Origin of the sequence: Pseudomonas sp. SWI7 (assembly GCF_006351945.1) — a bacterium.
GTDB lineage: Bacteria > Pseudomonadota > Gammaproteobacteria > Pseudomonadales > Pseudomonadaceae > Aquipseudomonas > Aquipseudomonas fulva.
This window is the reverse complement of the sequence record NZ_CP040930.1, coordinates 2,460,007-2,688,050: the sequence shown is the minus strand read 5'-3', so window position 1 is coordinate 2,688,050 and position 228,044 is coordinate 2,460,007. Positions and strand designations below refer to the sequence as shown.

Annotated in this window: 202 protein-coding genes, 7 tRNA genes, 3 rRNA genes and 1 pseudogene (2 of these 213 only partly in view); 111 read left to right on the top strand and 102 right to left on the bottom strand. The window is 59.7% G+C overall.

Annotated elements, in window-relative coordinates; all coding sequences use genetic code 11:
- On the top strand, positions 1-4,061 hold the 3' portion of the coding sequence (locus FH041_RS12355) for an NEL-type E3 ubiquitin ligase domain-containing protein (RefSeq protein ID WP_140174676.1). 52 nt of this gene lie to the left of the window's left edge; only the last 4,061 of its 4,113 coding nucleotides appear in the window; its start codon lies beyond the left edge, outside the window; it ends in the stop codon at positions 4,059-4,061.
- A gap of 28 nt (positions 4,062-4,089) precedes the next feature.
- Here the strand turns inward: FH041_RS12355 and glpD are convergent, their stop codons facing one another.
- The 4 genes from glpD to FH041_RS12335 all read right to left on the bottom strand — a co-directional run bounded on the left by glpD (position 4,090) and on the right by FH041_RS12335 (position 9,103).
- On the bottom strand, positions 4,090-5,619 hold the full coding sequence (glpD, locus tag FH041_RS12350; RefSeq protein WP_027915358.1) for a glycerol-3-phosphate dehydrogenase: 1,530 nt from the start codon (positions 5,617-5,619) through the stop codon (positions 4,090-4,092).
- Between the two features lie 203 nt (positions 5,620-5,822).
- Complete coding sequence (locus FH041_RS12345; protein ID WP_027915357.1) at positions 5,823-6,578, bottom strand: DeoR/GlpR family transcriptional regulator; 756 nt, start codon at positions 6,576-6,578, stop codon at positions 5,823-5,825.
- A 128-nt stretch (positions 6,579-6,706) separates the two neighbouring features.
- Entirely contained in the window at positions 6,707-8,206 is a 1,500-nt protein-coding gene (gene glpK, locus FH041_RS12340) for a glycerol kinase GlpK (RefSeq protein WP_027915356.1), read from the bottom strand.
- Positions 8,207-8,254: 48 nt separating this feature from the next.
- Complete coding sequence (locus FH041_RS12335) at positions 8,255-9,103, bottom strand: MIP/aquaporin family protein (protein ID WP_028687590.1); 849 nt, start codon at positions 9,101-9,103, stop codon at positions 8,255-8,257.
- Positions 9,104-9,401: 298 nt separating this feature from the next.
- Here FH041_RS12335 and ybaK point away from each other — a divergent pair, with 298 nt between their 5' ends.
- Positions 9,402-9,872, top strand: a complete 471-nt coding sequence (gene ybaK, locus FH041_RS12330; protein ID WP_049696464.1) for a Cys-tRNA(Pro) deacylase — start codon at positions 9,402-9,404, stop codon at positions 9,870-9,872.
- Positions 9,873-9,950: 78 nt separating this feature from the next.
- Here ybaK and FH041_RS12325 read toward each other — a convergent pair whose 3' ends face one another.
- Positions 9,951-11,060: an ABC transporter ATP-binding protein gene (locus FH041_RS12325; protein ID WP_027915353.1), complete on the bottom strand. Its 1,110-nt coding sequence runs from the start codon at positions 11,058-11,060 to the stop codon at positions 9,951-9,953.
- The gene (gene argF, locus FH041_RS12320) at positions 11,057-11,977 is read right to left on the bottom strand and encodes an ornithine carbamoyltransferase (RefSeq protein ID WP_023535282.1); all 921 of its coding nucleotides are present in this window, start codon (positions 11,975-11,977) and stop codon (positions 11,057-11,059) included. Before argF ends, FH041_RS12325 begins: the two co-directional genes overlap by 4 nt.
- 369 nt (positions 11,978-12,346) lie before the next feature.
- Between argF and FH041_RS12315 the strand changes: the two genes are divergently transcribed.
- Both FH041_RS12315 and grxD read left to right on the top strand, forming a co-directional pair.
- On the top strand, positions 12,347-14,455 hold the full coding sequence (locus tag FH041_RS12315) for a molybdopterin oxidoreductase family protein (RefSeq protein WP_140174674.1): 2,109 nt from the start codon (positions 12,347-12,349) through the stop codon (positions 14,453-14,455).
- Positions 14,456-14,546: 91 nt separating this feature from the next.
- Positions 14,547-14,882 carry a Grx4 family monothiol glutaredoxin gene (gene grxD, locus FH041_RS12310; RefSeq protein WP_023535214.1) on the top strand — a complete coding sequence of 112 codons (336 nt, stop codon included), beginning with the start codon at positions 14,547-14,549 and terminating at the stop codon, positions 14,880-14,882.
- Positions 14,883-14,935: 53 nt separating this feature from the next.
- Here the strand turns inward: grxD and bfr are convergent, their stop codons facing one another.
- Positions 14,936-15,409 carry a bacterioferritin gene (bfr, locus tag FH041_RS12305; RefSeq protein ID WP_027915350.1) on the bottom strand — a complete coding sequence of 158 codons (474 nt, stop codon included), beginning with the start codon at positions 15,407-15,409 and terminating at the stop codon, positions 14,936-14,938.
- Between the two features lie 198 nt (positions 15,410-15,607).
- Entirely contained in the window at positions 15,608-15,826 is a 219-nt protein-coding gene (locus tag FH041_RS12300; RefSeq protein WP_027915349.1) for a bacterioferritin-associated ferredoxin, read from the bottom strand.
- A 219-nt stretch (positions 15,827-16,045) separates the two neighbouring features.
- On the opposite strand from FH041_RS12300, the gene FH041_RS12295 reads away from it, so the two are divergent.
- Complete coding sequence (locus tag FH041_RS12295) at positions 16,046-16,648, top strand: peroxiredoxin (RefSeq protein WP_023535284.1); 603 nt, start codon at positions 16,046-16,048, stop codon at positions 16,646-16,648.
- Between the two features lie 88 nt (positions 16,649-16,736).
- On the opposite strand, the gene rnt is transcribed toward FH041_RS12295, so the two are convergent.
- Together rnt and pyrC are read right to left on the bottom strand one after the other, a co-directional pair.
- Positions 16,737-17,405: a ribonuclease T gene (rnt, locus tag FH041_RS12290; protein WP_027915348.1), complete on the bottom strand. Its 669-nt coding sequence runs from the start codon at positions 17,403-17,405 to the stop codon at positions 16,737-16,739.
- Entirely contained in the window at positions 17,402-18,448 is a 1,047-nt protein-coding gene (gene pyrC / locus FH041_RS12285; RefSeq protein WP_027915347.1) for a dihydroorotase, read from the bottom strand. Before pyrC ends, rnt begins: the two co-directional genes overlap by 4 nt.
- 129 nt (positions 18,449-18,577) lie before the next feature.
- Here pyrC and FH041_RS12280 point away from each other — a divergent pair, with 129 nt between their 5' ends.
- Both FH041_RS12280 and FH041_RS12275 read left to right on the top strand, forming a co-directional pair.
- The gene (locus tag FH041_RS12280; RefSeq protein WP_049696462.1) at positions 18,578-19,543 is read left to right on the top strand and encodes an OmpA family protein; all 966 of its coding nucleotides are present in this window, start codon (positions 18,578-18,580) and stop codon (positions 19,541-19,543) included.
- 121 nt (positions 19,544-19,664) lie between these two features.
- The gene (locus tag FH041_RS12275; RefSeq protein ID WP_023535267.1) at positions 19,665-20,882 is read left to right on the top strand and encodes an argininosuccinate synthase; all 1,218 of its coding nucleotides are present in this window, start codon (positions 19,665-19,667) and stop codon (positions 20,880-20,882) included.
- 50 nt (positions 20,883-20,932) lie between these two features.
- On the opposite strand, the gene FH041_RS12270 is transcribed toward FH041_RS12275, so the two are convergent.
- Positions 20,933-21,385 (bottom strand): hypothetical protein, encoded by a 453-nt coding sequence (locus FH041_RS12270; protein ID WP_140174672.1) that lies wholly within the window; start codon positions 21,383-21,385, stop codon positions 20,933-20,935.
- A gap of 338 nt (positions 21,386-21,723) precedes the next feature.
- Between FH041_RS12270 and FH041_RS12265 the strand changes: the two genes are divergently transcribed.
- The gene (locus tag FH041_RS12265; protein ID WP_023535252.1) at positions 21,724-22,347 is read left to right on the top strand and encodes a response regulator transcription factor; all 624 of its coding nucleotides are present in this window, start codon (positions 21,724-21,726) and stop codon (positions 22,345-22,347) included.
- Between the two features lie 108 nt (positions 22,348-22,455).
- On the opposite strand, the gene FH041_RS22805 is transcribed toward FH041_RS12265, so the two are convergent.
- The 3 genes from FH041_RS22805 to metG form a co-directional block, all read right to left on the bottom strand.
- The gene (locus FH041_RS22805) at positions 22,456-22,632 is read right to left on the bottom strand and encodes a PA3496 family putative envelope integrity protein (protein ID WP_027915344.1); all 177 of its coding nucleotides are present in this window, start codon (positions 22,630-22,632) and stop codon (positions 22,456-22,458) included.
- A 102-nt stretch (positions 22,633-22,734) separates the two neighbouring features.
- Complete coding sequence (gene nth, locus FH041_RS12260) at positions 22,735-23,373, bottom strand: endonuclease III (RefSeq protein WP_028687592.1); 639 nt, start codon at positions 23,371-23,373, stop codon at positions 22,735-22,737.
- Positions 23,374-23,499: 126 nt separating this feature from the next.
- Entirely contained in the window at positions 23,500-25,542 is a 2,043-nt protein-coding gene (metG, locus tag FH041_RS12255) for a methionine--tRNA ligase (protein WP_027915342.1), read from the bottom strand.
- A 157-nt stretch (positions 25,543-25,699) separates the two neighbouring features.
- Between metG and apbC the strand changes: the two genes are divergently transcribed.
- Positions 25,700-26,794 (top strand): iron-sulfur cluster carrier protein ApbC, encoded by a 1,095-nt coding sequence (apbC, locus tag FH041_RS12250; protein WP_027915341.1) that lies wholly within the window; start codon positions 25,700-25,702, stop codon positions 26,792-26,794.
- 183 nt (positions 26,795-26,977) lie between these two features.
- On the opposite strand, the gene FH041_RS12245 is transcribed toward apbC, so the two are convergent.
- Complete coding sequence (locus FH041_RS12245) at positions 26,978-27,187, bottom strand: cold-shock protein (RefSeq protein WP_016488765.1); 210 nt, start codon at positions 27,185-27,187, stop codon at positions 26,978-26,980.
- A 348-nt stretch (positions 27,188-27,535) separates the two neighbouring features.
- Between FH041_RS12245 and dcd the strand changes: the two genes are divergently transcribed.
- Positions 27,536-28,102, top strand: a complete 567-nt coding sequence (dcd, locus tag FH041_RS12240) for a dCTP deaminase (RefSeq protein WP_023535255.1) — start codon at positions 27,536-27,538, stop codon at positions 28,100-28,102.
- A 95-nt stretch (positions 28,103-28,197) separates the two neighbouring features.
- On the top strand, positions 28,198-28,422 hold the full coding sequence (locus FH041_RS12235; protein ID WP_027915340.1) for a hypothetical protein: 225 nt from the start codon (positions 28,198-28,200) through the stop codon (positions 28,420-28,422).
- A 6-nt stretch (positions 28,423-28,428) separates the two neighbouring features.
- On the opposite strand, the gene pdeM is transcribed toward FH041_RS12235, so the two are convergent.
- The 7 genes from pdeM to FH041_RS12200 all read right to left on the bottom strand — a co-directional run bounded on the left by pdeM (position 28,429) and on the right by FH041_RS12200 (position 39,655).
- Positions 28,429-29,082, bottom strand: a complete 654-nt coding sequence (gene pdeM, locus FH041_RS12230; protein WP_027915339.1) for a ligase-associated DNA damage response endonuclease PdeM — start codon at positions 29,080-29,082, stop codon at positions 28,429-28,431.
- Positions 29,083-29,155: 73 nt separating this feature from the next.
- Positions 29,156-31,600: a ligase-associated DNA damage response DEXH box helicase gene (locus tag FH041_RS12225; RefSeq protein ID WP_028687594.1), complete on the bottom strand. Its 2,445-nt coding sequence runs from the start codon at positions 31,598-31,600 to the stop codon at positions 29,156-29,158.
- A 65-nt stretch (positions 31,601-31,665) separates the two neighbouring features.
- Positions 31,666-32,781 (bottom strand): succinylglutamate desuccinylase/aspartoacylase family protein, encoded by a 1,116-nt coding sequence (locus FH041_RS12220; RefSeq protein WP_110607324.1) that lies wholly within the window; start codon positions 32,779-32,781, stop codon positions 31,666-31,668.
- A 115-nt stretch (positions 32,782-32,896) separates the two neighbouring features.
- Positions 32,897-34,555 carry an ATP-dependent DNA ligase gene (locus tag FH041_RS12215; protein WP_140174670.1) on the bottom strand — a complete coding sequence of 553 codons (1,659 nt, stop codon included), beginning with the start codon at positions 34,553-34,555 and terminating at the stop codon, positions 32,897-32,899.
- On the bottom strand, positions 34,552-35,568 hold the full coding sequence (locus FH041_RS12210) for a ligase-associated DNA damage response exonuclease (RefSeq protein WP_023535285.1): 1,017 nt from the start codon (positions 35,566-35,568) through the stop codon (positions 34,552-34,554). Before FH041_RS12210 ends, FH041_RS12215 begins: the two co-directional genes overlap by 4 nt.
- Positions 35,569-35,682: 114 nt before the next feature.
- The gene (locus FH041_RS12205) at positions 35,683-38,124 is read right to left on the bottom strand and encodes a penicillin acylase family protein (protein ID WP_132579007.1); all 2,442 of its coding nucleotides are present in this window, start codon (positions 38,122-38,124) and stop codon (positions 35,683-35,685) included.
- A gap of 190 nt (positions 38,125-38,314) precedes the next feature.
- Complete coding sequence (locus FH041_RS12200; protein WP_140174668.1) at positions 38,315-39,655, bottom strand: PLP-dependent aminotransferase family protein; 1,341 nt, start codon at positions 39,653-39,655, stop codon at positions 38,315-38,317.
- 131 nt (positions 39,656-39,786) lie between these two features.
- Here FH041_RS12200 and FH041_RS12195 point away from each other — a divergent pair, with 131 nt between their 5' ends.
- Positions 39,787-41,004 (top strand): MFS transporter, encoded by a 1,218-nt coding sequence (locus FH041_RS12195; protein ID WP_028687597.1) that lies wholly within the window; start codon positions 39,787-39,789, stop codon positions 41,002-41,004.
- A 37-nt stretch (positions 41,005-41,041) separates the two neighbouring features.
- Here the strand turns inward: FH041_RS12195 and FH041_RS12190 are convergent, their stop codons facing one another.
- From FH041_RS12190 to FH041_RS12175, 4 genes are read right to left on the bottom strand one after another with little or no spacing between them, the layout of a single operon-like run.
- Positions 41,042-41,245, bottom strand: coding sequence for an SEC-C metal-binding domain-containing protein (locus FH041_RS12190; protein ID WP_027915332.1), 204 nt, complete (start codon positions 41,243-41,245; stop codon positions 41,042-41,044).
- A gap of 7 nt (positions 41,246-41,252) precedes the next feature.
- Complete coding sequence (locus FH041_RS12185) at positions 41,253-41,729, bottom strand: LEA type 2 family protein (protein WP_027915331.1); 477 nt, start codon at positions 41,727-41,729, stop codon at positions 41,253-41,255.
- A gap of 2 nt (positions 41,730-41,731) precedes the next feature.
- Positions 41,732-42,208: a YchJ family protein gene (locus tag FH041_RS12180; RefSeq protein ID WP_140174666.1), complete on the bottom strand. Its 477-nt coding sequence runs from the start codon at positions 42,206-42,208 to the stop codon at positions 41,732-41,734.
- Between the two features lie 2 nt (positions 42,209-42,210).
- Entirely contained in the window at positions 42,211-42,705 is a 495-nt protein-coding gene (locus FH041_RS12175) for a DUF6231 family protein (protein WP_027915329.1), read from the bottom strand.
- 158 nt (positions 42,706-42,863) lie between these two features.
- On the opposite strand from FH041_RS12175, the gene FH041_RS12170 reads away from it, so the two are divergent.
- From FH041_RS12170 to FH041_RS12160, 3 genes are all read left to right on the top strand, one after another.
- The gene (locus tag FH041_RS12170; protein ID WP_027915328.1) at positions 42,864-43,568 is read left to right on the top strand and encodes an OmpA family protein; all 705 of its coding nucleotides are present in this window, start codon (positions 42,864-42,866) and stop codon (positions 43,566-43,568) included.
- 177 nt (positions 43,569-43,745) lie between these two features.
- Positions 43,746-44,021 carry a DUF1145 domain-containing protein gene (locus tag FH041_RS12165; RefSeq protein ID WP_027915327.1) on the top strand — a complete coding sequence of 92 codons (276 nt, stop codon included), beginning with the start codon at positions 43,746-43,748 and terminating at the stop codon, positions 44,019-44,021.
- Entirely contained in the window at positions 44,014-44,772 is a 759-nt protein-coding gene (locus FH041_RS12160; protein WP_027915326.1) for a hypothetical protein, read from the top strand. Before FH041_RS12165 ends, FH041_RS12160 begins: the two co-directional genes overlap by 8 nt.
- Before the next feature lie 15 nt (positions 44,773-44,787).
- Here the strand turns inward: FH041_RS12160 and FH041_RS12155 are convergent, their stop codons facing one another.
- Positions 44,788-45,252, bottom strand: a complete 465-nt coding sequence (locus tag FH041_RS12155; protein WP_059183274.1) for a CopD family protein — start codon at positions 45,250-45,252, stop codon at positions 44,788-44,790.
- Positions 45,253-45,350: 98 nt separating this feature from the next.
- Between FH041_RS12155 and dinG the strand changes: the two genes are divergently transcribed.
- The 5 genes from dinG to pdxH all read left to right on the top strand — a co-directional run bounded on the left by dinG (position 45,351) and on the right by pdxH (position 52,818).
- Positions 45,351-47,495, top strand: a complete 2,145-nt coding sequence (dinG, locus tag FH041_RS12150; RefSeq protein WP_027915324.1) for an ATP-dependent DNA helicase DinG — start codon at positions 45,351-45,353, stop codon at positions 47,493-47,495.
- Positions 47,496-47,573: 78 nt separating this feature from the next.
- Positions 47,574-49,820 (top strand): beta-galactosidase, encoded by a 2,247-nt coding sequence (locus FH041_RS12145; RefSeq protein ID WP_140174664.1) that lies wholly within the window; start codon positions 47,574-47,576, stop codon positions 49,818-49,820.
- Positions 49,821-49,905: 85 nt separating this feature from the next.
- On the top strand, positions 49,906-51,051 hold the full coding sequence (locus FH041_RS12140; RefSeq protein ID WP_023535275.1) for a serine hydrolase domain-containing protein: 1,146 nt from the start codon (positions 49,906-49,908) through the stop codon (positions 51,049-51,051).
- Between the two features lie 99 nt (positions 51,052-51,150).
- A complete protein-coding gene (locus FH041_RS12135; protein ID WP_027915321.1) occupies positions 51,151-52,152 on the top strand; it encodes an OmpA family protein in 1,002 nt (333 codons plus the stop codon).
- Between the two features lie 18 nt (positions 52,153-52,170).
- A complete protein-coding gene (gene pdxH, locus FH041_RS12130) occupies positions 52,171-52,818 on the top strand; it encodes a pyridoxamine 5'-phosphate oxidase (RefSeq protein WP_027915320.1) in 648 nt (215 codons plus the stop codon).
- A gap of 38 nt (positions 52,819-52,856) precedes the next feature.
- On the opposite strand, the gene FH041_RS12125 is transcribed toward pdxH, so the two are convergent.
- Positions 52,857-53,090 carry a hypothetical protein gene (locus FH041_RS12125; RefSeq protein ID WP_027915319.1) on the bottom strand — a complete coding sequence of 78 codons (234 nt, stop codon included), beginning with the start codon at positions 53,088-53,090 and terminating at the stop codon, positions 52,857-52,859.
- Positions 53,091-53,236: 146 nt separating this feature from the next.
- Here FH041_RS12125 and FH041_RS12120 point away from each other — a divergent pair, with 146 nt between their 5' ends.
- On the top strand, positions 53,237-53,701 hold the full coding sequence (locus FH041_RS12120) for a glycine zipper 2TM domain-containing protein (protein WP_027915318.1): 465 nt from the start codon (positions 53,237-53,239) through the stop codon (positions 53,699-53,701).
- Positions 53,702-53,772: 71 nt separating this feature from the next.
- On the opposite strand, the gene FH041_RS12115 is transcribed toward FH041_RS12120, so the two are convergent.
- The 7 genes from FH041_RS12115 to FH041_RS12085 all read right to left on the bottom strand — a co-directional run bounded on the left by FH041_RS12115 (position 53,773) and on the right by FH041_RS12085 (position 61,264).
- Positions 53,773-55,380, bottom strand: a complete 1,608-nt coding sequence (locus FH041_RS12115; protein WP_049696452.1) for an NAD(P)/FAD-dependent oxidoreductase — start codon at positions 55,378-55,380, stop codon at positions 53,773-53,775.
- Positions 55,381-55,483: 103 nt separating this feature from the next.
- A complete protein-coding gene (locus tag FH041_RS12110) occupies positions 55,484-56,158 on the bottom strand; it encodes a COG3650 family protein (protein WP_059183269.1) in 675 nt (224 codons plus the stop codon).
- A 162-nt stretch (positions 56,159-56,320) separates the two neighbouring features.
- The gene (locus tag FH041_RS12105; RefSeq protein ID WP_023535231.1) at positions 56,321-57,022 is read right to left on the bottom strand and encodes an ABC transporter ATP-binding protein; all 702 of its coding nucleotides are present in this window, start codon (positions 57,020-57,022) and stop codon (positions 56,321-56,323) included.
- Positions 57,023-57,790 carry a high-affinity branched-chain amino acid ABC transporter ATP-binding protein LivG gene (gene livG / locus FH041_RS12100; protein WP_059183268.1) on the bottom strand — a complete coding sequence of 256 codons (768 nt, stop codon included), beginning with the start codon at positions 57,788-57,790 and terminating at the stop codon, positions 57,023-57,025.
- Positions 57,787-59,043: a high-affinity branched-chain amino acid ABC transporter permease LivM gene (locus FH041_RS12095; protein WP_023535261.1), complete on the bottom strand. Its 1,257-nt coding sequence runs from the start codon at positions 59,041-59,043 to the stop codon at positions 57,787-57,789. The genes livG and FH041_RS12095 overlap by 4 nt, the downstream gene beginning before the upstream one ends.
- Positions 59,040-59,963 carry a high-affinity branched-chain amino acid ABC transporter permease LivH gene (gene livH, locus FH041_RS12090; protein ID WP_023535272.1) on the bottom strand — a complete coding sequence of 308 codons (924 nt, stop codon included), beginning with the start codon at positions 59,961-59,963 and terminating at the stop codon, positions 59,040-59,042. Before livH ends, FH041_RS12095 begins: the two co-directional genes overlap by 4 nt.
- Positions 59,964-60,148: 185 nt before the next feature.
- On the bottom strand, positions 60,149-61,264 hold the full coding sequence (locus FH041_RS12085; protein WP_027915315.1) for a branched-chain amino acid ABC transporter substrate-binding protein: 1,116 nt from the start codon (positions 61,262-61,264) through the stop codon (positions 60,149-60,151).
- A 355-nt stretch (positions 61,265-61,619) separates the two neighbouring features.
- Between FH041_RS12085 and FH041_RS12075 the strand changes: the two genes are divergently transcribed.
- On the top strand, positions 61,620-61,919 hold the full coding sequence (locus FH041_RS12075; RefSeq protein ID WP_027915314.1) for a DUF2288 domain-containing protein: 300 nt from the start codon (positions 61,620-61,622) through the stop codon (positions 61,917-61,919).
- Between the two features lie 197 nt (positions 61,920-62,116).
- Entirely contained in the window at positions 62,117-63,010 is an 894-nt protein-coding gene (locus FH041_RS12070) for an NAD(P)-dependent oxidoreductase (RefSeq protein ID WP_027915313.1), read from the top strand.
- 94 nt (positions 63,011-63,104) lie between these two features.
- Here FH041_RS12070 and rapA read toward each other — a convergent pair whose 3' ends face one another.
- Complete coding sequence (gene rapA, locus FH041_RS12065) at positions 63,105-65,951, bottom strand: RNA polymerase-associated protein RapA (RefSeq protein ID WP_027915312.1); 2,847 nt, start codon at positions 65,949-65,951, stop codon at positions 63,105-63,107.
- A 159-nt stretch (positions 65,952-66,110) separates the two neighbouring features.
- Here rapA and FH041_RS12060 point away from each other — a divergent pair, with 159 nt between their 5' ends.
- From FH041_RS12060 to FH041_RS12050, 5 genes are all read left to right on the top strand, one after another.
- Positions 66,111-66,803 (top strand): M949_RS01915 family surface polysaccharide biosynthesis protein, encoded by a 693-nt coding sequence (locus tag FH041_RS12060; protein ID WP_028687604.1) that lies wholly within the window; start codon positions 66,111-66,113, stop codon positions 66,801-66,803.
- 61 nt (positions 66,804-66,864) lie between these two features.
- Positions 66,865-67,200, top strand: a complete 336-nt coding sequence (locus FH041_RS12055) for a hypothetical protein (protein WP_027915311.1) — start codon at positions 66,865-66,867, stop codon at positions 67,198-67,200.
- A 65-nt stretch (positions 67,201-67,265) separates the two neighbouring features.
- On the top strand, positions 67,266-67,424 hold the full coding sequence (locus FH041_RS22800; protein ID WP_088523537.1) for a hypothetical protein: 159 nt from the start codon (positions 67,266-67,268) through the stop codon (positions 67,422-67,424).
- A 135-nt stretch (positions 67,425-67,559) separates the two neighbouring features.
- The gene (ccoM, locus tag FH041_RS23130; protein WP_023535213.1) at positions 67,560-67,676 is read left to right on the top strand and encodes a cytochrome c oxidase subunit CcoM; all 117 of its coding nucleotides are present in this window, start codon (positions 67,560-67,562) and stop codon (positions 67,674-67,676) included.
- A 169-nt stretch (positions 67,677-67,845) separates the two neighbouring features.
- The gene (locus FH041_RS12050) at positions 67,846-68,193 is read left to right on the top strand and encodes a DUF2025 family protein (RefSeq protein ID WP_088523536.1); all 348 of its coding nucleotides are present in this window, start codon (positions 67,846-67,848) and stop codon (positions 68,191-68,193) included.
- On the opposite strand, the gene FH041_RS12045 is transcribed toward FH041_RS12050, so the two are convergent.
- Both FH041_RS12045 and FH041_RS12040 read right to left on the bottom strand, forming a co-directional pair.
- Positions 68,174-69,271, bottom strand: a complete 1,098-nt coding sequence (locus FH041_RS12045) for a diguanylate cyclase (RefSeq protein ID WP_050587338.1) — start codon at positions 69,269-69,271, stop codon at positions 68,174-68,176. The genes FH041_RS12050 and FH041_RS12045 overlap by 20 nt on opposite strands.
- Positions 69,272-69,510: 239 nt before the next feature.
- Complete coding sequence (locus FH041_RS12040; RefSeq protein WP_027915309.1) at positions 69,511-70,407, bottom strand: formate/nitrite transporter family protein; 897 nt, start codon at positions 70,405-70,407, stop codon at positions 69,511-69,513.
- A 454-nt stretch (positions 70,408-70,861) separates the two neighbouring features.
- Here FH041_RS12040 and FH041_RS12030 point away from each other — a divergent pair.
- From FH041_RS12030 to FH041_RS11975, 12 genes are all read left to right on the top strand, one after another.
- Positions 70,862-72,398: ribosomal RNA gene (locus FH041_RS12030) — 16S ribosomal RNA — on the top strand.
- An 85-nt stretch (positions 72,399-72,483) separates the two neighbouring features.
- A tRNA-Ile gene (locus tag FH041_RS12025) sits at positions 72,484-72,560 on the top strand.
- Between the two features lie 24 nt (positions 72,561-72,584).
- Positions 72,585-72,660: transfer RNA gene (locus tag FH041_RS12020), tRNA-Ala, on the top strand.
- 243 nt (positions 72,661-72,903) lie between these two features.
- Positions 72,904-75,796 (top strand): 23S ribosomal RNA (locus FH041_RS12015).
- Between the two features lie 134 nt (positions 75,797-75,930).
- Positions 75,931-76,046, top strand: a 5S ribosomal RNA gene (gene rrf, locus FH041_RS12010).
- Together the 16S, 23S and 5S rRNA genes with 2 tRNA genes alongside form the textbook arrangement of a ribosomal RNA operon.
- A 218-nt stretch (positions 76,047-76,264) precedes the next feature.
- On the top strand, positions 76,265-77,146 hold the full coding sequence (locus FH041_RS12005; RefSeq protein ID WP_033694986.1) for a nitrilase family protein: 882 nt from the start codon (positions 76,265-76,267) through the stop codon (positions 77,144-77,146).
- 115 nt (positions 77,147-77,261) lie between these two features.
- Complete coding sequence (locus tag FH041_RS12000) at positions 77,262-77,813, top strand: UPF0149 family protein (protein WP_027914186.1); 552 nt, start codon at positions 77,262-77,264, stop codon at positions 77,811-77,813.
- 82 nt (positions 77,814-77,895) lie between these two features.
- On the top strand, positions 77,896-78,327 hold the full coding sequence (locus tag FH041_RS11995; RefSeq protein WP_304650366.1) for a UPF0149 family protein: 432 nt from the start codon (positions 77,896-77,898) through the stop codon (positions 78,325-78,327).
- 208 nt (positions 78,328-78,535) lie between these two features.
- The gene (locus tag FH041_RS11990; RefSeq protein ID WP_088523105.1) at positions 78,536-79,165 is read left to right on the top strand and encodes a glutathione S-transferase family protein; all 630 of its coding nucleotides are present in this window, start codon (positions 78,536-78,538) and stop codon (positions 79,163-79,165) included.
- 27 nt (positions 79,166-79,192) lie between these two features.
- Positions 79,193-81,217, top strand: coding sequence for a pyridoxamine 5'-phosphate oxidase family protein (locus FH041_RS11985; RefSeq protein ID WP_088523106.1), 2,025 nt, complete (start codon positions 79,193-79,195; stop codon positions 81,215-81,217).
- Positions 81,218-81,288: 71 nt separating this feature from the next.
- Positions 81,289-82,185 carry a LysR family transcriptional regulator gene (locus FH041_RS11980; protein WP_027914190.1) on the top strand — a complete coding sequence of 299 codons (897 nt, stop codon included), beginning with the start codon at positions 81,289-81,291 and terminating at the stop codon, positions 82,183-82,185.
- A 112-nt stretch (positions 82,186-82,297) separates the two neighbouring features.
- Entirely contained in the window at positions 82,298-82,756 is a 459-nt protein-coding gene (locus tag FH041_RS11975) for a hypothetical protein (RefSeq protein ID WP_088523107.1), read from the top strand.
- Positions 82,757-82,811: 55 nt separating this feature from the next.
- Here FH041_RS11975 and FH041_RS11970 read toward each other — a convergent pair whose 3' ends face one another.
- The 4 genes and pseudogenes from FH041_RS11970 to FH041_RS11955 all read right to left on the bottom strand — a co-directional run bounded on the left by FH041_RS11970 (position 82,812) and on the right by FH041_RS11955 (position 89,046).
- A complete protein-coding gene (locus FH041_RS11970) occupies positions 82,812-84,098 on the bottom strand; it encodes an MFS transporter (RefSeq protein WP_027914192.1) in 1,287 nt (428 codons plus the stop codon).
- 280 nt (positions 84,099-84,378) lie between these two features.
- Positions 84,379-84,543: pseudogene (locus FH041_RS11965) on the bottom strand (IS5/IS1182 family transposase); the annotation flags it as partial.
- A gap of 154 nt (positions 84,544-84,697) precedes the next feature.
- Positions 84,698-85,951 (bottom strand): ribonucleotide-diphosphate reductase subunit beta, encoded by a 1,254-nt coding sequence (locus FH041_RS11960; protein ID WP_023536270.1) that lies wholly within the window; start codon positions 85,949-85,951, stop codon positions 84,698-84,700.
- A gap of 215 nt (positions 85,952-86,166) precedes the next feature.
- Positions 86,167-89,046: a ribonucleoside-diphosphate reductase subunit alpha gene (locus FH041_RS11955; RefSeq protein WP_027914193.1), complete on the bottom strand. Its 2,880-nt coding sequence runs from the start codon at positions 89,044-89,046 to the stop codon at positions 86,167-86,169.
- A gap of 675 nt (positions 89,047-89,721) precedes the next feature.
- On the opposite strand from FH041_RS11955, the gene FH041_RS11950 reads away from it, so the two are divergent.
- Positions 89,722-90,420, top strand: coding sequence for a response regulator transcription factor (locus FH041_RS11950; RefSeq protein WP_088523109.1), 699 nt, complete (start codon positions 89,722-89,724; stop codon positions 90,418-90,420).
- The gene (locus FH041_RS11945) at positions 90,411-92,021 is read left to right on the top strand and encodes an ATP-binding protein (RefSeq protein ID WP_088523110.1); all 1,611 of its coding nucleotides are present in this window, start codon (positions 90,411-90,413) and stop codon (positions 92,019-92,021) included. Before FH041_RS11950 ends, FH041_RS11945 begins: the two co-directional genes overlap by 10 nt.
- 3 nt (positions 92,022-92,024) lie before the next feature.
- Here FH041_RS11945 and FH041_RS11940 read toward each other — a convergent pair whose 3' ends face one another.
- Positions 92,025-92,726 (bottom strand): 4'-phosphopantetheinyl transferase, encoded by a 702-nt coding sequence (locus FH041_RS11940; RefSeq protein ID WP_088523111.1) that lies wholly within the window; start codon positions 92,724-92,726, stop codon positions 92,025-92,027.
- 155 nt (positions 92,727-92,881) lie between these two features.
- On the bottom strand, positions 92,882-93,676 hold the full coding sequence (locus FH041_RS11935; RefSeq protein WP_027914197.1) for a dienelactone hydrolase family protein: 795 nt from the start codon (positions 93,674-93,676) through the stop codon (positions 92,882-92,884).
- Between the two features lie 129 nt (positions 93,677-93,805).
- Here FH041_RS11935 and FH041_RS11930 point away from each other — a divergent pair, with 129 nt between their 5' ends.
- The 4 genes from FH041_RS11930 to FH041_RS11915 all read left to right on the top strand — a co-directional run bounded on the left by FH041_RS11930 (position 93,806) and on the right by FH041_RS11915 (position 98,189).
- Entirely contained in the window at positions 93,806-94,411 is a 606-nt protein-coding gene (locus tag FH041_RS11930; RefSeq protein ID WP_023536250.1) for an outer membrane beta-barrel protein, read from the top strand.
- Positions 94,412-94,561: 150 nt separating this feature from the next.
- Positions 94,562-95,239 (top strand): response regulator, encoded by a 678-nt coding sequence (locus tag FH041_RS11925; protein ID WP_023536231.1) that lies wholly within the window; start codon positions 94,562-94,564, stop codon positions 95,237-95,239.
- A complete protein-coding gene (locus FH041_RS11920; RefSeq protein ID WP_028687377.1) occupies positions 95,236-96,582 on the top strand; it encodes an ATP-binding protein in 1,347 nt (448 codons plus the stop codon). Before FH041_RS11925 ends, FH041_RS11920 begins: the two co-directional genes overlap by 4 nt.
- 284 nt (positions 96,583-96,866) lie before the next feature.
- Positions 96,867-98,189, top strand: a complete 1,323-nt coding sequence (locus FH041_RS11915) for a dicarboxylate/amino acid:cation symporter (RefSeq protein WP_027914199.1) — start codon at positions 96,867-96,869, stop codon at positions 98,187-98,189.
- A 118-nt stretch (positions 98,190-98,307) separates the two neighbouring features.
- On the opposite strand, the gene tsaA is transcribed toward FH041_RS11915, so the two are convergent.
- The 5 genes from tsaA to rimO all read right to left on the bottom strand — a co-directional run bounded on the left by tsaA (position 98,308) and on the right by rimO (position 102,195).
- On the bottom strand, positions 98,308-99,000 hold the full coding sequence (gene tsaA / locus FH041_RS11910) for a tRNA (N6-threonylcarbamoyladenosine(37)-N6)-methyltransferase TrmO (RefSeq protein ID WP_027914200.1): 693 nt from the start codon (positions 98,998-99,000) through the stop codon (positions 98,308-98,310).
- A 6-nt stretch (positions 99,001-99,006) separates the two neighbouring features.
- Entirely contained in the window at positions 99,007-99,468 is a 462-nt protein-coding gene (locus FH041_RS11905; RefSeq protein WP_027914201.1) for a DUF1456 family protein, read from the bottom strand.
- Between the two features lie 49 nt (positions 99,469-99,517).
- Positions 99,518-100,228 carry an rRNA pseudouridine synthase gene (locus tag FH041_RS11900; RefSeq protein ID WP_023536258.1) on the bottom strand — a complete coding sequence of 237 codons (711 nt, stop codon included), beginning with the start codon at positions 100,226-100,228 and terminating at the stop codon, positions 99,518-99,520.
- Between the two features lie 75 nt (positions 100,229-100,303).
- Positions 100,304-100,759, bottom strand: a complete 456-nt coding sequence (locus tag FH041_RS11895; protein ID WP_027914202.1) for a GNAT family N-acetyltransferase — start codon at positions 100,757-100,759, stop codon at positions 100,304-100,306.
- A 104-nt stretch (positions 100,760-100,863) separates the two neighbouring features.
- A complete protein-coding gene (gene rimO / locus FH041_RS11890; RefSeq protein ID WP_023536322.1) occupies positions 100,864-102,195 on the bottom strand; it encodes a 30S ribosomal protein S12 methylthiotransferase RimO in 1,332 nt (443 codons plus the stop codon).
- A gap of 235 nt (positions 102,196-102,430) precedes the next feature.
- Here rimO and FH041_RS11885 point away from each other — a divergent pair, with 235 nt between their 5' ends.
- Positions 102,431-104,341, top strand: coding sequence for a potassium transporter Kup (locus FH041_RS11885; RefSeq protein ID WP_088523112.1), 1,911 nt, complete (start codon positions 102,431-102,433; stop codon positions 104,339-104,341).
- Positions 104,342-104,750: 409 nt separating this feature from the next.
- On the opposite strand, the gene FH041_RS11880 is transcribed toward FH041_RS11885, so the two are convergent.
- The 5 genes from FH041_RS11880 to FH041_RS11860 all read right to left on the bottom strand — a co-directional run bounded on the left by FH041_RS11880 (position 104,751) and on the right by FH041_RS11860 (position 109,469).
- A complete protein-coding gene (locus FH041_RS11880) occupies positions 104,751-106,043 on the bottom strand; it encodes a virulence factor family protein (protein WP_027914204.1) in 1,293 nt (430 codons plus the stop codon).
- Positions 106,043-108,685, bottom strand: a complete 2,643-nt coding sequence (mprF, locus tag FH041_RS11875; protein WP_027914205.1) for a bifunctional lysylphosphatidylglycerol flippase/synthetase MprF — start codon at positions 108,683-108,685, stop codon at positions 106,043-106,045. The genes FH041_RS11880 and mprF overlap by 1 nt, the downstream gene beginning before the upstream one ends.
- Positions 108,686-108,943: 258 nt before the next feature.
- Positions 108,944-109,020: transfer RNA gene (locus FH041_RS11870), tRNA-Met, on the bottom strand.
- A gap of 160 nt (positions 109,021-109,180) precedes the next feature.
- Positions 109,181-109,257: transfer RNA gene (locus tag FH041_RS11865), tRNA-Met, on the bottom strand.
- A 135-nt stretch (positions 109,258-109,392) separates the two neighbouring features.
- Positions 109,393-109,469: transfer RNA gene (locus FH041_RS11860), tRNA-Met, on the bottom strand.
- 208 nt (positions 109,470-109,677) lie between these two features.
- On the opposite strand from FH041_RS11860, the gene dinB reads away from it, so the two are divergent.
- Positions 109,678-110,742: a DNA polymerase IV gene (gene dinB / locus FH041_RS11855; RefSeq protein WP_027914206.1), complete on the top strand. Its 1,065-nt coding sequence runs from the start codon at positions 109,678-109,680 to the stop codon at positions 110,740-110,742.
- A 178-nt stretch (positions 110,743-110,920) separates the two neighbouring features.
- Here dinB and FH041_RS11850 read toward each other — a convergent pair whose 3' ends face one another.
- The 3 genes from FH041_RS11850 to FH041_RS11840 form a co-directional block, all read right to left on the bottom strand.
- Positions 110,921-111,871 carry a hypothetical protein gene (locus FH041_RS11850; protein ID WP_027914207.1) on the bottom strand — a complete coding sequence of 317 codons (951 nt, stop codon included), beginning with the start codon at positions 111,869-111,871 and terminating at the stop codon, positions 110,921-110,923.
- 20 nt (positions 111,872-111,891) lie between these two features.
- Positions 111,892-113,607, bottom strand: a complete 1,716-nt coding sequence (locus tag FH041_RS11845) for a proline--tRNA ligase (protein WP_027914208.1) — start codon at positions 113,605-113,607, stop codon at positions 111,892-111,894.
- 159 nt (positions 113,608-113,766) lie between these two features.
- Positions 113,767-115,038 carry an OprD family porin gene (locus FH041_RS11840; RefSeq protein ID WP_027914209.1) on the bottom strand — a complete coding sequence of 424 codons (1,272 nt, stop codon included), beginning with the start codon at positions 115,036-115,038 and terminating at the stop codon, positions 113,767-113,769.
- Positions 115,039-115,624: 586 nt separating this feature from the next.
- On the opposite strand from FH041_RS11840, the gene FH041_RS11835 reads away from it, so the two are divergent.
- Together FH041_RS11835 and FH041_RS11830 are read left to right on the top strand one after the other, a co-directional pair.
- On the top strand, positions 115,625-116,056 hold the full coding sequence (locus FH041_RS11835) for an HIT domain-containing protein (protein WP_140174662.1): 432 nt from the start codon (positions 115,625-115,627) through the stop codon (positions 116,054-116,056).
- On the top strand, positions 116,046-116,252 hold the full coding sequence (locus FH041_RS11830; RefSeq protein WP_027914211.1) for a SlyX family protein: 207 nt from the start codon (positions 116,046-116,048) through the stop codon (positions 116,250-116,252). The genes FH041_RS11835 and FH041_RS11830 overlap by 11 nt, the downstream gene beginning before the upstream one ends.
- A 78-nt stretch (positions 116,253-116,330) precedes the next feature.
- Here FH041_RS11830 and FH041_RS23125 read toward each other — a convergent pair whose 3' ends face one another.
- Positions 116,331-116,924 carry a cold-shock protein gene (locus FH041_RS23125; protein ID WP_027914212.1) on the bottom strand — a complete coding sequence of 198 codons (594 nt, stop codon included), beginning with the start codon at positions 116,922-116,924 and terminating at the stop codon, positions 116,331-116,333.
- Positions 116,925-117,197: 273 nt separating this feature from the next.
- Here FH041_RS23125 and FH041_RS11820 point away from each other — a divergent pair, with 273 nt between their 5' ends.
- The 20 genes from FH041_RS11820 to FH041_RS11725 all read left to right on the top strand — a co-directional run bounded on the left by FH041_RS11820 (position 117,198) and on the right by FH041_RS11725 (position 132,112).
- Entirely contained in the window at positions 117,198-117,671 is a 474-nt protein-coding gene (locus FH041_RS11820) for a Dps family protein (RefSeq protein ID WP_140174660.1), read from the top strand.
- A gap of 138 nt (positions 117,672-117,809) precedes the next feature.
- Positions 117,810-118,139: a ribbon-helix-helix domain-containing protein gene (locus FH041_RS11815; RefSeq protein ID WP_027914213.1), complete on the top strand. Its 330-nt coding sequence runs from the start codon at positions 117,810-117,812 to the stop codon at positions 118,137-118,139.
- 92 nt (positions 118,140-118,231) lie between these two features.
- Entirely contained in the window at positions 118,232-118,453 is a 222-nt protein-coding gene (locus FH041_RS11810; protein ID WP_023536249.1) for an FmdB family zinc ribbon protein, read from the top strand.
- Between the two features lie 93 nt (positions 118,454-118,546).
- Entirely contained in the window at positions 118,547-120,322 is a 1,776-nt protein-coding gene (gene aspS / locus FH041_RS11805; protein ID WP_027914214.1) for an aspartate--tRNA ligase, read from the top strand.
- A 107-nt stretch (positions 120,323-120,429) separates the two neighbouring features.
- Complete coding sequence (locus FH041_RS11800; protein ID WP_023536325.1) at positions 120,430-121,176, top strand: YebC/PmpR family DNA-binding transcriptional regulator; 747 nt, start codon at positions 120,430-120,432, stop codon at positions 121,174-121,176.
- A gap of 160 nt (positions 121,177-121,336) precedes the next feature.
- Positions 121,337-121,861 carry a crossover junction endodeoxyribonuclease RuvC gene (ruvC, locus tag FH041_RS11795; RefSeq protein WP_023536229.1) on the top strand — a complete coding sequence of 175 codons (525 nt, stop codon included), beginning with the start codon at positions 121,337-121,339 and terminating at the stop codon, positions 121,859-121,861.
- A 108-nt stretch (positions 121,862-121,969) separates the two neighbouring features.
- Positions 121,970-122,587, top strand: coding sequence for a Holliday junction branch migration protein RuvA (gene ruvA, locus FH041_RS11790; protein ID WP_027914215.1), 618 nt, complete (start codon positions 121,970-121,972; stop codon positions 122,585-122,587).
- A complete protein-coding gene (gene ruvB / locus FH041_RS11785) occupies positions 122,584-123,630 on the top strand; it encodes a Holliday junction branch migration DNA helicase RuvB (protein ID WP_023536242.1) in 1,047 nt (348 codons plus the stop codon). The genes ruvA and ruvB overlap by 4 nt, the downstream gene beginning before the upstream one ends.
- Before the next feature lie 125 nt (positions 123,631-123,755).
- On the top strand, positions 123,756-124,208 hold the full coding sequence (ybgC, locus tag FH041_RS11780; protein ID WP_027914216.1) for a tol-pal system-associated acyl-CoA thioesterase: 453 nt from the start codon (positions 123,756-123,758) through the stop codon (positions 124,206-124,208).
- Between the two features lie 2 nt (positions 124,209-124,210).
- On the top strand, positions 124,211-124,906 hold the full coding sequence (gene tolQ / locus FH041_RS11775) for a protein TolQ (RefSeq protein ID WP_140174658.1): 696 nt from the start codon (positions 124,211-124,213) through the stop codon (positions 124,904-124,906).
- A gap of 14 nt (positions 124,907-124,920) precedes the next feature.
- Positions 124,921-125,373, top strand: coding sequence for a protein TolR (gene tolR, locus FH041_RS11770; protein ID WP_003254760.1), 453 nt, complete (start codon positions 124,921-124,923; stop codon positions 125,371-125,373).
- Complete coding sequence (tolA, locus tag FH041_RS11765) at positions 125,373-126,494, top strand: cell envelope integrity protein TolA (RefSeq protein ID WP_140174656.1); 1,122 nt, start codon at positions 125,373-125,375, stop codon at positions 126,492-126,494. Before tolR ends, tolA begins: the two co-directional genes overlap by 1 nt.
- A 26-nt stretch (positions 126,495-126,520) precedes the next feature.
- The gene (gene tolB, locus FH041_RS11760) at positions 126,521-127,792 is read left to right on the top strand and encodes a Tol-Pal system beta propeller repeat protein TolB (RefSeq protein WP_023536327.1); all 1,272 of its coding nucleotides are present in this window, start codon (positions 126,521-126,523) and stop codon (positions 127,790-127,792) included.
- 54 nt (positions 127,793-127,846) lie between these two features.
- Positions 127,847-128,350 (top strand): peptidoglycan-associated lipoprotein Pal, encoded by a 504-nt coding sequence (pal, locus tag FH041_RS11755; RefSeq protein WP_023536326.1) that lies wholly within the window; start codon positions 127,847-127,849, stop codon positions 128,348-128,350.
- Positions 128,351-128,356: 6 nt separating this feature from the next.
- Positions 128,357-129,163, top strand: coding sequence for a tol-pal system protein YbgF (gene ybgF / locus FH041_RS11750; RefSeq protein ID WP_028687384.1), 807 nt, complete (start codon positions 128,357-128,359; stop codon positions 129,161-129,163).
- A gap of 174 nt (positions 129,164-129,337) precedes the next feature.
- On the top strand, positions 129,338-129,985 hold the full coding sequence (queE, locus tag FH041_RS11745; RefSeq protein ID WP_140174654.1) for a 7-carboxy-7-deazaguanine synthase QueE: 648 nt from the start codon (positions 129,338-129,340) through the stop codon (positions 129,983-129,985).
- Positions 129,986-130,000: 15 nt separating this feature from the next.
- Positions 130,001-130,675 carry a 7-cyano-7-deazaguanine synthase QueC gene (gene queC, locus FH041_RS11740; protein ID WP_023536291.1) on the top strand — a complete coding sequence of 225 codons (675 nt, stop codon included), beginning with the start codon at positions 130,001-130,003 and terminating at the stop codon, positions 130,673-130,675.
- 61 nt (positions 130,676-130,736) lie between these two features.
- A tRNA-Lys gene (locus tag FH041_RS11735) sits at positions 130,737-130,812 on the top strand.
- A gap of 333 nt (positions 130,813-131,145) precedes the next feature.
- On the top strand, positions 131,146-131,712 hold the full coding sequence (locus FH041_RS11730) for a hypothetical protein (protein WP_140174652.1): 567 nt from the start codon (positions 131,146-131,148) through the stop codon (positions 131,710-131,712).
- 22 nt (positions 131,713-131,734) lie between these two features.
- Entirely contained in the window at positions 131,735-132,112 is a 378-nt protein-coding gene (locus FH041_RS11725; RefSeq protein ID WP_140174650.1) for a hypothetical protein, read from the top strand.
- Positions 132,113-132,156: 44 nt separating this feature from the next.
- Here FH041_RS11725 and FH041_RS11720 read toward each other — a convergent pair whose 3' ends face one another.
- Complete coding sequence (locus tag FH041_RS11720; RefSeq protein ID WP_140174648.1) at positions 132,157-132,951, bottom strand: alpha/beta fold hydrolase; 795 nt, start codon at positions 132,949-132,951, stop codon at positions 132,157-132,159.
- Between the two features lie 226 nt (positions 132,952-133,177).
- On the opposite strand from FH041_RS11720, the gene FH041_RS11715 reads away from it, so the two are divergent.
- A complete protein-coding gene (locus FH041_RS11715) occupies positions 133,178-133,963 on the top strand; it encodes an EAL domain-containing protein (protein WP_027914225.1) in 786 nt (261 codons plus the stop codon).
- 10 nt (positions 133,964-133,973) lie between these two features.
- Here the strand turns inward: FH041_RS11715 and FH041_RS11710 are convergent, their stop codons facing one another.
- On the bottom strand, positions 133,974-134,933 hold the full coding sequence (locus FH041_RS11710) for a cation diffusion facilitator family transporter (protein ID WP_028687389.1): 960 nt from the start codon (positions 134,931-134,933) through the stop codon (positions 133,974-133,976).
- A 12-nt stretch (positions 134,934-134,945) separates the two neighbouring features.
- A complete protein-coding gene (locus FH041_RS11705) occupies positions 134,946-136,301 on the bottom strand; it encodes an APC family permease (protein WP_049696432.1) in 1,356 nt (451 codons plus the stop codon).
- A 431-nt stretch (positions 136,302-136,732) separates the two neighbouring features.
- Here FH041_RS11705 and FH041_RS11700 point away from each other — a divergent pair, with 431 nt between their 5' ends.
- Entirely contained in the window at positions 136,733-138,244 is a 1,512-nt protein-coding gene (locus tag FH041_RS11700) for a YdgA family protein (RefSeq protein ID WP_028687392.1), read from the top strand.
- Positions 138,245-138,469: 225 nt separating this feature from the next.
- Positions 138,470-139,528 carry a quinolinate synthase NadA gene (gene nadA / locus FH041_RS11695; protein ID WP_027914230.1) on the top strand — a complete coding sequence of 353 codons (1,059 nt, stop codon included), beginning with the start codon at positions 138,470-138,472 and terminating at the stop codon, positions 139,526-139,528.
- A gap of 146 nt (positions 139,529-139,674) precedes the next feature.
- Here the strand turns inward: nadA and FH041_RS11690 are convergent, their stop codons facing one another.
- Positions 139,675-141,111, bottom strand: a complete 1,437-nt coding sequence (locus tag FH041_RS11690) for a M48 family metalloprotease (protein ID WP_027914231.1) — start codon at positions 141,109-141,111, stop codon at positions 139,675-139,677.
- 121 nt (positions 141,112-141,232) lie between these two features.
- Here FH041_RS11690 and FH041_RS11685 point away from each other — a divergent pair, with 121 nt between their 5' ends.
- Entirely contained in the window at positions 141,233-141,472 is a 240-nt protein-coding gene (locus FH041_RS11685) for a sulfurtransferase TusA family protein (protein WP_023536286.1), read from the top strand.
- An 18-nt stretch (positions 141,473-141,490) separates the two neighbouring features.
- Positions 141,491-142,561, top strand: a complete 1,071-nt coding sequence (locus FH041_RS11680) for an AI-2E family transporter (protein ID WP_027914232.1) — start codon at positions 141,491-141,493, stop codon at positions 142,559-142,561.
- Between the two features lie 42 nt (positions 142,562-142,603).
- Here the strand turns inward: FH041_RS11680 and FH041_RS11675 are convergent, their stop codons facing one another.
- Together FH041_RS11675 and FH041_RS11670 are read right to left on the bottom strand one after the other, a co-directional pair.
- Positions 142,604-143,077 carry a peroxiredoxin gene (locus FH041_RS11675; RefSeq protein ID WP_023536252.1) on the bottom strand — a complete coding sequence of 158 codons (474 nt, stop codon included), beginning with the start codon at positions 143,075-143,077 and terminating at the stop codon, positions 142,604-142,606.
- A gap of 10 nt (positions 143,078-143,087) precedes the next feature.
- Positions 143,088-143,648, bottom strand: a complete 561-nt coding sequence (locus FH041_RS11670) for a glycine cleavage system protein R (protein WP_023536329.1) — start codon at positions 143,646-143,648, stop codon at positions 143,088-143,090.
- 258 nt (positions 143,649-143,906) lie between these two features.
- Here FH041_RS11670 and dapA point away from each other — a divergent pair, with 258 nt between their 5' ends.
- The 8 genes from dapA (at position 143,907) to FH041_RS11630 (ending at position 149,709) form a co-directional block, all read left to right on the top strand.
- On the top strand, positions 143,907-144,794 hold the full coding sequence (gene dapA, locus FH041_RS11665) for a 4-hydroxy-tetrahydrodipicolinate synthase (RefSeq protein ID WP_027914233.1): 888 nt from the start codon (positions 143,907-143,909) through the stop codon (positions 144,792-144,794).
- Between the two features lie 15 nt (positions 144,795-144,809).
- Entirely contained in the window at positions 144,810-145,931 is a 1,122-nt protein-coding gene (bamC, locus tag FH041_RS11660; protein WP_027914234.1) for an outer membrane protein assembly factor BamC, read from the top strand.
- Positions 145,932-146,690 (top strand): MBL fold metallo-hydrolase, encoded by a 759-nt coding sequence (locus tag FH041_RS11655; RefSeq protein WP_027914235.1) that lies wholly within the window; start codon positions 145,932-145,934, stop codon positions 146,688-146,690.
- Between the two features lie 30 nt (positions 146,691-146,720).
- Complete coding sequence (gene purC, locus FH041_RS11650) at positions 146,721-147,431, top strand: phosphoribosylaminoimidazolesuccinocarboxamide synthase (protein ID WP_023536328.1); 711 nt, start codon at positions 146,721-146,723, stop codon at positions 147,429-147,431.
- Between the two features lie 92 nt (positions 147,432-147,523).
- Positions 147,524-147,613, top strand: a tRNA-Ser gene (locus tag FH041_RS11645).
- 271 nt (positions 147,614-147,884) lie between these two features.
- Entirely contained in the window at positions 147,885-148,802 is a 918-nt protein-coding gene (locus tag FH041_RS11640) for a pentapeptide repeat-containing protein (RefSeq protein ID WP_140174646.1), read from the top strand.
- Positions 148,803-148,804: 2 nt separating this feature from the next.
- A complete protein-coding gene (locus tag FH041_RS11635) occupies positions 148,805-149,422 on the top strand; it encodes a nucleotidyltransferase domain-containing protein (protein ID WP_168199541.1) in 618 nt (205 codons plus the stop codon).
- Positions 149,419-149,709, top strand: coding sequence for a hypothetical protein (locus FH041_RS11630; protein ID WP_168199540.1), 291 nt, complete (start codon positions 149,419-149,421; stop codon positions 149,707-149,709). The genes FH041_RS11635 and FH041_RS11630 overlap by 4 nt, the downstream gene beginning before the upstream one ends.
- A gap of 55 nt (positions 149,710-149,764) precedes the next feature.
- Here FH041_RS11630 and FH041_RS11625 read toward each other — a convergent pair whose 3' ends face one another.
- On the bottom strand, positions 149,765-149,968 hold the full coding sequence (locus FH041_RS11625) for a hypothetical protein (protein WP_140174642.1): 204 nt from the start codon (positions 149,966-149,968) through the stop codon (positions 149,765-149,767).
- Positions 149,969-150,275: 307 nt separating this feature from the next.
- Positions 150,276-150,821: a recombinase family protein gene (locus FH041_RS11620; RefSeq protein ID WP_140174640.1), complete on the bottom strand. Its 546-nt coding sequence runs from the start codon at positions 150,819-150,821 to the stop codon at positions 150,276-150,278.
- 228 nt (positions 150,822-151,049) lie between these two features.
- On the opposite strand from FH041_RS11620, the gene FH041_RS11615 reads away from it, so the two are divergent.
- On the top strand, positions 151,050-151,472 hold the full coding sequence (locus FH041_RS11615) for a hypothetical protein (RefSeq protein WP_140174638.1): 423 nt from the start codon (positions 151,050-151,052) through the stop codon (positions 151,470-151,472).
- A gap of 1,270 nt (positions 151,473-152,742) precedes the next feature.
- On the opposite strand, the gene FH041_RS11610 is transcribed toward FH041_RS11615, so the two are convergent.
- The 6 genes from FH041_RS11610 to FH041_RS22790 form a co-directional block, all read right to left on the bottom strand.
- The gene (locus FH041_RS11610) at positions 152,743-153,270 is read right to left on the bottom strand and encodes a hypothetical protein (RefSeq protein ID WP_140174636.1); all 528 of its coding nucleotides are present in this window, start codon (positions 153,268-153,270) and stop codon (positions 152,743-152,745) included.
- The gene (locus FH041_RS11605; RefSeq protein WP_140174634.1) at positions 153,267-153,488 is read right to left on the bottom strand and encodes a hypothetical protein; all 222 of its coding nucleotides are present in this window, start codon (positions 153,486-153,488) and stop codon (positions 153,267-153,269) included. Before FH041_RS11605 ends, FH041_RS11610 begins: the two co-directional genes overlap by 4 nt.
- Positions 153,485-153,661 carry a hypothetical protein gene (locus FH041_RS22795; protein WP_168199539.1) on the bottom strand — a complete coding sequence of 59 codons (177 nt, stop codon included), beginning with the start codon at positions 153,659-153,661 and terminating at the stop codon, positions 153,485-153,487. The genes FH041_RS11605 and FH041_RS22795 overlap by 4 nt, the downstream gene beginning before the upstream one ends.
- 616 nt (positions 153,662-154,277) lie before the next feature.
- Positions 154,278-155,804 carry a DUF6538 domain-containing protein gene (locus FH041_RS11600; protein WP_168199538.1) on the bottom strand — a complete coding sequence of 509 codons (1,527 nt, stop codon included), beginning with the start codon at positions 155,802-155,804 and terminating at the stop codon, positions 154,278-154,280.
- A gap of 187 nt (positions 155,805-155,991) precedes the next feature.
- On the bottom strand, positions 155,992-156,777 hold the full coding sequence (locus tag FH041_RS11595) for an RHS repeat-associated core domain-containing protein (protein WP_088523122.1): 786 nt from the start codon (positions 156,775-156,777) through the stop codon (positions 155,992-155,994).
- 184 nt (positions 156,778-156,961) lie between these two features.
- On the bottom strand, positions 156,962-157,135 hold the full coding sequence (locus FH041_RS22790) for a hypothetical protein (RefSeq protein WP_166741481.1): 174 nt from the start codon (positions 157,133-157,135) through the stop codon (positions 156,962-156,964).
- A 278-nt stretch (positions 157,136-157,413) separates the two neighbouring features.
- Here FH041_RS22790 and FH041_RS11585 point away from each other — a divergent pair, with 278 nt between their 5' ends.
- Genes FH041_RS11585 through FH041_RS11575 form a run of 3 tightly spaced genes read left to right on the top strand, consistent with a single transcriptional unit; the run spans position 157,414 to position 161,364 of the window.
- The gene (locus FH041_RS11585) at positions 157,414-158,274 is read left to right on the top strand and encodes an SH3 domain-containing protein (RefSeq protein ID WP_111475408.1); all 861 of its coding nucleotides are present in this window, start codon (positions 157,414-157,416) and stop codon (positions 158,272-158,274) included.
- 8 nt (positions 158,275-158,282) lie between these two features.
- Positions 158,283-160,139 (top strand): hypothetical protein, encoded by a 1,857-nt coding sequence (locus FH041_RS11580; protein WP_140174630.1) that lies wholly within the window; start codon positions 158,283-158,285, stop codon positions 160,137-160,139.
- A gap of 10 nt (positions 160,140-160,149) precedes the next feature.
- A complete protein-coding gene (locus tag FH041_RS11575) occupies positions 160,150-161,364 on the top strand; it encodes a hypothetical protein (RefSeq protein WP_027914241.1) in 1,215 nt (404 codons plus the stop codon).
- Positions 161,365-161,526: 162 nt separating this feature from the next.
- Here FH041_RS11575 and FH041_RS11570 read toward each other — a convergent pair whose 3' ends face one another.
- The 5 genes from FH041_RS11570 to FH041_RS11550 are packed head-to-tail and all read right to left on the bottom strand — an operon-like array spanning position 161,527 to position 164,226.
- Entirely contained in the window at positions 161,527-161,961 is a 435-nt protein-coding gene (locus FH041_RS11570; protein WP_050587304.1) for a hypothetical protein, read from the bottom strand.
- Positions 161,962-162,016: 55 nt separating this feature from the next.
- Positions 162,017-162,337 (bottom strand): AzlD domain-containing protein, encoded by a 321-nt coding sequence (locus tag FH041_RS11565; protein WP_028687398.1) that lies wholly within the window; start codon positions 162,335-162,337, stop codon positions 162,017-162,019.
- Positions 162,316-163,017, bottom strand: coding sequence for an AzlC family ABC transporter permease (locus tag FH041_RS11560; protein WP_140174628.1), 702 nt, complete (start codon positions 163,015-163,017; stop codon positions 162,316-162,318). The genes FH041_RS11565 and FH041_RS11560 overlap by 22 nt, the downstream gene beginning before the upstream one ends.
- Positions 163,014-163,496, bottom strand: a complete 483-nt coding sequence (locus tag FH041_RS11555; protein WP_028687400.1) for an N-acetyltransferase — start codon at positions 163,494-163,496, stop codon at positions 163,014-163,016. The genes FH041_RS11560 and FH041_RS11555 overlap by 4 nt, the downstream gene beginning before the upstream one ends.
- Entirely contained in the window at positions 163,480-164,226 is a 747-nt protein-coding gene (locus FH041_RS11550) for a 2OG-Fe dioxygenase family protein (RefSeq protein WP_027914245.1), read from the bottom strand. The genes FH041_RS11555 and FH041_RS11550 overlap by 17 nt, the downstream gene beginning before the upstream one ends.
- Positions 164,227-164,421: 195 nt before the next feature.
- On the opposite strand from FH041_RS11550, the gene FH041_RS11545 reads away from it, so the two are divergent.
- Together FH041_RS11545 and mqo are read left to right on the top strand one after the other, a co-directional pair.
- Positions 164,422-165,282: a LysR family transcriptional regulator gene (locus FH041_RS11545; RefSeq protein ID WP_042139635.1), complete on the top strand. Its 861-nt coding sequence runs from the start codon at positions 164,422-164,424 to the stop codon at positions 165,280-165,282.
- Between the two features lie 239 nt (positions 165,283-165,521).
- Positions 165,522-167,162 carry a malate dehydrogenase (quinone) gene (mqo, locus tag FH041_RS11540; RefSeq protein ID WP_027914246.1) on the top strand — a complete coding sequence of 547 codons (1,641 nt, stop codon included), beginning with the start codon at positions 165,522-165,524 and terminating at the stop codon, positions 167,160-167,162.
- A 168-nt stretch (positions 167,163-167,330) separates the two neighbouring features.
- On the opposite strand, the gene FH041_RS11535 is transcribed toward mqo, so the two are convergent.
- A complete protein-coding gene (locus tag FH041_RS11535; protein ID WP_049696427.1) occupies positions 167,331-167,666 on the bottom strand; it encodes a helix-turn-helix transcriptional regulator in 336 nt (111 codons plus the stop codon).
- 48 nt (positions 167,667-167,714) lie between these two features.
- On the opposite strand from FH041_RS11535, the gene xenA reads away from it, so the two are divergent.
- Positions 167,715-168,806 carry a xenobiotic reductase XenA gene (xenA, locus tag FH041_RS11530; protein WP_140174626.1) on the top strand — a complete coding sequence of 364 codons (1,092 nt, stop codon included), beginning with the start codon at positions 167,715-167,717 and terminating at the stop codon, positions 168,804-168,806.
- Between the two features lie 9 nt (positions 168,807-168,815).
- On the opposite strand, the gene FH041_RS11525 is transcribed toward xenA, so the two are convergent.
- Positions 168,816-169,703, bottom strand: coding sequence for a LysR family transcriptional regulator (locus FH041_RS11525; protein WP_140174624.1), 888 nt, complete (start codon positions 169,701-169,703; stop codon positions 168,816-168,818).
- 141 nt (positions 169,704-169,844) lie between these two features.
- Here FH041_RS11525 and moaB point away from each other — a divergent pair, with 141 nt between their 5' ends.
- On the top strand, positions 169,845-170,360 hold the full coding sequence (moaB, locus tag FH041_RS11520) for a molybdenum cofactor biosynthesis protein B (protein WP_059183246.1): 516 nt from the start codon (positions 169,845-169,847) through the stop codon (positions 170,358-170,360).
- A gap of 132 nt (positions 170,361-170,492) precedes the next feature.
- Here the strand turns inward: moaB and FH041_RS11515 are convergent, their stop codons facing one another.
- Positions 170,493-175,178, bottom strand: a complete 4,686-nt coding sequence (locus FH041_RS11515; protein ID WP_140174622.1) for a dermonecrotic toxin domain-containing protein — start codon at positions 175,176-175,178, stop codon at positions 170,493-170,495.
- 249 nt (positions 175,179-175,427) lie between these two features.
- Between FH041_RS11515 and ihfB the strand changes: the two genes are divergently transcribed.
- The 15 genes from ihfB (at position 175,428) to FH041_RS11440 (ending at position 193,288) form a co-directional block, all read left to right on the top strand.
- Complete coding sequence (gene ihfB / locus FH041_RS11510; RefSeq protein WP_023536263.1) at positions 175,428-175,727, top strand: integration host factor subunit beta; 300 nt, start codon at positions 175,428-175,430, stop codon at positions 175,725-175,727.
- 18 nt (positions 175,728-175,745) lie between these two features.
- Entirely contained in the window at positions 175,746-176,009 is a 264-nt protein-coding gene (locus FH041_RS11505; RefSeq protein ID WP_023536255.1) for a lipopolysaccharide assembly protein LapA domain-containing protein, read from the top strand.
- A 102-nt stretch (positions 176,010-176,111) separates the two neighbouring features.
- Entirely contained in the window at positions 176,112-177,545 is a 1,434-nt protein-coding gene (locus FH041_RS11500; protein ID WP_033736970.1) for an MBL fold metallo-hydrolase RNA specificity domain-containing protein, read from the top strand.
- A gap of 314 nt (positions 177,546-177,859) precedes the next feature.
- Entirely contained in the window at positions 177,860-179,302 is a 1,443-nt protein-coding gene (locus tag FH041_RS11495; protein WP_027914253.1) for a mannose-1-phosphate guanylyltransferase/mannose-6-phosphate isomerase, read from the top strand.
- Positions 179,303-179,429: 127 nt separating this feature from the next.
- Positions 179,430-180,791, top strand: coding sequence for a phosphomannomutase/phosphoglucomutase (locus FH041_RS11490; protein WP_027914254.1), 1,362 nt, complete (start codon positions 179,430-179,432; stop codon positions 180,789-180,791).
- 2 nt (positions 180,792-180,793) lie between these two features.
- A complete protein-coding gene (locus FH041_RS11485) occupies positions 180,794-181,588 on the top strand; it encodes an ABC transporter permease (RefSeq protein ID WP_027914255.1) in 795 nt (264 codons plus the stop codon).
- Positions 181,585-182,805, top strand: coding sequence for an ABC transporter ATP-binding protein (locus FH041_RS11480; protein ID WP_140174620.1), 1,221 nt, complete (start codon positions 181,585-181,587; stop codon positions 182,803-182,805). Before FH041_RS11485 ends, FH041_RS11480 begins: the two co-directional genes overlap by 4 nt.
- Positions 182,798-184,186, top strand: a complete 1,389-nt coding sequence (locus tag FH041_RS11475) for a methyltransferase domain-containing protein (protein WP_140174618.1) — start codon at positions 182,798-182,800, stop codon at positions 184,184-184,186. Before FH041_RS11480 ends, FH041_RS11475 begins: the two co-directional genes overlap by 8 nt.
- Positions 184,186-186,711 carry a glycosyltransferase family 1 protein gene (locus tag FH041_RS11470; protein ID WP_104925911.1) on the top strand — a complete coding sequence of 842 codons (2,526 nt, stop codon included), beginning with the start codon at positions 184,186-184,188 and terminating at the stop codon, positions 186,709-186,711. Before FH041_RS11475 ends, FH041_RS11470 begins: the two co-directional genes overlap by 1 nt.
- An 81-nt stretch (positions 186,712-186,792) precedes the next feature.
- Entirely contained in the window at positions 186,793-188,382 is a 1,590-nt protein-coding gene (locus FH041_RS11465; RefSeq protein ID WP_225806675.1) for a DUF6311 domain-containing protein, read from the top strand.
- The gene (locus FH041_RS11460) at positions 188,382-189,332 is read left to right on the top strand and encodes a glycosyltransferase family 2 protein (RefSeq protein WP_033736971.1); all 951 of its coding nucleotides are present in this window, start codon (positions 188,382-188,384) and stop codon (positions 189,330-189,332) included. Before FH041_RS11465 ends, FH041_RS11460 begins: the two co-directional genes overlap by 1 nt.
- Positions 189,329-189,718 (top strand): GtrA family protein, encoded by a 390-nt coding sequence (locus tag FH041_RS11455; protein ID WP_023536239.1) that lies wholly within the window; start codon positions 189,329-189,331, stop codon positions 189,716-189,718. Before FH041_RS11460 ends, FH041_RS11455 begins: the two co-directional genes overlap by 4 nt.
- Before the next feature lie 67 nt (positions 189,719-189,785).
- Complete coding sequence (locus FH041_RS11450; RefSeq protein ID WP_080992900.1) at positions 189,786-190,829, top strand: glycosyltransferase family 2 protein; 1,044 nt, start codon at positions 189,786-189,788, stop codon at positions 190,827-190,829.
- Positions 190,826-191,164, top strand: coding sequence for an EamA family transporter (locus tag FH041_RS11445; protein ID WP_023536240.1), 339 nt, complete (start codon positions 190,826-190,828; stop codon positions 191,162-191,164). Before FH041_RS11450 ends, FH041_RS11445 begins: the two co-directional genes overlap by 4 nt.
- A gap of 57 nt (positions 191,165-191,221) precedes the next feature.
- Complete coding sequence (locus tag FH041_RS11440) at positions 191,222-193,288, top strand: glycosyltransferase family 39 protein (RefSeq protein WP_140174616.1); 2,067 nt, start codon at positions 191,222-191,224, stop codon at positions 193,286-193,288.
- Positions 193,289-193,376: 88 nt separating this feature from the next.
- Here the strand turns inward: FH041_RS11440 and FH041_RS11435 are convergent, their stop codons facing one another.
- The 22 genes from FH041_RS11435 to FH041_RS11330 form a co-directional block, all read right to left on the bottom strand.
- Positions 193,377-193,505 carry a hypothetical protein gene (locus FH041_RS11435; protein WP_306674843.1) on the bottom strand — a complete coding sequence of 43 codons (129 nt, stop codon included), beginning with the start codon at positions 193,503-193,505 and terminating at the stop codon, positions 193,377-193,379.
- A gap of 100 nt (positions 193,506-193,605) precedes the next feature.
- Complete coding sequence (locus FH041_RS11430) at positions 193,606-194,703, bottom strand: acyltransferase (protein WP_140174614.1); 1,098 nt, start codon at positions 194,701-194,703, stop codon at positions 193,606-193,608.
- A gap of 249 nt (positions 194,704-194,952) precedes the next feature.
- Positions 194,953-195,216, bottom strand: a complete 264-nt coding sequence (locus tag FH041_RS11425; protein ID WP_140174612.1) for a DUF3077 domain-containing protein — start codon at positions 195,214-195,216, stop codon at positions 194,953-194,955.
- An 88-nt stretch (positions 195,217-195,304) separates the two neighbouring features.
- Positions 195,305-195,547 carry a hypothetical protein gene (locus tag FH041_RS11420; RefSeq protein ID WP_110607172.1) on the bottom strand — a complete coding sequence of 81 codons (243 nt, stop codon included), beginning with the start codon at positions 195,545-195,547 and terminating at the stop codon, positions 195,305-195,307.
- A gap of 834 nt (positions 195,548-196,381) precedes the next feature.
- Positions 196,382-196,645 (bottom strand): DUF3077 domain-containing protein, encoded by a 264-nt coding sequence (locus tag FH041_RS11415; protein WP_028687411.1) that lies wholly within the window; start codon positions 196,643-196,645, stop codon positions 196,382-196,384.
- A gap of 89 nt (positions 196,646-196,734) precedes the next feature.
- Positions 196,735-196,977 carry a hypothetical protein gene (locus tag FH041_RS11410; protein WP_140174610.1) on the bottom strand — a complete coding sequence of 81 codons (243 nt, stop codon included), beginning with the start codon at positions 196,975-196,977 and terminating at the stop codon, positions 196,735-196,737.
- Between the two features lie 501 nt (positions 196,978-197,478).
- On the bottom strand, positions 197,479-198,027 hold the full coding sequence (rfbC, locus tag FH041_RS11405; protein WP_140174608.1) for a dTDP-4-dehydrorhamnose 3,5-epimerase: 549 nt from the start codon (positions 198,025-198,027) through the stop codon (positions 197,479-197,481).
- Positions 198,027-198,908 (bottom strand): glucose-1-phosphate thymidylyltransferase RfbA, encoded by an 882-nt coding sequence (gene rfbA / locus FH041_RS11400; RefSeq protein ID WP_027914271.1) that lies wholly within the window; start codon positions 198,906-198,908, stop codon positions 198,027-198,029. Before rfbA ends, rfbC begins: the two co-directional genes overlap by 1 nt.
- 8 nt (positions 198,909-198,916) lie before the next feature.
- Entirely contained in the window at positions 198,917-199,822 is a 906-nt protein-coding gene (gene rfbD, locus FH041_RS11395; RefSeq protein WP_140174606.1) for a dTDP-4-dehydrorhamnose reductase, read from the bottom strand.
- Positions 199,819-200,919 (bottom strand): dTDP-glucose 4,6-dehydratase, encoded by a 1,101-nt coding sequence (gene rfbB / locus FH041_RS11390; protein ID WP_140174604.1) that lies wholly within the window; start codon positions 200,917-200,919, stop codon positions 199,819-199,821. Before rfbB ends, rfbD begins: the two co-directional genes overlap by 4 nt.
- Before the next feature lie 312 nt (positions 200,920-201,231).
- Positions 201,232-202,203, bottom strand: coding sequence for a hypothetical protein (locus tag FH041_RS11385; RefSeq protein WP_140174602.1), 972 nt, complete (start codon positions 202,201-202,203; stop codon positions 201,232-201,234).
- Positions 202,204-202,502: 299 nt separating this feature from the next.
- Positions 202,503-203,231 (bottom strand): glycosyltransferase family 2 protein, encoded by a 729-nt coding sequence (locus FH041_RS11380; protein WP_140174600.1) that lies wholly within the window; start codon positions 203,229-203,231, stop codon positions 202,503-202,505.
- A gap of 2 nt (positions 203,232-203,233) precedes the next feature.
- A complete protein-coding gene (locus FH041_RS11375; RefSeq protein WP_140174598.1) occupies positions 203,234-204,793 on the bottom strand; it encodes a hypothetical protein in 1,560 nt (519 codons plus the stop codon).
- Positions 204,790-205,167: a capsular biosynthesis protein gene (locus tag FH041_RS11370; protein WP_140174596.1), complete on the bottom strand. Its 378-nt coding sequence runs from the start codon at positions 205,165-205,167 to the stop codon at positions 204,790-204,792. The genes FH041_RS11375 and FH041_RS11370 overlap by 4 nt, the downstream gene beginning before the upstream one ends.
- Positions 205,164-206,864 (bottom strand): hypothetical protein, encoded by a 1,701-nt coding sequence (locus FH041_RS11365; RefSeq protein ID WP_140174594.1) that lies wholly within the window; start codon positions 206,862-206,864, stop codon positions 205,164-205,166. Before FH041_RS11365 ends, FH041_RS11370 begins: the two co-directional genes overlap by 4 nt.
- A gap of 16 nt (positions 206,865-206,880) precedes the next feature.
- Positions 206,881-210,807 carry a CDP-glycerol glycerophosphotransferase family protein gene (locus FH041_RS11360; protein WP_140174592.1) on the bottom strand — a complete coding sequence of 1,309 codons (3,927 nt, stop codon included), beginning with the start codon at positions 210,805-210,807 and terminating at the stop codon, positions 206,881-206,883.
- 29 nt (positions 210,808-210,836) lie between these two features.
- A complete protein-coding gene (gene tagD / locus FH041_RS11355; RefSeq protein ID WP_367239256.1) occupies positions 210,837-211,253 on the bottom strand; it encodes a glycerol-3-phosphate cytidylyltransferase in 417 nt (138 codons plus the stop codon).
- Between the two features lie 2 nt (positions 211,254-211,255).
- Complete coding sequence (locus tag FH041_RS11350) at positions 211,256-213,814, bottom strand: CDP-glycerol glycerophosphotransferase family protein (protein ID WP_168199537.1); 2,559 nt, start codon at positions 213,812-213,814, stop codon at positions 211,256-211,258.
- The gene (locus tag FH041_RS11345; RefSeq protein ID WP_140174588.1) at positions 213,804-216,299 is read right to left on the bottom strand and encodes a glycosyltransferase; all 2,496 of its coding nucleotides are present in this window, start codon (positions 216,297-216,299) and stop codon (positions 213,804-213,806) included. Before FH041_RS11345 ends, FH041_RS11350 begins: the two co-directional genes overlap by 11 nt.
- Positions 216,299-218,752, bottom strand: coding sequence for a glycosyltransferase family 2 protein (locus FH041_RS11340; RefSeq protein WP_140174586.1), 2,454 nt, complete (start codon positions 218,750-218,752; stop codon positions 216,299-216,301). Before FH041_RS11340 ends, FH041_RS11345 begins: the two co-directional genes overlap by 1 nt.
- Positions 218,753-218,896: 144 nt before the next feature.
- Positions 218,897-220,336, bottom strand: a complete 1,440-nt coding sequence (locus FH041_RS11335; protein WP_140174584.1) for a DUF4214 domain-containing protein — start codon at positions 220,334-220,336, stop codon at positions 218,897-218,899.
- Between the two features lie 17 nt (positions 220,337-220,353).
- Positions 220,354-221,235: a hypothetical protein gene (locus tag FH041_RS11330; protein ID WP_033736972.1), complete on the bottom strand. Its 882-nt coding sequence runs from the start codon at positions 221,233-221,235 to the stop codon at positions 220,354-220,356.
- 522 nt (positions 221,236-221,757) lie between these two features.
- Between FH041_RS11330 and FH041_RS11325 the strand changes: the two genes are divergently transcribed.
- From FH041_RS11325 to FH041_RS11305, 5 genes are all read left to right on the top strand, one after another.
- A complete protein-coding gene (locus FH041_RS11325; RefSeq protein WP_028687423.1) occupies positions 221,758-223,605 on the top strand; it encodes a type I secretion system permease/ATPase in 1,848 nt (615 codons plus the stop codon).
- Positions 223,606-223,617: 12 nt separating this feature from the next.
- A complete protein-coding gene (locus tag FH041_RS11320) occupies positions 223,618-224,943 on the top strand; it encodes an HlyD family type I secretion periplasmic adaptor subunit (RefSeq protein WP_028687424.1) in 1,326 nt (441 codons plus the stop codon).
- Complete coding sequence (locus tag FH041_RS11315; RefSeq protein WP_027914282.1) at positions 224,940-226,355, top strand: TolC family outer membrane protein; 1,416 nt, start codon at positions 224,940-224,942, stop codon at positions 226,353-226,355. Before FH041_RS11320 ends, FH041_RS11315 begins: the two co-directional genes overlap by 4 nt.
- A 489-nt stretch (positions 226,356-226,844) precedes the next feature.
- On the top strand, positions 226,845-227,876 hold the full coding sequence (gene gmd, locus FH041_RS11310) for a GDP-mannose 4,6-dehydratase (RefSeq protein WP_027914283.1): 1,032 nt from the start codon (positions 226,845-226,847) through the stop codon (positions 227,874-227,876).
- A protein-coding gene (locus tag FH041_RS11305; RefSeq protein ID WP_132579060.1) for a GDP-mannose 4,6-dehydratase crosses the window boundary here: on the top strand, positions 227,876-228,044 show its beginning. Its footprint extends 728 nt past the window's final position; only the first 169 of its 897 coding nucleotides appear in the window; it begins with the start codon at positions 227,876-227,878; its stop codon lies beyond the right edge, outside the window. Before gmd ends, FH041_RS11305 begins: the two co-directional genes overlap by 1 nt.

Sequence of the window (228,044 nt, the reverse complement as noted above, 5' to 3'; positions counted from 1 at the left end):
TGTTGCCGGCTTGGCTGACCAGCGCCGATCCAGACCTGCTCAGCACGTTCCATCGTGCGCTCGAGCTTGAACAGTTGTCCTGCGAGGCGGTCAAGGTGCGTCTGAAAACGTTGCCTGGGCTGCAGACCTTTGCCCGCCCATTGCTTCAGGAGGCGCTGCGAGCCATGGGCTTGGGCGAGGTGAATGTGGATACCGCTCGGGTGGTGGTGCACGACAGGCTTGCGATGCCCAGTGCCGCCCCTCGGCTGCACACACCCATGAAGGTGATTTACAGCAATGAATCGCTGTTGATGGCCGCGTTACACAACTTTCATGAAAGCGAGACCCATCCCGGCCTGCACCGGCGCGCTCAATTGCAGAAGGCAGACGGCACTGTACTGCCGCTTTCCTTCGAAGCGTTTGCTCGCCTCTGCCGGCAGCTGGATCTGGGCGGGCGGTACCAGCAGCAGCTGCATACGTGCCTGTTCCCCAAGGCGCGTCCCCCGGCACCCGCCGATTTTGGGCAGCGTGCAGTGGAACAGATTTTCGAGGAGCGCCTACGCGCGGCGCTTGATGTTGCAGTCAGGATGGCCAGGCTCAAAGGGCAGCTGACCGATCAAGACTACCTCACACTTCTGCCGCTGATAGCCCGCAAGCCGACGGTACCGGCCGTGGCTCAAATGTTCCAGGCGTTCGAGCTATTCGTCTTGGGTAAGCGCGTTCAGCGTTGCCTGGTCATTGAGCTTCGCGCGGCGGCAAATGGGCCCGTGCACGGCCTGATAAGCTGGTTTTCCAATGACCCGGCCGAGCCCATCGGGCGGCATGCGAACTGGACTGGATTGTACGAACACCTCGGCATGCGGCTGCGTGAGCGTCGATATACACAGTACTTTGCCGGCTTGATTGCTCAGCGCGAGCGGCCTGCGTTTCTGGCCCAGCTGGCGCAGTTGAACAAATCCTCGACTGGTCCTACACCGCTCGCCCTCGATGGTCGGCATTTCGCAATAGAAGGCTCTGTCTTTGCCTGCCTGCGCAAGCGCTTGCTCGATGCAATGATCGATGATGCCCGGGTACTTGCCGTTCCCACAGGCGACCTGACTCAACTTGAGCGGCACGAGCGCATCGACGCCTTGAAAGGGGCAGGGCTGGATGCGCTTACCCTGGCCGCGCTGTTCGTCCCCGGCCTGGGCGAAGTTTTATTTGTTGCGGCTGCGGTGGACGTCGTGCGCGAAGTCTATGACGGTTACGAGACTTGGCAGATAGGCGACAGGCAGCAAGCGCTGGCGCATGTGTTCAATGTGGCCCAGGTCGTGGCCACGGGCGCGCTGCTGGGTGCTGCGCAGCCATTGTTCGGCGGCGCGCTCGAGCGCATCGGTTTGGTCGACGGCCTCACGCCGGTCATGGCCGGCAACAGGGGATTGCGGCTAAAAAAGATGCCGGCGTCGGCCCACTACCTGGAGCATCCGGGGGAATTGATACGCAGCTTTGGCGCCGATCTTGAGCAAGTGTCGGACGTGGACGCCGACGCGCTGGTGCATATCACCGGCCTGACGCCCGAACACTTGCGCAGCCTGCGGGTACACGAGGAACCGGCGCCAGCGCGGTTCAGAGAAGCGCAGGCACGGCACCTGCTGTATGGGCAGGGGCCGACATCAGAGCTGTTGGTCGAGCAAGCGCTGACGCATTCAGTGGGCGAGCCAGGCGTTGGCGTGGATACGCTCACTCGCGACTTCACCGGCCTGTCAGTGCCACTTGCGCAAGAAATCGTGGAATGCGCGACCACAGAACAACTTGAAACGCTGATGAGCGGCAAGGTCCCCCTGCCGCTTGCTGAGCGGGCGCGTTGGGCAGTGCGTGAAAGCCGCATCGATCGCGCGCTGTTGGGCTTCGAGCATGAGCAGGCCACCAACCTGGACACACTGCGCCTGGCGCTGGCGCTGATCGATGAAACATCGCCATGGCCTGTGTCGATGCGTATCGAGGTGCGCCTGGGTGAGGCCCAGGGCAAGCTCGTGGCCTCCCACGGCCCAGTTGACGCACAGCGCACCGAGGTGATCGTGCAGACCAGCGGAGGATATCAGTTGCAGGCACGTTCGATTCAGGCCGTGGATCAAGGACTGCTGGCGTGTTTGCTGCAGACCCTGGATGAAACCCAGAAAACCGCCTTCGGCGGTTCATCGGTTACGGCTGTCGAATTGGCGGAAAACCTGCTGCACAGGGCGGCTGTCGATCGGGGCAAAACGGCCCAGTCACTGGGCATGGTGGCTCTGGGTGGCCGATTCAACCCGCCTCGCCGACTCCAGGATGGTCGTATTGGTTACCCCCTCAGCGGGCGAGGGGAGAGCAGCCGGCAAGCACTACGCCGGGGCATACACCGCATCTACCCGACGCTGACCGAGAGCCAGATGGACGCCTACCTGGAGCAATTGACCGAGCGCGACGTGAATTTATGGGACCACTTGAGCGATCTCGAAGGGCGACTGGCACGTTTGCGTGAGTCCCTCGCCTCCTGGGAGAGCCAACGCAATGGTTTCATCGATGGGCGCCGCCGACGCAGGGTTGCCACCCAGATCCGCCGCGCTTGGCGACGCAAGACAGTTGGGTCCGGGAACGATGAGTATGTGCTGCGTATACAGGGCGAGCAGGTGGGCACGCTACCTGACCTGCCTGACGACATCGATTTCAATCACGTGCGGCAATTGAGCCTGCGCAACTTGGCGCTTATCAACGTCAGCGACAACTTTCTCAAGCGCTTCCCGCACCTGCAGGTGCTCGATCTGCGCGGCAACCAGTTGACGCAGCTGCCGACCGGCCTCAGTGACCTGGAGCAGTTGCGGGTATTGCGGTTCGATGACAATCGAATCGTACTTCGACCTGACAGTGACACGGCACTGACCAGACTGACCCACCTTGAGTACATTAGCTTGAGCGGTAATCCGATCGGCAGAATACCGAACCTGTCTCCCCTACGTCATCTGCGTACGATTTCACTGCGCAACACAGGCCTGTTGAACATCCCGCAGCGCCATCAATTACTGTGGCGCGGCCTGATGGACATCCGGGAAAACCAGATTCGTGAGGTCAACGAGCATCTGCAGATGCTCGGAGAACACATCCAGCAAATGTCCCTGCACGACAATCCGTTGGACGAAGCCAGTCAGCAAGCACTCGCCACTGCAAACGAGGGCTCGCTCGCGCCGCGCACCCATGCCCAGGTGTCCATTGACGACGAGCTGCGAGACAGCTGGATTGGACCGGCCAAGCCAGACATTCGCCATCGATATGAAGGCATCTGGAACGCCTTGCTTGACGATGAGGGCTCTGCCGATCTCTTCCGGTTCCTTGCCGACTTTGCCGAATCTGACGATTTCCATGAACGCCCGCCATACTACCGCGCACGCATATGGCGCATTCTCGAATTGTGTGCTGAAAGTACGGATGTCCGCGAATCGGTCTACCTGCAGACCCAAGGCCCGCAGACCTGCGAAGACCGTTTGTTGCTACTGCTCAGTCAACTTGAGGTGAGAACGCTTATTGCCGTTCATACGGCTGGGGCGAGTGCCGGGCAGACTGAGCGCGAACTCCTGCGCCTTGGGCGTTCGCTGTATCGTCTGGACCAGGTGGACAGTATCGCCGCTCGGCATATCGAGCGTATGCGGCGCGATCCCTATGCGAGGGTGGATGACATCGAGGTGTACCTGGCTTACCGGGTCAATCTGGCGAACCGCTTGGGGTTACCGGCTCAACCAAGTTACATGAATTACCCGGAATTCAGCGATGTCAGCAGTCGGCAGATCAGGCTGGCCGGAGAGCGGGTACTGGCGGGCGAGAGTTTGGATGTACTGGCCGCGGCACTGGCGCAACGCGAGTTCTGGCAGTCGTTTGTACGCAGTCATTACCGCGAACGTTTCGAGGCGCTGGCTGCACCGTTTCACCAACGGCTCGAAACCGCCGAGCGCACCGTCGGCGAACACGGGGAGCAGGTCTATCTTCAACAGGCTGCTGCCTTGAAGGCTGAGCTCGATGCGCACGAGCAGGCGCTTTACCACGAGCTGGCCGTCGAGGCCTACAGCCGCCTGTGAGCATGTGCTGACAGGCGGCACATCTGGGTCAGGCAGCGTGACTGCGCTGCGTTGCCTTTTCCAGGTACTGGCTAAGGGTGTTCTGTTCGGCTTCGGTGGTGAACAGCCCAAGCTTGGTACGACGCCACAGGATATCTTCAAGGCTGGTAGCCCACTCATGCTCGCGCAGGTAATCCACCTCGCGGGCAAACAGCCCTGCACCGATGGCCTGACCCAGGTCCTGCGGGCCTTCAACACCTGCCAGAAGCGTCCAGACGCGGCTGCCATAGGTGCGTGCCCAGCGCTGGGCAATGGCCGGGGCAAGCCAGGTATGCCGAGCAAGCAAGGCTTCTTCAAGTGCCTGCGGCGTGGTCATGTCCTCACCGCCCGGCAGGGTTGATTCGGCTGTCCAACTACCGCCCATCTGGCTGAAGAACGGCTTGAGTTCGGCCATGGCCGATTCGGCCAGCTTGCGGTAAGTGGTGAGCTTGCCACCGAAGACCGAGAGCAGGGGGGCTTCACCGTGGGCGGCCGACAGTGCCAAAGTGTAGTCGCGGGTAACGGCCGATGGGTTGTCCGATTCGTCATTGCACAGAGGGCGAACGCCTGCATAGGTGCTGAAAATGTCACTGCGCTGAAGCTGATGATTGAAGTGGGCGTTGACCACGTTGAGCAGGTAGTCGGTTTCCTGATCGGTGATCGCCACCTTGGCAGGATCGCCCGTGTATTCACGGTCGGTGGTGCCGATCAGTGTGAAACGATCAAGGTACGGAATGCAGAAAACGATGCGCTGGTCTTCGTTCTGCAGAATGTAGGCGTGCTCGCCTTCATACAGCCTAGGGACGATCAGATGACTCCCCTGGATCAGACGGATCCCATAAGGGGCGTCCAGTTTCAGGTCGTTCTTGATGAACTGCGCCACCCATGGGCCGGCGGCGTTCACCAGGCCCTTGGCACGCACCGTCCGGGTGCTGCCGTCGGCGTGTTGCACTTCCACTTCCCAGAGGGCGCCGACACGTTTGGCGCCCAGGCACAGCGTCTGGGTGTGAATGTGCGCGCCATGTTCACGGGCAGCCATGGCGTTGAGGACCACCAGGCGAGCATCATCGACCCAGCAGTCGGCATATTCGAAACCACGGGTGATGGCCGGCTTGAGCGCAGAGCCAGCGCCAAATCGCAGGCTGCGCGAGGCGCCCAGCCGCTTGCGCTTGCCCAGGTGGTCGTACAGGAACAGGCCAGCACGGATCATCCAGGCAGGGCGCAAATGGGGGCGATGGGGCAGCACGAAGCGCATGGGTTTGACGATGTGCGGTGCCTTGGCCAACAGGACTTCGCGTTCGGCCAGGGCCTCGCGTACCAGACGAAACTCGTAATGCTCGAGGTAGCGCAGACCTCCGTGAATCAGCTTGCTGCTGGCTGACGAGGTGTGCCTGGCCAGGTCGTCCTTTTCACACAGGAAGACTTTCAGGCCGCGGCCGGCTGCGTCGGCGGCGATGCCCACACCGTTGATGCCACCGCCTATCACCACCAGGTCATAGCAGTCGGCGACGGGAGCGCTGGTCGAATCGGGCTGGGACACAGGGAAGGCCTCCTGGAGCAGTTCGTATCGAAAGTGAACATTTATGTTCGTTTCCGAAAATACTAGCGCAAGCGCAGGCGACTCGCCAGTCCGTATTCATAGAAAATACTGATCAGGTGACAAGCAAATGAACATTAACGAAAAAGTCAGCGGGTGTCGGGCGCCTGTGCCACGCCCATGCTCACAGCGCCGGCGCCGACCTTCTAAACCACTTCGACACGTACCTTGTGGTCATTGAGCAGTTGGACCAGGGCAGGGGTCGGTGCCTGGTCAGTCACCAGGCAGTCGACCAGGCTGATGGCCCCCAGGCGCACCATGGCATTGCGCCCGAACTTGCTGGAGTCCGCAGCCAGAATCACCTGCCGAGCATTGGCGATGATCGCCTGGGACACGCGCACTTCCTGATAGTCGAAATCCAGCAGGCTCCCGTCTTCATCGATGCCGCTGATGCCGACCAGGGCGTAATCGACCTTGAACTGATTGATGAAGTCCACACTCGCCTGGCCTACGACACCGCCGTCACGGCGCACGGTGCCGCCCGCCACCAGCACCTCGAAGTCATCCTTGGCCGCCAGGATGGAGGCGACGTGCAGGTTGTTGGTGATGACCTTCAGTTGGCTGTGGTTGAGCAAAGCGCGGGCGATGGATTCGGTGGTGGTCCCGATATTGATGAACAGCGAGGCATGATCGGGCACCTGCCGCGCGACAGCCTCGGCGATGCGCTGCTTTTCATCACGCATCTGGTCGGCGCGCATGGCATAGGCGGTGTTTTCGACGCTTGAATCGTAGGCTGCGCCCCCGTGGTACCGGCGCAACAGGTCGAGCTCTGCCAGTTGGTTGATGTCGCGGCGGATCGTCTGCGGGGTAACGACGAACAGCTGCGCCATTTCCTCGATACTGACGTAGCCGCGGTCGCGGACCAGTTCGAGGATTTGTTGTTGGCGTGGAGGCAAATTCATGGACGTCCTTCGGAGCAGCCTGACAAATGCTGCAATGATGCCGTAGGACGGGGATGACGACCAGCGTGGCGTCCGAAGGGTGGATCCGGCGCAGACCTGGGAGCGGACTGCGCCGTTGCCTAAAGCGATCAGGCGTCGTGATCTTCCCAATCGCGGGTGCGATCGACGGCTTTTTTCCAGCCGCCGTACAATTTCTCTTTCTGCGTTTCATCCAGTTGCGGGCTGAACTCCCGCTCGATGATCGCCTTGTTGCGCAGCTCGTCCAGACTGCTCCAGAAACCGCAAGCCAGGCCCGCCAGGTAGGCTGCACCCAGCGCCGTGGTTTCACGCATCTTGGGGCGCTCGACACACGTGCCGAGGATATCGGCCTGGAACTGCATGAGGAAATTGTTGGCCACGGCGCCGCCGTCGACGCGCAGTTCGGACAGGCGCTGGCCGCAGTCCTGCTGCATGGCATCGAGCACGTCGCGGGTCTGGTAGGCGATGGACTCCAATGCTGCGCGGATGATGTGATCCACCTTGACGCCACGGGTCAGGCCAAATAGCGCACCGCGGGCATAAGGGTCCCAGTAGGGGGCGCCGAGGCCGGTGAAGGCAGGCACCAGGTAGACGCCATTGCTGTCCTTTACCTTGCTGGCGAAGTACTCGGTATCCAACGCGTCATTGACGATCTTCAGCTCATCACGCAGCCACTGGACCGTGGAGCCACCGTTGAACACGGCTCCTTCCAGGGCATAGGCCACTTCACCGCGCGGGCCACAGGCAATGGTGGTCAGCAGGCCATGGGATGACGTGACGGCCTTGTCGCCCGTGTTCATCAACAGGAAGCAACCGGTGCCGTAGGTGTTCTTCGCCTGCCCCGGTTCCACGCACATCTGCCCGAACAGCGCCGATTGCTGGTCCCCGGCAATGCCGGCGATGGCGATGCCACTTTTGGTGTGCCCATAGACCTCGGAGGAGGAGCGCACTTCTGGCAGCATTTGCGCAGGAATGCCCAGGATGTCGAGCAGTTTTTCATCCCACTGCAGCGTGTGGATGTTGAACATGAGGGTTCGCGAGGCATTGGTGTAGTCGGTGACATGCACCTTGCCGCCGGAAAACTTCCAGATCAGCCAGGTATCGACGGTGCCGAACAGCAGCTCGCCACGTTCGGCGCGTTCCCGGGCGCCGTCGACATTGTCCAGGATCCACTTGAGCTTGGTACCGGAAAAGTACGGGTCGGTGACCAGGCCCGTGGTTTCACGAATGTAGTCCTCAAAGCCGTCGCGCTTGAGCTGGGCGCAGATTTCGGTGCTGCGCCGGCATTGCCAGACGATGGCATTGTACACCGGGCGGCCTGTTTCCTTGTCCCAGACGACGGTCGTCTCGCGCTGGTTGGTGATACCCAGGGCCGCGACCTGGGCATGGCTGATGCCAGCCTGGGCCAGTGCCTCGACCATGGTCGCACTCTGGGTGGCAAAGATTTCCATGGGGTCGTGCTCGACCCAGCCTGCCTGCGGATAATGCTGCACGAACTCACGCTGTGAGGTGCCGACCACATTGGCGTCACGGTCGAAGATGATCGCACGCGAACTGGTGGTGCCCTGGTCCAGGGCGATGATGTATTGCTTGTCCTGAGTGTCTGTCATGGTGTTGGCCTTGCAAAATAGGGGTCGTGGCGGGTCTGGCTGCCGTGCTCAACTGATTTGCGTATCGCCTTGGCGACCGTCGCCTGTCGCGGGCGTGGGCGCTGATGCAGGCAGGTTGCGGGCAATCAAGCCACGATAAGTGGCAGCACCCAGGCAGGCGCCGATGATAGGGCCGAATATCGGCACCAGGAAGTAAGGCACATCCCGGCCGCCGGTAAAGGCGATTTCGCCCCAGCCTGCCAGGAACGTCATGATTTTCGGGCCCAGATCGCGTGCCGGGTTCATAGCAAAGCCGGTCAACGGCCCCATGGCACTGCCAATCACCGCGATCAGCAGGCCGATCAGCAGCGGCGCCATCGCGCCGCGTGGCAGGCCGTTGTTGTCGTCGGTCAGGGCCATGATGACGGCCATGAGGATCGCCGTGATGACCACCTCAACCAGCAGCGCTTGCGCCGTGGACAGGGAGGGGTGTGGGTAGGTCGAGAACACCGCCGCCAGTTCCAGGCTGGATTCACTACCGCGCAGCAGGGTGTGCGCTTGTTCGAAATCGAAGAACAGGCTGCTGTAGAGGGTGTAGACCAGTGCCGCGCCGCAGAAGGCACCGCACACTTGGGCTAGTATGTAGAAAGGCAGCTTGCGCCGCTCAAAGCCGGCGAACAGGGTCAGCGCGATGCTGACGGCAGGGTTCAGGTGGGCACCGGAGATCCCTGCAGTGAGGTAGATACTCATGCTGACCCCCACGCCCCAAATGATGCTGATTTCCCAGAGTCCGAAGCTTGCGCCTGCGACCTTGAGCGCGGCGACGCAGCCGGTACCGAAGAAGATCAGCAGCGCAGTACCGAGAAATTCGGCCAGGCACTGGCTGGACAGCGTGGGTTGGCCTTGGGCAATTGTCATGTATGACCTCGTTGTTTTTGTTGTGAGTCGCGCGGGGCTCGACAGCAAGGCCCGGACCTTCCGGATTGTCCTGGGCGGGTATGAGATGCACCGTGAAGGTGCACCCCCGGTATTCAGAAACGAAAAAATATAGACAAGAAACGCTGATGTCAAAGGTCGAAAGTGAACGGTCAGTCACGTTTTGGGCAACCGCCGCTAGCGTGACGCCCCTTTGTAGAGCGGGGCGCTTGGGCTTATTGGCTGGGATGTAGGAATTGACCTAAAGTAGCTGCCGATCTGTCTTACACCGGAACTTCGTATGACACCCGCTCTGGATCTGTTGAAAAAGCATCACGCGCACTATCACGTTCACAGCTACGAGCATGATCCCAAGACAGCGTCCTATGGGTTGGAAGCTGCAGATAAGCTCGGCCTGGACCCACAGCAGGTGTTCAAGACGCTGCTGGCCTGTAGCGAAAAAGGAGAGCTGCTGGTGGCGGTGGTGCCTGTGGTGGGTACGCTCGATCTCAAGGCCTTGGCGCATGCGGCGGGCGTCAAAAAGTGCGAGATGGCCGATCCGGTCAAGGCGCAGCGAGCAACGGGTTACCTGGTAGGTGGGATCAGCCCCTTAGGGCAGAAGAAGCGTCTGCGCACCTTCATCGACGAGGCGGCGCAGCGTTTTGCGACCATCCATGTGAGTGCTGGACGACGTGGGCTGGAGGTAGAACTGGCGGCAACGACTTTGGCCGAGCATACTCAGGGCACCTTTGCCAGTATCGGCAGAACGTGATGCCAGCGCCCATTCACCCTCGCTACCCGCTCGGATCGAGCCGGTAGCGCGTCCGCTCAAGACGGAGCCCGGGCCTGGTCAGTTTGGCCCGCTGTGGCGACGAACCCCTGTTGCCTGCTGCACCGTCTGGGTAGCGATGCTACCTGGCACCGGGAACACCACCAGGTGGTCGGCTTTTACCGCAATGCCCACCTCTTCGCCTGGCTGACGATCCACATGGCTGGTGAAGATCGCTTCGAGCTGGCTGCCGGTGGGGAGTTGCAGGCGATACAGCGTTGAGGCGCCTAGAAAGCTCTTGGCCACGATGACAGCGCGCAACGGGCTTTCGGGAGCGTGCACGATATCATCCGGGCGCAGCAACACATCCACCGAGCTGCCCTGCGCCATGCGATAGGCACGGTTGCCTCGCAGCTCGCCCAGTTCGGTGCTGACGGCTTCCACGCTGGTCATCTGGCCACGGATGAAATAGCCCTGGCCGATGAAACTGGCCACGAAAGGTGTCTGCGGCTCGTGGTACAGGTTGTAGGGCGTATCCCACTGCTCAAGCCGGCCCTCCTTGAACACCCCAACCTGGTCGCTGACAGCGAACGCTTCTTCCTGGTCATGGGTGACCAGAATGGCGCTGGTGCCGCGCTGCTTGAGGATGTCCCGCACCTCATGGCTGAGCCTGCGACGAAGCTCCACGTCAAGATTGGAAAACGGCTCGTCCAAAAGCAGCAATTGCGGCTCTGGGGCCAACGCCCGTGCCAGTGCGACCCGCTGCTGCTGGCCGCCGGACAACTCGTGGGGGTAACGGCCACCCAACCCACCCAACTTGACCAGGTCGAGCATCTCGTCGATGACCGCAGCTTGGCGTGGGTGCTTGGCGATACCGAAGGCGATGTTCTGCGCCACCGTCAGATGGGGGAACAGGGCGTAGTCCTGGAACACCATGCCGATGCGACGCTTCTCCGGCGCCAGGGTAAACCCCGCCTTGGAAATGACGTTGCCGGCCAGTTGGATTTCGCCTTCGTGCACCGACTCGAAACCCGCGATGGCGCGCAAGGTCGTGGTCTTGCCGCAGCCGGACGAGCCAAGCAGGCAGCCAATGTCGCCTGCATTCAGATGCAGATTCAGGTTCTGGACGATGCGCTGGTCGCCGTAGCCGCAGGCAAGGTTGCGCAGGTTGAGCAGTAGAGGTTGACTCATGCGTGGTGGTAAGCCGGTTCGACGAGAAATTCGAGAAGTGCCTTTTGTGCATGCAGACGGTTCTCAGCTTGATCCCAGGCGACCGAACGGGGGTCATCGAGCAGATCATGGCTGATTTCCTCGCCGCGGTGGGCGGGTAGGCAATGCATGAACAAGACGTCAGGTGCTGCCAGGTCGAGCATGTCGCGGGTGACCTGGTACGGCGCGAAATGCGCCAGGCGACGAGCAGTTTCCTCTTCCTGACCCATGGAAGTCCAGACATCGGTGGTCACCAGGTGGGCGCCTTTTACCGCTTCGCGGGGATCGCGCACGATCTGCACGTGCTCAGCGCCGATGGCCATGAACCGGGGATCGGGCTCATACCCCTCGGGGCAGGCGATGCGCAGCTGGAAACCGAACTGCCGGGCCGCTTCGATGTAGGAGTTGCACATGTTGAAGCCATCGCCAATCCAGGCGACGGTCTTGCCCTCGATCGCCCCCCGGTGCTCGAGAAACGTCTGCATGTCGGCCAGAAGCTGACACGGGTGCGACTCGTCCGACAGGGCATTGATCACCGGTACGCGGGACTTGGCGGCAAAGTCGGTCAGGGTGCTGTGGGCGTGGGTCCGTATCATCACCACGTCGAGCATGCTCGACAAGACGATGGCGCTGTCGCCGATTGGCTCGCCTCGCCCCAGCTGGGTGTCGCGTGGGGACAGGAAGATGGCCTGGCCGCCAAGCTGGATCATCCCGGCTTCGAAGGACACGCGGGTGCGGGTCGACGATTTTTCGAAGATCATGCCCAGCACACGGCTTTTGAGCGGCTCGAACAGCACGCCGCGCTTGCGCAGGTCCTTCAGCTCGATGCCGCGGCGGATCACCCCGAGCAATTCGTCGGTGGTGAAGTCCAGCAGGGAGAGAAAGTGCCTAGCGCTCATGATTGACTACCTTATCTGCAACAGTATGCAGGCCGACCGTGCGGTTTTTTTTGACAACGGCGGTGACCTGCGGCGTAAGCCGCACGGGGCGGACGAATAGGGAAAGGCGCAATACTATAATTAAATGTCGCCTGAAACCAAGGGGTGAAACCACTTGGCGCCCCCGGCGCTGTTGCAAGGGGTTTCGCAGGGCACTGTATTGCTGTGTTTTATTTGCTACGGCTGTTTGTACACGGCTTGAGGGTGCATTGGCAAACGGGCTGGGTCTGCCGTGTGGGTGATAAAGGCCAATTCATACCACGAAGCACGCTGGCCCCTGCGCAGGGCACAGTTCATAGTCGAGCCATCAAGACAACGAGGCATGCGGCCATGACCCGTACCCTGCACCACCGCGCCTGTCACCTGTGTGAAGCCATTTGTGGTTTGAACATCGTGGTGAGCCACGCGCCTGGCAAACCTGCCCGGATCGAGTCCATCAAGGGCGACCCTCAGGACCCTTTCAGCCGGGGGCATGTCTGCCCCAAGGCGGTGGCGCTGCAGGATATCCAGAATGATCCTGATCGGCTGCGCCAACCCCACCGGCGCGTGGGCGAGCAGTGGCAGGCGATTGGGTGGGAGGAGGCATTTGACCTCGCCGCCGAGCGCCTGTGGGACGTGCAGCAGGCCCACGGCAACAATGCGGTTGCCGTGTATCAAGGCAACCCGAGTGTGCACAACTATGGGTTGATGACCCATGGCAACTACTTTTTAGGGCTGTTGAAAACCCGCAATCGCTTTTCTGCCACGTCTGTGGACCAACTGCCTCAGCACCTGATCAGCCACCTGATGTATGGCCATGGGCTGCTCCTGCCGATTCCGGACATCGATCACACGGACTTCATGCTGGTGCTGGGCGGCAACCCGTTGGCCTCCAACGGCAGCATCATGACTGTCCCCGATGTGGAGAAACGCCTCAAGGCCTTGCAAGCCAGGGGTGGACGTCTGGTGGTGATCGACCCGCGGCGCAGTGAAACTGCGGCGATCGCAGACAGTCATCTATTCATTCGCCCCGGCGGCGACGCGGCCTTGTTGTGCGGGCTGCTCAACACGTTGTTCGAAGAAGGCCTGACGCGCGGCTCGCATCTGCCGATTACAGGGCTGACCGATGTCCGCGCCGCCCTGGCTCCCATGACAGCCGAGGCCATGAGCAGCCTGTGCGGCATCCCGGCGCAGGACATTCGTCAGTTGGCGCGTGATTTCGCCGCGGCGGACAAGGCGGTCTGTTACGGCCGCATGGGGGTATCGACCCAGGTGTTCGGCACCCTCTGTCACTGGCTGGTACAGATGATCAACTTGGTCACCGGTAACCTTGATCGCAAGGGCGGGGCACTGTGTACCGAACCTGCGGTGGACGTGGTGGCGAGCACGTCGGGTGGTCACTTCAACGTCTGGCAGAGTCGGGTGTCCGGCCTGCCCGAATATGCCGGGGAACTGCCGGTAGTGGCGCTTGCCGAGGAGATGCTGACCCCGGGTGAGGGGCAGGTCCGGGCTTTGGTCACGGTCGCGGGCAATCCCGTGCTGTCCACGCCCAACGGGCGGCAATTGGACAGCGCACTGTCGGGGCTCGATTTCATGCTCAGCATCGACCTGTACATCAACGAAACCACGCGCCATGCCGATCTGATCCTGCCATCGACTTCAGCCCTGGAAAACGATCACTACGACACCACCTTCAACTTGCTGGCAGTTCGCAATGTGAGCCGGTTCAACCGAGCGATTCTGCCCAGGCCCGATGGCGCCCTGCACGACTGGGAAATCTTCGTCGGCCTGGCCAAGGCGTATGCGCGACGCGCCGGGCGTGAACTGTCGCCGACCGTAGCGCCAGCGCAGATGATCGACAAAGCCTTGCGCAGCGGGCGTTATGGGCAGGCGACGCCCTGGCAGCTGTCACTCCAGACCCTCGATGCACACCCGCACGGGTTGGACCTGGGCCCCTTGCAGGCCAACCTTGCACATCGCCTGGGCACTGCGAGCAAAACCGTCGAGGCAGCGCCGCGCCTGCTGCTTGATGATCTACAGCGTCTGGCCCGGCAGGCGCCGCCAGAAACCGGGCAACTGCTGCTCATCGGGCGGCGGCACGTACGCAGCAACAATTCCTGGATGCACAATTATCACAGGCTGGTGAAAGGTAAACCGCGCCATCACTTGTTGATGCACCCTGATGACCTGCGTCAGCGCCAACTGCAGGATGGCCAGCAGGTCAGGGTGCGCTCGCGAGCAGGGGCGGTGCAGGTGCAGGTGCAGGCATGCGAAAGCATGATGCCCGGGGTGGTAAGCCTGCCCCATGGCTTCGGGCATGACCGTCAGGGTGTGCGCCTTCAGACTGCCCAGGCGCAGCCCGGCGTCAGCGCCAATGATCTTACTGACGAGCTGCTGCGTGACTCGGTCTGTGGCAATGCTGCGCTCAACGGCGTTCCGGTGCACGTCGAAGCCGCTTGAGCCTTGGCAAGGCCGAGCATGCTGCTCGGCTTTCCGTTACAATGCGTCACCGTGCCGACGCCCGTGTCGGAAAGTCAAGCCGAGGTGCTACATGGATATCATCGAAACGATCAAAGAGCAGATTGCCAACAACACCATTCTGCTTTACATGAAGGGCTCGCCGAATGCGCCGCAGTGCGGCTTTTCGGCCCGTGCCTCCCAGGCAGTGATGGGTTGCGGCGAGAAGTTCGCCTACGTCGACATCCTGCAGAACCCGGAAATCCGCGCCAACCTGCCCAAATATGCCAACTGGCCAACCTTCCCCCAGCTGTGGGTCGGTGGTGAGCTGGTCGGTGGCAGCGACATCGTGCTGGAAATGTTCGAAAAGGGTGAGCTGCAGACCCTGATCAAGGATGCCGCCGCCAAGGCGAAGGCTGCCGAAGCGTAAACACTGCGCTCATAAAAAAACCCGCCATTGGCGGGTTTTTTTGTAGGGGCGTCTTATTCTTCGCCCATCTGCGACTGCAGGTAATTTTCGATACCGATCTTGTCGATCAAGCCCAGCTGGGTTTCCAGCCAGTCGATATGCTCTTCTTCGGACTCCAGAATATCTTCGAGGACGTCACGCGAACCAAAGTCACCCACTGTTTCGCAGTGGGCAATGGCCGCCTTCAGGTCGATCAGGCCTTTCTGCTCGATTCGCAGGTCGCATTCGAGCATCTCCTTGGTGTGCTCGCCAATCAGCAGCTTGCCCAGGTCCTGAACGTTAGGGATACCTTCGAGAAACAGAATACGCTTGATCAATTTGTCAGCGTGCTTCATTTCGTCGATGGATTCTTTGTACTCGTGCTTGCCGAGCTTGTTCAGGCCCCAATCTTCGTACATGCGGGCATGCAGGAAGTACTGGTTGATTGCGACCAGCTCGTTTCCGAGGATCTTGTTGAGATGCTGGATGACGCTGATGTCGCCTTTCATTGGGGTTCCTGCCCTGTCGAAGTGTGCCAATGCAGGGAAGTTTGAGCCTGATGCTCAGGCCTGTCAAACCTAAGTAATTGAATAATAAATGAAAATTAATAGGAATAAGAATGTTTGTGAACCGCGTTGGCGCGCTAACTTGTTGAATTAAAGCGAAAAAAAACCGGACACAGGGTCCGGTTTTTGTCAATCTGGGTATCAGGCAGTGGTGAATTCTACCGGATAGGGCAGGGCGGCCTGGCTGACCTGAAGTTTGGTCAGTGTCTCGCGCACCACTTCCTTGGCCAGGCAAGCGCACTTGCCACACTGGCTGGCGACATTGGTGGCGGCTCGGACTTCCTTGTAGCTGCAGCATCCTTCATAGATCGCATCGCGGATCTGTCCGTCGGTGACGCCGACACAAAGACACACATACATAGGGCTGACCATCGCTGGCGGGTTCGATGGGTTGGAGCTTAATGTGAATGAGAATGCTTGTCAAAGTGGTTTCAGAAGGCATTCGGCCCGGCTGACCAGCGGTCGTGCGCTCAGCATTCGGCCTGCCATCGTAACCTGTGTATGATGGTCAACCTTTGCTGCATGTCGGGTCGGCGACTCGGCCTGGCAATGGTTCTTCACTCACATCAGGAGATAACAATGAGCGTACTCGTTGGCAAGAAAGCCCCCGATTTCACCGTACCTGCCGTACTGGGCAGCGGCGAGATCGTCGACAGCTTCAACCTGGCCTCGGCCATCAAGGGCAAGTACGGCCTGGTGTTCTTCTACCCGCTGGACTTCACCTTCGTTTGCCCGTCCGAGCTGATTGCCCTGGACAACCGCATTCCTGACTTCCAGGCGCGCAACGTAGAAGTGATCGGCGTATCGATCGACTCGCACTTCACCCACAACGCATGGCGCAACACCCCCGTCAACAATGGCGGCATCGGCCCGGTCAAGTACACCCTGGCTGCCGACATGACCCATGAAATCTGCAAGGCCTACGACGTGGAGTCCGAAGGCGGCGTGGCCTTCCGTGGCGCCTTCCTGATCGACACCAACGGTGTCGTGCGCTCGCAGATCATCAACGACCTGCCGCTGGGCCGTAACATGGACGAGCTGCTGCGCCTGGTCGACGCCCTGCAGTTCCACGAAGAGCACGGCGAAGTCTGCCCTGCCAACTGGAAAAAAGGCGACAAGGGCATGAACGCATCGCCAGAAGGCGTTGCTGCCTACCTGAGCGAGAACGCCGGCAAGCTGTAAGCCCGCGTCGCGCACAAAAAAACCGGCCCTCATGGCCGGTTTTTTTTGGCCAGCCGCATGGGGCTGACCTGAACCTGGAACGCGCGGATCAATCCTGGCGCCAGCCGCCCATGTCTTTCCAGCGATTGACGATACCGCAGAACAGCTCAGCCGTTTTTTCGGTGTCGTAGCGCGCCGAGTGGGCCTCGCGACCATCGAAATCGATGTCGGCGCTCTGGCAGGCGCGAGCCAGTACGGTTTGCCCATAAGCGAGCCCTGCCAGGGTGGCCGTGTCGAAGCTTGAGAACGGGTGGAACGGGTTACGCTTGAGGTCGTTGCGCGCTACCGCCGCGTTGAGGAAACCCAAATCGAAACTGCTGTTGTGGCCCACCAGAATGGCGCGCTTGCAGCCATTGGCCTTGAGCGCCTTGCGGATGCCTCGGAAGATATCCGTCAGGGCCGTTTCCTCGCTTACTGCCATGCGCAACGGATGGTCGAGCTTGATGCCGGTGAACTCCAGCGCGGCAGCCTCGATGTTGGCGCCTTCGAAGGGCTCCACCCGGTGAAAATAGGTATGTTCGGGGAACAGGAAACCCTTTTCGTCCATGCCAATGGTGACGGCAGCAATTTCCAGCAAGGCGTCAGTGGCGCTGTTGAAGCCGCCAGTCTCCACATCCACCACCACTGGCAGGTAACCCCGGAAGCGTTCTGCCATCGGATGGCGGTGACCACCGCTGCCGGAGGATTCAAGTTCGTCTTCGTACAGGTCTTCGCTCACGCGTGTTCCTCCAGCAGGCGCCAGCGCAGTGTTTCCCCGGCGCGCAGCGGGATCACGGTTTGCTCACCGAAGGGCAGGCTCTCTGGGGCCGTCCACTGATCACGAACCAGGGTGATGGTGTCGGTGTTGGCCGGCAGGCCGTAGAACGCAGGGCCGTGCAGGCTGGCAAAGCCTTCGAGCTTGTCCAGCGCGTTGCGTTGTTCGAACGCCTCTGCATAGAGTTCGATGGCCGCGTACGCGGTATAGCAGCCAGCGCACCCACACGCCGCTTCCTTGGCGTGGCGGGCGTGGGGAGCCGAGTCGGTGCCGAGGAAGAATTTCGGGTTACCGCTGGTGGCGGCGTCGAGCAACGCCACCTGATGCGTGTTTCGCTTGAGAATGGGCAGGCAATAGAAATGGGGTCGTATTCCGCCCACCAGCATATGGTTGCGGTTGTACAGCAAGTGCTGCGCCGTGATGGTGGCGCCAACGTTGGCCGAAGCTTCGGTCACGAACTGGGCCGCATCGCTGGTGGTAATGTGCTCGAAGACTACCTTGAGCGTGGGGAAACGCTCGACCAGGCGGCGCATGTGCTCATCGATGAAGCGCTTTTCACGGTCGAACACGTCGATCTCGCTGCGCGTGACTTCGCCGTGCACCAGCAACGGCATGCCGACTTCAGCCAGCGCCTCGATAGCGGGGAAGATGTTGTCGATGCTGGTCACACCAGAATCGGAATTGGTGGTGGCGCCTGCCGGGTAGAGCTTGGCGGCATGCACGATACCGCTGGCCTTGGCATCTCGGATGTCTTGCGCGCTGGTGCGGTCGGTGAGATACAGCACCATCAACGGCTCAAACCGACTGCCAGCCGGGCGAGCAGCCAGGATACGGTCACGATAGGCCCCGGCTTCGGCGGCATTGCGCACCGGCGGCACCAGGTTGGGCATGATGATGGCACGGGCGAAAGTGCGCGCCACATCACCAACGGTGTGGGGCAGGACGGCACCATCACGCAGATGGATGTGCCAGTCGTCGGGGCGCAGGAGGGTCAGGCGATCGGACATTGAGGATTCCAGGCGGGTCGAACTCAAGCCGCAATGCTACCGGAAAAGCCCCTCCAGAGCACAGGTATCAAGTTTTCCCGCGACTGCCCGATAGCGTAAAGGTGAGTGTCGAATTATGTGGAGCCCGCCGTGCGCCAGCGTTACCTAGCCTTGTTTATCGTGTTTGCCAGCTTGCCGGCCGGCGCGTTGACGTTTCAGACGCGCATGGAAAGCATTGCCTGGACGGTGGAGGGCGACGCGTTCGAATGCCGGCTGACCCAGCCGATAGACGGTTTCGGAAGCGGCGAATTCGTGCGTCGTGCCGGTGAGCAACCGGTGTTTCGCCTGCGCTCACAGACCAATGCGCTCGGCGCCGGCGGTGCCACCTTGCTGGCGGCAGCAGCACCCTGGCAACCTGGGCGCGGGGACATCAACCTGGGCAATGTGCGCATGGCGCGCACCGGCGTGCTGTTCAACTCATCCCAAGGCCAGGCCAGTCGGTTGATCAACGGCCTGCTCGATGGCCGCAGCGCCGTGGTGCGCAATTACACCGGGGAGGGGGGCAGGGCAATGGAAGTGCGCGTACTGCCGGTCAGTTTCGCCAAGGCCTACAGCGACTACCAGGCCTGCGCCAGCAAGCTGCTGCCCATGAACTACGACCAGGTACGCCAGACCCAGGTGGGCTTCCCGGGTGGCGGCATCGTGCTGGATCAGGCTGCCAAGGCCCGACTGGATGTGCTGCTCGAGTACATGAAGGCCGACCCCAGCGTCAATCAGGTGGCCTTGGACGGGCATTCCGACAACAGCGGCAACCGGTTGACCAACCGCGACGTGTCCCGCCGGCGAGCCCTGGCGGTCGCCGATTACCTCATGGCCCACGGCGTGCCTGAAAGTCAGATAACCGTGCGTTTCCACGGCGAGCGTTACCCGCTGGCCAAGAACAACAACGCCGGCAATCGGGCCCGTAACCGGCGGGTCAACATCGAGCTAGAGCGAGGCCCTGTCCAGGCGCAGCCCACACAAAAGGTCGCCGAGGCGCCCGCTGCTCCCGCTGCTCCCGCGCAGGCTGCGGGTACCACGACGCCGGCCCAAGGCAAACCCGCCATGGCCAAGTAGCGGCCGTCGCGCCATCGACAATTCTTGTCGCTTTGTCGTCAGAAGCTGTCGCGCCTCTATAAATTGAGCCTCAACGCCGTTAGAATCGGGCCTTTTCCGTACAACCCCGTGGAGTGATGGCATGGCGGACGTAAAAAAGGTCGTACTGGCGTATTCCGGCGGCCTTGATACTTCGGTGATTCTCAAGTGGCTGCAAGATACCTACAACTGCGAAGTGGTGACGTTCACCGCCGACCTGGGGCAGGGCGAAGAGGTCGAGCCGGCGCGCGCCAAGGCTCAGGCAATGGGCGTCAAAGAGATCTACATCGACGACCTGCGCGAAGAATTCGTGCGTGATTTCGTGTTCCCGATGTTCCGCGCCAACACCGTATATGAAGGCGAGTACCTGCTGGGTACTTCCATCGCCCGTCCGCTGATCGCCAAGCGTCTGATCGAAATCGCCAACGAAACCGGTGCCGACGCCATCTCCCACGGCGCTACCGGCAAAGGCAACGACCAGGTTCGGTTCGAACTGGGCGCTTATGCCCTCAAGCCTGGCGTCAAGGTCATCGCGCCATGGCGTGAATGGGACCTGCTCTCGCGCGAGAAGCTGATGGACTACGCCGAGAAGCACGGTATCCCGATCGAGCGTCATGGCAAGAAGAAGTCCCCTTACTCGATGGACGCCAACCTGCTGCACATCTCCTATGAAGGCGGTGTGCTGGAAGATACCTGGACCGAGCACGAAGAAGACATGTGGCGCTGGAGCGTTTCGCCCGAAAACGCCCCGGACCAGGCAACCTACCTGGAACTGACCTACCGCAACGGCGACATCGTCGCGATCGACGGTGTAGAGAAGAGCCCGGCCACTGTCCTGGCTGATTTGAACCGCATCGGCGGCGCCAACGGCATCGGTCGACTGGACATCGTCGAAAACCGCTACGTGGGCATGAAATCGCGTGGCTGCTACGAAACCCCTGGCGGCACCATCATGCTCAGGGCGCACCGCGCCATCGAGTCGATCACCCTGGACCGCGAAGTCGCTCACCTCAAAGACGAGCTGATGCCCAAGTACGCCAGCCTGATCTACACCGGTTACTGGTGGAGCCCGGAGCGCGTCATGCTCCAGCAGATGATCGACGCCTCCCAGGTCAATGTGAACGGTGTCGTGCGTCTGAAGCTCTACAAGGGCAACGTTACCGTAGTCGGCCGCAAGTCCGACGACTCGCTGTTCGATGCCAACATCGCCACCTTCGAAGAAGACGGCGGTGCCTACAACCAGGAAGACGCGGCGGGCTTCATCAAGCTCAATGCGCTGCGTATGCGCATCGCTGCGAACAAGGGCCGTTCGTTGCTCTGATGCAGCAAGCCGCTCTGCAAGAACCCGGCCTAGTGCCGGGTTTTTTGTCTTTACTCCAGCGGGCTGACTGAAAGCCGGACACACTGGCCCCTCGGCACATTGCAGAACTGCCAGGTGCGAGCCGGCTCAGGCGCTTGTGCGAGCGCTTGCAACAACTCCTTTTCCATCAACTGACTTGCCTCTGGCCCGCTGAACATGAAGGTCATCGGCTCCCCATGCGCGATTGCGCTTGGCGTGGTCGTGGAGGTGATCTTGCGGGCACTCTGCGCACTGTCCACAGCTTCAGTGCGCGATCCAGCAGGCGTATAGAAGGACTTGTAATTGAAGTTCAGCGTCAGGAAGAACAAAGCGGTAAGAAAGAAGGGAAAACCAACCAGGAACCACGTGTAAAGCGTCTGGCTGGCTTCGCTGAGAAAAGGCAAGGTAGCCAGGGCGGAGGCTTCGATTATCCCAGCAAAGTTGGCGACAATTGTCAGCGGAGCAACGGGTTGTGCTTGATTCATGGGCCTTCTCCTGCGCTTTCGTTACATCTATAGCCTAGGATCTTGCTCAGCTAAACCCTGCACTGTTTCCATGCCGCGGCTGCGCCTGGCTAGCGTTCGAAGCTTAATGAAAACCGTTGTCCGCGGTTGATGTGAAAGTTTCGGGAATTGTCCTCCCGGGGAGTGTTATCCGCTTTTTTATAATTAGCTTGTAACAACTCTTCATATTGTGTGTAGGAAACTTCCGTAAGTTTAGTAATCCGTGTCTGTACGTCCGTTTCTAGGCGAAAACGCCGCGCCATGAGTTCTTCTCTCGGTTATCGTAGCCTGCCAATGCAATAGCAATGAATGGATATCGCATGAACAAAGTGCTTATCGTGGATGATCACCCTGTGATACGTCTGGCCGTACGCATGCTGATGGAGCGGCATGGGTACGATGTCGTCGCTGAAACGGACAACGGAGTGGCCGCGCTGCAACTGACTCGGCAACATCTTCCCGATATCGTCGTGCTGGACATCGGCATACCCAAGCTCGACGGCCTCGAAGTCATCGGCCGCATGGCCAGTTCCAGCCCATGCAGCAAAGTGCTCGTACTGACCTCCCAGGCACCCGGCAACTTCTCGATGCGGTGCATGCAGGCAGGGGCGGCAGGGTACGTGTGCAAGCAACAGGAACTGACCGAACTGCTCAGCGCGATCAAAGCCGTGCTATCGGGCTATAGCTACTTTCCCAACCAGGCGCTGCACGCCTCGCGAGGGCGCAGCGGCGGCAGTGAAGCGGAAATGGTCAATCGCCTTTCGGCAAGGGAGATGACGGTGCTTCAGCAATTGGCGCGGGGCCGTTCGAACAAGGAAATCGCCGACAGCATGTACTTGAGCAACAAGACGGTCAGTACCTACAAGTCTCGGCTGCTGCTCAAGCTAAACGCTCGGTCATTGGTGGACCTGATCGAGCTGGCGCAGCGACAGGGGTTGAACTGATGGTATGCAGAGCCTCCTCCAGGGGAGCTCTGCGCCGAATTCGAGGCCCTGAACGGCGCAGTCAGGGGAGGGAACGGGGCCATCGAAGGCCCGCCAGCGACCACCTCCCTAGAGGTCGTAATCGAAATCGGCCAGTTGCTTTTGCAATCGACGTTCTTCCAGCAGATTGTCGATGGTGCGACGCTTGCTCAAATTGGTTTTCGCCGGTTCCACGTGCGGCTCGACCTCTTCTTCAGCTGTCACAAAATCATCTTCAATCGCGAGGTCGTCTTTATCAGTGCTCATGAGTCGCTCCACGGCAAGGGCCAATGGCCGACCTTATAACCATAAAGTGAGCGCTGGTAAAAAAGATTTTTTCAATCGAAGCGCAGTGTTTTTACTATTGCTTCAATCATCAGTGGTCTTGTGCTTGTATTCGCACAGGTCCTCGATTCGGCAACTGCCGCATCTGGGCTTACGGGCCTGACAGACATAGCGGCCATGCAAGATCAGCCAATGGTGTGCGTCGAGCAAGTAATCCTTGGGGACGAACTTGAGCAGTTTTTTTTCCACCTCCAGCACCGTCTTGCCCGGGGCGATGCCTGTGCGATTGCTGACGCGGAAGATATGGGTATCCACAGCCATCGCCGGTTGGCCAAACGCCGTATTGAGCACTACGTTGGCTGTCTTGCGGCCCACGCCCGGCAAGGCTTCGAGGGCCTCGCGCGTGTCCGGCACCTGGCCGCCGTGCCGCTCAATGAGCAGACGACAGGCCGCGATGACGTTCTTGGCCTTGCTGTTGTAGAGCCCAATGGTCTTGATGTACTGGCTCAGTCCGTCGACACCCAGCGCGTAGATAGCCTCAGGGGTATTGGCGACTGGAAAAAGTCGCGCTGTCGCCTTGTTCACACCGACATCGGTGGACTGCGCGGAGAGGGTCACGGCTACCAGCAGCTCGAAGGGTGTGGTGTAAGCCAGCTCGGTTTTGGGTGTCGGGTTATCTTCGTGCAGTCGACGGAAGATTTCTCGACGTTTGACGGCATTCATGAATTGGCAGCGTTCCTGGAGAACGTGAGCAGTCACTTGGACGCGCCTGCTCTAGGCAAAGCGCAGCAGCCCGTGGCTGCGCGCCATTGTCGCAAGGCGGAGCCCAATGCAGGCTCCGCTTGTGGGTCACTTGATGCGCTGACCGGGCTTGGCGCCGCTGTCGGGGCTGAGCAAGTAGATTTCTTCACCGCCAGGGCCAGCGGCCATCACCATCCCTTCAGAGACGCCAAAACGCATTTTGCGTGGCTTGAGGTTGGCGACCATCATGGTCAGCCGGCCTTCGAGCTGGGCGGGATCAGGGTAGGCAGACTTGATGCCGGAGAAAACGTTACGGCGTTCATCACCGATGTCCAGGGTCAATTGCAGCAGCTTGTCAGCACCCGGTACGGCTTCGGCCTTGACGATCAATGCCACGCGCAGGTCGACAGCGGCAAAGGTATCGAAGTCGACTTCCGCCGACAGCGGGTCCTTGTGCAGCTCGCCATTACCCACAGGTGCCTTGGGCTCCTCGGCGGCCAGCAGGTCTTCCTTGCTGGCCGCGATCATGTCTTGCACCTTGGCAGGCTCGATGCGGCTGAGCAGGGCCTTGAACGGGTTGAGCGTGTGATTTTCCAGGCGAGAGCGGTGATCGTCCCAGGTCAACGGTGCGACATTCAGGAAGGCCTCGGCATCGGCCGCCAGCACGGGCAGCACAGGCTTGAGGAAAATCACCAGTTGGCGGAACAGGTTGATGCCCTGAGCGCAAATGGCTTGCACTTCATCCTGCTTGCCCTCCTGCTTGGCCAGCGACCAGGGCGCCTTGTCGGCGATCCAGGCATTGGCACGGTCGGCCAGTGCCATGATCTCGCGCATGGCGCGTGCGAAGTCGCGGCCCTCGTAGGCCTCGGCGATGGACGGCGCAGCTGCCTGGAAGGCTTCTGTCAGCTCTGGCGCCGCATCACCTGCCACCATCACGCCGCCATTGCCTTTGTGGATGAACCCGGCACACCGGCTGGCGATGTTGACCACCTTGCCCACCAGGTCGGAGTTGACCTTCTGCACGAAGTCTTCGAGATTCAGGTCCAGGTCATCGACCCCGCGACCAAGCTTGGCTGCGTAGTAGTAGCGCAGGTATTCGGGTTGCAGATGGTCGAGGTAGGTACGGGCCTTGATGAACGTGCCCCGCGACTTGGACATCTTCGCACCGTTGACGGTGAGGTAGCCGTGCACGTTGACCGCGGTCGGCTTGCGCAAGCCCGCACCTTCGAGCATGGCGGGCCAGAACAGGGCGTGGAAGTTGACGATGTCCTTGCCGATGAAGTGGTAAAGCTCGGCGGTGGAGCCTTGGTTCCAGAAGGCGTCGAAGTCCAGGTCCGGGCGGCGCGCGCACAGGTTCTTGAAGCTCGCCATGTAACCGATTGGCGCGTCCAGCCAGACGTAGAAGTACTTGCCAGGCTCGCCAGGGATCTCGAAACCGAAGTAGGGCGCGTCGCGGGAGATATCCCACTCCTGCAGACCGGCATCCAGCCATTCGGCGAGCTTGTTGGCCACGGCGTCCTGCAACGTTCCGCTGCGCGTCCACTGCTGGAGCATGGCCTGGAAGTCGGGCAGTTTGAAGAAGAAGTGCTGGGAGTCGCGCAGAACCGGTGTAGCACCTGAAATGGCAGACTTGGGGTCTTTCAATTCGGTCGGTGCATAGGTCGCGCCGCATTTTTCGCAGTTATCGCCATACTGGTCTTCGGCCGCGCACTTCGGGCAGGTGCCTTTGATGAAGCGGTCTGCCAGGAACATGCCCTTTTCAGGGTCGAAGTATTGGGTCACCGAGCGGGTAGAGATGTGCCCCGCCTCGCGCAGTCGGGTATAGATCATGCCCGACAGCTCACGGTTTTCTTCGCTGTGGGTGGAGTGGAAATTATCGAAGTCCACCAGGAAGTCAGCAAAGTCGGCGCTGTGCTCAGCTTGTACGTTGGCGATCAGTTGCTCTGGCGTGATGCCTTCCTTCTCGGCCCGCAGCATGATGGCCGAGCCGTGTGCATCATCGGCGCAGACATAGATGCACTGATTGCCGCGCAGCTTTTGAAAGCGGACCCACATGTCTGTCTGGATGTACTCGAGCATATGGCCAAGATGGATCGATCCATTGGCATAGGGCAAGGCGCTGGTGACGAGAATCTGACGTGGCTCGGACATGGTGGCTCGGCTACTTATCTGGCGACGGGTGAAAATAAGGATGATCGGCCACTATAAAGGGCTGACGAATATATTTCACCCCGCGTACGCATCTGCTGACGATTGACGGGTTAGGATAGGCGCTTGTTTTACATTCAGTTTGCCAACGGGAGTGTCCATGAGTGCCCTCAATCGCGCCGCCATCGAAGCCGTGCTTCGCCAGTACACCGACCCCTATCTCGAGCAGGATCCGGTCACTGCCGGTTGCGTGAGTGCCATCGAAATCCAGAATGGGCGTGTCAGCGTACAGATGCAGCTCGGCTACGCCGCAGGCCTGTTCAAGCAAGGCTGGGCGCAGGTGCTGGAAACTGCGATCGGTAACCTTGAGGGGGTGACCCACGCCCAGGTGAACATCGAGTGCGTGATCGCGGCCCACAAGGGCCAGGCTCAGGTGCCCGGTATGGCCAACGTCAAGAACGTCATCGCCGTGGCATCGGGCAAGGGCGGTGTAGGCAAATCCACCACTGCCGCCAATCTGGCGCTGGCACTGGCCCGCGAGGGTGCGCGCGTTGGCATTCTCGATGCGGATATCTATGGCCCCAGCCAAGGTGTGATGTTCGGCATCCCCGAAGGTACTCGGCCGCAGATTCGTGATCAGAAATGGTTCGTGCCTATCCAGGCCCATGGGGTCGAAGTGATGTCGATGGCATTCCTGACCGATGACAATACCCCCATGGTCTGGCGCGGCCCCATGGTTTCGGGTGCGCTGCTGCAGTTGGTAACCCAGACGGCGTGGAATGATCTCGATTACCTGGTCATCGACATGCCGCCTGGCACTGGCGACATCCAGCTGACGCTGGCGCAGAAAGTGCCGGTTGCAGGTTCGGTCATCGTGACCACGCCGCAGGACCTGGCGCTGCTCGATGCCAGAAAAGGCGTGGAAATGTTCCGCAAGGTCAACATACCGGTGTTGGGCGTGGTCGAGAACATGGCCGTACACATCTGCTCCAATTGCGGCCATGCTGAGCACCTGTTCGGCGAAGGTGGCGGTGAGAAACTCGCCAGCCAGTACGGCGTCGATCTGCTGGCTTCGTTGCCGCTTTCGATGTTGATTCGCGAGCAGGCCGACAACGGCAAGCCTACGGCTATCGCCGAGCCCGAGAGCCAGATCGCCATGGTGTACCAGGAGCTGGCACGCAAAGTAGGGGCGCGTATCGTACTGCGTGAAGCGGCAGCGCCAGCGATGCCGAGCATCACTATCAGCGAAGACTGATCAAGATCGGAGGGCGGCTCGGTGAGTCGCTCGTGCTGACGGGCCGTGGTTGTTGGAGGCCGATCCATGTTTAACGGGAGCCTTGACCACGGCCAGCATGCTCTGGCGCCTTCTGGCGAAATGACAGGCATAAAAAAAACCCGCCGAAGCGGGTTTTTTTGAAAGCTAGAAAGCTCGATCGACTTAGGCGATCTGAACTTCTTCAGCCTGCATACCTTTCTGGCCGCGGGTAGCGACGAAAGTAACAGCCTGGCCTTCTTTCAGGGTTTTGAAGCCGTCAGCTTGGATGGCTTTGAAGTGCACGAACAGGTCGTCGCCCGACTGAGGGGTGATGAAGCCGTAGCCTTTCTCATCGTTGAACCACTTGACGGTACCGCTTTGACGATTGGACATTTTTCTGTCTCCTTGGACAATTTGATTTCGGTCAGGAAAAACCCCGCCCGGGACTGAGCGCAAAGAGAGCAGAAAATTCAGCGATGGGCCGATCAGGATCGTGCATCAAACTAGAGATTCTCGGTGTCACGTGCAGCACAGTGGCAACACCTTACCCCACTTTGCCCAAGCTGCCAATGGCCAGACGCCTCTTTACCCGAAAAGAGATCGACGGCAGCTGCAAGCCACGCCTTGCGGGCACTGTAGCGGCAGCGGGCGGCAAACGCCGGATGGAACTTTGAAGAGCGCGCCGGGACCGGTAAGATGCGCGTCTATCTTTACCTTGCAGACTCTTCAGGACATCCCGCCATGAGCATCAAATCGGACAAGTGGATTCGCCGCATGGCGCAGGAACACGGCATGATCGAGCCGTTCGTCGAGCGCCAGGTGCGTGGCGAACAGGATAACCGGGTCATCTCTTTCGGCGTTTCGAGCTACGGCTACGACGTGCGCTGCGCCGACGAATTCAAGGTCTTCACCAATATCAACTCGGCCACCGTCGACCCGAAGAACTTCGATGCCGGCAGCTTCGTCGACATCAAGAGCGACGTGTGCATCATCCCGCCCAACTCCTTTGCACTGGCACGCACCGTGGAGTACTTCCGCATCCCGCGCGACGTGCTGACCATCTGCCTGGGCAAGAGCACCTATGCGCGTTGCGGCATCATCGTCAACGTGACCCCGCTGGAGCCCGAATGGGAAGGCCACGTGACGCTGGAGTTCTCCAACACCACCACGTTGCCGGCCAAGATCTACGCCAACGAAGGGGTGGCGCAGATGCTGTTCCTGCAGTCGGACGAGCCATGTGAAGTGTCCTACCGGGACCGCGGCGGCAAGTATCAGGGCCAGCGTGGCGTCACCCTGCCACGTACCTGACCGACAGGCGTTGGGAATTTCACTGCCTTTTGACACTCCAACCTGTAACCCTGCCGATTTGCATAAAGCGGGTCGGCTGTTGTCAGGAGGTGCCAATGAAACTCCACCCAACGATCAGTGCGAAGTTGGCTGGCTTGCAGCCCAATCACATCGGGCTGCTGTCCTGGTCACTGCTGGCTGACCCATTGCCGATGAATGCTGGCGGTGTGCCAGGGCAGCCCGATCCGGACACGCCGCAGCCCGGCCAGCCGGGTGATACGCCCATGGAACCCGGTGAGCCTACCCTTCCCGATGAGCCGCCTCCGGCGCCCGTGGCCTGACGCATCTCATAGCGGCCATACCCGGCCGGCGCCCGCCAGATAGACCTGGCTGGTGCTGGCGGGCTCGATTTCCCAACCGCCCGTGAACTCCCCGAAAGCTGGCAACAGGCTGACGTGTTCGTCGATCAAAAAGCACGGTAGGCGAAGCCGTTGGCGGGCCCTGCCGCGCAATACGAAGACCGGGTGGACGTGCCCTGAAAGCACCGTGAGCGTCGGATGCTCCTTGGGTTCGTGTTGCAGGGCAAACGGCTCCACCACATAAGGTTCATCCACCACGTCGATCCCCAGCTCCACGGGTGGATCCCCTGCGTTGCGGTCATGGTTGCCGCGTATCAGCACGATGCTCAACCCGGGGTGACGTGCTCGCCAGGCTTGCACCCGGGCCAGCGTAGCCGGCGCCCGCGCAGTACGGGCATGCAGGAAATCACCCAGCACGATCAGTTGCTCGCACTCATGTTCGGCAAGCAGTGTGTCGAGCCGGGCCAAGGTGGCTTCGGTAGTGCCTCTGGGAACGGGTTGGTGCAAGGCCCTGTAGCTCGCCGCCTTGCCGATGTGCACATCGGCCAGCAGCAAGGCCTTGCGGGCCGGCCAATACACGGCTTTGTCCGGAAGCAGCCAGAGTTTCTGCCCGGCCAGTTCGATGGCGCAATGTGTCGTCATGTGTGGATCGCCAGGCCGTCGATGGCAAGCGAGATAACCGCTGCCCCATGAATGCGTTTGGTCGTTATCGGGTTCAACCTGCAATGCTCTCCAATTCCGCCACCATCCGCGCAATGCGGTCGGCCAGTTTTTCCGTGCTGAGGGTTTCACGCAGTCCTTCGACCAGCAGCGCGAACGCCAGCGGCCCGGTGCGCTCCATCACGCGCAAGTCCAGCCTGAGGTCGGTCAGCTTCAGTAGCTGGCCCCGAAGCCGATCGATTTCCAATTCTTCACTCAGTACCTCATCACGTGCCTGGCCCAGCAGCAGGTTGCCTGCATCGTGCTTGCGGAAGACCTCGTAGAACAGCCCGCTTGAGGCCTGGATCTGGCGCATGCTCTTTTGCGCCGCAGGATAGCCACCGAATACGAGCCCTGCGATCTGGGCGATTTCCCGGAACCGCCTCAATGCCATTTCCCCGGCATTGAGGCTGGCAAGCACATCCTCCAATAGATCTTCGGTACTCAACGCCCGGGGCAGGTAGCTGGCCCAATCCACCGGTCCAGGGCTAAGCAGCTCGAAGCCATAGTCGTTGACGGCGATGGAAACCGACAGCGGTTGCTCGCGGCTGACACGCCAGGCAATCAGGTTGGCCAGCCCCATGTTGGCCATGCGCCCGGCAAAGGGGTACACGAACAGGTGCCAGCCCTGCCTGGACTTGAACGTCTCTGCAAGCAGGGTCCCTGTCGTCGGCAGCGCCGACCATTGGGCTTGTACCGTGAGCAATGGCCTTACTGCGCGCATTTCAGGGCTATCGAAGCGCCCGTGCGCGGCGGCGTCAAGTTGTTGCACCACAGCGTCGGCCAGTTCGCTGGAAAGTGGCATGCGCCCGCCGTTCCAGCGGGCCACCGCCGCCTTTCGCGCGTTGCTGCGGCGTACATAGGCGGTCATGTTTTCCACGCGAACCAGCTCCAGCACGCGGCCGGCGAACACGAAGGTGTCCCCGGGCCTCAAGCGTGAGATGAACGCCTCTTCCACGCTGCCTAGGTTCTTGCCGCCACCGCCTTTGCTCCAGTATTTCAGGTGCAGCGAAGCGTCACTGACAATGGTGCCGATGCCCATCCGATGGCGGCGCGCCAAGCGCTCACTGGCAACCCGGTACAAGCCGTCGGGGTGCATTTCAACACGTTGATAGTCGGGGTAGGCGCTGAGCGAGCTGCCGCCATGGCAAACGAAGTCCAGTGCCCATTGCCACTGGCTGTCGCGCAGGTCGGCAAAGGCCCAGGTGCTGCGCACTTCAGCGAGCAGTTGCTGCGGATCGAACCCGCTGCCCAGGGCCATGCTGACCAGGTGCTGAACCAGTACATCCATGCACAGGCGCGGCGACCGGCGGCCCTCCAGGTGGCCTGCCGCCAGGGCCTGACGCATGGCGGCGGCTTCCACCAGCTCCAGGCTGTGGGTGGGCACAAGGGTGATGCGCGAGCGCCGCCCAGGCGCATGCCCGGAACGCCCTGCGCGCTGCATCAAACGGGCGATCCCTTTTGCCGAACCGATCTGCAGGACGCGCTCGACCGGCAGGAAGTCCACGCCCAGGTCCAGGCTCGATGTACAGACGACGGCTTTGAGCGTGCCTTCCTTGAGGCTGCGCTCGACCCAGTCGCGGGTGTCACGTGCCAGGCTGGCGTGATGCAACGCAATCAGGCCCGCCCAGTCGGGGCGCTCTTCGAGCAGGGCCTGGTACCAGAGTTCGGCCTGCGCCCGGGTGTTGGTGAAGACCAGGCAACTGCTGCTGGCGTCGATTTCCCGGCTCACCTGCTTCAACATTTTCAGGCCGATATGCCCCGCCCATGGGAAGCGCTCGATGTGCTCGGGCACCAGGGTATCGACCTGCAGCACCTTGTCCTGGCGCCCGCGCACCAGCTGACCACCTTGGGGCAGCAACACGTCCAGGGCATGCTGCAGGTTGCCGAGGGTGGCCGACAACCCCCAGGTCGGCAGGCCAGGGTGCCAACGGCGCAGGCGGGCCAACGCCAGTTGCAGCTGAACCCCCCGCTTGTTGCCGAGCAGCTCGTGCCACTCATCGACCACCACCATGCGCAGCGTCGCGAAGTCATTGCTGGCCTGGGCTCGGGTCAGCAGCAGCGTCAGGCTTTCAGGTGTGGTGACCAGCACGCTGGGCATGCGCCGGGCCTGGCGTGCGCGCTCGGCGCTGCCCGTGTCGCCGCTGCGCACGCCAACGCTCCAGGGCAGGCCCATCTCGTCGATAGGCGCCTGCAGCGCCCGAGCCGTATCGGCTGCCAGGGCGCGCATGGGGGTGATCCAGATGACCTGGAGTGGCGCCGCGTGACGCCCCTGGGCCTGGGCCTTGAATGCCCGCAGGGCCGCCAGCCAGACCGCATACGTCTTGCCAGCGCCGGTATTGGCATAAAGCAGGCCTGACTCCCCCCGCTCGACGGCGGCCCACACCTTGCGCTGGAAAGCGAACGGCTTCCAGCCGCGTTGAGCGAACCAGGCATTGGCAAGATCGGTGGTGGTGGGCATCAGGCAGGCAGTCCCTCGAAGGCTGTGCTTCTAAAGACCACCGCTGCAAGGTATTGGTTTACTTGTCAGTTGGCCAGCAGATTGCCGCTGCGGCACACCTGCTCGCCGGCCACATGGGCGATCACCATGCCTGCCGTGGCCATGCGCCGCACACTGCGCGCATACAGCAGTCCAGGCTGGCTGTTGCGCAGGGGTATAACGCGATCACTGAGCGGGTCGATGACCTCGGCAATCAGTTGACCTGCCTCCAGGTACTGCCCTGGCTTGGCGTGGTACACCAGCAACCCGCCCGCCGCAGCCGTGATCGGCTCCACAGCAGCCAGTGGCGTGGCTGGCCAGCGCAAGGGCGGCAGGGCAGGGGCATGGCCCTGGATAACGCCAGCATGGGTCAGGAAGTCGAGAATGGCCTGGCAGTCCTGACGCGCCAGGTCATGGCTCACATCAGCCTGACCGCGCAGTTCGAGGGTGACCGAACACGTGCCCGCCGGGATGGGGAAGCGTTTGCCAAAGCGCTGTTGCAGTTGCCACCACAGCAGGCTGAAGCACTCGTCAAATGACTGCCCGCCCGAATCAGTCGCCAATAGGCTGGCCTGGACACCCAGGTAACGGGCCAAGGGCTCGAACTGCGGCCAGGCGTCTGGAGTGGTGTAGAGGTGTTCGACGGCCTCGAAGTCGCAGTGCAGGTCCAGAACTAGGTCGGCATCGCACGCCAGGCGCTGCAGGATCAGGCGCTGCGCTTGCAGGGGGGTACGTGCCGGATGGGCATCCAGGCCGCGGCGCAGGTATTCGCGGATCAGTGCCTGGTTGTGGAGCGGGTCCTGGGTCAGGTGGGCCTCGACCTGATCACCGATGGTGTCTGACAGGTCGACGAAATTGCGGTTGAAGTTCTCGCCACTTTGCAACTCGAACCGGCCCAGCGGGGCGTCGAGCAGCACCTGCTCAAGGCCCACTGGGTTGGCGACCGGCACCAGGATAACCTCGCACTGCAGGCGGCCTTGCTGGTCCAGTTCCAGCAACTGGCGCTTGAGGTGCCAGGCCACCAGCATGCCGGGCAATTCGTCGGCATGCAGCGAGGCCTGGATGTACACCTTGCGACCACTGCGTGGCCCGAAGTGAAAACTGTGCAGTTGGCGGGTTACCCCAGGAACAGGGGAAAGAATGTCGTGGGTCGAGTGGTGCATGATGGTCCTGAATACGGGGCTGTACGGTCTGGGGCACGGGTTGAGCCTTCAGATGAAAGCACAGTTTCGCCGCCAGCGCCTCACGCCAGCCCCTCGCCGCCACCTGCGATCCCGATCAGGCCAGCAAGGCCTGCAAGGTCGCCAAGTCGTCAGCCTCCTCGACAGGCTTGTCCAGACGCCAGCGCAACATGCGCGGAAAGCGCACGGCAATGCCGCTCTTGTGGCGCTTGGACAGGGCGATGCCTTCAAAGCCCAGCTCGAACACCAGCGTAGGCGTGACGCTGCGCACTGGGCCGAAGGTTTCCTGGGTGGTCTTGCGCACGATGGCATCGACCTTGCGCATCTCCTCGTCGGTCAGGCCGGAATAGGCCTTGGCGAAGGGGATCAGCGTGCGGTCCGGGGTGCCGGCAGGGCTGTCCCAGACCGCGAAGGTGTAGTCGCTGTACAAACTGGCGCGCCGTCCGTGACCCCGCTGGGCGTAGATCAGCACGGCATCGACGCTGAACGGGTCGATCTTCCACTTCCACCAGGTGCCCATGTCCTTGGTGCGGCCAACGCCATACAGGGCCTCGCGCTGCTTGAGCATCATGCCTTCCACGCCCAGGCTGCGTGACTGCTCCCGCTGCCGGGCAAGGTCCGCCCAATCGGGCCCTTCGAGCAGTGGGGAGAGCAATACAGGTGCCAGTGGGGAGGCCTCAAGCACGCGCTCGAGCTGCGCGCGCCGTTCATGCTGCGGGCGACTGCGCCAGTCCTCGCCTTGCCACTCCAGCAAGTCATAGGCCTGCAACACCACCGGGGCATCGCTCAGCAATTTCTTGCCCAAGGTCTTGCGACCCAGGCGCTGCTGCAGCACGGCAAAGGGCTGCACGGACGCCTCTGCCTTGGCATCGCTCGCTTTCCAGACCAGGATCTCGCCATCGAGCACCACGCCATCGGGCAGGGTCTGGGCCAGGCTCTGCAACTCGGGAAAACGTTCGGTGACCAGCTCCTCGCCGCGCGACCAGACCCACAACTGCCCGTCGCGCTTGACCACCTGTGCCCGGATGCCATCCCACTTCCATTCGATTTGCCAAGCGCTGGGTGGCCCGAGCAGCGTATCGAACTGTTCGACCGGGGCTTGCAGTGGGTGCGCGAGAAAGAACGGATACGGCTGCCCACCACGCTGGCTATGCTCATCGGCAGATTCGGGCGCGATCAGTTGAAGGTAGCGCTCGGCGGTTGGCCGGTGGCTGATGTCGGTATACCCGACCAGCCGCTGGGCTATCCGCTTGGCATCCAGCTCCGCCAACTGGGCCAGGGCACGCGTGACCAGCAGCTTCGATACGCCGACGCGGAAACTGCCGGTGATCAGCTTCAGGCACAGCATCAGGCTGGGGCGATCCAGCCGTGCCCACAAAGGTGGCAGACGTTGCTGGAGCTCTTCCGGGGGCAGGCCGCGCAACGGCAGCAAGTAGCTTTCGACCCAGTGCGCCAGGCCTTCGTCATCGCCCTCCTGGGTGTCGGGCAGCAGCAGCGAAATGGTCTCGGCCAGGTCGCCTACCGCCTGGTAGCTTTCCTCGAACAGCCAGTCCGGCAGCCCTGCCATCGCGCCGGCCAGTTCGCGCAGTACCCGAGTGGGTACCAATTGACGCGGCCGCCCGCCAGCCAGGAAATACACCGCCCAGGCGGCGTCCTGGGCCGGTGCGCTGGCGAAGTATTCACGCAGGGCCTGGAGCTTGGCATTGCTGGAGGTGGTGCCATCGAGGCGCAGGTACAGTTCGGCGAAGGCTTTCATGCGCCCGTCTCCCCAGCTGTAGCGTCATCTTCCTCACCGTATTCGGTAACGAATGCGCGGGCGTCGAGCCCCTGTTCATTCAGGTAGCGCACCAGCACGCCCACCGATCCATGGGTGACCATGACCCGTTCGGCGCCGGTCTGGCCGATGGCCCACAGCAGCCCAGGCCAATCGGCGTGGTCCGAGAGCACGAAGCCCCGGTCCACACCGCGTCTGCGCCGGGTGCCGCGCAGCAGCATCCAGCCACTGGCGAACGCGTCGCTGTAATCGCCGAAGCGTCGCATCCAGCTGCTGCCGCCAGCGGACGGCGGGGCCATCACCAGGGCGGTGCGCAATAGCGGGTCGTTGCGTGCAATATCGCCGGCATAGCGGGTTTCAGGTAAATACACGCCCGCTTCGCGATACACCCTGTTCAGCGGCTCGACGGCGCCGTGCACCAGAATCGAGCCGATGCTGGGGTCCAGGCCATGCAGGATGCGCTGCGCCTTGCCGAAGGCGTAGCAGAACAGCACGCTGGCCTTGCCCTGTTCGCTGTTGGCCCGCCACCAGGCGTTGATCCCGGCGAACACATCCGCCTGGGTCGGCCAACGGTAGATGGGCAGGCCAAACGTCGATTCGGTGATGAAGGTATGGCAGCGTACGGGCTCGAACGGCGCGCAGGTGCCGTCGGGCTCGACCTTGTAGTCGCCCGACGCCACCCACACCTCGCCTTGATACTCCAGGCGCACCTGCGCCGACCCCAGCACATGCCCGGCAGGGTGCAGGCTCAAGGTCACGCCGTGGTGCAACAGGCGCTCGCCGTAGGGCAGGGTCTGCAAATTGATGTCCATGCCCAGGCGGCTGCGCAGGATGCCGGCGCCCGGGTCTGCGGTGAGGTAGTGGCGATTGCCGGAACGCGAGTGGTCACCGTGACCATGGGTGATCACGGCACGGTCTACCGGCCGCCAGGGATCGATGTAGAAATCGCCGGGCGGGCAGTACAGGCCTTCGGGTCGAGCGATGACGAGGTCCATGGCACACGCACTGGTAGGGAGTTACCAGTTAGGAGCCGCAGCGGCCAGGGGAAGTTCGACCGGTGGTTTCTTCACCCCTTGACCGCCGCAAGCGCTGCACGCCGCCGGCCGTTTCTACTTGCCCGGTACCAGGGTCAGGCGCTGGGTGCCATAGGCACGCGCGAAGTGCTGAGGCGCAAGGGGCATGACAGCGAAGCGGCCCTTGAACCAGGCCTCAAGGCCATCCCCGTAATGTGGGCTGGCCGGATTGCCGGACTGGCCGCTGCTGGTCAGCACCTGGAGGGGTTCAGCCTGGCTGAAGTCCACGATCAGCCGCGCCGATGCCGGCAGGCGGGTGACGAAGTCGCTTCCCCAGGCGTAGGGGGTGAAGGCAAGCGTGCTGAAGTCGCCGCCTGCAGGCTGCGCAGGGCGGCTGATGGCATCACCCAGCCCATGGTAGGCCGGTGCAGGCCATTGGTATTGGTGCAGTTTGCCCCATTGCCAGGCGCTGCGGTCGGTGCCCAGTTGGGCGATGCCCGTGTCCATTGCCGCGACCAGGCTGCGGGCCAGGATGGCGGGTTTGTCTTCCTTCTGTGGCGTACTGCGGTCGTCCCAGAACGGGCTGTCATCCCGGCCCAGCAGGTGATCGGCCTGTGCCGAGAACGACAAGCGTGCATTGCTGACCAATGCCTGCCAGGCCGCTCCCGCTTCCGGTCCCAAGTCATCGAGGAATATCTGACGGGCGACAGCCTGGAGGAACAGGGCGTACAGCGCAGCATCTGCCGACACTGGGCTCAAGCGACCATCGAATGCCTTGAGCCTAGCCAGCGCCGTACGGGCCTTTTCGCGCTGATCGGCGGGCAAGGCATTGATGGCCTGCTGCAGCGGGCCTGCCATGCCTGGCGCTTCGAACATCTGCTTGAGCTTGCCGGCCAACAAGGTGACCTGGTCGTTCTGCAGCGCCATCAGGCTGCGACTATCAAGGCGGCCACTGCCGGCGAGCTGGCCCAGGCGCTCGGCACGCTCCGGGTAGTACCAACTGCTCGACAGCTGCATGCCGTAGCCGCGCGGCAGGCTGCGCTGGTTGGCGTGGCCGATCCAGCCAGCGGTCGGGTCCTGATCATATGGGTGCAGCATGGGGTCGGCATAGCCATCCCAGTCATAGCGCCCGTCCCACCCCGGCGAAGGCAACAGGCCTTGGCCTTCTCGGCGATTGGGGTAGCGCCCGCTCACCTGCCAGCCAATGTGCGATGCTTCGGCGAAGACGAAGTTCAGCGCCGCAGCCGTGACATCACGGGTGCTGTCGAATGCGCGCTCCACGGTCTTGGCGCGGGTCAGGTCGAACAGTGCATCAAGGCTGCGATCGCCCTTGAACTGCGGCAGGTTCAGTGCAAGGCCCAGGCTGGCATTGCCCGACTGGCCAAGTAGCGTGCCATGGCGCGTGTCGTGCATCACTTCGCGCACTGGGCGCTCGCCGCGCACCAGGAAGGTCTCGGTGTGCGCCCTGGCTGCAACCCATTTGCCGTCCGCCAGGTAACTGACCTGATTGCCCTGGTGGCGCAGCTTTTCCAGGAACAGGTCCTGGTTGTCGGCCATCACCGCGCTGCTGGTCCAGGCCAGCTGGCCGTTGTAGCCAGCCAGCACGATCGGCAGGCCCGGCAGCGACAGGCCGGCCACTTGGTACTTGCTGGAGTGGATCTGCACCGGGCTCAGCGCCCAGGCTGCACGGCTGTCGCTGGCCAGCAGGCTCTTGCCGCTGCGGCTGCGTTGCGGGCCGATGGCCAGGTTGGCCGAACCGGGACTGCCCAGCAGATCAAGGTCGCCCAGTTTTTGACTGGCAGCTGCCAGGGCAGACAACCCCGGCAACTGACTGGCAAGGTCCAGGCCCTTGAGCTTGGCTGCTTCGCCTTCGGGAAGCGGTTCGTCGGCGGCACCGGGTAGCAGCCAGGCCAGCTTGTCGCTGCCGACTTTCTGCGCCAGGGTCAATGCACTGATCTCTTCTTGCAGGTTGACCGACTGACTGAAGGCATACAGCGAAAACATCAGCGCGCAGTCTTCGGGCTTCCAGTACTCGGGGCGGTAGCCGCTGTTGGCCAGGTCCGCTGGCAGCTTGTCGCGGTAGCGGAACAGGTAGGCGTTGACCCCGCGCGCATAGACGTCGAAGAAGCGCTTGAGCCGTGGCGATGCGTCGGCGTACAGCTGCGCCGCGCTTTGCTTGAGGTTGGCCGCCCGCATCAAGCGGTCGATATCCAGTGCATCACGGCCGGCCACTTCAGCCATGCGCCCTTGGGCGAGCAACCGCATGGCGACCATCTGCTCGATCCGGTCCCCGGCATGCACGTACCCCAAGGTGAAGAGCGCGTCATGGAACGAGCTGCTCTCGATCAGCGGAGCGCCCATGGCATTGCGCCTGACCGACACGTTCTGGGCCAGGCCCTTGAGCGGCTGCACGCCGCTGGACGGCGGCAGGCTGTCCTGTTGGGCGGTGGTCTGGCAACCGGCCAGGCCAAGTGAACCGAGCAGCAGGGCAGCCGTTGCAGCGCGCGGGCGGAAAAAGAAAAGGGCGGGGGCGGCCATGGCAAGGCTCCTGCAAGGCGTAGCGGGTATGGAAAGGCGCTAAGGTAGTGAGCAGGCCGCCTGGGTGCAAGGCCTGCCCCGGCTTTATTTCGGCACACTGCCCCAGCGGTGGATGAGTGGCAGGACTCTGTCGGCAATTTGCCAATCCGTGGCCATGACGCTGGGGTACCCAAGCGCGCCTTGCAGCGGGTCAAACCTCGAAATGCTCAGCCATGGCGTCGGAAAAGTGCGTGCAGTTGATGCGGGTGTACTGCACATAGTTACGTGTGATCGCAAAGGATTCGCCAGGCATGAGCAGCACATCGTGCTGTTCGAGTTGGCGCACGAAAGGATGCAGGTCGGCGATATCGGGGTGATGGACCCACAGAAACATGCCGCCTTGGGGCGTGATATCGAAGCGCCAACCGCGGTCTGTCAGCGTGCGCTGGGTCTGAACCTGCTGTCGAATCAGGCGTTGCTGCAGATCGCTCATGTGCCTGGCGTAGGTGCCGTCGGTGAGGATGGTGTTGACGAAGCGCTCGCAGAACGCAGGCACCGCCACGCAGGTGAGCAGTTTCAGGCGCATGAGCGGTTCGACCAGTGCAGCCGGGCAAGCGATGTAGCCCACGCGTAGCGAGGCGGACAGGCATTTGGAGAAACTGCCGATATAGATGACCTGCTGCAGGTTGTCCAAGCCGGCGAAGGTCTGGCGTACACCCGGGCTGAAGTCGCCATAGACATCGTCTTCGACGATGTAGAAGCCGTGTTCGATCGCCAGTCTCAGCACGCCGAAGGCATTGTGCGGGCTGACGTTGCTGCCGGTGGGGTTGTGGAATGTGCTGTTGCAGAAGAATGCCTTGACCTTGTGCTGGACCAGGTGCCGCTGCATGTCCTCAAGGTCCGTGCCGTCTTGCAGCCGACGGATGCCGATCACGTGCCCGCCGGCCAGCTGGATCAGCTTGATCAGGTTACCGTTGCAGGGCTCGTCGACGAACACGTGGTCGCCAGGGGCGATCAGCAGACGGGCCACCAGGTCCAGGGCCTGGGTGGCGCCCAATGTGCTGAGTAATTGCTGTGGACCTACATCGATCTGGGTCATGCGCCGCAGGTGCACGCACAGCTGCTTGCGCATGGGCAGGTAACCCTGGATGTCGCCGTAATCGGCCAGCGAGCTTTGTTCCAGGCGCGCCGTGCGACGCACAGCCTTGGCCAGCAGCTCGGTGTCGCGCCAGGCAGGGGGCAGCCAACCGCAGCCGAGCTTGGTGTAGTGCTGGCCGCCTTGCAGCAGTTTGAACAGCGCGTCCCCGGCCATATGCCCAGGTGCCTCGTCTCTGGCTGGCGGCCGAGCGGTGCCGGCCACGAAATAGCCACGCCCTGGCACGGCCGTCAACAGCCCTTCGCTGACCAGGCGCCCATAGCTGGACACGACCTCGTGGTAGGTCGCACCCGTGCTGGCCGTGAGCTTGCGAATCGACGGCATGCGTTGCCCTGGCAGCCATTCGCTGGCAGCCAGACGCTGCCGGAGTTGATGAAGCAGAGTGTCAGCACGCATCGACGGGTCCGCCAGTGTTAGAAAAAACAGCCTAACAGTTAGCTGGAAACCGCGTCGACTGTTCGCCCGTGCTCGGCCGATCAGTGAGAAGCTTCGGCGCATTCCATTCCTGCATCATCAGCGAGCACGCCATGACCGAAACCCTGCCAGCACGCACCTACCTGTATTTCATTGCGCAGTCGGTCAACCTCACCACGGCTGTGATGTCCGTGACCATGGCGGCCCTGGTCGGTGCTGCTCTGGCGCCCGATCCTGCGTGGTCAACGGTGCCCTACGGGTTTCAGTTTCTCTGCGTGATGCTGGCGACCTACCCGGTGTCGTGGCTGATGGGGCGCATCGGTCGTCGGCGCGCGTTCATGCTGGGTGCTCTACCCTTGGCCCTGTCCGGCGTCAGCGGGTTCCTGGCCGTGCAGCACCAGCACTTTGTTGCCCTGATACTCAGCCACTGCGCATTGGGGGTGTATATCGCGTTCGCCAACTTCAACCGGTTTGCCGCTACCGACAACCTGACGCAACACCTCAAAGCGCGGGCGCTCTCACTGGTGGTGGCAGGCGGAGTGATCGCGGCAGTGGTGGGGCCGGCCTTGACCGGTTGGCTCAGGGATGTGGGTGGGTATCCGCTGTTCTCGCTGTGCTACGCCGCCTTTGTCGGCCTGGCGCTCGTGTCGTGGTTGATAGCCCTTTGCTTGCCTAAAGAGAAACCGGTCAATCGCCCGCAGCAGGACCTGCGAGCGTGCGAGGTAGGGCAGCTTGCGTCACGCAGGGTGCTGGTGATGGCGATGAGCGTGGCAGCGCTGGGGTACGGCATCATGAACCTGTTGATGATCCAGGCTTCGCTGCACATGAAAGGTATGCACCAGGACTTCTCCGACGTGCGCATGGCCATCCAGTGGCATGTCGTGGCGATGTTTGCGCCTTCGTTCTTCACTGGCAGCATCATTCAACGGTTGGGCATCAAGGTGACGATCTGTGCCGGGTTGGGCCTGTTCGTGGTGAGCACGGCCTTGAACATGGGGTCTAGCAGTTATGCCGTGATGACGGCGGCACTGATAGCCCTGGGCCTGGGCTGGAACCTGACCTACGTGGGCGGGGGGGCGCTGCTGGCGCAGGCATTGCAAGATAGCCCGGGGGCGATGCGCCTGCAGGGCAAGAATGACCTGGCCATCGCCGTGTGTGCCACCCTCGGCGCCTTTACGCCATCCTTGTTGCTGGACACCGCAGGCTGGACGGGCACCAACGGTCTATGCATGGTGCTGTGCCTGGGGCTGTTGCTGGCCACCGCGCTTCGGTTGCCAGCCAAGCCAGGCACCTCGGCGCCCGGGCTGCAGACCGCACCGCGCCCGCGCTAACGGACAGGCGCAGTGCTGTCAAACGGCGGGGCGGCTATCAGGCGCCGTGGCACTTCTTGAATTTCTTTTCGCTGCCGCAGGGGCACGGGTCGTTGCGGCCAACATCCTTGAGGGCGTTGCGCACCGGCTCCTGGTGACCGTGGTTGCAGTGCGGCCCGTGGACGTGGCCGTGGCCGTGATCATGGTGATGATCGTGGTCGTGGTCGCAGTCAGGGCCGTGAACGTGAGGCTGTTGGGACATTGCAGGGTTACTCCAGGTAATGATCGCCGGGCATTATCTCACCACCGCGCAACAAGTGCAGGTTCCGATGGATCAACAGGCCGGTGCCCAGTTCGGCCTTGAGCGTGTACTTCAAAGGCTGGTGACTCTTGAGCATCTTGGCCAAGGGCTTGAGGCGCTGCCACAGGTTGGTTCGGGCGGTGATCTTGAAGGTGCGCTGGTCGTGCCCGCCAACACTGCGCCACAGGCTGGCTTCGTCTTCTGCCAGCAGCACATCGTTCAACCGCAGGGCATAGGACAGGTTGCGGATGAACAGGCGGCTGTCGTTGGGGTTTTCCACCCGCACGTGGAGCACGAATTCCTGTTGCAGCAGGCGGGCCTTGACCGTTTCCACCCTGACCAGGTGGATCTCCGGTTGCCGCCATGGCTCACCACCCCAGCTGACGCAGCCGGCCAGGAGCATCACCAACAAGGCAGGCAGCAGGACACGCAGGCGGGTCATCATGCTCAGCCACCCACATAGCTGGCGCAGCATTTCTTGAATTTCTGCCCGCTTTGGCAAGGGCAGGGATCGTTGCGCGTGGCGTTCAGGCCAACGGTGGGGTCGATGAAGTACCAGCGGCCATCGTGCTGCACGAAGGCTGAGCGCTCGCGGTGCTGGTGATCACCGTCCTGGTCGTGCCAGCGGGCAGTGAAGGTGACGAAGCCGTGTTCAGGCTGGCCACCGATCAGCTCGGCATCTTCCACTTCCAGGCCCAGCCAGATGCTCTGGGCACTCCAGGCGGCCATGGCGGCGCGATCAAGGCCGGCCTGTTGGGCTGGCAGGGTGGTCGCCACCAGGTAATCGACCAGCCCCAGCACATAGGCGCTGTAGCGTGAGCGCATCAGGGCTTGGGCGTCCGGTGCAGGCGTGCCGGCGTGGTAATGCCCGCAGCAGGCGTCGAGCACGTTGCCACTGCCGCATGGACAGACCGAAACACTCATCATCACCACCAGTATTTGCCGAAGTTTTCAGGGTTGGCCCAGAACCGCGCATTCAGCCAGTCAGGGACCTGCTTGTAGTCATGTAGATCATAGGTGAACAGGCTCAGCACCTGCTGGTCGCGTTGAAACTTCTCACTGGCCGACAGGGCCAGGGCGAAGAAGTCCGTGTCTTGCCAGCCGCAGGCGGCCAGGTCGGCCAGCACTGCGACTCGACTGGCGTTGAGATTGCGAATGCCACCCAGCAGTTCCAACCCGTTGCGCTTGGGCAGGTGTTCCAGGCAATCGACCAGAAGCGCCAGGTCGAAGCGCTGGGCTGCCAGTTCAGCCGGCAGCGGGCCCGGCGGCGCGCACGCCAGGCTCGCTTGTGGGTGGGCCTGCAGGAAGGCGTCAAGTGCCGGGAACCGCGTGCCCACCAGCAACAGGCGTTGCGGGGACACGCGCTCGAGCAAGGCGGCAAGCGCCTGCTGCGGTGTGCGTTGGGAAAAACCGTCGGTCATTGCCAGTCCTCATCAAGATCAGCCAAGACTATCGGGCCAGAGCCTGTCGGCATAGGGCCGTGGCATCCGGTCATGGCAAATGGCTGGCAGGCTGTGCAAGCAGCGTCTTTACTGCCCTGATCGGCCACGATGCCGATCCCCCCAAAAGAGGCGATGAGATGAGCATAGTACGCACAGCTGTACCTCTGGTTCTGCTCACCAGTGTGTTGACTGGTTGCGCGGGTTTGCAAAAAACCGACTGGCCCAAGTGTGCGGCGGTCGGCGGTGTGGGTGGCGCAGCGCTGGGCGCGATCGAAAGCTCGAGCTGGGCAGGTTGGGGCGCGCTGCTCGGGGGCGGCCTTGCAGCGGGGTATTGCTGGGCCCATGGTGATGGCGACGAAGACGGCGATGGCGTACCCGACAGCCGCGACAAGTGCCCAGGGACGCCGCGCGGCGTCCAGGTCGATGCCAACGGTTGCCCGCCGCCTGCACCGCAGGTCGAGGCCGTGGTCGTCGAGCAAGTAGTGGTCGAGAAAGAAGAGGTGATCGTGATCCGCGATGTGCATTTCGAATTCGACTCTGCACGGCTGACCGCCGCCGACAAGCAGCGCCTCAATACCATCGCTACGCGCCTGAAGCAGGAAGCGCCGTCGGCCCGCCTGAGCGTGAGCGGCCACACCGACAGCGTGGGCGCCGACAGCTACAACCAGAAACTTTCCGAGCGCCGTGCCCACTCGGTCACCGACTATCTGGTCGAAAGCGGCATCCCGCGCAACAGCTTCGTGTCCGTGGTCGGGGCTGGCGAATCCCAACCTGTGGCTGACAACGCCACCGCCGAGGGGCGTGCCATGAACCGTCGTACGGAGATCAAGATCCAGCGCTGAAGCAGCAGCGCCCGCCCAGCGTATCGGCGCGGGCGCTTTGCAAACGCCATAGACGGTAATGGCCGGTGCCCATACATTGCCAAGCGCAGTGTGCGCTGGCGTGAGTCCCGACCGAGCGGTTAATGTGAAATGGTCGCGTTGGCCATCCCGGCAGTACGCCATACGGTGGGGCAGAGCATGAAATTCATCTTGAGCCTGGGCAAGCTCCTGACCATAGTCTTCTGGGGTGTAGTGCTGTACAACCAGATGGTGCCGCAACCTGTGCCGCTGAACCTATTGATCAACGCCACAGGCCTGTTGCTGGTGCTGCTGCATTTGCTCGAAATGCTGTTTTTCAATGCCAGTCTGCGCGGCCGTAGCCATCGCTGGTTCGACCGTCTGCAGATCCTGTTGACGGGCATTTTCCACATCATGTCCATCCCCCGCGCGCAAGAGGCGCCACGAAATGCGTAATCTGATGTTGTTCGCCCTGTTGGCTGCGCCGCTTGCGCAGGCACAGAACCTCGAAGTACCCGCCAATTCCATGCTGCGCTTGCCGACCAAGTCGGCCGAGGTGCATCTGGAGCAGCTCAGGGTGGCGGACGATGCCACCTTGCTGCTTCCCGCCACGCTCGCCTCGCTGACGGTCGATCGGCTGGAGCTGGGCCGTGATGCGCGTATCGCCGTGGCGCCGGCCGATACCCCGCTCCTGATCGAAGCGGCCAGTGCCAGCCTGGGTGAAGGCAGTGAGTTCAGTGCGCCGGGCGCGCCTGGGACTTATGAACGTGCCGCGCGTTCAGGGCGCGGGCTCGACCTCAAGCTTGCCCAGGTGCAGGGCGAACAACTGTCCATCGACGCCCGCGGCGGCGCGGGTGCGCCAGGGTTCGCCGGGCTCGATGGTGCCAACGGCCAGGCCGGTGGCTGCACCTGGGGCCGTGCCAGCCGCGGCTTCAACGGGGATGATGGCGGCAATGGCCACGACGGAGCACCGGGTGGTCGAATTCGCCTGAGCGTGCCCGAGGCCTTCCCTGCCGAGCGCATCAGGGTGCGCCTGGACGGTGGCGCGCCGGGCAAGCCTGGGGCAGCAGGCCAGGCGGGCAAGGGCGGTGCGAGCAAGGGTTGCCTGGTCTACCGCACCTCGCCGGGCAACAGTGGCCGCGCCGGGCAACCCGGTCAGCCAGGCCTTGCCGGGGCTGCCGGCGAGCTGATCCTGCAGCGACTCTGATCGCTGCGGGTACGCTCAGAACATCAGGCGGGCACTGGCCACGGCGACCACGGCCAGGCCCAGCAGCAGGTTCACCCCCACCATCCGACGGATGCGCCCCAGCACGGCCGCCGCGCCTGGCCAGTCCTCGGCCTGGACCGCCGTTTTCATTTCTGGCAGCAGCAACGCCTGGATGCGCATGAACAGGGCGAACATGACGATACCGCCCCCGATCATCACCTGGACATACCGCGGCGCGGTTTCGAAGCCATTGAAGCGCAGGTGAATCATGCCCACGCCGCTTATCGCCAGAATCGCCACGGCCACCCAGACCCAGCCGAAGAAGCGTCGGAAAACTTCCACCCACAACCGCAGCCTGGCAGGCCCGTCCAGCGCTGCACCCGTTGCCGGGCGCAGCACCATCCAGGCGAAGAACATGCCACCCACCCACACCAGGGCGGCCAGAACGTGCAGGGTGTAGGGCAGGGCAAAGGCAGTCATCCGGATCTCCATGCGGCATAAACAGCGTGAGCGGGGTATGATAGCCGCCCTATGCGCGATACTGAAAATCTATCCAGCCCTTCGGGCGCCTGCACACCATGATCAGCACTGAACTCAAAGCCACCATCCAGGGCGCCTACACGCGATTTCTCGAAGCCAAGAGCCTCAAGCCGCGTTACGGCCAGCGCCTGATGATCGCCGAGGTGGCCAAGGTCCTCGGGGATATTCCCTGCGACGACGAAGGCCGCCGTGCCGGCGAGCCCGCCGTCGTGGCGGTGGAGGCGGGCACCGGTACCGGCAAGACGGTCGCCTACAGCCTGGCGGCCATTCCGGCGGCCAAGGCGGCAGGCAAGCGCCTGGTCATCGCCACCGCGACCGTGGCGCTGCAGGAGCAGATCGTCTTCAAGGACCTGCCTGACCTGATGCGCAACAGCGGACTGAATTTCAGCTTTGCCCTGGCCAAGGGGCGGGGCCGCTACCTGTGCCTGTCCAAGCTCGACATCCTGGTCCAGGAAGGTCATGCCCAGACGTCCCAGGCGCAGCTGCTGGAGGAAGAAGGCTTTCGCATCGACGTGGACGAGCGCAGCCTGAAGCTGTTCAACAGCATGATCGAAAAGCTGGCCGGCAACCGCTGGGACGGTGATCGCGACAGTTGGCCAGAGAGCCTCGAAGACGAGGACTGGGCACGGCTGACCACCGACCACAGCCAGTGCACCGGCCGCCACTGCCCCAACTTCCAGCAGTGCGTGTTCTACAAGGCCCGTGAAGGCATGGGCAAGGTAGACGTGATCGTCACCAACCACGACATGGTGCTGGCTGACCTGGCGCTGGGCGGCGGTGCGGTGCTTCCGGCCCCCCGCGACACCATGTACGTGTTCGACGAAGGGCATCACCTGCCAGACAAGGCCATCGGCCACTTCGCTCATTATTCACGGCTGCGTTCGACGGCCGACTGGCTCGAGCAGACCGCCAAGAACCTGACCAAGCTGCTGGCCCAGCACCCCCTGCCGGGTGACCTGGGCAAGCTGATCGAACAGGTCCCTGAGCTTGCCCGCGAAATCCGCACCCAACAGCAGTTCATGTTCACGCTGTGCGAGCAGGTGGCCGATTTTCGTCCAGGCGAGGACAACGAAGGCCGAGAACGCCCTCGCTATCGTTTTCCAGGTGGCGTGGTGCCCGATGAAATCCGCGAGGTTGGCGTCGAGCTGAAAAAAGGCTTCGCCCGCCTGAACGATGTGTTCACCCGCCTGACCGACCTGCTCAAGGAAGGCATGGGCGGCGAGGTCAGCATTGGCATCGCCAGCCACCAGGCCGAGGAGTGGTACCCGCTGTTCGGTAGCCTGCAGACCCGTGCCCAGGGCAACTGGGAGTTGTGGACGGCGTTCACCGCCGAAGACCCCGAGGACAGCCCGCCCATGGCCCGCTGGCTTACCTTGGCCGAGAGCGGGGCCCTGTTCGATATCGAGGTCAATGCCAGCCCCATTTTGGCGGCCGAGATGCTGCGGCGCAGCTTGTGGAACGTGGCACACGGCGCCTTGGTCACCTCGGCGACCCTGACCGCGCTGGGCAAGTTCGACCGCTTTCGCATGCGCTCGGGATTGCCCCGCGATGCAGTTTCCTGCGTGGTGCCCAGCCCGTTCGTGCACGGTGATGCAGGCCTGCTGCGGGTACCGGACCTCAAGGCTGACCCCCGTGACGCCGCTGGCCACACCGCGGCCATCATCCGCGAGCTGCCGGGCATCGTCGAGGATGCCCGTGGTGCGCTGGTGTTGTTCTCGTCACGCAAGCAGATGCAGGATGTATTCGATGGCCTGGACCGGGACTGGCGCAAGCTGGTGCTGATCCAGGGCAACCTGTCCAAGCAGGAAACCCTGAACAAGCACAAGGCCCGCGTCGACGACGGCCAGCACAGCGTGCTTTTCGGCCTGGCCAGCTTCGCCGAGGGCGTCGACTTGCCGGGGGCCTATTGCGAGCATGTGGTCATCGCCAAGATCCCGTTCGCCGTGCCTGACGACCCCGTCGAGGCCGCCTTGGCAGAATGGATCGAAGCGCGAGGCGGCAATCCGTTCATGGAAATTGCCGTACCCGATGCCTCGTTGCGCCTGATCCAGGCGTGTGGCCGACTGTTGCGCACCGAGCAGGACCGCGGTGTCATCACCTTGCTGGACCGGCGCCTGGTCACCCAGCGCTACGGCAAGGCTATCCTCAATGCGCTGCCGCCATTTCGGCGGGAGATTTCCTGACGGCCGGAGCGCTTGCGCCGGCACGTTGTCCAACCTCAGTCGTGGGCCATGAGGGCCCTGAAGGAGAGACTCCGCCCTATGGTTCGCCGTACCTTGCCCGCTGTCATCGCTTTGCTGTTGAGCCCGCCGTTGCTGGCGGGGCAGCAGACGTTGTTCAGCTTCGTGCGCCCGGCCTCAGTGGTCAATGTCGAAACCGTGGACGCCGGCATGCCCCAGTACAACGCCGAGCAGACCGCTCAGGGCGAGGTGTTGCGACGCGTGGTGTTCAACGCTGCCGAGCGTCCGACCTTGCGCATGAGCCCACAGAGCGGCACTTGGGACTGGTCTTCCGGCCGCTACCTGACCCTGCGTCTGCAGAACGCGATGGCCTGGGCGCTGACCTTGGATGTGACGGTGGAGGGCAATGACGGCCGTACACTGACCAGCCGCATCGACTTGCCGGCAGGGCCTGCGCAAACGGTGATGGTGCCGTTGACGGCGCGTTCGCCCCTGCAGGAAGGGCTGCGTGCGGGCCCACCCATGCCGTGGAGCTTTAGCGGCCAGCGCGTGCTGCTCGGCAGCAGCACGGGCGCGGTGGACCTTGCACAGGTCGCTGCGGTCAGCCTGAGCATCCCTGCCCCCAAGGCAGCCCAAAGCCTGCTGATCGAACGCATGGGCATCCAGGATGACGACCAGGCATGGCAAGCGGCCTACCACGAACTCATCGATGCCTACGGGCAGTCCACGCGCGGCACGTGGCCTGAGAAAGTGACCAGCGACGAGCAACTCAAGGCGAGCGCCGGGCGCGAACAGCAGCAGATCAAGGGGTGGCTGGCCGAGCGTGAAAAGCAGCCACTGGATACCTATGGCGGCGTGACAGCGGGCACGCCCTTCGAGGCGACCGGGTTCTTTCGCACCGAAAAACGTGAGGGGCGCTGGTACCTGGTCACGCCGCTGGGCCACCCGTTCTACTCCCTGGGCGTCAATGCCGTGGCCGCAGATGGCGGGCGCACCTATGTGGCGGGTCGCGAGGCCATGTTCAAGGCGCTGCCGCAACAAGGCGAGCCCTTGTCCGCCTTCTATGGCGAGGGCAACAACGATGATGGCAATGCCTCGTCCCAGGGGCGCGCCTTCAAGAAGGGGCGCTGGTTCGACTTCTACGCCGCCAATCTCGAACGCACCCACGCAGCCCCTTGCCAGGTGGCCGACCCGCAGGCGTCAGCGCAGCCGGTCAATTGCCCGCCCGCCAAGTTGGACAGCGCCCGCTGGCAGCGCCATACGCTCGACCGGCTGCAGGCCTGGGGCTTCAATACACTGGGCAACTGGAGCGATGCGGCCCTGGTCGAGCAGCAGCGCGTGCCCTATACCTTGCCGCTGTCCATCGTGGGCGATTACGCGAGCATCAGCACCGGCATGGATTGGTGGGGCCGGATGCCCGATCCCTTCGACCCACGCTTTGCCATGGCCACCGAGCGGGCCGTGGCCATCGCCGCCCGCGATCACCGCGATGACCCTTGGCTCATCGGTTACTTTGCCGACAACGAGCTGGCCTGGGCGGCCCCGGGCGATGACCCGAAGGCGCGCTATGGGCTGGCCTACGGCACCTTGCGCCTGACCACCGACGTACCGGCCAAGCGCGCTTTCCTCAAGCAGTTGCGTGACAAGTACCGAAACCAGGAGGGCTTGTCCAAGGCCTGGGGCATCGAACTGGCGGCCTGGGAGCTGATGGAAGACCCTGGTTTCGAGGCGCCACTGCCCAGCGCGGAACACCCGGAAATCGAGCGTGACTACCAGTATTTCCAGCAGGTGTTCGCCCAGACCTATTTCAAGACCCTCTCCGACTCGCTCAAGTGGCATGCCCCCAACCACCTCTTGCTGGGCGGTCGGTTTGCCGTGAGTACACCCGAAGCGGTCAAGGCCTGCGCCGAGTTCTGCGATGTGCTCAGCTTCAACTTCTATACCCTCAAGCCTCAGGATGGCTATGACTTCGCGCGCCTGGCAGAGCTGGACAAGCCGGTGCTGGTGTCCGAGTTCCAGTTCGGCTCGCGCGATCGCGGGCCTTTCTGGCCGGGGCCGGTGGAGGTCGCACGCGAGGAAGACCGCGGGCCTGCCTATGGCAATTTCCTCAAGGCGGCGCTCGCCCAGCCCATGATCGTTGGCGCCCATTGGTTCCAGTACCTCGATCAGCCTGCCAGCGGCCGTTTGCTGGACGCAGAGAACGGACACCTGGGGTTGGTTGCCATCACCGACGTGGCTTACCCAGGCTTCGTCCAGGCCGTGCGCAAGAGCAATCTGGAGGCATTGGACCAGTTGCGCACTCGCAGCCAAGCACCCGCGTCGCCGTAACGTGCGATGCGCGCCTGTAGGCAAAAGGCCGAACTACTGAAACAATGCAGGCCCTTTTGCCAACATGCCGCATGGAGAATACAGGGTGCAGATTCAGGGTCATTTCGAGCTGAAATTCGAAGCAGTGCGCGAGGCCTTCGCGGCGCTGTTCGATGATCCCCAGGAACGCGGGGCTGCGCTGTGCATCCAGGTGGGTGGTGAAACGGTAGTGGACCTGTGGGCGGGCACCGCCGACAAGGATGGCCAGCAGCCATGGCACAGCGATACCATCGCCAATCTGTTTTCCTGCACCAAGCCCTTTGCCGCCGTCACCGCCTTGCAGTTGGTGGGCGAGGGTAAACTTGAACTCGATGCCCCGGTAGCGCGTTACTGGCCTGAGTTCGGTCAGGCGGGCAAAGAGGCCATCACGCTGAGGCAACTGCTTAGCCACCGTGCCGGGCTGCCTGCGATTCGCGAATTGCTGCCGGCCGAGGCCCTCTACGACTGGCAGGCAATGGTCGATGCCCTGGCCGCGCAAACGCCGTGGTGGACACCGGGCAGCGAGCACGGCTACGCCGCCATCACCTTTGGCTGGCTGATCGGCGAGTTGATTCGTCGCGCCGATGGGCGCGGTCCAGGCGACTCGATCGTGGCGCGTACGGCGCGGCCGCTGGGGCTGGACTTCCATGTCGGGCTGGCCGACGAGGAGTTCTATCGGGTAGCCCATATCGCGCGTGGCAAAGGCAACCCCGGTGACGCCGCTGCCCAGCGCTTGCTGCAGGTCACGCTGCGCGAGCCCGAGGCATTGTCCACAAGGGCGTTTACCAACCCGCCCGCCATTCTGACCAGTACCAATAAACCGGAATGGCGGCGCATGCAACAACCTGCTGCCAATGGCCATGGCAATGCCCGGAGCCTGGCTGGGTTCTATGCAGGCCTGCTCGATGGCAGCCTGCTGGAGTCGGACCTGCTGGAGGCGTTCACCCGCCAACACAGCCTGGGCCAGGACCGGACCTTGCTGACCCAGACGCGCTTTGGCCTAGGGTGCATGCTCGACCAGCCCGATGTGGCCAATGCCACCTTCGGCCTGGGCGCTCGCGCATTCGGTCACCCCGGTGCCGGGGGCTCGGTCGGATTTGCCGATCCGGAGCGAGATGTGGCTTTTGGCTTTGTCGTCAATACCTTGGGGCCCTATGTGCTGATGGACCCTCGTGCCCAGAAACTGGTGCGCGTGCTTGGGCAATGCCTTTGATCGGTTAGTGCGGGTATTGCCCAGCCTCTTTGACTATCCTCAATGCCGACGCCTCAAGAGTGTGGGCAAAATTCCTTTCTAATTCATGGTGTATCGCTGATGTCTTCACATAAAACCTTAGCACTCGCCCTGTGCCTGACCGCTGTCACCGGCTGCGCCAGCCATCCCGAGGGTTCTGCCAAGAGCGCCAGTTCAAGCTGGTGGCCATTCGGCTCGGACAAGGTCGCCGAACAGGAAGTGAAGGCAGCAGTCACGGAAAAGGTCGCCAAGGCCGACGCCAAATCCGAAAGCACCAGCCGCTGGTGGTGGCCATTTGGCGGTGAGCAGAAGCAGGCCCAAGGGCCGGTGGTGCCGAAGATCGACCAGCAGGCCACCCAGGCCTGGTTGGACGAGTACGAGCCCAAGCTGCGCGAGGCCATCAAGGACAGCAAGCTGGAGCTCGAGCGGCGCGACAACGTGCTGGCAGTCACCTTGCCAGTGGACGGTGCGTACAACCCTGACCGTCCGAACATGTTGTTGCCCGTCACCCTGGGCCCTATCACCCGCGTGGCCAAGACGGTAGAAGGCGACCCCAAGACGGCCGTACTGGTCCTGGGCCACGCCGACACCAGCGGCGTGGTGGCTGCCAACCAGAAGCTGAGCCTTGAGCGTGCTGCCTCGGTGTCGGCCATTTTCCGCCTGAGCGGGTTGCAACGTGACCGCCTGATTCTCAAGGGCATGGGCTCGGTGATGCCTCGCGCCGCCAATGACAGTGCCGAAGGCCGTGCGCTGAACCGCCGCGTGGAAATGCTGCTGACCCCACAGAACACCATGGTCGCGCTGCTGAGCAAGTATCAACAGGCCACACCAACGCCGTCGCCAGCCACCATGGTGGCCGTGCAGGATGCCAAGGCGCCTGTGTCCAAGGCTCCAGCCGCCAAAGCCCAGCCAAGCAAGGCTGCAGCCAAGCCAGCCGTCAAAACCGCTGCCAAGAAACCTGCCGCCAAAGCCAAGACCCCGGCCAAGACGGCGACCAAGAAAGCGGCGACCGCCAAGCCTGTCGCCAAGAAAGCTGCCACTGACAAGAAGGTAGCCTCCAACAGCCCTGCGAAGACCAACTGATCGTCAAGGAACGCAGTAATGACCCAATCCCTGGCCGATATGCGCCGCGATTACACCCGGGACGGCCTGGCCGAAGCTCAGGCTCCGGCCGAGCCGTTCGCTTTGTTTCACCAATGGTTCGGCGATGCCGTGAAAACAGAGCAGGCGCCGGTGGAAGCCAACGCCATGACCCTGGCCACGGTCGATGCCGATGGGCGACCACACTGCCGTGTGCTGTTGCTCAAGGGGCTGGATGAGCAGGGCTTCACGTTCTTCACCAACTATGACAGCGCCAAGGGTAGGCAACTGCAGGTTAACCCGTTCGCCGCCATGACCTTTTTCTGGCCGGCGCTCGAGCGGCAAGTGCGTATCGAGGGCCGTGTCGAGAAGGTCTCGGCCAAGGAGTCCGACGATTACTACCAGGTCAGGCCGTTGGGCAGCCGCCTGGGCGCCTGGGCATCGCCTCAGAGCCAGGTGATCGCTGGGCGCGAGGCGCTCGAAGCCCTGGTCAAGGCGACCGAGGCGCGTTTCTCCGACACGCAGCCTCACTGCCCCGAGCATTGGGGTGGCTACCGCCTGCTGCCAGAGCGCATCGAGTTCTGGCAAGGACGCGCCAGTCGCCTGCATGACCGCCTGAATTACCGCAAGGCGGCCCAAGGCTGGCACCGCGAGCGTCTGGCGCCTTGATAGGCGGGGCTACCAGATAGCCCCATTCGCCCTGGCGCTCAGCGCGAATACGCCGCCGCCTCCTGCGCAAGCCACTGAACCCGTGCCTTGCGCCCCATCTTCAACTGACGCGCATGCTGCAACCGCTGCAGCATGTACGCCTGCATGTGCGGGTCGCCACCTGCCAGTGACAGCGCCAGGTCGCGGTCCATCCACTGCCGCATGAGCATGTAGAGCCAGGCGTGAAACCCCAACCCTGCGAGGGTGGCGACCACGACGATGAAGTAATCCATGGTTATCCTTGGTCTGATCGGTAAGCGCCCTGCCTGATCGCGTTGGCTGTACGCTGGCTGAATGAAAGCAATTTTATGCAGTGAGTACCGTGACAGCCGTCAATGTGCAGCGTCTAATGAATACCTGACTTATGGAGATTCTACCCATGCGTAAATCCGCTTTGCTGGTCGCGACCTTCACAGCCACCACGTTGCTACTCGGTGGCTGTGCGTCAAACTTGAGCGGCGACAGCTATTCGCGCGATGAGGCCCGCCGTGTGCAAACCGTGCGCATGGGCACCATCGAATCGCTGCGCCCTGTGAAGATCGAAGGCACCAAGACGCCGATTGGCGGAGGCGCCGGTGCCGTGGTAGGTGGCTTGGCGGGCAGCGCCGTTGGCGGCGGGCGTGGCAGCATCGTCGCTGCCGTGATTGGTGCCGTTGCCGGTGGCTTGGCCGGTTCGGCCGCCGAAGAGGGTATTACCCGTACCCAGGGTGTGGAGATCACGGTGCGCGAAGACGATGGCAGCATGCGTGCCTATGTGCAGTCCGTGCAGGAAAACGAGATTTTCCGGGTGGGCGACCGCGTGCGCATCATGACGGTCGATGGTACCAGCCGCGTCTCGCACTGATCGCAGCCCTGAAAAAACCCGATCAGGCTTCTGGCCTGGTCGGGTTTTTTGTACCGGCAATTCAGGGCTTGTTACTGGGCTAGCATGGCCTTGGCCACCGCTTCGGCAACCCGAATGCCATCAACCCCTGCAGACAAAATGCCGCCTGCATAGCCAGCCCCTTCGCCGGCAGGGAACAGGCCCTTCACGTTCAGGCTCTGGAAGTCTTCACCCCGCGTGATGCGCAGCGGCGAGGACGTGCGTGTCTCGATCCCGGTCAACACCGCGTCATGCAGGTTGTAGCCCTTGATCTGCCGATCAAAGGCGGGCAGGGCCTCGCGTATCGCCTCGATGGCGAAGGCCGGCAGGCTTGGCGCCAGGTCCCCCAGGGTCACGCCAGGCTTGTAGGACGGCTCGACACTGCCCAGCGCGGTCGAAGGCTTGCCAGCCACGAAATCGCCCACCAGCTGAGCCGGCGCCTGGTAGTTGCTCCCGCCCATGACGTAGGCGTGCGCTTCCAGGCGTTCCTGCAACTCGATGCCCGCTAGCGGGCCACCGGGATAGTCCCGTTCCGGGTCGATGCCGACGACGATGCCGGAGTTGGCGTTGCGTTCGTTGCGTGAGTACTGGCTCATGCCATTGGTGACGACGCGGCCCGGTTCACTGGTGGCGGCCACTACCGTTCCGCCAGGGCACATGCAGAAGCTGTAGACCGACCGCCCGTTCTTGGCGTGGTACACCAGCTTGTAGTCCGCCGCACCCAGTTTGGGGTGGCCTGCATATTTGCCCAGGCGCGCCTTGTCGATGAGCGATTGCGGATGCTCGATGCGGAAACCGACGGAAAACGGTTTGGCTTCCATGTACACACCCTGCGCGTGCAGCATGCGGAAGGTGTCCCGGGCACTATGGCCCAATGCCAGAACCACATGCCGTGAAAGCAGTTGCTCGCCACTTTCAAGCACTACGCCTTGAACCTGGCCTTCTTCGATCAGCAGGTCGGTGACCTTTTGTTCGAAACGAACCTCGGCCCCCAGGGCGATCATTTCCTGGCGCATCTGCTCAACCATGCCGGTGAGGCGGAAGGTGCCGATGTGCGGCTTGTTGATGTACAAGATCTCGTCAGGCGCACCGGCCTTGACGAACTCTTCCAACACCTTGCGGCCATGATGCTGCGGGTCCTTGATCTGGCTGTACAGCTTGCCGTCTGAGAATGTCCCAGCGCCGCCTTCGCCGAACTGCACGTTGGACTCGGGGTTGAGCACACTTTTGCGCCACAGGCCCCAGGTGTCCTTGGTACGCTGGCGCACTTCCTTGCCGCGCTCGAGGATGATCGGCTTGAAGCCCATTTGCGCCAGCAGCAAGCCGGCGAAAATCCCGCACGGGCCCAGACCCACCACGATTGGTCGTGCGTCCAGGCCTTCAGGGGCTTGGGCGACGTACCGGTAGGTAACGTCCGGCGCGGGCACGACATTATGGTCGTCGGCAAACTTGCGCAGCAGCTCTTCTTCGTTGCTGGCATGCAGGTCGATGGTGTAGATGAACAGCAGTTCGGTGTTCTTCTTGCGCGCATCGTAGCTGCGCTTGAACAGGTTGAAGCTGATCAGTTGCTCGTCGCGGATGCCCAGGCGCTGGACGATGGCCTCGCGCAGTGCTTCATCGGGATGGTCCAGGGGCAGCTTGAGTTCGGTGATTCGTAGCATGGCAGGGTCCAGTATCCCGGCCATGGGCGGCCGGCGGCTTAACACAAACCGCCAAGTATAAAGCTTTAGCCGCCTCGACTGGCAGGATTAAGCCGCCCGGTCATCAGTCATCGCGCGCGCCACCGTAATAACCGCAACCTTGAAGGGTCGTGCCATCGATGCGCAGTTCTGCGCGCAAGTGGTTGAACGCGCCCGTGGCCGGGTCCATGCAGCGCTGTGGCGCCAGCCAGAGTTCCACGCGCTGCCCGTTGGCTTCGCTGGTCAGGGTCAAGCCGCCACCGGGCACCTGCTCCTCCAGAAAGGGCAGGGCAAGCGGGGGCTGATCAGCACGGTTGAGCACCATGCCCCGGCTGTTGGCCTTGACGTCCCAATCGGGCTTGTGGCCACCGGCGCGCAGGGTAAGCTGCTTGAAATTGGGGTCGATGCACCCGTTGCTGGCGTGCTCCAGGCGGTACAGGCGGCGCAGGTCCAGCTGTCCATCGGTGCTGGCCTGCTTGCTGCCTGTAAGTCGGCCACGCACGTCGGCGAACAGGGTGTCGTTGGCCCCGGTTGCAAGGTTCGCCGCTTCCTGCAGGATGCCCGTGGCGGCGGCATCGTTGATGACGAAGCTGCGGGGTTCGTTGCAGGGCTTGAACAGCAACTGCCCACCGGCAGCGTGAACCTGGCCTTGCATGCGAGTGCTGCCGATATCAGGGTCGACGGGTTTTTCGGCCAGCAGCTGGCAGCCCGCGAACAGGGGCAACAAGGCGGTCAGTAGCAGGGAAGGGGTCAGGCGCATGACGGGCTCCGGTGTTCGAGAGGCCGTCACGTTACTGAGGCGGGCAGGGGCAATACAAGCCCGGCGAAGAGAAATAGACGGCTGTCACCTGCATGCAGCCTGCCCTGTTTGATCAAGCGTAGCGTCTTCAAGACAACGGGGCCCCTGCAGGCCCCGCTGGCATCAACCGCCCAGGTAGGCGTCACGCACTTTTGGATCGGTCAGCAGCCCCTCGCCCGTACCCTGCATCACCACATGGCCATTTTCCAGCACATAGGCCCGGTCGGCGATCTTCAGCGCCTGGTTGGCATTCTGCTCTACCAGGAACACCGTCACGCCATCACGGCGCAGTTGTTCGATGATGTCGAAGATCTGCTGGATGATGATCGGTGCCAGGCCCAGGGAGGGTTCGTCGAGCAGCAGCAACTTGGGTTTGCTCATCAGGGCACGCCCGATGGCCAGCATCTGCTGCTCGCCCCCGGACATGGTGCCGCCACGCTGGGCATACCGCTCCTTCAGGCGCGGGAACAGCTGCAGCACTTTGTCCAACTGCGCCTGATAGTCACCCTTGTCGGTGAAGAACCCGCCCATGGCCAGGTTCTCCTCGACGGTCAGCCGGGCGAACACCCGGCGGCCTTCCGGCACCACGGCAATGCTCTTGCGCATGATGTGCGACGAAGGCTGACCGACCAGTTCCTCGCCCAGGTACTTGATGCTGCCGCTGTGGGCTTGGGGTGAACCGCACAGGGTCATGAGCAAGGTGGATTTGCCGGCGCCGTTGGCGCCGATCAGGGTGACGATTTCTCCCTGGTTGATCTCCACGTTGACGCTGTGCAGCGCCTGGATCTTGCCGTAGAAAGTGGAAACGTTCTCGAACTTCAGCATTTACGCTTCCCCCAGGTAGGCTTTGATCACTTCAGGATTGTCGCGGATTTCCTGGGGCGTACCGTGGGCCAGGGGTGTGCCCTGGTTGATGACCACGATGTGATCGGAAATGCTCATCACCAGCTTCATGTCATGCTCGATCAGCAGCACGGTCACGTTGTGCGATTCACGCAGATAGGCAATCAATGCCTTCAGGTCCTCGGTCTCTTTCGGGTTCAACCCCGCAGCCGGCTCGTCGAGCATGATGATCCGCGGGCGGGTCATCATGCAGCGAGCGATTTCCAGGCGACGTTGTTGGCCGTAGGCGAGGGTGCCGGCAGTGCGGTTGGCGAACTCGGTCAGGTTGACCTTGTCCAGCCAGTACTGCGCACGCTCCATGGCTTCCTTTTCACTGCGGCGGAACCCTGGGGTCTTGAACAGCCCCGCGAAGAAGTTGGTGTTCAAGTGCCGGTGCTGGGCGATCAGCAGGTTCTCGAGCGCTGTCATTTCCTTGAACAGGCGCACGTTCTGGAAGGTGCGTACCACCCCTTTGCGCGCGATCTGATGGCCGGCCAGCCCTTGGATGGGTTCGCCATCGAGCAGGATGGTGCCGCCGCTGGGCCGGTAGAAACCGGTCAGGCAGTTGAACACCGTGGTCTTGCCGGCGCCGTTCGGACCGATCAGCGCCACCACTTGTTTTTCCTTGACGGTCAGGGCCACGCCGTTGACCGCCAACAAGCCGCCGAAGCGCATGCTAAGGCCGCTGACTTGCAGAATTTCGCGGCTCATCGACGCAGCTCCATGTGGGGACGTTGCATTGGCAGCAGACCTTGCGGACGCCAGATCATCATCAGCACCATCAGCGCACCGAACATGAGCATCCGGTATTCACTGAATTCGCGCATCAGCTCAGGCAGCAGGATCATGACAATGGCAGCGAGGATCACGCCCAACTGAGAGCCCATGCCGCCGAGCACCACGATGGCCAGGATGATGGCCGACTCGATGAACGTGAACGATTCCGGCGTGACCAACCCTTGGCGAGCGGCAAAGAAGCTGCCGGCAAACCCTGCGAAGCAGGCACCCAGGGTGAAGGCCGAGAGCTTGATCACGGTCGGGTTCAGGCCCAGGGCGCGGCAGGCGATCTCGTCTTCACGCAACGCTTCCCAGGCACGGCCGATGGGCATGCGCAACAGGCGGTTGATCACGAACAGCGCAAGCAGTGCCAGCAACAGTGCAACCAGGTACAGGAAGATGACCTTGTTGATCGAGTTGTAAGGCAGGCCGAAATACTCGTGGAAGGTCTGCATGCCTTCGGCGGCGCGGCGTTCGAAGGTAAGGCCGAAGAATTCGGGCTTGGGAATGTTGCTGATGCCGTTAGGGCCACCGGTCCAGTCGGTGAGGTTACGCAGGAACAGGCGAATGATCTCGCCGAAGCCCAGCGTCACGATCGCCAGGTAGTCGCCGCGCAGGCGCAACACCGGGAAACCGAGCAGGAAGCCGAAGGTGGCGGCCATCAGGCCGGCAATCGGCAGGCAGACCCAGAAACTCCACCCCAGGTAGTGCGAGAGCATGGCGTAGCTGTAAGCGCCCACGGCGTAGAAGCCCACATAACCCAGGTCCAGCAACCCGGCCAGGCCGACCACGATGTTCAGGCCAAGGCCGAGCAACACATAGATCAGGATCAGGGTGGCGATGTCGACAGCGCCGCGCGAGCCGAAGAACGGCCAGATCAGGGCTACCACGACCAGCCCCAGAATCACCCAGCGCTGGGTTTTGGGAAGGGTCAGGTAGTTGCTCAGCGCAGGTGGAATCAGCTTGCGGTCCGAGCGTCGGCCCATCACCGAGCTCCACTGCCGGTCGAACAGCACGCGCAGGAACATCAGCACCGAGCACACGGCGATGATGCTGATGGTGAACGAGCCCTGGCTATGCACCACCAGGCTGATGCCGTCGATGCTCAGTTTCAGGCCCAGCACCGGGAAGGCCACGGCCCAGACCAGCAAGGCGCTGAAAAACGCCGGTTTGAGATTCTTGTTCATACTTTTTCAACCTCCGGGCGGCCCAGAATGCCGGTCGGCCGGAACAACAGGACGAGAACCAACAAGCCGAATGCCACGACGTCCTTGTACTGATCACCGAAGATGTCGGCGCCGAACGCTTCGGCCACACCCAGCACCAGCCCACCGAGCATGGCGCCCGGAATGCTGCCGATACCCCCCAGCACTGCGGCGGTAAACGCCTTCAGGCCTACCAGGAAACCGGCATTGGGGTTGATGACCCCGTATTGCATGCTCAGCAGCACGGCCGCGACGGCCGCCAGGGCAGCGCCGATGACGAAGGTGAGGGCGATGATGTTGTTGGTGTTGATGCCCAGCAGGTTGGCCATCTTGATGTCCTCGGCGCAGGCGCGACACGCGCGGCCCAGTCGCGAACGGGAGATGAACAGGGTCAGCAGGGTCATGGCCACGAGTGTCACCACGAACACCAGCACTTGCATGTAGGACACCAGGACTTCTTCTGCGCCGCCTGGTCCGAACGAGAAGCTGCCCGGAATCAGGTTGGGAATGGACTTGTCCTTGGAGTCTTGGGACAACAGCACGGTGTTCTGCAGGAAAATCGACATGCCGATGGCAGAAATCAGCGGAATCAGCCGGTTACTGTTGCGCAGTGGTCGGTAGGCAACCCGTTCGATGCTGTAGCCATAGGCACTGGTCACGAAAATGGTCGCGACGAAGGCAACGGTCATCAGGATCGGCAGCGAATGAATACCCATCATGGCCAGACCCGCCAGGGCGATGAACGCCACGTACGAGCCGATCATGTAGACCTCGCCATGGGCGAAGTTGATCATGCCAATGATGCCGTACACCATCGTGTAGCCGATGGCGATCAAGGCATAGGTGCTGCCGATGGTCAATCCATTAACCAGTTGTTGGAAGAAATGGTAGATCTCAGGCATTACAGCGCTCCTAAAAACCTGATTTGCATTTCGCTGGCCGGGGTACGGCCAGGAAACCGCGGGTGACGGTTTTAAGATTTTCAGGTGAGCCCGTCCCCGGATCGCGGGGGCGTGCCCATGAACCTCGTAAAACAAAGCCCACTGCTCGCACAGTGGGCTTCTCGGTCAGCTATTAGTCACGCTTGTTACTGAGGGGAGACTTCGGTCTTCGGCTTGCCGAAGTGCCATTCGTAGACCACGAACTTGAAGTCTTTGAGGTCACCCTTGTCGTCATAGGTCAGGGTGCCGGTAGGGGTCTTGAACGAACCTTGGTGGATGGCCTCGGCCACCTTGTCGGTGTCCTCGGAGCCTGCGGCCTTGATGCCCTGGGCGATCAGCTCGACGGCCGAGTAGGCAGGGAAGACGAACGGGCCGCTTGGGTCCTTGCCGTCAGCCTTGATCGCGTCGACGATCTTCTTGTTCTCAGGGTCGGCATCGAACGACTTCGGCAGGGTGACCAGCAGCCCTTCGGAGGCATTCTGGGCGATTTGCGAGATGGAGTCGTTACCCACACCTTCCGGACCCATGAACTTGGCTTTGAGGCCTTTTTCCTGTGCTTGACGCAGGATCAGACCCAGCTCTGGGTGGTAGCCGCCGTAGTAGACGAAATCGACGTTGTTCTGCTTGAGCTTCTGAATGATGGACGAGAAGTCCTTGTCGCCGGCGTTGAGGCCTTCGAACACGGCAACCTTGGTGCCTTTTTGCTCCAGAGTCTGTTTGACGGCCGTGGCGATGCCTTCACCGTACTGCTGCTTGTCGTGCAGCACTGCGACCACCTTGGGCTTGACGTGATCGGCGATGTAGTTGCCTGCGGCAGGGCCCTGGGCGCTGTCCAGGCCGATGGTGCGGAAGATCAGCTTGTAGCCGCGGGAGGTGATTTCCGGGGATGTTGCCGCCGGGGTGATCATGATCACGCCTTCGTCTTCGTAGATGTCGGACGCTGGCTGGGTGGAGCTGGAGCACAAGTGGCCGATGACGAACTTGACGCCATCGTTGACCACTTTGTTGGCGACGGCCACGGCCTGTTTAGGGTCGCAGGCGTCGTCGTATTCCTTGGCTTCTAGCATCTTGCCATCGACACCGCCTGCTGCGTTGATGTCCTTGATGGCTTGCTTGGCGCCGATGAACTGCATGTCGCCATATTGGGTCACGGGGCCAGTCTTGGGCCCGGCGATCCCGATCTTGATGGTATCGGCGGCAAACGAATGGCTGGCTACCCCGGCCAGAACCATTGCGGCGAACAGCTTGGAAATCTTGATCATAATGCTCCACTCATTCTGTTGTAATTCTTATAGTCCTGGCGGCCAGGGCTACAGACCAGGCGGGTTGCGGCGTGGCCATGCCAACGCGCAAGCCCACCTTCCCCGGAACATGTCCCGGAACTGTACCGGTACAGTGTAGAGCGCTGTCAGCGCGCTTGAAAAGCGGGCAAAAAGCGCCTGGTTTAACGGTTGTCGCTTGCTTGACACAAAAGTACAGAAAGGCGCCATCAAATGGCTTATCCTGGCGGTCGTACCCCGAAAATACGGGGCCTGATACCCAAATGCATATTTGAAACCGGGTTTTTCTGCAAAAATGCCGGCTTTTTCAAAAGCCAGATTTCCAGCGGATATTCCCATGACTGATCGAACAAGCACCCTCTATGCCAAACTGCTCGGAGAAACCGCCACCATCGAGTGGAAAGCCTTGGAAAGGTTCTGGGCAAAGGGTGACCTGATTTGGGTCGATCCCGCCCTGGATTTAATCACCGTGGCCACGGCAATGGCCGAAAACCGCAGTGACCTCTTCGATAAGTGGCGCTCTGATGGCACTGTCGGCCCGGTTACGGCAGAACAGGCCAGTGACCTGCAAACCCGCGATCCAGAGATATGGGCGGTAGTCGTATCGCCGTTCATCGTCATTCAAGTCAGGCGGTGAATGACAGCCTTGTGCTTTTTTGGTGCGCGAAAACGCGCAGGCGCCTCTTTTGGGTGCTTGTGATTGCTCAATCGAGGTAGAGGTAAGTAACAATTCGGCGTGGCGGTAACAGTTTACGGCATGCGTAAAGGTGGCCATCGCCGCAGTCATGCAGCGCAGCATTGCCCCAGCCACCCTTTTTCAGCCAGGAGTTCCTGATGAGCAACGCATTACCCTCCCTAGGTTTCGCTGGTGTCGGTCTGATGGGCCTGCCGATGTGCCAGCGCCTGCTGGCGGCCGGCTATGGGCTGTGGGTGTGGAACCGCAGCCCGGAAAAATGCCAGGCGCTGGTTGACGCAGGCGCGCGACTGGCCGCGAGCCCTGCCGAGCTTGCGCAGCAGGTGGACATGGTATTGCTGTGCCTGGCCGATACCGCCGTGGTGCGCGACGTGGTATTTGGCGATCAGGGCGTTGCCACAGGCGGGCGGCAGGGTCAGCTGCTGGTGGATTTTTCCAGCCTGGAGCCTGGCGCTACCCGGGAAATGGCAGCCCAGCTGGGCGCCTTGTGTGGTATGGGGTGGCTGGATGCCCCGGTGTCCGGCGGCACGGCAGGTGCGCAGGCAGGTACCCTGGCGATCATGGTGGGCGGGGAGGTGGCTGACCTGGCGCGTGCTCGCCCAGTGTTGGAGGTGCTCGGCCAGCGGGTGACACACATGGGGGGCGTTGGCGCAGGCCAGGTGACCAAGGCCTGCAACCAGATGATCGTGGCGTGCAACGCCCTGGTCATCGCCGAGGTCATCGCGCTGGCCGAGCGTTCCGGGGTGGACGCCGGGTTGATCGCCCAAGCCCTGGCAGGCGGCTTTGCCGACTCCAAGCCTTTGCAGATACTGGCCCCACAGATGGCAGAGAGCCGTTTCGCTCCCATCAAGTGGCACGTGCGGACCCTGCTCAAGGATCTGGACGGTGCCGTGAAGTTTTCACGCGAACAGGGCGCAGCGACGCCGCTTACGGGCCTGGCTGCCCAGTTGATGCGGTTGCACGGCAGTCAGGGTTACCTGGACCAGGATCCTTCGACGTTGGTCGAGCAGTATCGAATCAAACGCCAGGACTAGGTGCTGACCCGGCGCGTGGTGGGTACGTTCTGCCCAGGGGCGACCTCATCCCAGAAACGATGAGGCCGCTGCAGGTCAGGTAGGCTCGCCGGGGTCAGCCTGCGACCAGCACCCGTATCGCTTCAAGACGCAGTGCTGCTTTGGCCAACATGGCCAGGCCCTCTTCGCGCTGCTTGCGCAACGCGTCGATTTCACTGTCCCTCACGCTCGGGTTGACCGCTTGCAGTGCCACCAGGCGTGCGAGCTCTTCGTCGGCTTCGGCGGCCAGGCGACGTTGGGCGTCGGCCACCCGTTGCTCGTGGAGCGGGACGATCTTTTCTTCGCCGCTGCCGATGCGCTTTGCAAGCACGTCACGCTGGGCCTGGACGAACTTGTTGGCACTGGCACGCGGCACGCTCTCGAGCTGATCGTTCAGGGTCTCGAATGCGACCCGCGAGGCCAGGTCATTGCCGTTGGCATCAAGCAGGCAGCGCAGGGCGGCGGGCGGCAGGTACCGGCCCAGTTGCAAGCTGCGCGGCGCGACCACCTCGCTGACGAACAGCAGCTCCAGCAGCACGGTCCCAGGCTTGAGCGCCTTGTTCTTGATCAGTGCCACGGCGGTATTGCCCATCGAGCCGGACAGCACGAGGTCCATGCCGCCTTGCACCATCGGGTGCTCCCAGGTCAGGAACTGCATGTCTTCACGCGACAGCGCCTGGCCGCGGTCGTAGGTGATGGTCACACCTTCGTCATCGCCCAGGGGGAAGCTGGCATCGAGCATCTTCTCGCTGGGCTTCAGGATCAGTGCGTTTTCCGAATGGTCTTCACTGTCGATACCGAACGCATCGAACAGGGTTTCCATGTAGATCGGCAGGGCGAACTGATCGTCCTGCTCGAGGATGGCCTCGACCAGCGCTTCACCTTCGCCGGCACCGCCGGAATTGAGTTCGAGCAAGCGGTCACGGCCGGTATGCAGTTCGGCTTCGAGCCGCTCACGTTCGCTTCTCGCTTCGTTGACCAGGCTATCCCAGGCCTTGCTGTCATCGCTGTCGAGCAGTGCCAGCAGGCGTGGGCCGAATTGGTGCTGCAGGGCGTTACCGGTGGGGCAGGTGTTCAGGAACGCGTTGAGCCCCTCGTGGTACCACTGGAACAGGTGCGCTTGCGGCGTGCCTTGCAGGTACGGTACGTGCAACTCGATGGTGTGCTTCTGGCCGATACGGTCCAGACGCCCGATACGTTGTTCGAGCAGGTCGGGGTGAGCAGGCAAGTCGAACATCACCAGGTGATGGGCGAACTGGAAGTTGCGCCCCTCACTGCCGATTTCCGAACAGATCAGCACCTGGGCGCCGAATTCTTCGTCGGCGAAGTAAGCCGCCGCGCGGTCGCGCTCCAGGATGCTCATGCCTTCGTGGAAGACAGAAGCCGGAATACCGGAACGCACGCGCAGGGCGTCTTCCAGGTCCATGGCGGTCTCGGCATGGGCGCAAATGACCAGCACCTTGGTACGCTTGAGCATTTTCAAGGTGTCGATCAGCCAGTCGACCCGCGGGTCGAAGCGCCACCAACGCTCTTCTTGCGCCTGGTCCGCCTGGGACTGGAACGCCACCTCAGGGTAGAGCTCGGCGTGTTCACCCTCGGGCAAGCTGGCGTATTGCTCCGGATTGGGCAGTGAGTGAGGGTGCAACTGACGCTCAGGGAACCCCTGGATGGCGGCACGGGTGTTGCGGAACAGCACTCGCCCGGTGCCATGACGATCGAGCAGTTCGCGGATCAGTCGGGCACTGGCCTGGCTGTCCCCGTCGTTGACCGCAGCGAGCAGTGCATCGCCCTCGGCCCCGAGGAAACCCTGGATGGTGGCGTGTGCCTTCGGCGACAAGCGCCCCTCGTCCAGCAGCTCCTGCACCGCCTCGGCCACCGGCCGGTAGTGCTCGCTTTCGGCGCGGAAGGCCGCCAGGTCATGGAAACGGTTGGGATCGAGCAGGCGCAGCCGCGCGAAATGGCTGTCCTGGCCCAGTTGCTCAGGGGTTGCGGTGAGCAGCAACACGCCGGGAATGACCTGGGCCAGCTGTTCGACCAGCGCATATTCGGCACTGGCGTGTTCCTCGTGCCAGACCAGGTGGTGCGCTTCATCGACCACCATCAGGTCCCAGCCTGCCGCGAACAGTGCATCCTGGGCCTTCTCGTCGTCGACCAGCCACTCCAGCGCGACCAGCGCGAGCTGGGCATCCTCGAAGGGGTTGCTGGCATCGCTTTCGATGAACCGCTCGGCATCGAACAGGGCGACCTGCAGGTTGAAGCGCCGGCGCATCTCTACCAGCCATTGATGCTGGAGGTTCTCAGGCACCAGGATCAGCACCCGGCTGGCGCGGCCGGTCAGCAGCTGGCGATGAATCACCAGGCCTGCCTCGATGGTCTTGCCCAGGCCCACTTCGTCGGCGAGCAGTACGCGAGGTGCGCTGCGGTCGGCCACTTCGCGGGCGATGTGCAACTGGTGAGCGATGGGCTGGGCGCGGCAGCCGCCCAGGCCCCACAGCGTGGACTGCATCTGCTTGCTGGTGTGCTGAAGGGTGTTGTAGCGCAGGCTGAACCACGACAGCGGGTCGATCTGGCCGGCGAACAGGCGGTCGCTGGCCAGGCGGAACTGGATGAAGTTCGACAGCTGGGTCTCCGGCATCGTGCGGGGCTGATTCTGCCCGTCGAGCCCGTGATAGACCATCAAGCCGTCGATGTCCTCGACTTCGCGCACGGTCAGCTTCCAGCCTTCGAAGTGAGTGATCTGATCACCTGGCGAGAAGCGCACGCGTGTCAGCGGCGCATTGCGCAGGGAATATTGCCGGGTATCGCCAGTGGCCGGGTAGAGGACGGTCAGGAGGCGGCCATCCTGCGCCAGGATGGTACCCAGGCCGAGCTCTGCCTCGCTGTCGCTGATCCAGCGTTGCCCCGGTTGATACTGCTGCGCCATACTGCCTGCACTCCCGCGATGAAAAAGCCGATTATGTTAACGGATCGGCCGGGCAGACCAAAGTGCCGAGTGCACCTGAGGGTGCCGAACGGTATCGGCCGGTGCATCAGTCTAGCCGTTTCGTCGCTTCATGCCGTGCCGACGAGGGTTCTGCATCCCATGCCTGCCAAGCCCCTTTGCGTTGTCTTGAGCCTTACGGCCGGCGGTCTGCTCCTGGCAGGCTGCGAGCCCAAGACCTTCGAAACCTTGCCGCCCATCCCCATGGAGCAGTTGGAGGTGCTGGGTGTGCAGGCACCGCTCAAGAGCGTGCACTACCGTGACAGGAACGGCGAAGGCCTGTTGGTCTTGAGCCGTGTCGATGGCCAGGCCAGCGACCCGGAAAGTGAACAGGAAGTGGACAAGGTCGTGCTCAAGGCAACCTTGTACGGCCGCCGCAAAGCGCAAGAAGCTTTCCAGGCGCGCTGGCAGATCGATCAGCAAACCACGTGTCCGGGCCTGGATCTGGACGTGGATTTCTACACCGATGTCAGCGGCGTGGCCGACCTCGATCAGAATGGTGAGGCCGAGGTGACGGTGGCCAGTCATGCCTTCTGCGGAGGAGGTGTCGAGCCCCATGACATCGCCATCGAGATGCGTGACGGGCAAACGGTCTACAGCATCACGGGTCAGTCGCTGATCACCCCGGCAGGCGAAGACCCGATCGGCGGCGAGCGCCAGGACAGTGCCTCGCTCAAGGCTGCCCCGGCCTGGGTTCGAGCCCATATGGATGCAGTGTGGCAGCAGGTCTACCAGCGTCCCTGGAGCGAAACTGCCTTGCAGGACCAGGACGAGGCGCAGGACGAACCGGGCTGAATGTTGTCCATGACTTCAAGGCAGCTGTGTGGTTGCCGATACAGGGGTACAGGAGAACGCCATGCTGCCACCGATCATTCCGCTCAGCGCTGCCCCGGTCACCTCGCAGCAGGACCCGGTCAAACCGACACCGGATATAAAGCCGGTAGTGCCGGCGCAGCCTGCGTCCGGTGAAAGTGCGATCGACCTCAAGCGCCAGCGTGACCCGCAGGAACAGCAGTTGCTGCTGCGCGAGGAGCAGCGCCGGCAGCAGCAACGCCAGGGTAAAGGCAAAGGTATTGATGAACGGTTCGATGCGTTGCCAGGCCATGAGGTCAACGCCGACAATACCGTGCCAGTGGTGCCGCTGATGGGCGAGCCCGTGCGTCAGGGGCTGCTGGTGGACATCGAGGTATGAAGCAGGGCTGGCAAGTGTCTGGTTCTAGCCCCATCATGCAGCATCCGTAGCGTGTAGAGCCCAGTATGAGCCAAGACAATCTCATTGATTTCGATGCCGAACGTGCCCGCCGCGTGCATGACATCAAGGAAAAGCGCCTGAACGAGATGCGCGATGCGTTCGAACAGGCATTGCCCTTGAACGCTGCCAAGAAGAAGTCCAAGCGCAAGCCCAAGAAGCGCTGACGCTTGACGCAGGTCAACCCTGCGCCCGCCCCGTGCGCCCGTCCCCGGGCGTCATTGACCCTGGTCAATTTCCTTGCGCCCGACATTGGTTACTGTTTCCCCATCGGACAACGGCGAACAAATGGAGAGGTCGGCATGTTCTTCGACAACGTGGTTATCGCAGGGGTGGTAACGGTGGGGTTGATGGTGGCTTTCTTCGCCGGTCTAGGCATTTTCATCTGGAAAGACTCGAGCAAGCGCAAGCGCCCTTGACCTCCCTGATTCATGAGCACGCAAGGCATTTAGGGCGACTTCGGTCGCCCATTTTTTTGCCTGGCATCTGTTCCGGCGACGTGGCCCGTTGGGCACGGGCGTGGCCTGCAGTGGCAAGCGTTCCCGTGTGACGGCTGCGCAGCGCGTTCCATTGACCATGAGGTGGGGCATGACCATTACATCCCAGGATATCTGCAAGGCGGCCGAGCAGCTCAAGGGCTTCGTGGGCTTTCACGGTAAACGTGGCATCTATATCGTGCGTTTCTCCGAGGATGCCTTCGGTATGGATATCGCCGACGACAGCATCACCCCGTGCAACGAGTTCGTATGGCGGCCTGAGCAGGGACATCGCATGGCCTTGTGTCGCGAGCGACTGGGCTTGCTGATGGAGCAACACATGGATGAGCGGCTGAATGTGAGTGAGCCGCTGAAGGCTTACCTTCGCCGGCATGACCTGCCTGAGATTGTGGCCGAGCGACACTTGCACCCGGCAGGTGTCATCGCGCCAGCGATATGAAGGCAGAGGATTCGGCAGAAGGCGTCACGCTGGCATTGGCCCGATGAGTGACCATGACCCGATCCCGGCCATTGCGCTTGGCGACATACAAGGCGGTGTCCGCCTGGCGTAACCAGCCGTCTGGAGTCTCCAGGGAGGGGTCGAACGGGCACAGACCAATGCTCAAGCTGATGCGCAATTGAGGCGTCTGCGGGTCGCGGTAGCTCGCCACACGCTCACGCAGGCGTTCCATGGCCTGACACGCCTGGGCTTCGGTGGTGCTGGGCAGTATCACGCAAAACTCATCACCCCCGTAGCGTCCGGCCTTGTCGCCTTCGCGCAGGGCGCCGCGCAACTCGATGCTGACCTGGCGCAATACCTGATCGCCGACCACATGGCCGAAAGTGTCATTGATGGTCTTGAAATGGTCGATGTCGATCAGAGCGACTACAGCCTCACCGCGCTGTTTCCTGCACCCGCTAAAACGCCTTGCCAGGAGGTCTTTCCAGGCGCCATGGTTGAGTAGCCCAGTCAGGCTATCGGTCAGGCTGAGGGTGTTGAGCCGACGTTTGTGTTCGGCCAGCTTGATCGCCAGTCGATAGCACACCCACCCAAGCGCCGCTGGATACAGCGTCAGCATCGGCAGGCAGGCGTAGACCTGGAAGGCGGTAGCGTTGGGTTGAAATCCCGGCCCCAGCAGGGCGCAAGCCGCAAGCATGCCTGCCAATTGCGCCATCCCTGCGCGAATAGCCAACCCCTTGCCGCCGGCTGCGACATTGTTCATGGTGACCATCGACAGAACGGTAACCGTCGGCAGCGGGTTGAACTGCATGGCACCGGCCCAGAACCCACCCATCAGCGAATCGAGGAAAAAGTTGCGCTGCTCGGCCTGGTAGGGCGCTTTGGACCGGGCCGCCCACTGATAGGCCAAGTGTGGCCACAGCAAGCCGTTGAAAAGCATGAATGCCCAAACCCAAGCGGGGGGAGACAGGGGTTCCACCGCAGCCATTACCGCGAAAAGCCCCACACCCTTGCCCAGTACCCGAGGCAGATAAATCCGTTTGGCAAACGAAAGGCCTTTGCCGGTGCGTGTGTCCATGGGTGTGATCTCTATCGGGGCGCTTATCGCTTGACGTGCGCGAGTATTCTGGGCCATGGCAGGCGCACGAGACATGGCCTTGCAAGCCAAATTACGGGTGATGCGAGCAGTGGGGCGAGTATGCCTGACTGGGCTGTGGAAGAAGAGGGCAAAGCTGGGCAGCGTTGTCGCAACGCCTCGGCCCAGCTTCCTTATAGAAGAAGAGGGGGGTGTTACTCGCACGCCTTAAAGGCAACGTTTCACTTTTGCTGATCGTCCTGGTGCTTTCGCGAGGGCTGTTCATCTTTGAGTAACTGGGACGGCGATTTGCCGCTGTCGCTGCGCACCTGTGCATGGCTGATCAGACCAAAGATGAGACTGCCGCCGATGATGTTGCCGGCCAGCGTAGGCAGGGCAAAGTGCAGCAAGAAGTTGCTCCAGGTTTCTTCACCCGCCCAGACCAGATACGAGACCTCTACCGACCCCACCACGATGTGGGTGAAGTCGCCCAATGCCATGAGGTAGGTGATGACCAGGATGATCCAGATCTTGGCGTGCTCCATGGAGGGGATCATCCAGACCATGGTGGCGATCATCCAGCCGGACACGATGCCTTTGGCAAACATCTGGCTGACGTCGTTTTCCATCACCTTACGGCCCACCTCCAGAAACGCGATATCTGTCTTGGTATCGAAGATCGGCAGTTCGAGCATTACCCAGGCCACCAATAGAGTACCGGCCAGGTTGCCGGCCAGGACCACGCCCCAGAGGCGCAGCAAGCGACCGAAGTTGCCCAGCGTTGGCGTCGTCATCACTGGCAGGACAGCGGTCAGGGTGTTCTCGGTGAACAATTGCTGCCGCGCGATGATGACGGCCAGGAAGCCGGCGCTGTAGCCGATACTGGCGATGACCTGCGCGCTCTCGCCGTCCGGCAGACGCGAGTACAGAAGACCCATGGCCATCAGTGACAGCCCCATGGACAAACCTGCGGCAAGGGCTGACCACCAGAGCGCAGCCAATGTACGTTCCAGTTCCTGATCGCCCTGCAAGCGAATGGTCTCGTGCAACACCGCCGCACGCGGCGGCTGGTTGGAACTGACCTCCTGTTGTTCGTCTGCCGACAGGCCCGGGGTTTTCTCGCTTTGCGCCTCGCTCATTACCGCTACGCTCCGTGGTGGGTTTATCTACAGATTCACTGCAGCCTCATTAAGTTGCGGGGAGTGGGGCGCTGCGAGCGCAAAAGTTTTTAAATCAAAGGGTTGACTCCAGATTCAAAGCGCGTATTATTCGCCACCTCGCAGCGAGTAACGCAGCGGGGAAGTCGGTCAGCGGTTGAAGTTTCAAGTCTTCGAGTAAGGCGCTTCAGAAAACTTCAAAATAAACGCTTGACAGGCAATGAGGAAAGCGTAGAATGCGCGCCTCGGTTGAGACGAAACACTCTCAGCCAAACGCTCTTTAACAAATCGAATCAAGCAATTCGTGTGGGTGCTTGTGAGTACGGACTGATAGTCAGAAAGATTATCAGCATCACAAGTGACCATGCGAGAAATCACATAGTCATTTGAGATTGCTGAGCCAAGTTTAGGGTTTCTTAAAAACCCAAGCAGTATTGAACTGAAGAGTTTGATCATGGCTCAGATTGAACGCTGGCGGCAGGCCTAACACATGCAAGTCGAGCGGATGACGGGAGCTTGCTCCTTGATTCAGCGGCGGACGGGTGAGTAATGCCTAGGAATCTGCCTGGTAGTGGGGGACAACGTTTCGAAAGGAACGCTAATACCGCATACGTCCTACGGGAGAAAGCAGGGGACCTTCGGGCCTTGCGCTATCAGATGAGCCTAGGTCGGATTAGCTTGTTGGTGAGGTAATGGCTCACCAAGGCGACGATCCGTAACTGGTCTGAGAGGATGATCAGTCACACTGGAACTGAGACACGGTCCAGACTCCTACGGGAGGCAGCAGTGGGGAATATTGGACAATGGGCGAAAGCCTGATCCAGCCATGCCGCGTGTGTGAAGAAGGTCTTCGGATTGTAAAGCACTTTAAGTTGGGAGGAAGGGTTGTAGATTAATACTCTGCAATTTTGACGTTACCGACAGAATAAGCACCGGCTAACTCTGTGCCAGCAGCCGCGGTAATACAGAGGGTGCAAGCGTTAATCGGAATTACTGGGCGTAAAGCGCGCGTAGGTGGTTTGTTAAGTTGGATGTGAAAGCCCCGGGCTCAACCTGGGAACTGCATCCAAAACTGGCAAGCTAGAGTACGGTAGAGGGTGGTGGAATTTCCTGTGTAGCGGTGAAATGCGTAGATATAGGAAGGAACACCAGTGGCGAAGGCGACCACCTGGACTGATACTGACACTGAGGTGCGAAAGCGTGGGGAGCAAACAGGATTAGATACCCTGGTAGTCCACGCCGTAAACGATGTCAACTAGCCGTTGGAATCCTTGAGATTTTAGTGGCGCAGCTAACGCATTAAGTTGACCGCCTGGGGAGTACGGCCGCAAGGTTAAAACTCAAATGAATTGACGGGGGCCCGCACAAGCGGTGGAGCATGTGGTTTAATTCGAAGCAACGCGAAGAACCTTACCAGGCCTTGACATGCAGAGAACTTTCCAGAGATGGATTGGTGCCTTCGGGAACTCTGACACAGGTGCTGCATGGCTGTCGTCAGCTCGTGTCGTGAGATGTTGGGTTAAGTCCCGTAACGAGCGCAACCCTTGTCCTTAGTTACCAGCACGTTATGGTGGGCACTCTAAGGAGACTGCCGGTGACAAACCGGAGGAAGGTGGGGATGACGTCAAGTCATCATGGCCCTTACGGCCTGGGCTACACACGTGCTACAATGGTCGGTACAGAGGGTTGCCAAGCCGCGAGGTGGAGCTAATCTCACAAAACCGATCGTAGTCCGGATCGCAGTCTGCAACTCGACTGCGTGAAGTCGGAATCGCTAGTAATCGCGAATCAGAATGTCGCGGTGAATACGTTCCCGGGCCTTGTACACACCGCCCGTCACACCATGGGAGTGGGTTGCACCAGAAGTAGCTAGTCTAACCTTCGGGAGGACGGTTACCACGGTGTGATTCATGACTGGGGTGAAGTCGTAACAAGGTAGCCGTAGGGGAACCTGCGGCTGGATCACCTCCTTAATCGACGACATCAGCCTGCTGATGAGCTCCCACACGAATTGCTTGATTCATTGTAAAAGACGATGCTGTAACGCGACCCTGTTATAGGTCTGTAGCTCAGTTGGTTAGAGCGCACCCCTGATAAGGGTGAGGTCGGCAGTTCAAATCTGCCCAGACCTACCATTACTTGGTTCAGCCGTAGAATACGGGGCCATAGCTCAGCTGGGAGAGCGCCTGCCTTGCACGCAGGAGGTCAGCGGTTCGATCCCGCTTGGCTCCACCAATCCTTCAGGTTTGCAGCACTGTTCAGAATACAGAAATGAACATTCCGGTGTGAATGTTGATTTCTGACTTTTGTCAGATCGTTCTTTAAAAATTCGGATATGTGATAGAAATAGACTGAAGACCAGTTTCACTGCTGGGATTCAGGCTAAGGTAAAATTTGTGAGTTCTGCTCGTAAGAGCGACGTGCGAATTTTCGGCGAATGTCGTCTTCACAGTATAACCAGATTGCTTGGGGTTATATGGTCAAGTGAAGAAGCGCATACGGTGGATGCCTTGGCAGTCAGAGGCGATGAAAGACGTGGTAGCCTGCGAAAAGCTTTGGGGAGTCGGCAAACAGACTGTGATCCAGAGATCTCTGAATGGGGGAACCCAGCCAGCACAAGCTGGTTATCTTGTACTGAATACATAGGTGCAAGAGGCGAACCAGGGGAACTGAAACATCTAAGTACCCTGAGGAAAAGAAATCAACCGAGATTCCCTTAGTAGTGGCGAGCGAACGGGGACCAGCCCTTAAGTTGATTTGAGATTAGTGGAACGCTCTGGAAAGTGCGGCCATAGTGGGTGATAGCCCCGTACACGAAAATCTCTTATCAATGAAATCGAGTAGGACGGAGCACGAGAAACTTTGTCTGAATATGGGGGGACCATCCTCCAAGGCTAAATACTACTGACTGACCGATAGTGAACCAGTACCGTGAGGGAAAGGCGAAAAGAACCCCGGAGAGGGGAGTGAAATAGAACCTGAAACCGTATGCGTACAAGCAGTGGGAGCCTACTTTGTTAGGTGACTGCGTACCTTTTGTATAATGGGTCAGCGACTTATATTCAGTGGCGAGCTTAACCGAATAGGGGAGGCGTAGCGAAAGCGAGTCTTAATAGGGCGTTTAGTCGCTGGGTATAGACCCGAAACCGGGCGATCTATCCATGGGCAGGTTGAAGGTTAGGTAACACTGACTGGAGGACCGAACCGACTACCGTTGAAAAGTTAGCGGATGACCTGTGGATCGGAGTGAAAGGCTAATCAAGCTCGGAGATAGCTGGTTCTCCTCGAAAGCTATTTAGGTAGCGCCTCATGTATCACTGTAGGGGGTAGAGCACTGTTTCGGCTAGGGGGTCATCCCGACTTACCAAACCGATGCAAACTCCGAATACCTACAAGTGCCGAGCATGGGAGACACACGGCGGGTGCTAACGTCCGTCGTGAAAAGGGAAACAACCCAGACCGTCAGCTAAGGTCCCAAAGTCATGGTTAAGTGGGAAACGATGTGGGAAGGCTTAGACAGCTAGGAGGTTGGCTTAGAAGCAGCCACCCTTTAAAGAAAGCGTAATAGCTCACTAGTCGAGTCGGCCTGCGCGGAAGATGTAACGGGGCTCAAACCATGCACCGAAGCTACGGGTATCATCGTATGATGATGCGGTAGAGGAGCGTTCTGTAAGCCTGTGAAGGTGAGTTGAGAAGCTTGCTGGAGGTATCAGAAGTGCGAATGCTGACATGAGTAACGACAATGCGAGTGAAAAACTCGCACGCCGAAAGACCAAGGTTTCCTGCGCAACGTTAATCGACGCAGGGTTAGTCGGTCCCTAAGGCGAGGCTGAAAAGCGTAGTCGATGGAAAACAGGTTAATATTCCTGTACTTCCAGTTATTGCGATGGAGGGACGGAGAAGGTTAGGCCAGCCTGGCGTTGGTTGTCCAGGTTTAAGGTGGTAGGCTGAAATCTTAGGCAAATCCGGGATTTCAAGGCCGAGAGCTGATGACGAGTTGCCTTTAGGCGACGAAGTGGTTGATACCATGCTTCCAAGAAAAGCTCCTAAGCTTCAGATAACTGGGAACCGTACCCCAAACCGACACAGGTGGTTAGGTAGAGAATACCAAGGCGCTTGAGAGAACTCGGGTGAAGGAACTAGGCAAAATGGCACCGTAACTTCGGGAGAAGGTGCGCCGGCGAAGGTGAAGGGCTTGCCCCGTAAGCTTTTGCTGGTCGAAGATACCAGGCCGCTGCGACTGTTTATTAAAAACACAGCACTCTGCAAACACGAAAGTGGACGTATAGGGTGTGACGCCTGCCCGGTGCCGGAAGGTTAATTGATGGGGTTAGCGCAAGCGAAGCTCTTGATCGAAGCCCCGGTAAACGGCGGCCGTAACTATAACGGTCCTAAGGTAGCGAAATTCCTTGTCGGGTAAGTTCCGACCTGCACGAATGGCGTAACGATGGCGGCGCTGTCTCCACCCGAGACTCAGTGAAATTGAAATCGCTGTGAAGATGCAGTGTATCCGCGGCTAGACGGAAAGACCCCGTGAACCTTTACTATAGCTTTGCACTGGACTTTGAATTTGCTTGTGTAGGATAGGTGGGAGGCTTTGAAGTGGGGACGCCAGTTCTCATGGAGCCATCCTTGAAATACCACCCTGGCAACTTTGAGGTTCTAACTCAGGTCCGTTATCCGGATCGAGGACAGTGTATGGTGGGTAGTTTGACTGGGGCGGTCTCCTCCCAAAGAGTAACGGAGGAGTACGAAGGTGCGCTCAGACCGGTCGGAAATCGGTCGTAGAGTATAAAGGCAAAAGCGCGCTTGACTGCGAGACACACACGTCGAGCAGGTACGAAAGTAGGTCTTAGTGATCCGGTGGTTCTGTATGGAAGGGCCATCGCTCAACGGATAAAAGGTACTCCGGGGATAACAGGCTGATACCGCCCAAGAGTTCATATCGACGGCGGTGTTTGGCACCTCGATGTCGGCTCATCACATCCTGGGGCTGAAGCCGGTCCCAAGGGTATGGCTGTTCGCCATTTAAAGTGGTACGCGAGCTGGGTTTAGAACGTCGTGAGACAGTTCGGTCCCTATCTGCCGTGGACGTTTGAGATTTGAGAGGGGCTGCTCCTAGTACGAGAGGACCGGAGTGGACGAACCTCTGGTGTTCCGGTTGTCACGCCAGTGGCATTGCCGGGTAGCTATGTTCGGAAGAGATAACCGCTGAAAGCATCTAAGCGGGAAACTTGCCTCAAGATGAGATCTCACTGGGATCTTGAATCCCCTAAAGGGCCGTCGAAGACTACGACGTTGATAGGTTGGGTGTGTAAGCGCTGTGAGGCGTTGAGCTAACCAATACTAATTGCCCGTGAGGCTTGACCATATAACACCCAAGCAATTTGCTCCTGCAGATTGCGGTGGTGAAGATGACATGAACCGAAAGTTCGCAACGCATCACAAACATCACATATCCGAATTCGCTGGGCTGTCCAACAGGACATTCTGGCTACAGAATTTCTTGACGACCATAGAGCATTGGAACCACCTGATCCCATCCCGAACTCAGTAGTGAAACGATGCATCGCCGATGGTAGTGTGGGGTTTCCCCATGTGAGAGTAGGTCATCGTCAAGATTCATTTCGCAAAACCCCTATCTGCGCATGCAGGTAGGGGTTTTGTCTTTGGGGCTACCCATAGCTATTGCAGCTGAAGACGTGATTTGAGCTGTAAGACCTCGCCTACCATCTGAACCGTAGAATCCTACCGACCTATCAGAAACGCCCGACTGTATCCGGTTAACGAAAGCCGGCTCTACTGGCTTCCTTCTAAACGATCAAAGAGGGAAGGCATCATGGCCGCATTCAGCCCGGCACGCATTGCAGTCATCCAGTTCGCCCCTCAGGTCGGGCTTGAACATTGCGCTGGTAACCTCGCCAAGAGCGTGGCATTGGCACGTAGCGCCGCGCGTGCTGGAGCCAACCTCATTGTGCTGCCCGAACTCACCAACACGGGCTACACCTTTGTGTCGCGAGCAGAAGCATATGCTCACGCCGAGACGCTTGAGCACGGCCCCAGCGTGCAGGTTTGGGCCGACCTGGCCGAGCAATATCAGATCTACCTGGCTGCCGGGTTCGTCGAACAGGATGGATTTAAACTGTATGACAGTGCGGTGCTGTTCGGCCCGAGCGGTTTGCTCGGGCATTACCGCAAGGCTCACTTGGGAGCCCAGGAAAACCTGTGGTGTACCCCAGGTAACTCGGGCTTTCCAGTATTCGAAACATCGATAGGCCGCATTGGTCTTTTGATCGGTTGTGATATCTGGTTCCCGGAAGTGCCCCGGGTGCTGTCAGCCCAAGGGGCCGATCTGATCTGCAGCCTCAATAACTGGGTCTGGACGCCACCCCCGCTATTCGATCAGACAGACCGGTGCATGGCCAATTACCTGACTATGACGGCCGCTCACGTCAATAACGTCTGCATCGCCGCTGCCAATCGTATCGGGAACGAGCGAGGTAAGCGGTTTCTGGGATGTTCGCTGATTGCTGGAACCAACGGCTGGCCTATCGGCGAGGTGGCAAGTGCAGAGGAGCAGACCACCGTCTTCGCCGATATAGACCTGAGCAGTGCTCGCTCGGCCGCTTGCAACGCCTTGAATGGCGTACCCCGCGATCGACGTACAGATCTTTACGACGTAGCCCTCGGTTATCGCCTGCATGAGGCCATACCACGTTAAGGAGTTGAGCACGCCATTCAGGCAGACCTATATGATGCGTATGTGGCGCGCAGGCGCTGTGCACGAGGTCTTTATGTTAGGGTGCACGGACATCTGACTGCCAGGACCCTACTGCATGTTCTTACCGCTTACCGAAAAAGAGCTCAATCGCCTCGAAGACATGTTGATCGTCTACGGCAATGATTACTCGGTCATCAATCTGGCAGAGCTCAACGGGTTCTTCACCGCCCTGGCCAGCTCACCCAATACCGTCCAGCCTATGGAATGGCTACCAGCGGTAGCCGGCGGTCACGTTCCCAAGTTCAAGAAGCCGGCTGACGAAGAGGCCTATACGGCATTGATGCTGCGCTACGCCAGTCAGGTGGCCGAAGACCTGGAAGACAATGTCGATGGTTTCCAGCCGCTTTTCGAGCAAGGCGAGGGCGACCAGGGGACCGAAGTCGTCATGGAGGAGTGGTGCTTTGGCTACATGCGTGGCACCCAAGTCGCGGGTTGGGCTGCTCTGCCTCCAGAACAGGATGCGCTGCTCAAGACCATCTCGCTGCATGGGCTGGAAGATAACGTCGAGTTATTGGACCAGATGTCCGAACAGGATATCCAGCAGTGCGTGCCCCACGTCATCGATGCCGTTCGCCAGCTTTACCGATTTCATTCACAGCAGCGGTAAGGCAATGAGAGTTGTTGTTCAAGCACGGTAACGACAACGCCATACTTACCCTGTCCGAGCTGGACGGCTTCATGAACGCGCTGTGCAGCACACCGCGCGTTGTACCCCCAAGCGAATGGCTACCCGTGGTAGGTGGGGAAAGCTGCCTCATTTCAAAAGCAAGGCGCAGAGCCAGCGTTATTTTGATCTACTCATCAAGTTCCACAACCGTGTGTTGCAGATGCTTGCGCAGGCAACCGATGAACTTGAACTGCTATTCGAAGTACGAGAACTTCCAGACGGCGATGTCGTGGTTCTCAAGGACTGGTGCTTTGGCTACATGAAAGGGGTAGAAGTAGGTCAGTGGCCGCCTTTGCCTGCTGGGCTTCGACATCACTTCGATGCAATCGCGCTCCATGGCGAGGAGAAGAGTTTTCCATTGCTCGATAAGATGAGCTCTGAGGAACATCAAGCCACAGTTCCCCGCGTCGTAGAGGCTGTGCACCGGCTCTATCTCCACAACCGTCATTCCTGAAACACAAGCCCTTGCAGTCACTGCCGCACAGAGCTTGGTACATACGTGTGTCCGGTCACTGCTTCACCCTTTATAGCCAGCGCTACACAGGCCAATTGTTTCGACCAGCGAAATTGAGGCTTGCTCCAGGCGCTGATTCTGCTCCTGCACCGATACATGCAGTATGGCTCTACCAGTGCTATGCCGGCGCTGATCAGGAGCCATGCCGATGTCCACCCCAATAAAGCTCTACAACTTCCCCAAGTCCGGTCACGCGCACCGCATCGAGCTCATGCTTTCCCTGCTTGGGTTGCCAACCCAACTGGTTTTCGTTGACCTGGCAGCAGGCGCTCACAAGCAACCCGAGTTCCTGGCACTCAACCCTTTCGGCCAGGTGCCGGTGATCGATGACAACGGCACGGTGATCGCTGATTCCAACGCCATCCTGGTGTACCTGGCCAAGAAATATGACAGCGGCGCATGGCTGCCCGAAGATCCGGTGGCAGCCGCTGCCGTGCAACGCTGGTTGTCGGTGGCTGCCGGCCCGCTGGCCTTCGGTCCGGCCGCCGCGCGTCTGGTGACCGTGTTTGGTGCGGCATTCGATACCGACGAGGTCATTGCACGCGCCCATGGGCTGCTCAAGGTGATCGATACCGAACTGGCTAAAAGATCGTTCCTGGTAGGCCATACGCCAACCATCGCCGATATCGCCAACTACTCGTACATCGCCCACGCACCTGAAGGCAATGTGTCGCTGGAGCCCTATGCCAATGTGCGCGACTGGCTGATGCGAATCGAAGCGTTGCCCGGCTTCGTGGCCATGCCACGTACCCAGATCGGGCTGCAGACCAACGCCTGACACCGTACCGCCCCCGAGGACGTCGCCATGCAGCACATACACGACCATCGCCCATCGCCCTGGCACCCAGGCGAGAAAACCCTGCAGGAAAAGGTGGGTGTAGCAGCGCGCATGGAGGCGGTGGGGCATAAGGTCATTCGCGACTACATGCCCGATCAGCACCGCGCCTTCTACCACCAGCTGCCGTTCATTGTTGCCGCCAGCGTGGACGCGCAGGGCCGTCCGTGGGCGACCTTGCTGGAGGGGCCGGAAGGTTTCATCCGCTCGCCCCATCCTCGTGAGCTGACAATCGATATCCAACCGCCAGCCGACGATCCGGCGACGCTAGGGCTGGCCGCCGGGCAGGCAGTCGGCCTGTTGGGCATCGAACTGCACACCCGTCGGCGCAACCGTCTCAACGGCCGCATCCACCAGGCCACCCATGAGCAGTTGCAGGTGACTGTGGCTCAGTCATTCGGCAACTGCCCGCAATACATCCAACGGCGCGACTACACCCGGGTCGCGCAAATGCCCCAAGGGCGTATCGATTCCACAGCGCTGGATGCCGATGCCGTCAGTCTGATTCAGGCAGCCGATACCTTCTTCGTCGCCAGTTATGTCGAGCACGCCGACGGCCAGCGAGCGGTGGACGTCTCCCACCGCGGCGGACGACCTGGGTTCGTCAGGGTTGAAGGCAGTCTCCTGACCATCCCCGACTACGCCGGGAACCTGCACTTCAATACTCTGGGCAACCTGCTGGCAAACCCCCGTGCTGGGCTGCTGTTCATCGACTTCAGCAATGGCAACGTGCTGCAACTGTATGGGCGTGCCAAGCTGCTGCTGGACGGCCCCGACATCCCATTGTTCGAGGGCGCCGAGCGCCTCTGGACGCTGGAGGTCGAGCATGTGGTATGGCGTCCGGGCGCAGTTGGCCTGCGTTGGGCATTCAAGGACTACGCGCCCACCACGTTGGCGACCGGCACCTGGAGCCGTCTGTCGCAACGCTCGCAACAGGCGCCATGGCAACCCTGGCGCGTGGTGCGGGTGGAGCAGGAAAGCCGTGATATCCGCTCGTTCTACCTCGAGCCGCCTGGCGCTAGCGCAGTGACGTTCGCGCCAGGGCAACATGTGCCGGTGCAAATCCCGCTGGACCCGCATAAGCCGCTGATCCGCACCTACAGCCTGTCCAGCGCGCCTTCCGACGGTCATGTGCGCATCAGCGTCAAGGCACAGGGGCCCGCTTCGCGCTACCTGCATGAGCGCGTCGTGGCAGGCGATGTGCTGCAGGTGCGCCCGCCGGTAGGCGGCTTCACGCTGGATCTGAACAGCACTCGGCCGCTGGTGCTGATTGGCGCTGGCGTAGGCATCACCCCTTTGCTGGCCATGTTGCGCGAGCAGTTGAAGCAAGGGCCGGCGCGGGTCATTCATCTTTTCCAGGGCGCCCGTAGCTTGGCTGATCTGGCATTTCACAAGGAATTGGCCCACTTGCAACATCACGCCGCAGGGCTGCTGCACGTGCACCGCACCCTGAGCCAACCCGAAGATCACGCCCGGCCAGGCCGTGATTATCAGTTTGCCGGCCGGCTGAGTATCGAGCACGTCAAAGCCACACTGACATTGGATGACTACGATTTCTACCTGTGCGGCCCAGGCATCTTCACCCAGGACCTCTACCAGGGTCTGCGCGGCCTGCATGTGCCGGACACGCGGATTCATGCCGAGGCGTTCGGCCCGTCTAGCCTTCGCCGCCACTTCGACGCCGGCCAGCCGACCCTGCAGCAACCGCCTGCTGCCAGCGAGTCAGTCGCGGTCCATTTTGCGGCATCAGCCAAACAGGCGCAGTGGTCACCCTCCAGCGGCACACTGCTGGAGTTGGCCGAGGCACATGGCCTGTCGCCGGAGTTCAGTTGCCGGGGTGGAACCTGCGGCACCTGCAAAACGCGGTTGCTCAGTGGCCAGGTGCATTACCCTAACCTCCCAGTCGAAATGCCGCAGAGCGGGAGCGCGCTGATCTGTTGTGCGGTGCCCGCGAAGGTGGATGAGCCAGGGCAGGCGCTGGTGCTTGATATCTGATCGGCCAGAACAGGCAGCACAAGCGCCTTGAATCAAACATAATGCCTGTATTCCCACCCCCAGGAGCCCGCATGGACCAGATCCACCTGATGAAGGTGTTTGTCGCCGTAGGCGAACTGGAAAGCTTCGCCGCGGCTGCGCGTCGCCTGGATATCTCCCCAGCGGCCGTCACCCGTGCTGTCGTCGCCCTGGAGGAACAACTCGGTGTCAAGCTGGCGCTGCGCACCACCCGCAGTGTGCGCCTGACTGAAGCCGGCGGCCGCTATCTGGAGGACACCCGGCACATCCTCGCCAGCATTCACGAGGCCAACGAAGCCGCTGCCGGCATCAACGCCACCCCCAAGGGCGATCTGGCCATCACCGCCCCGAGCCTGTTCGGCAAGAAGTTCGTCATGCCGTGCATCGTGCAGTACTTGCAACGGTTTCCGGAGGTCGACATTAGCGCCTACTTCCTGGACCGCATCGTGAATATGGTCGAGGAGGGCATGGACGTGGCCGTGCGCATCGGCCCCTTGCCCGATTCGGGCCTCAAGGCATTGCGCGTGGGCAAGGTACGCCGCATGTTGTGCGCCTCGCCTGAATACCTGGCCCGCTATGGCACACCCGAACATCCTTCCGACTTGGCAAGCCATGCGGTGATTGGCACCACCGACCTGTCACCGCGCGCTGGTTGGCGCTTCGGGGTGACCGACGAATCGACGTTGGTGCGGGTCAAGCCACGGTTGACCGTCACCAGCAACGACGGGGCGATTGCCGCCGCCAGTGGCGGGCTGGGGATCGCCCGCCTGCTGTCCTACCAGGTGGCTGACGAGCTGGCCAGCGGGCAACTGCGAGTGATCCTGGCTGAATACGAAGAAGCCCCGTGGCCGATTCATGTGCTGCATCGGGAGAGCAAATACGGTTCAACCAAGGTCCGGACCTTCATCGACCTGCTGGCACAAAGCCTGAGGGCCCAACAGTTGGATTGACCTGCTACCCAGCCCATGGGCGGGGTGGGTCTGTCTGGTAAAGTACCGAACTGTTCGCTGGCAGCCCGCCAGCGCGCAATGCTCACAAAAGATTACGCAAGGAAGCCGCTGGATGAACAAACGCTTCACACGCACCTGGCTCGCCGCGCTGCTGTTGCCATGGCTTGCCGCATGCAACGGCCAAAAAGTCGAGCGCGTGCTGGTTTATCAGAACACGGTCTACGACTGGCGCATCGAACACGTGGTGGCCCACAACTGGCCGGCCGGCCCGCACCAGTACTACGAGGTGTTCCTCAAAGGCCGCTTACTGATATTGCCGGCCAACACCTTCAACGACGTGCGCGACATCCGCGAGTTCGTCGCCGCAGGCGGCTTCGATACCAACAACTGGCGCAACGATACGATCATCGTGGCGTTCGAGAATGTACAGGCGCGCAAGGGCAGCAACGAGCACTTTGTCCGCTCGCTGATGATCACCCCGACGCACCAGGAAGGGGAAGTGATACTGGCCGACATGACCACCCGCCAGCAGGTTGCCGTGCAGCGGGTGGAGCCGGGTGGTGATCACTAAAAGTGGATAATGACTTGCGCTGCAACTATAAGGTGAACAGCGGACTCAGGAGGGTTCAAACTGGAACCCGGTCCTTCCTTGCTATTCGACGATACAACACAAGCGTCGCGCACAGCGCACACAGTGCAGCGAATGCGACCCAGTAAGCAGGCGCTGCTTTGTCACCGGTTTCATGGATCAACCAGGTCGACATGACCGGTGTGAAACCGCCGAACAGGGCCGTAGCCAAGCTGTAGGCTAGGGAGAAGCCCGCTACCTTCACTTCGACTGGCATGATTTCCGTGAGCGCCGGGATCATCGCACCGTTGTACATCGCATAGAGGAACGAGAACCACAGCAGTACCTCAAGCATGTGTGCGAAGCTTGCCGCATGGGCCAGGTAAGACAGTGCTGGGTAAGCGGTGAACAGGGTGAGTACGGTCATGGCGATCAGGATTGGTTTACGACCGAAACGGTCGCTGAGCGTGCCGCCGATGGGTAGCCAGATAAAGTTGGACACGCCTACCAGAAGCGTCACCAGCAACGCGTCATTTGTGCTCAGGTTGAGTACAGTCTTACCAAAGGTAGGAGCGTACACAGTGATCAGGTAGAAGGCACTGGTGGTCATGGCGACCATCAGCATGCCCGCGATGACTACCGATGAGTTGCGGCCTAGGGTGGCGATCACTTGCTTCATGGTCGGGCGATGCTGACGCTTCTCGAACGCTTCGGTTTCTTGCAGGTTACGGCGCAGGAAGAAGATGAACGGGATGATCATGCAGGCAGCGGCGAACGGAATTCGCCAGCCCCACTCGCTGATCTCGGCCGGCGCTAGGCTTTGATTCAGTCCGTAACCCAACGCGGCGGCGACCACGATGGCGACCTGTTGGCTGCCGGATTGCCAGCTGGTATAGAACCCTTTGCGACCCGGTGTAGCCATTTCGGCTAGGTAGACCGACACCCCGCCCAATTCAGCACCGGCGGAAAAGCCTTGCAGCAAGCGGCCAAGCAGTACGAGCGCGGGTGCCCAATAGCCGATCGTGGCGAAGCCGGGGACTAGGACGATGAGCAACGTGCCGCTAGCCATGATTGACAGCGTGACGATGAGGCCTTTGCGGCGGCCAACATCGTCGATGTAAGCGCCCAGAATTACCGCCCCCAATGGCCGCATGAGGAATCCGGCGCCGAACACAGCGAAGGTCATCATCAGCGAGGCGAATTCGCTGGAGGCTGGGAAGAAAGCTGAGGCGATTTGGGTGGCGTAGAAACCGAACAGGAAGAAGTCAAATTGTTCGAGGAAATTACCAGATGTGACACGTAGAACCGCCGCGGCCTTGGACCGGGCGGGAGGCGAAGCAGGCATAGACGGTTCTCCAGCATGAATCTGTTCGTTGTTGAACGATCAATCCCCTCGATTATGCTGGACACATCCTGAAATGCTTAATGAAACATTCTGATCACTGCGGCGCAGGGCGCACAGGGGCCTTACGCGACAGGAGAGGTGACAAGCTCTTGATCCATTCGCAAAGCTCATCGTTTGACGAAAGAACCGATTTCAGCCGCAGATCTGCCAGATCACCGGCTTTCTTCCAGGCTTCGGCTGCTTCCCAAGCCGGTACAACCCTGGTCGCCACAGATGACGCTACAGCGGCTACATTCGCCGCTATACCGTGTACAGGGTGAACCAGGCCCGATTCGGCATCGGCACTAACAGGCGCCTTCATGGCGAAGAAATATGAGTTACCTTTCTTCGCCTGGTGCATGTCGGGACCGCGCTTACGTTCCTTATTCCTGGTCGAACTGGGATGCGTGGATGATGAATCAGAAAAATTTCAGAGGGATTAAGTGCACAATGAGCTCATCCGGGCATTGTGCACTTAATCAGCATCGCTTGTAGTATCAGGACTACGTTTAGTATTGGTGAAAAAATTCAGCCGGAGGTGAACACCTACGCCTTGAAGATCAATCCCAGCTCAACGCCCCACCGGTCTGGTACTCGATAACTCGCGTCTCAAAGAAGTTCTTCTCCTTCTTCAAGTCCATGATCTCGCTCATCCACGGGAACGGGTTGGTCGTGCCTGGGTACTCTTCCTTCAGGCCGATCTGCGTCAGGCGACGGTTGGCGATGAACTTGAGGTAGTCCTCCATCATTGCCGCGTTCATGCCCAGTACGCCGCGTGGCATGGTGTCACGGGCGTATTCGATCTCCAGCTGAGTCCCCTGCAGGATCATCTGGGTGGCTTCTTCCTTCATCGCCGCATCCCACAGGTGCGGGTTTTCGATCTTGATCTGGTTGATCACGTCGATACCGAAGTTCAGGTGCATCGACTCGTCACGCAGGATGTACTGGAACTGCTCGGCAACGCCAGTCATCTTGTTGCGACGGCCCATGGACAGGATCTGGGTGAAGCCGCAGTAGAAGAAGATGCCTTCCAGAACGCAGTAGTAGGCGATCAGGTTGCGCAGCAGTTCCTTGTCGGTCTCGACGGTGCCGGTGTTGAACTCGGGGTCGGAGATGGCGCGGGTGTACTTAAGGCCCCAAGCCGCTTTCTTAGCGACCGACGGGATCTCGTGGTACATGTTGAAGATCTCGCCTTCATCCATGCCCAGCGACTCGATGCAGTACTGATAGGCGTGGGTGTGGATCGCCTCTTCGAAGGCCTGGCGCAGGATGTACTGGCGGCACTCAGGGTTGGTGATCAGGCGGTACACAGCCAGGGCCAGGTTGTTGGCAACCAGCGAGTCGGCCGTGGAGAAGAAGCCCAGGTTGCGCATGACGATGCGGCGTTCGTCCTCGGTCAAGCCGTCCTGGCTCTTCCACAGGGCGATGTCGGCGGTCATGTTGACCTCCTGCGGCATCCAGTGGTTGGCGCAGCCGTCGAGGTACTTCTGCCAGGCCCAGTCGTACTTGAACGGCACCAGCTGGTTAAGGTCGGCGCGGCAGTTGATCATGCGCTTTTCATCCACCGCCACACGGGCCGAGGAACCTTCCAGCTCAGCCAGGCCTTCGGCAACGTCCAGGGCGTCCAGGGCCGCCTTGGCGCGCTTGACGGCCTCGGAGTCCGACGCCGTGGCAGCGCGGGCTTCCAGGGCCGCGGCACCGCCGGCGCTGTCGAGTTTGTCGAGGGTGGCGGCGGCGTGAGCCTGCGCAGGGGTGTTGCCTTTGGCGGCGACTTCGCCGTCATCTTCTTTATCGAATTCGTCCCAGCTCAGCATGGTGAGAGTCTCCTGCTCGAGGGCCATCTGTGAAGTATGGCCGGTAGATCTTGGTTGCGGTGCGGTGCACGCAAATCAGCGGTGCCCATGGCGGGCTGGCCCCAGCGGCGTGGCTGCGGCTTTTGTATCGGGTAGCGGGGCGGCAGCGCCACACCCGCAGGCTTGCATACGGCTCTACAAAAAAGAGGCTTCCCGCAGGAAGCCTCGGCCTGGCCTTACTGGCAGGCTTCGCAGTCCGGCTCGTCGATCGCGCAGGCCTTGGGCACTGGTGCAGGGCCGGCTGCCTGGACCGGGGCGCTGTCGCCACCGCTGGACACGGCGTTGAGCTTGCCGGTGTTGATGGTCGACTTCTCGGTGCTGGTGGCGGCCAGGGCACGGAGGTAGTAGGTGGTTTTCAGACCACGGTACCAGGCCATGCGGTAGGTCACGTCCAGCTTCTTGCCCGAGGCACCGGCGATGTACAGGTTCAGCGACTGCGCCTGGTCGATCCACTTCTGGCGACGGGAAGCGGCGTCGACGATCCACTTGGTTTCCACTTCGAAGGCCGTGGCGTACAGCTCCTTGAGTTCTTGCGGAATACGCTCGATCTGCTGCACCGAACCGTCGTAGTACTTCAGGTCGTTGATCATGACCGAGTCCCACAGGCCACGGGCCTTGAGGTCGCGAACCAGGTACGGGTTGATCACGGTGAACTCGCCCGACAGGTTCGATTTCACGTACAGGTTCTGGTAGGTCGGCTCGATCGACTGCGACACGCCGGTGATGTTGGCGATGGTCGCAGTTGGCGCAATGGCCATGATGTTCGAGTTACGAATACCTTTCTGTACCCGGGCACGGACCGGCGCCCAATCCAGGGTTTCGTTCAGGTCGACGTCGATGTACTTCTGGCCACGGGCCTCGATCAGGATCTGTTGCGAGTCCAGCGGCAGGATACCTTTGGACCACAGCGAGCCTTGGAACGTCTCGTAGGCGCCGCGCTCGTCGGCCAGGTCGCAGGAGGCCTGGATGGCGAAGTAGCTGACCGCTTCCATCGACTTGTCGGCGAATTCGACGGCAGCGTCGGAACCGTAGGCGATGTGCTGAAGGTACAGCGCATCCTGGAAGCCCATGATGCCCAGGCCTACCGGCCGGTGCTTGAGGTTCGAGTTACGCGCCTGCGGTACCGAGTAGTAGTTGATGTCGATCACGTTGTCGAGCATGCGCACGGCCGTGTTGACGGTGCGTTGCAGCTTGGCGGTGTCCAGCTTGCCATCGACGATGTGGTTCGGCAGGTTGATCGAGCCCAGGTTGCAGACCGCGATCTCGTCCTTGTTGGTGTTCAAGGTGATCTCGGTGCACAGGTTCGAGCTGTGCACCACGCCCACGTGCTGCTGAGGCGAGCGCAGGTTGCACGGGTCCTTGAAGGTCAGCCATGGGTGGCCGGTCTCGAACAGCATCGAGAGCATCTTGCGCCACAGGTCCTTGGCCTGGATGGTCTTGAACACCTTGATCTTGTTGTACTCGGTCAGGGCTTCGTAGTACTCGTAGCGCTCTTCGAAGGCCTTGCCGGTCAGGTCGTGCAGGTCCGGCACTTCCGAGGGCGAGAACAGGGTCCACTTGCCGTCGTCGAAGACGCGCTTCATGAACAGGTCAGGGATCCAGTTGGCGGTGTTCATGTCGTGGGTACGACGGCGATCATCACCGGTGTTCTTGCGCAGCTCGATGAATTCTTCGATGTCCAGGTGCCAGGTTTCCAGGTAGGCACACACAGCGCCCTTGCGCTTACCACCCTGGTTGACCGCAACAGCGGTGTCGTTCACGACTTTGAGGAACGGCACGACGCCCTGGGACTTGCCATTGGTGCCCTTGATGTAGGAGCCCAGTGCACGCACCGGCGTCCAGTCGTTGCCCAGGCCACCTGCGAATTTGGACAGCATGGCGTTGTCGTGGATCGCGTGGTAGATGCCCGACAGGTCGTCCGGGACGGTGGTCAGGTAGCAGCTCGACAGCTGCGGGCGCAGGGTGCCGGCGTTGAACAGGGTCGGGGTCGAGGCCATGTAGTCGAAGGACGACAACAGGTTGTAGAACTCGATCGCGCGCGCTTCCTTGTCCTTTTCTTCCAGTGCCAGGCCCATGGCCACACGCATGAAGAAGACCTGCGGCAGCTCGAAGCGCACGCCATCCTTGTGGATGAAGTAGCGGTCGTACAGGGTTTGCAGGCCCAGGTAGGTGAACTGCTGGTCACGCTCGTGATCGATGGCCTTGCCCAGGCGCTCCAGGTCATAGGCTGCCAGGGCCGGGTTGAGCAGCTCGAACTCCACGCCCTTGGCGACGTAGGCCGGCAGGGCCTTGGCATACAGGTCGGCCATTTCGTGGTGCGTGGCGCTGTCAGCGACATTCAGGAAGGCCAGGCCTTCGGCGCGCAGGGTGTCCATCAGCAGGCGAGCGGTGACGAACGAATAGTTCGGTTCACGCTCGACCAGGGTACGGGCGGTCATCACCAGGGCGGTGTTGACGTCCTTGATGGCCACGCCGTCGTACAGGTTCTTCAGGGTTTCGCGCTGGATCAGGTCGCCATCGACTTCGGCCAGGCCTTCGCAGGCTTCGCTGATGATGGTGTTCAGGCGCGCCATGTCCAGCGGCGCCAGGCTACCGTCGGCCAGGGTGATGCGAATGCTTGGGTGCGGCTCGACCACGGCGTCGGTGCTGACGCGGGTGGCGCGCTCCTTGGCGCGCTGCTCACGGTAGATGACGTAGTCACGGGCGACTTTCTGCTCGCCGGCGCGCATCAGGGCCAGTTCGACCTGGTCCTGGATTTCTTCGATGTGGATGGTGCCACCCGATGGCATGCGACGCTTGAACGTGGCCGAGACCTGCTCGGTCAGGCGCGCGACGGTGTCGTGAATGCGCGACGAAGCGGCGGCGGTACCGCCTTCAACTGCGAGGAACGCCTTGGTGATGGCCACGGTGATCTTGTCGTCGGTGTAGGGGACGACAGTACCGTTACGCTTGATCACGCGCAGTTGGCCAGGGGCAGTGGCGGCCAGATCCTGATTGGATTCGGCAACCTGCGGGGCCTTGGCCTGCGGGTTCTCGCGAGTCGTGTCGGTTTGCATGGGTGGGTGTCTCCACAGTTTCTATATTGATCAGGCGCCCAATTGGGCGCCCACCGTTCCGTCCACTTGCTCGATTGCCTGGCGGGGATGCGCAACGCAAGCGCATCCGTCCGCGCGGGCGTACCGACTTCGGGACAGACTCAGGAATAAGGGCAATGGCTTGCCGCTCCCTGGCCGAAGTCAAAAGTTCCGGGTTGCCGGAATCCGTTGCTGATGAGTGCCAGGCTCGCCTGGTTCACCCATGCCCGAACAAGGCCCTGACAGGGCTTGCCTCGGTCGCCTCCGCAGGAGCGGTTTGGCTGCTGAAACCACCGTAAGTTCAGCCGAAAAATCCGATGATTTTGCGGGTTGACTTTTGTAAGTGATTTTGCGCGAACCCCTATATCTAGTGGTTCGTCGCGATCGCGATACAAGATAATGCGGTATGGGGGTGTTTGCAAGGCGAGCGGCTGTGGATATCTTGTGGGTACTTTGTGAGTGAAACGTGAGTATTCGCTGTAGGCCTTGTGCCCACTGGTTTGAAGTGTTTTTCTGCGTCTGCTTGCCGCTGGGCAGTTTTTTTCAGGGGCCGCCGACGCACCCGGATCATTGTCCACGGAACCACCCAAGTGGGTTGGCTCGGCAGGGTCCTGGTCGTACTATCCAGGGAAAAACAACACCAACAGGCCCTACGCCATGGATCCAACGCTACCGAGCATCCTCATCGTCGAAGACGACCAGCGTCTGGCCGAACTGACTGCCGAGTATCTGAGCGCCCAAGGGTATGCGGTCAGTGTCGAGGGCGATGGCGCTCGCGCAGCGCGACGCATCATCGACACCCAGCCGGACCTGGTCATGCTGGATGTGATGTTGCCGGGCGAAGATGGCATGAGCATCTGTCGGCGCGTGCGCAGCCAGTACCCTGGGCCCATCCTGATGCTCACGGCGCGCACCGACGAGCTGGATCAGGTGCAAGGACTGGACATTGGCGCAGACGACTACGTGTGCAAGCCCGTACGCCCCCGGCTGTTGCTGGCGCGCATCCAGGCCTTGTTGCGTCGCAGCGAGGCGCCTGCGGGCAAACGCCAGGACCTGACCTTCGGTGCGCTGCGCATCGACAGCCGGGTGCGTGAGGCGTGGCTTGGCGATCGGCAGATCGAGCTTACCGGCGCCGAATTCGACCTGCTTTGGCTGCTGGCCAGCAACGCTGGCAAGGTGCTGACCCGCGAGCAGATCTCCACGGCGCTGCGCGGTGTGGGCTATGACGGCCAGGACCGCTCCATCGACATACGCATTTCCCGTATCCGCCCTCGCATCGGCGACGACCCTATCCAGCCCCGGCTGATCAAGACCCTGCGCAGCAAAGGCTATCTGTTCGTGGGCCAATGCCCGTGAATTCCATTTTCCTGCGCATCTATGGCGGCATGCTGGCGGTCCTGGTACTGGTGGCGCTGCTGGGGGTGCTCAGCCTGCACCTGGTCAACGAAGTACGCGCCGCCCAGCACCGCGAGGGCCTGGCGCAAGGCACGTTCAGCCTCATGGCCGATAACCTGGCCGTGCAGAGCGACACCGAGCGCAAGCGTTCCCTGCTGCTGTGGGGGCGGCTGCTGGGGGTGCCGCTGCAGTTGCAGCCCATGTCGGCCTTCGCCCTCGATGGCGCACAACGCGCACGTCTGTACCGCAGCCTCGTCGTGGTCGAGAAGACCGGCCCGCATGCAGCTCGGGTGTTGCGCAGGGTAGGGCAGCAGGACCTGCTGCTGGTCGCCCAGGTCAGGCAGATCAGCGAGCAACTGGCGCGCGCTACCCTGTATCTACTGGCCGACGAGCTGGTGCGTTACCCGGTGACCGAACAGCAGCAGCGCCTGGAGCAGATCAAGCACGACAAGGGCTTCGGGTTTGGGGTTGCCTTGCAGCGTATCGAGCGGGCCAGCCTGGATGACGATCAGCGGCGCCGGGTGGAGGAGGGTGACACGGTGATGGCGCTGGGCATGGATGGCGATTCCATACGCGTGTTCGCTGGGCTCTCCGGCTCGCCGTGGGTGCTGGAGATCGGCCCCTTGCACCAGCTCAACCCCTACCCACCCCAGTTGCTGGTGTTGATCACCCTGGTTGGTTTGAGCCTCATTGGCCTGGTGGTCTACCTGCTGGTGCGCCAATTGGAGCGGCGCGTTTCCGGCCTGGCGCGGGCCGCGGCGGGCATCGCCCAAGGCAGCCTGGACACGCGTGTACCGGCAGGCGATGCCGATTCGATCGGGCGCCTGGCAGCGGCATTCAATGGCATGGCCGAGCACTTGCAGCGCTCGCTGTCCATGCAGCGCGAGCTGGTACGTGCCGTGTCGCACGAGCTGCGCACCCCCGTGGCCCGCTTGCGTTTTGGCCTGGAAATGGTCGAAAGCGCCGCCACCGAGCAGGCACGCGCCAAGCACCTTGCCGGCATGGACGGCGACATCCAGGACCTGGACAAGCTGGTCGACGAAATGCTCACCTACGCGCGCCTCGAGCAAGGCGCCCCGGCCCTGACGTTCCAGCGTATCGACCTGGATGCCTTGCTCGATCAGGTCATTGCCGAACTGGCCCCGTTGCGTCGCGACATACGCTTGTTGCGGGGCGATTGCCAGGGCGTCGAAGGCGAGACCGCCTGGGTCGAGGCGGAGCCCCGCTACCTGCACCGCGCCGTGCAGAACCTGGTGAGCAATGCCCTGCGCCACGCCGAGCACGAGGTGCGCGTGAGTTATCAGCTAGGCCCGCACGTGTGCCGTATCGATGTGGAAGATGACGGGCCAGGCATTCCGGAAGGGGTCTGGGACCGCATCTTCACGCCGTTCATGCGCCTGGACGACAGCCGTACCCGTGCCTCCGGTGGCCATGGCCTGGGTTTGTCGATCGTGCGCCGTATCATCTATTGGCACGCAGGCCGCGCCACGGTAGGCCATGGCACGGCCCTGGGTGGCGCCTGTTTCAGCCTTGCCTGGCCGCGACAACAGGCGCCTTTGTAGGCCTCAGGCGCTAACCAGGCTCAGCAAGTGGCCATCCTGCAGGCAGAATTGCGCCTGCAATTGGACGCCCTTGCGCCATTGGGCGGACAGGTCGGTGAGCAGGCGCAGCGTGGCCAGCCCGTCAGCGGACCATTCGAGCAGCTCGGCATGTTCGAAGTAAAAGCGCTGGCCAGTCAGGGGGTAGAGCGTTTTGAACAGGCTTTCCTTCAGCGAGAAGGTCAGGGTCACGGCCAGGCCCAACTGCCGGTGGTCCAGACGCTCCAGCTCCATCGGTGTCAGGATCTCGCCCATCAAACGCTCGGCGCGCTCGTCATCGAGCAGCGCTTCCTGGTCCAACCCTAGCCCGCGGCAGCTGCCTTGGGCGGCAACCACCGCCGCCGCCCAGCCTTTACCGTGGGTAATCGAGCCCCGAATGCCAGCAGGCCAGATGGGGGAGCGGTCTTCGTGGGTGGTGGGCACGTAGTGCCGGCCGTCCAACTGCTGCAACGCAGCGCGCGCGCATACCCGCCCGGCGATGTATTCAGCCTGGCGCTTGGCAACTGAACGTTGCAGGCCCGCACTGGGCACGATGCCAGCACGCGCGAAGTCGTCCGGGGCCACGCTTGTGGGGTCGAAGGCGCAACTGACCAGTACCGCACCAGGCAAGGGACGGGGCAAGGGCCAGTGTTGCCGAAGCGAGGTACAGCAGGCAGGAAGGGTCGTCATGCGCGCTATTGTGCCAGCTGAGCAGGGGTTGCGGGAGGGGCAGGGCGATGCAGCCCGGCACAGGGGCGCAGTTTTCAACGCAAGCATGAAACGCGCCCACTGTTGCCTACCTATCACGGCGATCGCTGGCGTCCCCGCATGGCTGCCCCGCGTGATCACTCATTGAACACCTGCTTGAAGAACGCCTGCATGTCTGCCCATGAGCGTTCGTCGGCCGCCTTGTCATAACCGATGTCGGGCCCGCCGTGAGCGCCATGGCTCAGGCGGTCGGCATCAGGGTTGGTGAACCCGTGCTTGGCCCCGTCGAGGCTGACGAAACGGTAATTCACCTTCGCCGCGTCCATCTCCGCCTTGAAGGCCTGCACCTGTTCGGCGGTCACCATGCTGTCCGCTGCGCCGTGCTCCACCAGAATTGCCGCCCTCACCACCCCAGGCTTTGCGGGTGTAGTGGTAGCCAGGGCGCCATGGAAACTCACCACACCGTCGAGCTTCTCGCCGCGCCTGGCGGCATCGAGTACCACCTTGCCGCCAAAGCAGTACCCCACAGCGCCCAGGTCATGCTTGTTGGTGTTGGGCTGCAACTTGAGCAATTCCAGCCCGGCGTCGAAGCGCCTGGCAGCAGCCTTGGGGTCCTTGAGTGCTGCCGCCATGAACGCCTGGGCGTCCTGAGGGTGCTCGGTGTGCTTGCCGTCACCGTACATGTCGATGGCCAGGGCGTTGTAACCCAGCGCTGCCAAGTCCCGGGCGCGTCGTTTGGCGTAGTCATTGAGCCCCCACCACTCATGCACCACGACGATGCCTGGCCGCTTGCCGGTGACGGCGTCGTCATAGGCGTAATAGCCGACCAGCCGGTTGCCGTCGGCATCCTGGTAGGGGATCTCGCGGGTCTGTACCGCCGCCTGGGCAAAGGCGGCAGTACACATCAAGGTCAAGGCCAGCAAGGCGCGCATGGTGACTACTCCTGGATTGCAATCGGTTCGTTCAGTCAATGTTCAGCAAGGGTTCAGTCGAGGTTCAGTGTGCCCTGCTTACTCTAGCTTCCAGACCTCAACAGCGCACTCGACTGGAGTAACCTCACCATGAAAACATTCAATACCCTGCTTGCCGCCGTAGCCGTCTGCGCCGCTGGCATGACCAGCGCCCAGGCGGCCGACGAAAACTTCGCCAGCCTCACCTACGGCCAGACCAGCGACAAGGTTCGCAAGTCAGGCCTGCTGCAACGCAACACCGACCACCTCAACACCGACGGCGTCATCGCCAAGGACGGTACCTGGGGCGTGCGCCTGGGGCGCATCAATGACCAGGGTCGCTACTACATGACCTACGACAACGTTTCCGGTGACCACAGCGGCTTGAAACTTCGCCAGGAAAACCTGCTGGGCAGCTATGACCTGTTCCTGCCCGTAGGCGATACCACCAAGCTGTTCGGCGGCGGCACCCTCGGCATGACCAAGCTGTCCCAGGAATCGCCAGGCCTGAGCCGCGACACCGACTACGGTTATGCCTACGGCCTGCAGGCAGGCGTCATCCAGGACATCACCGACAAGGCCTCGGTCGAACTGGGCTACCGCTACCTGCGCACCAATGCCGCCACCGAGGTCAGCCCCCACGGCGCGCCGAAGGCCGGCACATTGCGCCTGAGCAGCAGCGCGCAGACCTATCTGGCGGCTTCCTACAAGTTCTGACCTGCCCGTCGCGTTATCCTGTAGCGACCCGGGTCTGGCAAGCCAGCTCCAACCAGTGCCATGCTGGGCCATCAGGCCGGTAGGCGCACGCGGTGGGGCTGGCTTGTCAGCATTGGGCACCGTACAGGCACATCCATCAAGGAGCTGCACATGAAACTGCTGGTGGTCGAGGACGAAGCCTTGCTTCGCCATCACCTCTATACCCGCCTGGGGGAAAGTGGCCACGTGGTCGAGGCGGTCGCCAATGCCGAGGAGGCGTTGTACCAGGCCGAGCAGTACCACTTCGACCTGGCGGTGGTCGACCTGGGGCTGCCGGGCATCAGTGGCCTGGAGCTGATCACGCGCCTGCGCAACCAGGCCAAGACCTTCCCCATCCTCATCCTCACGGCCCGCGGCAACTGGCAGGACAAGGTCGAAGGGCTGGCCGCTGGCGCCGACGACTACCTGGTCAAGCCGTTCCAGTTCGAAGAACTCGAGGCGCGCCTCAATGCGCTGCTGCGCCGCTCCAGCGGCTTCACCCAGTCAACCATCGCCGCCGGCCCGTTGGTCCTTGACCTCAATCGCAAGCAGGCGACGCTCGACGAGCAGCCACTGGGCCTGACTGCCTACGAATACCGCATCCTCGAGTACCTGATGCGTCATCACCAGCAGGTGGTGGCCAAGGATCGCCTGATGGAGCAACTCTACCCTGGGGATGAAGAACGTGATCCAAACGTCATCGAAGTGCTCATCGGGCGCTTGCGGCGCAAGCTCGAAGGCGAGTGCGGCTTCAAGCCCATCGATACCGTGCGCGGGCTTGGCTACCTGTTCACCGAGCGCTGCCGATGATTCGATCCCTGCGTGTGCGCCTGATGCTGGCCGCTGCCGTGCTGGCGGTGCTGTTCATGCTGGCGCTGCTGCCAGCTTTGCAGAAAGCCTTCAGCCTTGCCTTGCAGGAGTCGATCGAACAACGCTTGGCTTCGGACGTGACCACGCTGATTTCGGCGGCGCGTATCGAAAACGGGCAGTTGCAGATGCCGGCGTTGTTGCCGGACGAACGTTTCAACCTGCCCTATACCGGTCTGCTGGGGTACATCTTCGACCGCGCTGGCCAACTGGTCTGGCAGTCCCGGGCCACGGCGGCGCAGAACATCAACTATCAGCCTCGCTACGATGGCCGCGGAAACGAGTTCGCACGCATCCACCAGGCCAATGGCGAGGAGTTCTTCGTTTATGACGTCGAGATTAAGCTGCTGGGCGGCAAGAGTGCCGCCTTCAGCATCGTGGCCCTGCAGCCGGTGCGCGACTATCAGCGCACCCTCGATGGCCTGCGTGAAAAACTCTACCTGGGCTTCGGGGCTGCCTTGCTAGCACTGCTGGCGCTGCTCTGGGCCGGGTTGACCTGGGGGTTGCGCTCGCTACGCCGCCTTAGCCGCGAGCTCGACGATCTGGAATCCGGCGCGCGGGACGGCCTGAGCACACACCACCCCCGCGAACTGCTGCGCCTGACCGGTTCGCTGAACCGCCTGCTGCAAAGCGAGCGCGAGCAACGCCAGCGCTACCGGGATTCGCTGGACGACCTGGCGCACAGCCTGAAGACGCCCTTGGCCGTGTTGCAGGGGGTGGGCGAAAGCCTGCAGCAGCACAACGGTGAACGGGAGCAGGCCAGGGTCTTGCAGAGCCAGATCGAACGCATGAGCCAGCAGATCGACTATCAGCTGCAACGGGCCAGCCTGCGCAAGAGCGGCCTGGTGCGTCATAGCGTGGTGCTACGCCCCTTGCTCGACAGCCTGTGTAGCACGCTGGCCAAGGTCTACCGCGATAAACACGTGGACGTGACCTTGCAGGTGCCGGACCAGGCGCGGGTACCCATGGAGCAGGGCGCATTGCTCGAACTGCTGGGTAACCTCCTGGAAAACGCCTACCGCCTGAGCCTGGGCCAGATAAGGGTCAGCCTGTTCAGAGAAGCTGGACGGCTCACGCTCTGTATCGAAGATGACGGTCCAGGCGTGCCCGCCAACCAGCGCCAGCGCATTCTGGAGCGTGGTGAGCGGTTGGACAGTCAGCACCCGGGGCAAGGCATCGGCCTGGCTGTGGTGAAGGACATCATCGACAGCTACGATGCCGAACTGAGCCTGGATGACTCGGCGCTTGGCGGCGCCGCCTTCCGTATCACCTTCAATCTGGAATGAGCCCAGGCGGTTTTCCGCCATCTGGGCTGCTCCAATTCCGCCAGCGGGCGGAAACCCGCCACCCTTCCTCACGTTTCGCCCCGACGTTGGGCATGGAAAGCCAGCAATAGCCCTGCCTGCACCCGGTTTGGGCATTTTGGCATCACCCTTGCTATCGCTATTGGCAGAGGCCTGCGAAGGCAGCTCTACCACAACGACAAATCCCTCCAAGTGCAGGAGGGTTAGCGATTCAGGTGCTGCACCCCTGGAACAGGGTGGCGCGGCACACTTGAGGAAAAACAGCCATGACGACACGTCAGCCGCTTTACAAATCCCTGTATGTCCAGGTGTTGGTTGCCATCACCATCGGTATTCTGCTCGGCCATTACTACCCGGAAACGGGCGTTGCCCTCAAACCCTTGGGTGATGGCTTCGTCAAACTGATCAAGATGGTCATCGCACCGATCATCTTCTGCACCGTGGTCAGCGGTATCGCCGGCATGCAGAGCATGAAATCCGTCGGCAAGACGGGCGGCTATGCGTTGCTGTATTTTGAAATCGTCTCCACCATCGCGCTGATCATCGGCCTGGTGGTCGTCAACGTGGTCAAGCCCGGCGCGGGCATGCACATCGACGTCAGCACCCTCAATGCCAGCAGCGTGGCTGCCTATGCCGCCGCTGGCGCGCAGCAGACCACCGTAGGCTTCCTCCTCAACGTCATCCCCAACACCGTGGTCGGTGCCTTCGCCAACGGCGACATCCTGCAAGTACTGATGTTCTCGGTGCTGTTCGGCTTCGCCCTGCACCGCCTGGGCAGCTACGGCAAGCCGTTCCTGGACATGATCGATCGCTTCGCCCATGTCATGTTCAACATCATCAACATGATCATGAAGCTGGCCCCGATCGGTGCCTTCGGCGCCATGGCCTTCACCATCGGCCAGTACGGCGTGGGCTCGCTGGTGCAGCTGGGTTACCTGATGGCGTGCTTCTACATCACCTGCCTGCTGTTCGTGCTGGTGGTGCTTGGTGGCATCTGCCGCGCCCACGGTTTCAGCGTACTCAAGCTGATCCGCTACATCCGTGAAGAGCTGCTGATCGTGCTGGGCACGTCCTCGTCCGAGTCCGCGCTGCCACGCATGCTGGCCAAGATGGAACGCCTGGGTGCCAAGAAGTCCGTGGTAGGCCTGGTCATTCCGACCGGTTACTCGTTCAACCTGGACGGCACCTCGATCTACCTGACCATGGCTGCGGTGTTCATCGCCCAGGCTACCGACACCCCGATGGACATCACCCACCAGATCACCCTGCTGCTGGTGCTGCTGGTCGCCTCCAAAGGTGCCGCTGGCGTTACCGGTTCGGGCTTCATCGTGCTGGCGGCCACGTTGTCTGCCGTGGGCCACTTGCCGGTTGCCGGCCTGGCACTGATCCTGGGCATCGACCGCTTCATGTCCGAAGCGCGTGCCTTGACCAACCTGGTGGGCAACGCCGTTGCCACCGTGGTCGTAGCCAAGTGGGTCAACGAGATGGACAACGACAAGCTGGCGTCGGAGTTGGCTTCGGGTGGCGGTCCGCTGATCGACACCCGTCCGACCGACGACCTGGGCGTTGCCGAAGGTCCAGCACGTTGATTACAGCGTAACGGTACGAAAAAAGGCGACCCGGCGGGTCGCCTTTTTCATGGGCGGCTGTTGGTACTTGAGGCAGATGGCGACAGCACAACCCCCCAGATGCAGCGCTATTGCACCTTCAAGCCAGCACCACCTCCAGCACACGGATCACATCCGTCTGCGGATAATGCCACCTGACCTGCACATCCCAGAACTTGACCCCATACACCCGTTCGGCCACAGGCACCTGATAGGCTGGCCGTGGGTCTTGCGCCAAGCATTGCTCGATCAATGCCACCAGGGGCTCGCCCAGGCGCAACGCATGCTCGCGGGCCTGGGGCAGGGCGCTGTCGGCCCACTGCACGGTAATGGCCACTGGCGCACCGCTGGCCATGTGGTTATGGGCACCCTCGACACTGTCGGCATAGGGTACGTAGGGCTTGATGTCCAGCACCGGCGTGCCGTCGAGCAGGTCGATGCCTGACAACAGCAAGCGGCCAGGTTCAACTCCCTCCAGCCGCACCACCGACTGGCCGATGCCGTTGGGCCGGTGCGTGGCGCGAGTGGCGAACACACCCATGCTCTTGTTGCCCCCCAGGCGCGGTGGGCGCACTTTGAGCCTGGGTTTTTCTTCCAGGGCCTGGTGGAACAGAAACAGCAGCCAGACGTGGCTGACCTGTTCCAGCCCTTCGACTGCCTCGGCTTGGTCGAACGGGGGCAGTAGCTCCAGCACACCGCGTGCGGCCGGCGCCAGTTGCGGCTGGCGCGGAATGGCGAACTTCTCCTTGAAACAGGAGCGCACGATCCCCACCGGCGCCACCGTATGCTGCATGACCATTCAGCCGTGCACGCGCTGGGTCAGGCCCTTCAGGAAGTTGCGCAGCAACTGGTCGCCGCACGGGCGGTAGTTGTCATGGCCGGCCTTGCGAAACAGTGCGCTGAGCTCAGGTTTGCTGACGGGGAAATCGACCGATTTCAAGATGGCGTGCAGGTCGTCCTCTTTCAGTTCGAAAGCCACTCGCAGCTTCTTCAGGATCTGGTTGTTGGTAACCGGCAGTTCGACAGGTTGTGCCGGACGGCTTTCATCCTTGCCGCGACGGTAGATGACCAGGCCGTCGAGAAAGTGCGCCATGACCCGGTCCGGGCAGCGCACAAAGCCTTCCTCTTCTTCTTTCTTCACATAGGTCGCCAGGACGACAGGGTTCACGTCCAGGCCGGTCAAACCGATGATCTCGGCCATCTTGGCGTCATTGACTTTCAACATGTAGCGCAGGCTGCGCAGGACGTCATTGTGGTTCATTGCTGCAAAATCCTGTTCTCGTGCCGCACGTCATCGCACGGCCTCTCACTTAGAAACGTTCAGTGCCCATCAGGTAGCGCCATTGGCCCAGCGCCAGCTTGCCCATCGAAACACCGCCCAGGCGTATGCGGCGCATGCCCAGCAACTCCAGGCGCAGGTAGGCGCACAGTTCGGAAATCTGGCCGGGTTGCGGGTTTTTCAGCACCAGGCGCAAATGGGTTTCGTTCTGCCAGCTGGCCTTGGCCTTGGGCAATTCGCGGTCATTGCGGGTCACACCGCGTGCCAGGCGCTCGAGCATCTGGGCACTGGCTTCACCGCGCACCTGGACCACGAACTCCTGTTCAAGCTTGCGCAGGTCGGCGTTGATCTTGCGGGTTACCCGCCAGTCCTGGGTAAACACCTGCAAGCCGCTGGCACCCGGTTCCAACGGTGCTACACAGGCCTGGCGGGTGAAATGCCCGTGCAAGGGGCGCACGCCTTCGCGATGGGCCTCGCTGAGGCTGGTCATGTTCAGGCCAAGCCGGGCAGTTTCGTTGTCCATGCCCGCGCCTTGGTGGAGCAGCAGCGTGACCGGCTCCAGGCTCTCGGCGCGCGCGCCGGGCAGCAGCTCGACGTGCTGCTGCTCGACCTTGAACTGCGGTTGCTCGACCACCACGCCGTCGACCGTCACCCAGCCTCCTTCGATATACAACTCAGCCTCGCGGCGGGAACAGCCAAGCTGCTCGACAAGGCGTTTGGACAGACGGACGGGTTCGGACATGACGACGATTCGCAAAGGCAAAGAAAGGCTGCATTGTACCCTTCCCGCCGGGCGAGGGGCGGGAATCTGTGTCAATCAGGCCGCGCTGTGCCTGCGCATGTGCAGCAAGGGATACGGTTGGCCCAGACCGTCCTTGGGCGAACGGCCCACGATCTCAAAGCCCTGGTGCAGATAAAAGCCCAGCGCCTGGGTGTTCTGCTCGTTGACGTCGAGGGTCAGGGCGTCCAACGCCTGCACCGCATGCTGCAGCAATTGTTTGCCGATACCTCGGCCATGCCACTGCGGGTCCACGAACAACATGTCGATGCGCCCGCCTGCCACGCCGACGAAACCCTGGATGCTGCGATCAGGCCCACGGGCACAGACCAGCATCACCGCGTCCAGATACCGCCGCAGCACCTTGTCGCGCAGCAGCACGATGTAGGGTTCGGGCATAAAGGCGTGCGTCGCACGTACCGCGTCTTCCCATACGCTGACCAGCCTGGGGTAGTCGCTCAGGTGAGGCGTTTCCAGGGTCGAGAAGGTGCGCATCGGGTCCTTGCTCCAGTGGCCGTCAAAACAAGGATAGATGCTGGAGGAGGGCGCGACCCGGGGCGGGCCGCGCCACTGCGACAGGAGGCAGGCAGGGCGCCCTGTCAGATGGGCTCTGCCCACATGTCGTATTCGTCGGCGTCCACCACGCGGCAACGTACCTTGTCGCCAGGCTTGAAGCCGTGGTTGCCATCGATGAAGACACTGCCGTCGATTTCTGGCGCGTCGAAGAAACTGCGGCCCACCGAGCCTTGCTCTTCGACCTCGTCGATGAGCACGTCGATTTCCTTGCCGATGCGCATCTGCAGGCGGGCGGCGCTGATGGCCTGCTGGTGCGCCATGAAGCGGTCCCAGCGATCCTGTTTGACGTCGTCCGGGACGTCGGCCAAGCCCAGGTCGTTGGCCGGGGCACCTTCGACAGGCGAGTACTGGAAGCAGCCCACGCGGTCGAGTTGGGCCTCGGTCAGCCAGTCCAGCAGGTACTGGAAGTCTTCCTCGGTTTCGCCTGGGAAGCCGACGATGAAGGTCGAACGAATGACCAGCTCCGGGCACTGCTCGCGCCACTGCTTGATGCGGGCCAGGGTCCGGTCTTCGAAGGCCGGGCGCTTCATCGACTTGAGCACCTTGGGGCTGGCGTGCTGGAACGGAATGTCCAGGTACGGCAGGATCTTGCCGGCAGCCATCAATGGGATCACATCGTCGACATTGGGGTACGGATACACATAGTGCAGGCGCACCCACGCACCCAGGCTGCTCAGGGCCTCACACAACTCGAGCATGCGGGTCTTGACCGGGCGGCCGTTCCAGAAGTCGGTCTTGTATTTGACGTCTACGCCGTAGGCGCTGGTGTCCTGGGAAATCACCAGGATTTCCTTGACCCCGGCCTTGACCAGGCGCTCGGCCTCGCTCAGCACGTCGCCCACTGGGCGGCTGACCAGCTTGCCACGCATCGACGGAATGATGCAGAAGCTGCAGCTGTGGTTGCAGCCTTCGGAAATCTTCAGGTAGGCATAGTGGCGCGGCGTCAGCTTGACCCCTTGCGGCGGCACCAGGTCGATCAGCGGGTTGTGGTCCTGACGCGGCGGCACCACTTCGTGCACGGCGTTGACCACCTGCTCGTACTGCTGCGGGCCGGTCACCGAAAGCACGCTTGGGTGCACATCGCGAATGCTGCCTTCCTCGACACCCATGCAGCCGGTGACGATCACCTTGCCGTTTTCCTTGATGGCTTCACCGATCACTTCAAGCGATTCGGCCTTGGCGCTGTCAATGAAACCGCAGGTGTTGACCACCACCACGTCGGCATCCTCGTACGTTGGCACGACTTCATAGCCTTCCATGCGCAACTGGGTGAGGATGCGCTCGGAATCGACCAGGGCTTTGGGACAACCCAGGCTGACGAAACCGACCTTGGGGGTGGCGGGCGTGGTGGACATGACTAACCTCGGCGTTGAATACAGGTCGCCCAGCGTTGATCGGGGGCGACCTTGACGGGCGCTTTTGGCGCCTCTGATCAAAAAGTGCGCAATTCTAGCGAGCGATGGATCGATTGACCAGCAGAAATACGACGAACGCTGCGCTATGCTTCGCGCCGTTACGCCAGGCCCGGATGGGCGAACTGGCATGCACGCTGACAACAGTGGCCCTGAGGGCCTTTTGCGGGAGTGGTCGATGGTTCAGGCAAGCAGTCACGCCGAGGGCGGGCACGCAGCGAAGCAGGGGGCGACCCGGTCGCTGGGCCTGCTGGTGGCGGCGGTCGGGGTGGTTTATGGCGATATCGGCACCAGCCCGCTGTATACCCTGAAGGAAGTGTTCACGGGCGGTTATGGGGTGCAGGTTAACCACGACGGTGTGCTGGGAATCCTGTCGTTGATCCTCTGGTCGCTGCTGTGGGTGGTGTCATTCAAGTACGTGGTGTTCATCCTGCGTGCCGACAACCAGGGGGAGGGCGGCACCATGGCCCTAACCGCGCTGGCGCGGCGTGCCACGGCTGCGTATCCGCGCCTGCGCACCCTGATGGTGATCTGCGGTTTGATCGGCGCCTCGCTGTTCTATGGCGACAGCATGATCACCCCGGCAGTCTCGGTGCTTTCGGCCGTCGAGGGCCTGGGCCTGGCCTTCGATGGCATCGACCATTGGGTGGTGCCGGTGTCGCTGGTGGTGTTGGTGGCTCTGTTTCTGGTGCAGCGCCACGGCACCGAGAAAATCGGCAAGCTGTTCGGCCCGGTCATGGTCCTATGGTTCGTGGTGCTGGCCGCGCTGGGGGTCCATGGCATCGCACAGACGCCCGAAGTGCTCCGCGCCTTCAACCCCGGTTGGGCGGTCAACTTCTTCATCGTCCATCCTGGCATGGGCGTGGCCATCCTCGGCGCGGTGGTGCTGGCGCTGACCGGTGCCGAGGCGCTCTATGCCGACATGGGGCACTTTGGCCGCAAGCCGATCGCACGGGCCTGGTTCGCCCTGGTGCTGCCGGCACTGGTGCTCAACTACTTTGGCCAGGGCGCCATGCTGCTGCAAAACCCCGAGGCTGCGCGCAACCCGTTCTACCTGCTGGCGCCCAGCTGGGCCTTGCTGCCGCTGGTCGGCCTTGCCACCCTGGCCACCGTGATTGCGTCGCAAGCGGTAATATCCGGCGCCTTCTCGCTCACCCGACAGGCCATCCAGTTGGGCTACATCCCGCGCATGCACATCCAGCACACCTCCAGTGACGAGCAAGGGCAAATCTACGTGGCGGCAGTCAACTGGACGTTGATGGTGGGCGTGGTGCTGCTGGTGATCGGCTTCGAGTCCTCGGGCGCTTTGGCCGCAGCCTATGGCGTGGCCGTCACCGGCACTATGTTGATGACGACCATTCTGGTGGCGGCAGTGATGTTGTTGCTGTGGAAGTGGCCGCCGGTCCTGGCCGTGCCCCTCTTGCTGGGCTTTCTGTTCGTTGACGGGCTGTTTTTTGCCGCCAACGTTCCGAAGATCGTCCAGGGCGGGGCCTTCCCTGTGCTGGCAGGCGGTGTGCTGTTCCTGCTGATGAGCACCTGGAAACGTGGCAAGCAAATTCTCGTCGAACGTATAGACGAAGGGGCGCTGCCACTGCCGCTGTTCATCAGCAGTATCCGCATCCAGCCGCCGCACCGGGTGGAGGGCACGGCCGTGTTTCTCACCGCCCGCTCGGACGCCGTTCCCCATGCGTTGCTGCACAACATGCTGCACAACCAGGTGCTGCACAGCCAGGTCGTGTTGCTGACGGTGCTCAGCGAAGATCGACCTCGCGTGCCAGAGCAGGAGCGATTCGAGGTCGAGGCCTATGGTGATGGCTTCTTCAGGGTGGTCCTGCATTTCGGCTTCATGGATGAGCCGGACGTGCCGGCGGCGCTCAAACTCTGCCACCTGGACGAGCTGGACTTCACGCCCATGCGCACCACCTATTTCCTGAGCCGCGAAACCGTGATCGCGTCCAGGCTCGAAGGCATGTCGCGCTGGCGAGGCAACCTGTTCGCGTTCTTGCTGAAGAATGCCAACGGCAATTTGAGGTTCTTCAACCTGCCGCTCAATCGGGTAATCGAGTTGGGTACTCAGGTCGAGATCTGAAAAGGGCAGGGGAGGCGCTGAGGGCATTCCCCTGGGGCCTAGTGATGTTTGCGGCGATGCGCAGATACTGGGGCTGGTGCGCAGCCCATCGCGGCCGGTCCGGCGCCCCGGCGAGGCCGCTCTGACACTGACCGCGTAACGCCTGAGTCAGTAGCTTCACAGGGCTTTGTAGGAGCAACTGTCTGGCACGGCCCCTGACAGCTAGCAGATTTCCGGGTAGGAGCGGCCCTTGTGCCGCGATGGGCCGCAGCGCGGCCCCGGCAATATGCGCTGCGAAGCTGAAATCTAAGGGCTGCTGCGCAGCTTATCGCGGCATGAGGTCATGCAGAGGGGCAGGGTAACCCCTGATTCGCGCTATCAGAGCCATCCGCTCGACCTGACCCCAGTGCCTGCTGTCCTTACCCAACCCTCAATTCTGCTCGGCCACACTCGACTTGCCCTGACGGGTCTCGATCTCATCGATCAGCCGCTTGGCCAGGGCAGGGTAGTTTTCATCGAAGTGGTGCCCGCCCGGCAGTTTCAGACGCTCGCCCACGGCGGTCTTGTCGGTGCAACCGCTTTCGTCGCTTTCTTCCACCCCGTATACGCACACCACTTTCGCAGGCGGCAGCTTGGCCATCTCAGGTCCAGTGGGCGCCTCTTGACCTTCCTTGCCCAGCCAGCCTTCGACTTCGATCTCGAAGCTGCCGCTGCGGGCAAAGGCCAGCAGCATGACAGCGTCCACCCGTTGCTGGTCTTCAGCCGGCAGGCGGTTGTAGATGGCAGGCAGTACGTCAGCACCGAACGAGTACCCCGTCAGGACGAAACGCTTGGTCCCCCACTTCTGCCGATAGTGGTGCATCAGTTCGGACAGGTCGGCAGCACTTTGCTCCGGTGTCTTGTGTTGCCAGTAGTAGCGCAGGGTATCGATGCCCACCACCGGATAGCCCAGCTTGGCCATCTCCCCGGCCACATCGCGGTCCAGGTCGCGCCAGCCGCCGTCGCCGGACAAGAACAGCGTGACGGTATCGGTGGTTTGACCGGCAGGGACCTCGACCACGGGAATCGCCAGTGCGTTGCCATCCTGGCCCACCAAGGCCTGGGTCAGCTGTGCCTTGAGCACTTGCGGCAGGTGGATGTCATAGTCGCTGATGCTGGTTTCGGCATTGTTCTGGTCACGCACGAAGGCCGCACTGGCATCGTCCGGATTATCGTTCCACGCCACGCTCCAGTGGCCGTGGGGCGCGGTCTTTGGCAGCGGTACCTGACACCCTGGCTGCTCGACCGTAAAGCCCACGGAAATTGCCCGGGCCTTGTCGTCGTTCTGGCTGGCCAGCCAGCGCCAGGCTTGGGTGGCACCCGGGCCAATGCCGGCGACCAGGGTGGGTTTGCTCGGCAACTGCGCCAGGGCCGTGTCCATGGCTTGCTGCTGCTTGGCGCAATCACCGGCAGGCAGCACCACTTGCACCAATTGCGCTTCGGCCGCCTGGCCAAGGTCCAGCAACTGCTTGTGGGTCAGGGCCTGGTCCTGTGGCACGCCGATCGCCACCCAGGCGGTGGGGTGCACGCCTGGGGTAACGCGGGTGATGCTGGCATCGTTGATTTGAAGTTGCTCAAGCTGTGCCTCAGGCGCCGGCCGCGTCCAGAACCAGAACGCCGTGGCGCCGGCCAGGGCGGCCAGCAGCAGGGTGATCAACGGGTAAAGCCAAAAGCGTCGGGTCATCAGCGTTTCACCAATCCAGTCAAGCCGCCGGCAATCAGGGCGGCAGTGTCGGCCAGTGCCACCAGCGGGTCGAGCCCGGCAGGCACGGCCATGTAGCGAGGTTCCCAGTCAGGCTGGAACTTGTCCTTGAACCGGCGCAGCCCCTGGAAGTTGTAGAGTTGCTCGCCACGGCGGAACACCATCGAGCCCAGACGCTGGGTCAAGGGCGCACCGCGCCGTGGTTGCAGCCCCGACAGCGGCACCATGCCCAGGCTGAACCGGCCGTAGTCATGGCTTTTGTAATGCAGGATCAAGCCAATCATCATGAACTCCATGGTCAGCTTGGGGGCCTCCGGGTGTGCACGCATCAGGTCGAGGCTAGCCAGCTCGTTGCTGTGGGTCTCGAGCAGGTTGGCAAAGGCCACGGGGCGGCCTTGGAAGCGAATCAGGGCGATACGGAAGTGCTGCAGGTAATCCGGGCTGAAACGGCCCAGCGAAAAGCCCTTTTCGCGAACGTTCTTGCCACTGAGCCATGCATCGGAAATTTCCTTGAGCTCAGCCAGCGGCGCATGGCCTGGCTCATGGATTTCCAGGCTCAGCCCGTCACGGCCGCCTCGGTTCCACGTGTAGCGCAGGTCCTTCATTTCCTTGCCTTTGGCATCGAGGTCGAAGCGGCGCAGGTCGACACGGGCTTCCTCGCCCAGCTTCAGGGCAGTCAGGCCGATGTCCATGTAGAACGGCAGGTTCTCCGCGCGCACCTGGTAAAACACTGGTCGAGCATGGTGCAGGTCGCACAGGTCGCGGAACTGCCAGATCATCTCGGCACGCTCCTGGGCCGGCCCAATCGGATCGTACAGCGCAACCAGACTACGACCACGGCGGGCATACATCAGAAACGCGTTGTCCCGGGGATGGAACAGCAGCGCCTTGTCGCCGGTCAGGGCCAGGCCGCCATCAGGCTGGTCGGAGGCCTGCAGAATACGGTGAGCCCGTTGCAGTTCGGCTTCATCGGGCAGGTGGATCACCGGCGGTGCGGTGCGCAGCAACCAGGTTAGCGCCAGCGCTGCCAGCAGCAAGGCACTGCCCATCGCCGCACGCAGGCCACGGGGGGCATCGGCGTCCAGGGTGAACTGCCACCACAGTTGATGGCTGTAGGGCACATCCTGGTAGGCGAACAACAGCAGCCACACCGAGGCGCCCACCGCGCAGGCACTGGCCACCAGATACACCGGCGAGAACGGCAGTTCCATCAAGCGGCTGGGCCGATAGAACGAGCGGCGGAACAAAGCCAGGAGCGCGGCCGTGAACGTCAGCAGGCAGGCCTCTTCCCAGTCGAAGCCCTTGAGCAGCGAAAGCAATGCCCCCACCAGCAGCAGCACCGTGGTCAGCAGCCACGCGGCCGACAGGCGCCGGCGCAGGCCTTGGGCCAGCAACAGGCACAGCACGCCGATCAGGCTGGCGCCGAAGTGGGAGGCATCGATCAGCCGATGGGGGATCAGAAAGCCCATGTGCTCAAGGCGGGTATCGATCTCGGGCGTGGCGCCGGAAAACAGCAATACCACCCCCGAGAGGAAGACCATGATGGCCAGGATAGGCGCTGCCAGCCCAGAGGCAGCCTTCATGGCCTGCCGCGCGAACAGCAGACGCCGGGCTTCGTTGGCCAATAGCAGGACGCAGGCCAGCAGAAGCGGCAGCACCACATAGATGATGCGGTACAACAGCAATGCGGCTGCCAGCGGCGCAGCGCCCAATTGGTTGGCGAACGCGGCCAGCAGGATGGCCTCGAACACCCCAACACCACCGGGCACATGGCTGAGCACACCCGCGGCCAGCGCCAGTAGGTAGACCAGTACGAAGGCGCCGAAGGGGGGCGCTTCGGGCAGCAGCAGGTAGAGCACGGTGGCCGCGGCGGCCACGTCCAGGGCCGTGATCAGCAGTTGCAGGCCAGTCAGCCGTGCGCCGGGCAATCGCAGCGTGCGCCGGCCCAGTTGCACCAACAGGTTGTCAGGCACTGGCTGCTCGGCCAACCGCTTGCGATACAGGCCAACTGCCAATAAGGCGCAGGCGGCCAGGACGGCAACCGCAACGCCAGCCAGCAAGCCCTGCGGCAACCGCAGGGCAGTCGAGGCGGCAGGCAGATTGCTCAGGGTGGCCAATGCCGCAAGCGGTGGCAAAGCACAACCGAGTGAAAGGCTGGCGAAGACCGTCATGCGTGCGACTTCGCCCGCGCCCACGCCTTGGCGTGCATACAGGCGGTAGCGCACCGAACCGCCGGATAGCATGGACAGGCCGATGGCATTGCCGATGGCAAAGGCGCTGAAACCACCCAGTACCAACGTTCGCGCAGGCAGCTTGACCCCAGCGTAGCGGCTGGCCGACCACTCGTAGCCCAGCAGGATCACGAAACCGATCACGGTCGCCAGCAGCGCGCCAAGCAGTGACTGCACTGGCACTTCGAGCATGGCATCGTGCAAGGCATAGATGTCCAGCTCGCTCAGCAGGTGGCGGCAGGCGATCAAGGCCATGGTGAACAGCACCAGCGTCACCGCCAGCCCAATCGGCTGACGATAGCGGCTTATCCGTTCAAGCAAAGGCAGGCGCTGCACGGCTCCGGGCAGCGCTGTGGCCAGCGGCACCGAAGGTTCAGGGTTCTGAGCGGTCATGGATTACCTCGGGCGTCAGGCACGAGGTGAAGAAGAGGCGCGGCCAAGTGAAAGTCCCTTTGGAAAACGTATCCAATATTACTCCGGCCATGGGCGCTTAACAGCCCGGCAGGGGTTAAAGATAGTTCATCCACGCAAGGGTAGCGCCCGCCGCTAATCGGGTATGCGCCAAGGCATGCAAGCGTCGCTTGCAAGTAAGGGGTTAGAAACGAAAAACCCCGCGCGTATCGCTACGCACGGGGTTTGTTCTGACGAATATGGTTGCGGGAGCCGGATTTGAACCGACGACCTTCGGGTTATGAGCCCGACGAGCTACCAGACTGCTCCATCCCGCGTCAGAGGTGCGCATTTTACAGCGAAGCGCATTGGTGTCAAGTGTTTAATGAAGCGCGGGGCCAACGCTTGAACAGAGCAGGGCGCATCCATGCTTACCCTGTTGCCGTATGACAGGCAAAGAAAAAGGCCACTGCGTTAACAGTGGCCTTTTCTTGAACTTGGTTGCGGGAGCCGGATTTGAACCGACGACCTTCGGGTTATGAGCCCGACGAGCTACCAGACTGCTCCATCCCGCGTCTGTGGGGCGGATTCTACAGCTTCAGCCGGTGGTGTCAAGTGCTACTCATTGATTTAGCGAGGTTTTTTACGAATTGCTTTTCGCGCGCGCAAAGAAAAAGGCCACTGCGTGAACAGTGGCCTTTTCTCGAATCTGGTTGCGGGAGCCGGATTTGAACCGACGACCTTCGGGTTATGAGCCCGACGAGCTACCAGGCTGCTCCATCCCGCGCCTGTGAAATCGAATTCTACGGATTTATCATGCAGTGTCAAGCAAATAGTGTGAAAAGCCCTTTTTGTTCAATCCTTTAGGTGTGTAAGGCGCGGGCTTGGGTAGCGCTCATGCAGTGAATGCCGGCGCTGCCCAACCATGCCCATGCTGTTTGAACCTGAAACCATGCGCTATTATCTGTATGAATTTACAGTGCTTATGGTCATACATGTCCCTGCGCAAGATCATCCACGTCGACTGCGACTGCTTTTATGCCGCCATCGAAATGCGCGACGACCCTCGTCTTGCAGGTCGTCCCATGGCAGTGGGCGGGTCGGCCGAAAGGCGTGGGGTCATCGCCACGTGCAACTATGAAGCGCGTGCCTACGGGGTGCGTTCTGCAATGTCGTCCCGTCACGCCCTCAAGTTGTGCCCGGACCTGCTGATCGTCAAACCTCGCTTCGAGGCTTACCGTGAGGCTTCTCGAGAGATACATGCCATCTTTCGTGACTACACCGACCTGATCGAGCCGCTGTCGTTGGACGAGGCCTACCTGGATGTCAGCGAAAGCCAATGGTATGCCGGCAGCGCTACACGCATCGCCGAAGACATCCGTCGGCGCGTGGCCCGTACCCTGCACATCACCGTCTCGGCCGGGGTGGCGCCCAACAAGTTTCTGGCCAAGATCGCCAGCGACTGGCGCAAGCCCAATGGCCTGTTCGTGATCAAGCCTGATGAAATAGAAGCGTTCGTGGCGGCGCTGCCGGTCACCCGTCTGCACGGTGTGGGCAAGGTCACTGCAGACAAGCTGACCCGCCTGGGGATCGAGACCTGCTCGCAGTTGCGCGACTGGTCTCGCCTGGCGCTGGTACGTGAGTTCGGCACCTTTGGCGAGCGGTTGTGGGGGCTGGCGCGTGGCATCGATGATCGCGTGGTTCAAAACGACAGTCGACGGCAGTCGGTCAGCGTGGAGAATACCTACGACACCGACCTGCCGGACCTGCCCAGTTGCCTGGCACGGTTGCCGGAGTTGCTGCAGAGCCTGAACGAGCGCATTGAGCGAATGGACAGCACCTACCGGCCGGAAAAGCCTTTCGTCAAGGTCAAGTTCCATGACTTCACCCAGACCACCCTTGAGCAGGCAGGCGCCGGCAGGGACTTGGACAGTTACCGGCAGCTGGTGACGCAGGCGTTCGCGCGCGGTGGTAAACCTGTGCGATTGCTCGGTGTAGGGGTGAGATTACGGGACTTGCGCAGCGCGCATGAACAGCTGGAGCTTTTCCCGCCGGCATAGCGTGCAGTTGAAGGAAGGTGTTGAGAGACGCGAAAGTGCCGCTGTCATGGCGTACTTCAGGTTTATCGCCGACATGTAGGCTTCCATTATGGGGCCAGGCAGCGCGTAAGGCCTTTTAAAAGCAGTTGCCGGCGTTGAACCCACCACGGGTTCAACGCCGGTCAACCACAGGCGGCCATCAATGCCCGGGGTCGGCAACCAGTCGGCCAGTGGCTTTGGTCAAGGACTGCAAGAACTCCTGTTGCAACTCAGGATCGTTGCGCGTCAGCTCGATCAGGCTCTGCTCCAACTCACTGGCTTCCTCTTCAAGGCCCAGCTCGGACAGCCGCTTGACCCGGTGCACCCACTGGCTCACCTCATCATCTTCGAGGTCGTCGAAAATCAGCTCGTGAGCTTCACGCAGCTTGTTGCGCAGCGTGGCGCTGATCAACAAACTGGCATCACCGCGCACGGCATTGTCCTCATCGACCACTTGCAGGTGCAAGGTGCCGACGTGGTTGAGGTTCTGCTCCGAGAAGGGGCTGTCGAGCAGGTTCAGGCGCAGAATGCCCGCGCGGTCAGTGGTCAGCTCATAGGTGTTCTTGCCGGCCTTGACCTCCACCAGGCGCTCGCTCCACGGCATGCTCGTGGCCTCTTCGCGCTTGGCTTTCTGCACTTCGCTGATGCCTGCGAGGTTCTGCTGGGCGCGGCCATTGGAGGGCACGTTCATGAACGGATTAAGGCCGTCCACGCCATAACTGAGCCAATCGTGGGTAATGCTCTGGGGCAGGTTGCCTAGGGCGAAGACGTTGACCACGTTGGCACCCACGCCCGCCACCACCGCCACGGCGCCCAGCGGAATCTCGTAGATTTCCCGCCAGGGTTGGTAAGGGGTGTAGCGGTCGTAATGGCGCGTCACCTCGAACTCGGTGACCTCGAAACGCTTCTGCTCATGCACGCGTACACGTCGTTGCGGCAGCTCCATCACCTTCGGCTCGCCAACGTCGATCTGCAGGGTGTGTTCGAGCAGTTTGCGCTCGACGCGCTCCTCGTGGTCGCTGCGCTGGGGCATCTGGTTGGCGCAGCCGCTGACGAGCAGGACGCCGCACAGTGCGGCGCCCTTGAGCTTATAGGTACTTCGCTTGGACATGATCACTCGTGCATTGATTATCAGCGGCGAACGCGGGCCTGCAGGAAGGTCAGCACTTCTTCGAGTGGCAACACCTGGGCATCCTGCTCGGTACGGTGTTTGTATTCCAGGTTGCCATCGGCCAGGCTGCGATCGCTGACGACGATACGGTGCGGAATGCCGATCAGCTCCATGTCGGCAAATTTGATGCCGGGGCTGGTCTTCTTGTCGCGGTCGTCGAGCAGCACTTCGTAACCTGCCGCAGTCAGCTCGGCATACAGCTTGTCGGTGGCTTCGCGAACCACTTCGGTTTCATAGCGCAGGGGTACCAGGGCAATCTGGAAGGGCGCCAGGGCGTCGTTCCAGATAATGCCTTTCTCATCGTGGTTCTGCTCGATGGCAGCGGCCACCACGCGGGACACGCCGATGCCATAGCAGCCCATGGACAGCATGACCGGCTTGCCATTTTCGCCCAGGACCTGGCACTTGAGTGCCTCGCTGTACTTGGTACCCAGCTGGAAGATGTGACCCACTTCGATGCCACGCTTGATCACCAGCGTGCCCTGGCCATCCGGGCTTGGGTCGCCCTCGACCACATTGCGCAGGTCGGCCACCTGTGGCACTGGCAAGTCACGCTCCCAGTTCACGCCGAAATAGTGCTTGTCGTCGATGTTGGCACCGATACCGAAGTCGCTCATCAAGGCGACCGAACGGTCGATCACGCATTCGAGCGGCAGGTTCAGCGGGCCCAGCGAGCCTGCGCCAGCACCAATGGCCTCGCGCAGTTCGGCATCGGTGGCCATGACCAGGGGGTCAGCCACTTGTTCCAGCTTCGCGGCCTTGATTTCGTTGAGCTCGTGATCGCCGCGCACGATCAGGGCGACCAGCTTGCCTTCCTCGGCGCCGCGTACGATCAGGGTCTTGACGGTCTTTTCGATTGGCAGACCGAAGTTTTCGACCAGTTGGGCGATGGTCTTGGCATCGGGCGTGTCGACCAGGCGCAGTTCTTCGGTAGGGGCAGGGCGCACGGTTTCGCGCGGCACGGCCTCGGCCTTTTCGATGTTGGCGGCGTAGTCGGAGCTGTCGCTGAAGATCACATCGTCTTCACCGGACTGTGCAAGGACGTGGAATTCATGGGAATAGCTACCACCAATGGAACCGGTGTCGGCCTGCACTGGGCGGAAATCCAGCCCCAGACGGGTGAACACATTGGTGTACGCCTGGTGCATGCGGTCGTAGGTTTCCTGGAGGGAAGCCTGGTCGGCATGGAAGGAGTAGGCGTCCTTCATGATGAACTCGCGGCCACGCATCAGGCCGAAGCGCGGACGGATTTCATCGCGGAATTTGGTCTGGATCTGGTACATGTTCAAAGGCAGCTGCTTGTAGCTCGACAGCTCGTTGCGTGCCAGGTCGGTGATGACCTCTTCGTGGGTCGGACCCACGCAGAAATCGCGCTGATGCCGGTCCTTGACCCGCAGCAGCTCGGGGCCGTACTGCTCCCAGCGGCCGGACTCCTGCCACAGTTCGGCAGGCTGGATGCTGGGCATGAGCACTTCAAGAGCGCCGGCGGCGTTCATTTCCTCGCGCACCACGTTCTCGACCTTGCGCATTACCCGCAGGCCCATTGGCAGCCAGGTGTACAGGCCGGAAGCCAGTTTGCGGATCATGCCGGCACGCAGCATGAGCTGATGGCTGATGACCACTGCGTCGGCAGGGGTTTCTTTTTGGGTGGCGAGCAAATATTGACTGGTGCGCATGGTTAGCCGTGTCGATTGCCTAAGACGTTGAAATAGCCCCGCATTGTACGGGGGTGAAGCCAAGGCGTACAGGATGCCCCAGGGCGTCCTGCTTGTCAGCCAAGAAAAAGCCCGGCGCGGTCGCCGGGCTTTTCAGGTGCGAAGCGTTGCAAGCCAGGCTTACAGGATGCTCAGCGGGTACTCCACGATCAGGCGCAGCTCGTCCAAGGATGGGGAGCCGTAGTAGACGCCATCGGAAGAACGGTAGGTGGCTTGACGAACGCGGAAGCTCAGGTCCTTGGCCGGGCCTTCTTGCATCACGTACTTGATGTCGATGTCGCGTTCCCATTCCTTGCCGTTGCTGGTGGTGCCGGTGTCGGCGCCGCTGCCACGCACGTAGCGGGTCATGAAGCTCAGGCCTGGAATGCCATACTCGGCGAAGTTCAGGTCGTAGCGAGCCTGCCAGGACTTCTCGCCCTCGGCGTTGAAGTCGGAACGGGCCACGGAGTTGGCCAGGAACACGGTACCGCCACCGTCGACGCCGTAGCCATAGTCGCCGTCGCCGGTGACTTTCTGGTAGGCCAGGGTGAAGGTGTGAGCGCCGATGTTGTACGCACCGGACAGGCTGAACGCACGGTTGTCGAGCTTGGTCACGCCGTCTTTTTCGGCGCGCTGCAGGCCTTGGCCGTCGCTCTTGGTGTCATAGAAGTTGAAGTCGAACACCAGGCCTTGCTTGTCCGACAGCGGCAGCGCCCAGTTGACGTTGGCGTAGTACTTGCGCCAGTAGTCTTCGACCTTGGAGTAGTACAGGCTGGTGGACAGGCTGTCGGTGAAGGCATAGGTGCCGCCGAATACGTCGGCTTCCTTCAGGCGCAGGCTGTCGCGGTTGGTCTGCTCCTGACCGGTCAGGCTGGTGAAGCGACCGGCGTGCAGGGTCAGGCCCTTGATGTCGTTGCTGGTCAGCAATGCGCCCTGGGCGATTTCCGGCAGCAGGCGGCTATCGTCGGTGGCGAATACCGGCAGGGCGGTGAACTGGTCGCCGACTTTCAGCACGGTGTCGGAGATACGGAATTTGACCGCGCCGCCACCCTTGGAGTAGTCATCCTGCGCACGGCCGTCCGAGCCGTTCGGGAACAGGCCGGTGCCAGCACGGCCCTTGCCGCTGTCCAGTTTCAGCCCGAGCATGCCGATGGCGTCGATACCCACGCCGACGGTGCCCTGGGTGTAGCCCGACTCGTAAGTGCCCACGAAGCCGAGGCCGGTTTCTTCACGGCGGCTCTGGCCGCCTTCGTTGTTGCGGAAATCACGGCTGAAATACAGCATGCGAGTTTTGACGCTCAGCTTGCTGTCTTCAATGAAACCTTTGGACTCATCCTGCGAAGAGGCCAGTGCCATCTGCGAGGACCCCGCCGAAACGGCCAGGGCGATCATGCTCCACTTCATCACGCGCATCGTGACTTGCTCCTTTGGTTTTTTTAGGAAGAGTACCGCTGCATCCAGGTGTTCTAGTTATAGGGTGCAGCTCTTTCTTGTTATGTCGGCGAAAATGTATAGCACGCTGAAGGTCGTTGGCGATATGGCGCAAAGCACTCTGAATGGAACTTTTTGGCCGTGTCGCTGTCGGGCACTTCAGCGTCGCATCCGAGGGTGGTAACGCCCGGTGTGCAGGTGTTGCAGAGAGCATGCCGACTTGGCGTGAAGGCAATGCAACAAGCGTGCTCAACCTGGGCTTGCATTGATGAATTTTTCACGAAATTTTCAGGAAACCGTTTTAACCGCCGTAAATACGGGGGTTGCTCGGACTGGGCGTCCAGCCCGCTCATCGCGTCCATTCAGTTGGCTAGCTTGCTATCAAAGTCAATGTGTTACCGCAACATGTTAAGGCGGTGTCAATTGTGGTGGGCCAAGGCGCCAGTCAGCGTGGCGAAGCACCTTATTGGTGCGAAAAGTAGCGCTGTGTTACCGCAATCGCGCAAGGTATCCTTGCCGCCGTCTCTACCGCCACCGTGCGGGTCGCTTTGCCTGAAGGAGGTACGCCGTGTTCGTTCTTGATCCACGCTTGCAGCAGGACACTTGGGTGCTGGGCGATTTCGCCCTGTGCCAGTTGCTGCTGAGCCGAGATGCCAACTACCCCTGGTTCATCCTGGTGCCCAGGCGTGCCGAGGTCAGCGAATTGTTTGACCTCAGCCTGGCTGACCAGCACCTGCTCTGGCAGGAAACCACACAGCTTGCCGAGGCACTCAAGCGCAGCTACGGGGCCGACAAGATGAACGTGGCGACGCTGGGCAATGTGGTCAGCCAGATGCACATGCATGTGATCGTTCGCCAGCACGATGATGTGGCCTGGCCTGCACCGGTCTGGGGCAAATGCCCGGCCGTGGCCTATACCGACGCACAAGTACAGGCGGTACGCGCCCGCGTGCGAAATCTGCACCTTGAAGGTTTCCAGGAGGCCGCCCATGTCGCTTGAGCCAAGAATGGTCGAGCTGGAAACGCGCCAGGCATTCCAGGACGACACCCTGCAGGCGCTCAACGATGTGGTGGTCGAGCAAGGGCGCGTGATCGAGCGGCTGCAGTTGCAGATGGCCGAGCTGATCAAGCGTTACGAGGAGATGGCGGGTCAGTATGGCAGCGAGGGTGAAGAGGCGCCGCCGCCTCACTATTGATCATCGGGTCGTCAGGCCTGTCGCAGCCTTGGGCTGAGCGACAGGCCTGGTTTGAACGTGTTTAAGCCTGCTCGCCTGTCAGCGGCGCGTGACGGCGACCACGTCCTCGGCCTGCAGGCCCTTGTCGCGGTGCATCACCGAGAACTCGACGCGTTGACCTTCTACCAGGATGCGATGGCCTTCGCCGCGGATGGCGCGAAAGTGCACGAAGATGTCATCGCCTGAGTCCCGGGAAATGAACCCGAACCCCTTGGACGTGTTGAACCACTTGACCGTGCCCGTATCTCGGTTGCCGGCCTCGGTCAGTGGCTGTTGGCTGCTGCGTACCTTGCGCGCGCCCTGGGCAAAGCCTGCGCCCAGGTGCAGGGCCACAGCCAGTGCGGCGCACACCAGCGCCGCCAGGTTGCCAAGCTCTGGTCGAGCGAGCACGGTAAGGGTTTGAAGTACCACAGCCACCACCAGCAGGGCACAGGCGAGATATTGCAGTTGCTGCCTGGCACCTCGGTAGTACAGCGGTACGACAGGGGCCAGGATCAGGTTGAGCAAGCCGAACAGGGCCAGATAGACCGCGTCGGGTTGTTGCAGGAAAGGCGTTGCCTCGGTTTTAAGACTGGGAATGAACGCTAGCAGCAAGGCTGCCGCGCCTGTCACCAGGTGGACGATCTTGAACATGGGATTGGCTCACATTGATTGAAGCTGATCACGGGAAGAGCTGACGGCCCGGTGCGCATGAAGTGTTGGCGCGAACACGTGGCCTTCTGCCTATGCATTCGGCAATTACAGTCCGCACGAATGGCACGCTGCCTATTTAACCGTAAACCTGCAGGGTACTCAAACTGCCACCCGGCGCCCTGCCTGCGGCCACCTGGCAGAGGCACGGCGCTCAGAGTGTTGCTAAAGTGGTCGGCACCCGCTTGGGTTTCACGTTTTCCGAAGGGGAGCATCATGGCAATCGATATCGGCATCAGTGAAGAAGATCGCAAGTCCATCGTCGAGGGGCTTTCCCGCCTGCTTTCAGATACCTACGTGCTGTATCTGAAAACCCACAATTTCCATTGGAACGTCACCGGGCCCTCGTTCCGTACCCTGCACCTGATGTTCGAGGAGCAGTACAACGAGCTGGCGCTGGCGGTGGACGCCATTGCCGAGCGCATCCGCGCCCTGGGTTTCCCGGCGCCTGGGTCCTACGCGTTCTACGCCAAGCACTCTTCCATCAAGGAAGAGGAGGGCGTCCCTCCAGCCGACGAGATGATCCGGCAACTGGTGCAAGGGCAGGAAGCGGTGGTGCGCACCGCCCGCAGTATCTTCCCAGCGGTGGACAAGGTCAGCGATGAGCCAACCGCCGACCTGCTCACCCAGCGCATGCAAGTGCACGAAAAGACCGCATGGATGCTGCGCGTACTGCTCGACGAGAAATAACCGGGCCGTGCCGGCAGGCCTTTCCAGGGTGACTGGGCGGGCCTGCCGCTTTCTGTGCGGGAAGGGTTTGCCGCTGCTCTGCAATGGCCCGTTCGGCGCTTGATACACCCCTTGGTTCAATCATCAGGAGGTGTGCAGATGGCTCAGTCTGGGAAACGGACGGCAGGTCAGGGGCGCTGGCCCGGCAAGCAATGCGTCGACCCATTCACGGCAGATTTCGACATGCTGCAGACCCAGCCTGTGTCTCGCTCGGTGCGGCTCAACGGTTTTTCCACCTGCCTGCGCCTCGAGGCCGTGTATTGGGGTATCCTCGAGCGCATTGCCGCTGCCAACCAATGCTCGGTCAGTGCGGTGTTGTCCTATGTAGACCGTGAGGTGCACCTGCGCCAAGGGGGCGTGCGCAACTTCAGCGGCCTCATACGGGTGATCTGCGTGGCCTGGTTGCAGCAGCCGCCGACGTCGCACTGATCGCCCGGCGGGCTGCGCAGCGCTGGTTAACCATATATAATCCCGCCTTTTGCTGCCCTGGCAGCCAGCGTTATGGTTGACGAGAGACATCCATGCCCCTTTACGACTATCAATGTGCATCCTGCGAGCATCGCATGGAAGTGCTGCAGAAAATCAGCGCCGCGCCGCTCACCGACTGCCCGGCCTGCCAGGCGCCGGCGATGAAGAAACTGCTGTCGGTGCCCGGCTTTCGCCTGAGCGGCAACGGCTGGTACGAAACCGACTTCAAGACCGGTGCGAAAAAGAATCTGGCAGGCGGCGACAAGGCCGACTGAGTTGAATGCTATGACCGGGTCTTGCAGTATTAGCCCTCCGGGCGGCCAAGGCCTCCATCGAATACACGAATCACGAGAAGCGAAACCACCATCATGATGCGCAGCCATTATTGCGGCCAACTGAACGAGAGCCTGGACGGCCAGGAAGTCACCCTTTGCGGCTGGGTCCATCGTCGCCGGGACCACGGCGGGGTGATCTTCCTCGACATCCGTGACCGCGAGGGCATGGCCCAGGTCGTTTTCGATCCGGATCGCGCCGACACCTTCGCCGCAGCCGACCGTGTGCGCAGCGAGTACGTCGTGCAGATCACCGGCAAGGTCCGCCGTCGCCCGGAAGGTGCTGTGAACAGCAACATGGCCTCCGGTGCCATCGAAATCCTCGGCTATCAGCTCAACGTGCTGAACGAAGCCGAAACCCCGCCGTTCCCGCTCAACGAATACTCCGACGTTGGTGAGGAAACGCGTCTGCGCTACCGTTTCATCGACCTGCGTCGTCCTGAGATGGCCGACAAGCTGCGCCTGCGCTCGCGCATCACCAGCAGCATTCGACGCTTTCTCGACGAAAACGGCTTCCTCGACGTGGAAACGCCGATTCTGACCCGCGCCACGCCTGAAGGCGCGCGCGATTACCTGGTGCCAAGCCGCACCCACGCCGGCAGCTTCTTCGCCCTGCCGCAGTCGCCACAGCTGTTCAAGCAGTTGCTGATGGTCGCCGGTTTCGACCGCTACTACCAGATTGCCAAGTGCTTCCGTGACGAAGACCTGCGTGCCGATCGCCAGCCAGAATTCACCCAGATCGACATCGAGACCAGCTTCCTGGACGAGTCCGAGATCATGGGCCTGACCGAGAGCATGATCCGCAAGCTGTTCAAGGAAGTGCTGGACCTGGAGTTCGGCGAATTCCCGCACATGACCTTCGAGGAAGCCATGCGTCGCTATGGCTCCGACAAGCCAGACCTGCGCATCCCGCTGGAACTGGTCGACGTCGCCGACCAGCTCAAGGACGTGGACTTCAAGGTGTTCGCCGGCCCTGCCAACGATCCTAAATGCCGCGTCACCGCGCTGCGACTGCCAGGCGGCGCCAGCATGCCGCGCAGCAAGATCGACGAGTACACCAAGTTCGTTGGCATCTACGGTGCCCGCGGCCTTGCCTACATCAAGGTCAACGAGCGTGCCAAGGGCGTTGAAGGCCTGCAGTCGCCGATCGTCAAGAACATCCCCGAGGCCAACCTCAACACCATCCTCGACCGCGTGGGCGCCGTTGACGGCGACATCGTGTTCTTCGGTGCCGACAAGTTCAAGGTGGTCAGCGAAGCGCTGGGCGCCCTGCGTATTCGCCTGGGTCACGACTTCGAACTGTTCACCTGCGAGTGGGCACCGATGTGGGTCGTTGACTTCCCCATGTTCGAAGAAAACGAAGACGGCAGCTTCACCGCGCTGCACCACCCGTTCACCGCGCCCAAGTGCACGCCCGAGGAACTGGAGGCCAACCCGGCCACGGCCCTGTCCCGTGCCTATGACATGGTGCTCAATGGCACCGAACTCGGTGGCGGTTCGATCCGTATCCACCGCAAGGAAATGCAGCAGGCCGTGTTCCGCCTGCTGGGTATCGAAGCGGCGGAACAGGAAGAGAAGTTCGGCTTCCTGCTCGATGCCCTGAAGTTCGGTGCACCGCCTCACGGTGGCCTGGCCTTCGGCCTGGATCGCCTGGTCATGCTGATGACCGGCGCCCAGTCGATTCGTGAAGTGATTGCCTTCCCGAAAACCCAGAGCGCTGCGTGTGTCATGACCCAGGCACCGGGCATGGTCGACGCCAAGGCATTGCGCGAGCTGCACATCCGTCTGCGCGAGCAGACCAAGGTCGAGTAATCGGCCCGGGCGCAGCCGGCGGTTGCGCCCACGCGCTTCGGCGCAGTCTTTCCACGTTCCGCCCTTCGGGGCGGAACCTGTTTCTGTTACAAGGATCGGGAGTCGTTATGGCGGGTCATTCCAAGTGGGCGAACATCAAGCACCGCAAAGAGCGCCAGGATGCCAAGAGGGGCAAGGTATTCACCAAGTGGATCCGCGAGCTGACGGTCGCCGCCAAACAAGGCGGCCCGGACCCTGCCTCCAACCCGCGCCTGCGCCTGGCGCTGGACAAGGCACTGGGTGCCAACATGAGCCGCGATATCATCGATCGCGCGGTGGCCCGTGGCGCCGGCACGAACGAAAGCGACAACGTCGAAGAGCTCAGCTATGAAGGTTACGGGCCGGGCGGTGTGGCGATCATGGTCGAGGCCATGACCGATAACCGCAACCGCACAGCTGCGGCAGTGCGCCATGCCTTCACCAAGTGCGGGGGCAACCTGGGCACCGACGGTTCGGTCGCCTACCTGTTCGAGCGCAAGGGGCAGATCAGTTTTGCTCCGGGCGTGGAGGAGGATGCCTTGATGGAGGCGGCGATGGAGGCCGACGCCGACGACGTGGTGGCCCACGAGGATGGCTCGTTTGACGTGTTCACCTCGTTCAACAGCTTCTACGCCGTGCGCAATGCCTTGGAAGAGGCCGGCTTCAAGGCGGCCGACGCCGAAATCGTGATGCAGCCGACCACCAGCGCCGAACTCGATCAGGAGGGCGCCGAGAAGGTACTCAAGCTGATCGACATGCTCGAAGACCTGGACGACGTACAGAACGTCTACTCCAATGCGCAGATTTCCGACGAGATCATGGAAAACCTCGGCTGAGGGCTTTCTGGCGCACCATACTGACGCCTTCGGGCGTTTGTACAGGCCCTTTCGCAGGGCGCCCGTGGCACAGGTGGCAGCACTGGCGACCTGGCCAGGGGGTTGACCTGCGAAAGGGCCTGTACTGTTTGCACACCGCTTCACTTCAACGACAGGCGCTATGACTCTGATTCTAGGTATCGACCCCGGCTCGCGCATCACAGGTTATGGCGTTGTTCGCCAGACCGCACGTGGTTGCGAGTACGTGGCCTCAGGCTGCATCCGCACAGGCAGTGGTGAACTGCACGAGCGTTTGCAGATCGTGTTTCGTGGGGTCAGCGAAGTCATCGGCCAGCATGGCCCGGTGACCATGGGCATCGAGCGAGTTTTCATGGCCCGCAACGCCGATTCGGCCCTCAAGCTGGGGCAGGCCCGAGGCGCGGCCATCGTCGCAGCGGCTGAAGCAGGGCTGGAAATCGCCGAGTACAGCGCCACCCAGGTCAAGCAGGCGGTGGCTGGTACGGGCGGGGCGAACAAGGACCAGGTGATGATGATGGTCATGCACCTGCTCAAGCTGACCCAAAAGCCCCAGATCGATGCTTCCGACGCGCTGGCCATTGCCTTGTGCCATGCCCACACCCGTTCGAGTCTGGTGCCCCATGGGCTGTCTACGGCGCGTCGGCGCGGTGGGCGCTTGCGTCTGTAAGCGCTTCATGCGCTGATACACATTTTGTGCAGGCGGAGCGTCCGCCTGCCGTATTTGCTGATAGGGTTGAGCGGCCATCGGGCAGCTCCCCGTGAAAAGGATCGAAACGTGATCGGACGTTTGCGCGGCACCCTGGCGGAAAAGCAGCCGCCGCACCTCATCATCGACGTCAATGGCGTGGGCTACGAACTGGAAGTCCCCATGACGACGCTCTATCGCCTGCCCAAGGTCGGCGAGCCGGTAACGGTGCACACGCACCTTGTGGTGCGTGAAGACGCCCACCTGCTCTATGGCTTTGCCGAAAAGCGCGAGCGCGAATTGTTCCGCGAGCTCATTCGGCTCAACGGTGTGGGCCCCAAGCTGGCCCTGGCACTGATGTCCGGGCTTGAGATCGATGAGCTGGTGCGCTGCGTGCAGGCCCAGGACGCCTCGGTATTGGTACGCGTACCCGGTGTAGGCAAAAAAACGGCAGAGCGCCTGCTGGTCGAGCTCAAGGACCGCTTCAAGGCTTGGGAAACGTCCCCGGCCATGTTCGCGCTGGTGTCCGATGGGCCATTGCCGGCCGCCAGCGAGTCCAGCGCCGAGGCGGATGCGGTCAGCGCCCTGGTGTCCCTGGGCTACAAACCCCAGGAAGCGAGCAAGGCCATCGGCGCGATCAAGGACAAGTCGGGGCTTTCCAGTGAAGAGCTGATTCGCCGCAGCCTCAAGGGGATGATTACCAAGTGATCGAAGCCGACCGCCTGATCGCTGCCAGTGGCCGCGACCGCGAAGAAGTCCAGGATCGCGCCATCCGGCCCTTGCGGCTGGAGGAGTACATTGGCCAGCCTGTGGTGCGCGAGCAGATGGCACTGTTCATCCAGGCGGCGCGCGGGCGCAGCGAGTCGCTCGACCACACGCTGATCTTCGGCCCGCCAGGCCTGGGCAAGACCACCCTGGCCAACATCATCGCCCACGAAATGGGGGTGTCGGTCAAAAGCACCTCGGGGCCGATCCTCGAGCGCCCTGGCGACCTGGCCGCCATGCTGACCAACCTTGAGCCTCATGACGTGCTCTTCATCGACGAGATCCACCGGCTGTCGCCGGTCGTCGAAGAAGTGCTCTATCCAGCCATGGAAGACTTTCAGCTCGACATCATGATCGGCGAAGGCCCGGCGGCCCGCTCGATCAAGCTCGACCTGCCACCTTTCACGCTGGTCGGTGCCACGACGCGCGCCGGCATGCTCACCAACCCGCTGCGCGACCGTTTCGGCATCGTGCAGCGGCTGGAGTTCTACAGCGACAAGGACCTGGCGACCATCGTCAGCCGTTCGGCCAACATCCTGGGCCTGGTCATCGAGGACCTCGGTGCCTATGAGATCGCGCGCCGTGCCCGCGGCACACCGCGCATTGCCAACCGCTTGCTGCGGCGGGTGCGCGACTACGCCGAGGTACGCGGCAAGGGCCAGATCACCAAGGCCGTGGCCGACATGGCGCTCAACCTGCTGGACGTCGATGAGCGCGGCTTCGACCATTCCGACAGGCGCCTGCTGCTGACCATGATCGAGAAGTTCGACGGTGGCCCGGTCGGCGTCGACAACCTTGCCGCCGCCATCAGCGAAGAGCGTCACACCATCGAGGACGTGCTTGAGCCTTACCTCATCCAGCAGGGCTACATCATGCGTACGCCCCGTGGCCGTGTGGTGACCCGACACGCCTACCTGCACTTCGGGCTGAATGTTCCCGGGCGATTGGGGGAGGGCGCGGATTTTTCCGAGCCGGGTGATGAATGACAGATCGAAACACGCTTTTCGTGGTCCTACCGCTGGCATGCCCAGGGGGCCATGGCACCCGGATATCGATAGTGAAAAAACAGTTGTCACAGCGGATTGGCAAGCCAAGGAGTAAGCACTAGAGTATGCGCGCGCAAAAAGGCCTGGAACCGTTCGCACACCGTTGTCGCGTCTATTACGAAGATACCGATGCCGGTGGTGTGGTGTATTACGTCAATTACCTGAAATTCATGGAGCGCGCGCGCACCGAACGCTTGCGGCACCTGGGCTTTTCCCAGTCGCAACTGGCTGAAGACAACCTGCTGTTCGTGGTCCATTCCAGCGAAGCGCGTTACCACGTGCCGGCGCGGCTGGACGATGAATTGCGGGTGACCGCGCAAGTACTTGAACTCAATCGCGCCAGCTTGCGCTTCGTGCAGCAAGTGTGGCGGGAAAAGGACGACGCACTGCTTTGTGAAGGGCGGTTTCTGATCGCCGCCGTGCGCGCCGACACTTTCAAACCCCGAGCCATACCTCCCCAGCTGCGCGACGCCTTTGCGGCAGACGGCTCGGGTAATCAATCGAATGCAGGAGAATAAGCGTGGAAGCTAACGTCGTCGACCATACCTCCATGTGGAGTCTGGTCAGTAACGCCAGCGTTGTGGTGCAGCTGGTGATGCTGACCCTGGTGGCCGCCTCGATCACCTCGTGGATCATGATTTTCCAGCGCAGCACCATGCTGCGCGCCGGTCGTCGTGCGCTCGATGCTTTCGAGGAGCGCTTCTGGTCGGGTATCGACCTGTCCAAGCTGTACCGTCAGGCAGGCAGCAACCCGGACCCGGACTCGGGTGTGGAGCAGGTCTTCCGTGCAGGCTTCAAGGAGTTTTCCCGTCTGCGCCAGCAACCTGGCGTTGATCCGGACGCCGTGATGGAAGGGGTTGGCCGTGCCATGCGCGTCGCCATCTCCCGCGAAGAAGAAAAGCTCGAGCAGAGTTTGCCGTTCCTGGCGACCGTGGGTTCGACCAGCCCCTATATCGGCCTGTTCGGTACCGTGTGGGGCATCATGAACTCCTTCCGCGGCCTGGCAAGTGCGCAACAAGCCACGCTGGCTACCGTTGCCCCCGGCATCGCCGAAGCGCTGATCGCCACGGCCATCGGCCTGTTCGCAGCCATTCCGGCGGTCATCGCATACAACCGCTTTGCGGCCCGCAGTGAAACGCTGATCAGCCGTTACTACACCTTCGCCGACGAGTTCCAGGCGATCCTGCACCGCAAAGTGCACACCAGCGAAGAGTAATCAGGTACAAGCCCATGGCCCGAGTTCGCCACAAACGCAAGCCCGTCGCCGAGATGAACGTGGTGCCCTACATCGACGTGATGCTGGTGCTGCTGGTCATCTTCATGGTGACGGCGCCCATGCTCAATCAGGGCGTGAAGGTCGATCTGCCCAAGGTTTCCAGCGAAGCCTTGCCGCAGGACAACAACGTCCAGATCCTCACCATTTCCATCAAGGCCGACAAGACCTACTACTGGAACCTTGGCAGCGAAGTCGATACCGACAAGCAAATGGACAAGGCTATGACCCTGCCGGCCATGACCGACGCCGTTACCAAGATCATCGCGGCCGGTCGCGACCAGGGCAAACAGACCCAGGTATTCATCCGTGGCGACAAGGCGGTGGACTACGGCGCGGTCATGGGTGCCATGGGCGGGCTGCAGAAAGCCGGTGTCGGTAACGTCGGCCTGATTACCGAGGCACCCTGATGCAACAGCGAGAGCCCTCTGCCTCGGAAAGCTACTTCTGGCCCAGTGTCTGGGCCATCGGCCTGCATGTGCTGGTGTTTGGCATGCTGTTCGTCAGCTTTGCCATGACGCCTGAACTGCCACCGTCCAAGCCGATCGTTCAGGCTACGCTCTATCAGCTCAAGTCCAAGAGCCAGGCGACTACCCAGACCAACCAGAAGATTGCCGGGGAAGCGAAGAAAACCGCTTCGCGTCAGACCGAGGTCGAGCAGCTTGAGCAGAAGAAGGTCGAGCAGGAAGCGGTGAAAGCCGCGGAACAAAAGAAAGCCGACGCTGCTCAAAAGGCCCAGGAGGCACGCGAGGCTGCCGAGGCCAAAAAGGCCGAGGACGCGGCCAAGGCTGCCGAAACGGCCAAAGCTGCTGAAGCCAAGAAAGCGGCCGAAGCCAAGAAGGCCGATGAGGCGAAGAAGGCTGCCGAGAAACAGCAAGCTGACATCGCCAAGAAAAAGGCTGAAGAAGAAGCGAAGAAAAAAGCCGAAGAAGAGGCCAAGAAGCAGGCCGCTGAAGAGGCGAAGAAGCAAGCTGCCGAGGAGGCCAAGAAGAAAGCCGCCGAGGATGCGAAGAAAAAAGCGGCCGAAGACGCCAAGAAGAAGGCGGCAGCGGCCGAAGAAGCGAAGAAGAAGGCAGCCGAGGACGCCAAGAAAAAGGCCGCAGCGGATGCCCAGAAGAAAAAGGCACAGGAAGCAGCTCGCAAGGCGGCTGAAGACAAGAAGGCACAGGCCCTGGCCGAGCTCTTGTCCGACACCACCGAGCGGCAGCAGGCGCTGGCCGACGAGCAGGGTGACCAGGTGGCCGGCGACTTCGACGACCTGATCCGTATGCGCGCGGCAGAAGGCTGGGCTCGCCCGCCATCGGCGCGTAAAGGCATGACGGTGGTACTGCAGATCAACATGTTGCCCGATGGCACCATCACCAGCGTCAGCGTGGCCCGGTCAAGCGGTGACGGCCTCTATGACAGCTCGGCGGTGGCAGCGGTGAAGAACATCGGTCGCCTGACTGAAATGCAGGGCATGAAGCCGAGCGATTTCAACCAATATCGCTCGTTCAAGATGACATTTACACCTGAGGATCTAGCGTTGTGATTAAACGTCTGAGAGGACTGCTGGTCATGCTGTGCTGCGTGGCAGGCATGGCCGTAGCAGAGGAAAAGAACATCCTGGTCACCAGTGGCAGTGACCGGGCAACGCCAATTGCAGTGGTGCCGTTCGCTGTTCAGGGTGGCAGTGTGCTGCCTGAAGACATGGCCGACATCATCGGCAACGACCTGCGCAACTCCGGCTACTACTCGCCCATCCCGCGCCAGAACATGATCAGCCAGCCCTCCCAGGCCAGCGAAGTCATCTTCCGCGACTGGAAGGCGCTGGGTGCCCAGTACGTGATGGTGGGCAGCATCGTGCCCTCCGGTGGTCGCCTGCAGGTGCAATACGCCCTGTTCAACGTCGCCACCGAGCAGCAGGTCCTGACCGGCAGCGTTGCCGGCACCACCGACCAGCTGCGCGACATGTCGCACTACATCGCCGACCAGTCGTTCGAGAAGCTCACCGGTATCAAGGGTGCCTTCTCCACGCGCATGCTGTACGTGACGGCCGAGCGCTTCTCTACGAACAACACGCGCTACACCCTGCAGCGTTCGGACTATGACGGTGCCCGCGCCGTGACCCTGCTGCAGTCCCGCGAGCCGATCCTGTCGCCGCGCTTCGCGCCCGATGGCAAACGCATCGCCTATGTATCGTTCGAGCAGAAGCGCCCGCGTATCTTCGTTCAACACATCGACACCGGTCGCCGTGAACAGGTCACCAACTTCGAGGGCCTCAATGGCGCACCTGCCTGGTCGCCCGATGGTTCGCGCCTGGCCTTCGTGCTGTCCAAGGATGGGAACCCGGACATCTATGTGATGAACGTGGCCTCGCGTCAGATCAGCCGCGTGACTGCCGGCCCTGGCATCAATACCGAGCCATTCTGGGGTAAGGACGGCAACACCCTGTACTTCACGTCCGATCGTGGCGGCAAACCGCAGATCTACAAACAGTCGGTCAGTGGCGGCAGCGCCGAGCGTGTAACGTTCGTGGGTAACTACAACGCCAACCCGAAACTCTCGGCAGACGAAAAGACCCTGGTGATGATTCACCGCCAACAGGGTTTCACCAACTTCAAAGTTGCCGCTCAGGACTTGCAACGCGGAAGTGTAAAGATTCTCTCGGAAACAAGTCTTGATGAGTCTCCCACTGTTGCGCCCAACGGCACCATGCTAATCTACGCCACCCGCCAGCAGGGCCGGGGAGTCTTGATGCTCGTGTCGCTTAATGGCCGCGTGAGGCTCCCACTTCCTACCGCTCAAGGCGAAGTCAGAGAACCGTCCTGGTCCCCTTACCTGAACTGATTGCGGCGTAATACGTTTTGCTTAACACACTGGGGTTTCATTAGGAGTTTCACGATGGAAATGCTGAAGTTTGGTAAATTCGCTGCGCTGGCTCTGGCCATGGCTGTGGCTGTAGGTTGCTCCTCCAAGGGCGGTGACAACGCAGGTGAAGGCGCTGGCGCCGTTGATCCGAACGCTGGCTACGGTGCCAACACCGGCGCAGTCGACGGTTCCCTGAGCGAAGAAGCCGCTCTGCGCGCAATCACCACCTTCTACTTCGAATACGACAGCTCGGACCTGAAGCCAGAAGCCATGCGCGCTCTGGACGTTCACGCCAAGGACCTGAAAGCCAACGGCAACCGCGTTGTCCTGGAAGGCAACACCGACGAGCGCGGCACCCGCGAGTACAACATGGCTCTGGGTGAGCGTCGTGCCAAGGCCGTTCAGCGCTACCTGGTTCTGCAGGGCGTTTCCCCTGCTCAGCTGGAAGTGGTTTCCTACGGCGAAGAGCGTCCAGTTGCTACCGGCAACGACGAGCAGTCCTGGGCTCAAAACCGTCGCGTAGAACTGCGTAAGTAAGTTCCTATGCGTAAGTGCCGCCGTGCAGTAACCGTCCTCGCACTCAGCCTGCCCCTTTCGGCGTGGGCTGCAGTCCCTGTAGTAGATGACAACACAGGCAGCTATCCGCCTGCGGGTTATGGCACGAGCGGCGCCTATGCCGGGTCAGGGGCTTCGGCCCCTGCCTCTGCACAGGGCCAGCTGTTCATGCAGCTGCAACAGATGCAGGATCAGCTTTCCCGCCAGCAAGGCATCATCGAAGAGTTGCAAAACGATGTGTCTCGCATGAAGCAGGAAAACCTGGAGCGATACCAGGACCTGGACCGTCGCATCAACAGTGGCGCCGCGCCTGCCGCGACCCCTGACAATTCTTCCGCCGGTGGTGCCTCTGGCGCCGCCGCGGGGGCTGCAGCCGGTGCTGCTGCCCAACAACCGGCCGCCAGTAGCGAGCCCGGTGATCCGGCCAAGGAAAAGCTCTACTACGATGCTGCCTTCGACCTGATCAAGCAAAAAGACTTCGACAAGGCCAGCCAGGCGTTCAACGCCTTCCTGCGCAAGTACCCCAACAGCCAATATGCCGGTAATGCACAGTATTGGCTGGGCGAAGTGAACCTGGCCAAAGGTGACCTGCAGGGTGCAAGCCAGGCATTCGCTCAGGTAAGCCAGAAGTACCCCAAGCACAGCAAGGTGCCAGACTCCTTGTACAAGCTGGCCGATGTCGAGCGTCGTCTCGGTCACACGGACAAGGTGAAGGGCATTCTCCAGCAGGTGGTAACCCAATATCCGGGCACATCGGCTGCGCAATTGGCGCAACGAGACCTGCAAAAGCTGTGAAGTGATGCGGCGCTTGCCTGCCGTTCGAAAGAAACCCGCGCCTGGCGCGGGTTTTTTCGTTAGAATCACCGCCCTTTTTTCGTAAACACGCTGTCACGGATAACGCTATGTCGAGTCCGTGCCAGTGCCTGACGGAGGCGGGCAGCCTGTTTTGCTGTCACGCCCGTGGCGATCATGCAAGATACATTACGCATCACCGAAGTCTTTTACTCATTGCAGGGTGAAACACGAACGGCTGGGCTGCACACGGTATTCGTGCGGCTCACCGGTTGCCCCCTGCGCTGCCAATACTGCGACAGCGCCTATGCCTTCAGTGGCGGCACACTGCGCAGCCTCGATTCGATCCTTGAACAGGTGGCTGGCTTCAAGCCGCGTTATGTCTGCGTGACGGGCGGTGAGCCCCTTGCCCAGCCTAACGCCTTGCCCCTGTTGCAGCGCTTGTGCGATGCCGGTTACGAGGTTTCGCTGGAAACCAGCGGCGCGCTCGATATCGCCGGCACCGACACCCGTGTCAGCCGCGTCGTCGACCTGAAAACCCCGGGTTCGGAAGAATCGCACCGCAACCGCTATGAGAACATCGAGCACCTGACGCCCAACGACCAGGTCAAGTTCGTCATCTGCTCTCGCGAAGATTACGACTGGGCGGTGTCCAAGCTGATCCAGTACAACCTGGCCGAGCGCGCCGGCGAAGTATTGTTCTCGCCGAGCCACCACCAGGTGAGCGCCACTGACCTGGCTGACTGGATCGTTGCCGACAACTTGCCTGTCCGTTTCCAACTTCAGCTGCACAAGCTGTTGTGGAACGACGAACCTGGGCGCTGAGCAAGAGAGTGAGACATGACTGATAAACGCGCAGTAATTCTTCTGTCCGGTGGCCTGGACTCGGCCACGGTAGTGGCCATGGCCAAGGCCCAGGGCTATGCCTGCTATACCATGAGCTTCGATTACGGCCAGCGTCACCGCGCCGAGCTTAACGCCGCTGCACGGGTCGCCCAGGACCTGGGCGTGGTAGAGCACAAGGTGATTGGGCTGAACCTGGATGGCATCGGTGGCTCGGCCCTGACTGACAGCAGCATCGATGTGCCGGAAACGCCGGGCGAGGGTATCCCGGTGACCTACGTGCCAGCGCGCAACACGGTGTTTCTGTCGCTGGCGCTGGGCTGGGCTGAAGTGCTGCAAGCCCGTGACATTTTCATCGGGGTCAACGCCGTGGATTATTCCGGCTACCCGGACTGCCGCCCCGAGTTCGTCGAAGCTTTCGAGCGCATGGCCAACCTGGCCACCAAGGCAGGCGTCGAAGGGCAGGGTTTCCGCATTCAGGCACCCTTGCAGAACATGAGCAAAGCCCAGATCGTCCAGGCCGGCGTGGCGCACGGGGTCGACTATAGCCTGACCGTATCGTGCTACCAGGCTGATGACGACGGGCGTGCTTGTGGCAAGTGCGACAGCTGCCGCCTGCGGGCTGAGGGCTTCAAGGCAGCCGCCGTGGCGGACCCGACGCGCTATTTTTAAGAAATTTTACCGAGGGGTGTTGATTTCTCTATAGAAATCAGTATTATACGCGCCATCCAACGGGTCGTTAGCTCAGTTGGTAGAGCAGTTGGCTTTTAACCAATTGGTCGTAGGTTCGAATCCTACACGACCCACCATCTTCGCAGCGGTTGCGAATACTTCAGCTAGACCACAGGGTCAGCGCCAAGTCTAGCAACCGTATGAATCGAGCAGTCAGCTCGCTTCTGTGTGAAATCTGTACGAAAAGCCCGCCCTTATCGGCGGGCTTTTTCGTTTCTGGGCAAAGCGCTTGGCCTATGGCCTGTCTGGCAGAGACTCTGCCTTTTTCACAGGCAGTGTTCTACATGCAAGTGCCCTCTGATGAAGTCACAACAGGCGACTCCCTAGTGCAGATGTACTAGATAGCCCTTTGCCCAATACTGCGGATGGGAAAATTCTCTGTCTAAGTAATGGCAGAGAGATGGCCAGTCATGCGCTCCCCAGTGAAACACCTGCTGTCGCTTGCACTCCTGTTAGGCGCCTTACCCGTCCACGCGGACAATGCCCCGAAGGGCGATTACTGGGTCGTTCATCATCAAGCCAGCCTGGGCAAGAGCAAGGCATACCTTGTAGACGGCGACCCCGGAAACATCTACGAGCGCCCTGGCGGCGTCAAATCTGTGGGCGTCTATCTGTTTGACCAGCAGCCCGGCAAGCCCGATTTCACGGTCTACGACGTCGAAGTCGATTGCAAGAACAAGCGGGCTCGTGTCACAGGAGCGCTCGACTTCAGCAGCGTGGCCAATACCTTGCGCAAGGCCAAGTTCTCCAACCAATGGCAGGGCGATCAACAACCGTGGTTGGCGCAAAGCCGTGATTTCATCTGTAAGCCAGCTGAGCGCCAAGCCCTCAAGATGGAGCACTTGGGCGTAATGTCAGCTTCGGAGTTGAGCCGCTCTGGCCCGCAGCTATTCGAGATACTGACACGCGAGGCGCTCAGGGCCGAGATCATCAGGCAGATCGATGACGCCTTCACACAGATGCCTGCTGCCAAGTAACTGTCCACCAAGGAGAGAAGCCATGATCCGTCTGCTTGTGTTATGCCTGGGCGCTGTCCTGCTTGGCGGATGCTCGTCGCTGGAGGCAACCAGTGCGTGGAAAGGCCGCCCGGTCGGCGAGCTTATCGATTACTTTGGCGTGCCCAGGGTGATCATGGTGGCGCCTGATCAGGACATGGTGGTGCTCAGGTACGTGCGCGACAGCACGTATATTTCCCGGGAGGCTGCGGGCACCTATACCGGCCCTGAAAATGGCCAATTGGTGCACCGCGAGTATTGGCAGGATGTCGAGCACTCAGGCAGTTGCGAGATCAACGTTTTTGTCGACAGGGCGCACGTGGTGCAGAAAGTCAGGGCCAATGGTCGCTGTGCGGTCATTGACATGGCGCCCGAGGCGTAGCCCGGCAGTGGGAGGCAGACACCGGGCGAATGCTCGTTGAGCGATTACCGATTTCGCCGCCCTTCATCATTGATTAAAAAAGCTTCCATCACAGGCAATAGCCATTGCGGATGCGTTTCATGAGGTGAATGATCAGCCAGTGCCAAGTTCAACAGCTGCGCCCCAGGCACTTGCTCTACCAACTCCAGTGCATTGGCTCGTGAAACCAGGCGATCACGATCGCCACGCACCACCAGCAATGGCGCGGTAATGCCCCCGACGCTGGCTGCGGGATAGCCGTGCTCACTGTCATCTAGCCACAACCCTCGGACGGCCTCCAGCAACCTTGCAAAGTCCGGTTGTGGGTTGATCGCCTCATAGCGAGCCACATCGTCGGCAAACAGGCCGCGCCACTTCGCGGCGGTGATGCCTTCGTACAGGGCCCGCGCAGGGTCGTTCTCTCCCAGCGCCCAGTGAGCCCCAATGGTGACGAGTCGATCGACCGTGACGACCTGCGAGGCGGCCATGCGCAGCGCGACGATTCCGCCATCGCTGTGCCCGATCAGGGTGACGCGTTCAAGCGCCAGGTGATCGATTACCCGCTCTACGTCGTGCTGCATGCGCGCATAGGTGAGTGGTGCGCCGCCTAGGGTAGACATGCCCTGGCCGCGGCTGTCGATGCCGATCACGCGCCAACGGCGGGCCAAGTGCGGGGTGATGGCATTGAAGCTTTCAATATGGCCAAGGCCGCCATGCAGCAGGATCAACGCGGGTGCGTCGGCTGCACCCAGTTGTTCGTAGTAAAGGCGTGCATCATCGACGGTGAGGTACTCGCCGCCCCGGTGGGTGAAGACAGTCATGTCGAAGTTGTCCATGTCGTCAGATGTTGGATCGGGCGACAGTGTACCGAGTTGGCCACTTGAGCCCAATAAATCCAACCTATCGGGGCTTTTTGTCGGGTCATCAACCTTGCGCACCGCACCTCTCGCCAGCCATGCTGTCAAATTGCCAACAACGCTGTTTTGACGTTCTCACGATCGTGTTATCCCAGCGCTACTTTCTCTTCATCAAGCTGCCGGAGACACCATGGCCGATTTGATCTTTGCGCAGCCTTTCGAAGCTGTAGGTTGCAAGCAATGCCGTGAGATGGCGGACCTGGGGTTCGGCATCACAATGGCCTTTCAACCTATCGTTCACCAGCCTTCGGGTAAACCCTACGCCTACGAGGCGTTGGTCAGAGGTGTCGGGGGGGAGGGGGCTGCGCAGGTGCTGGCCAAGGTCACACCCGATAACCTGTATCGCTTCGACCAGGCTTGCCGGGTCAAGGCCATCGAAAAAGCCTCCGAGCTTGGGCTCAACCGTGTGCAGGATTGCAAGCTCAGCATCAACTTCCTGCCCAACGCCGTGTACCGCCCCGCCACCTGTATCCGCGCGACGCTCGAGGCCTCCAAGCAGTTCGATTTTCCGGCCGACAGGCTGATTTTCGAAGTGACCGAAGGCGAACGGGTCGAGGACACCGAACACCTGAAGTCCATTTTCCGCGAGTACGACCGGCAGGGCTTCACCACGGCCATTGACGATTTCGGCTCAGGCTATTCGGGCCTGAACCTGCTTGCCGAGTTTCAACCGGACCTCCTGAAGCTGGACATGGCGCTGACACGCAACCTTGGCGCCGACCCGGTGCGTCAGGCGATCGTGGCAGGCATCGTGCTGGTGGCGCGGCGGCTGGACATTCTGTTGGTCGCTGAGGGCGTGGAAACAGCAGCCGAGTGCCAGGCGTTGGCCGCGCTGGGTATCGAGCTGATGCAAGGTTACTATTTTGCCCGCCCTGAAATCGAAGCGCTGCCGCTGATCGAACGCCTGCGTGGCTGAGTCCTGATGCTCATTCGGCCCACTCGGGGTCGCCGGTAAATACGACCGTCAGCCAGCGATTGGGCCCTTCGCCGCCGATGGCCTCGCCGATCTCGTTGCGCCAGGCATCCCACTGCTCGATGGTCTTGGCCGCCATCTGCGGCGGCACGATGAAGTACAGCTCAATCTCCCGCGAGCGTCCCACCTTGGCCACATAGGCGCGGTAGGACTGCAGGCCATGGCGTTCGACGAAAGCCTGCGCAACCGCGTCTACGTGCTGCTTGAGATCGCCCGGCGTGACGAGAAAGATATCCGCCAACGCCTGGCGAACGACCGACATTGGCAAGGGTACGATCACCAGGCAGACCAGTGCCAGCACGGCCGGGTCGATGTAGGGCGATACCCATTCAAGCGATGTGCCCTGCACGGCATAGCCAAAGCAGAAGGCGATCAACAGCGCCGCCGTGATGCTGGCGGACATCACCCAGCCCTTCACGTCCATGGCGACGAAGTCCGACCGCAGCTTGCGGTTGGCCTTGCCCTCGATCACCGCGATGCTCACGCAGGCGGTGACGGTGAGCGCCGCATAGACCATGGCGATACCAAACTCCAGATGACGTCCACCTTCCAGCAGGCTGCTCACAGCGTTGATCAGGGCGTAGATGGCAACACCGCTGAGCAGGATGCCATTGAGTGCCAGCACCATCGGTTCCAGGTGCCAGAAGCCCATGGTGAAGCGCTCGCGCAGTTTGCGCGACATCTGCAGGCTGCTGGCATGGGAAGTGATCAGCCTGACCACCATCAACGACAGCCCGCTCATGCTGGCATCCACCAGCGAGTAGACGCCGTCGAACACGATGGAAAACGAGCCCGATGCCAAGCCAAAGGCAATGCCGATGCTGGCGATGAACAGGGTGACCGCGATCGAGGTGCGCAGCAGGCCCTGCTCACTGGTGATATCGAAGAAACCGGGTGGGGTTGAGCTGTGCATGGTCGGTACGCGTCATCCCTCGGCGATACAGTTGGGCGGCGCCGCTCTGAACGCCTTGGTCAACCAGGCCAGGTACACCAGGCCCAGCGTGGCCCAGACCCCGCCGAACAGCAGCGAGTGCATGTTCAGGTCCAGCCACAGCGAAACGATGATACAAAAGCCTGTGGTGGGCAGTACCAGGTACTTCAGCTGGTTGGCCAGCCCTCGGCGATTGCCCTCTCGCAGGTAGCAGTGATTGATCACCGACAAGTTGACGAAGCTGAACGCCACCAATGCACCGAAGTTGATGATGGAGGTGGCGGTGACCAGGTCGAAGAAGATGGCCGACAGCGAAATCACCCCCACCACGGCAATGTTCAGTACGGGTGTCTTGTAGCGTGAATGCAACCGCGCAAAAACGCTCGCGGGTATGACCTTGTCACGGCCCATTACATATAGCAGGCGCGACACGCTGGTCTGCGACGCCAGCCCCGAGGCGATGGTGTTGATCACCGTGCACGCGATGAAGACCGACTGGAACAGCTTGCCCCCGACATACAAGGCGATCTCAGGCAGCGCCGCTTCCTGATCGTGAAAGCGTGCCATGGTGGGGAAGTAGGCCTGAATGAAGTAGGACACGGTGATGAATACAACGCCGCCGATCAATGCCGTGAGGAAGATGGCCCGCGGTATGGTTTTGGCTGGGTCGCGCGTTTCCTCGGACAGGCACGTGACCGCATCGAAACCCAGGAATGAGAAGCACAGAATGGTTGCACCTGCGGCCAGGGCGCTCAGGTGGGTCTGCTGGTCGGCGAAGGGCAACAGGCTCCATGCGGTGCCCAGGCCTTCGCCCTGGTCCAGCCCGCGTACGCACAGGTAGATGAACACCGCGATGATCGCCACCTGCACGCCAACGAACAGCAGGTTGAAATGCGCAACCAGATTGACGCTGCGCATGTTGATCAGGCTGATCAGGGACACGAAGGCCACGACCCAGACCCACTGTGGCACCTCGGGGAACATGGCAGACAGGTACAGTTTGGCCAGCAAGGCGTTGACCATGGGCAGCAACAGGTAGTCCAGCAAGGAAGACCAGCCTACCAGGAAGCCCACGTGTGGATTGATGGCACGTTGGGTGTAGGTGTAGGCCGATCCCGACTGGGGGAAGCGCTTGACCAGGGTTCCGTAGCTGACTGCCGTGAACAGGATGCCGGCCAGGGCCAGTATATAGGCGCTCGGTACGTGCCCAGCGGTGATGCCTGACACGATGCCGAAGGTGTCGAACACGGTCATGGGCGTCAGGTACGCCAGGCCAATGATGATCACATGCCACAGGCGCAGCGTCTTGCGCAGTTGGCCGGCTTCGTGGGCGTAGGGTTCAGGCTGCATGCGAGTGTGACTCCTGCGCAAAGGCTTGGACGACAGGCACAGCGAAGGGCGCAGGCAGCAGCGGCGAGCGGGTGGGCTCCATATTGTTCACCTTTATGTTGGAGCAGCAGAGGCGTGACTGGATCACGCAAGTGATCAAAATAAAAAACGATAGGGTCTTGGGTGTCAAGTTAAACATGACAAGGTGTTTCGAATGCGCGATTTTTATCGATAAAACCGCAAACTCAAGCGTTTCTAACGTCGTTTTTGTCAATGCAAATGCCATAAGCGTGTTCGTAAAAATTGACATCTTTGAAGTGGGCCTGTCCAACGGGCCGCCCTGCCTTTCCAGTGGCGCGGCCGCCAATCATCCTGGCCTTCGGTGATATGCTGCATTTTCCTGGCTGCGCAGGCGATGTGCGAGCCTTTATGGACATCAATCGGTTTAATTCATGACGAAGACTTCAGTAGCAATCCTGTCCGGCGTAGCGGTGGCCGTTGTCGCAGTGGTCGTTGGCGGAGCCTGGTACACCGGCAAGCAACTGCCGGGTGAGCTGGACCATGCCTTGGCCCTGAGCAACGCGCAGCTGCAAAAGTCACTGGTGAACACAGGTGGTAGCGTACGCATCGAGTTGGTATCGCTGGACCAGCGTTGGTTCAGCAGCACGGCACACTACCGTGTGATCGCTCGCGATGTGCATGCCAACAGCCAACAGGTGGTAAATTTTGATGTAGGCGTGACCGATCAGATCGAGCACGGCCCGTTCCCATGGTCTCGCGTCAAGACCCTCAGGTTGTTGCCAGTGTTGGCGCTGAGCAATACCACGCTGGACAAGGACGAAGTCACGGCGCCTTGGTACGCAGCAGCCGGTGACCGCGTGCCGTTCAGCGCCCAGACCAGCATGGGGTACGGCGGCAGTGTCGACAGCCAGGTTCACCTGGCGCCGGTCAAGCTCGACGATGCCAACGGCACCAGCCTGGCGTTCTCGGGCATGGAACTTGGGGTCAGCGGGGATCGCGATGGCAAGGATTCGCGCTTCCATGGCGAGGCCGACCACTTCCTGATGAAACTGGTAAGTGAAGACCAGCCGCCCGTCATCTTTGAACTCAATGGGCTGAAGTTGGGTGGCAAGCTGGCGGCGACTGCGCATGACAACCTGTTCACGGGCAACGCTGACCTGTATCTGGCAGAGACCAAGGTCACTCTCGGGCCCAGGCAACAGGCGCTGGTCATCAAAGGGGGCGAGCTCAGTACCCTGCAAAGCCTCGAAGGCCCCGACACCTTTGGCGGGCGCGTTGAATACAAACTCGGGGACATCACTTGGGATGGGCGAGCGGTCGGTAAGGCCCAGATGATCGTCGGCTTCAAGTCCATCCATGCGCCCGCGCTGCAAGCGCTGAGCAACTGGTATGCAGCGCATTTGCCTGAGTTCGAGGCCGCGGCAACTGCCGGGCAGTCGGCGCCACAGATCAACATGACCGAAGCCGAAAAGGCCAAGTTCCAGGGCGACTTGCGCACGCTGCTGGCGGCAAAACCCAAGGTGGCGCTCGAAGACTTGAGCCTCAAGACCGCCAATGGCGAAAGTCACTTCAATGTGGCAATGGACTTCGATGCGCCGTCTTCCTTCGACTTGCCACAAGATCAGGCGCTAAAGCAGATGGTGACGCAGGTCACCGGCAAGCTGTCCTTGTCCAAGCCGATGCTAGGGGACCTGGCCACCTTGCAAGCGCTGCTCGACGGTCAGACCGATGCCCAGGCCATCGCTACGCAGTCTGGCCAGGCAGGGGAAATGGTCGGTTTGATGGCCGTGCAAAGCGGCCTGGCCACGGTGGAGGGCGATAAAGTGATCAGCGCGTTGCACTACGCCGATGGCATGGTTGATTTCAACGGCCAAAAAATGACGCTCGAAGCCTTTGCCGCGTTCGTTAACACGCAGCTGGCAATGCTCTCGCCGCAGCGCTGACAGCCCGGCGCTACTTGCCCTTGGGCCGCTGGCGCGAGGGCAGGTATGGGTTGGATAAAAACCGCTTTAGAAATCTCGGGTTTCTCTGTAGCCTTCGGCCTCCATAATAATCCGCGCCCGCAGAGGGCCGTGGCGGCCTGCGCCGTCCGGCGCCCTTAGCCGATCTGTCAGGGCCGGGTGATACACTTGATTTGATGCGCGCACGCGCCTGCAGGTCCAGCGATCATGACCCAGATTTCCGAACGCTTGTTGGTTCAGGCTCACCTTGACGCCAAGCAGCCCAATCCGCTGACAGACGAGCAGCAGGCCGAATACCGTGCGGCCATCGCTGCCGAGCTCAAGGCGCAAAATGCCGTGCTGGTTGCTCATTACTACTGCGACCCGGTCATCCAGGCCCTGGCGGAGGAAACCGGCGGCTGTGTGTCCGACTCGCTGGAAATGGCTCGTTTTGGCAAGCAGCACCCTGCCGAGACCGTGATCGTGGCAGGCGTGCGCTTCATGGGCGAAACCGCCAAGATTCTTACGCCCCACAAGCGCGTGCTGATGCCCACCCTCGAAGCGACCTGCTCGCTCGACCTGGGTTGCCCCATCGAAGAATTCTCTGCCTTCTGTGACCAGCACCCCGAGCGTACCGTGGTGGTTTACGCCAACACGTCCGCTGCCGTGAAGGCACGGGCCGATTGGGTGGTCACCTCCAGTTGCGCGCTGGAGATCGTCGAAAGCCTGATGGACAATGGCGAGACCATCATCTGGGGCCCGGATCAGCATTTGGGTCGCTACATCCAGAAGCAGACGGGTGCCGACATGCTGCTGTGGGACGGTGCCTGCATCGTTCATGAGGAGTTCAAGTCGCGTCAGCTCGCCGACATGAAGGCCCTGTACCCGGACGCTGCGGTGCTGGTCCATCCCGAGTCGCCGGAGTCGGTGATCGACCTGGCGGATGCCGTGGGCTCCACCAGCCAGCTGATCAAGGCTGCCCAGACGCTACCGAACAAAACCTTCATCGTCGCTACCGACCGCGGCATCTTCTACAAGATGCAGCAGCTGTGCCCGGACAAGGTATTTGTGGAAGCCCCCACCGCCGGTAACGGCGCCGCCTGCCGCAGCTGCGCCCACTGCCCGTGGATGGCGATGAATACGCTGGAGCGCGTGCTCGATTGTCTGCGCAATGGCGGCGACGAGATCTTCGTCGACCCAGCCTTGGTGCCCAAAGCCATCAAGCCGCTGAACCGGATGCTGGATTTCACCCAGGCGGCCAGGTTGAAGCTTTCCGGGAACGCGTGAGGCAAGCGCTGGCTTAAACGCCCATGTTGGCGCAATTACCCTCGTAGAAAAACCTCTGTAGGAGCGGTCCGGCGCCCCGGCGAGACCGCTCCTACAGGCGCGCTGCTAAGCCTTGTGAGCGGTTCCGCTCCAGCCCCTAGAACGCCTCAGCGCCCCATCATCTCCCGCACCATGCGCTGCTGCTCCAGGACCTCTCGCTGGCGCTGGTCGATCTGCGAAGCCAGCGGGAAATTCCCCCCAGCGCGGCGCTTGGCATAGTCGAGCTGCTGAATGGCCTGATCGAAGTCCCCCACCAAGGTGAAGTATTCCGCACGCGCCCGGTGCAGGCCGATGGTATTGCCCGATAAGCCCCGCACCTCGGCCATGTCGTACCACACATCCGGATCATCCGGGCGGCTCTTGATCAGGTCGTTCAATACCTGCTCCGCCTCGGCCGGCTTGTTCTGCTTGACCAACAGGTCGGCGCGCACCTGCTTGAGCGGGTAATTACCCGGGTACAGCCCCTGCATACGCTCGGCCCGTTGCTGTGCATCGGCCAGGCGATTGTTGGTGATATCCAGGTCGATCTGCGCCAGGTTGTAGGTAATGTCATTGGGCGCCTTGGCCAGCAGCGGCTTGAGCATCTCCCGAGCCTCGTTGAGCTGACCACCCTTGATCTGTGCCAGCGCCAGCCCATAGCGCGCCGCATCGAGCTTGGGGTCTTCGTCGAGCTGGGCGCGAAAACGCTTGGCCGCAAGCCCCGGCGTACCCTCATACGTCAGCGCTACCCGGGCACGGATCAGCTGATAGCGCAGGCTGTCTTCCACACCGCCTTTCGGCGCCTGCTCGGCCCGGTTACGGGTGTCGGCGATACGCGACTCGGTTACCGGGTGCGTCAGCAGAAATTCCGGCGGCTTGGCGTCGTAACGGTACTGACGCGCCAGGCGTTCGAACATGGTCGGCATGTTGCGCGGGTCGTAGCCGGCCTTTTCCAGGTTCTGGATGCCGATGCGGTCAGCTTCCTGCTCGTTTTGCCGGGAGAACCTGCGCTGTTCCTGAATCGCCGCCGCCTGGGTGCCGGCAATCATGCCGATGCCGGCATCCCCCGCGCCACCGGCCGCCAGCACGATACCGGTAAGCAACGCCGCCATCATCGGCAATTGCATGCGCTGCTGTGCCTCGATGCCCCGTGCGAAGTGACGCTGGGACAAGTGCGCCAGTTCGTGCGCCAGTACCGAGGCGTACTCGCCCTCGGTCTGCGCATTGAGGAACAACCCGCCGTTGACACCCACGATGCCGCCTGGCGCTGCAAACGCGTTGAGTTCGCGGCTGTCGATCAGGATGAATTCCAGGCGACGGTCCTGCAACTGGCTGGTTTCGGCCAGGCGGTACACGCTGGTCTCCACGTAGTCCTTGAGCTGCGGGTCGTTGAGCTGGTTGACCTGGCCGCGCAACAGGCTCAGCCAGGCGCGGCCAAGCTGGTGTTCCTGCTGGGGCGAGACGATCGCCGAACTGGCGTCACCCAGCGACGGCAGGTCGTCAGCATGGCCAGGCAGGGCCATCAGGCAGGCCAGCGTCAGCAGGGTAGGGCGCAGTAGATTCATGCACGAAGCTCGCGTCGGTCAAAGATTGCTACTGTAGCGGGCTCACACGTTGGCGACCAGTGGCGCTATCCTAGGCGGCCGATCAGGCCGTAGGCCGGCATTGCCCTGGAGAGCCCCATTGATGAGCACCCCCCTGACCTGTGACGCCGAGCTAGATGCCAGCGGGCTGAACTGCCCGTTACCACTGCTCAAGGCCAAGATGGCGCTCAATGGGCTGGCCAGTGGTGCCGTACTCAAGGTCATCGCCACCGACGCAGGTTCCCAACGCGACCTGCGCACCTTTGCCAAACTGGCCGGTCATAGCCTGTTGCACGAAACGGCCGAGGCCGGTACCTACACCTACTGGCTGCGCAAGGCCTGAGTCCCACAAGGATCGTTCATGTTCAAAGTGCTACGCGACTGGGTCCAACGCTACTTCTCCGATGAAGAAGCGGTGGTGCTGGCGGTCTTGCTGTTTCTGGCGTTCACGGCGGTGCTCACGCTGGGCGGGATGCTGGCGCCGGTGTTGGCCGGCATGGTGCTGGCGTTTCTCATGCAAGGGCTGGTCAACGCCCTGGAGCGCCTGCGAGTGCCTACAAAACTGGCGGTCCTGCTGGTATTTGCCCTGTTCATGGGCGCACTGGCGGTGTTCATGCTGGTATTGGTGCCGCTGCTGTGGCACCAGCTGATCACCCTGTTCAACGAGCTGCCAGGCATGCTTGGTAAATGGCAATCATTGCTGCTCCTGCTGCCAGAGCGCTATCCGCACCTGGTGTCGGACGAGCAGGTGCTGCATGCCATCGAGTCGGTCCGCGGCGAGATCGGCAAGTTCGGGCAATGGGCGCTTACCTTCTCCCTGTCCAGCCTGCCGCTGCTGGTCAACGCCATGATCTACCTGGTGCTGGTGCCGATCCTGGTGTTCTTCTTCCTCAAGGACCGTGAACTGATTGGCCGCTGGGTCAGTGGCTACCTGCCGCGTCAGCGCACCTTGCTCAACCGCGTGGGCAGCGAGATGAACCGGCAGATCGCCAATTACATTCGGGGCAAGGGCATCGAAATTCTGATCTGCGGCATTGCGACCTACATAGCGTTCATCACCCTGGGCCTGAACTATGCTGCGTTGCTGGCCCTCCTGGTCGGGCTGTCAGTGGTCGTGCCTTATGTCGGGGCGGTGGTGGTCACCGTGCCGGTGACGCTGATTGCCCTGTTCCAGTGGGGCTGGGGAGACCAGTTCATCTACCTGATGACGGTCTACGCGATCATCCAGGCGCTCGATGGCAACGTGCTGGTACCGCTGCTGTTCTCCGAGGCGGTGAGCCTGCACCCGGTGGCGATCATCTGCGCGGTCTTGCTGTTCGGTGGGTTGTGGGGGTTCTGGGGGATTTTCTTCGCCATCCCGCTGGCGACCCTGATCAAGGCCGTGCTGGACGCCTGGCCTCGCCAGGAGCCCAGCGTGTCGCCCTTGCTCTGACAGGCTTGGGCTGCACCGAGGTTGACGCAGCCCCTGCTTCGATCAGGCCTGGTTCAGCGTCTGGGCCGCGGCCAGTACCGCATCCACGTGGCCGGGTACCTTTACCCCACGCCATTGCTGACGCAGCACACCGTCTTTGTCGATCAGGAAGGTGCTGCGGTCCACGCCCATGTATTCCTTGCCGTACAGCTTTTTCAGCTTGATCACGTCGAACAGCTGGCACAGGGCTTCGTCCTTGTCGCTGATCAACTCGAACGGAAAGCCCTGCTTGGCCTTGAAGTTCTCGTGGGACTTCATGCCGTCGCGCGAGACGCCGAGCACCACGGTATTGGCGGCTTCGAAGGCGCCATGCTGGTCGCGAAAGCCCTGGCCCTGGGTGGTACAGCCTGGAGTACTGTCCTTCGGATAGAAATACACCACCACCTGGCGGCCCTTGAGCGCCGACAGGCTGACCGTCTGCCCGCTGGTGGCCTGGGCAGTGAAGTCGGGGACAGGTTGGTCGAGTGCAACGGCCATGGGAACCTCCTCAGACAGGGTTTTGTGGGCGCCAGGGTTCGATCAGGGCGTCCAGGTTCAGCGCGTCGGCAAAGTCCAGGAACTGGTCGCGCAGCCAGCTGATCTGGGTGCCGGCCGGCAGGATCACCGTGAACTGAGCGTTGAGCATGCTGCTGCCGGTCTGCGGTGCCAGGTAGGTGTCGCAGGTCATGGCTTCGAGCTCGACACGGTGATCGAGGAAGAACTGGCACAGCTCGTTGATGATGTCAGGGCGGTAGGCGGCGCTGACATAGGCCACGTAGGGCAGGGCCTGCGGGCGCACTTCCTGGTCGGCGCTGCGCACCACGTCCAGGGTCAGGCCATGCTTCTTGCCAAGGCCAGGCAGCATGGCCTCAAGGCGCGCCAGGGCATCCCAGCTGCCGCCGACCTGCAAGACCAGTGCGCTGGTCTCGCCATGGCGGCTCAAGCGAGAGGTAACCACCGCGCAGCGGTTTTCGAAGGCTGCGCGGCTCAGTACATTGGCCAGCTCCATGGGGTTGGGCCCCAAGGCGCTGATGACGAGGAATTGTTCGCGGACAGTGGGGGTGGACATGCAGCATTCCTAAAGCGATGAGCGGTCGGTGCAGGACGGGCGAAAGCCTCCTGTAGGCAGCGCTCGGCACTCGCAGGCGAGGACGGGGCGCTGGCGGGGAGCAGGGTCTACGGCCCGGCGGGCCGTGCTGCACCGATCAAAGCATCAAGGGTAGCGAAATAAGGCGCCGAGGGGAATGCTCCGCCCGCCTGCTTCGCTTGTGCAAGGCCGATGCCCCCAGTACCATTACCGCTCTCTTTTTCCGGCAGGAGCAGATACATGATTGCGGGCAGTATGGTGGCACTGGTCACTCCCATGGATGCACAAGGGCGTGTTGACTGGGGCAGCCTCGACAAACTTGTAGACTTCCACCTGGAAAACGGCACCCACGCCATCGTCGCCGTCGGCACCACCGGTGAGTCCGCCACGCTGGATGTCGAAGAGCACATCCTGGTCATCAAGCACGTGGTCGAGCGCGTCAAGCGCAGCAAAACCCCGATCCCGGTCATCGCCGGCACCGGTGCCAACTCCACTGCCGAAGCCGTGCACCTGACCCAGAACGCCAAGAATGCCGGCGCCGATGCCTGCCTGCTGGTCGTGCCGTACTACAACAAGCCGACCCAGGAAGGCCTGTACCAGCACTTCAAGCACGTTGCCGAATCGGTCGACATCCCGCAGATCCTGTACAACGTGCCAGGCCGCACCTCCTGCGACATGCAGGCCGAAACCGTAATCCGCCTCTCGACGGTGCCCAACATCATCGGCATCAAGGAAGCCACCGGTGACATGGCCCGCGCCAAGGCCATCATCGAGGGCGTTTCCAGCGACTTCATCGTGCTGTCCGGTGACGATCCAACCGCCGTCGAGCTGATCCTGATGGGCGGCAAGGGCAACATTTCGGTCACGGCCAACGTCGCCCCGCGGCAAATGGCCGACCTGTGCGAGGCCGCCCTTGAGGGCAATGCCGAGAAGGCCCGCGCAATCAACGACACGCTCATGCCCCTGCACAAAGACCTGTTCTGCGAGTCCAACCCGATCCCCGTCAAATGGGCGCTGGTCGAGATGGGCCTGATGAAAAAAGGCATTCGCCTGCCACTGACCTGGCTCAGCGAAGGCTGCCACGACAAAGTCCGTACTGCCCTGCGCCAGTCCGGCGTACTGGTTTAAGAGGAAGTACCCTGCATGAAGCGACTGGCTGGCCTTTCTGCCCTTGCCCTGATCATCTCCAGCACCAGTGGGTGCGGCTGGCTGTGGGGCGAGGATGGTTATTTCCGCGACCGCGGCAGCGATTACCTGCAGGCGCACTCGACCGCGCCCATGCAGCTGCCCTCGGACGTCAGCGGCGTCAAGCGCCTCGACCCCCTGCTGCCCATCCCGCGCAACGTTGCCGACGACAATGTCAGCGGTGAGTACGAAGTGCCGCGTCCGCAGCCGCTGACCGGCGGTGCGGGCCAGGCCAACGACTACAGCTTGCAGCGCAGCGGCAGCAGCCGTTGGGTGCTGGCCCAGCACGCCCCGGCCGAAGTCTGGCCGGTGGCGCGTCAGTTCTTCGAGGACAACGGCTTCCGTATTGCTCAAGAGCGCCCGCAAACGGGCGAATTCAGCACCACTTGGCAGCGTTTCGACGAACTCTCGGCCTCCCTTGGTCAGCGCCTGGCCAGCACGGCCAGCAGCAACGACAGCGAAGTGCGCGTGCGTGTGCGCATGGAGCCCGGCGTGCAGCGCAACACCTCCGAGGTGTACGTGGTCACCGTCGAGCGCCCGGCTGGTAGCAGCGCCGAACCCGACTTCCCGTCCAGCTCCACCAACACCGGCGCCGACGCCCTGCTGGTCGACGAGTTGCTCGCCAGCATGAACCGCAGCGCCGAGAAGGGCGGTTCGGTGTCGCTGCTGGCCGAACGTGATTTCGATGTACCCAACCGCGTCAGCCTGAGCGAAGACGGCAGCGGCAACCCGGTCCTGAACGTGGGCGCCGACCTGGATCGCGCCTGGTCCAGCGTGGGTCGTGCCCTGGAGCAGGGTGGCCAGTGGCGGGTAGAAGACATCAACCGCAGCCTGGGCCTGTACTACATCAACCTGTCCGAAAAACCCGAAGACAAGGAGAACAAGCCTGGCTTCTTCGGTCGAGTGTTCGGCAGCGAGCCCACCAAGGAAGAGCGCGAAGCCCGTGCCGAGCGCTATCAGGTACGCCTGAGCAAAGTGGGTGAGAACGTGCAGGTCACGGTCGAGAAGAACATCAACACCGTGGCTCCGGCCGATGTCGCTCGCCGTGTGCTGAGCGCCATTCAGGACCACCTGGGTTAAGTGCGCTTCGCCGTACTTGGAAGCGGTAGCCAGGGAAACGGCACGCTGATCGCCAGTGGTGATACCTACATCCTGGTCGATTGCGGCTTTTCCCTGCGCGAGACCGAGCGGCGCCTGGCGCTGCTCGGTGTGTCGGCCGCTCAGCTGAGCGCCGTGCTGGTCACCCACGAACATGCCGACCACGTGCATGGGGTTGGTCTGCTGTCGCGGCGCTACAATGTACCGGTCTACCTGAGCCAAGGCACCTTGCGCGGGCTGCGCAAGCCGGTGGAAGTGGCCGGTTTCCTGGCGTGCGGCCAGCGCCTGAGCGTCGGCAGCCTGGAGGTTACGGCATCGCGCGTTGAGCACGATGCCCACGAACCGTTGCAGTACGTGGTCAGCGACGGTACACGCCGTTTCGGCATGCTGACGGACCTGGGCTCGTACGACGCGCGGCTGCTGGACGGCTATCGCGACCTGGATGCGCTGTTGATCGAAGCCAACCATTGCCGCGACATGCTGGCGCGTGGTCACTACCCCTACTTTCTCAAGCAGCGGGTCGGCGGCATGCGCGGGCATTTGAACAACCACCAGGCCGCGAGCCTGGTACATGAGCTGGGCTGGAATACCCTGCAGCACCTGGTGCTGGCCCACCTCAGCAGCAAGAACAACCTGCCACACCTGGCCCGCCAGTGCTTCGTCGACACCCTTGGGTGCGACCCTGACTGGCTTGAGGTGGCAAATCAGGAACACGGGCTCGACTGGCGCGCCATCGCCTAGCCCACCCCCTCACGCAAGCGGAGCCCAATCATGGAAAAACGCGACGAACTCTACCGCGGCAAGGCCAAATCGGTTTACAAGACCGATGACGCCGACCGCTTGATCCTGCTGTTTCGCAACGACACGTCGGCCTTCGACGGCAAGCGCATCGAGCAGCTGGACCGCAAGGGCACGGTGAACAACAAGTTCAACGCCTTCATCATGCAGAAGCTCGAAGAAGCTGGCGTGCCGACCCAGTTCGACAAACTGCTGGGCGACAACGAATGCCTGGTCAAGAAGCTGGACATGATTCCGGTCGAATGCGTCGTGCGTAACTACGCAGCCGGCAGCCTGGTCAAGCGCCTGGGCGTGGAGGAGGGCATCAAGCTGGAGCCTTCCACCTTCGAGCTGTTCCTGAAGAACGACGAGAAGGGCGACCCCTTCATCAACGAATCCCACGTTGTCGCCTTCGGCTGGGGCACCGCCGAGCAACTGGTCGAAATGAAGAAGCTGTCGCTTAAGGTCAATGACGTGCTGACCAAGCTGTTCGACGACGCCGGCCTGCTGCTGGTCGACTTCAAGCTGGAGTTCGGTGTCTTCCACGGCCAGATCGTGCTGGGCGACGAGTTCAGCCCCGACGGCTGCCGCCTGTGGGACAAGGAAACCCGCAAGAAGATGGACAAGGACCGCTTCCGTCAGGGCCTGGGCGATGTGATCGAAGCCTACGAAGAAGTTGCCAAGCGCCTGGGCGTGCCGCTGTAAGGCGCACGCACACGCAAGCGCCTGATACCACGCGGTTTTTTTGAAAATAAAGGTTTGCGTTTTCAGAATTCACTGGTATGATGCGCGGCATTGGAGAGATGCCGGAGTGGTCGAACGGGACGGATTCGAAATCCGTTGTACTGGCAACAGTACCTAGGGTTCAAATCCCTATCTCTCCGCCATACATGAAAAAACCTCGTAAGTCGTTGATTTACGGGGTTTTTTTTCGTCTGTAATTTTTCGCGTTTGACCACTGGGTTTGCCCACTCTGCTTCGGGCTCGCTCCCTAGCGGTGCTGAAGCCTTTCCTAATGTTGTCGTCAGATCTAGCGAGTCATCATCGGTCAGGAAGCAGTGGCTCAGACCCAGCGTCGTGCTAGCGATTGAAGCGTAAGCGGCTTTCGTTCAAAATTCAGCATAATGCCAGCCGTGCACGTTTACCTACGTGAGTAATATGACAGACCAGAAATCACCTGCGGAAGTAGTAGTGCCCCTGGAGCAACCAGGAAGGGAGGCGAACCCGGTTACCGTTGCTCCAGCTGAGTCGTACCATGACGCTCTCAAGAAAGGTAATCGGTCAGTCATTACTGACTACTACGTCCACGAAGACGTTTCGAATGAGCGTACTGCTTTTGCTTTCAAGGTATACGCACGGCTAAATGCCAAGAAAATAAAGTTCACTAATATTTCATTTCAGCATAGTGTGTTCGATGGGTGCTATTTCAATAATTGCATCTTTGATTCGTGCGATTTCACTGGCTGTCGTTTCATTGGTTGTAACTTACATCAATCCTCATTTGTTGGTTGTAAGTTTGAGTATGCCGTGTTCGAGCGTTGCCAGATTGATGATGATATTCTGGAGCGTGAAGCTCCGCATGAAGAAAATCTAAAAATGCGTTTTGCCCGGTCTCTTCGTATGAATTTCCAGCAGATTGGGGACGCAAAAGCAGTTAATCGAGCAATTTCCCTAGAGCTGGAAGCAACCTCTAGTTATCTGAAAAAATCATGGTCGTCTAGTGAGTCTTACTATCGAACCAAATACAAGGGTTGGAAGAAAGTTCCGCAATTTTTCAAGTGGCTTGAATTTAAGGTGTTAGATGCCATTTGGGGTAATGGAGAAAATACCCTCAAGCTGTTGCGGGCGATAATCGCTGTTCATGTCGCTATTGCGGTCTACGATACTATCTCCTTCGGTAATCCGTGGGATATCAGAGACTACGTGACAAGCTTTATTGCGTCACCCGGAGTGTTCTTTGGTATCGTCAGTCCTCACGCCTATCCAGTCTGGTTCTCTTCCGGCGTTGCTGCTACACGCCTGTTAGGATTTGCCTTCCTTACGGCAATCCTTGTGAAACGATTTGGGCGGAGGTGATGATGCATATTTATGCATTTGGCTCGGTGTGCAGAGGCGAGATAGACAGAGGGTCTGATATCGATCTGCTCGCATGTGTTGATGGTTCTGCACCGCATATAGACACTGAAAAATATTCTGTATACCAGTATGATCGCCTGAAGGCTCTTTGGGAGGAGGGTAATCCCTTTGCATGGCATTTGCACTTAGAGTCGAAACTACTGTTTGCCTCAGATAGTGCTGATTACCTTCAGAGATTGGGAGTGCCAGCCGCTTACACTCAGGGCGATGAAGATTGTGAAAAGTTTCGGGTGCTGTTTGAGCGATCCTATGAGGCGCTCAGTCAATCTAGCAATAGCGCGACATTTCATTTGTCTTGCATTTTTCTAGCGGTGAGAAACTTCGCAACTTGTCACTCGCTTTCGCTGGGCAAGCCGATTTTCTCAAGACGGTCCCCATTGCTGGTCAGCCCAAGCTTAGACGTAGGTTTAGAGGCGTTCTCAATCCTGACTCGTGCACGCCTGTTGTCGACTCGGGGATATGGGGAGCCTATTATGCCTAATGAGGTGGAGATGGCGGTAAAGGCAGTTAGTATCGTGCCGCGATGGATGCAGGCCCTTCGGAGCCAAAAAATATCATGAGAGAGTTTAATAATCGGATCGATGCACAGCGGGAGATTTTGAATCTCGTCAATGAGAGAGGCTGGAGCGAAGAGTTGTTCGGCCTGTCTAGTGGTGCCATTGATCGTTGGGTGCGTGTTAATGGTATTGATCGCTCCTCTGATTTGAGTCGCTTGGTATATGAGTCGGCGTCTAAACTTTTCTTTTTGGCTAATAAAAGTCAAGAGCAAGTGACTGATGAGTATCGTCTTTTGTCTACTGAAGTGTACGAATTGACGCAAGATATCGCTCAAGTTTTGCATGGATAGCAACTGCTTCCAGCGATTCATCAATGACAAAAATGATAAGGCCGCCCAAAGGCGGCTATAAGCGTAAGTTCTGAATCGCTGATCCTATCGCGTCGGCGTTTGTGTCGAGTGTCGTTAGGGCAGCCATCACGTTGTCATGAATGTTGGCTGAGCCTCGCTGGCGAATCCATGTGCTGACTTCTTCAATCGCGGCCCGGATAGCTATTTGGTTCAGATGAAGCAATTCGATTGCATCGGCAGTGGTGCTGTCTTTATCCATCTTTAGTGCTCGGTGGGATGATCGGTGTAGGCGATGTTCCTTTTGCCATAAACCCAGTCTCCCCTCAATCACGAATTCGGTTTAAGGCTCAATAAAGTGAATCGGCTGGGTCAAATCCGACGGAGAAATTGAGCTGACCCGCTTAACTGTCCTGTGGCCTGAAGCGACCAGGGGTGCTCAATTTCCCAAAATCCCTGTGGTCATTCGACAGTTCAAACGACAACCCCCCACCAAGGCTCCAAATAGGGTCGTAGCTAGGCGTTTGATTGAAATTGGTAGTAGGGGTGCTTAAGGGCTCTACAATCGCTTATTCGGCTTTCATTGCTCTCTGAACAGTACTGAGGCTTACACCAAGCTGAGCCGCGACTTTTCGGAACGATGCCCCATCCTGGCTCATTGCATCCCGTATTGCTTGGTCATCAATTGTCTTTGCTCGACCTTTGTAGGCACCTTTTTCTTTGGCCTTGGCGATGCCTTCCCGCTGACGTTCCTTGATCATCGAACGTTCAAACTCAGCAAAGCTGCCCATCATCGACAGCATCAGTTTTTGCATCGCGTTGTCTTCACCAGTGAACTCAAGCTTCTCTTTGTGGAAGCTGATGTGCACACCACGCTTGGTGAGGTCATCCACTAGCTTGAGCAGGTCGGCTAGCGAACGAGCGAGGCGGTCAATGGAGTGAACAACAATCGTGTCACCTTCACGGACGTATTCAAGCATCGCCTGTAGTTGGGGGCGGTCAGTTGTTGCACCGCTAACCCTGTCAGTGAAAACCTTGTCCATGGTGACGCCATCAAGCTGACGCTCTGTGTTCTGGTCCAGCGAGCTAACCCGAATGTACCCGACCTTTGCCATTTACTTATCATCCATATTCATTTGACTCTAGATTTTGAGAGTATGGGTGTATTCAATGCTCAAGGCAAGTCTAATGAATACAGAAAAGGCAGGGTAAGTGTATTCCGTTGGTTGTGGTCGCAAGGGTGTACCCTAAAGATACAGGCTGACGCTCTTCATCATGGTTGGGCTTGGCGGGGGTGAGGTGTGCTGATAGCTTTATGCCTTCACTCAGGATAGGGAGGATCCATGCGAACACTGATTACTGCTACGGTGATTGCACTGTTGTACGGTTGTGCTACGCCACCAACAATTGAAGAAGCTGTGCCTGCACCAAGCGATAGGTTGCTCAGGTATCAAGCGGAAGATAAGGGCAAAGATGCCACTGTGACCGTTATCAGGGAGGGTGATGTGAATGGTGCGGGATGCCTGTTCGCGATCTTCGTTGACGGTGAGATGGTTGCTCGGATGGCTGGAGATGAGAAAGCTCGGTTCTATCTAAAACCAGGAAGAAAGCTCATCGGTGTTGGCATGGATCCTCAAGCAACCGGCAGGTGTGGAGGAAATAGTCGATTCAGAAGAGAGGTTGCGACTTGGCTTGAAGCAGGTGAGCACCAAACCTTCAGGATCGCTTTCCAGCCGATGTTGGACATTCGACCGTCCTCCTACTGACTTGGAAATACACCCTTGCTTTCGCCTCATTCTGAGAAGTCCATAGCTCTGATTTGAGGCGATTTGCGTGCAGGCTATGAGGTCTGCCTTAGGGTGGACTTAAAGCGCCTCAGAAAGCATTGTAGGGCCTTCTGGGTGGTGATATGGGGAGCATTATCCGAGATCTGTTCAGGATTAACTGAAACATCCGTTTCGACTTGAAGGTATTGGCGAGATTTCGAAGGGTGAGTTTAGACCAGATCGAATTGAGCCCAAGTAGAATCAGGGGTGTATCGATTTGTCTGTATGGTCATCAATGTAAATGCTGGAATGAACATCCTGTTTACGTTCTGTTTTTTCCTGATTACATGAGTATTACTGAAGGCTAGCCTTCAAGATTGCTGGCACTGATTGGTGTTTAGATTAGGAGTTGCGAATATAAACTACGTGTCAGCAGAGTGAGCGAACGGAGGGAGCGAATGCTTTTAAAATAGATGAGGATAACTCATAATTCTCTTGATCTTCTTTTCAGTCGTTACGACTGTAAGTATTATTGTCTTACATGCTGTAGCATGTCGTATAGCCTATTTTTTTATTTATTTTTATTGATTATCTATCTCTTACTACTATCTGGTACACCAGATAAGAATTATATCTTTATATACACATATACACCTCGCTTCGCTCGGCGGATAAGATTTATTATACATCATGAGATCCTGATTTGTCAACAGTTGTTGGCATCTTATTTGCATTACGGCTTGAGCCCGACAACGGAGGAGTTGGTTCACGTAAAGCTCCAGAGAGGCTGGTGGTGGAGCGTAAGACTCGCAGAGGTGGGGTAGGGTCAGTTTGCTGAGATCGCTTGTCTAAAGCGCCTTTGAGAAGCTTTTAGAGCCATCTCACGAGAGGTGCGTAGAATGGAACTCTTGCGGGCACAAAAAAGCCCACACAACTCACGTCATGTGGGCAATCAATAGGAAGCGTTTTTCATATCTGAGTTCACTGCCGTGTTAGGTTCGATGGTCTTGCAAGCGAGTACGGAATTGTATTGTTTTCAGAGCATTTCTGAAACTAGGACTGACTCTTACCAGCTCGGAAGCATCAGGCAGCATATTATGCGGTTCGTGCCTTGCTAGCAATTGTCGGCATTTACTCAAGATTACATTGCACACATTCATGATGATGAAGTCTGATTTTAAACGCCTTCTCAGGCTCTCAACGTCTTTTGTCTGATAAGCTCCGGCGATGAGGTTGTGTTGCTGATGAATAACAATCACGTTCGACATGGTTATTCCAACTCTAGGTTGAATTCAGCTGCTTTAACCTCTGGGAAACCGTCAGGAATCTTCAGTTGACCGAAACATTCATCAGCTTCGCGTTCTGCATCAGCAATACGCTTGGCTTCTTCACGTTCTCGCTTTTGACGCTCTTTAGCTTCTGCGGTCTCCAGCAACTGTTTTGCAAGTTTCGCTTTGTAGCTGTCCAGCTGGGTTTGTAGGAAAGCAACGTACTCCGCTTTTACCACTGCTTTCAACTGTTCTTTTTCTTCAATCTGAACTGCCTCAGGCTTAACCAATGGTACGCTGTGTGTCAGCTGTGCGTGGGATATTGACCAAAGTCGATCAATAGTGAAACCCTCGCTCACTTTCTGTGCTACCAACTTCAACCATTCATGTTCAAGTGGGTGACTGATCAGTTCTGTGCATTCGCGTGTGTTGCTGTAGGCATGAAATCGAACCTGTAGCCGGCGATTGAATTCTGCATCATCCCAGGAAGGTGGTGCACCATGAATGGTAGTAGTCGATAGTTTGCTCATTTGTCTTGGTCCTTTTTCGATTTGATTAATCTGATACACAGTGTCAGTACATTGGTGCGATAGGTCTCTAACTGAGTGTCGGTGTTTTCAACTTCTACACTGCTGGCGTTTTTTGGAACTGGAATTTCCGTAGGGTTAGAGGTAGCAGGCTTACCTTGATCATTTGCTCTGCGTTGAGCAGCTTGATTAATCGAATTAAGCAGCTTTTTGACATTCATGAAATCACCCGCTTGTTAATGTGAATGCCGTTGCGGGTCGCAATCTGGTCAATCATGTCAATTGCTCGCCTGTACTCTTGTTTGTCACCTGTGGCAGCAGCAGCTTGTTTGAGAAGCGTATAGTGTTCAATTTGCTTTCGAGCCAAGTGTTGTTCGATGTCGTACGTTGTCATGTGAGTCCTCTAGATTAATTTAACCGCTATTGCGGTTGGGTGGTGATAGCTAATGGAGGGAAGAAAGCTTCAACAATGATTCTTGATGAGTTTGTGCAGGAATGCGTCAACGCCTACTCCAGCTTTCAGTGCCTTAACCGCTAAGTTGGTGTAGATATCAAGCGAGCACTGAAAGCGCACTAAGACACGCTGTGAAAGGTTTCGACGATACAAGGCAGATCGACAGTTTGTATTGCAAGTGCGGGCATCTGCCCTACGATGGTTGATTGGTGAGTTGCAAACAATGCAAAAGCGCTTTTGGTTTTCCATAGGGTAATCCTCCCGATGTGTTAGTGGGATGCAACAGATGTTTGAATAGGCAAAAAGAAGCCCGTACTATCAACCAGTGAGAAGAAGCACCGGGACAATACGGGGTAATACCGCACGTATGCAAAGGGGAATAACGTGCGGTGAGGAGAACGAACCCGGAACTCGAACGGGTTCAAAGCTCAACATGCAAGGAGGGGCATGTTCGGCTTGATAGCCTGAGCTTGAAATGGTGGGGGTGTTGATTTAATCAACTTACAACAATAATAACATTGAGATTTGATTCCTGTCAATAATGTGATTGCTGTTTTCACGGTTTTGTGAAATTAAATGATAATTTTGAAAGTGCATCCAGTTTTTGCACAGGGCTAGCACCTTGGTCGTATACATCGAATGTAACTAGACCGGTTTCGTGACCAACAATGTTCGCAACTGTTGGGCCGACAACTCCAGCGCGTAGCAGTAATGTTACTACCATTGCACGTACACTGTGGAAAACGTGTTGTTTGCCAAAACCTTCTGCCGATTTGACCCTGCCGAATGCTTTGCTCAGAGAGTCTGATCTGATCCCATATTTATTGCCGCTTGAGGAGGGTAGAAGGTAACCATCAATGCTATCGGCCATAAGTCGTTTAACGGTGGTATGGATAGCGGGGTGTACTGGAATCTCTCGAATTCCAGCAGCGGTTTTACTGTCCTCAATTTTGAAGCTGAGAATGCCCTCGACCTTTACAACTGACTCCTTGCGAAGTTGTGCAAGTTCTTCAATGCGGCAACCAGTGTGAGCGCCGAGCACGATGAGGTCACACAGGGCATGATTGCCATGTCCATGAGCGGCTTTGTATAGGCTTTCAATCTGTTCTGGAGTGAATGCTTTTCGTGCTGCCTCCACCTTCGCTTTACCGCGAACCTTCGGAAGAGCTTGTTCCTTGAATGGATTGTCTTGATCTTCTTGTATTTTTTTCCATTGGACGTCATTTTTCATGGCCCACTGCCAGAAAGTTGATCCTGCGAGCAAATATTGGGCTTTGGTTTTACTCGTTACGCTCAGCGTTTCCAACCATGCGGCGACCGTTTCGTTGGTCAATCGAACCCCATGGTCACGCAGGTAGTCTGATAGCTTCTTGAGCTTGCTTTCCTGTTGATCAATTGTTTTCTCTGCAATACCTTCCTTGATGCGGTGAGCACGAAAGATTTCCAACCGTCGATCCGTAATTGGCGATACCGGCTTGTAGGTTGCCGGTGATTTAATAATCTCACGAGCCTCACTAACATCAGTTGGAGAAAGGTTATGTTTGCGTTCGGCGAGTTGAGCCATCATTTCTTGAACAAGTGTTCCGGAACGCAGCACGGAATCAACCATTGTTGTTTGTTCTGATCCGGCAAATTGGAATTCAGCTTTTATTCGCTCTATCAGCCCAGTGGCGCCTTGTGCTTCTAACTGCTGAGCTTGATGCAAGAACTCTTGTATTTCCTGATCCAGCTTATCTGAGCGAGCGTAAATCTCAGTGGCTGTACCGCCTAAGCCTTTAGCTGGGTTCTTGGCAGCGTCCAGCAAATGAGCATCAATCTGTAGGCATAGCTTCACTGCCTTCTCTGCCAGTTCGGGGCGCCACTGTTCGCGTGCAGCGAGCTTTTGCTCACGTGCTGCTGCAATGTCAGCTTTCCACTGTGCCAGGATCGGTAGTCGCCTGTTCATGGCTTCTGACTTGTTACTGGTGCCGGTTGTCTTGATCAGCTTGGTACGACCACCGAAGGCGTGCCGAACATCCGCAGGGACTGCCATGCGAACGTACCACGTGCTTTCGCCGGGCTTCTGAATGAGGTGTGTGGCCATGCTGATCAGTCTCCATTTTGACCACTCAATTTGACCACTCATGCCGCTGAAAGCCAAGAGATACCGTGCTTCAAGGGCTGTAGAGTTGAAATCTTAGAGTCCCTATCTCTCCGCCATACACGTAAAGCCCCGCAGATTTAGGTCTGCGGGGCTTTTTCGTATGTGTGCTTTGACGCTGATGGGTGCGCTATAGGGGCAGCCGTCCCGCCGATGTCCTTGTGTTATCCAACTCAGGCAATTCTTGCCGATGCTGTGCAAGCTCAATGCGAGCAAGGTCTCTGTCCTTCCTGAGGCGCTCCATTCGAAGGCTGAAACCGCGCATATTAAGTCTGTGCTTGTTGCTGATATCGTATCCCTGTGCCCGCGTCATGTCCGAGAAGTAAGACCTCTGTACAGAACGCCGAGCCTTGATGACTATGGAATAATCCCGCGTCAACATACCGATTGCCTCCGGTATGAACCTCCTGTCGTCAAGCCTATGCAAGTAAGCGTGTTTGGCGTTGACAACCGACTCATACCTGACAAGCGGTGCTATTTCGGCGTATTGCGTAGCGTCAATATCTATTGACCGGGTGGCTTTGAATTTGGCTTTGAAGGCGGATGACAGTTTGGCCACTTTGGTATTTTTGAGCGCTCTCAATCGTTGTGTGCTGACGGGGTTCTGGTGAGGGATCAGTTTAGCCCGCTTGTACACGAGCGCATTTCTCCAGCTACGCCCTGATCCATCCAGGCGATTCACTGGGTCGCCGCCGCAGTAACAGTAGGCATTGTTACCGCCGTTCGCGAATGGACTTTCGTTGTCAGCCGATACAAAGCGCATCAAGGTCGGGCTGTAGAGTCGGTAACCGTTTCCGAGTATGCAATTACGTGAAGGGGCGTCTATCAGGTAGTCACAGAAGCCCGACGACACGGAGCTTGTGTATTCAGCAAATCCGTAGCACGTATAAAAATGCCACGCGGCATGTTTAGGCATATCCACCTCCAGCTCAAAACGCCTTGATATCGCACGGTATCGAATGCTTCTACTGCCATTATTGTTAGGTGTACAAGTGGCAGTACCATCGATGTGCTGGTTTGCCCGCCCTCCTGTGCATGTGTTTGGCTGAAGAATGGTCGTGGGACAGGTCGTAAAAGCGCTGCATACAGTTTTCTATCCTTCACGACTCAATGACCGCAATCTGCTCCGGCACGACCGCTTGGGCAGGAAGCAGTGTGTTTGTGAACGGTCTAAAAGAAAAGGGGTTAATCTGGGTTAAAAGGCGATTGAAGTATCGATCCATGGCAATCCCATGCCGCTCAGCCATCCGCAACATTTTGTCTTGATCTGCCATTCACCACCTGCGCTACAATGCCGCCTCTGTTCGCCTCTCATGCCTGGACAACACGCCGTAATGACTACGTGCGCCGGGCGATGAGTGCTTTCTGACATGGATTCGTTGGATGCTTTGCGCTTCGCTACACATACCCCTCACTGTTCGCTCACCCGTGGCGTCGCCTTCTGCGGCTTCCACTGGCTCCCCCCTGCAAGCCCATCACACCCACGCCCACGCTGCTGCCCGAAAGGCTGCGGTTTACGGCTGTGCGTCCACTGGAAAATGGAGTGATCCACGTGCATAAGAAATTCATCGCCTCCCTCTTGGCCGTCGCCATCGCCTCGACCACCGCCTGCGCCCAGCTTGGCATCAGCAAAGAACAAGCCGGCACCGTGATCGGCGGCCTGGCGGGCGTTGCCATCGGTTCGACCATGGGCAGCGGCAACGGCAAGCTGGCGGCCGCTTTGATCGCAGGCGGCATCGGTGCCTACGTGGGCAACCGCATCGGCAACATGCTCGATGAAAAAGACCAGCAGGCCTTGGCCATGCGCACTCAGGAAGTGCTGAGCCAGCAACAGGCCACGGCCAATGCACAGCCGGTGACCTGGAAGTCCGACCACTCCGGCGCCAGCGCGCAGATCGTGACAGGCAAGGAGTACACCAAGACCAAGCAGGTCGAGGTCAAGCGCGCGCCGAAGATCCAGGCCGTTCCGTCGATGAAGCTGATCAACGAACCCTACGTGACCACCAGCGACAACCTCAATGTGCGCGCGGCGCCCAACGCCAAGGGCGAGAAAGTCGGCAGCCTGAAGAACCACACCGAATTCACGGCCGTCGGTTCAACCGGCGACTGGGTGCTGGTAGGGCGCAAAGGCGTGACCGTCGGTTACGTGCACAAGGACTACGTCGAGCCCAAGGCCCAGGCCGTGGCCAAGCGCGTTACCCCGGCGGTGAACCTGGATGAGCTGGACGTGGCGGCCAGTAGCGAAACCCAAGGCTTCGACCTGGATACGCTGCAAAGCCTGCCTACCCAGACCGTCGCTGCCGAGGCGGCTTGCCGCCCCGTGACGGTCAGCCTGAAGTCCAAGGAAGGCAAGACCGAACAGGAACAGAACACCTTCTGCAAACAGGCCAATGGCACCTGGGAACTGATTTGAGAACTTCCATGAAAAAGCACGCCCTTGCGCTCGCCGTGATCGGTGCTTGCGGTTTGGTACCGCAGGCTTTCGCCCACGAGCTGGCGTTTTCCAAGAAGGACAATATCAAGGTCGAAGTGCCCGGTGAGGCCGCGACCTGGTGCAAGCCCGAGGTCGAGCTGACCATCACCCGGCCTGCCTGGGACAACCCGGACATGCTCTCGGGCCTGCTGAACAAGTTGCCGTTCGTGTTCGCCAAGGACTGCTCCACGGCCAAGGTCAGCTGGAAGGCGGTCGATGGCAAGGGCGCGCTGTATGCCAGCGGCGCTGGCAATGCCAGCAACCTGGGCTTGATGAACCTGGCTGCTGCACCTGCCGCCTCCACGGCCCCAGCCCCTCAGCAGACTGAAACACCAGCGCCATCTTCTGCGCCAGCACCAGCCGAGGCACCTGCCCCTGCCGCTACGCCTGCGCCTGTCGAGGCGCCAGCACCAGCCGTGGCGGCTGCCCCTACGCCGGCCGCCAAGCCAGAACCGGCCGCTGTTCCCACCCCAGCGCCCGCACCTGAACCGGCGCCAGCGCCTGCCGTCGCGCCCAAGGCAGCCGGCGCCGCTGTGGCGGCAGCCCCCACCTCGGACTATGGCCGCTCAGTGGTGCTGAAAAACAGCAAGCTGATGCAGATCACCGACGCTGCCGGCTGCAAGTGGGTGCTCAATAGCACCATCATCAGTGAAGGCGACACCCTCACGTTCGGCACCACGCCAGCCATGCCCTGTCCGGCTTCCGGCTTTGGTGCGGGCAATTTCGAGAAGATCAGCTGGAAAGCCGAAGGCACCTACCGCGGCAACGACTGGAATCGCATCTACGTCCACCCCAGCGCCTTGATGTTCAGCAAGCGTTACGAGGCGGCGGTCAAGGACAAGTCGGTCAGCTACCTCACGGCCGAAGCGGACCAGGTGGCGTTGCTGGTGGGTGAAATTCCCGATCGGAACATGAAGGTGTACCTGGCGTTCGCCCGTCCTACCTACGGCGCTGTAGGGCCGTTCCTCGCCGACCCGTACTACGTCGGCGTAACCCCGGACGACGCCTTCGCCCTGGACCCGGCGAAATACAAGGAAACTGCGCTGCAGGCCTTCGACCTGATCAAGAACGCATCGCCGAGCACCACCGATGTGGCCGACCTGCTCATCGTCAAGGACCTGTCGGCCATTTCCAATAGAATCTGGGGCAACGACGACCAGAAGATCGTGCGCAACCGCATCGGCATGGGCCGCCAGGGCCTGTACTTCGATGTGCGCAACGGCACCAACTGGGCGCAGCAGCGCGAGAAGCAGCGCGTGCGTGAAGCCCGCAATCGTCAGCAGCAGTTGGCCTGGGAGCACACCCGTGTGCTTGAGCGCTACCAGCAGTTGCAGGAGCGCATGGGTGAATTCAAGGGGCGTGAAACCGAGGCACTGGCGCAGATGGCCGGCATCAAGGTGCGTTTCCCTTCGCCGCTGCAGCAGCAGGACCCTACGTCGTCGCAGAACGTGACGCCGATGATGGTGCATGTCACCGGCAAGAAGGGCGAGTTCTACACCGTCGACTACCCAGGCGAAGGGCGTCTGCTTGCCGAGCAGCAATACCCCGAAGGCTGGTACGTGGCCCAGGTTGCCAACGCCACCCCTTACTACCCGCTCGAAGACGGTCGCGCCATTCCTACCTACCGCGCCTACAGTGTGGGCGAGCCGAAGGCCTGCGAGCAGGAGCGCTGCGCCGATCGCGTGTCTTATGGCGCCGTGCTGGCCAAGGAATTCCCCAATGCAGGCATCGACTCCAACTGGACGCCCGAAGTCTCCCAACAGTTTGTGAACGACTGGAAAAACGCGTCGGCACAGGTCCAGTAAGGCATAACCCATGATCAAGCAGATGAACGCAAAGCAGAAGTTGATTGGCGGTGTGGCGGTCGTGGCGGTAGCGCTCGGCGTCACCTATGCCGTGGTGTCGAGCAGTGGCAAGAAGCAAGCCATGGCGTACTACGAAGACTTCAAAGAACGCTACTTCCTTGAAGACGTGCTGTCCGAAGGCGACATTTCGTACTCGGCGCTCTCCGGTAACCTGACAGTGGCCGACCCAGAGGTCCGTGTGGCCGCCGTGCAGACCAACGGCGCGCAACAGTTCATGCGCAGCATGGCCGGCGTGATGGCCTCGATGCGCGGCATGGACATGCACGAAGGCTTGGGCAACTGGGCCGAGTACCAGATGAACGCACTTGAATCACGCTACGTGACCGGCGTTTTCCTGAAGGCCGATGCGTTGAAACTGTCGCACAGCGGTGACAGCAAGGATGGCGAGATCCATGTCCAGTTGCTGGGCATGCAGATGGCCGACCCGTATATCGCGGCCCAGGGCCAGGACATCGTCCGTGTCGCCGATGTGAGCGACGAAATCCAACCGACCGCCGAGCTGACGGCCAACGGCCGCGCGAGCCAGGCGAAGATGCCTTGGGGGGTGAACCTGGCGGCGCGCCAGCCTGTCACAGGCGCTTTCCTGGTCAACAGCACAGGGCAATTCGGGACCAGGATCGACCTGGACCTCACGTTGCAGCGCTCCAGCGATGGCGAGGGCGTGATGACGTTCGTGGTCACTCACCGCAACGACGGTTCGAAGGTGGGCGAAATCGTGCGCAAGGCTACCTTGCACTCGATGCCCGAACTCGATGATGTGCAGGCCCAGTTCAAGGCAGCCCTGGGCGGTCAGATCGTCGCCGCCTTCAGCCCGCCTTCTGGCCTGGCCATGTTCAGCGAGGCAGTGTCGGAACTGGCGCGCAAGGCCAAGGTGGAGCGCTATGAGCTCAGCTACAGCGGCTTCAAGCCCGTGCGTACGGCCTTCGAAGCCTTCCAGCACACCACGCCCAACGCCAAGTTTGCCGACTTCTGCCAAGCGGTAGGGTTTTCTAGCTGGAGCAGCGACTTTGGCACCAAGGCCAAGCAGCACAGCGATTCGGAATGCGCCATTGCGCAGAAGCTGGCGGCTGGGGACGACTTCGAGGAAACCTACACCTTCAAGGAAGGCAAGAGCCTTTACGCCGCGTTGTTCGTGAGCAAGGCGTATGAGCTGGAGACGAACTAGGAGGTTGTTGGGGCGGGCCGTGTGCTAACCGCCTGCATGCCCGGGCCGCGTTGCGGCCCATCGCGGCCGGTCCGGTGCCCCGGCAAGGCCGTTCCCACACGGACTGTGTGACGCCTGAGTTAGCGGCCTTGCCGTTACGCCCCCCCCCTGGGCGTCACCCACCTACCACACCCGCTCATCCCCCACATCTTCAAGCACCTGCCCCAAATCCAACTCAACGGACAGTGCAATCAAACTGGCATGTCCATCCTCGCCCTCAGGCCAAACCGTCACCTGGGTGTCCGCTGCCAGCACAAGCTGATCGCCGCTTTTCATCAGCTGCTGCGTGCCATCGGCCTTGATAACCCTCAAGCCACCGGCGGTGGCGAACAGAAGCAGGTCGTTGACCGGGTTCAGCCGGGCTGCAGCACGCAAGTGGCGGTACTCCACGATCCAGCCCTCGGCCAGGAACGTCTTGCTCAGCTGGTAGTTCAGCGAGCATTTGAGCGACAGGTCATCCAGTGCCGCGATTACCTGGTCCTGTGGCAAGCCCTTGGGCATGAGGCGGGCAAACTCGCTCAGATTTGCCAGTGTCACGTGTTTACGGGCAGGGCTCATGCCAGTGTCCTTGTAGATTCGATGCCGTTACGCACAGGTGCAATTGAGATCGACGTCACGCCACAAGCGTGATGGCGACGTGCGCGGCAATGCCTGCCGCCACGCTGAAAATCAAACTCCGGGTGAAGTAGGCCACGATCACCACCGGCACGGCGGCCAGCATGTCGGCGTTCATGGCCATCAGCGAGCCGTCCTTGGCCATCAGCAGCGCGGGCACGGTGATGCTGGCGATGATCGCCACGGGCAGGTACTCGATGACGTCGTTGAACACCTTGGGCGTGCCCTGCATTCGGAACAGCAGGGGCGTGGCCCGGGTGAAGTAGGTGATGGCCATCATCAAGGCCACCGCGCCGATCAGGTATTTTTCTTCAGGCATAGGCCTACTCCGCAGCCCACGGCCGTAGCCACGAACACATTTAAAGGGGAGGGGTACAGCGCGTTGAGCAGGCAGGTCGCGGCAATCACCACCAGGGCGACGATCAGCTTGGGCCGGCTGTTGCACAGCGACACCAGCACGAAGATCATCATGGCGCTCAGCGCGTAGTCCAGCTTGAATGCAGAGAAGCGACTCAGCGCATCGGAGGCCACGGCGCCGAGCAGGGCGCCGGCAATCCAGCTGGCATGGCACCAGGTGTTGAACTGCAGCAGGTAGCCAGGCGGGGTGTACTTGCCGGCTTGCAGGCGTTGGCTGTGCAAGGCGAACGATTCGTCGGTCAGGCCAAAGGCATACATCAGCTTTTGCGACCTGGAGATACCCAGCCCATCGCTCTGCTTGGCCATGTACATGGCCATGAGCATGTGCCGCGAATTGATCAGCAGCGTTGACAACGCGATGGTCAGCAACGGCGCACCCGAGGTGATCAGCGCCAGCGCCGCGAACTGCGCGGCGCCTGCGTAGACGAACACGCACATCGCCACCGGGAGCCACAAGGGCAGCCCGGCGTTGATGCACATCACGCCAAACACGAAGCTCACGACGAAGTAGCCGGTGATCACCGGCAAGGCATCGACGAAGCTTTCCCTGCGCGAGACCGGGTGCAAGGCGAGGTCGGTCATAGATCGACCTCGCAGGTGATCTCGCCGCGCGTCTGGCTGAAGCCCTGTCGGTTCCAGAACCGCACCGCCGACGCATTGTCCTGGTCGATGAACAGGAACACCCGGCGGATGCCATGCTGACGGAAGTCGTTGAGGATCGAGTTGGTCAGGGACGTGCCGATGCGGCTGTGGCGATAGTCCGGCGACACTGCCAGGTGGTTGATGGTACCGCGTGTACCCATCGTCCCCCCGGCCACGGCACCGATGATCGCCCCGCTGTGGTTTTCCGCCAGGTAGCAGAACGTGTTGTCATGGCTCAACAAGCCCTTGAGCAGGTCCTCGCTCTGCCAGTCACAAAACGCAATCTCGTCGAACCGCTTGAGGAAATTGACCAGGCGCGTGGCATGAAACGGCGTGGCCTTCTTGATGGTCAGGCCGTTCATGCGGTCGGGCACGGCAACGCTGCGCGTTGCCTGCTCAAGGCTATTTGACAATGTCATGTTCGGTCCCCGGCCGGGAGAAGGAGATGGCGATGATCTGCCGATAGCCCATTTCCGATTCGCTGGGGTTGGTGGCCGGGGTAACGTAGTGCTGCAGCTCGCGGTCGAGGAAATACGTGGTGTCGAGAATTTCCTGGTAGGTGCCGGAGTCGATCACGTTCGACTGTTTGTCATAGACCTTGCTGGTGGCGCCTTCGATGTTATGGCGGCCCCAGAAGTGCACGCCGCTGAAAGGGTAGCCATCGCAATGGATGCCTTCTGGCGTGATTTCGATCTGCTCGCCGGGTTTGACCTCGATGCGGATCTGGTGAACCTGGCACTGCCAAGGCACGTTGTGCAGCTCTTCGGGCAGCACGGCCTTGTACACATCGAAGTCCAGCTTGATCAGGGCGCGCAGCACCGGTGAGTTGAAGACATCGCTGGACACATCGTCAAAGTGGCGCCGCATGCCACCCACATACTGGTTATGGGCCTCGGACTGTTCATAGGCACGGTGTTCGAGCTGCTGCAGCTCGCCGGTCGCCGGGTTGAAGTCGAAATCGCTGTAGCGGCGGTAGCGGGTACCCTTGTCGGCCTGGCCGTAGTACTTGTCCACGCCCATGGTTTCCCAGCTCTTGGAGAACGCCACGAAATGGCCAAAACCGCCATTCAATGCGAAGTCCTTGCCCAGCACGTTGACCGTCTTGTTCAGGCGCAGTGCGTCATCAATATTCCGTTTGAGTGTAAGCATTGGCATCTCTTCCCGTTGAAATCTGGGCGCCAATCTAGCAGGCGAAATGATGGCAGAAACTTCACTTTTTTTTGAGGTGCCTCAACCGCCGCTTGTTGCCAGCCGACGTACCGAGCAGACAGCGGCGGCGGTTGTGCGTTATCCTTCCAGGCCTTGTTGCATGCGGGCTTGAGCACGTCTTGGGAGGGGTGTCGAATGGATATCAAGGTGCTGCGAAACATCGCCAACGTCGCGAGAACGGGGTCGATCACCGATGCCGCCGAGCAGGTCCACGTGACGGTGCAGGCGCTGGCGGCGCAGTTGAAAAAACTGGAGGATCACTGCGGCTTCAAGCTCTTTGACCGCACCAACAAAGGCGTGTCGCTGACGCAGGAAGGGGTCGGGATCCTGCCCCATGTGCTGGAGATCGTGCGCTGCTCCGAACGCATGCAACTGAAGATCAAGCAACTGCGCGAACGCCAAAGCCAGCCATTGCGGGTCGCCCTGAACAGCACCCTGTCGATGGAGATCAACCAGCAGATCATGGCGGGTGTGGCCAGTAACCTGTCCGGGTGCAGCCCCATCTTCAGCTGTTCCGAATCCCCCGACAACCTCACCAAGCTGGCCAAGGGCGAAGCCGACATGGTGGTGATCCTGGGCGACAGCATGCCCGAGGGGTTCTATTCGGTTTCGCTCAAGGGCCTGCGCATCGAGGTAGTGGCCTGCTCGGTCAGTGGCGACACCGCCCCGTCGGTGGTCATCAAGCCGTTGCCCGAATGCCCGTACGCCTCCATCTTCTCGCGCTTCGCCAACCACCAGGGCGGCGGGCTCGAGGCAGCGACCGTGTTCCATTCCGGCAGCGAGATCGTCAGCGTGTCGATGATCAAGAGCTTCGGCGGCATGGGCGTGCTGTCGCGGGCTGTGGCCGAGGCGAACGACTTGCACGTCTGGGAGGGGTATTCTGAATACCTCGATGTGTACCTGGTGATGAAGGAGCCCTGGATCGTGGAGGAGGAGTTTCCTCAGTTCTACCCCAAGACGGCGCCGATGCACGCCTTCGAGTCGATCAATGCCTGAAGGGCCGTCAGCCTGAGACAACCTGTCGTCTTGCGCTTGGCCGCCCAATTTGTTTGTGCTGGCATTTCGGTTACAATCGGAAAAACGATTCAGTGATGTAGGTCAATGCGACAAAAGCCTGATTCGTTTTCCGGTTCTCTGGCTGCTGAACAATGATCAATAACAAGCCTGCGCTGAAGAACACGCGTTACCTGGGTCAGCCACAGGCCCACCTCCGTTCTCCTGACTGGAATTGATCAATGTTCAAGAAAGCTGGCAAGACCTTGCTGGGTCTGGCTGTCGCTGCAACTGTCATGCACGCACACGCCGCAGAAACCAAGAAAGTCGACGTACTGTTGGTCGGCGGCGGCATCATGAGCTCCACCCTGGCCGTCTGGCTGCACGAGCTGGAGCCGAGCTGGTCGATGGAGATGGTCGAGCGCCTGGACGGCGTGGCCGAAGAAAGCTCCAACGGCTGGAACAATGCCGGTACCGGTCACTCCGCGCTGGCTGAGCTGAACTACACCCCCGAAGACAAAGACGGCAACATCAACATCTCCAAGGCCATCGAGATCAACGAAGCCTTCCAGATTTCCCGTCAGTTCTGGTCCTGGCAGGTACGCCAGGGCGTGTTGAAGAACCCGCGCGCGTTCATCAACACCACGCCGCACATGAGCTTCGTGTGGGGCGACGACAACATCAAGTTCCTGAAGAAGCGCTATGAAGCGCTGCAGGCAAGCCCGCTGTTCCGCCCGATGCAGTACTCCGAAGATCACGCGCAGATCGCCAAGTGGGTCCCGCTGATGATGGAAGGCCGTGATCCGGCCCAGAAGCTGGCCGTCACCTGGACGCCAATCGGCACCGACGTGAACTTCGGCGAAATTACCCGCCAGTTCGTCGGTCACCTGCAGACCCAGCAAGGCTTCGACCTGAAGCTGTCCAGCGAAGTGCAGGACATCAGCCGCAACAAGGACGGCTCCTGGCACGTCGAGTACAAGAACCTGAAGGACGGTAGCAAGTCGGCTACCGATGCCAAGTTCCTGTTCATCGGGGCCGGTGGCGGCGCGTTGAAGCTGCTGCAGAAGTCCGGTATTCCGGAAGCCAAGGAATATGCAGGCTTCCCGGTGGGCGGCTCGTTCCTGGTGACCGAAAACCCAACCGTTGCCATGCAGCACATGGCCAAGGCCTACGGCATTGCTTCCACCGGTGCGCCGCCCATGTCGGTACCCCACCTGGACACCCGCGTGCTCGACGGCAAGCGTGTGATTCTGTTTGGCCCGTTCGCGACCTTCTCGACCAAGTTCCTGAAGAATGGCTCGTACCTGGACCTGCTCAGCAGCACCACCACCCACAACCTGTGGCCAATGACCCGCGTGGGCATCGACCAGTACCCGCTGGTGGAATACCTCGCAGGCCAGCTGATGCTGTCTGACGACGACCGTTTCGACGCGCTGCGCACCTACTTCCCGAATGCCAAGAAGGAAGACTGGAAACTGTGGCAGGCCGGTCAGCGCGTGCAGATCATCAAGCGTGACGAAGAGAAGGGCGGCGTGCTGAAGCTGGGCACCGAAGTGGTGGCCTCTCAGGACCGCACCATTGCAGGTCTGTTGGGCGCCTCGCCAGGTGCATCGACTGCTGCGCCGATCATGCTGAACGTGCTGGAAACCGTGTTCAAGGAGAAGGTCGCTACTCCAGAGTGGCAGGCCAAGATCAAGGAAATCGTCCCAAGCTACGGCACCAAGCTGAACGACTCGGCCGCTGCTACTCAGAAAGAGTGGAACTACACCGCCGAAGTGCTGCAGTTGGCCAAGCCGCCGGTCATCGACGAAAGCGTCGGTACCAGCGCAGTCGCGCCAAGTCAGCCGGTTGAAAGCAAGCCCGAGAACGACATGGCCCTGTAATTCACGGCCCTGATGTAATCGAAAAGCCACGGGGGTCACCCCGTGGCTTTTTTTTTGCGCGGTTTACGGCAGGCAGGGCGCAGGCGAGGTCGCGCCTTCGCAGGCATTCGGCAGCCTTGAGGGTGCAGGAGGCGATCGCTTAAGAGAATCCGGGCAAGCGCAGGTCGCTCAGACTTGGCGCAAAATGCAGTCCAGCAACCCCGGAAAACGCTCCCCGAGCATGTCGCTGCGCAGCGAGTTCATGTGCGTGGTGCCCACATTGCGAGTGTGTACCAGCCCTGCGTCCCTCAACACACGAAAATGGTGGGACATGCTCGACTTGGGCCTCCCTCCGTCCAGCTCGCCGCAACTGGCCTCGGTCACCCCAGCAAGATGGCGGACGATGCCCAGGCGCACCGGGTCGCTCAAGGCGTACAGCACGCGTTCGAGAATAAGGTCATCAGGAGTGGGATGTTTGTAGGCTCGCATGGTCTGCATGATACCGGGGCTTTTCATTATTGCCATAGTTCGATTATGATCGAACTACAGTATTCAATGATCCTGGAGTGTTCCATGGCAGCCCTGTTCGAACCCTATACCCTTAAAGACGTCACCCTGCGTAACCGCATCGCCATCCCGCCGATGTGCCAATACCGCGCTGAAGACGGCATGATCAACGACTGGCACCACGTGCACCTGGCTGGCATGGCCCGAGGTGGCGCCGGTCTGTTGGTGGTCGAGGCCACGGCGGTATCGCCCGAAGGCCGCATCACCCCAGGCTGCGCCGGTATCTGGAGCGATGCCCATGCCCAGGCGTTCGTGCCCGTGGTGCAGGCGATCAAGGCGGCCGGCTCCGTGCCCGGCATCCAGATCGCCCACGCCGGTCGCAAAGCCAGCGCCAACCGCCCATGGGAAGGCGATGATCACATCGCGGTCGATGATTCACGTGGCTGGGAAACCATCGCCCCGTCGGCCATCGCCTTCGGTGCCAACCTGCCCAAGGTGCCGCGCGCCATGACCCTGGACGACATCGCCCGGGTCAAGCAGGACTTCGTCGATGCAGCGCGCCGTGCACGCGACGCCGGCTTTGAGTGGATCGAGCTGCACTTTGCCCACGGTTACCTGGGCCAGAGCTTCTTCTCCGAGCACTCCAACCAGCGCACCGATGCCTACGGTGGCAGCTTCGAGAACCGCAGCCGGTTCCTGCTCGAAACCCTGGCAGCGGTACGCGAAGTGTGGCCTGAGCACCTGCCGCTGACAGCTCGCTTCGGGGTGCTGGAATACGATGGGCGTGACGAGCAAACCCTGGAGGAGTCCATCGAGCTGGCGCGCCGCTTCAAGGCCGGCGGCCTGGACCTGCTGAGCGTAAGCGTGGGCTTCACCATTCCCGATACCAACATTCCATGGGGCCCTGCCTTCATGGGCCCGATTGCCGAGCGCGTGCGCCGCGAAGCCGGTATCCCCGTCACCTCGGCATGGGGCTTTGGCAAACCGGAGTTGGCCGAGGCGGCCGTACGCGCCGAGCAACTGGACCTGGTCTCGGTCGGTCGTGCTCATCTGGCTGACCCGCACTGGGCGTATTTCGCGGCCAAGGAGCTGGGCGTGGAAAAGGCTGCCTGGACCTTGCCAGCGCCCTATGCACATTGGCTTGAGCGGTATCGCTAACGGTCGCCGTCAGGGCGTTTTAAGTACCAACTGCGCCTCGGCGAAGCACTGCTCGGCAATTGCCGAGCGGGGCTCGCTGCGGCGCAGTAGCAGGCCTACCGGGCTGTGGATGGCGGCATCGGTGACCGGCACGATGCGCAGGTGCTCGCTGAGGCTTTCCAGGCCGCAGCCCAGCGGCATGATGGCGCAGCACAGGCCAGTGGCGATGGCCTGGATCAGCTGAAAGCTGGAGTCGCTTTCCAATACAGCATTCGGTTCCAGGCCGCGGCTACGGAAGCTCAAGTCCAGCGACTGCCGGTAATGCATCCCCTTGCTCAACAGGCCCAGTGGCGTATCGCCCAGCTGGTCCCAGCGCAGGCTTTGGGCGTCGAACTGAAAATGCCGGGTATCGTGCAGCAGGCCCATGGTCGTGGTACCGAGCTCGATGACGTCGAAAAACTGCGTGTTGACCTGGTCCAGATAGCAGATGCCCAAGTCCAGTTGGTTACGGCTCAGGCCGTCGATCACCTGTTCGGAGCTGAGCGAGCTGAGCTCGAAGTGCAGGCCCGGGTACTTGGCCCGCAACGGCAGCAGCAGTTGCATCGGGTTGAAACTGGCCAGCGGCACCGTGCCCAGGCGCAGGCTCCCCACCACTTGGCCGCGGCAATGGGCCGCCTCGGCGTGCAAGCCGTCATGGGCGGCCAGCAGGGTCCGTGCCCAGGCCAGGATGCGTTCGCCGGCCTCGGTGAACCCTTCGAACCGCTGACCGCGCTTGACGAGCACCAGGTCCAGTTCGTCTTCCAGGTTGCGCAGGCGCATGGACAACGTGGGCTGGGTGATGTGGCACAACGCAGCCGCCTGGCCAAAATGGCGAGTCTGGTCGAGGGCGATGAGAAACTTCAGTTGCTTGATATCCATGCCTGCGCCTGCTAAAGGGTTGCGCCGACAGTAACGTACCGTGGCGATAGATGCCATTGATCGAGCCGTTTGCGCTATCGATTGGACGCTGGCAGCGCATGTTACTAGCGTGACCGCCACCTCATTGGAAGGAGCTGTGCTGTGCGTGTTCAACCTGATGCGGTGTTCGTGCCGCTCAACATCGCTGTCTTGACCGTCAGCGATACCCGCACTGTCGAGAGCGATACCTCAGGTGCGCTGCTGGCGGACCGCTCGGTGGACATGGGTCACCACCTGATTGCACGGGTTCTGCTCAAGGATGATCTTTATAAAATCCGCGCTCAGGTGGCGACCTGGATTGCCGACGAGCAGGTGCAGGTGGTGTTGATCACAGGTGGCACAGGCTTTACCGGTAGGGACAACACCCCGGAAGCGGTCGAATGCCTGCTGGAACGGCGCGTGGACGGGTTCGGCGAGCTGCTGCACGCCCTGTCCATTCTGGATGTCGGCTCCTCGGCCGTGCAGCGCCGCGCCTTGGCAGGGCTGAGCAATCATACGCTGGTCTGTTGCCTGCCAGGTTCTACCGGGGCCTGTCGTACTGCCTGGGAAGGCATCCTTGCCGAACAGCTCGACGCCCGGCACCGGCCTTGCAATTTCGTCAAGCATTTGCGGCTTTAGCAGGAGCAGGTGCCTACCAAAGATCCCTGGCTCAGCAGCATTGACCGACCTTTGAGCGACCTTGTCAGGGCGCCAAACCGGCTGCGCAAGAGCCCCAATCGCTCGCAGCCGTCAAGGCACCCCGGCGTCTGGTCAGTGGAAAGGAATTACCCCACGTGCCTGAGCATAGGTCAGGTTGCCTCGGTGAATCCGCAACTCCTCGCCCACGGCAGCGCTTCTGACCTGTTCCCTGTAACCCAGCTTGCGCTGCCGCCACAGTTTCAGATGACCTTTGCCGAAAGCCGTCGGTGCGGCGGCCGCGTCATTGAAATGAAAGTGAGCGGCCCACAGGGGCTTGCCGCGCTCGCTGCCTGGCGCTTCGAGCACATCGATGCGGTACTCATCCAGATAACCTTCGGCCAGCGCCTGCCGCGGCCCTTGATAGGTCACCCGCACCAGCCCTTGCTTGTGCAAGTAGTGCAAGCCTTCTGCACTGGGAAAGCGTGTGGTGCTGTGCAGCTTGACCAGCACCTCGCGTTTCCCGTCGCGCAAGGCCACCAAGGCATCGTCCAGGCGTTGCAGCAGTTCAGAGTCCGCTTCACTGTCGGCTAGCTGATCGCGCAATGTCTGCACTTCCCCTATTTGTGCATCGAGCATCGACGTCAATGAATGGCTATCGATATCTTCTTCGACCAGCTTGCGCGCTTTGGCAAGTACGTTCTGATTCTGAGCAAGCATCCCTTCAGCCAGCGCTTGTTCCTGACGTTCGCTTTCCGGTGTGGGCGCCCTGGGGGGTGATACCTTGCCCACAGCAGGCAGTTGTTCGACCCATGTGCCACTTTCCCGGGTGAAGGTATGCAGTGCCGTCTGGCTGAAGGTCCCGCGAACTTGCAGCACAGGCTGCCCATCCACGATCGACTCCGAACCGATCACCGTCTGGCCGGCCGCTGTCTTGGCCACCTGCAACGCCTGCCGACGGTACACCGGACGGGTGGTGGAGTGTTGCTGGCCGACGGCCTGCTCGCGTAATGCGATGACCAGCGCGTCGCCGGCCATGGTCTTGAGCTCGACCATCTGTTGTCGATACGCCTCGAGGCGCTCGATATCCACGAGCTCGCTGCCCAGCTGGGCAATACGCTGACTGTTGAGAATGGCGGCCGAATATTCATCCCAGGCACTCTGCAGAATATCGATACGCTGAGCAGTCTGCAGGTCGGTGAACAGGGACAGATGGTGAGCATTAGCGGCCACCCGCAGGCGCTCCCCGGCGAGTGCAGCCCTGAATACCGCGTAGTGCGCATAGTCTTGCAAGGCCTCAAAACGCAGCGCCATCTCAACCAGGCCCATGGCCTGGAAGAACCGTATGTTTGGCGTGGTGGTGGTGCGCGCTTCGATGATCTGGGCGATGGTCCTGTCCGCTGCGTGAGTGCTCGGTACCGTCATGTCCAAATCGGTAACAGCAAGCAGCCGATCGAGCGCCGCCATGTATTCGATGATCAAAGGCTGGTCGATAATGATGCTTTCAAGCACTTCACGGTACTGGTCATACGCGGCTTGGCGCACCTCAGGTGGCGCGGCGTTGAGTGCCGTGGTCAGTCGGTCATACTCACTGAACCGACCGGTATGCAACTGCTCTTCGATGATGAACTGCCCATAGCCAATCAAGTTGCGCCTGACATCTGCCAACGCCTGCCGCTGTTCCGGCGCATAGCTGGTGCTGGCCATGTAGCTACGGTCATCGAACAGGGCAACCATGTTGCGCTCGGCCTCAAGGTAGCTCTGGAAAATCCCTACAGCGGATTCGATACGCTGGCGGCGCAAGTTCTTTATCTGCGCCAGCAACTCCGTATGCCGTTTGGCAAACAGCCCGGTTGCCCGCTCGAACTGGGCATGCTGTTCAGGATCTTGCGGCGGCGGTTGCTTGAGCCGCTCATCCACTTTCAGCCATTGAGCGCGAGCGGCCTCGATGCGTGGGCGCAGGCCTTCATATTCAACGGCGCCTCTTTCCGCGTCGGCGAGGCTTTTTTCGACCGCCTGCTGCGCGGTTCGGATCCGACGGACCAACCGCTCGCGCAAGCGCTGCTGAGTGCTTGAACCGGGTCGGTCCCCGCCGCCGCGCAGTCGCGTATCGATACGCCACCCTTGTGGGTCGCGTCTGATCAGTGGCCCCTGGCTGCCATCCGGCCCGACGATGCGGGTAAGCCCATCGGCCGAGTCGACCGCATAAGCCTTTCCTTGCAGCCGCACATAGCGCCCATGCTCAAGCTCGTACAAGCCTTCCAGAGGCCCTTGCTTGATCACCGACCCGCCGTCCAGGCTTACCGAGGCAGCCATGGCTTGCAATCGCGTGCGTTGAACCCCGGATAGCTCATTGAAACCCTGGGCGCCCCGCCATGCAAAATCGAGTTGTGTGGTCGCTTGCGCCTGCAGTGCCTCGACCGTGGACACACTGCCCGGCTCAGGCAATGGCAACGGATCGATATCGCCGCCCAGTCGCACCGAGGCTGGATCGATACTCAGCCCAGTCTGCGCCCCGGCGTGGGGCGGCTCCGTTCTGGGAAGCTGCGCATGGATCAGCACCATCAGTGTGTTGTTCAGCAGATCCACCACAGCTTGGGTTCGATCCGTAGCGCTGCCTTCAAGCAGCAGTTTCAGGTCCTCGGCTACTGCAGTCATACCGATGTACAGCAAGGCAATCGAAGAGATCGGCCCCGGCAGAACGGGCGCGACCACGTTCAGCAACTGCCAGGCAAACGTCTTGATGGACTGCCAGCGTAACTCGCTGTTGCTCATGGCGCTGCGGTCGGCCAGTTCGAGCAGCATCGAGCGCTTGGCTTCGAACAGGTTCGCATCGATGTCATGGGTCCAGAACGTCAGCGCGAGTTCAACAGGGGCTGGCTTGCTCAGTGGCGCGTACGGATCGAACACCCAGTGGGGCAGATGGGGCTCTTTGAAGCCACCCTTGTCGTAAACGGCCCGGTGCGCTTGGTCGAGCCATGCCAGCACCTCTTCCTGCACGCGGCCGGGCTGGGCAATCTCCTGCATGAGGCCGTGCGGGTCCTTGAATTGTTTGAGCGCGCCCCTGTGCATCGGACAGTACAGCAACAGTGCGCCGCTATTGGCCACCTGGATGACGAAGAAACCGTGCGCCTTGTCGACCAACTGCGAGTCGGGCGAGCGCTTGAAAGCCAGGGGCGCGATGGCCAACGCCTTCTCATTGCTTGCGGGTAAACGGCAAAAGCTTGCCACCGCCGCATAGCTGCGTGAGTCGATATGCCCGGTACACAGCGCGAAGGCAGCATCGAGCATAAGGCCCAAGCGCCATTGCGCCGCAAAGGCGTTGAGGTGGCTGGCTTTGTACTGTTCATCCCCAAGCAAGCCATCGAGGTAGCGCGGATAGGTGCCGCCTATGTCTACAGTGGCAACCAACTGGCGCAGGTACTCGGGGTCAAGCCAGGAAGGGATCTGCCCATGGGTGCGATGGGCTACAGCGGCTACAGGGCTTGCGCCGGTTGCCTCAAGGCGACCGATGGCGTACTCGGTCAACGTCAGCGTCTTGCTTTCTATCAGCTGCGGGAAACCCAGCCCATGGCCGTCATTGGCGTAGGTATTGACGGTCAGTAACAGGTCATCCGCGTCGAAGGCGCCGTCTGCAGGGTGATCGGCCAGCATCTGTTCGCGTAGCTTGCGCCGCGCATAGGGTTGCAGATCATCCGGTTCTGCAGGGGGCTGGGCATTTGCCTGGGAGGCCTGCAACACGCAAACATCGATCAGCGCCTGGAGATAGCGGCTCTGACTGTTGAAGTCGGCGTTCAACAATTTCTCAGGCAGATCGATGGCCAGCTTTTGAGTGGGCAGATCGGCCCTCTGGGCGAAGAACTGCGAGGGGTCGACCACGGCCTGGTAGGCAGACGCCAACTCATCCACCGTGTTCAGATCGCTCAACCGTACACGATTCAACCGCGACAGCAGGATTTCAAGCAATACGCCGGACAACAAGGCAAACGCGTTACCGTCAGCTTCGTAGAGCGCCCACGAAAAACCGTCATCGGTCGCTGTCGGCCGGTACTGCGTCTGCAAGTAGGTGCCAAAGTCCTCCAGCGAGGTGAAACCTTTCACATCCCCTGCAGACGTGCACCAGAGTGTCACGTTGGCCACTTCGCTACTGGCGTTCACCAGCAGCCCAGGCAGCAGTTCACGGGTGCTGTCTTCGCCCAGGCGCCAATGCATGCGTACGGTATGCACGGCAAAACCCTCGGTTCTTTCGAGCAGCAGATCCTGCAGGCATCGCTGCTCATCAGCGGTCAACGCCTGATCGGCCAACCCACTCAGAAGCCCAGCGCGAAGCACCTGTTGAACCCAGGTATCGTGATCGTTGCCGTTGCCTGCATTCCAGTAGTCGATCTGAGCCTGTGCAAAGCACGCATGAAGGGTCGGCAGAAACGCATTGAATGCGTCGTTAAGCGTGCCGGGGTCGACAAGGTCATCATCGGCTGTTTCGAACGCATCGGGGATGGCAAAAAAGCGAAGCGGTGGTTTGAGGCTGAAGCGGTCCTGGCGGGAAAAATCCACCGGTGCGCCATCAAGAAAGCGTTGCAGCACAACCTCGACAAGCGGGGTAACTGTCCAGTAGCCGTCCACGTGCCAGCGAAGAAATTTCAGCGGTTCGGCCGTTTTCATGTCGGGGCGGTGAACGGCCACCTTGGGGTAATGCGCGATGATCAGGTTCATCAGTTGCTCGCCTACCACTTGGCGCAGGGTAGGGCGGTTGCCAAAGCGCATGGCGATGGCACGATTGAGGTCATGTGGTGCAGGTGGATGGGGGTGGGAAGAGGGCATGCTTGGAGCTCCTTGTGGGTTGTAACCACAATGTTCCAAGCGTGCCAAGGCACCCGGTGCTATCTATGTGCTGCACATCGGTCAAGGCCTTTGGCTGCGCCCAGGCACGGCGCCGTGCTGTCTGCACTTGCCCGCCAGCCTGGACCAACATTCTTCGAATAAGTCAAGAACCGACCTGTTCAAATCCCTCGCACCGTGCTACAAACTGGTTAAGCAATGATCTAGCTGCTTGATAACGAAGGGAAAATCATGACGAAGTCGGAGCTGATCGAACGTATTGTCACCCATCAAGGGCTACTCTCGTCCAAGGACGTAGAGCTGGCCATCAAGACCATGCTTGAACAGATGTCACAATGCCTTGCTACCGGTGATCGCATCGAGATCCGCGGTTTTGGCAGCTTCTCGCTGCATTATCGGGCACCACGGGTAGGTCGTAACCCCAAGACCGGCCAGTCGGTCAGCCTCGAAGGCAAGTTCGTTCCGCACTTCAAACCCGGCAAGGAATTGCGTGATCGGGTCAATGAAGAAGAAGACGAGGCTCACACCTGATTTCCTAGGAGCAACCCAATGCGTAACCTCAAGCGTGCACTGGCAGCTGTCTTCGTTCTGCTGCTGGCGGCTGTAGTGCTGTTCTTCGTGCTGGAAAACCAGCAGACCGTAGCCTTGACCTTGTTTGGCTGGGTTGCGCCACAGGTGCCCGTGGCAGTGGTAGTGCTGGCAGCGCTGATCATTGGCCTGGCCGTTGGGCCTTTGCTGGGCGCCTACGGCGTGCAGCGCAGCAAGCGCAAAATCCGTGCTTCGGCTCGCGAAGCGGCGCTGAGCGGCAAATAAAGATTTTTCTTAGGTTGCTTTAGGAAATGCCTGCCTATTAAAGCAACAGTCACCATGGACTAATTGCTCACTTCGTTTTAGCCCCCGGCGAGAGTGCGCAGCATGGATTACCCCGGCCTAACCCATCATGGCGCGGTACGCGGCGTGACGGGTTCCTGCCATCAGCTTCATTTAGGCCCTGGCGTCAGCCTGCTGGTCGACTGCGGTGCCGAGCAGGGCGCCGATGCCACACCGGGCGCGCAGGGCAACGCGCTCGGGTTCGACATCACTGGCATCCAGGCCCTGATCGTCACGCACGTGCACCTGGACCACGTAGGCCGCATTCCGGCATTGCTGGCCCAGGGATACCGCGGCCCCATCCTCTGTAGCGAGCCCTCCGCCAGGTTATTGCCCCTGGTGCTCGAAGACGCCTTCAAGCTCGGCATCGACAGCACACCTGCCCAAGTGGCCCGCTACATCGCCCTGGTACAAAACCTGATCGTGCCCCTGCCTTTCGGGCACTCGCATACCGTGGTTCAGCACCCGCAGGTGGCATGCGCCATCCGCCTGCAGCGTGCGGGTCACCTCTTGGGTTCAGCCTACGTCGAATGCGACATCCAGCACGGGCCAAACAGCACGCGCTATGTATTTTCAGGTGACCTGGGCCCGGGCAACGACCCCTTGCTGCGCCCCTTGCAGCCCCCGGAGCACGCCGATGTGCTGGTGCTGGAAAGCACCTATGGCGACCGCCTTCACCCACCCACTGGTGATCGCATCCAGCGACTGGAAGCGGCCATTGACCGCGCACTGGCCGATCACGGCACCTTGCTGATCCCGGCCTTCAGCCTGGGGCGCACCCAGGTACTGCTCCATGACCTCGAAGAGGTCCTGCACCGCAAGGCCTTGCTGGGCAGGACAGGCCCCTCGCCACAAGGCGAGCCCGTGGAGTGGTCGCAGCTGCCGATCATTCTCGATTCGCCCCTGGCCCAGCGCATCACCCAGGCCTACCGCGACCTGCACCCTTATTGGAACGAGCAGGCCAGGGCGCGCCTGGCAAATGGCCGCGACCCGCTCGCGTTCGGCCAACTGATCAGCGTAGACACCCACGCCCGTCACCAGCAGGTGGTCAACTACCTAAAAAGCACCGGCAGGCCCGCCATCGTCATTGCAGGCAACGGCATGTGCTCGGGCGGGCGCATCGTCAATTACCTCAAGGCTATGCTGGGCGACCCCAGGCATGAAGTGATGTTCGTAGGCCATCAGGCCAAGGGCACTCCCGGTGCGGTGATCCAGGCCAGCGAACGGGGGCAGGGCCTGGGCCAGGTGGACCTGGAGGGGCAGTACTACAGCATCTGGGCCAAAGTGCTGACCCTCGGTGGCTATTCAGGCCACGCCGACCAGGCCGGCCTGGTCGCCTTCGCCACCAGCAGCGAGCGTGCCCCGGCGCGCATTGTGCTGGTGCATGGCCGGGCCGGTGCGAAAACGGCGCTGGCACAGGCGCTGCAGCGGCGCACGCAGGCGCTTGGCTGGCCAACCCAGGTGGAAATCGCAAGATAATGCGAGCGATTCACGGAACGATGGGCGCCGACGTTGTCTGATACACACCACGGCTCACCACCCTCTCGCGCGACCTGCCCGAGGCGATCACCAGGTAGGGCATGTCGGCCACGCTGGCCGCAGCCTGCGCGCAAGCTACAAAGCGTATTCTCTGGTATTCTTCGCCGTGATGCTTGCGTCTCGAGCCTATGGATAGCCAGAGATTACTCACGCTAGGCGCGTAACTTAGCGGCGTTGCGCTGTGCGCGACGACGATCAGAAATAAGACTCATGCTGGCCAATTGAACCATCAACTGGCTGTTAAGGATCCGAATATGGAATTGATCCCGGTTATTCTTTCCGGTGGCGTTGGCAGCCGTTTGTGGCCTGTTTCTCGTGAGGCTCACCCCAAGCCGTTCATGACCCTGCCCGACGGGCAAAACCTGATTCAGAAGACGTTCCTGCGCGCCTCCAAACTGGACGGCGTTGCAGAAGTTCTGACCGTCACCAACCGTGAACTGCTGTTCAAGACCGAAGACGAATACCGCGCCATCAATACCCAGGGCCACCCCCAGGGCTATATTCTCGAACCGTTCGGTCGCAACACCGCCGCCGCCGTGGCCGCTGCCGCCCTGCAACTCCAGCAGGTGCATGGCCCGCAGGCCTACATGCTGGTGCTGGCTGCCGACCACCTGATCCAGGACGAAGCGGCGTTCTCCCAAGCCGTCAACCGCGCGGTGCACCTGGCCGAGCAAGGCTGGCTGGTCACCTTCGGCATCAAGCCCCAGTACCCCGAAACCGGCTTCGGCTACATCGAAGCGGCCGCCGATGGCGCGCTGGACGGTGGCCTCAAGGTCGCGCGCTTCGTCGAGAAGCCCGATGCCGCCACCGCCGAAGCCTATGTAGCCGCCGGCAACTATTTCTGGAACGCCGGCATGTTCTGCTTCCAGGTCGGCACCGTCATCGAGCAGTTCCAGGAACACGCCCCGGACGTGCTGCACGCCGTGGCCCAGACGCTGGAGGCCTCGCGCCACACCACCGCCAAGGGCTACAGCTGCATGGCGCTCGACCCCGACACATTCGCCAATGTGCCTGACATCTCCATCGATTACGCCCTGATGGAGCGCTCACGCAAGGTCGCGACCATTCCCTGCGACATCGGCTGGAGCGACATCGGGTCGTGGAACGCCGTCAGCGAACTGACCGCCCCGGACGAATCGGGCAACCGCTTCGAAGGCGAAGTGCTGGCCCATGCATCGAGCAACAACTACGTCACCACCGAAGACCGCCTGGCGGCCTTGGTTGGCGTGCAGGACCTGCTGGTGGTCGACACCCCCGACGCCCTGCTGATCGCCCACAAGGACCACGCCCAGGACGTCAAGCACATCGTCAAGCGCCTGAAAAGCGATGGCCACTCGGCGCACCTGCTGCACCGCACCGTGCATCGCCCCTGGGGCACCTACACCACCCTGGAAGACGGCGAGCGCTTCAAGATCAAGCGCATCGTGGTCAAGCCCAAGGCATCCCTGTCCCTGCAGATGCACCATCACCGCAGCGAGCACTGGATCGTGGTCAGCGGCATGGCCGTGGTGGTCAACGATGACAAGGAGCTGATGCTCAACACCAACGAATCCACGTTCATCCGCGCCGGTCACAAGCACCGCTTGCAGAACCCGGGCGTGATCGACCTGGTGCTTATCGAAGTTCAAAGCGGCGACTACCTCGGCGAAGACGACATCGTGCGTTTCGAGGACAATTACGGTCGTTGCGACGCCTGAGTCCAGGCTTTCCCGTCGGCCCGTCGTGCCTGGCCAGGCACCGGGCCGGTCTTCGGTCGCCCACCGTGGCCGGCTATCCCTGTTCAGACTGTCGGCGCCCCTGGCGCCACCGCATTGAGTGAGACGTATGTACCCACCCATCCAGACCCGTTGTTTCAAAGCCTACGATATCCGCGGCCAAGTGCCTGCCGACCTCAACGATGACGTGGCCTACCGCATTGGCCGCGCCCTGGTGGCCGAGCTGGGCGGGCGCACCTACGTGGTGGGCCGTGACATGCGCCTGGAAAGCCCCGGTTTGTCGCTGGCGCTGATCAAAGGCCTGACCGAAGGCGGCGCCGATGTGATCGACATCGGCCTGTGCGGTACTGAAGAAGTGTACTTTGCCACCAGCCATCACCAGGCCGACGGCGGCGTGATGATCACCGCCAGCCATAACCCCAAGGGTTACAACGGCATGAAGCTGGTGCGCGAGCAGTCCCGCCCGATCAGCGGCGACACGGGCCTGAACGACATCCGCCAGCGCGTCGAAGCTGGTAGCCTGGGTGAGCCTGCCGCCAAGCCCGGCCAAGTGCGCGAGGTGTTCGACAAGACCGCCTACATCGACCACCTGCTCACCTACGTCAACCTCGACACCCTCAAGCCGCTCAAGGTGCTGGCCGACCCCGGTAACGGCGCTGTGGGCCCGGTGATCGAGCTGCTCAAGGCACGCCTGCCCCTGGACATCACCCTGATCAACGGCGAGCCGGACGGCAACTTCCCCAACGGCATTCCCAACCCGCTGCTGCCGGAAAACCGCGACCTGACCCGCCAGGCCGTGCTCGACACCGGCGCCGACATGGGCATCGCCTTCGACGGCGACTTCGACCGCTGCTTCTTCTTCGACAACCAGGGCCGCTTCATCGAAGGCTACTACGTGGTCGGCCTGCTGGCCGAGATGCTGCTGGCCAAGCACCCTGGCAGCAAGATCATCCACGACCCACGCCTGACCTGGAACACCATCGAACAGGTGGAAGCAGCCGGCGGCGTGGCCATCCAGAGCAAGACTGGCCATGCCTTCATCAAGGAGCGCATGCGCGCCGAAGACGCCGTATACGGCGGCGAAATGAGCGCCCACCACTACTTCCGCGACTTTGCCTACTGCGACAGCGGCAACATCCCGTGGCTGCTGGTGGCCGAGCTGATGAGCGTGACCGGCAAGACCCTGGCCCAGCTGGTGGACGAGCGTATCGCCAAGTTCCCGTGCAGCGGCGAGATCAACTACGAGGTGGCCGATGTGAAAGGCACCATCGACAAGATCCTGAACCACTACCTGCCGCAAAACCCCAGCGTCGACCGCACCGACGGCATCAGCGTGGCCTTCGCCGACTGGCGTTTCAGCCTGCGCGGCTCCAACACCGAGCCCCTGCTGCGCCTGAACGTGGAAAGCCGCGGTGATGAAGCGCTGGTGGCGCAGCACGTCGCGCAAATCGCCCGTTTGATTCAAGGATAACTATGTTAGGCATGTTTCGGGGCGTCTGGGATTACCGGGGCTTCATCCTCACCTCCATCAAGAACGAGTTCATCTCGCGCTTTGCCCGCAGCAAGCTAGGCGGCCTGTGGATGATCATCCACCCCCTGGCCCAGGTGGCCATCTACGCGTTGATCCTGTCCAACGTGCTGGGCGCGCGCCTGCCCGGCATCGACAACAAGTACGCCTACGCGCTGTACCTGATTGCCGGCATCCTGGCCTGGAACCTGTTCGCGGAAATCGTCGGGCGCTGCCTCACGGTGTTCATCGAACAGGGCAACCTGATGAAGAAGATGCGCTTTCCGCGCATTGCGCTGCCGGTGATCGTGGTGGGGTCGTGCCTGCTCAACAACCTGTTGCTGTTCATCGCCGCCATGATCATTTTCGCCTTGCTGGGCCATGCGCCCAACGCGCAGATGCTTTGGCTGCTGCCCCTGACCCTGGTGGTGGTGGCCTTCGCCGTCGGCCTGGGCCTGGTGCTGGGTGTGCTGAACGTGTTCTTGCGTGACATTGGTCAGGTGGTGCCGATCATCATGCAGGTATGGTTCTGGTTCACGCCGATCGTGTACTCGGTCAACATCGTGCCCGACTACCTCAAGGGCACCCTGGACATCAACCCGATGTATGCCATCGTCACCGGCTATCACAACGCGTTGGTCTACAAGCTTGCGCCGAACATCGCCGAACTGGGCGTCACGGTCGCCATTGCCCTGGGCCTGATGGTACTGGGGCTGTTCCTGTTCCGCAGGGCTTCTGCCGAAATGGTGGACTCGCTATGACACTTCTGTCCGTCAGCAACGTAGGCAAGGCCTACCGCAGCTACCGCTCCGAATGGCAGCGCATCGCGCGCTGGTGCTATTTGCCGGTCAAGGCCAGCAGCGAGCATTGGGTGCTCAAGCACATCAGCTTCAATATCGAGGCCGGTGAAGCCATCGGCCTGGTGGGGCAGAACGGCGCGGGCAAGTCCACGCTGCTGAAAATGATCACCGGCACCCTGCAACCCAGCGAAGGCACCGTGCGCGTCAACGGCCGCATCGCCGCCATCCTCGAGCTGGGCATGGGCTTCAACGCCGAGTTGAGCGGGCGTCAGAATGCCTACCACGCCGCCGGCCTGATGGGCTTTACCACCGACCAGATCGACGGCGTGATCGACGACATCGAGGCGTTCGCCGAAATTGGCGAGTACTTCGACCAGACCGTGCGCACTTATTCCAGCGGTATGCAGATGCGTGTGGCCTTTGCCGTCGCCACGGCATTCCGCCCCGAAATCCTGATCATCGACGAAGCCTTGTCGGTGGGTGACAGCTACTTCCAGCACAAGAGCTTTGGCCGCATCAAGGAATTCCAGCAGGCTGGCACCACGCTGCTGATCGTGTCCCACGACCGCGCCGCCATTCAGGCCCTGTGCAACCGGGCGATCCTGCTGGACGGCGGCACCGTCATCAAGGACGGGCCACCTGAAGAGGTGATGGATTACTACAACGCCCTGATCGCCCAGAAAGAAAACGCCACCGTCGAAGTGCAAACCCTCGAGAACGGCGCAGTGCAAACCCGCTCGGGCAGTGGCAAGGCCAGCATCGCAGGTGTCTCGCTGCTCAACGCCCAGGGCGCTGCCGCCGAATACGTGACCGTGGGCGAGGACGTCTGCCTGACCGTGGACGTGGCCATCAACGCCCCGTTGCCCGAACTGGTGGTGGGCTATGTGATCAAGGACCGCCTGGGCCAGGACGTATACGGCACCAACACCCATCACCTGGGGTGTGCCCGCAAGGACCTCGCCCAGGGCACGCAGCTGTCGTACCGTTTCCGCTTCCCCGCCAAGCTGGGCGTGGGTTCTTATTCCGTCGCCGTCGCGCTGCATGCGGCCGATGCCCACGTGGTGGACAACTACGAGTGGCGCGACCTGGCCTTGGTGTTCAACGTCGTCAACGTTTCGGAAAGTACGTTCGTAGGCCTTGCCTGGATACCTCCGACCGTGGAGTGCAGTAATGGATAGTCGATTCTACCGGGCGTTCGAAGACCGCCATCGCGGCTCGCGGGCGCTGATCGCCAGCCGCCTCGAAGTCTACCTGCCGTTTCTGGCGCCGCTCAAAGACCTGTACCCCCAGGCGGGCGTGCTGGACGTAGGCTGCGGCCGTGGCGAGTGGCTGGAAATGCTGATTCGTGAAGGCTATGACGCCAGCGGTGTGGACCTGGACGAAGGCATGCTCGAAGCCTGCCGCGAACTGGGCCTGCCGGTGCGCACCGACGATGCGCTCAACGCGCTGCGCCAGTTGCCCGATGCCAGCCTGATCGCCGTCACCGGCTTTCACATTGCCGAGCACATTCCCTTTACCGTGCTGGAAGAAATGGTTGGCGAAGCCATGCGGGTGCTGCAACCCGGCGGCTTGCTGATCCTGGAAACGCCCAACGCTGAAAACGTGGTGGTCGGCACCAACAATTTCTTCGTCGACCCCACCCATGACCGCCCGATCCCCAGCCTGCTGCTGTCGTTCTTGACCGAGTTCAAGGGCTTTGCCCGCTCCAAGGTCCTGCGCCTGCAAGAAGCGCCGGACCTGCGCGAGCCGGAGCGCAAGCTTGGCGTGATGGACGTGTTGGCCGGCACCAGCCCGGATTACGCCGTGGTGGCGCAGAAGCAGGCACCTGCCGACGTACTGGCCGCGTTCGACGCACCGTTCGAGCAGGTGTATGGCGTAGCGCTGGACGAATTGGCCTCGCGTTATGACCAGGCCCTGGAGGGCCGGTTGAATACCCTAGAGAATCAGATGGCAACCGAAGTACATGACCTGCTCGGCTCCCTGAAAGCCGAACAAGCCGAGCGCGTGCAATTGCTAGAGGCAGGGTTTGCGCAAGAGCGCGAACGCTTGCAAGCCCAACTGGACAACGAGCGCGAGCATGCCCAGCACGCACTGGCCCAGGCACGCGAGCAGGCCGAACGGCTGCAACTCGAGATGAACACCTCGCTGAGCAACGCCCACCACTGGTACCTGCGCGCCACCGCGCTCGAACAGCAGTTGACCACATTCCAGAGCAGCACCGTGTGGCGCGCGACCACGCCCGTGCGCAAGCTGGGCCACCTGGTCAAGCACCCTCGCAGCGCCGCAACAACCGCCAAGCACACCCTGCGCCGCGTCGCGCCCCACGCACGGCTGTGGCTGGCGCGTCGCCCTGCCGTCGAGCGCAAGGTCAGGGCCCTGGTTCAACGCAGCCCCTGGCTTACTGGCGTGTTGCGTGACCTGTTGAAGGTGCCAGCGCCTGCAGTGCCTGTAGAGGCCAACGACCCACAGCACGGTTTGATCGACCATGCTCCATTGACCCCACGGGGGCGCCAGATCGAAAGCGCGCTCCGTGCTGCCGTGACGAAGGGCCAGAAGTAATGCGTATCGTAATTGACATGCAGGGCGCGCAGACCGAAAGCCGTTTCAGAGGGATTGGTCGGTACAGCATGGCGTTTGCCCAGAGCATCGTGCGCAACCGCGGCGAACACGAAGTCTATCTTGTGCTCAACGGCATGCTGCACGAGAGCATCGAGCCCATCCGCACCGCGTTCATCGGCTTGTTGCCTCAGAGCCATATCCGCGTGTGGTACGCCGAAGGCCCCGTTGCCGACAGCCACCCGAACAACCTGGCGCGTCGCCAGACGGCCGAACACATGCGCCAGGCCTGCATCGACGCGCTCGAGCCGGACGTGATCCACGTGACCAGCTCGGTGGAAGGCTACATCGATGACGCGGTGATCGGCAGTGCCACGCTGCACCATGATGCGCTGGTCAGCGCCACGCTCTATGACCTGATCCCGCTGGTAAGCCCCAAGCAGTACCTCGACGGCAACCCGGCCTACAAAAGCCACTACCTGGCCAAGGTCGGCGCATTCCAGCAGTACGATCTGCTGCTGTCGATCTCGGACTTCGCGCGTCAGGAAGCACTCTCCCTACTGCCGCTGGATGAGGCGAAAGTCGTCAACGTATCCACCGCTGCCGATGACGTGTTCTACCCGGTCACGCTCGCCCACGAAGAGCGTCTGGCGCTGCTTGAGAAATTCGGCCTGCGCGAACCGTTCGTGCTGTACACCGGTGGCGCCGACGAGCGCAAGAACCTGCCTCGCCTGATTGAGGCCTTCGCAGCCGTCAAACCCAAGCTGGGTGAGACCCAACTGGTATTCGCCGGCAAGATGCCGCAATACCACGTGGACCTGTACCGTCAGCATGCCCGTGACCAGGGGCTGGCCCCGGACGACCTGGCATTCACCGGTTTCGTCAGCGATGCCGAGCTGCGCAGCCTGTACAGCATCTGCGAGCTCTACGTATTCCCGTCCTGGCACGAAGGCTTCGGGCTGCCGCCGCTGGAGGCCATGAAATGTGGCGCGCCCGTGATCGGTGCCAACGCCTCCAGCGTACCGGAGGTCATTGGCTGGGATGAGGCAACCTTCGACCCACACGATCCAGCGGCGATTGCCAGCAAGCTCGAGCAAGCCCTGCTGGACGACGCCTTCCGCAAGGCCCTGGCCGTTCACGGGGCAGACCGCGCCGAGCATTTCTCGTGGGACCGTACAGGGCAGGCCGCCCTCGAGGCCTTCGAACACGCCTTGGCCCAGCGCCAGGCCGACCAGGCGCACATCGAGCAGCCGCGTGACCACCTGCAGCAGTTGATCGAAACCCTCAGTGCCAGTGCGCCGCTGCAAAGCGGTGAGGTCAGCGTCGAGCGCCTGGCCAAGGCCGTTGATTACTCCGTGCAACCGCCTACGGATGTACCAAGCCTGTTCGTCGACATTTCGGAGCTGTGCAAGCACGACGGCAAGAGCGGCATCCAGCGCGTGGTGCGCAGCATTCTGCTGGAATGGCTGGTCAATCCGCCTTCGACCTACAAGGTCGTACCGGTGTACACCACGCCTGCAGAGCCGTACTACCGTGAAGCGTCGGCGTTCACCGCCAAGTTCCTGGGCCAGGAGCCGAACGAAGCCTTGCAGGACGAAGTCATCAGCTACCGTGCTGGCGACGTGTACCTGGGCCTGGACCTGTTGATGGATGTGCTGCCGCACAAGAAGGCCTACTTCAACGCCATGCGTGACCACGGCGTCAGCATCCTGTTCGTGGTCTACGACTTGCTGATCCTGCAACTGCCGCACTGTTTCGTCGAAAGCCTGCACGAACACTATGCGAAATGGATACGGACGGTGGCTGAATACGACGGCGCCATCTGCATTTCCCAAGCCGTGGCTGATGAGCTCAATGACTGGTACCTGGAGCACATGCCTGCACGCAAGCGCCCGTTCCACATTGGCGCCTTCCACCTGGGCGCCGACCTTGACCAGTCCGTGCCATCGCTGGGCTTCCCGGAAGACCCGGCCATGCGCCTGGAGGCGCTGGAAGACAACCCTACCTTCCTGATGGTAGGTACGCTGGAACCCCGTAAAGGGCATGCACAAACGCTAGAGGCGTTTGAACAGCTATGGGCCGATGGCGTACAAGCCAATCTCGTGATCGTGGGCAAGCATGGCTGGCTGGTCGATGAGCTGGCGCGCAAGCTCGAGAACCACGCCGAGCGCGGCAAGCGGCTGTTGTGGCTCTCCGGTGCCAGCGACGAATACCTGGAGCACCTGTACCAGGAGTCCGACTGCCTGGTGGCCGGCTCCTACGGTGAAGGCTTCGGCTTGCCGCTGATCGAGGCCGCGCAGCACAAACTGCCAATCATCGCCCGCGACCTTGCGGTATTCAGGGAAGTGGCCGGTGATCACGCCTGGTACTTCGAAGGCACGCACACAGAAGAAATTGCCGAGAAGATCAAGCAATGGCTGGGGTTGTTCGAAAAGGGCGAACACCCTCAATCCACCGAAATGCCATGGTTGACATGGAAAGCCAGCGCACAACAGCTGGTGGCTGCAATCGATAAGTGCGCGTTCTAACGCGCCTATAAAACACACACTGGGGCGTTTGCAATGAGTTCAAGGTTGGGTTCCACGGGGAGGACGGGCCTGGCGTTAGCGTTGGCTATCGCCGTCTGGTTCGTGTGGCATCATTTTCCTTCGGGGTTCATCGCCGGTACATCGTCGTACTGGCAGTCGGAAGTCGACGACGTTACGCAATACATCTCTGGCTTCCACGCGTTCTTCAGTGCGCCTTTCGGGTATCCGCTGCTGGCATTCGACAGCATCAATTACCCGCAGGGCACGCGCGCGACGTTCATGGACACCATTCCGCTGTATGCGCTTATCCTGAAACTGGTGGTGCCCGCGTCATACGCACCGTTCAACCCCTACGGCGTGTGGGTGGGCCTAGCATTCCTGGGCCAGGCCGTGTGTGGCTGGTGGATACTGCGCGAGCTTGAGGTCAAGTCCTGGCTGGCACTGGTGGCGCTGGTGGTGTGCCTGCTGATCTTCCCGGCCTTTACAGCGCGTGTGACCCATATCTCGCTGATGACGCACTGGATCCTGCTGGCAGCCATCGCGCTCTACTTGCGTGGGCAGCGCCTGGGGCAGGTGCCCGTGGCAGGCTGGACAGCATTGTTGGTGGCCGGCTTCTACATCAACATCTACCTGTGCGTGATGGCGAGCGCCATTTATGTCGCCAACTGGCTGGCCAAGCCACGGCACTACCGCTGGGTGGACGTGCCTCGGGCGTTGTTGCCGTTCCTGATCATCGGCGCCAGCCTATGGGTGACCGTGTTCCCCATGGACTCCACGAACGTGGCCAAGGAAACCGGTTTCGGCACGTTTTCCATGAACCTGCTGGCACCGTTTTCAGGGGGTACGTTCTTCCCCATCGAAAACGCCGAAATGCCGGGGCAATACGAAGGCTTCAATTACCTGGGCCTGGGTGTCTTGCTGGGGTTGCTGGCCGGCCTGGTACTGGGCGGGCGCAGGGCAGTGAGGTGGGCGGCGCACAACTGGCCGCTGGTGCTGGTGATGCTTGGGCTCACCCTGTATGCACTTTCCGACAGCATCTATTGGGGCACCCACCAGGTGCTGGTGCTGCATTACCCCGCGTTCATGGAGGCCATCACTACGCAGTTCCGGGCCTCTGGCCGGTTCTTCTGGCCTGTAGGGTATGCGCTGACCATCGCGGCCATCGTATTGCTGTACCGCAGGCTGCCCAAACGCGTTTTCGCGCTGGCGATGTTGGTGTTGATCGTGGTGCAGGTGGCGGACATGTCCATCCAGCGCCACCGCTTGATCGATGGCGCCAAGCGCCCGGCAACACCAATCCTGACCCAGGCTGCGTGGGACGCCCAGATAGCCGATGGCATTCAGTATCTGTATTTCTTCCCCAAGTTCCGCTGCGGGCGCTCGGACATGATCCTCAGTACGCTGATGCCGACCATGCGGTATGCCGTCGAGCACGGGCTCAAGATCAACACCGGTTACGTGGCACGCGCCAACTCCAACTGTGCAGTGGAAAGCACCCAGGCCGAAATTGCAGGCTCCGATGCGCGCCACTCCCTGTATGTATTCGTCAAGGGCGATTTCCCTGAAGTGGGCCAGGCGCTGGCGCTGTTCCCAGCCGACCATCAGCCCCAGTGCACCGAACTCGATTACGCCCATGTGTGCAAGTTTGATGTGGACAAGGAGCGCCACTGATGAGCCAGCCCAGGCGCTTGTTGTCGCTGATCTCACCGTTCTACAACGAAGAACGCGGTGTTTGCGCGTTCTTCGAGCGTGTGGACGCCCTGTCAAAGGCGTTGGCCGATCGCTATGACTTCGAGGTCATCGCGATCAATGACGGCAGCAGGGACCAGACCTACGAAGAACTGCTCAAGGCCCAGGCGGCTTACCCGTACGTAACGGTCGTTGACCTGTCACGCAACTTTGGGAAAGAAGCCGCGCTTTCAGCTGGCCTGGACTTTGCGACCGGCGATGCAGTCGTGCCCATCGACTCCGACCTTCAGCATCCCCCCGAAGTGGTGCTGGAGCTCGTTGCCAAATGGGAGGAGGGCGCCGAAGTGGTGCTGGCCAAGCGTGTGGATCGGCGCACCGACCATGCGGTGCAGAAGTTCACCGCCAACGGGTTCTACAAACTGCACAACTCCATCTCGGACATCCACATACCTGCGGACGTGGGCGATTTTCGCTTGATGGACCGCAAGGTCGTCGAGGCGCTAAAAAGGCTTCCTGAAAACCGTCGCTTCATGAAGGGGCTGTTTGCCTGGGTAGGTTTTCGCACCGCCACCATCGAATACCAGGTGGCGCCACGCAGCACCGGCAAGACCAGCTTCAACACCTGGAAACTCTGGAATTTTGCCATCGAAGGCATCACCAGCTACAGCTCGGCCCCCCTGCGCATATGGACTTACCTGGGCTGTGCGGTATCGGCCATGGCCTTTGTGTATGCGGTTTACCTGCTGATCAAGACCCTGTGCTTTGGCGCCGATACGCCCGGCTATGCCTCGTTGATGATCACCATCCTGTTCGCCAGCGGCGTGCAGCTGATCGGCATAGGGGTGCTTGGGGAGTATGTCGGGCGGATCTTCGTCGAATCCAAGCGCCGGCCCGTGTACATCGTGCGCGAAGTGGTCAAGACCGACCGATGATCATTCCGGGCAAGTACTACCAGTTTCTGCGTTTTGCCTTGGTCGGCGTGGCCAACACGGCGGTGCATGCCGGCGTGGTGATTTTGCTGATGGAAACCCTGGCGCCGCCGGCAGCCGTGGCCAACGCGTGTGCATTCATCGTGGCCAACCTGATGTCCTACTGCATCAACAGCCGGTTCACCTTCCGTGTGCCGATGAGTTGGCTGGGATACCGGCGCTTCTTGCTGGTCTCACTGGTGTCGCTGGGCCTGACGCTGCTCATCACCTCGTGGGTCGAATACATGGGTTGGCACTATGGCGTGGGCCTGGTGATGGTGGTCTTCATCGTGCCGGTGCTCAACTTCATGGTGATGAAGCTCTGGGCATTCGCCCCGGCCAAGTCATGAAAACGCCACCCTGCCGCCACGCCCACCGCAATGACTATTTTTTGGAATACGTAACAGGACTCAAACTATGACAATTGGCCAGCAAGAACACCTTTCGCCTGGCAGCGTACAACCTTGCGAAGATCGCGCGACCAGCATTGCGGTGGTGATCCCTTCCTACAAAGTGACCGCGCATATCCTGGGCGTCATTGCCGATATTGGCCCGGAAGTCGAGCGCATCTACGTAGTCGATGATTGCTGCCCGGAAGGCTCCGGCCGTTATGTCGAGGAACACGCCACCGACCCGCGTGTAGTGGTGCTGCGCAACCCGGAAAACCAGGGCGTGGGCGGTGCGGTCATGACTGGCTACCAGGCGGCTATCCAGGACGGCATGGACATCATCGTCAAGATCGACGGGGATGGCCAGATGGACCCAGGCCTGCTGATGAACTTCGTCACGCCCATTCTTGAGGGCACGGCCGACTACACCAAGGGCAACCGGTTCTACGACCTGGAAGAAATCCGGGCAATGCCAAAGATTCGCCTGTTCGGCAACGCTGTCCTGTCCTTCATGACCAAGTTCTCGTCCGGTTACTGGGACCTGTTCGACCCCACCAATGGCTACACGGCCATCCACCGTGACGTCGCCCGCCACCTGCCATTCGCCAAGATCAGCCGTCGCTACTTCTTCGAGACTGACATCCTGTTCCGGCTCAATACCCTGCGCGCGGTGGTGGTGGATGTGCCCATGGACGCCAAGTACGGCGATGAAGTCAGCAACCTGAAGATTTCCAAGATCGTGGGCGAGTTCCTGGCCAAGCACGTGCGCAACTTCGGCAAGCGGATCTTCTACAACTACTACCTGCGCGACATGTCGCTGGCGTCCCTGGAACTGCCGGCTGGCCTGCTGTTGCTGATATGGGGTCTGGTCTTCGGCCTGTCTCACTGGGCTTCGTCCATCTATACCGGCGTCGCCAACTCTGCCGGCACCGTGATGCTGTCTGCCTTGCCGATATTTCTGGGTATCCAACTGATCCTGGCGTTCTTGGGGCAGGACATCGCCTCGGTCCCCAGAAGGCCGTTCCACCTATCGCGGTTGAAGTCCAAGTTCAAGGCAGGTAAGCGCCCATGATGTATGCCATTGCAATTCTATGCGTCGTGGGTATCGCGACCGGCCAGATCATGTTCAAGCTCAGCGCCAGTGCGCTGCAGCGCGCCGGCACCATCTTCGACCTCAAGACCCTGATGATTCTGGGCTCTGCGTTCGCACTGTACGGTGTGACCACCATCGCCTGGGTGTGGGTGCTGCAAAAGATCGAACTGGGCAAAGCCTACCCGCTGATGGCGTTGGCCTTCGTGCTGGTGCCCATCGGCAGCCACTTCATCTTGGGTGAGCGGTTCCAGGTCCAGTACTTCATCGGCGTCGCATTCATCATGTTCGGCATCGTACTGGCCGTTAAGTCCTGATCGGGCGCACATGCAGCAGGTTGTGGAAATGAAGAGCAGTAGAAGGGATAGGGCAGTATGAAGTTGATAGAAAGGTCGCAGCTGAACGCGACCGTGGCAGTCGCGGCAATCATGGCACTGGCCTTCGTGCTGCTGATGATGCGTTCAAGCGGTATCTACCCAACCGTCTTCGGGGATGAATACACCTACAGCTCGATGGCACGCGTGCTGCCGCTGTCGAGCGCATCGATACCCAACTACCTGTACCTGAGCATCTACAAGTCCACGTTGATGTGTGGCGACGGGTTCGTGGGTTGTACCAAGCTGCTCAATGCCCTGTTCTTCGTGCTGGCCTCGCCGTTCATCTTCATGGTGGCACGCCGGTATTGCAGTGCGCGGGTGTCGGTGTTGATCGTGGCCCTGAGCATGCTCGGGCCGATCAACGGTTACACCACGTACTTTATGCCTGAAGCGTTGTTCTACCTGACGTTCTGGATCAGCGCCTGGTACTTTCTGACCCTGGCCTCGAACGCGCCTTGGCAACGCTGGGCGCTGCTCGGCGTGCTGATGGGGTGTTCGTCCCTGGTCAAGCCGCATGCGCTGTTCGTCATCCCAGCCTTCTGCCTGTGCATTGCCTACTTTGCCTACAAAGACCAGGACCGCTGGTTCGTGACGGCGGTAAAAAACGCCGCTGTGTTCGTCGGCGTCATGTTGCTGACCAAATTTGGCTTCAGCTACCTGGTCGCCGGCAAGGCAGGCCTGACGCTGTTCGGCAACTTCTACGCCACCACCCTTGAGTCCAGCGCCTCCAGCCTCGACCGGTACCTGGCCATCCTTAAAGCGGCGCCGACCATTGCGGCCGGGCACCTGCTGGGCAATGCCGTGATGTTCGGCTGCGCCTTGGCGATCATCATCACCACCAGCATCGCCACATTGCGAACTCGCGCCATCGGCGAGGACGGGAAGTTTGCCTTCTTCACCCTGTTCCTGCTGCTGAACCTGATCGCCGTGGTGGCGTTGTTCTCGGCATCCGTGGCCGGCACCAACGCCGTCGAAACCGCGTTGCGCCTGCACATGCGCTACTACGACTTCCTGTTCCCGTTGCTGTTCATCGCCGCCGGTGCTGAACTGGCGGGGGCCAGGCTCACGGCGCACCGTTACGTGCGCTGGGGCGTGGCGATCGTGGTGATGGGCGCTGTGGTGTATGCCGGCATCACGCGCATGTACCCGTTTACCCTGAGCTTTATCGATAACCCTGAGCTGCGCGGCTTTACCGCTGGCAATCGGGCTTTCTTCGTACTCGCAGGGCTCTCGCTGATCAGCTTGATGCTGTGGTGTGCAAAACCGCGCAAGGGCTTGCAGCTGTTCGTATTCGTCTTCCTGCCGCTTTCCATTCTGGTCAGTACGGTATACGCCAGCATGTCGCTGCTCGAACGCAGGCATGCAGACGTGTATGACAAGGCCGGTATGTTCGCGCGTCAATACCTGCCCGTCAGCGAGCGTCCACATCTGCTGGTGGTAGGGGATAACCCGGCCTCGATTCTGCGGGCACTGTACTGGGTGGAAGATTTGAACGCAGGCCCGGACTTGTCGTATAAGCCAGGCGAAATCTACACCGCCGACCAGTCGCCGGCTGACAAGAGATGGATCCTGGTAGTAGGGGATGTCGAGTTTGCCAAAGGCGACTTCAAGGTCCTCAAGCTCAATGGCTTCTCGTTGGCCAGAAAGCTGCCCAAGGACAACCCGCTGCTGCTCGATTTCCGCTCAAACATCCACACCGAGTCGGTAGACACGTTGCGCGGCCTGTCCCATGCCGAAAGCTGGGGCGCCTGGTCCGAAGGTGACACCGTGACGTTGCAGTTCTCACGGCCGCTGCCCAAAACCTTCACGCTGGAAATCAACGCCAAGGCGTTTGGCCCCAACCAGGGCCGCACCTTTGAAGTGAAGGTAGATGATCGCCGCTATCCGCTGAAGCTGAGCGGTGAAGTGGAACCGTATAGCTTGAAGATCGACAACCCCGATGAAGTCAGCAAGCTGACCATCAAGGTACCCCAGGCCACTTCGCCCGAGCAGCTGGGTATCAGTGGCGACAAGCGCATGTTGGGGATTGGGCTTCGGCAGATTGTGATTCGGGAAGACAAATAGCAGTGCTGTGACGGTACCTATGCGCTTGAATCGATAGGTACCGTCAGGGCAGGGCAGTGAGCACCTTGCCGAATCAACAACCCGCCGCTCAGTTCGCCATGCCAGCGTCAGCATCGTCCATCAGCGTCTTGGCCAGTGCACCCAGGTAGTACGCGGCCCATACCAATTTCGGGTTTTCGTCCATCAAGCCGCTGATGGTCAGCTTCGACGAGGCCAACACCTACTCGGAAAAATACAAAACCGGCAGTTAAGCGTGGTGCAGGCGAATCGAACGGTGCGATGAAACGCTGATCTGCTCCAGAAGGGGACCGGTTGGGTTAGTTAGGTGTTAATGCAGAAACCTGCCGCCCTCGCTGTCGCAGCCAACGTTGGGCAGGGCGCTCCAGGTAACGATGGGTGGCAAGGCTCAGGGGTATGAGTACAGCAAAGAACAGCACCATCACCCACCCTTGATAGAACACTGCTCGTGAAAGCGCCAATGCGTCGAAAGCCATGGCGAATATGATCTGCAATGGGAAATGAGTGAGGTAGGACGAGTAACTAATGTCGCCCAGCCACGCCCAGCGCCGCGCCAGATCGGGCCAGCGCGAGCCCGCGGCCGCCAGTGCGGCAATAAGTAATGGGTAGCACACGTAAAGCAGCAACGGGTTGTTCAGCCCGGCAGGTGTTTTCAAAAGCCAGATCCAGGCCACCAGACACAGTGGGCCTGTGATGAGCAGCGCACCCCCATCGCCCAGATACCGGCGCACCCACGTCAGCACGCCATAGGTCATGCCACCAACGAAAAAGCACACCAGACCACTACCCAGTTTGTAGATGTCTGGATAAAGGAAGCTGCCAATCGCGATGGCCGCCAGGGTCAATGGCCATTTCCAGCGCTTGGTCAGGCAGATGATGAAGAAGATCGCGTAGAGCAACACTTCCACCGACACCGACCACACAGGCGCGTTGAAGGACCAACCCTTTTCCAAGCCCCAGGCCGGCACCATCAAAATATTCAGCACCGCGTGATAGACGTCATTGAACGGATAGACGAAATAGGTGCCGTGGCTGCTGAGATAGGCCCATTGCAGGGCCACGACAGCCATGAACGTGACGATGTGCAAAGGGTAGAGCCTGCTAAACCTGTCCTGGGCAAAACGTGACACCGTCAACGAGCGACAGCTGATGCCGTTTGCGAACAACCAGTAGAAAACGAACCCCGATAACGTGAAGAACAGCTGCACAGCCAGGTTGCCATGCCGATACAGCAGTTCAAACGTGCTGAAGAACGGTTGCTGTGCCGGGTCGAAGTCATGGGCTGCGCTACCCACATAGAAGAAGTGCTGCCAATGCCAGAACACGACACACAAGGCAGCCAGGCCACGCAGTACATCCAACGTATAGAGCCGATTACTGGGGTTAGAAAGAGTCATGTGTGCTGCTTGATAAAGGAGGTAAGGAAGGTAAATGTTGATCCAGCCAAAACTGAGTCCGGCATTTCGGTCACTGGCGCTTTCAATTTTTGTACTAACGCTGAACGCTGCTACCTGGGCATATGAGGATGATCATTAGCCCTCCCTGCCGGGGCGGAGTATACGCTGGCTCGGGATAGAGCACCCAATGAGCGTGTGTGCGAAGAATCCCCAGACAGCGCGATTGGGTGCTATGGGTATGGCCTGCGCTCAGCTCGCCAAGCCAGCCTCAGCATCGTCCATCAGCGTTTTGGCCAGCGCACCCAGATAGTATGCAGCCCACACCAACTTCGGGTTTTCGTCCATCAAGCCGCTGATGGTCAGCTCCTGTACGTAACCCATCAGTTCAGAGGCTTGGGCTCGGGCGTGCTCACACGGGATGCCGGGTTCGATGCAGAGCAGTGGCTCGGTTTGCTGTTTGCCTTGGTAAAACTTGGTTTTGCCGGCGGTGACGCCGGTTTCCGGTACGGTCATTGATTATCTCCCTGCTTATTTGCTGCCAGGGCTGTCGTGTGGACGGCTGTTGCTTGGCAATGGTCAGCCCAGCGCAGCCCATTCGGCTTCAATGCATTGCGCGAGGTTCTCTGGGCCTTTGCACCTGCAGAAGCGCCGACTCCAGCAATGCCCGCAGCGCTTCGAGTTCATGCAGAGACGTCATGATCAGAATCGATGTCGGGGATTTGGGCTGTAGCAGCAAGGCCTGATGGGCGACGGTTGCGGCGCATAGCGCGTGATCCGAGGCTTGAATCAGGGTGTCTTCCAGGGAGTGGATGTGGTGCGGTGGGTCGGGGACGATCTTAAGCATCGCGTATGTCCTTTGATCAGTGCGGCCGCCTCTTGCTGTCAAACAAGTGGGTGGCAGCTGTACGTGGGTTGACAGACCGGCGGACATAGCAAGTTCCGGCGCACGCAAGCGTGCCCGCACGTACAGCCGCCATCAAGGACGAGCTGATTTCTATGTACCGTGACGGCCTGTCAAAGCCGTGCCGTTGATAGCCAACGACAGGGCGAGACTAGGTCGCTTCCAGAATGGCCGCAACGGAAAATAGGGAGGATGAGTATCTTTGGGAAATGGACTACAGGGAAGGGGTAGATTCTGATTTTTCTGCTTTCAGAGGTGCGAAGCTCAGGTGCTTGAGAATAGATTCAAGCGTCTGCGCTGAAGAGTTATGAAGTTAAAAACTGGAAATTAACGGAAGCCTCTAACAAGGTCTGTTAAGCCGGTGATCGCAGAAGCTCGGCATCGTCTGTCTGCGCTTTGCAACGTCTGAAGCTGAGCGTTCTTCTGCACAAGGAGCGACGCGGATTCGAGCCAAGCTCCTCGGCGTTCCTCATTCCAGGATCGATCTTTTTATCCGCATGGAAGCGACGACTTCGAAACCGTCGAGTAGCCCGTTCAGTTTCTGAGGGATCATGACACCAGCACCGTCAATCGGCTCGGTCGAGGTTTTAAGTGCGTCAGCCTTAGGTGTAAGCGCTCGCGCATTCACCCAAGTGCTCTGTTATTTCGCCGATCCCGAACCTGTTAACACACCGCTAAATCTTCGTCCGAGACTTCTTAAGGTTTTGCCATCCCAGGATTACTTTCCGTTGGTGACCGAGGAATCTACAAACACTGACTGCCGGGTGGGCACGCTGCTCAGTTCGCCATGCCTGCCTCAGCATCGTCCATCAGCGTTTTGGCCAATGCACCCAGATAGTACGCAGCCCATATCAACTTCGGGTTTTCGTCCATCAAGCCACTGATGGTCAGCTCCTGCGCGTAACCCATCAGCTCAGAGGCTTGAGCACGGGCGTGCTCACACGGTATGCCGGGTTCGATGCAGAACAGTGGCTCGGTTTGCTGTTTGCCTTGATAGAACTTGGTTTTGCCGGCTGTAACGCCGGTTTGATGTGCGGTCATTGATTGGTCTCCCTGCTTGTTTGCTGCCAGGGCTGCCATGTGGGCGACCTTGCTTGGCAATGGTCAGCCCACCACAGCCCCAGCTGGCTTCAATGCATTGCTCGAGGTTCTCTGGGCCTTTGCACCTGCAGAAGCGCTGACTCCAGCAATGCCCGCAGCGCCTCGAGTTCGTGCAGAGACGTCATGATCAGAATCGATGTCGGGGATTTGGGCTGTAGCAGCAAGGCCTGATGCGCGATGGTTGCGGCGCATAGCGCGTGATCCGAGGCCTGAACCAAGGTGTCTTCCAGGGAGTGGATGTGGTGCGGTGGGTCGGGGACGATCTTAAGCATCGCATAGTACCTTCCAATCGGGCCCCCTCCCGACTGCTGTCAAACAGAGGGAGGCAGCTGTACGTAGGTTGACAGACCGGCGGACTATGCAAGTTCCGGCGCACGCAAGCGTGCCCCACGTACAGCCGCCATAACGCGAGCTGTGTGCATAATACCGTTACGACCTGTCAAAGCCGTGTCGTTGATGAGCAACGACGCCCCGAGAGTAGAAGCGTAGAAACGCGGTCGCAATGGTAAATGCGGGGTCAGAGTATCTTTGGGAAATGGACTACAAGGAAGGGGCAGATTCTGATTCTTTTGCTTTCTGAAGCCTAAGCCTGCGTACTCAACACCAGACTCAATCAGTTACCGGGAAAAGCGGCGCCGCTCTAATCATCGAAGCGGGTGAATCGCTCGCAAGCGTTTCTTACTATGGCGAGCCCAGGTGTCGGCCAATCAGAACTGCTTAGGCTGTAGTTGCTGACAAGGCCAAGCCTTACGCGGCTTGGCCCCGTTGCAGGATTACTCGAACACTTCAGCGTTAGCCAACGCCACGCCGAGTTGATCCTTGCCAGACAAGCTCGGGCTGAAATCAATCGGCCACTCGATAGCGATTTCCGGGTCATCCCACGCGATGCACCGCTCACTGGCAGGCGAGTAGAAATCGGTGGTCTTGTACAAGAATTCAGCGGTTTCACTCAGGGTGACAAAACCGTGCGCGAACCCTGGCGGGACCCACAGCTGATTCTTGTTTTCCGCAGAAAGTACCGCACCGACCCATTTGCCGAAAGTGGGGGAGGAGCGACGGATATCGACCGCCACGTCGAACACTTCCCCTTGGACCACGCGCACCAGTTTGCCCTGGGCATGAGGGGCCAACTGGTAGTGCAGGCCCCGAAGCACGCCTTTCACTGATCGAGAGTGATTGTCCTGAACGAAATCGGGGCGCAGGCCAGTGACTTCTTCAAACACATTGGCGTTGAAGCTTTCGTAGAAGAAGCCCCGGTCATCGCCGAAGACTTTTGGTGCGAACAGAAGGACATCAGGGATGGCCAGAGGGGTAGCGTGCATCAGAAAACCTTTTCGCTAAGCAGGTTACGCAGGTACTGGCCGTAGCCATTTTTGAGCAATGGCTGGGCCAGGCGCTCGAGTTGTTCGGCATCAATCCAGCCTGCACGGAAGCAGATCTCTTCCGGGCATGCCACCTTCAGCCCTTGGCGGCGCTCCATGGTCGCAATGTACTGGCTGGCATCAAGCAGGCTGTCGTGGGTACCTGTGTCCAGCCATGCATAGCCACGGCCCATGATCTCGACATGCAGCTGCGCTTGTTGCAGGTACAGGTTGTTGAGGTCGGTGATCTCCAGCTCGCCTCGGGCCGATGGCTTCAGGCTGCGCGCCAGGTCGACCACTTGGTTGTCGTAGAAGTAAAGGCCCGTCACCGCATAGTTGGACTTCGGCTGTTTTGGCTTTTCTTCCAGCGACAATACGCGCCCGGCCTCATTGAATTCAGCTACACCATAACGCTCAGGGTCGTTGACGTGATAAGCGAACACAGAGGCGCCCGTTTCGCGTTGGCCCGCGTTCAACAGCAGCGACTGGAAGTCGTGGCCGTAGAAGATGTTGTCGCCCAGCACCAGCGCAGAAGTGTCGTTGCCAATGAAGGCCTCGCCGATGGTGAATGCCTGAGCCAAGCCATCAGGGCTTGGCTGCACGGCGTAGGACAGGTTCAAGCCCCATTGGCTGCCGTCGCCTAGCAACTGCTCGAAGCGTGGGGTGTCCTGCGGCGTTGAAATGATCAGGATGTCGCGGATACCGGCGAGCAGCAGGGTGCTCAGCGGGTAATAGATCATGGGTTTGTCATACACCGGCAGCAGCTGCTTCGATACCGAGAGCGTCGCGGGGTGCAGGCGTGTGCCTGAGCCGCCGGCCAGAATAATTCCTTTACGAGCCATGGGAATCCTTACTTATGGATTTCGTCTAGCATACGTTTAACGCCTTGCTGCCAGGGCGGCATTTTCAACTTAAACGCGCTTTCGAGCTTGCCCAGTGCCAGCCGCGAATTTCGCGGGCGCGGCGCGGGTACAGGGTAAGCGTCGGTATTGATCGCTGATACTTGATCAGCGTTCACTTTAAGCGATATGCCCCTGCAAAGCGCGTCCTGCAGCACTAATTGGGCGTACGCGTGCCAGCATGTTTCACCCGATGCTGCCAGGTGGTAGATCCCGGCAAGGTGAGCGCTCGCGGGCTGGTTGACCACCTGGCGCACGACATGGGCTGTAACGTCCGCGATCAGGTCAGCACCGGTTGGGGCGCCGAACTGGTCAGCTACCACGCTCAAGGCGTCCCGCTCCTGGGCAAGGCGTAGCATGGTCTTTGCAAAGTTATTTCCGCGGGCAGCGTACACCCAGCTGGTGCGCAGGATGACGGCCTGGGCACCGCTGGCTTCTATGGCCTGCTCACCCTCAAGCTTGGTACGGCCATAGACCGACAGCGGGCCGGTGGCTGCGGTTTCTTGCCGAGGCTGATCACCGCTGCCGTCATACACGTAGTCAGTAGAGTAATGAATCAGCCAAGCGCCCAAGCGAGCGGCTTCACGCGCCAGTAGGGCAGGGGCCTGAGCATTGATAAGCGCTGCTGCCTGAGGATCACCCTCTGCTTTATCCACGGCTGTATAAGCGGCCGCGTTGACGATTACATCAGGCGCGAGCAAACGAACTGTGCTCGCCAAAGCATCCAACTGGCTCAAATCGCCACAGAGCTCGCCGTCACCCTGACGGTCCAGTGCGACAACTTCACCGAGCGGCGAAAGAGACCGCTGCAGCTCCCAGCCTACTTGCCCGTTTTTCCCCAACAGCAGGATTTTCACGCTTCATTTGCCCCGTATTGCTTAGCCACCCAATCACGGTAGGAACCGTCCATCACGCCCTGCACCCATTCCTGATTGGCAAGGTACCAAGCGACAGTTTTGCGGATGCCGGTATCGAACGTTTCCGCAGGTTTCCAGCCTAGCTCGCGTTCGATCTTGCGTGCATCGATGGCGTAACGGCGGTCGTGGCCCGGGCGGTCTGTCACGTAGGTGATCAGCTCGGCGTAATGTCCGACAGGCGCACCGGTCTTTTGGTTGATCACATTGCGCGCGGACGCTGGCGCCAGCTCATCGAGCAGGCCGCAGACCGTACGCACGATATCGATGTTGGCTTTCTCGTTCCAGCCGCCGATGTTGTAGGTTTCGCCTGTGGTGCCGGCTTCCAGCACACGGCGGATACCCGAGCAGTGGTCCTCGACGTACAACCAGTCCCGAATCTGCTGGCCGTCACCGTAGACCGGCAACGGTTTACCCGCGAGCGCGTTGACGATCATGAGCGGGATCAGTTTTTCGGGGAAGTGGAACGGCCCGTAGTTGTTGGAGCAGTTGGTGGTGAGGACTGGCATACCGTAGGTATGGAAGTAGGAACGCACTAGGTGGTCACTGGCGGCTTTGCTCGCGGAGTAGGGGCTGTTGGGGGCGTAGGGTGTGGTTTCAGTGAACGCCGGATCGTGTGGCGCGAGTGTGCCGTACACCTCATCTGTTGAGACGTGGAGGAAGCGGAAACCTTCTTTCTCCTGCCCGGTCAGACTGCTCCAGTGCGCACGTGCGGCTTCCAGCAGTCTAAAGGTGCCCATGACGTTGGTCTGGACGAATGCTTCGGGGCTAGTGATAGAGCGGTCTACATGAGATTCGGCTGCAAAATGGACCACGGCGCGGGGGCGGTGCTCGGCGAACAGCTTGGCCAAGAGCGACGCGTCGCAGATGTCGCCTTGGACGAAGTGATGCTGTGTGTTGCCTTCAAGGGACTGCAGGTTGGCTAGGTTGCCTGCGTAGGTGAGGGCATCCAGGTTGAGGACTGACTCCTCGTGGTGCGCGCACCATTGCAGAACGAAATTTGAGCCGATAAAGCCGGCTCCACCTGTAACAAATATCATGACATTAACCCTGCACTAGACTTGGCGTATATTGTACTTGACACCGGGACCGCAATAGAGGCTGGATTCAATGCTAAGCATTTCGCCCAATCTTTTCTATCTGTGAGAATACAACAGGGCTTAAGCCGATAGCTACACTGTTCCGAGCGCAAGGTGATGATAGAGCATCATGACCACAGATAATATCGGTCGTGTGGCCTATAAGACATCAGTTAATGGATGTCTGCTTTGTATGTGCTTTAACCTAGATCTCAATAGAGAATGCAAGAGAGCATCGCGCTCTCGCATGAAAGGGCGCGATGAGGGTTGAGTCTACTGTCGCGTGAATTGGATGAATAGGATTTGACCTCCAGGTTTTCCTTGGGTTTGCACGACTTGCAGTACTACGAATCGGCCGCCATTAAGCGCCTGAATTCCTTCATTTTCCGTGGTATCCCCTTTGACTCCTAATTCCTCCAACTTGCCGAAGAGCTTGATTGGTGAGACATAGTTGGATGTGCTGATGCTACCTGTCTTGTCGAAAAAATTGATTCCATAGTAATGATAAGGAGTGCTCTTAGATTTATCTGTCCAGTGTCCACCCATGGACATTACAAATCCATCACGAAAGGCCGCAAAACCCTGATGCTTGGGTATATTGAGCTTTTGTGACTCCCGATATCCTGAATAGCTGGCCGGGAAACTCACATCGCCGACATGTTTGTAGTTGCTATCCAAGATCGTATACTCGCCTCGGCTTTGTCCGAGGTTGTCCGGATGTGTTTTGTACTTTTCTAAATACCAGCGGCCATCAAATCTCGCGAAGCTTTGGGCTACGTTATCATGCAAGTACTCTAATCTCTTAGTGCTTCCGATGTTGCCGGGAAGATTTATAAGCGCATATTTTGCTAGCTTATTTTCAGATCTAATGTAGGCTATCAGTCCATCTTCATTTCGGTCAACAATGATAGATTCCGATACTGAATTTTGAGGCTCAGGAATAATGAATGTCTTTACTAGCTTAGAGGTAGACCAGGTGTATTGCTCAATTATGGCGCGTGAAGGGTGATTGTTAGAGTACCTTAATATAAACAAAGAATCTTCTTGCTCGTCGATCCAAAATCCTTGAGGATAGGTGGACGGAGATTTAATTAAGTCATTGGCTTGGCTGGAGTTGGGGCTGTCAAAATTAAAGGATTTTATGATTTTAAAGTTAGGCTCTACTTCATTTGATACAGATTCTTGGAAGTTGAGCTTGACTGCTCTTAATTGAGGCGACGACTCTGAATTGATAGGTGTGGCCATACAATCTCCAGCTATTGAGATCAGGGCGGATAGAGCTAGAGACTTCACTAGTGTTGTTGGCATACATTCTCCGTAGGCTTATGACAGGCGTGGCTGTTTGAAATTAACGGTAGTGTTGCTCAAGTTTACTTTTCCCAGTAGGCGCTTTTAACAGCAGGACGAGATATTAGTCGCCTGTGCCATTAAGGTAATTGCCGACGTAAATTTCTAAAAGCTAAAAACATATAAGAATTCTATCTTGTCAGTTGTCAACTCATATTATATCCTGCTGTGATAGCAGCAGGATATAAATGTGAGGACTACGCTGCTGTCTCAGCAGATAGGACAGCTTTATATTCCTCTGGTGTGCCACAGAAAATTATCTGCTCACTAGGTATAAGCTCGTAGCTTACAGATCTTCCATTGCGAATTAAGTGATTATATAACGGGGCTATATAAAACTCACCTTTCTCCTTCAATCCTTCCCGCACGGAATGCTCAAATGCCTCTATGAAAAGCATTGAGTTCTTGAAGTAATAAAGACCGTTGCTGCACAAATCTGAAATTCGATCTTTTTCAGTGGTTTTCAGTACGCTGTTTTCACTCCCAGGCAAAGCAAAGGACCAGTGTGTTCCTTCCCCCAGGAAAACTTCTAGATAACCATCATCTGCACGCTTGTCAGATTTGACGAAGCCAGGTCGGAAAGTATCAATGTTAAATATGTAGAGTGGTTCTGCGTCGTCGACAAACCCGCCGGACCTTTTAAGCCCCTGATATACAGTGTCAGCTTGCCCATCTGTTTCATGGGAAAATTCAACTACCGAGTAATTGATTACACCTAGCTTGTCCAGTTTCTCCTTTACAAATTCTGACGCTGAATAATCACTTCGAACCAAGAATAGAAACTTATCGGTCTTAAAATACTGCTCGAATGAGAGTACAGACCTCTCGAAGACAGTAAGATCTCCAATTTTTAGCTTGTATTTAGGCTCCGAGTAGCCCTCTTTAAAGAAACGACTGCTTTTGCCGACCATAGGAATAACAATCATGTCTATAGTTCCGATTTGATAAATTTATTATAAAGTAAAAATGCATTAGCAAATAATGCAAGTTGTCGGGGTTTGTTGTCGGCATGGAGTGGCAGCATTGACAAGAATAGCAATACCGTAAGTGGCATATACTCCAATGGAGACAATTCGGCCACTAATGGGTCTTGGAGATATGCCTCTTGGATATGAATTATGCGTTGCTCCGCAAAAATCTCAAGATCAAAGCTAAGAGAATCTTTATGGATCAGCTGATATGCACCAGCGATTATATGGTCGTAAAGGCCTAAAACTGAGTGATTAAGTTTAGCTATGTCGTAAGCAATATCGCCGTACATAGTAAAATTGTTATTTGGGTCGATTGCTCTTGGGTCAATCAGTTTGATTGCATCTGCTCGAGAGTCATACATGATATTGCTAAAGCACAGGTCGCCGTGCAATATGCCGGGTATAGATGGTTTGGAGAGTGCAAGTCTAATGCATTCTTCCATGACAGTTTGTATCGAAGGTGACCTAATCCCGTTAACTGTGACACAATCCGCCATGTCGTAGTTCATTGAGCAGCAAAATTCCGTCAGGCGTTTTACAGTCTTGTCTCTGAATAAGACTTGGCGAGAGTTTACAATATTAGGCGTCTGGCCCTCATCGTGATTTTTATTACACGCTTGTAGCCATGAGCTCAAATGTTTAAATACTTTTCTCCAGAAAAATACTGGATTGTTGCCGTTTACAAGTAACTCATTTAAAGGCGCAAGATAAAGGAATTCCAGTACGTAGTATGGACGATCTTCTTGTATTCCTTGACCCATTAATTGTGGAATAAAGCCTCTTAGAGAGAGAGGTAAGTGTGCAAACCAATTTCCTTCTGCAGCGATTTTGAATCCAGGGGTACCACTTTTATAGACATGCGTATCTGTAATTGTCAGCTCATTAAAAGAACGCTGCGTAGTGATCTTGGCCCTTGTTTTATAAAACGTGTTTATATGACCTAGGTCGTACCACTGCTCCGATTGAGCTTTAGTCAAAGGTATAATTTCAGAGTACATTCGTACAGCTTTGACAAAGCTACCACGACATATTGTAAGGTTCTTTATTAGTTCCCTGGAATTTGAAAAAGAAAAATATCCGCACCATACAGATTCGCTATTGATATCTGAAGATTCGACTTCCCAGTTATAGTAATCTTGAGTGGATGCTAGTGCTAAGACGTCGTCCCCTTCCGGAATTTTTGGAAGATATGTATCTCCGTGTAGAATGCGGATTTTTTTATCTGAGGTTTCAATTACGTTTAAGCAAAATAGTATGGAATCCGCAAGCGTCAAGCCGTCCGGCACGCTGATGATAGATACGTTGGCTTCTCGTAGAGAATAGTTATCTTGGTAAGACAACAGATAGCTCTCAGGAATACTCAGCCATATTTTTTCGTTGGCATAGGCATTATTAAGTGCCGCTATCTGGAATTTGAATAGACGTTTATTGCCCACAGGTAGGAAAGCCGGGGGTAATTTCCCGAACTCGGCTTGGAATTCCGGACCAACGTATGCTGCCGATGTGATCAATATCATTCAGGCTTCTCCTTAGCTAGGATGTCTAGGATCTGCTCATAAGAATTCTCACGAAATTCAGAAGGTCGGATGGCTTTGTCGTCTACATAAAAGCCATCCATTCCACACCATGGTTTTGCCATGATTATCTCGTCATATGGGACTGAATGATCGTCGAGCCACGCTATGATGATAGGCAGCGTGTTGGCGTTGATCTTTCCAATATCCCCATTGTAAGTTCTCATATTGCGGCTCGTACTAATCGCAATAGTGAAACCCATTTCCTTGTAATCATGCATTTTACGGATGACATGGATATTCGGTTTGCTGTTCTTATAATCACCATTCGATGTGGTGCAGATGGTGTCATCCAAGTCCATTATCAAGCGTTTCATATTTTATTAAAGTCCGCTAGAGCATTAAAGAATTTTGAAACTTCGGCATTATCCCTAAACTCAGCAGCTTCGTTAGAGAAATCTAAATCTAGCGCTGCGGAGAAATCCGGGGGTGTTGCTTTGGCTGTTGCCATCTTCATGTCGCGTTTAATTGGAGTATGTACAGGTTGAAGATGGTTGTCTGCCATCCAGCCGAATATGAGCCCATGCGCCCTCATCTGCGGATATTCAGTAAAGGGTGACAAGCTTCTCGCCGCTACGGATGAGCCCCACAGCGAAGCCATTGTTAAGGCCGAGTTCCTTGGCCCATACCAAAATTGATCTTGAGGGCCATATTCTTTCGTAAAGTCCATGCCTACTTCGCTTGGGAGGAGGCTCTCCAAAATATTGTAGTTCAGCGAGTTATGAACGCCTATATCTGGCCTGCATCGAATGATATAGTCGTATCTGAAATTATGTTTCTTCTCGAAGGCCACAGCCAGCTCATGCGCTTTGTAAATTCCGTACAGCATTTTAGCTTGGTTCATACTGCCGAGCGACAAATACTTCTCGGCTTCATCAGGTCTATCACTAAATAAGCAATCAGAATCTTCGAGCAAAACTTCCTTGAATTCGATATTCTCTGGCAAGATTGAACTGGAGAATTCGGCCTGTTTTGGCGTGTCGATTATTTCATAAGTCCGTGGAAATTTAGATTTAAAGTATTTCTTGGATCTGAGTGCCGTAGGACATCTCGATAGCATGTCCTTGTTAAAGATTCTCAACAGCCAATCATCTCCAGCCCCACCCAAACCCGGCCATACTTGCATTTCGGTCCAGGAATGAAAGAACACATCTGCATCAAGGGGGCTGATGACATTTTTATAAATGCTGTCCAATGCTAAGTTGCCACATCGGTACATGCCGGAAAGACAGACGGCTACACGAGGCTTCACATCTGCCCCCAACATTACGCAATTAGCTGAGCGCTTCAATTCGGGCTGGATAACATCGGTGACCAACGAATAGAGTCTGGCGGCCCCTACCTCATTAGTTTGCTTCTGGGCAATTATCACGCCAAGAAGCTTATGAAGCTCGTTGTAGCCGATTTTTGGGAACGTTATAAGGCCTGTATTAGCTAGGGTTTTTTCGACGATCAAATGAGTAATGTAAGCTTTACGCATTGCACTCATTTTTTTAAACGTGTCTATATTATCAAGCAAAAGCTTAACGCATGAATCAAAAGCGCTACTGTCTTTCAGCTCATTGAGCGCAAACGTCAAATACATCAGCGTCTTAGGGCTTTGCTCCGCTTGGAAAATTTTCTCTTTATTGTCCAATATATAGTTAGCTATGACAGTTTTATCAGAAAAAATTGTGCGGCGGAGGAGGTCTTCATCCATTCCTGATGAGGAACTACCTTGACGTTCAAAAACTGCAAGCATTTCCTGCTCATATATTTTTAGAAGTGCTTGTGCATTACCCCGCTTCTTATATGTATTGGTTTCGTCATTAGCGATGGCTTTAAGATTATATAGTCCAATCTTTGACACGAAATCATGGAGCCTAGATAATTGTCCGAGATCTGCCAATAAGACACAAAATTCTAAATGTTTCGAAAATTTCTCAGCATTCTCACTAAAGAAAGTAAGCAGTGCATTAAACTCCCAATTCCTAGAGAGCTTATTGGCAACAGAATCAAATCTTACGGAATTCATTTTTTTATCCAATCTTTTATTGATCTATCACTTGGTAAAATTTATTTATGGCTTCTGTTTGATAAATCACACTGTCGAAGCTAGAGAATTCGAATCCACTTTCAGCGAAATCCACCATGGCTTGTCCTATCTCTTCTGGTGACATCCCTACGATCCGACCTAACCTGCCGGATTCTAATACATCGTAGGCACATGGGAAATTAGTGCAGATAACAGGCAGCTCTAATATCATTGCTTCAAGAATTGCTAGGCCTTGGCCTTCATGCTTGGAAGAAAACACGAAACAGTCGGATTTCTTCAAGTACATGAAAGGATTATCTTTTCTGCCTAATAGGAATACCTTTTCACTTAAATCCAAGTTAATGATCAGAGATTTTAGCTTAGATTTTAAAGGGCCGTCCCCGATGATGACTAATTTCATACCAGGCTTTTTTTTCTGAGCTTGATGGAAGCCAAGTACCAAGTCCTCATGCCCTTTCTCAACTGATAAGCGCGCTACGTTGATAAAGATTTTATCAGTACCTGCAAAAATTTCCATTTCAGGTGGCGAAGTGATTTCTTCTTCTGATAAGCGAAGGACTTTGTCGAAGTCTATGAGATTGTCACAATGATCGAACTTTTCGGGCGAAATAGAAAAGCGATGTTGCAGGTTATGTTTATTTAGATTACTTGTTGCCTTTGATACAGATAGTAAAACATCATAGGCATCATAGTTATTGAATATGCTTTCTAAGTTGGGGAAGCGTTTTTTCCATTCGCCGACCATGTCATTGTGGAGGTAAGCGATGCTCTTTTGGCTATTAGGGTAAGGTTTTTGAGCCATCAACAATGCCCAGAACCGAATATATCCGTCGAAATTTACTAAGCAGTCGTAATTTGCCCTTCCGAACATTCGGATATTTTCGCGCAAATAACACCGTTGTAATATCTCATTCATCTCATCCGTAGGCAGTGAGTGCTCGCGCATGTAATAGTCATTGAGCCATTTTTCCTCAATGGTCATATTTTGCCTGCCAACCCGAGCAACTATGTTCACATTTGCATGCAGATTATTCATCTGCTGGACACGTTCAGGATAATTGGCCACGGAATTTGGATCGATTGCAAGTGTCAACGAGTATCTGTCATAGTCGAGCGCGTTTGACAAATTGGTGATTGAAGTAGTTATGCCGTTTGGAATCAGCGCGCCAGCAAAAGCTACGATATTCCGCGTCGCAATAGTGTTGCTGCTAACCCGTTTAATATTCTTCTCAAAGAAGAAATAATCTATTAATTGGTGCGAAGATTTACCATGGTCGTATGGGCAGAGTTCGCTTAAAGCAATACGGTTTTTTAGTTTGTAAGATTCGTTAATAGTATCGCTCAAAGCTTTTTTTAAGCCTTCTCGCGTAGTGCAGAACTCACCATAGAACCCATCAAGATCGAAATATAGGCCTCTTTCAGTCTTATAGCTATCATAATCATAAGCGTAAAAGATGATGGGCTTGCATGTGGGCATGAAATCGATAGCTACACTTGAATAATCTGTAACTAAGATGTCGGTAAGCGCTAAGAATAGGTTTGTATCAATGTCGCCCGGAAGGAAGTTAATCCTTGGGTTTTTTTCTTGAATGGTGCGTTCGAACATGTGGTGTCCTTTGAAGAACACTATGCAGTTCGGTCCCGCATTTGTCTCGATCAGCTCTACAGCAGCTTCGATTTCATCGAGCTCCAAATTGCTTTTGCCAATACTGCTGCCACGATACGTAGGAGCGTAAAATATGACCTTACACCCTTTGGCTATACCAAGTTCTTCTTTGAGTTTTTGAAGAACATCCTCAGATGGATTTAGGGTTAGGTCCACCCGCGGATAACCTATTTTTAAAATGTTTGCATTTAGTCCTGGCCTGACATCGTGCTGATCAATAAGAATACGTTCGGAATGATCGTTTGGAACAACTATATCAGTCGCCTGGAGGAAATTCCTAGCAGCATTTTTGTGCTCAAACAAAGACGTTAGTATGTCTTTACCCAATGTTTTAAGAGGCGTGCCGTGCCAAGTGTTTAAATATTTTTGGCCCAGTTTCCTAATGAAGTACGGTGGGAATGTATTGTTATTGATTAGGTACTTAGCTTTGGCTAAGTAATAGAGGTAGCTTTCGCTTTCTCTGCTTATGAATATTACATTTTTAAGTCTCTTGAGATACTTTGGTATCTTGTCTTTATTATTGATTACCCAAACATAAGTGAAGTTGGCGAATTTATCAGATTCCAGCATCTTCGTGAATATTGCGTACGGATTACAGGAGATAGAAGCGCCATGGAAGCTCTCCAAGAGTACCATTTCCTGATCTAATGGTTCCCGCTCGAAATACTCTGTGTATAATGCAGATTTGTTGAAGGCTTTATCATCCTGCAACGGGTTTTCAGGTGCGCCGTATGGGGCTTGAATAATTCGGATATTTCGGAATGCTTCGCAGGCCTCCTCAAGTCTACCTCCTTTGACTAGTAGGCAACCTAAGACGTAATGCCAAGCAGGTACGTGTGCGTCGTTTCGAGCAATCGCTTGACGTACATGTGTTATGGCCTCGACATAATTTTGGTCGGAAATATGGCTGAGTGCTACTTTCCACCATGTATTAGCATCGGATCCATCGATTTCCAAGCTAATTGCGGCTGATGATTTGATTTTGTTTTTCTCAAAGCTGGCCTTATAGCTCTGTACATTATTTGGGCTGGATTGCGTCCCTTTCTGGCCTACAGCCGGATTTTGCTCTAAAATTTTTCTACCTAAGCTAGCAGTAGAATCTTTCTTGAGCGTTTTAATATATTCTTTACATGCTTCCTCAAAGCGCCCGTTTTTTTCTAGAGCATAAGCGCATCGGTAGTGCCAATATATAGAGTGATCTTTCCTCGCAGTAGCTGCATATGAGTAAGCTTCAGCCGCTGATGCAAAATTACCCAGTCGCTCGCATACAAAACCAAGTCTGTAGTGCCAATATGTGTCGCTTGAGTCAAGTGCAATAGCATTACGATAACTTTTTTCGGCTAGTTCCCATTGATAGGTGCGGTCGTACGCCATGGCCAATTTATAATGTAATTTTGCGTTACCATAATCTTTTTTGAGCGTTTTGATGAAAGCGCCAATTGCGGATGACCATCTTCCATAGTGCTGATGGAATGCGCCAATACCGTAATGTGTGCTATCTAACTTTTTATCTAAACTAATAGCAAGCTCGTAATGCTTTGCCGAGCCGGCCAGGTGGATGCGCTCATCATGGCCACGCGTCTCTAAGACATACCCAAGACGATAGTGAATGTTTGCATTGTTTGGTTGCAGTACGAGCGCTTTTCTATAGGATTCAGCGGCCTCCGTGTGCGACTTCATTACCTCCTGGGTTTCCGCTAACTCCAAATAGTGATTGGGGTTTTCAGGTTCCAGATCTGTTAGCTGAGTAAGTATATCTAGACGCTGCCACCACTTAGCCTGCTTCCTCAGAACTTCGGCCAATAGAGTCAAAAACTCTGGATTTAGAGGAGCCTCCATCAACGCATTTGTGATCCACTGTTCAGCAGAATACCATTGCTTTAGCTTATGAAAGTAAGAGGCGTGATAAAAGTTTGTGGCTGCAGATCGTTGCCTGCTCAGGTCAGCCTTATTCAGATCTGCTGCGTTACCAACTCTTCCATCAAGCAGCCCATCTTTGAAAAACATAATGAGCGGATTGCTGTCTTTCGGCGTATCTTTATACAGTGACAAATAGAAGCTCGGATCGAATTTATTGCTCGGTTGGCGATTTTCGAGCCATCCATATAGAAGGTAGTGTTGTAGTGGATCAATGTTGGCCGCCGAGACATCGGCATACCTTTCAGTATAAAAAGCAGGGCAGAAATAGCCACTTCTTAGAAGCAGACTGTGGACTGAGTTTGCTCTTGGCTCTTGTCTTACAACTTCTGCGCTCACGTGTGTCACCTGACTATAAGTCGATTTTCTCAATTTTTACTAAAGTCTTTTTCAGGATTCAAAGACGTTTTAATTTCAGTAGTCGAAATCGCCGCTGTCCGCGGTAGATACACGACCTCACAGAGATCTTTAAGGAAGTCAAACTTACCTTCCCAATCATCGCCCATTACAAAAATATCGGCTTCATATTTCCTTATGTCTGAGAATTTCTGCTCCCAGTTTTCCTCAGGAAAAACGAAGTCCACATATCGAATTGATTCAAGAACTACCTTTCGATTTTCATAGTTCAATAGAGAGGATTTATGCTTTCCCGAATTAAACTCATCCGATGATAGTCCGACGATCAACCGATCGCCAAGAGATCGAGCTCTTCTTAGTAGATTGATATGGCCACGGTGTAGAATGTCAAAAGTTCCATATGTGATAACCGTTTTCAATGTATTCATCCCTAATTTGTTAAGTTTTTAACTCGATTAACCAGCCTGGCTGAGCTAAGGTCATCACACCATTCAAAAAAAATCTTCTTCTTCCAGCTGTAGCTCAGTTCCGTCTCCGAATACCCATCGCTCTGACTTTGCTTCAAAGCACTGTGAAGCGCTTCGAAATCAGCGCATACAGGTCCAGGGAACACATGCTCTAAATCATAAAACAACCCACGCTCCACGCCTGTGTAGTACTCATAGTCATAAGCAAAGCTCACCATCGGCTTGCCCGTCAGCATGAAGTCTATGAAGCAACTCGAGTAATCCGTGATAAGCAAACGTGCGGATCTGTATAGGACCTCGACGTTAGGGTAATGTTCATCGCTCAGATCCAGCGCGCCCAGTCGTTGCAACTGTTGCGCATAAGACCCCGAATGGTCAGCCATATGCTCTCGTACCCCAAGCACTAGGTCGTTCTCTAGCAGCCATCCCTCCAGCTGCTTCAGCTCGTTTTCTGTGAACTGATAGCACGCATTAGCCGCGCCATTACGGAACGTCGGCATGAACAAAATCAGCCCGCGTCCTGCCAACGCACTCTCGAGCTTTTGGCTCTCAGCCTGCAAATCCTTCGGCAATTTTTCGAAGTCGCGCAGAATAAAATCGTTCCGAGGAAGCCCCGTTTGCCATACGTCGTTGTAGCTCAACGGATAGAAGGCCGCTGCCATGGCCATCGTATCGATGCTCGATGAGCTGATCACGGCCCTGCAGCGGGCGTGCTCCTCAGCGATGGCATCACGCCTGTTCTGCTGGTCAAGTGACGCATAGCCTATGCGTTTAAGCGGGATACCGTGCCAGAGGTTGATCAAGTCATGCAGATCGCTTGAAAGCGGATAGACAAGATTACGCGTAGGCGTGTGTTTGATGAACAGGATTTTAGCGCGCAAGAGATGGTATTGACCTTCGGGGCTTTCCAAGGGTACGACAAGGACGTTTCTGCCCTCCACGTTTACCGGTTTGCCGCGGGTCAAGATAATCTTAAAGATACCCTCATCATCTTTGATCTCTTCAAAAACTGCACGCTCGTTCCCGGAGAATACGCCAGAGAAGGCGCATACCGGGAATGCCCACCAATGGTCGTACTTGGGCACACGGTGGTCGGCTTCGATGAATTCAGCATGCGTCAGCAGGGTAGTGGGCACCTGCTCGTCGTCTGGCAGCCTCGACGTGCCGATGTACAGATTGCGCTCCAGCACCTCCTGATCGGTAATACGTGTCAGGTTGCGCTCCATGGTCTGCACGTCAGCCTCAGGTGCGCACCTTAGGATCTTTTCCTTCCATCTATACAGCTTGGCTACTTGGTAATGATTGGCCGTTAGCAGGTACCGCTTGAACAGCGGGAAGCCTGCCTCCAGCAGTTTGAAATGCTGGTTGCTGTAAATCGGATGGAACGGGTAGAGGCTACTGATGAAGGTATCGAGAACGAACCCGCGTGTAATCAGGTAGCGGGTCAAACCGATTTCGTACTTGAAAATCACGTTCTGCTTGTTTGGCTGCTGAACAACCGCACTCAACAGCTTACGAAAACCGGGGTCAGACAACACGGGCCTGCGATAAGCCACAAAATACGACCCTATGAGGAAGTCGTAGGTATCGTCCTCTTCAAAACGGTCTAGCATCGAAGCGCGCACGGTGTCCATCGCGATGGGCTGCTTGAACTGATTGCTCGGCTCCGCCTTGGTTTTGGCTATCCCTTTCGTCGCTTGAAGCCCCCACCAGTCACAGCGGCGTTTATCCATCTGCTCGAAGACATCATCGAAGTCCTTGACCAGGTAGCAGCTGTCGTTGGCCAACAGCAACTCATCGTATTGGTCGATGGTGTCCCAGCCCACCAGTGAATTTGCCAACAGGGCATAGGAGCCAAAGTCATAGCGTTGGTGCCGGCCCGCCCAAGCGTCCTTGACGATACCCTTCAGCTTGAGCAGCTCGCCGTCTTGCATTACACAGTCGGCAAGATAGTAAACATCCGCATGGACACTGAGTGCTTGAAGGTACTGGACTACATAATCGTCAACCAGTCCATCAGGGTCGTATCCCGCGAACAAGCAAATGCGCTTGACGGGCCGTTCAGGTAGCCAAGCCGACTGCGTAGTCTGCGCGAAGGGGCCTTGCGGACGTGGCAAGGCGTTCGCTGCAATCCCTTCGTGCAGGAAGTGCGCCAGGGGGTTGATGGCGTCGCTGGCTGGATCCAGGTAGCTCGACCAATACCACCAAACATCGAAGTCTTTGCAGGGCTTGCGTAGCTCTTTCCAGCCATCGGTGCAGAAGTGATAAAGCGGATTCATGTCACACTGCGCGACATCCGGGTTCATCGACAGGTAGTAATGTGTATCGAAATACGCATTTGGGTTGCGGTTTTCGCGCGCACCGTGTCGCACGAAATGCACCAGAGGATCAATGCCCGCCGCTGCCACGTCCGGGTACTGACTCAAATAATACGTCGCATCAAATGTGCCGGATCGCCATAAGGTGGCAATGACCACATCAGAGCCTGCCTCTGGGGGTGGCGGCGCAAGCTCAAACGACATCGGCTGCCTCCTGATGACCGCAAAGAGCTTTGGGTTTGGTCGCATTGGCACGCCAGTCAAACGTACGCTGTGCAGAGTCCAAGTCGGTTAAGTTGTATACCTTGCCACCCCCATACCGAACCTGGGTTGTTGCACGAGGTGGCAATGCCAACCCGCCATAAGGGCCACTGAGGTAATCATGGCTCAGTGCAGGGTGGTAGAAAGGATCTTGCTCACCCTGGGAGAACCAGCGATCCGTGAAGTTTTTCTGCTCACGCTGGGCCCGCGCACGTTTTTCGGGAGCAATGTCCTTACCTCGGCTTGCGGACTCGGCATGGATCAGTTGCGCTTGGGCACACCAGATGATCTTGAAGCCCAGCGCACGTATGCGCATACAGAAGTCGACATCGTTGAAGGCAACTGGGTAGCGAACCTCGTCCAATCCACCTAATACCTCGAACAGTGGTGCATGGACCAACAGGCACGCAGCTGTAACGGCAGTCTGCTGTCGGGTCAGTAAATTGCTAGCCAGGTAGCCTGCGTCGTGCTCGGCCAACTGATTTCCGGCATGCGCAGCCAGGCCATTGATACCCACCACTACGCCGCCGTGCTGAACCATGCGATTAGGCCACAGGAGTTTGGCACCCACAGCCCCGACCCCAGGCCGCATCAACTGGCTGATCATTTCCTTCAGCCAGTTACCGTCGAGGATCTCGATGTCGTTGTTGACCAAGCCGATGACCTGACCCGTAGCGTGATGCACTGCCGCGTTGTTGATCTCTGAATAGTTGAACGGATAGGGGTGCGGGATAACCTTCACCCCCCGGCTCGGCAACTCGGCGAGATACTCGAGGGTTTCCGGTATCACGGACAGGTTGTCCATGACGATGATTTCCAGATCCGGATACTCTGTTTGATTCAGCAACCCTTCGATGCAAGTACGAAGTAGGGCGACCTGATCTTTTGTCGGAACGATCAAGCTGACCTTTGGCAGCGGGATCGGCAGTGGCCAAGTGACGTGCAGCAGCCCTGGGTGATTAGCCAGCGGCGCTACTTGCGCTCCAGGTGTAAGGGCCTCGCATAACCAGTTGATTGCCCGCAGTCGTTGTTGGCAAGCCGGAGCGTGTTCCGGGCTCGAAACGCTCAATGCGTGACGGTGATAGAGCACCTGCGGCAGATGGGCCACGCGCGCCTGCATTTCCTCGGTAATCAGTACGACAGCCGATATCAGCATGTGCCAATCGAACGCACCGTGCCCGCTCTCTTGGAGGCGTGCAACGGCGCGGCTGACTGTGTCCTTGTGGAAGACCGAGCCAGGTGTGAACGTATCTGCGCCTATGAAAGCGTCCAGATCCCAGACAGGCTTGAACCAGGGGTGGCCCGGTTCGCCATTGGGTTGGTCCTGATCGCAGTCCGCGTAGCCCCAAGCGCTGCCCTCGGCCAGCAATGCGCTGAACTGACTCAATGCATCAGCTCGCAGACGGTCGCCTGCCCAGACCGGCACAATATAACTGCAGTCTTGGTTCAGTAACTCAAGCACCACGGGTGCAATATCGCTTGATTGGGCTTTGACGAGGCGTCCAGGGCTGTTGCCAGGTAATGCGAGGCTGCCGAGGGTCAGTGCCTCAAGCGCTGCGTCCCCATCACCCATCAATAGCACGCCCACATCATTTGCCTGCTGACCGCCAGTGGGATTCGGGCGCTGGAAAGCGTTAGCCCAGGCCGGGTAGAGGTGCCAGCCGGCGCTTTTGGGTAAGCGCAGGCTCTGTTCACGCGCCACTGCCTCAATGACTGCAACCAGTGCGCTGTCGTGGTGCGCGGACAGTTGGTTGACCAAGCCCTCGATACCCTCGGGGGCGCAGCACAAGGTGATAGGGCTGCCGGCCAACGGGGCCCCGGATTCGCTTTCGATGCTCAGAACGTGAGGCTTGCCGTCGGCAAAGGCCCATGGCAGGTCTATGACAAAACCATGGTCACTGCTATCGCGATAAGCCAGGGCTTGGCTGTGTTGGTCACACACCACTTGAGCCACTTGTTGATCACCCTCACGCACGCGGATCGTCACGCGACGATGTGGGGATTGCGGGTCCCATGCCCACCCACTAAGGCGCAAGCCGCCGGTATGCCAGACTTGCGATGCGATCAGCTCAGGCTCTTTACCAAACGGCGCGGGTAGCGTGATGTCGCCGTCGAGTGAAAAGGGCTCGTTCGCAATCTTGACGCTGATGTGCCGGGCCTGATTCAGCCAGGCTTGGCGCAACTGCACGGCAAACCCGTTGAACTGGTCGCCCTCGGTGGCGTTGGTTTCGTACAAGTCTGCACGAGCCACTGCCACACTCGCGCCGTCGATAAAGATTTCGACGATCAGTTTCTGTGCGGGGTTAAGGGTATCTAGAGCCCAGCCCTGCAGGACGTCGCCGTAAAGCCCGGTGATTAGGCCCTTGTATCGGACCGCTGAAAGCGAGGCGGTGTCCGTTGGGGTTTTATCCAAGACGTGTTGTGACATCAGGCCGGCTCGGTAATAGAAAAAGAATGAAAGGGAAATGCGCCTGTGGCGTTTTCCCGCACTGCGTAAGGCGCATGCAATGGAAGGTCCAGGTCACTCGCAAGCTCCACTGCGCGCCAACCCGAAACAGGGCACGCATGCAGACTCAAGACGGCGCAGCAGCCGGACATTGTCACGTTGTCAGCCATCGACAGCATTGTCAGGTCTGGCAGCGCGTACACCGCACCTGTAGCAAGCAACTGCTTGCTCCAAGGCTGTTTCGCTTCGATAAGAAACTGAACGGGCAGGTTTTCTCGGGTCGCTCGCTGCGCTATTTCAAGCCACTGGCGCGCTACTTGTGTGTCGCTCAGGTCATCACCGATCAACCACGTACCCGTGCTCGTCATCTCATGGGTAGCAGGGTGCAGGGGGGATTCGATCAGAGCAAGGTTCGCCCCGTGCAGCACGGCGGCATGCCGATCAACAAACTCGGCGCAAGGCAATTCGATACGCTGGGCTGATGCGGCAAACGTCATACGATCGTTGCATGCTTCCCTGGAGAGCAAGGCATCGTCCCTGCAAACAATCCGATAGGGCAGTGATAGCTGGCCCGGCAGGTCCCATATGAACGAAGGGGCATTGGCCAGCCGCTCGAAAACAAGGCCTCGCAAGGGTAGGGCGCGTAGATCGTCTATAAGATAAGGCAATTCATCGGCGGCATAGTCCAGGCTGATCTCCAATGGCAGAACTTCTGCATGAAGTGTGACCCAGTTGCGCAGCCCATCATGATGCCAGGTCAGGCTGAAGGGTGTTTCAGAACGGCTGCCATCATGAATGTGCAGCTCTGGACGAGGGTGACCCGGCTCGCCGCGCTGCTGAGCCAGCCAATGGGTCAGACGCGCACGCTGCAATGATTGTCGAGCCGGTTTGATCGGGTCGCGACGGCAGAAGGTTTCGTAGCGTGATTCAGCATCAGGGTAGCGTTTTCGAAGAATGGCGTTGTTGTAGGCAACGCGCAGGTTTTTTTCTTCCCCAAACGATACCCCCCCTTGATGAGCAACGAAAACATTTGGCGCCCCCATGTGCTTCCAGCCCAAGCTGCGAGCGCGCAAACACCAGTCGGTTTCCTCCCCGTACCCGCGCGACAGTTCTAGCTCATCCAGATAACCCACTTGGTCGATGGCATCGCGCTTGATGTAAAGGCAGAACCCACATCCTGTTTCGATCTCTACAGGGGCCGACGGGTTGTGTTTGGCCAGATTATCCAGTTCAGCGTGCTGGTCAGGTGATGGCATGGGCTGACTGATGCGGCTCCGTGGGAAGCTCATCAATTCGCCATTGTTCGTGAACGGGGTGACCGACGCTACTTGAGGATCGCTATAAGCTACCTGATGCAGGCGGTCAATCCAGTCTCCGTGAACGCGGGTGTCAGCATTCAGCCAGATCACGTCTTTGCCCAAACTCATAGCCATGGCTCTGTTCATGCTACGAATGAAGCCTAGGTTGGACGGGTTCTGCACGAGAGTAATCTTGCTTTTGCCTGCCAGCACTTTGAGCGCTTTGCGCAAGGCGGGGAGGGGCGTGGCGTCCTCGATGACGACCAGACGATGAGGCGTGCGGTTATGCCTGCGTGATTCGATAGCGCTGTTTATGCACGCCAGCGTCTCATCCAGCCCGTTGTAAACCGGAATGAGCACATCAACCGAAACGCTCTTGGTTTGCGTGGCAATGGGGCAAGGTGGTACCCAAACGGGCAGGGTATGCAGGGGGCTACCTTGCAATGAGCCGCCTGTACTAAAACCCACGGCAACTGTTGCGCAAGCTTTGGGCAGTTTGGCGCGAATGCCACCATGGCTGGACGAAATACCCGCAGCTGTGAGCAGTGGATCGGGGCGGCCTGCCGGCGCGCTTACGACCTGCCCGTTGAATTCGAACTGAACGATGCATGGCTCAGCAAGGTTCTTCAAATCGATTGCCCAACCTTGTATCTCTTGCGCATCTCGATCAAGGCGAACGACGCCTACTGCGCCTGAGTGCTGCGTTTTTGAAGCCAGCAATCTAAGTACTAAGTTGAGTTCTTGGGGTGAAGTGATTTCGGGCAATTGCGCGAGGATGAGTCGCTCTAGCTGCACTGGCGTGTCTGCTTGGCTACGTGCGAGCCATAGTAGTTGCCGCAGACCTGCGTCATAAGGTTGCTTTTGCCAAGCAGCGGCCAAGTAGCGGGTAGCCAGATGCGGCTGTGCTAGATCCAGCAGGCAGCGCCCTAGAAGCGCATGCAGATCTGTCCGCTTTGGCAGGGCTTTGACCGCATTACTAAAAAAAATGAAGGCAAGCTTTGGATGCTTTGGCAGTGCCTCGATACCCTTCCAGATGAATGCCTCTGGACGGTATTCGGGGACCTTGAGAGCCTGTTCCAACACTGAAGCCGCGCTGGCGTGCTCTTCTGCCTGGCGATGCCGATGAAAAATGTCCATGAGCGTATCTCGCCCATGGTCGAGTTGTCTGGACATAAGCTTGGCTTGGCTACAAGAAATAAAAAAGAGGGGCGACTCGAGAGCCGCCCCTTTGGCGTATGCCCGACCTTTCGGCCGGGTATACGTTTTGCTACAGCGGGCTAGTTACACTTGGCCGTGCAGTACAACGACGTTGTCGATGTTTGCGATGGCTTCGTTGGAACCAACGATGCCCAGGGCCACGTCGGCGTGAGTGCCGCCGTTGTCCAGGACAGCTTCCCAAGCAGCTTTGCCAGTTGCATCGGCTTCGCGGCCCAGTGCGGACTGGTACAGGGAGTCGATGAAGTCGCTGTTGGACTTCTGAGCAGCTTCAGCCGAGCCAACGATGCCAGCGGCCACTTCGGCGCGGCTGGTGCCGTTGAACAGCTGGGATACCCAAGCGTCCAGGCCTTCTTGCTCAACTTCGCGGCCCAGTACGTTGTCGTACAGTTCGCGGACGAAGTCACCGTTCGACTGATCCAGCTGGATGGCTTCGTTCGACAGAGCGATACCAGCAGCTACGTCGTTCAGGTTGCCACCGTTGGCCAGCACGGCTTGCCATGCAGTCGAGCCTTCTTCATCAGCGGCGCGGCCCAGGATAGCCTGGTACAGCTCGTTGATGTCTTGGGCCGAAGCAGCGCCAGCGAACTCAGCCGAGTTCAGGAACTGGTTGGCGATGTCGGTCAGCGAAGTGCCTTCGCTTACCAGGGCGGTGAAGTCTTTGGCGCCGGATGCATCAGCGTCACGACCCAGGATGCCTTGGTACAGGCGCAGGGCAGCTGCTTCTTCGTCGCTGTGAGCCAGGGCTACAGTTTCGGTGGTGTCACCGTTAACGAAGGTCAGGAACTCAGCGTCAGTGATGGCGGCAGTTTGGTTGCCGGTCAGGTTGACGTTGAAGTTGTTGCCGACGGTGAAGGTGTAGTCGTCGCGCGAACCGTCCAGCTGAACGATGTCGAAGCCAGCGCCAGCGTTGACGATGTCAGCGTGGTCGCTGCCGCTCAGGATGATGGTGTCATCGCCCGAACCGGTGGTCACGTTGTTGTTACCCAGGCCAGCGATAACGGTGTTGTTGCCGTTGCCGGTCACGATGGTGTCGTTGCCGTCGCCAGCGTCGATCAGGGTGTTCTGGTCGCCTTTGACAGTGATGACGTCGTCACCGTTGCCAGTTGCAACTACCAGCTCGATGGCCGAGGTATCAACGGCTGGAGCCAGAGCAGCAGCGAAGGTTTGAACGTCGCCAGCAGCTGCTTGACCTTGCAGGTCAACAACCAGGTTGGCATCGCTCTGCAGCACGTAGGCGCTAACGCCAGCAGCTTCGGCAGCAGCCAGGTCGACGACAACTTGGTCGCCTTGCTCGCCTTCGACTTCGCCAACAACGATGTCAGCTTGGCCGGAAGTTGGCAGCTGAACAGCGTTGCCTTCGATGCCGGCAATGTTGACGTTTTCAACGGTGTCCAGGTTCAGCAGGCTGCTGATGGCAGCGATGGTGTTTTCGGACAGGTTGGCGCTATCGGCGTTCAGGGTGTCTTGCAGAGCGCTGCTCGACTGAGGGCTATCGTATTGCATGATGTATTCCTGTTACTTCAGGCCATGTGGCCCGCTGCAATCGTATTCTGCTGTGACGCAGAGTTTTCCCACGGAGACTTAAGGCGGGCAGCGTTCATCTTCGTTACGGGTGTTAGGGCGAGGTGCAAGGCCACCAGCGGCTCGTTGCCGGTGGGGCCGTGCATCATCTGATTTGCGACTAGGCGTTGTGGTTCCGTATTTTCGAAAACAACAAGGCCAGTAAGTTCGTAATGCCTGCGCAGCGGGCCTATCAGGCTGAAGCCAACGCAGATCAGCGGCAGGCCTTGGCCGCGAGCACCTACTACAGTGCCTGTCGATACGTTGCGGCACGGGCCGGAGCCTGCCACTGTGCAGGTGTAAAGAAGGTCTACACCGACGGGCTTTTCAGCCCAGTCGATAGAGAACGAATCAATGAACTCATCAGCGCCCGGCTCGCCAACCCATCCTTCGCTGGACACGATCTCACCGCTATGGCTTAGGTGAGCAGTAAGCGTGAGTGGCAGCGGTTTGGTGCTGGCGGCGATGGCCTGAGCAGGGTCGGTGCTGGATACGACCGCGAAGGTGCGCATGATGGCAGGCGAGGTGTCAATGCGGTCGATACGCAAATCCACGGGGTCGATCACCTCATCGAACATGTGATATTCGGTGATCAGAACCGTCGTAACACCGCCTTTGACTCGCGCAACAATAGTGTCACCGAGCTTGGTTAGCATGTTCTTGCTAACGCCTTCTGCGGGGAAGAAATCGATGGAGCCTTTGCCTAGCGGCGCTTGTTGCAACGCGATGCAGACGGGTTTGTCTGCCGGAGGCTGGGAGGCGTACCTGAAGATATACATGCCCGGTTCGAGCAGGGTGACCCGGGAGCTGATTTTCAGGCCGTCCAGGGTTTGCGAAGGCATAGACATGGCGTTGTTAAGCTCCTTTTAAGCAATAACACTGGTAGCTAACGTGCTCAAACCCGTGCATACACTGAACTGCCATTGAAGGCTCCTTGCGAGTGGCGAAGATGCCGCCGGAGGGGGAAGATGTCAACCAAGAAATCTAAAAAAAAATTCATATCAGTGGGGAACTTAGCTATAAGAGGGACGATCTTTCGCCGCTTTTTGTTCATAACTGAGTAGCAGGGTAGGACGTTCCAGCATTCGAAAAATTCGTCTGAAATCAAAGAATTACGATATTGACGTGCGCACATGATTACTTTTGATGGTTTTCTGGCGTGTAGTTTTCGTCGCTTTCAAGGTCTCTAGCCGTTGGTCACTCTGACCGCTTGAGCAACTGCCTGTTTCCGTTCTGCTCAAACATTTCATGAAATTCTACTGTTCGTCGCTGAACAAAGCGGCTCAAGGAGCAATCTGACACGCTGCCTTCTTTGGTGGGTGTTACACTGCCCGCCGCTTTCGCCACTCCTCAGTACGGACACCATGAGTTATCAATCCGAAAACACTCTGCAAGCCGCCCTTAGAGCCTGCAAAAGCAGCTTCCTTTCGGTAGGCTTCTTTAGTTTCTTCGTCAACGCACTGATGCTGGTGCCCACGTTCTTCATGATCCAGGTATCGGGTCGCGTGGTGCCCTCCAGCAGCACCTCCACTTTGCTCATGCTCACGCTGATCATGACTGTATTGATCGCGACCATGGGTGCCCTGGAGTGGGTACGCTCGCGCATCATGGTGCGTATCAGTAACCGCCTGGATGTCATGCTCAGCCGCGATGTGTACCGGGCAAGCTTCAAGCGCGCCCTGAATAGCGGCGGCTCCGATGCTACGGCGCAGTCCCTTAACGACCTCACCTCGCTGCGCCAGTTCTTTACAGGGCCAGGGCTTTTCGCATTTTTCGATGCCCCGTGGTTCCCCATCTACACCATCGTGATGTTCCTGTTCCACCCATGGTTCGGCTGGATGACGCTGTTCTGCGGCGCGGTGTTGACCGTGTTGGCGGTCGTCAATCATCGGTCTACTGGCGGCGCGTTGGCTGAGGCCAACAAGGAGAACGTCGCCTCCAACGTGGTGACCAACCGTACCCTGCGTAATGCCGAGGTCATCGAGTCGATGGGGATGCTTGATACCCTGATGAACCGGTGGGCCAAGCGTCAGCGCAACATCATGCTGCTTCAGTCCAATGCGAGTGATAAAGGCGGCGTGATCAGCTCTACCTCCAAAACATTCCGTATCTGGTCGCAGTCCATCATGCTGGCCATTGGTGCGTATCTTGTAGTGACGCACGAAATCAACCCCGGCCTTCTGATGGCAGGTTCCTTGCTGCTGGGCCGCGCGCTGTCCCCCATCGACCAGATGATCGGCAGCTGGAAAGGCTTCGTCGCTGCCAAAGTCCAATACGACCGCCTCAGCAAAGTGATGGACGACCTGAAAAACGAACCTGAGCGCATGCCGCTTCCAGCCCCAGAAGGCCACATTCAGGTCGAAAACCTGATCGTCGCCCCGCCTGGCGCCAAGGCCCCGGTCATCCGCAGCATCAGCTTCGTGGCCCCGGCCGGCTCCATCGTCGGCATCGTTGGCCCAAGTGCCGCCGGTAAATCCACGCTGGTGCGTGCCCTGATGGGCATCTGGCCCCCACAGCACGGCGTGGTCCGCCTCGACGGCGCCGATATCGCCAGTTGGGACAAGCAGGCCCTTGGCCCATACGTTGGCTACCTGCCGCAAGACATCGAGCTGTTCGAAGGCAGCATCAGCGAGAACATCGCCCGCTTCGACAAGATCGACCCGGAAAAGGTTGTGGAAGCGGCCCAGATGGCTGGCGTGCACGAGATGATCCTCATGCTGCCCGATGGCTACGACACGGTAATCGGCAGCGACGGCGTCAACCTGTCCGGCGGTCAGCGTCAGCGTATTGGTCTGGCCCGTGCCATTTATGGCAACCCGCGCCTGGTGGTGCTCGACGAGCCTAACTCCAACCTCGACGATGTGGGTGAGCGCGCCCTGGGCGTGGCCCTGCAAAAGCTCAAGGCAACCGGTGCTACGGTCTTCATCGTCTCGCACCGCCCCAACATCCTCACCCGCCTGGACCGTATTCTGGTCATGTCGGGCGGTACCATTTCGCTGTACGGCGAGCGCGACCGCGTGATCGCCGAGCTGGCAGCGCAACAGGCTAAAGGCCAGCAGCGGGTCGCTCAGCCCGCGCCTGGCCAGCCCCCGGCCGCGCCGCCTGCTGCACCCAATGCCACGCCACCGGCCACTCCGCCCGCTGCACCCAATGCCGCGCCGCCCGCAGCCCCCGCTGCCGCGCCTGCCACTACCACCAGCACCGGCGTGTGAAAGGATTTCTAGATGAGCAGTAAAGCGATCACTACCTTCGATCACAATTTCGACGACATGCCCACGTCCGATCGCGGCATTCGCCGCATCGGCCTGACCATCGTCTTCGTTACATTCGGTATTTTCGGCAGCTGGGCGGCCTTCGCGCCACTCAGCAACGCTGTGCATGGTTCCGGTGTGGTCACCGTGCAGAACTACCGCAAGACCGTGCAGCACCTTGAGGGCGGCATCGTCAAGGAACTGCTGGCCCGTGATGGCGACCTGGTCAAGAAGGGCGACCCGCTGATCGTGCTGGACGAGTCCCAGCTCAGCGCCGAATACGAGTCCACCCGCAACCAGCTGATCGTGGCGCGTTATAAAGAAGCACGCCTGCGGGCAGAGCGCGACGGCCTGAACGAAATCCCGCCGGTCAAAATGGATGGCACCGACTCGGTCCGTGCTCAAGAGGCCATGGCGGGTGAGTTGCAGGTGTTCAACGCACGGCGCAACTCGTTGCAGGGTGAGATCTCGGTCAACCGCGAGCGCATCCAGCAGATGAAACAGCAGATCGCTGGTTTGAACGACATGATCGGGACAAAGAGCGGGCTGGAGAAGTCGTACACCGGTGAAATCAAGCAGCTCAAGGAGTTGCTGGCCGAAGGCTTCGTGGACAATCAGCGCCTGCTCGAGCAGGAGCGCAAGCTGGACATGCTCAAGACCGAAGTGGCGGACCATCGGTCCAACATCACCAAGACCAATCTGCAGATTGGTGAAACCGAATTGCAGATCGTGCAGTTGAAGAAGAAATTCGATTCCGACGTGGCCAACGAGCTTTCTGACGTTCAGGCTCAGGTTTTCGACCTTCAGGAAAAAGAAGCAGCCCTGCGTGACCGCCTGTCGCGTGTGGTGATACGCGCACCTGAAAGCGGCATGGTGCTGGACATGAAGGTGCACACCATTGGTGGTGTGATCAGTGCAGCTACGCCGATTCTGGATATCGTGCCTGCGCAGTCGGAGCTGGTGGTGGAGGCCAAGGTGGCCACGCGGGACATCGACCGTCTGGAGTTGGGTAAAACCGCAGACATTCGTTTCACCGCCTTCAACCAGGCCACCACGCCGGTCATCGAGGGCAAGCTGGTGCGCATTTCGGCGGACAGCCTGACCGACGAGCGCAGCGGCGACACTTACTACCTGGTGCGTGTGCAGGTGACCGAAGATGGCATGAAGAAGCTCGGCAGCCGCAAGCTGCACCCCGGCATGCCCGCTGAAGTGCTGATCAACGCCGGCGACCGCACCATGCTGCAGTACCTGCTCAAACCGGCCCGCAACATGTTCGCCGAATCGCTGATCGAGGAATGATTGTGCTGCGTTTGCTACCTGGAATGCTGATGTGCATGGTCGCCTGCCAGGCGGTGGCCGTGGAAGGGAAGGGCGCGCCGGCTGACGTGCCCAAGGCGGTGTCGGCGTCGACCTATACGCTGGACCTGGCCGGCCTGTACCGTGAGGCCAGGCTGGAAGACCCTCGGGTGCTGGCCGCCTATGCCCGCGCGCGCTCGGCCGAAGCCCAGCAGCGCGAAGCCTTGGGCGGCCTGCTGCCGCAGGTGTCGGCCAACGCCAACACCAGCCGCGTGCTGCGCAAGAACGAGATCGACCGCGACATCTATAACAACGAAAGCTATTCGTTGAGCCTGACCCAGTACCTGTACAACAAGCCGGCCTGGGAGCGGTACCAGAAGTCCAAGAGCGTCAAGGACCAGAAGGGCCAGCAGGCCGAAGATACCCTGGCCGAAGCCACGGTCGACCTGGCCAAACGCTACTTCGTAGCCCTGGCCGCCGACGACGAGCTGGCGCTGGTGCAGGCCGAGCGTCGCGCCACTCAGAAAAACCTGGACCGTGTCACCAGCATGTTCGACCGGCAGATGGCCAAGATCACCGACAAGCTGGACATGCAGGCGCGCGTCGACTTCCTGGCCGCCCAAGAGGTGGAAGCCCGCAACCAGGTGCAGGTCAGCCGTGAGGCGCTGGCCGAGATCGTCGGTCGGCCCATCACCGAGCCGCTGAGCCGGGTGCGTAACGATGTCGCGCTGCAAGCGCCCACCCGTCCTTTGCAGGAGTGGTTGACCCAGGCCGTGGAAACCAACCCGCAGCTCAAGGCCTCGCGCAGCGGTGCCGAGGCGGCCATGGCGGCCGTGCGTGAAGGGAAGGGTGAGCACTATCCGCAGCTGTCCCTGAGCCTGAGCGCCCAGCAGAGTGACCAGGGTTACGACAACACCCAGGCGCCGCGCAGCGACAGCTATGTGGCAAGCCTTGGAGTGAAGATCCCGATCTACAGCGGTGGCTCCACCTCGGCCCGTGTGCGTGGCTTGTATGACGAGCAGTTGGCGGCCGAAGAACAGCTCGAAGGCATTCGCCGCCAGGTGGTGAAGGAAACCACCACGGCCTTCCTCACGGCCCAGGCGGCGGTGGACAAGATCCGCGCCAACCGCAACGCCCTGTCCTCGGCCCAGCAGTCCAGCGTGGCGGCGCAGAAGGCGTTCAGTTACGGGGTGGTCAACGCGGTGGATGTGCTCACCAGCGTGCAGAACGAGTTCAAGGCGCGTCGTGATTTGCTCAAGACGCAGTATGACTTCATCACCAATCTGTTCCTGCTCAATCGTTGGGCGGGTCAGCTCAACCAGGACAGCGTGGACAACGTCAATGTGTGGTTGAGCCCTGTGCCAGAGCCGACCCTGCCGGGCGGTGACGTGGCGCGGCTGGATGCGCGCCGCTGATTGGACGGGTGGGGTGGGCTTGGGCGGTAGCCTAGGCTGTTAAAGAGATCGCTCGGCACACGCCTCCTGGCGTTCCTCAGAGCCTACGCGGCCCCCCCTGTGGGAGCGGCCTCGTGCCGCGATGGGCCGCGCAGCGGCCCCCGGAATATCCGCTGCGAAGCTGCAATCCTGGGGCCGCTTTGCGGCCCATCGCGGCGCAAGGCCGCTCCCACACGACCAGCCTTTAGAACCCACCCAAATTCAGACCATTCCTACACCCCAAGCACTGGCCATTCTCCCCCCTGGAACTTATTCTCCCGCGCCGGTTCCTAACCCCTTCAATAAGGCCTGACCAGCAGCTGGCGCCGCGCCAGTACTTTGTGAGTCGAGTACTCCCCCCGACCTATGTATACTGCCGCATGCAAGCGAGTACGCGCGGCTCGGAGCTGCCGCGTCAAGCCCCAATAATCACACATGCCCGCACGGCACTATCGGAGTTGGTTAAGTCGCATGAAAGCAATCGTTACTGGGATCACTGGTCAAGACGGCGCCTACCTGGCGGAACTGCTGCTGGAAAAGGGCTATACGGTCTACGGCACCTACCGTCGTACCAGCTCGGTTAACTTCTGGCGTATCGAGGAGTTGGGCATCCACACCAACCCTAACCTGCACCTGGTCGAGTACGACCTCACCGACCTGTCGGCCAGCATCCGCCTGCTGCAAACCACCGAAGCCACCGAGGTGTACAACCTCGCCGCACAAAGCTTCGTGGGTGTGTCCTTCGAGCAACCCCTGACCACCGCCGAAATCACCGGCCTGGGCGCTGTCAACCTGCTCGAAGCCATCCGTATCGTCAACCCGAAGGTACGCTTCTACCAGGCCTCCACCTCCGAAATGTTCGGCAAGGTGCAGGAAATCCCGCAGGTCGAAACCACCCCGTTCTACCCGCGTAGCCCCTACGGTGTGGCCAAGCTGTACGCCCACTGGATGACCATCAACTACCGCGAGTCGTACAACCTCTTCGCCACCAGCGGCATCCTGTTCAACCACGAGTCGCCCCTGCGCGGCCGTGAGTTCGTGACCCGCAAGATCACCGACTCGGTCGCCAAGATCAAACTGGGCCTGCTGGACAAGCTGGAACTGGGCAACCTCGACGCCAAGCGCGACTGGGGCTTTGCCAAGGAATACGTCGAAGGCATGTGGCGCATGCTGCAGGCTGACGAGCCAGACACCTTCGTACTGGCCACCAACCGCACCGAAACCGTGCGTGACTTCGTCACCATGGCCTTCAAGGCCGCTGGTATCGAAATCAACTGGAGCGGCAAGGACGAAGCCGAGCAAGGCACCTGCGCTGCAACCGGCAAGGTACTGGTCGTCATCAACCCGAAATTCTACCGCCCAGCCGAAGTCGAGCTGCTCATCGGCAACCCGGCCAAAGCCAAGCAGGTACTGGGCTGGGAGCCTAAAACCAGCCTTGAAGAGCTGTGCCGCATGATGGTCGAAGCCGACCTACGTCGTAACGAAAAAGGGTTCTCGTTCTGATGCAAATGGCCAGCAAACGCGCACTCGTCACCGGGATCAACGGCTTCACCGGTCGCTACATGGCGGCCGAATTGCAGGCCAATGGTTATGAAGTGATCGGTACCGGGAGCCAGCCTTCGGCGGCGCCCGATTACCACCAGGTCGATCTGGCCGATGGGCCGGGCCTGC

Excerpts from the sequence above, each read along its gene's own strand:
- FH041_RS12345 (WP_027915357.1), bottom strand. The coding sequence starts at position 6,578 with ATGAATTTGCCTCCACGCCAACAACAAATCCTCGAACTGGTCCGCGAC.
- glpK (WP_027915356.1), bottom strand. The coding sequence starts at position 8,206 with ATGACAGACACTCAGGACAAGCAATACATCATCGCCCTGGACCAGGGC.
- FH041_RS12335 (WP_028687590.1), bottom strand. The coding sequence starts at position 9,103 with ATGACAATTGCCCAAGGCCAACCCACGCTGTCCAGCCAGTGCCTGGCC.
- ybaK (WP_049696464.1), top strand. The coding sequence starts at position 9,402 with ATGACACCCGCTCTGGATCTGTTGAAAAAGCATCACGCGCACTATCAC.
- FH041_RS12325 (WP_027915353.1), bottom strand. The coding sequence starts at position 11,060 with ATGAGTCAACCTCTACTGCTCAACCTGCGCAACCTTGCCTGCGGCTAC.
- argF (WP_023535282.1), bottom strand. The coding sequence starts at position 11,977 with ATGAGCGCTAGGCACTTTCTCTCCCTGCTGGACTTCACCACCGACGAA.
- FH041_RS12315 (WP_140174674.1), top strand. The coding sequence starts at position 12,347 with ATGACCCGTACCCTGCACCACCGCGCCTGTCACCTGTGTGAAGCCATT.
- grxD (WP_023535214.1), top strand. The coding sequence starts at position 14,547 with ATGGATATCATCGAAACGATCAAAGAGCAGATTGCCAACAACACCATT.
- bfr (WP_027915350.1), bottom strand. The coding sequence starts at position 15,409 with ATGAAAGGCGACATCAGCGTCATCCAGCATCTCAACAAGATCCTCGGA.
- FH041_RS12300 (WP_027915349.1), bottom strand. The coding sequence starts at position 15,826 with ATGTATGTGTGTCTTTGTGTCGGCGTCACCGACGGACAGATCCGCGAT.
- FH041_RS12295 (WP_023535284.1), top strand. The coding sequence starts at position 16,046 with ATGAGCGTACTCGTTGGCAAGAAAGCCCCCGATTTCACCGTACCTGCC.
- pyrC (WP_027915347.1), bottom strand. The coding sequence starts at position 18,448 with ATGTCCGATCGCCTGACCCTCCTGCGCCCCGACGACTGGCACATCCAT.
- FH041_RS12275 (WP_023535267.1), top strand. The coding sequence starts at position 19,665 with ATGGCGGACGTAAAAAAGGTCGTACTGGCGTATTCCGGCGGCCTTGAT.
- FH041_RS12270 (WP_140174672.1), bottom strand. The coding sequence starts at position 21,385 with ATGAATCAAGCACAACCCGTTGCTCCGCTGACAATTGTCGCCAACTTT.
- FH041_RS12265 (WP_023535252.1), top strand. The coding sequence starts at position 21,724 with ATGAACAAAGTGCTTATCGTGGATGATCACCCTGTGATACGTCTGGCC.
- FH041_RS22805 (WP_027915344.1), bottom strand. The coding sequence starts at position 22,632 with ATGAGCACTGATAAAGACGACCTCGCGATTGAAGATGATTTTGTGACA.
- nth (WP_028687592.1), bottom strand. The coding sequence starts at position 23,373 with ATGAATGCCGTCAAACGTCGAGAAATCTTCCGTCGACTGCACGAAGAT.
- metG (WP_027915342.1), bottom strand. The coding sequence starts at position 25,542 with ATGTCCGAGCCACGTCAGATTCTCGTCACCAGCGCCTTGCCCTATGCC.
- apbC (WP_027915341.1), top strand. The coding sequence starts at position 25,700 with ATGAGTGCCCTCAATCGCGCCGCCATCGAAGCCGTGCTTCGCCAGTAC.
- FH041_RS12245 (WP_016488765.1), bottom strand. The coding sequence starts at position 27,187 with ATGTCCAATCGTCAAAGCGGTACCGTCAAGTGGTTCAACGATGAGAAA.
- dcd (WP_023535255.1), top strand. The coding sequence starts at position 27,536 with ATGAGCATCAAATCGGACAAGTGGATTCGCCGCATGGCGCAGGAACAC.
- FH041_RS12235 (WP_027915340.1), top strand. The coding sequence starts at position 28,198 with ATGAAACTCCACCCAACGATCAGTGCGAAGTTGGCTGGCTTGCAGCCC.
- pdeM (WP_027915339.1), bottom strand. The coding sequence starts at position 29,082 with ATGACGACACATTGCGCCATCGAACTGGCCGGGCAGAAACTCTGGCTG.
- FH041_RS12225 (WP_028687594.1), bottom strand. The coding sequence starts at position 31,600 with ATGCCCACCACCACCGATCTTGCCAATGCCTGGTTCGCTCAACGCGGC.
- FH041_RS12220 (WP_110607324.1), bottom strand. The coding sequence starts at position 32,781 with ATGCACCACTCGACCCACGACATTCTTTCCCCTGTTCCTGGGGTAACC.
- FH041_RS12215 (WP_140174670.1), bottom strand. The coding sequence starts at position 34,555 with ATGAAAGCCTTCGCCGAACTGTACCTGCGCCTCGATGGCACCACCTCC.
- FH041_RS12210 (WP_023535285.1), bottom strand. The coding sequence starts at position 35,568 with ATGGACCTCGTCATCGCTCGACCCGAAGGCCTGTACTGCCCGCCCGGC.
- FH041_RS12205 (WP_132579007.1), bottom strand. The coding sequence starts at position 38,124 with ATGGCCGCCCCCGCCCTTTTCTTTTTCCGCCCGCGCGCTGCAACGGCT.
- FH041_RS12200 (WP_140174668.1), bottom strand. The coding sequence starts at position 39,655 with ATGCGTGCTGACACTCTGCTTCATCAACTCCGGCAGCGTCTGGCTGCC.
- FH041_RS12195 (WP_028687597.1), top strand. The coding sequence starts at position 39,787 with ATGACCGAAACCCTGCCAGCACGCACCTACCTGTATTTCATTGCGCAG.
- FH041_RS12190 (WP_027915332.1), bottom strand. The coding sequence starts at position 41,245 with ATGTCCCAACAGCCTCACGTTCACGGCCCTGACTGCGACCACGACCAC.
- FH041_RS12185 (WP_027915331.1), bottom strand. The coding sequence starts at position 41,729 with ATGATGACCCGCCTGCGTGTCCTGCTGCCTGCCTTGTTGGTGATGCTC.
- FH041_RS12180 (WP_140174666.1), bottom strand. The coding sequence starts at position 42,208 with ATGAGTGTTTCGGTCTGTCCATGCGGCAGTGGCAACGTGCTCGACGCC.
- FH041_RS12175 (WP_027915329.1), bottom strand. The coding sequence starts at position 42,705 with ATGACCGACGGTTTTTCCCAACGCACACCGCAGCAGGCGCTTGCCGCC.
- FH041_RS12170 (WP_027915328.1), top strand. The coding sequence starts at position 42,864 with ATGAGCATAGTACGCACAGCTGTACCTCTGGTTCTGCTCACCAGTGTG.
- FH041_RS12165 (WP_027915327.1), top strand. The coding sequence starts at position 43,746 with ATGAAATTCATCTTGAGCCTGGGCAAGCTCCTGACCATAGTCTTCTGG.
- FH041_RS12160 (WP_027915326.1), top strand. The coding sequence starts at position 44,014 with ATGCGTAATCTGATGTTGTTCGCCCTGTTGGCTGCGCCGCTTGCGCAG.
- FH041_RS12155 (WP_059183274.1), bottom strand. The coding sequence starts at position 45,252 with ATGACTGCCTTTGCCCTGCCCTACACCCTGCACGTTCTGGCCGCCCTG.
- dinG (WP_027915324.1), top strand. The coding sequence starts at position 45,351 with ATGATCAGCACTGAACTCAAAGCCACCATCCAGGGCGCCTACACGCGA.
- FH041_RS12145 (WP_140174664.1), top strand. The coding sequence starts at position 47,574 with ATGGTTCGCCGTACCTTGCCCGCTGTCATCGCTTTGCTGTTGAGCCCG.
- FH041_RS12135 (WP_027915321.1), top strand. The coding sequence starts at position 51,151 with ATGTCTTCACATAAAACCTTAGCACTCGCCCTGTGCCTGACCGCTGTC.
- pdxH (WP_027915320.1), top strand. The coding sequence starts at position 52,171 with ATGACCCAATCCCTGGCCGATATGCGCCGCGATTACACCCGGGACGGC.
- FH041_RS12125 (WP_027915319.1), bottom strand. The coding sequence starts at position 53,090 with ATGGATTACTTCATCGTCGTGGTCGCCACCCTCGCAGGGTTGGGGTTT.
- FH041_RS12120 (WP_027915318.1), top strand. The coding sequence starts at position 53,237 with ATGCGTAAATCCGCTTTGCTGGTCGCGACCTTCACAGCCACCACGTTG.
- FH041_RS12115 (WP_049696452.1), bottom strand. The coding sequence starts at position 55,380 with ATGCTACGAATCACCGAACTCAAGCTGCCCCTGGACCATCCCGATGAA.
- FH041_RS12110 (WP_059183269.1), bottom strand. The coding sequence starts at position 56,158 with ATGCGCCTGACCCCTTCCCTGCTACTGACCGCCTTGTTGCCCCTGTTC.
- FH041_RS12105 (WP_023535231.1), bottom strand. The coding sequence starts at position 57,022 with ATGCTGAAGTTCGAGAACGTTTCCACTTTCTACGGCAAGATCCAGGCG.
- livG (WP_059183268.1), bottom strand. The coding sequence starts at position 57,790 with ATGAGCCGCGAAATTCTGCAAGTCAGCGGCCTTAGCATGCGCTTCGGC.
- FH041_RS12095 (WP_023535261.1), bottom strand. The coding sequence starts at position 59,043 with ATGAACAAGAATCTCAAACCGGCGTTTTTCAGCGCCTTGCTGGTCTGG.
- livH (WP_023535272.1), bottom strand. The coding sequence starts at position 59,963 with ATGCCTGAGATCTACCATTTCTTCCAACAACTGGTTAATGGATTGACC.
- FH041_RS12085 (WP_027915315.1), bottom strand. The coding sequence starts at position 61,264 with ATGATCAAGATTTCCAAGCTGTTCGCCGCAATGGTTCTGGCCGGGGTA.
- FH041_RS12075 (WP_027915314.1), top strand. The coding sequence starts at position 61,620 with ATGACTGATCGAACAAGCACCCTCTATGCCAAACTGCTCGGAGAAACC.
- FH041_RS12070 (WP_027915313.1), top strand. The coding sequence starts at position 62,117 with ATGAGCAACGCATTACCCTCCCTAGGTTTCGCTGGTGTCGGTCTGATG.
- rapA (WP_027915312.1), bottom strand. The coding sequence starts at position 65,951 with ATGGCGCAGCAGTATCAACCGGGGCAACGCTGGATCAGCGACAGCGAG.
- FH041_RS12060 (WP_028687604.1), top strand. The coding sequence starts at position 66,111 with ATGCCTGCCAAGCCCCTTTGCGTTGTCTTGAGCCTTACGGCCGGCGGT.
- FH041_RS12055 (WP_027915311.1), top strand. The coding sequence starts at position 66,865 with ATGCTGCCACCGATCATTCCGCTCAGCGCTGCCCCGGTCACCTCGCAG.
- FH041_RS22800 (WP_088523537.1), top strand. The coding sequence starts at position 67,266 with ATGAGCCAAGACAATCTCATTGATTTCGATGCCGAACGTGCCCGCCGC.
- ccoM (WP_023535213.1), top strand. The coding sequence starts at position 67,560 with ATGTTCTTCGACAACGTGGTTATCGCAGGGGTGGTAACGGTGGGGTTG.
- FH041_RS12050 (WP_088523536.1), top strand. The coding sequence starts at position 67,846 with ATGACCATTACATCCCAGGATATCTGCAAGGCGGCCGAGCAGCTCAAG.
- FH041_RS12045 (WP_050587338.1), bottom strand. The coding sequence starts at position 69,271 with ATGGACACACGCACCGGCAAAGGCCTTTCGTTTGCCAAACGGATTTAT.
- FH041_RS12040 (WP_027915309.1), bottom strand. The coding sequence starts at position 70,407 with ATGAGCGAGGCGCAAAGCGAGAAAACCCCGGGCCTGTCGGCAGACGAA.
- FH041_RS12005 (WP_033694986.1), top strand. The coding sequence starts at position 76,265 with ATGGCCGCATTCAGCCCGGCACGCATTGCAGTCATCCAGTTCGCCCCT.
- FH041_RS12000 (WP_027914186.1), top strand. The coding sequence starts at position 77,262 with ATGTTCTTACCGCTTACCGAAAAAGAGCTCAATCGCCTCGAAGACATG.
- FH041_RS11990 (WP_088523105.1), top strand. The coding sequence starts at position 78,536 with ATGTCCACCCCAATAAAGCTCTACAACTTCCCCAAGTCCGGTCACGCG.
- FH041_RS11985 (WP_088523106.1), top strand. The coding sequence starts at position 79,193 with ATGCAGCACATACACGACCATCGCCCATCGCCCTGGCACCCAGGCGAG.
- FH041_RS11980 (WP_027914190.1), top strand. The coding sequence starts at position 81,289 with ATGGACCAGATCCACCTGATGAAGGTGTTTGTCGCCGTAGGCGAACTG.
- FH041_RS11975 (WP_088523107.1), top strand. The coding sequence starts at position 82,298 with ATGAACAAACGCTTCACACGCACCTGGCTCGCCGCGCTGCTGTTGCCA.
- FH041_RS11970 (WP_027914192.1), bottom strand. The coding sequence starts at position 84,098 with ATGCCTGCTTCGCCTCCCGCCCGGTCCAAGGCCGCGGCGGTTCTACGT.
- FH041_RS11960 (WP_023536270.1), bottom strand. The coding sequence starts at position 85,951 with ATGCTGAGCTGGGACGAATTCGATAAAGAAGATGACGGCGAAGTCGCC.
- FH041_RS11955 (WP_027914193.1), bottom strand. The coding sequence starts at position 89,046 with ATGCAAACCGACACGACTCGCGAGAACCCGCAGGCCAAGGCCCCGCAG.
- FH041_RS11950 (WP_088523109.1), top strand. The coding sequence starts at position 89,722 with ATGGATCCAACGCTACCGAGCATCCTCATCGTCGAAGACGACCAGCGT.
- FH041_RS11945 (WP_088523110.1), top strand. The coding sequence starts at position 90,411 with ATGCCCGTGAATTCCATTTTCCTGCGCATCTATGGCGGCATGCTGGCG.
- FH041_RS11940 (WP_088523111.1), bottom strand. The coding sequence starts at position 92,726 with ATGACGACCCTTCCTGCCTGCTGTACCTCGCTTCGGCAACACTGGCCC.
- FH041_RS11935 (WP_027914197.1), bottom strand. The coding sequence starts at position 93,676 with ATGCGCGCCTTGCTGGCCTTGACCTTGATGTGTACTGCCGCCTTTGCC.
- FH041_RS11930 (WP_023536250.1), top strand. The coding sequence starts at position 93,806 with ATGAAAACATTCAATACCCTGCTTGCCGCCGTAGCCGTCTGCGCCGCT.
- FH041_RS11925 (WP_023536231.1), top strand. The coding sequence starts at position 94,562 with ATGAAACTGCTGGTGGTCGAGGACGAAGCCTTGCTTCGCCATCACCTC.
- FH041_RS11920 (WP_028687377.1), top strand. The coding sequence starts at position 95,236 with ATGATTCGATCCCTGCGTGTGCGCCTGATGCTGGCCGCTGCCGTGCTG.
- FH041_RS11915 (WP_027914199.1), top strand. The coding sequence starts at position 96,867 with ATGACGACACGTCAGCCGCTTTACAAATCCCTGTATGTCCAGGTGTTG.
- tsaA (WP_027914200.1), bottom strand. The coding sequence starts at position 99,000 with ATGCAGCATACGGTGGCGCCGGTGGGGATCGTGCGCTCCTGTTTCAAG.
- FH041_RS11905 (WP_027914201.1), bottom strand. The coding sequence starts at position 99,468 with ATGAACCACAATGACGTCCTGCGCAGCCTGCGCTACATGTTGAAAGTC.
- FH041_RS11900 (WP_023536258.1), bottom strand. The coding sequence starts at position 100,228 with ATGTCCGAACCCGTCCGTCTGTCCAAACGCCTTGTCGAGCAGCTTGGC.
- FH041_RS11895 (WP_027914202.1), bottom strand. The coding sequence starts at position 100,759 with ATGCGCACCTTCTCGACCCTGGAAACGCCTCACCTGAGCGACTACCCC.
- rimO (WP_023536322.1), bottom strand. The coding sequence starts at position 102,195 with ATGTCCACCACGCCCGCCACCCCCAAGGTCGGTTTCGTCAGCCTGGGT.
- FH041_RS11885 (WP_088523112.1), top strand. The coding sequence starts at position 102,431 with ATGGTTCAGGCAAGCAGTCACGCCGAGGGCGGGCACGCAGCGAAGCAG.
- FH041_RS11880 (WP_027914204.1), bottom strand. The coding sequence starts at position 106,043 with ATGACCCGACGCTTTTGGCTTTACCCGTTGATCACCCTGCTGCTGGCC.
- mprF (WP_027914205.1), bottom strand. The coding sequence starts at position 108,685 with ATGACCGCTCAGAACCCTGAACCTTCGGTGCCGCTGGCCACAGCGCTG.
- dinB (WP_027914206.1), top strand. The coding sequence starts at position 109,678 with ATGTCCCTGCGCAAGATCATCCACGTCGACTGCGACTGCTTTTATGCC.
- FH041_RS11850 (WP_027914207.1), bottom strand. The coding sequence starts at position 111,871 with ATGTCCAAGCGAAGTACCTATAAGCTCAAGGGCGCCGCACTGTGCGGC.
- FH041_RS11845 (WP_027914208.1), bottom strand. The coding sequence starts at position 113,607 with ATGCGCACCAGTCAATATTTGCTCGCCACCCAAAAAGAAACCCCTGCC.
- FH041_RS11840 (WP_027914209.1), bottom strand. The coding sequence starts at position 115,038 with ATGCGCGTGATGAAGTGGAGCATGATCGCCCTGGCCGTTTCGGCGGGG.
- FH041_RS11830 (WP_027914211.1), top strand. The coding sequence starts at position 116,046 with ATGTCGCTTGAGCCAAGAATGGTCGAGCTGGAAACGCGCCAGGCATTC.
- FH041_RS23125 (WP_027914212.1), bottom strand. The coding sequence starts at position 116,924 with ATGTTCAAGATCGTCCACCTGGTGACAGGCGCGGCAGCCTTGCTGCTA.
- FH041_RS11820 (WP_140174660.1), top strand. The coding sequence starts at position 117,198 with ATGGCAATCGATATCGGCATCAGTGAAGAAGATCGCAAGTCCATCGTC.
- FH041_RS11815 (WP_027914213.1), top strand. The coding sequence starts at position 117,810 with ATGGCTCAGTCTGGGAAACGGACGGCAGGTCAGGGGCGCTGGCCCGGC.
- FH041_RS11810 (WP_023536249.1), top strand. The coding sequence starts at position 118,232 with ATGCCCCTTTACGACTATCAATGTGCATCCTGCGAGCATCGCATGGAA.
- aspS (WP_027914214.1), top strand. The coding sequence starts at position 118,547 with ATGATGCGCAGCCATTATTGCGGCCAACTGAACGAGAGCCTGGACGGC.
- FH041_RS11800 (WP_023536325.1), top strand. The coding sequence starts at position 120,430 with ATGGCGGGTCATTCCAAGTGGGCGAACATCAAGCACCGCAAAGAGCGC.
- ruvC (WP_023536229.1), top strand. The coding sequence starts at position 121,337 with ATGACTCTGATTCTAGGTATCGACCCCGGCTCGCGCATCACAGGTTAT.
- ybgC (WP_027914216.1), top strand. The coding sequence starts at position 123,756 with ATGCGCGCGCAAAAAGGCCTGGAACCGTTCGCACACCGTTGTCGCGTC.
- tolR (WP_003254760.1), top strand. The coding sequence starts at position 124,921 with ATGGCCCGAGTTCGCCACAAACGCAAGCCCGTCGCCGAGATGAACGTG.
- tolA (WP_140174656.1), top strand. The coding sequence starts at position 125,373 with ATGCAACAGCGAGAGCCCTCTGCCTCGGAAAGCTACTTCTGGCCCAGT.
- tolB (WP_023536327.1), top strand. The coding sequence starts at position 126,521 with ATGCTGTGCTGCGTGGCAGGCATGGCCGTAGCAGAGGAAAAGAACATC.
- pal (WP_023536326.1), top strand. The coding sequence starts at position 127,847 with ATGGAAATGCTGAAGTTTGGTAAATTCGCTGCGCTGGCTCTGGCCATG.
- ybgF (WP_028687384.1), top strand. The coding sequence starts at position 128,357 with ATGCGTAAGTGCCGCCGTGCAGTAACCGTCCTCGCACTCAGCCTGCCC.
- queE (WP_140174654.1), top strand. The coding sequence starts at position 129,338 with ATGCAAGATACATTACGCATCACCGAAGTCTTTTACTCATTGCAGGGT.
- queC (WP_023536291.1), top strand. The coding sequence starts at position 130,001 with ATGACTGATAAACGCGCAGTAATTCTTCTGTCCGGTGGCCTGGACTCG.
- FH041_RS11730 (WP_140174652.1), top strand. The coding sequence starts at position 131,146 with ATGCGCTCCCCAGTGAAACACCTGCTGTCGCTTGCACTCCTGTTAGGC.
- FH041_RS11725 (WP_140174650.1), top strand. The coding sequence starts at position 131,735 with ATGATCCGTCTGCTTGTGTTATGCCTGGGCGCTGTCCTGCTTGGCGGA.
- FH041_RS11720 (WP_140174648.1), bottom strand. The coding sequence starts at position 132,951 with ATGACTGTCTTCACCCACCGGGGCGGCGAGTACCTCACCGTCGATGAT.
- FH041_RS11715 (WP_027914225.1), top strand. The coding sequence starts at position 133,178 with ATGGCCGATTTGATCTTTGCGCAGCCTTTCGAAGCTGTAGGTTGCAAG.
- FH041_RS11710 (WP_028687389.1), bottom strand. The coding sequence starts at position 134,933 with ATGCACAGCTCAACCCCACCCGGTTTCTTCGATATCACCAGTGAGCAG.
- FH041_RS11705 (WP_049696432.1), bottom strand. The coding sequence starts at position 136,301 with ATGCAGCCTGAACCCTACGCCCACGAAGCCGGCCAACTGCGCAAGACG.
- FH041_RS11700 (WP_028687392.1), top strand. The coding sequence starts at position 136,733 with ATGACGAAGACTTCAGTAGCAATCCTGTCCGGCGTAGCGGTGGCCGTT.
- nadA (WP_027914230.1), top strand. The coding sequence starts at position 138,470 with ATGACCCAGATTTCCGAACGCTTGTTGGTTCAGGCTCACCTTGACGCC.
- FH041_RS11690 (WP_027914231.1), bottom strand. The coding sequence starts at position 141,111 with ATGAATCTACTGCGCCCTACCCTGCTGACGCTGGCCTGCCTGATGGCC.
- FH041_RS11685 (WP_023536286.1), top strand. The coding sequence starts at position 141,233 with ATGAGCACCCCCCTGACCTGTGACGCCGAGCTAGATGCCAGCGGGCTG.
- FH041_RS11680 (WP_027914232.1), top strand. The coding sequence starts at position 141,491 with ATGTTCAAAGTGCTACGCGACTGGGTCCAACGCTACTTCTCCGATGAA.
- FH041_RS11675 (WP_023536252.1), bottom strand. The coding sequence starts at position 143,077 with ATGGCCGTTGCACTCGACCAACCTGTCCCCGACTTCACTGCCCAGGCC.
- FH041_RS11670 (WP_023536329.1), bottom strand. The coding sequence starts at position 143,648 with ATGTCCACCCCCACTGTCCGCGAACAATTCCTCGTCATCAGCGCCTTG.
- dapA (WP_027914233.1), top strand. The coding sequence starts at position 143,907 with ATGATTGCGGGCAGTATGGTGGCACTGGTCACTCCCATGGATGCACAA.
- bamC (WP_027914234.1), top strand. The coding sequence starts at position 144,810 with ATGAAGCGACTGGCTGGCCTTTCTGCCCTTGCCCTGATCATCTCCAGC.
- purC (WP_023536328.1), top strand. The coding sequence starts at position 146,721 with ATGGAAAAACGCGACGAACTCTACCGCGGCAAGGCCAAATCGGTTTAC.
- FH041_RS11640 (WP_140174646.1), top strand. The coding sequence starts at position 147,885 with ATGACAGACCAGAAATCACCTGCGGAAGTAGTAGTGCCCCTGGAGCAA.
- FH041_RS11635 (WP_168199541.1), top strand. The coding sequence starts at position 148,805 with ATGCATATTTATGCATTTGGCTCGGTGTGCAGAGGCGAGATAGACAGA.
- FH041_RS11630 (WP_168199540.1), top strand. The coding sequence starts at position 149,419 with ATGAGAGAGTTTAATAATCGGATCGATGCACAGCGGGAGATTTTGAAT.
- FH041_RS11625 (WP_140174642.1), bottom strand. The coding sequence starts at position 149,968 with ATGGATAAAGACAGCACCACTGCCGATGCAATCGAATTGCTTCATCTG.
- FH041_RS11620 (WP_140174640.1), bottom strand. The coding sequence starts at position 150,821 with ATGGCAAAGGTCGGGTACATTCGGGTTAGCTCGCTGGACCAGAACACA.
- FH041_RS11615 (WP_140174638.1), top strand. The coding sequence starts at position 151,050 with ATGCGAACACTGATTACTGCTACGGTGATTGCACTGTTGTACGGTTGT.
- FH041_RS11610 (WP_140174636.1), bottom strand. The coding sequence starts at position 153,270 with ATGAGCAAACTATCGACTACTACCATTCATGGTGCACCACCTTCCTGG.
- FH041_RS11605 (WP_140174634.1), bottom strand. The coding sequence starts at position 153,488 with ATGAATGTCAAAAAGCTGCTTAATTCGATTAATCAAGCTGCTCAACGC.
- FH041_RS22795 (WP_168199539.1), bottom strand. The coding sequence starts at position 153,661 with ATGACAACGTACGACATCGAACAACACTTGGCTCGAAAGCAAATTGAA.
- FH041_RS11600 (WP_168199538.1), bottom strand. The coding sequence starts at position 155,804 with ATGGCCACACACCTCATTCAGAAGCCCGGCGAAAGCACGTGGTACGTT.
- FH041_RS11595 (WP_088523122.1), bottom strand. The coding sequence starts at position 156,777 with ATGCCTAAACATGCCGCGTGGCATTTTTATACGTGCTACGGATTTGCT.
- FH041_RS22790 (WP_166741481.1), bottom strand. The coding sequence starts at position 157,135 with ATGGCAGATCAAGACAAAATGTTGCGGATGGCTGAGCGGCATGGGATT.
- FH041_RS11580 (WP_140174630.1), top strand. The coding sequence starts at position 158,283 with ATGAAAAAGCACGCCCTTGCGCTCGCCGTGATCGGTGCTTGCGGTTTG.
- FH041_RS11575 (WP_027914241.1), top strand. The coding sequence starts at position 160,150 with ATGATCAAGCAGATGAACGCAAAGCAGAAGTTGATTGGCGGTGTGGCG.
- FH041_RS11570 (WP_050587304.1), bottom strand. The coding sequence starts at position 161,961 with ATGAGCCCTGCCCGTAAACACGTGACACTGGCAAATCTGAGCGAGTTT.
- FH041_RS11565 (WP_028687398.1), bottom strand. The coding sequence starts at position 162,337 with ATGCCTGAAGAAAAATACCTGATCGGCGCGGTGGCCTTGATGATGGCC.
- FH041_RS11560 (WP_140174628.1), bottom strand. The coding sequence starts at position 163,017 with ATGACCGACCTCGCCTTGCACCCGGTCTCGCGCAGGGAAAGCTTCGTC.
- FH041_RS11555 (WP_028687400.1), bottom strand. The coding sequence starts at position 163,496 with ATGACATTGTCAAATAGCCTTGAGCAGGCAACGCGCAGCGTTGCCGTG.
- FH041_RS11550 (WP_027914245.1), bottom strand. The coding sequence starts at position 164,226 with ATGCTTACACTCAAACGGAATATTGATGACGCACTGCGCCTGAACAAG.
- FH041_RS11545 (WP_042139635.1), top strand. The coding sequence starts at position 164,422 with ATGGATATCAAGGTGCTGCGAAACATCGCCAACGTCGCGAGAACGGGG.
- mqo (WP_027914246.1), top strand. The coding sequence starts at position 165,522 with ATGTTCAAGAAAGCTGGCAAGACCTTGCTGGGTCTGGCTGTCGCTGCA.
- FH041_RS11535 (WP_049696427.1), bottom strand. The coding sequence starts at position 167,666 with ATGGCAATAATGAAAAGCCCCGGTATCATGCAGACCATGCGAGCCTAC.
- xenA (WP_140174626.1), top strand. The coding sequence starts at position 167,715 with ATGGCAGCCCTGTTCGAACCCTATACCCTTAAAGACGTCACCCTGCGT.
- FH041_RS11525 (WP_140174624.1), bottom strand. The coding sequence starts at position 169,703 with ATGGATATCAAGCAACTGAAGTTTCTCATCGCCCTCGACCAGACTCGC.
- FH041_RS11515 (WP_140174622.1), bottom strand. The coding sequence starts at position 175,178 with ATGCCCTCTTCCCACCCCCATCCACCTGCACCACATGACCTCAATCGT.
- ihfB (WP_023536263.1), top strand. The coding sequence starts at position 175,428 with ATGACGAAGTCGGAGCTGATCGAACGTATTGTCACCCATCAAGGGCTA.
- FH041_RS11505 (WP_023536255.1), top strand. The coding sequence starts at position 175,746 with ATGCGTAACCTCAAGCGTGCACTGGCAGCTGTCTTCGTTCTGCTGCTG.
- FH041_RS11500 (WP_033736970.1), top strand. The coding sequence starts at position 176,112 with ATGGATTACCCCGGCCTAACCCATCATGGCGCGGTACGCGGCGTGACG.
- FH041_RS11495 (WP_027914253.1), top strand. The coding sequence starts at position 177,860 with ATGGAATTGATCCCGGTTATTCTTTCCGGTGGCGTTGGCAGCCGTTTG.
- FH041_RS11490 (WP_027914254.1), top strand. The coding sequence starts at position 179,430 with ATGTACCCACCCATCCAGACCCGTTGTTTCAAAGCCTACGATATCCGC.
- FH041_RS11485 (WP_027914255.1), top strand. The coding sequence starts at position 180,794 with ATGTTAGGCATGTTTCGGGGCGTCTGGGATTACCGGGGCTTCATCCTC.
- FH041_RS11480 (WP_140174620.1), top strand. The coding sequence starts at position 181,585 with ATGACACTTCTGTCCGTCAGCAACGTAGGCAAGGCCTACCGCAGCTAC.
- FH041_RS11475 (WP_140174618.1), top strand. The coding sequence starts at position 182,798 with ATGGATAGTCGATTCTACCGGGCGTTCGAAGACCGCCATCGCGGCTCG.
- FH041_RS11470 (WP_104925911.1), top strand. The coding sequence starts at position 184,186 with ATGCGTATCGTAATTGACATGCAGGGCGCGCAGACCGAAAGCCGTTTC.
- FH041_RS11460 (WP_033736971.1), top strand. The coding sequence starts at position 188,382 with ATGAGCCAGCCCAGGCGCTTGTTGTCGCTGATCTCACCGTTCTACAAC.
- FH041_RS11455 (WP_023536239.1), top strand. The coding sequence starts at position 189,329 with ATGATCATTCCGGGCAAGTACTACCAGTTTCTGCGTTTTGCCTTGGTC.
- FH041_RS11450 (WP_080992900.1), top strand. The coding sequence starts at position 189,786 with ATGACAATTGGCCAGCAAGAACACCTTTCGCCTGGCAGCGTACAACCT.
- FH041_RS11445 (WP_023536240.1), top strand. The coding sequence starts at position 190,826 with ATGATGTATGCCATTGCAATTCTATGCGTCGTGGGTATCGCGACCGGC.
- FH041_RS11440 (WP_140174616.1), top strand. The coding sequence starts at position 191,222 with ATGAAGTTGATAGAAAGGTCGCAGCTGAACGCGACCGTGGCAGTCGCG.
- FH041_RS11430 (WP_140174614.1), bottom strand. The coding sequence starts at position 194,703 with ATGACTCTTTCTAACCCCAGTAATCGGCTCTATACGTTGGATGTACTG.
- FH041_RS11425 (WP_140174612.1), bottom strand. The coding sequence starts at position 195,216 with ATGACCGTACCGGAAACCGGCGTCACCGCCGGCAAAACCAAGTTTTAC.
- FH041_RS11420 (WP_110607172.1), bottom strand. The coding sequence starts at position 195,547 with ATGCTTAAGATCGTCCCCGACCCACCGCACCACATCCACTCCCTGGAA.
- FH041_RS11415 (WP_028687411.1), bottom strand. The coding sequence starts at position 196,645 with ATGACCGCACATCAAACCGGCGTTACAGCCGGCAAAACCAAGTTCTAT.
- FH041_RS11410 (WP_140174610.1), bottom strand. The coding sequence starts at position 196,977 with ATGCTTAAGATCGTCCCCGACCCACCGCACCACATCCACTCCCTGGAA.
- rfbC (WP_140174608.1), bottom strand. The coding sequence starts at position 198,027 with ATGCACGCTACCCCTCTGGCCATCCCTGATGTCCTTCTGTTCGCACCA.
- rfbA (WP_027914271.1), bottom strand. The coding sequence starts at position 198,908 with ATGGCTCGTAAAGGAATTATTCTGGCCGGCGGCTCAGGCACACGCCTG.
- rfbB (WP_140174604.1), bottom strand. The coding sequence starts at position 200,919 with ATGATATTTGTTACAGGTGGAGCCGGCTTTATCGGCTCAAATTTCGTT.
- FH041_RS11385 (WP_140174602.1), bottom strand. The coding sequence starts at position 202,203 with ATGGCCACACCTATCAATTCAGAGTCGTCGCCTCAATTAAGAGCAGTC.
- FH041_RS11380 (WP_140174600.1), bottom strand. The coding sequence starts at position 203,231 with ATGATTGTTATTCCTATGGTCGGCAAAAGCAGTCGTTTCTTTAAAGAG.
- FH041_RS11375 (WP_140174598.1), bottom strand. The coding sequence starts at position 204,793 with ATGATATTGATCACATCGGCAGCATACGTTGGTCCGGAATTCCAAGCC.
- FH041_RS11370 (WP_140174596.1), bottom strand. The coding sequence starts at position 205,167 with ATGAAACGCTTGATAATGGACTTGGATGACACCATCTGCACCACATCG.
- FH041_RS11365 (WP_140174594.1), bottom strand. The coding sequence starts at position 206,864 with ATGAATTCCGTAAGATTTGATTCTGTTGCCAATAAGCTCTCTAGGAAT.
- tagD (WP_367239256.1), bottom strand. The coding sequence starts at position 211,253 with ATGAATACATTGAAAACGGTTATCACATATGGAACTTTTGACATTCTA.
- FH041_RS11350 (WP_168199537.1), bottom strand. The coding sequence starts at position 213,814 with ATGTCGTTTGAGCTTGCGCCGCCACCCCCAGAGGCAGGCTCTGATGTG.
- FH041_RS11345 (WP_140174588.1), bottom strand. The coding sequence starts at position 216,299 with ATGTCACAACACGTCTTGGATAAAACCCCAACGGACACCGCCTCGCTT.
- FH041_RS11340 (WP_140174586.1), bottom strand. The coding sequence starts at position 218,752 with ATGGACATTTTTCATCGGCATCGCCAGGCAGAAGAGCACGCCAGCGCG.
- FH041_RS11335 (WP_140174584.1), bottom strand. The coding sequence starts at position 220,336 with ATGCAATACGATAGCCCTCAGTCGAGCAGCGCTCTGCAAGACACCCTG.
- FH041_RS11330 (WP_033736972.1), bottom strand. The coding sequence starts at position 221,235 with ATGCCTTCGCAAACCCTGGACGGCCTGAAAATCAGCTCCCGGGTCACC.
- FH041_RS11325 (WP_028687423.1), top strand. The coding sequence starts at position 221,758 with ATGAGTTATCAATCCGAAAACACTCTGCAAGCCGCCCTTAGAGCCTGC.
- FH041_RS11320 (WP_028687424.1), top strand. The coding sequence starts at position 223,618 with ATGAGCAGTAAAGCGATCACTACCTTCGATCACAATTTCGACGACATG.
- FH041_RS11315 (WP_027914282.1), top strand. The coding sequence starts at position 224,940 with ATGATTGTGCTGCGTTTGCTACCTGGAATGCTGATGTGCATGGTCGCC.
- gmd (WP_027914283.1), top strand. The coding sequence starts at position 226,845 with ATGAAAGCAATCGTTACTGGGATCACTGGTCAAGACGGCGCCTACCTG.